Below are 230,686 nucleotides of genomic sequence, written 5' to 3' on the forward strand. Positions count from 1 at the left end.
ACTCTAGCTTGATACTGGGGTTCGGTATTGCATGTACAGGATAGGTGGGAGACTGAGAAGATGTGTCGCCAGATGCATCAGAGTCGATGTTGGGATACCACCCCTGCAGTACTGGGCTTCTAACCTGCAGCCGTGACCCGGCTGGGGGACAATGTCTGGTGGGGAGTTTGACTGGGGCGGTCGCCTCCGAAAGAGTATCGGAGGCGCTCAAAGGTTCCCTCAGAATGGTTGGAAACCATTCGAAGAGCGCAAAGGCAGAAGGGAGCTTGACTGCGACACCGACGGGTGGAGCAGGTACGAAAGTAGGACTTAGTGATCCGGTGGTATGAAAGTGGGATTGCCATCGCTCAACGGATAAAAGCTACCCTGGGGATAACAGGCTTATCACTCCCAAGAGTTCACATCGACGGAGTGGTTTGGCACCTCGATGTCGGCTCATCGCATCCTGGGGCTGTAGTAGGTCCCAAGGGTTGGGCTGTTCGCCCATTAAAGCGGTACGCGAGCTGGGTTCAGAACGTCGTGAGACAGTTCGGTCCCTATCCGGCGTGGGCGTAGGATATCTGAGAGGAGCTGTCCTTAGTACGAGAGGACCGGGATGGACTGACCTCTGGTGCACCGGTTGCATTGCCAAATGCATAGCCGGGTAGCCAAGTCGGGACGGGATAAACGCTGAAGGCATCTAAGCGTGAAGCCCCCCTCAAGATGAGATATCCCATAACATAAGTTAGTAAGACCCCTTGAAGACGACGAGGTAGATAGGCAGAAGGTGGAAGTGTGGTGACATATGGAGCTGATCTGTACTAATAGGTCGAGGGCTTAACCAAGAGAAAAGGTTAAGACGGTTTGGATAGAACAAAGAGAGTTATTCTTAAGAGTAATCGGATGAAAGAATTTTAATGTGCAGTTTTGAAAGAGCAATCTTTCAATTTTATAATCCTCGATAGCTCAATGGTAGAGCACTCGGCTGTTAACCGAGTTGTTGTAGGTTCGAGCCCTACTCGGGGAGTTATAAGAATGGATATAGGACAATAGGATAATTGTTCCAATTCATTCTTATATTTTTTTATACGGCTCCATGGTCAAGCGGTTAAGACACCACCCTTTCACGGTGGTATCAGGGGTTCAAATCCCCTTGGAGTCATAGAGTAGAACATAAAAGGGAATTCAAATTGCCGACTTGGCTCAATGGCAGAGCAGCTGATTTGTAATCAGCAGGTTGTTGGTTCGACTCCGACAGTCGGCTTTTTGGACCTTTAGCTCAGTTGGTTAGAGCAACCGGCTCATAACCGGTCGGTCCTGGGTTCGAGTCCCCGAAGGTCCACTTGTTCTACTCGTTATGGCCTGGTGGCTCAGCTGGTTAGAGCGCCGCCCTGTCACGGCGGAGGTCGTGGGTTCGAACCCCATCCGGGTCGCTGCTATCATTATGATGGCGATAATTAATAATACACCAAGCCGGTGTGGCGGAACTGGCAGACGCACAGGACTTAAAATCCTGCGGGACTTATACTCCCATACGGGTTCGATTCCCGTTGCCGGCACTAAACACGAAAGTGTTTAGGAAGTACGTGTAGCTCAGCTGGATAGAGCGTCTGGCTACGGACCAGAAGGTCGCGAGTTCGAATCTTGTCACGTACATTTATTAACCTTGCAACTATGCAAGGTTTTTTTATTTTTACGAAAATAATTGAAACAATATTTGAAAGCATTTTCATCTATGAATAAAATAAGACAAAATAGCAATACTACATTAATGTAAAAATATTTATGGAGGTTGATATTATGTCAAAGAACACATCTAAAAACTCAACAAATTCAAAGAATTCTACTAATTCCAGCAATTCAACAAACTCAAGAAATTCTTATAATGAAACTGATTCAACAAACAGCAAGAATCAGTCATCTAAGAATTCCAAGAATAAGACATCAGGTTCTGATGAGTCTGACTGCTATTAGTCAGAATATAGGTCGCATATGCGGCCTTACATAACAAAATGGTAATAAAAAATACTAATTAAAGTATAATATATTAAATTCTATATTGTGTGGGTAAACTATGTCATGTGAAATGATAAGTTCAAGAAAAATAGATTATTATGTAAATGATCCATATGTAACAATAATTGATATAAGATTGAAAGAAAAATTTTTACATTCGAGGATAAAAGGAGCAATACATTATGAATATAATAGGTTGATTGATGATATAAATAATATATATAAACGCGGAAAGATTTCTTGTGAATTTAGAAAAATATTTGGTAATAAGGAAAAAATATACATATTTTATTGCGATAAAGGTGCTATGAGTCTTGTTATATGCGAAAAGATGTCTGGGCTTGGATATATATGCAAGACAGTTGTAGGAGGATTTGAGGCATATAAAGGAATGTGTGTAATCAATTAACGGATTGACACTCATTTGCGTAGGCATTAATATATATATAAATGTACATTTGGAGGATATATGAATACATATGAATTAATTGCTCCCTGCCATTTTGGTCTGGAATCAGTATTAAAAAGGGAGATATATGATCTTGGATATGATATATCATCGGTAGAGGATGGAAAGGTCACTTTTGTAGGTGATTCTGAGGCCATATGCCGTGCTAATATAAATTTAAGGACTACAGAGCGTATTTTGATTAAAGTGGGTCAATTTAAGGCTGAGACATTTACAGAGCTGTTTGACAATACTAAAGCTCTTGAGTGGGAGAATTATATACCTAAGAATGGCAAGTTCTGGGTAACAAAAGCTAATTCTGTTAACAGTAAACTGTTCAGCAGTTCTGATATCCAGTCAATTGTTAAGAAAGCAATTGTAGAGAGACTTAAAGAACATTATAGAATTGGATGGTTTGAGGAAGATGGTGATTCTTATCCTATAAGAGTAACTATTATGAAGGATATTGTGACTATTGCACTTGACACATCAGGTGATTCACTTCATAAGAGAGGATATAGACCGGCAGCTGGAAAAGCTCCTATATCTGAGACACTTGCAGCGGCGCTTATTATGCTTACGCCGTGGAGAGGCGACAGAATTCTTGTTGATCCATTCTGCGGAAGTGGCACATTTCCAATTGAAGCAGCTATGATAGCAGCTAATATTGCACCGGGAATGAATCGTAAGTTTACTGCACAGAAGTGGACTAACATAATTGACAAGCAATTGTGGTATGATGCTGTTGATGAAGCCGAGGATATGATTAATCTTGATATTGAAACGGATATCCAGGGATTTGATATTGACGCAGATGTTATAAGGAAAGCAAGAAGTAATGCGGAGAATGCCGGAGTAGAGAAGTTAATACATTTTCAGGAAAGAAGCGTGGCAGACCTAAGCCATCATAAGAAATACGGTTTTATTATAACTAATCCGCCTTATGGTGAAAGACTTGAGGACAAGGAGACACTTCCAGGAATATATTCTGCATTTGGACGACAGTTTGCAAAATTAGATTCATGGTCAGCCTATATGATTACTTCATATGAGGATGCTGTCAAATATTTTGGCAGAAAGCCGGATAAGAATAGAAAGATATATAATGGAATGTTAAAGACATATTTTTACTCATTCCAGGGACCAAAGCCGCCTAAGAAAGAGAAGGGACAGGAAAGATAATTATGACTACTATTATTTTAGCGTCTAATAATAAGGACAAGGTTAAGGAAGTTAAAGAGATTCTTAAAGGGTATAATGTTATCTCTCTTAAGGATGCTGGAATTGACCTTGATGTGGAGGAAAATGGTACTACATTTGAAGAAAATGCGCTGATTAAGGCAAGAGCTGTATGCAAACTTACAGGACAGCTTACAATGGCAGATGATTCAGGACTGGAGATTGATTATCTTAATAAAGAGCCTGGCGTGTATTCTGCCAGATATATGGGACATGATACATCATATGATATTAAAAATGCTTCTCTTATTAAACGACTTGAGGGTGTTGAAGGGCAGGACAGAAGCGGCAGGTTTGTATGTGCTATAGCAGTGTGTTTTCCTGATGGAAAGGAAATTGTTAAGAGAGGCACAATGGAGGGACTTATAAGCAAGGAAATCGTCGGAGACAATGGTTTTGGCTATGACCCTATAGTTTATCTGCCCGAATATGGTAAAACATCAGCACAGCTTGATCCTGAAGAGAAGAATAAGATAAGCCACAGAGGTAAGGCACTTGAACTTATAAAGAAAGAACTGGATGAGTGCCTCTAATTGGCTCATTCTGGAGGTTTTATGCAGAGGATAATGATTGTTAGCGATTCACATAGAAGACACGGTAATCTGGCAGAGGCAATATATAATGAGCAGCCATTCGATTTACTTATTCATCTTGGTGATATCGAAGGGGAAGAAGATATAATACAGGAGCTTGCCGGGGGTGAAACAATAATGGTACCGGGTAATAATGATTTCTTTTCACCTCTTCCAAGAGAACGTGAGATAGAACTTGCAGGGAAAAAAGTACTTTTGACACACGGCCATTATTATTATGTTTCTCTTGATTTGCAGACTCTCAGGGAAGAGTGTATAGCAAGAGGAATAGATATAGTTATGTTTGGACATACTCACAGACCATTGATACAGATAGAAGATGAACTTACATTCATTAATCCTGGAAGCATATCATATCCTCGTCAGGCAGATAAAAGATGTACATATATTATGCTTGAAATTGATGATAATGGTGAAATGTCTTTTAATTTAAAGTATGTATAAATCCAGTAAATATGCGGGTTTACAGACTTGTAGAAAGAATTTTGAAAAAAATTGAAAAAATTTCAAAAAAAGTGTTGACAGATAGTACACCTTATAATATAATCATTCTTGCGTTGCGGAACAGAGCAAACGCAAGAAACAAAAACGGGGTGTGGCTCAGCTTGGCTAGAGCGCTTGATTTGGGATCAAGAGGTCGCAGGTTCGAATCCTGTCACCCCGACTTTACAACTTAATAATTATGCGGGTGTAGTTCAATGGTAGAACACTAGCCTTCCAAGCTAGATACGTGGGTTCGATTCCCATCACCCGCTTTGTGTGTTCGTAGCTCAGCTGGATAGAGCAACGGCCTTCTAAGCCGTGGGTCGAGGGTTCGAATCCCCCCGGGCACACTTTTTTTTATGAGTCATGGCCAGTAGCTTATGACTTTTGCATTATGGTGGGTATAGCACAGCTGGTCAGCGCGTCAGATTGTGGCTCTGAAGGTCCAGGGTTCGAATCCCTGTACCCACCCTTTTTTTATTTCTTGGGCTATCGCCAAGCGGTAAGGCACAGGGTTTTGATCCCTGCATTACGCTGGTTCGAATCCAGCTAGCCCAGCTCGGTAGTTATAATCCGAGGCTGGATGTTTGATATAGATTGTTACTCATAATTGTATACATTGAGGGCTCATAGCTCAGTTGGTAGAGCACTAGACTTTTAATCTAGGTGTCCCGGGTTCGAACCCCGGTGGGCTCATTAAGATGGGAATGGTTGAAAAACCATTCCCTTTTTTCTTTTCGTGCCTGGTGACTAGGAGGGGAACGGGCGTCTTGAGAAGAAATTCATTCTTTATTATTTCCATGTATTAATTATTGTGATTTTGAAAACCCGCATAAACACTGGGAATGTTTGTGAGCAAGTTGGGCACTTTTGTGGCACTTGGTGTCAGGGGGAGTAGAATGATTGATAATTGTAGTTTTAACTTGGGTGAGTTTTATGTTAAAATGGGTAAAACAAATCGGAATTTTTGGAGGTATATGGAAATGAATAAGGAACAGCTATACGCAGCACAAACAGCAATGATTGAATGGTTATCTGACCCTCATGAATTAGGAAAAAAGCCTTTCAAAATTGAATGTGCAGGTGAATTTGATTTTAATGAAATGCATTATTACATTTTCAAATTCAAAGCGTCGTTGCTTGGTAAATGGCTTGTTGGCGTTTGTGGTGGTTTTGAAGATGATGATTTAGAACCATGCGGACATATTTTCAGCAATATGCAAGAATATAATGAAACTACTGCTAAAAATGAGTGTATTACAATGGTTGAAAATATTATGGCATACTGGAAAGAACAAGCCGCCAAATATAATAACCAATAATACAAATCGAAGTATGTAGGAGGATTGTTTTGAAAAAAGGAATACGCATCTTATATTTTATTACAGTTGTAATTAGCGCTTTGGTTGGACTATGGCATTTCTTTGTTCCATGGATGTTTCAATGGTATGACTATCTTCCAATGCAGTATGAGAATCTTATAGTAGGGATTGATTACACCAATTACTGCTTTTCATTATTGCTGTTTGGATTAAGTGTGCTGCTTATCATGCTAGGCAAAAGAGCATTGGCAATGAATCGGGAAGTAATCTACTTTTATTTCTTTCTTACAGTGGTTTGGGTTTTTAGGGCTTGCCTTGCTTCATTTGTTGAACCATGGCCATTGCAACCTATTCCTGTAGCTGCAATAGGACAGTTGATTGCTTCAGATGTTCAGGCTGTGCTGATGTTGATTGTGAGTGGATTATTTTTTAAATCACTTAAGAGAAAGGCATAGATTCGGAATTTGGCAGATGTAAAAGGATTTTGACACGCATAATAAGTGATGTCAAAGCTATTTTGTAGACAATAGTGAGTGTTTTTCCTACAATAAAAGTGCAAGGAGGTATAGTGGCATGGAGCATGATATTGGATGCAAAATCAAGGCAGCCCGAATTGAAAAAAAGCTGACGCAAGAACAGGTTGCCGAATTGTTGGGTGTGAGTCGTCAGACCATCTCAAATTGGGAAAATGAAAAATCCTATCCAGATATTATCAGCGTCATTAAAATGAGCGAATGCTACGATGTTTCTCTTGACTATCTATTGAAAGGAGAACAAAAAATGAAAAGCTATTATGATTATCTTGAAGAAAGTACGAATGTTGTGAAAAGCAATGCCAACAGAAACAAGATTATTACGATTCTCTCCTATCTCTTGATTTGGGCGTTTGCAATGATAGTGTTCTGGTTTTTTACAAGTGGAAGCGACGCTATGGGTTACAGTTTGATGTTTCTTTGGTTTATTCTTCCTATATCCACATTTATTGTATCTATTGTTATTGGTAAAAATAACTTTTGGGGAAAAGGAAAATGGGCATTCACTCTTTTCTTTGGCGTAATGTATATGCTTGCTGAATATGGCACATTCAAAATGGCAAACAACATTGCTTTTAACAAACTGAATGCCCCTGACTTGGGAATGATTGTAGCCGGAGCAATAATCGCTGCAATCGGTATGTTGGTAGGTTCACTGTGGAATAAGAAGCGCCACAATCAAAAAAATAAGTAACAAGAAAAATTCAAGTTTGTAGAATAAAGAAAATCGGGATTTATAAAGGAGAATATTGATGAAACTATTTTTATGTTCGCACTTTTCAAGTGTAGGAAGTCTGATAAAGGAAGAAATTGAAAATAAGAAAGTCGCATTTATTCCAACAGCTTCACTGCGTGAAGGCTACACCGGTTATGTCGGCTCGGCTCGAAAATTATTCAAAAAGTTGGGAGCAATCGTAACTGAAATTGATATTTCAACGGAGGCTTATTCAACGATACAGTCTGTTTTTGAAGAAGCAGATGTGATATATTTTACCGGCGGAAATTCTTTCTTTCTTATGGACCAGCTCCGTAAAACGGGAACTGATGGACTGCTGAAAAAGGAATTGGCAAATGGAAAATTGATGATCGGCGAGTCGGCAGGCGCAATTATATGCGCTCCAAGCATCCAATATATCGAGCAAATGGATGAAAAGCCGGAGGACTACTCACAAGAAGATGATGCAGGGATTGATTTGATTGATTTCTATGTTCTTCCGCATTATCTTACAGCACCATTTAAGAAAGTTACCGAGAAAATAATGACTGAGTTTTCGGATTTGAATCTATGCCCAATTAACAACCGTCAGGGAATTGTAATTGATGGTGAAGATTCAAAGGTTATTTGCAAAGACTAATTTGAAAATTCAAGTTTATAGATTACATCTTATAAATCACCTGTAAATCACCAACTTTAAACTATATATAATAACTTTGATACAAAGAAACAGAGCAAGTACTAAGGCTATAAACAACCTTGGTGCTTGCTCTTATTTTATTTATAGGAGGTTACTATGGATGACAAAATGAATGATGTGATTAATGAAGTGCAGAAAAAACTTGGAGAAGAATATGAGGTGAAAAGGGTTGAAGTTATGAAGAACAATGACACAAAACTGAAAGGAATTCAGGTCAGGAGAAAAGACATGAATGTTGCAAAGATATGTTACTGGACTAGTGAATCAGTTGACGAGATTGTAGCTGTGATTAATAGAAGCCTGTTTCCTAAGTTTGATTGTGAAATCAATTTGGAGAAGCTAAAAGACAGGATTGTCTATACATTGGTGAATGCTGATTCTAATAAGAGCAGACTAAAGACTATACCTTACAGGCTATTGAAAGGTACGGATTTAGCCATTACATATAAGCTAATCATTGATATTGATTTCAATGCTACGGCTTCATCAGATGTTACAAATGCATTGATAGAGCATTTGGGAGTTACGGAAAATGATTTGTATACATTTGCGACTAAGAATACTCAGAAACTCTATGCTCCGAGTATCATGTCGCTTACGGATATTGTATCAAAGATAGATAATCAGTCTCAGGAAGATGTCAGCAACACTCCTGAGACTATTTTTGTATTGACTAATTTCAAAAAGCATTTTGGGGCTTCATGTATCTTGTATCCAGATGTGTTGAAGAATTTCTGTATAGAGAAAAATATGGATGGTGTTTACATGATTCCGTCTTCTGTACATGAATTTCTGCTTTTGGTAATGGATAAGGAATATGTAAATTGTGGCTATGTTAAGCAAATGATTAAAGAAGCTAATAGAGAGAGCTTGGAGAAGGAAGATGTACTGTCTGACAATCTGTATTACTATAACGCCGTAAATGACGCTGTAAGCATTGTGGAATAGGAGGCTGACATGAAATATACATTTAGGAGTGAAAAAGAGCTCCAAGAGGTTATACAGGCTTGTGCAGGCATTCCACAGAAGGTGATAGATAATGCAAAGTATCACATTGGACTTGTAGAAGAATGTTTTGAAGATGGTGCATGTGGAAACTTCTATATACTGACGGATGATGATGGTATAGACAGTGATACATACAAGGATTGTCTCAGGGAGTATAACCTGATTGAAGGAGACTATGAGTTTGACGACCTGATATGTGAAGAAAATGGTTCTGAGTGGCATATAAGGGCATTCATAGGTACAGACGCTTACTGGGGATTCTTTTACAAATGTAAGACTAAGGAGGTTTTCTATGGAAAGTAAGAAAGAACAGTTGATAACAGAAGTTGTCTATCAGGGAAATCATACATATGAGATTAAGAAAACGATAGACGGGTTTAAAGGTGACAAAGCAATTCTTATAGGTCTGTATCCGACAGTTGATGGAGATAACATTACAAAGATTGACAGTACACAGTTACATCTGATTAATCATATGAAAGAACTTGGATTAAATGAGGTAAGGATTATGAACCTGTATTCAGAAGTGTTTGACAGAAAGCCTACTACATCACAGCTGACATATGACAAGGAAAACTTTGAGTACATTACACAGGCTGTCAATACTGCAGGAGAATACAAGCTGATAATTGCATATGGCAGTTCACACAGCAGTAATAAGACTACTAATACTTTAAAGAAAAATCTGCTCGAAGCTATCAGTAATAGTAAGGCTAAGGACAGAGTATATCAGATAAGTTCAGTGGCGAAATTTTGAAAAAGTAATAAAACGTGCAATGATTGTATGTAAAAATAGTGGACATGATGTTTTGGACGATTTTGCTGATGTCAGCAAAATCGTGGAAGCTGGTGCAACACACAAAAAATGGATATGCAAATTTGAAGTATAAGTATGGTGATAGACATTTCTGGTGCAGAGGATATTATGTCGACACAGTAGGTAAGAATGCAAAGAAAAATGAAGAGTATGAAAAAAATTAGATGCAGGAAGATCTGGAATATGATCAGATTTCCATGTATTAATTATTGTGATTTTGAAAACCTGCATAAACACTGGGAATGTTTTTGGACAGGTTGGGCACTTTTATGTCGCTTGGTGTCATGGAAGAGTAGAATGATTGTAAATGGAAGTTCTAACTTGGTTGAGTTTTGTGTTAAAATGGGTAAAATGAATTGTAATTTATAGAGAAAAGCACATGTCAAAGAATCTTTGCGTAACTATATATGCAATGTAATGTGATGATTGCTTTATTTTGAACATTATTTTTCGGATAATATTATTGAAAGGAGGTCGTAATATTATGAATATAGGAAATCAAATATTGAACATTCGGAAAGAAAATCAATTAACACAAGAGGAGTTTGGCAATTCGATATTTTTCTTGACACATTACTAAAGGAGGATTCAAAAATGGTACAATCTATGGATAAAGAAAGAGCAATGGGCATAATAAAACACGAAAAATCAAAGAGTGACAAAAAGGCAGTTCAATATATTAAAGAACATGATTAAATGAATTTGATAAGGGCGGTCCTACTGTGCAGCATGTGTGAGAATAAAAGGAGATGGCAGTATTATGAACAAGGCATATGAGCGAGAAACAGAAATGTGGAATCAGGTATTTAAGGAATGTACACCTGTGGATTTAAGAACTTTAGATTTACAAGTTGAAACAATGTTTGACGAAGCGTTAAAGCTGTTTGCACAAAAAACAACAAATGTATTAGATTTTGGCTGTGGTACAGGAGATATTTCTTTTCAATATTTGCAGTATCAGCCTACACACAAAGTTTTAGGAATTGATGCTTCAAAAACGGGCATTGAATTTGCAACTGAAACAGCAAGATTAAGTGATTATAAAACGGCAACTTTTCTTGAAGGTACAGACCATACGGTAAAGCAATTAGAAGAAAATTCATTTGATGGAGTGATATTATCAAATGTGTTGGATGTAATGCCCAAAGATGTGTCAAAGGAGGTAGTTGAAGATTTAGAACGGGTATTGAAGCCTGGTGGATATTGGTTTATTAAAATGAATCCGTATTATTCAAAAGAAGAACTGGAAAGTTTCGGATATGAGAATATGGGAAATAACATTTATGAAGAGAATCATATTATGAGACTAAGACAGGCTACAACAAATTACTGGAAAGAAAGATTTGCACGTTTTGGAAAGGAAATTATTTATCTGGAATTTGAGTATCCGTGGCAGGAGGGAATGAATCGTCTGTTTGTTTATCAGAGTTAAAAGAACCTGGTTAAAAGAATCTGGCTGTACTACATTTGCAATAATAAGAAGTTTGCGCTATAATACTATTTATACAAGACGTGAAATTTAGTATTGATTTAGGAGATATCGCTTATGAGAGTGTTTTATGGGCTTATTATTACGGCGGTAATTTTAATGATTGGGGCGTGTGCTTTAAAGGCATATAAAAAAGAGGGTGCACTGGCAAGAGTTGTGTTTTTATATGAGCTTGGTGCATTTATATGTGGGATAATATTTTTAGTGTATACATATGTTCCAGGAACCACCATTACAGTTCTGTGTAAGGGACTTATTATGGCGAGCTTTGACTGGCTTCTTATACTTCTTATGTATTATACCCAGTATTATACAGGCATGTTTAAGGGCATTGTGGGTGTAAAAGTTTTTATGATTGCATATTCGCTGCTTGAGACTGTTGCATTTCTGATTAATACATGGACGAGATGGATATTTGATATAACATATATATCGGATGACCAGATAATTGTCCAGTTTGCAAAAGGTAATGTTCTGGGCCGGTTACATTATGTATTTGCTTATGGCATTATGTTGCTGCTTATTTTAAGTTATATAGTAATGGTTGAGAGGATGTCAAGATTCTACAGATTCAGGTATTTTGCTATTCTCATATTATTATTAGCTGCATCTTTGCTTGATATAATGACTACGTGGTCTGATTCAATATATGACATGTCAATGGCTGCATTTGGCATCATGTCTATACTCATATATTATCTTACATACAGGTATGTTCCTAATGAGCTTATTGAGAATACATTTTCACTTATAATCAGGGATATGAATAGTGGAATTATATGCTTTGATAATGCTGGAAGATGTATATATTGTAATGGTATTGTTAAAGAAATGTATTCTATTACTGATAATATTAATGAAGTGGAGCATAATTATGCAAGCTGGCTTCATACTCAGACAGAGCATGATAATAAGAAATTCAGGCAGACAATCAGCGTGGGAGATGAGAGGAGAAGCATCGATATTTCATATAATCGTGTATATGATGATAAGCATAATTTTATATGTGATTATTTTATATTTAATGATCGTACGGAAGCTGTTGAGCTTTTAGAATATGAAAAGTTCAGAGCTACACATGATAATCTCACGGGACTTCTTAATAAGGAGCAGTTCTATGAGGAAACTGCCAATGTAGTGAGAAACGACAGGAATCACACATATTGTCTGGTGTGCAGCAATATTAAAGATTTTAAGCTTGTTAATGAGCTTTTTGGAATCGAAAAGGGTGATGAGATTATTAAAATGCAGGCGGGGCTTATCAAGGCTTCATCTGAAAGTGGCTATATATGTGGAAGAATCCAGAATGACAGATTTGCTGTGTGTATGCCGAAGGACAGTTTTAAGAATGAAATAATGCAGAATAGTATTGTAAGTATGCAGGACAGATTCAACAATGCATCATTTAAGATAAGGGTTGTAGTTGGTGTTTATGATATTGAAGATGTTGATGAGCCTGTAAGTAATATGTGTGATAAAGCATTTATTGCGAGCGAGACTATTAAGAATAATTATGAAACTAATATTGCATACTATGATGATAAGCTGTTAAAGAGAACTCTTGAAGAAAGAAGAGTTATCAGTGAGTTTGAAGGGGCAATTGAGAAGAAAGAATTTAAAATGTTTCTTCAGCCACAGGTTAATACTCATGGTAAGGCTTATGGAGCAGAGGCGCTTGTGCGCTGGCAGCATCCTGAGAGAGGGTTGCTGTCGCCATTCTTCTTCATTGATATTCTGGAGACTACAGGTCTTATATATAAGCTTGACATGTATATGTGGGAATGTGCAGCAGCTAAATTAAGTGAATGGAAGAAGAAGGGTGATACGGTTCATTATATCTCTGTAAATATATCTACTAAGGATTTTTATCTTATAGATGTATATGAGGTTATTACATCAATTGTCAAGAAATATGATATTGAACCTAAGATGTTAAAGCTAGAGATTACCGAGACAGCACTTATGTCTGATCTTAAGAAGAATATGGAGGTAATTAAGTCTCTCAGGGATTATGGATTTAAGATAGAGATTGATGATTTTGGAAGTGGATATTCTTCGTTGAATATGTTAAAAGATATAAGTGCAGATGTTCTTAAGATTGATATGGCATTCCTGCGTGCTACAGAGAATGAGGTTAAAGGACAGGATATTCTGGAGACTATTATTTCTCTTGGTGGAAAGCTTGGAATGGAAGTAATTACTGAAGGAGTAGAGACAGACAAACAGCTTATTATGCTGACAGAGATGGGGTGTCATATATTCCAGGGATATTATTTCTCAAAGCCTATACCAGTCGAAGAATTTGAACAAAAATACATGAATGAATAATGGGAGGAAGTTATGAGCGAGAATTGTTCAGGAAGTTGCTCAAGCTGCAGTTCAGACTGCGAATCAAGAAAAGGACCACAGATATTAAGAAATGCCAATAATGGCAAAGTTAAGAAGGTTATAGCTGTTGTCAGTGGCAAGGGAGGTGTTGGTAAATCACTTGTCACATCAATGCTGGCAGTTAAAGCCAATAAGGATGGAAAGAAATCGGCAATACTTGATGCAGATATTACAGGACCATCTATTCCTAAGTCTTTTGGACTTACAGAAAGGGTAACATGTAATGAAGATGGAACTGTAATGTATCCTGAAACTTCAAAGAATGGCATTAAGGTTATGTCACTTAATCTTCTTATGGAAAAGGAGACTGACCCGGTTATATGGAGAGGACCTGTTATTGCGGGAGTTGTTAAGCAGTTCTGGGAAGATGTTGACTGGGATGAGACAGACTGTATGTTTGTTGACTGTCCTCCGGGAACAGGAGATGTTCCTCTTACAGTTTTCCAGTCTATGCCGATAGACGGAATTATTATTGTAACTTCACCACAGGATCTTGTTTCAATGATTGTGGAGAAGGCAATTAATATGGCTAAGCTTATGAATATTCCGGTTATTGGAATTGTAGAGAATATGTCTTATTTCAAATGTCCAGACTGCGGTAATATCCATTATATATACGGAAAGAGTAAGATTGATGAAGTGGCAGCAGCTAATGATATCAAGACTGTTGCAAAGCTTCCAATGGACGCAAAGGTAGCTGGACTTGTTGATTCAGGAAAGGCTGAGGAACTTGATGTGTCTGCATTAGATGGAATATTTGATGCAATTATGGCTTAACAGAGAAGAATAATGAAAAGATTGATTTTATTTAAAGGCGGAGTAGAAACATTAGAATTCTTTACAGAGCAGATGGCTGCTGTATGGGAGAAGATGGGCTGCTCCGTTTTCTGGTATAATTTAATGTTACAGCAGGCCAGTTCTTCTGCACTGGTGGAATTTTTCAAGGCTCACAGCTCAGACGAGTGGTATATGTTTACATTTAACTTTGAAGGAATAGCAGGAGAAGCCGGTCTGTATCGTGATGATGGCTGGAATTTCTGGGACTGGGCAGGTGTTAAGGTTGTAAATGTGGTTGTAGATCACCCGCTTTATTACAACAAATATATCCGAAAGCACCCTGAAAAGTATATCCAGCTTGATATTGATGAAATGCATGTTGCATACATGAACAGGTTTTTCCCGGAAGTACATACTGAATATATGCTTACAGCCGGAACAGAGCTTAATTATAACAGATGTATAATGCCTGATAAGAATTACCTGTCAATGAAGGAAAGACCGATAGATATTATATTTACAGGTAATTACACTCCGAAAAGAATACTAAGGAAACATCTGGATAACATGGATGATGAGTATATAGATTTCTATGAGGGTGTGCTGTCATATCTGATAGACAATCCGTCAGAGACGATTGATGCGGCGGCGGAAAATGCGTTACGCAGGGAATTCCCTGATATTACAGATGAACAGCTTGTCGACTGCATGCCTAATATGATGTATGCAGACCTTGCTGTAAGATTCCACTACAGGGAGCTTGCAATAAGGGCACTGGCTGATTCAGGACTTAAGATTCATACTTATGGCGAAGGTTATAATTATATCGAATGTAACCACCATGAGAATATAATTGAGCATGGAGGTGTTGATTCCAAGGTGTGTCTTGATATGATTAGTCAGGCAAAGATTTCTCTTAATGTAATGCCATGGTTTAAGATGGGCGCACACGACAGAGTGTTTAATACTATGCTTAATGGAGGTGTTGCACTTACTGATACTTCGCTGTTTTATGAGAACACATTTGCAGATGGTGAAAATGTGTTGTTCTATTCACTTGAGGATTTAAGAGACTATGAAAAGTCGGGATATGATGCGTGTATTGCGGCACGAATTACGGATAAGGTTAAATGTGCATTAGCTGATACAAAACATTTGCAGGAAATCGCTGACAGCGGGTATGAATGCTGTAAGGGCAGACATAGCTGGATTGAGAGGGCTGTAGTGATTGAAAAGTATTTTCGTTAAATGGAATTGAATAATACAAATAAACATGTGTGTGCAATTTTTCTGTACTCCATGCCATAAATCACTAGAATATATAACTCAATTACAGTATTATTATAATTAACAGATACAGACAGGTTATTTTATGATAGGAGTATATTATGGCAAATTCACAAAAAGGCAAGATTGATATGACCACAGGTCATATCATGAGAAATATTATACTGTTTGCGATACCGATTATTATTGGAAATGTTTTGCAGCAGTTATATACTACGGTTGATGCACTTGTAATAGGTAAATACTGTGGTGATACATCTTTAGCTGCGGTAGGAACGAGTTCGCAGCCTGTTGAAGTATTATTATGTGTCTTTTTAGGAATAGGAACAGGTGTGTCTATTCTTATTTCACAATATACCGGGGCCAGGGAATCGAGAAAGGTTGTTTCAGTATGTGGAACTTCAATAACATTTATATATATTATAGGTATTCCGATTGGAATTCTTGGATGGTTTGCAGCACCGTATATTCTGGAATTTATGAAAGTGCCGCAGGATGTGTGGAATGCCGCATTAATCTATACAAGGGTTGTATTCTTAGGCACACTTGGTAATCTGGGGTATAATATGAACGCCGGAATTTTAAGAGGACTTGGAGACAGCAAGGCTTCGCTATGGTTTCTGGTTGTGTCATGTGTTTCTAATATAGTATTTGATTTATTGTTTGTTGCAGGTTTTGGAATGGATGTAGCCGGGGCAGCACTTTCTACAAGTATTGCCATGTTTATTTCATGGATTGTAAGTATTGTTTATATAAGAAAGAAGTTTCCAGAGATACAGTTTACATTTTTGCCGAGAAGATTCTCTGGAACAATGATGAAGGATATTCTGGCTATTGGCTTACCTGTTGGTCTTAACAATTCGCTTTATTCATTAGGACATGTTGCATTACAGACCTTTAATAACTCACAGGGTGCTATATTTATGGCAGGAGGTGCAGTAGCAGGAAGAATTACAGGATGCTCTAACATAGCAATTACCGGATTGTCTTCGGCGGCCACTACATTTTCAGGACAGAATTACGGTGCTAAGAAATACTCAAGAATTAAAGAAGGACACTGGAGAATTCCATTGTGTTCAGGTCTTATTACATTAAGTTGTGGATTGTTTTTCATAATGATACATAAACCTATAATACGTTTCTTTTCATCAGATGAAATGGTATTGATGTATGCGAGCAGGCATGTTGTTGTCATGCTGCTTTCACAGTGGTTTTTTGCTATCTTTAACTGTATAATATCTATTGTAAACGGAACCGGAAAGGTGCGTTATACTACAATTGTCAATATTCTTATGCTTTGGGCGGTCAGAATTCCAAGTGCCTATATTATTAACAGATACTTTGATGGAACATGGGTAATGTTGTGCTTCCCAATTTCTTTCAGTTTTGGAATGTTTGCAATGATAGGTTATTATCTGTTCTCGCCAGCATGGAAGGAAGTTATGAGAATGGCAGAAAAAAATTCATAATGCCGGTAAAATATAAACCCCTGTATCAACATGCATGGAATTGTTGATACAGGGGTATTAATTTAACAAAATATTATTTCAGAATAATTACTGAAGGAGTGTAAGAACACCCTGGTTAGACTGGTTAGCCTGAGCAAGCATAGACTGTCCAGCCTGAGCTAAGATGTTGTTCTTGCTGTAGTTAACCATTTCTTCAGCCATATCTGTATCACGGATACGAGATTCAGCTGTCTGCATATTCTCAGAAGCTGTGTCAAGGTTGTTGATTGTGTGCTCAAGTCTGTTCTGAACGGCACCCATCTGACCTCTTGCCTTAGATATCTTCTTAATAGCTGCATCGATAGTTGTTGTAGCTGTCTTAGCAGTTTCCTGCTTACTTAAATCTACTTTACCAACACCTACGCCAAGTGCATCAGCGCTCATGTCGTCAAGAGTGAAGCTCATTGTCTGACCTTCGTTAGCACCAATCTGGAGTTCAATACCCTTGCCTGTATTAGATGAACCTGCCTTTAAGCTAATATTTCCATTTTTATCTGCTTCAGCACTAATACCAGTCTTTGAGTTGATTAATTTAGCCATCTTAGCCGCTTCTGCAGGGTCTATTGTAGCAGCTGCTGTTTCAATATAGTTAACATCCTTATAATCATCACCTAATTTAGTTGCATCTGTAACATACGCAAATTTCTGTCCATTAACAGTAAAGATTGCATCTTCAATATTACCAGATCCATCATATGCCGCATAATCTTTACTTAACTTAGAATAAGCATCTGTACCTGGTGTTACAGTTGCAGCAGCAGCCTTAGCTGTACCCAGCTGTGTTAACACAACATTTGATGATACACCTTCTTCTTTAGAAGTGAATGTAATTGTTTTATCTCCTGTAGCATATGTCATGTCAAACTTATCTGCTAAATCTGTATCTTTCAATGCCTTAATAATTGCATTTGCATCCGCTTCTTCATCAGCTCCAGCTGTAAATTTAACAGTTGTTGTAGAAGCATTGCCATCTTTATCCATAACTGTTACAGCATATGTTGACTCTGTACCATCTGCAGTATTTGTAAGTGCTGCTGATACTGATTTACCTGTTGTTGCAGGCTCAGTTGTAAGCATAGCATCTGCGCTCTTACTTACAGAAGCCTGTACCTTGCTTCCTGACTGTGAACCATCAAGTAACTTCATTGTATTGAACTCTGTTGTATCAGAGATTCTTGTAAGCTCGCTCTGAAGCTGCTCGATTTCGTTCTGTACTGCCTCTCTATCGTCATCTGTCTCAGTTCCGTTAGCTGCCTGTACTGAAAGCTCTCTCATTCTCTGAAGGATTGAGTGTGATTCATTCAAAGCACCTTCTGCTGTCTGGATAAGTGAAATACCATCCTGTGCATTATCAGATGCCTTATTAAGACCTCTGATCTGGCTTCTCATCTTTTCTGAGATTGAAAGTCCTGCAGCATCATCAGCTGCACGGTTAATTCTGTAACCTGAAGATAACTTCTCTGTTGACTTTGACTGTGCAGATGAAACTCCGCTGAGCATTCTGTTAGCATTCATAGCTGCCATATTGTGTTGTACTACCATAGTATATACCTCCGTGTATAAATAATATTTTTATGGAAGGAAATCCGTTCCCGTTCCATTAGTTAATTAAATAGAAATGCACTTGACATAACTATTTGATTAGTGTTTATAATAAACAGAATTACCATGCTAATCCTGAGTATTATTTTTTTTAGTATTCTTATCCTCTTTGATAAGATGGCGGATTTTGGAGACTGTCTCCTGCGAGAGCTTAGGTTCTGCATAGTAAGACGGGGCAGAATGCGGATAATTATTTTCTGAGCTGTCTTTTTTCCTAGAAAGAACCTTACTTCTTACAATGTTAAGTTCTCTGGGGGCATCAATAAGAAGATGAATGTTGCCATCTGTTCCGCCCGAATACACTACCCGGATATCATTACCAATATTAATAAATTCACCGGGTTTGATTGTGAGCTTTAACATTTCAAAACCTCCTTGCTTTCCATGACCATGCAACAAAATATTTCAAATTGTTGCATCCCAACAATTACATGGAGGTAAATAATATGGGAACATCTCAACCAATCAGAAGCTTGGATGAACTGACAGCTTTTCGTAGTTATTATTTAAATAAGGAGGTTAATCTTCGTAATTACATGCTGATATGTATGGGACTAAATACTGCATTAAGAATTAGTGATATGTTGCAGTTAAAATGGGGGAATGTGTATGACTTTGATAGGAAACATTATGTGAAACATATTGTTGTATGCGAAGGGAAAACAGGAAAGGAGACAAGAATAGCAATTAATAATAATCTTATAGAAGCATTTGAAATGTACATGGGAAGTTTAAAGAGTGTTTCAGGTAATGATTATATTTTTACTGGAAAAACAAAGGGAACGCATTTGTCACGTTCACAGGCATTCAGAATAATTACACATGTAGCGGAAGCCCTTAATATGGAGAATGGAATAAGTTGTCATTCCTTAAGAAAAACTTTTGGATATTATGCATGGAAATATGGAACGCCTCCGGCAATGTTAATGGAAATATATAATCATTCGTCATATGAAATTACTAAAAGATATCTGGGAATCAAACAGGATGACAGAGATAATGTTTTTTGAAAGTGAATTTATAAATATATTAATAATTAATTTTAAATTAAATTGAAATTTAGACTAAAGAATTTGATGTCGATGTCGATATAACATATGAAGTTAATAAATAATGATTAATATGGGATGCAACAATTTGAAATATTTTGTTGCATCCATTTAGTTTTTATTATTCTTCTTTTTTAAGATATAATACTAGAAAAGAATTTAGTTTCAATATTGACGCATATTCATGAATATGATAATATAGCACATGTTCGCGGATATGGCGGAATTGGCAGACGCGCTAGATTTAGGTTCTAGTGTCAACAGACGTGCAGGTTCAACTCCTGTTATCCGCATATTTTTTAAGGCTGATGCACTTCTTTGTGTGTCAGCTTTTTTGATTTGGAAAATATCAGATTGTGGTGTACAATAAAGAAAACATGTCCGGAAAGGAGGCCAATATGGCAGAGTATGTATTAGAAAACAACATTTTAAAAGTTACGGTGGATTCTAAGGGATGTGAAATAAGAGATGTATTGTGTAAAACTGACAATACACACAGAATGTGGAACGCCAATCCCGAAGGATGGAAAAGAGTTGCACCTGTTCTTTTCCCGCTTATTGGCAAATATAAGGATAACCAAAGCATTTATAATGGAAAAGTATATGAAATGGGTCAGCACGGATTTGCAAGAGATATGGAATTCACACTTGTTAAGCATAATGACGATATGCTGGTTATGAGACTTGAATCCGATGAAAACACTAAAGAAAAATATCCTTTTGATTTTGCATTGGAGCTGGAGTATCACCTTATTGACAATGAGATTAAAGAAGTATACAGAGTAATCAATAAAGATAATGAAATGATGCATTTCAGCATAGGTGGTCATCCGGCTTTTGTAACACCAGAGAATGATGCAAGCATGGCTGGCTGTAAGATAAGATTTGATGCAGACAGAATTACATATCATCTGATAGGAGATTATCAATTAATGGCGAGGGATGAGTATGAGCTGCCATTAATTAATCATGAATATACAATACAAGAGGACAGCTTTGAAAAAGATGCATTTATAATTGAGGGAAGTCAGGCAGGAACGGTAAGTCTTGTTAAAAATGAAAAGCCTTTTGTTACAGTTAAGTTTGATACGCCGGTATTTGGTCTGTGGTCATGCAAATCAAAAAATGTTCCATTTGTATGTATAGAGCCGTGGTATGGAAGAACAGATGCCATAGATTTTACAGGGGAGCTTAAGGACAGGGAATACAGTAATCATCTTGATGCCGGAGAAGTTTTCGAGAAGTCATTTTCAATCTTATTTTATTAATAACATTATTAACATAAAAACAGCGCCGTATGCCATTGTATGCAATATAGCGCTGTTTTTTATGCAAAGTGATTACTTTAAAAACATATGAATTAAACTGTTATTTGTTTTTGTGTATGGCTGGTAGCGCATAGGCAGGTCAAGCCAGCATTTTTTATCTACAATGCTCTTATAGTGTGAAAATGTATCAAATCCGGCTTTTCCGTGATATGAGCCCATGCCGCTTTCACCGAATCCGCCAAAGCCCATCTTGGAAGTTGCAAGGTGAATGATTGTATCATTGATACAGCCACCACCGTAATTGCATCTTGAGGTTACATAACGGGTTTCTTTCTTATTCTTAGTGAATATATACAGAGCAAGCGGGTGCATGTGTGCATTGACAGTGTTTACTGCCTCCTCGACAGAGTGAAAGGTAAGTATTGGCATAAGTGGACCGAATATTTCTTCCTGCATCACAGCATCGTCAAATGTAACATTATCCATTATCGTAGGTTCAATACGCAGAGAATCTGCATCTGATGCACCACCAAGAACGACTTTGCTATTATCGATAAGACCTGATATCCTGTTAAAATGCTTTTCATTAACAATTTTGCCATAATCATTGTTGTTAAGTGGAGAATCTGTAAACTGGCGCTTTGTTTCGTTGATAAGTTCTTTCACAAGATGGTCTTTGATACTGTCCTGAACATATATGTAATCAGGCGCAACACATGTCTGCCCGCAATTCAAGAATTTGCCGAATACAATTCTTCTGGCAGCAAGCTTTAAGTCCGCAGATTCTGTTACTATACATGGGCTTTTTCCGCCAAGCTCAAGTGTTACCGGGGTTAAGTATTCAGCGGCTTTGCGCATAACTTCCTTGCCGACAGCCTGGCTTCCTGTAAAAAATATGTAATCAAAATGTTCATTAAGCAGACAGTTATTTTCAGCTCTTCCGCCAGTTACAACAGATACATAAGCAGGGTCAAATATTTCTTTTATTATGAGACATATAACATCGCTGACATAAGGTGAGTACGCACTTGGTTTAAGAATCGCTGTGTTTCCTGCGGCAATTGCATCAACAAGGGGTTCCATTGTCAGAAGAAATGGATAATTCCAAGGACTCATAATAAGGACAACTCCGCGTGGTGACGGCTTCTTAAAGCTTCTGGAATGAAACTGTGCAAGGGGTGTTGGAACATTTTTCTCCCTGCTGAATGTCCTTATATGTTTTATCATATAAGATATCTCGCTGAGAGTAAGCCCGACTTCACACATATAACTTTCAAACTGGCTTTTGCCAAGGTCTTTATAGAGAGCATCAAATATTTCATTCTCATGTTTCTTAATTGCCGAATATAGTTTCTTTAAGGCATCAATTCTTACATTTACATCAAGTGTTGTACCTGTAAGAAAGAAATGTCGCTGCGATTGTACAAGTTTATTGATTTGTGTAGCTTCCATATCATACCTCATTTTCACATGTATTATCTTTCATAAGTTTATAGTAGAATTGTTCGAGTGTCTTAGCGTCCATAAGAACCGGAACAGGGTAGAGAGGATTAGCCTCTTTGTCGGCATACCCTGCAAGCTTAGGAATATCCGCCTCTTTAATCTCAGGAATTGTATCGCCAATGTTAAATCTTGCTTTCATATCTCTGACTGCCTGTATAAATGCTTTGGCAGCAGTCTCATCTGGCATATCCTTATCTGCAACACCGGCGGCAATTGCAAGGTCATGCAGCTTCGTATAGATGGATTCTCCATAGCTTTCAAGAACCATTGGGAGAATTACTGCATTTGCAAGTCCATGAGGAACATTATATTCGCCACCTAGAGAATGTGCAATTGCATGGACATATCCTACATATGATTTAGTGAATGCACATCCGGCATAATAAGCAGCTTTAAGCATATTCTTTCTTGCTGTTGTATCAGAACCGTTAGTGTATGCTCTGTCAAGATTGTTAAATATTAATTCAGTAGCCATAAGTGCGTCTTTTCTTGTACCCGGAGTTGTTGAGTTTCCGATGTAGGCTTCAACGGCATGTGTAAGTGCATCCATTCCTGTAGTTGCGGTAATTGAAGCAGGAAGTGTAAGGGTTACCTTCGGGTCAAGGACTGCATATCTTGGAATAAGCGGAAAGTCGTTGATTGCGTATTTGTGGCGGGTTGTGGCGTCTACAATTACGGCTGCAAGAGTAGTTTCACTTCCAGTTCCTGCTGTTGTAGGAATTGCAACCAGCAGAGGAAGCTTTGAGTGAACCTTAAGGATTCCGCCCAGCTTAGACAGATGTGTCTTAGGTCTTGCAATTCTTACACCAACAGCTTTGGCACAGTCCATGCTTGAACCGCCGCCAAAGCCGATTATGCAGTCACATTTGTTATCTTTATATATGGCAAGTGCTTCTTCCACGGTATCAGTTGTAGGGTTAGCTACAGTTTTATCATAAACATGGTATTCAATGCCAGCATTGTCAAATACATCTGTAAGCATAGAGAGAATGCCAAGCTTTGCAATTCCGGGATCAGTAATAATTACAGGACATGACTTCTTCTTTTTGTTAAGTACAGATGGAATGTCAGACAACGCGCTTACAATTTTAGGCTTCCTGTATGGAAGAAATGGCAGTGCAATCTTGAATACAGTCTGAAAACTTCTGCAGTATATTTTCTTGAAAATGTTCATTGTACACCTCTTTTGAATTTAAAATATTTTGACTACCAAATTATAATACCCGAAGTTCATATTGACAAGGGGTTAGTCAGGAATCTGCAGTCCGGTTCCATCCATATGAAAATTTTCAGTATTAATAAGCTGTGATACAGGCACGATTTCGTAGCCTTGGGACTGCAGCCCGGTTATTACAGATTCGAGAGCTTCGGCTGTATATTTAGCACCGTTGTGCATAAGAATTATGGAACCGTTCTTAAGAGCTTTATGTGTTGTCACGGTCTTAATTATGTTGTCTGTTCCATAGTCCTTCCAGTCAAGGGAATCTACATCCCATTCTATAGGATAGAAGTTACAACCATAGACTGTATCAATAAGTGTTGAATTATAATCACCGTATGGCGGGCGGAACAAGAAGCTCGTATATCCGGTGATTTCTTTTATTTTATTGGCAACAGACATGATTTCATCTTTCTGCTCATTTACAGAAAGTTTACTCATTTCTTTATGGTTCTGGCTGTGATTGCCGAGGTCGTGACCACGGTTATAGATTTCAAGAACCTTATCAGGGTAGCTGTCAACCCAGCCTCCGGTCATGAAAAATGTGGTTTTGATATTATATTTATCAAGAATGTCAAGAATTTTTATAGTATCTTCATCGCCCCATGCGGCATCAAATGATATGGAAACATATTTTTTGGAGGTATCGAGATTAGTCTTTTTACTAAGGTCAACACAGTATATAGGAAGTTTACGGCTGCCTATGCTGCAATTGCCCATGATTGCACCGCCGCCAATTCCGTTTCCCTGATTGGATGAGTTGTATGGCGGTAATCTGTTGGAATCTGATGAAATTGACTGATTAGAACTGCTTGAATCATTTGATGAACTGGATTTATCGGAGTTGTTTGATTTATCGAAAGTACCTGAACTGTCCGATGATTTAGGTGGCTCATTGGTAATTGTAGATGTGTTTGCAGAATTTTCAGAAGAGGATTGTTTATGTCTTGCGGTTATTATGCCGCAGATTACTAAAATGATTATAACGCAGTATATGAATATAATGCGCATTTGTTTATTAGAAAAAAGAGACATACTGATACCTCGGATAATGCTTAGTATCAATATATCTCTTTACATTTTAAAAAATTACTGCTTTTTTCATTACTTAGCAGAAGAACTGCTTTCTGTTGCAGATGTATCTTTAACAAGGCCATCAGGATGGAGTGAAACATTTAATTCACTTGTGCTTTCATCGTAATCATCGCCAAGAATCTGCTTAACGAGAGTCTGGCAGTATGAAAGGCTGAAATCAGAGCAGCCGGAATCGTTGCGGATTGCATTGCCTGATGCAAGTGATTCTGTGTAATCACTTAATTTATATGTAGTGATTGCTTTCTTGCCGAAAAGCTTCTGTGTTATGACAGGTGTAAGATTGTAATTCTTAACATAACAGCCTGTTTCATCTTTAACAAGTGTCATCTTAGCCATACCGCCTATCATACGAGGCTTCTGGTCCTGATTAGAAACGAAGTTACCAAGTGAATAGTATACAAGCATTTCATGCCCCTTAGTATCAGATACTACCTCGACAGGCTCAAGGACATGAGGATGTGTACCGATAACAACATCAACACCAAGGCTTAAGAAAAGCTGTGTCCAGTAATTCTGGTTAGAATCTGGTGTGTAGACATATTCAGTACCCCAGTGTGGAAGTACAATAACCATATCAGCAAGCTGTTTAGCCTTAGTTACATCTGCTGTAATCTTATCCTTATCAAGCATGTTTACAATATAAGGCTTGGAATCAGGAATAGGAATTCCATTAGTTCCGTATGTGTAGTTAAGAAATGCTATCTTGAAGCCTTCTTTTTCATAAACATATATATTCTCATAATCTTCCTCTGTTTCGTTGATACCAAGAACAGTAGTATCAGGATGATAAGTCTTCCAGAATGAAAGGCAGTTCTCAACACCCTTAAGTCCTTTGTCTAATGTGTGGTTGGTAGCATGAAGGATAATGTTGAAGCCTGCTTTAACTTCTGCATCACCAAGTGCCCATGGTGAGTTAAATGTTGGATATCCTGTGTAAGCAAAATCAGAACCGCCGAGGATTGTTTCCTGATTAACGATTTTTATGTCTGCAGAGCTGATATCCTTAGCTATGTTAGTGTAGAGGTGGTCGAAGTTGTAAGTTTCATCATCCATAAGACCACTTTTTACAACACCTTCATGCATAAGCATATCACCAATCATCATAAGGTCGACTTCGACAGTAGGAACCTTGGTTGTAGTTTCTTCCTCTGTTGTGGGTTCAGCAGTAGTCTCATTATTCTGGTTATCGGCAACAGAAGGATTATTTTCTTTTTTGTGACTGCCAATAACAGCGAATACGATACTTATAGTTACAACAAAGAGTACAGCAGCAATGATAGCAATGAGTTTTACATTAAGTTCAGAGCGTCTGCGTCTCTTAAGAGGTACATTTGTTTTCTTAGCCATAATTTATCTCCCTTAAAATTATTAATATATGTCTTAAAAAGACAAAATATGCATAACTATGGTACATTAAGAAACAAAATTTTTCAAGAAAAATATTAGTATTCTACACAAAGAGATTAAAATGTAGTATATTTATAAAAGTTGGCAATAAGCCACAATAAGAAATATATAATTATAACGGAGGTTTCTTATGAGCAGATACACTAAGGACGATATATTCAGAATGGTTGAAGAAGAGGATGTAGAGTTTATACGTCTTCAGTTTACAGATATTTTTGGAACACTCAAGAATATTGCAATTACTTCAAGCCAGCTTGAGAAGGCACTTGATAACAAATGCATGTTTGACGGTTCTTCTGTTGAAGGCTTTGTAAGAATTGAAGAGTCAGATATGTATCTGTATCCTGACTACGATACATTTGAAATATTCCCATGGAGACCACAGCAGGGAAAGGTTGCAAGACTTATCTGTGATGTGTATACACCAGATGGCAAGCCTTTTGAGGGCGACCCAAGATGGATACTTAAGAAAACTATTAAAGAAGCGAATGAAATGGGATACCGCTTTGATGTCGGTCCAGAATGTGAATTTTTCTTATTCCATACAGATGACAACGGACTTCCTACAACTTTAAGCCATGAAAAAGCTGGATATTTTGATCTTGGACCTAATGACCTGGGCGAGAATATAAGAAGAGATATGGTTCTTACTCTTGAGGATATGGGGTTTGAGATTGAGGCTTCACATCATGAGGTTGCTCCTGCACAGCATGAGATTGATTTTAAATATGATGAGGCTTTAAAGACAGCAGATAATATACAGACATTTAAGATGACAGTTAAGACAATTGCCAAGAGACATGGACTTTATGCAACATTTATGCCAAAGCCAAAGTTTGGTATCAGCGGTTCTGGAATGCATATTAATATGTCACTTGCAACTGAAGAGGGTAAGAATATATTTGCAGATGAGAATGGAAAGATTGGTTTATCAGATGATGCATATCATTTTATTGCTGGTATTATGAAGCACGCAAGAGGTATGTCAGCAATAACTAATCCGCTTGTTAATTCATATAAAAGACTTGTTCCGGGATATGAAGCACCTGTATATATAGCATGGTCAGCAAAGAACAGAAGTCCGCTTATAAGAATACCTGCATCAAGAGGAAATGGAACAAGAGTTGAGTTAAGAAATCCGGATCCTACAGCTAATCCATATCTCGTGCTGGCACTCTGCCTTGCAGCAGGACTTGATGGTATTAAGAACAAGATAGAAGTACCTGAGAGTGTTGACTGCAATATATATGAGATGACACCTGGCGAGAGAAGGGCAGCAGGAATAGAGAATATGCCGGCAGACCTTAAGGAAGCTGTTGACTGTCTTGTGACAGACGAATTTTTATGCAGCGTACTTGGAGAACATATTACAACCAAATATGTTGAAGCTAAGATGAAAGAATGGGAAAACTACACAACAAGGGTCTCACAGTGGGAAATTGATGAATATCTCTACAAGTATTGATTAAACATGGTAAAGCGTATGCTAAGTAGAAAAGGAGTTAATTGATGTCCACATTGATTGTAGCATTTCCTAAGTTAGAGGAGGCTAAAACAGTAAGGAATCTTTTGATTCACAGAGGCTTCGATGTCGCTGTACCATGTACAAGTGGGGCACAGGCAATCAATCAGGCTGATACTTTGTCTGATGGAATCATAATATGCGGATATAAGCTGTCAGATAATATGGTTTATACTGAATTATATGAATATAAGCCAAAGAGCTTTGAGATGTTGTTAGTTGCGTCCCAGAACAGATGGGAAGATTGTCAGGACAATGGAATTGTATGTGCAGCAATGCCAATAAAGGTTAATGACCTTGTGTCAACTATAGAGATGATGCTTCAGGCACAGATAAGGCGTAGAAGGAAATTAAGGTCACAGCCAAGAAAGAGAAGTCCGGAAGAACAGAAGATAATTGATGATGCAAAGCATCTGCTTATGGAAAGAAATAATATGTCAGAGCAGGAGGCATTCAGATATATCCAGAAATGCAGCATGGACAGTGGCAATACAATGGTAGAGTCAGCAACTATGGTAATGGGAATATATCAGGATGTATAACAAATGTGTTTCATTACTACATTTATAATATGAAAAGGAGACCAGGTATGAAGTTTACTAAAATGCATGGAGCAGGCAACGACTACATATACGTAGACTGCACACAGTCGGTAATTGATAATCCGTCACAGGTCGCAATTGATTTAAGTGACAGACATTTTGGAATAGGTTCAGATGGACTTATTCTTATTAAGAACTCAGATAAAGCTGATTTCTTTATGGAGATGTACAACGCAGATGGTTCGCAGGGACAGATGTGTGGCAATGGAATAAGATGTGTTGGAAAGTTCGTATATGACAACGGACTTACAGATAAAACAACAGTTACTATTGATACACTTGCAGGTGTGAAGATACTTGAGCTTAAAACTGGTGCAGATGGCAAGGTTGAGACGGCAAGGGTTAACATGGGCGCACCAATTCTTGAGGCAGCACAGATTCCTGTCGATACGAAGGGACTTAAAGAATATAAAGGCTGTGAGATAGAGACAATTGCCGGAAAGGTTGTTAAGACACCTGTTGTGGATGAGACTATTGTTGTAGAAGGTAAGGAGTACAAGGTAACAGCAGTTTCAATGGGTAATCCTCATGCTATTGTTTATCTTGATAAAGATATTGATATTAAGAAATTTGAGATTGAAAAAATCGGACCTTTCTTTGAAAATCACAAAGCATTTCCAGAGAGAATTAATACTGAATTCATTCAGGTTGTAGATAAGAATAATCTTAATATGCGTGTGTGGGAGAGAGGTTCCGGGGAGACACTTGCCTGTGGTACAGGTGCATGTGCGAGCCTTGTTGCAACTGTTCTTAACGGAATGTGCGACACAACAGCAACACTTCATCTTCTTGGAGGTGACTTAAAGATTACATGGGATAAAGATGAGAATACCGTATATCTTGAAGGCCCGGCTAAAACAGTATTTACAGGGGAGGTAGATATTTAATATGATGACAGATATGACAATGGATAATTTCCTTGCGGTTTTATCTTCAAGTGAGCCGGTGCCGGGTGGCGGCGGAGCATGCGGATATGTGGCAGCAGTAGGTATGAGCCTTGGTAATATGGTGCTGGCACTTACTACCGGAAAGAAGAAATACGCAGAGTATCAGGAAGAGATTGAAGAACTTATTGTTAAAGCTACAGATCTTACAAAGAGACTTGCAGAGTGCATGGATAAGGATGCAGAGAGCTTTAAGCCTCTTGCAGCAGCTTATGGTCTTCCTAAGGATACAGAAGAACAGATTAAGGAAAGAGAAGCAATTATGGCAAAGGCACTTGTTACAGCCTCAGAAGCCCCTCTGTCAATGATGGAGCTTATACTTGAAGCCATGAAGCTTATCAACCGTATATCTGTAATTGGAAGCAGAATTGCAATCAGTGATGCAGGTGTCGGCATAACAATGTGTGAGGCTGCAATGAAGGGTGCTTCGCTTAACGTATTTATCAATACAAAGCTTATGAAGGACAGAGAACTTGCTGAAGATATGAACTTTAAGGCAGATAAGATGCTTGCTGAAGCAGCACAGATTGAAGAAGAAACATTTGGAAGAGTTATGGACGCTGTAAGACCATAGAACAGGATTGCAAAATAAGGAGGAAAATTCCTCTCCTCGCTGGGGGAGACAATGTGCTTAAAAAGCACATGGATTTTGCTTCGCAAAACAAGGAGGAATAATGGAGACACTTAAGGGATTACCGGTTGCTAATGCTATTAATGAGAAGATTATTGAAGAGATGAAGGACTGGAAGGGCGCAATTCCACATCTTGCAATTGTGCGTGTTGGTGAAAGACCAGATGATATGTCATATGAGCGTGGCGCTACCAAGAAGATGGAAAAAGTAGGATTCAGATGTACTTCATATACATTTCCTGCTGATATTGATAATGATACTTTCCAGAAAGAATTTGACAAGATTAATGAAGATGAGGATATTGACGGAATTCTTCTTTTAAGACCTTTGCCAAAGCATCTTGATGAGAAGGCAATTGAGAACAGAATTGCCAGTGTGAAGGATCTGGACGGAATATCACCTATGAATCTTGCAAAGGTATATGCAGGGGATCCGACAGGATATGGTCCATGTACAGCAGAAGCTGTAATTGAGATGTTAGATTATGCAGGAGTTGACTTAAAGGGTAAGAGAGCAGTAGTTATCGGAAGAAGTCTTGTTATCGGTAAGCCGGTTGCGATGATGCTTATGAAGAAGAATGCAACAGTAACAGTGTGTCATACTAAGACAGTTGATATGCCGGGAGTATGTAAGGGTGCTGAGGTGCTTGTTGCGGCAGCAGGCGTTGCAAAGATGGTTGACAAATCATTTGTTGCAGATGGTGCAGTTGTAATTGACGTTGGAATAAATGTTGATGAAGACGGCAATCTGTGTGGTGATGTTGATTTTGAAGATGTTGCAGAGAACGCTTCTGTATGTACACCGGTTCCTGGAGGAGTAGGTTCGGTAACAACATCAGTTCTTGCAAAACATCTGCTTAAGGCAGCTAAGGCAAGAAGAGCATAAAAAAGTCCTTGCTTTATTGTACATAAGAATGTATTATAATTTGCGGTATGAATTGGTAGCACCAATTTATACCGCAAATTTTTATTATGGAGAAATGTTATGAAATTATTGAGACAGTTTCTTATAATACTGGCTATTTCATTTGTCGGAGAAGCACTTAAATATCTGCTTCCGCTGCCGGTTCCAGCCAGTATATATGGAATGGTGATACTTTTTGTTGGACTTCTTACCGGACTTATAAAGCTTAGCTGGGTAAAAGACGCAGGAAAATTTCTTATAGCTGTAATGCCTGTTATGTTCATTCCGGCAGGAGTAGGACTGATGTCTTCATGGGGGGTATTAAAACCTATGCTCGTGCCGGTGCTTGTTGTTACGGTTGTTGCTATAATTACGGTTATGGCGGTTACAGGTCAGGCTTCACAGATAATCATACGTGCTGACAGGAAGAGAGAATTACGCAAAGCACAAAGAAATGAGGTTAATACTAATGAATGATTTTTTCAGAGAATCACTTTTTGCCGGAGTCACATTAAGTCTTTTATCATACTTTATTGGTTCTGTGCTTAAGAAAAAATTTAAGCTTGGAATATTCAATCCACTGCTTATATCAATAATAATAACAATAATAGTACTTGCAGTATCAGGCGTTGATTATGATGTATATAATCAGGGTGCCAGGTATCTTAGCTGGTTTCTTACACCGGCAACTGTATGTCTTGCAATTCCGCTGTATGAGCAGTGGAGTCTTCTTAAGAAGAATTACAAGGCAGTTGTTGTAGGAATAGCATCAGGTGTGCTTACAAGTTTAACAACGGTACTTGTGTTATCTAAAATTATGAATCTGAGTCATGCAGAATATGTTACTCTTCTTCCGAAGTCAATAACTACTGCTATTGGTATGGGAGTTTCTGAGGAACTTGGAGGTTATGTAACAATCACAGTTGCAGTTATTGTTGTAACAGGAGTTCTTGGAAATATATTTGGTGAGCTTATATGTAAAATATTCAGAATAAAAGAACCGATTGCCAAAGGACTTGCGTTAGGATCTGCTGCACATGCGATAGGAACAGCCAAGGCTATGGAAATGGGCGAAGTTGAAGGTGCAATGAGCAGCTTATCAATTGCAGTTGCAGGTATACTTACAGTTGTACTTTCATCAGTATTTGCTGGATTTATGTAAAATTAGGAGGCGTTAAACATGATAATCACAATTGCAAGACAATGTGGATGTATGGGAGACCAGATAGGAAAAGCACTGGCAGAGAAATATTTTATACCATTTTATGATAAGGATGCCGTGTGCAGACTTGCGAAAGAAAAAGGCTTGTATGAGAAGTATCCATATTTTTATGGAGAAATGCCTCTTGATATGCTGCTGTATGCTGATACAATGGCAGGCGATGATACAACAGATAATGGAAAAACTCCACGCAAGGCTATGGCTGACATAATCGGTAATGAAAATTGCGTAGTTGTCGGCAGATGCGGAAATAATGCATTCAGACACAGAGAAGATGTTATATCAGTATTTCTCACAGGAAACAAAGAAAAAAGAGTAGAACTTATAGAAAAGAAGCACAATGTCAGCCCTAAGAAAGCAGCTAAGATAGTTGAAGATACAGACCTTAGAAGACGTTCATATCACAATTATTATACAGGTGAAGAATGGGGAAATGCAGAATATTACGATATATGCATAGATGTTTCAAAGGTTGGGGAAGATGGTGCACTAAGACTTATAGAAGCCTATATTAATGAGACAGGGGTGTTATAAGCTGAAACAGGATAATATGAATCAGAAGAAAATATCGCAGGAATACGAAAAGGCAATTCAATATATTTATGAGCTTATGAAAAGCGGGGAGCTTACAATAGGAAGCAGGCTGCCTACTGAGCGTGCACTTGCAGAAACACTTGGAATAGGACGCAATTCAACAAGAGAAGCTTTAAGTATTATGCATGGAATGGGACTTATAGAACGCCGTCAGGGTTCTGGTAATTATATATCAGAGAATGTCGGTCAGTCTATAAAGCAGACTATATTAATGATGATTGCATTAAAGACTATTACTAAGCGTGAAGTATGTGAATTCCGCCGCATGATGGAAAAGTCAGTGTGTAATGCAGTAATACATACAGGTCTTACGAAAGAACAACAGGAGCGCTTGGAAAGCATGGTTAATCATATGAGCATGGTAACAGGTGAAAACCTTGTTGATACTGATAAAGCATTTCACGAGGAACTGATTGCAGATACCGGAAACAACCTGTGGATTACACTGATGGAAGCTGTTGTTGAAGTCTACCGCGAATGGATAGATTATGTCATAAAGCATGCAGATGGAATTAAGAAAAAGAAACTTTTAAAGACACATGAAATGATATATGATAGCCTTATAAAGAAGGATATTGAGACACTTAATGCAGCGATTGATGAGCATTACGATATAATTGAGGAGCTGCTGGGATAAAGAAGTCATAACAAGGAGGATATATGAAATACAAAATTGTTGTATTTGATCTGGACGGAACGATACTTAATACATTGGAAGACCTTGCAGATAGTACTAATTATGCACTTTCAGTATTTGACATGCCTGAGAGGACGATTGAAGAAATCAGACATTTTGTTGGTAATGGGATAAGAAAGCTGATGGAAAGAGCAGTACCACAGGGAACACCAGAAAGCATGATAGTTAAGGTGCATGAAACATTTACAGAGCATTACAAGAAGCACTGTGCCGATAAGACAAGACCTTATGATGGAATAAAAGAACTTATTGAGAATATAAGAAATGCCGGTGTGTACACTGCGGTTGTATCTAACAAGGCTGATTATGGAGTGCAGATTTTATGCAAAGATTATTTTCCGGGACTATTTGATTATGCGGTTGGAGAGAGAGAAGGCATAAGAAGAAAACCATATCCGGACAGCGTTAATGAAGTATTAAGACAGTTTGATGTTGACAGAACACAGGCTGTATATGTCGGGGATTCAGAAGTAGATGTCCAGACAGCGGCTAATGCAGGAATGGATGTATGTATGGTTGGCTGGGGCTTCAGAGATGAAGAATTCTTAAAGGAAAACGGGGCTGAGTTTGTTGTACACAGCCCCGAAGAAGCATGGGAATTCATTAATAAGTAATATACTTATACCACGTTATGAAGCAGGGAAGACTGCAATTCACAAAGCTGGGGGTTCTTGGATTCACGAATCAGTTCTACCAGACCTTCGGTGATAAGCATTGCTCCATCCTTGTTAAAATGTGTATTCTCAGAAACAGTTTCTGGCTTGGCAAGTTCTTTTAAGAAATCGTCAGGCCATTTTCCTTTATTGATACCTTTTTTGATTGAAGTATATCTGTGGATATTGTCATGTCCGATTTTTTCAAAAAGTTCAACTGAATAAGAAAACAGGTCAAGTACAGGAGTGCCGGTTTCTTCGCCAATCTGGCGCATAGCTCTTATATAGCTGAAATTATTACCGCCGTGGCAGCCGGGAGCGTCCATGATTGTTCCGTCATCATTAAAAAATGTTCTTGCAGGCGCAGTAACTAACACAGGAACTGCATCATGCTTTCTTGCCATATCAATAAACTGTTTGATGAACCATTTGTAACTGCCCATAGAAGCGTCTTTTGAGTATGGATAGTAAGTGTCATATGGATAAGACTGGTTTATGGCTAGAACACTGTTAAGAACAGCCTGTTTATCAGTTATCGAATCATCGTTATTAAGTGCCTCAATATATTCAGGTGGTATATAATTCTTAGGCATCTTAACTCCTGCTATAACAGGAAATCGACCTGATTCATCTGGTACGCCAAGCGGAGTCTGGCGGTTAAACATAGATTTGTAATCCTTTGAATCGTCATCATTATGACAAAACTCTATAAAAAGATAGTCTCCTGACTGAATATGTCTGTCAATCTCTTCAAATCTTCCTTCATTAATAAAAAGTCTTGAACTTCTGCCACCCTTGGCATAGTTAAATACATTTACATCAGGCTTAAAGAAGCGTGGCAGAAACTGTCCCCAGCCTGCAATAAATTCTTCTTCAGTATAATTCTGTACAATAGAATCTCCAGCAAGATAAATGTTCATACATACCTCCTTGTTTTGCGGAGCAAAATGCGACTGCCCATGCAGGAGCAGAGGTATTGCCTCCGTTGTTTTGCAAAGTAAAATGCTTTCAATAAGTTAATTATAGCCTTAAATGTTTTGACAAACTACATTTGTTTTGTGAATATACTCATTAAAAACAGATATTTAATGTTTCAGGCGGACAGCATTGCACAGCTTAAAGAAAAGGTGTTATAATACAAGGCAAATATAAGCACGAGGAGATTGATATATATGTACGAATTTACAGAAGACTGTATGATACACATTGATAATATTGATGAAGAACATAGAAAACTGTTCCAGATGCTTAATGAAGCATTTGCACTGGTAAAAGAAACAGATAATGCTGCGTCAATTGCGAAGAATCTTATAGATAATCTTAAGGATTATGCTATTACACATTTTGCTCATGAAGAAGAATACATGAAGAGTATTCATGACCCGGAGCTGCCAATACAGCAGAGAGAACACAAAGCATTTGCAGAAAAGATTAATACATTTAAGTTAGATGAATCTTCACCGGAGGCAGCAACAAATTCTCTTAATGAGCTGCTGCTTTATCTTACCAGATGGCTTTACAGCCACATCTTGAGCAGCGACATGATGATTGGAAAGATGGCACCAGAAACTAATGTTGATGACGCATTTGCATTTACAGACAAATATATAACAGGAATTGAGCTTGTCGATGAGGAACATAAGCATCTTTTTGATATTATCAGGGACACTAATGATGTTATACATGCAGAACTTCTTCATGATAAATATGATGAAATCATAAGACTTCTCTCAGAACTGAGGGAATACACGGAGACGCATTTCAGTGATGAGGAAGAACTGATGAAGAAAATCGGATATCCTGAAATTGAAGCACAGAAAAGGGCACATTCAGCATTTGTAGAAAAGCTTGTAAATATTGATTTCAGGGAGCTTGAGGCAATGGATGATAATCAGGAGGAATATCTTATGGATCTTATAGGATTCCTGCTTGGCTGGCTGTCTAACCATATACTTGGTTCGGATAAAAAGATTGGTAAATATATAAAAGAACACAATATTGTACTTGAAAAGTAATATTCTTTATGATATCATTTATGTGTATGAATATCTTAAAGACTATGAAAGAGACTTCTTTTCATGGAACCTGACAGGAAAGCGATGCCACCGACTGAAAGCATACGCAGGGAATTGATAAGAGGAACGCTCTGGAGTTGGATGGTTGAGCAGCCACGGCTGGGTAGGTCATTCCGTTACACGCGTTAAGTGCAATGAGATGAGAAGCTTAGAACTTTTCAATGCGGGTGGTACCGCGGATAACACAGTTTATTCGCCCCGGGATGTATATTACATCCTGGGGCTTTTTTGCGCGGTATGGCAGATAACTGTCTGGCAAAGAAACAGCGCGGGATGTTAGATTTTATGATTTGACAGGACACAACATTTTTACCTGTCCAGAAAAGAAAGGAGATTGCAATGGCAAACATGTACAGAGATGTTAACTTAAGTGAAGTTAATGAAAGTTACATCGGCAAGGAGTTAAAGGTTGCAGGATGGGTTGAGAACATCCGTGACCACGGAGGAGTTTCATTTATCGATTTAAGAGATATGTATGGAGTACTTCAGGTAGTACTTCGTGATACAACATTACTTGATGGTATTCATAAGGAAGAGTGTATCGCTATCGAGGGTATTATGGAGCAGAGAGATGAGGAAACTTATAATCCTAAGATTCCTTCAGGAACAATCGAGCTTGAAGCTAAGAAGATTACAATACTTGGACAGGTATACCAGCAGCTTCCATTTGAAGTACAGACTTCTAAGGAAGTAAGAGAGGATGTACGTCTTAAGTACAGATATCTTGATTTAAGAAACCAGAAGGTTAAGGATAACATGATATTCAGGTCAAAGGTTATCGCATTCCTTCGTCAGAAGATGACAGACATGGGATTCCTTGAAATCCAGACACCTATTCTTTGTGCTTCATCACCAGAGGGTGCAAGAGATTATATCGTACCTTCAAGAAAATATAAGGGCAAATTCTATGCTCTTCCACAGGCACCACAGCAGTATAAGCAGTTACTTATGGTATCTGGTTTTGATAAATATTTCCAGATTGCACCTTGCTTCAGAGATGAGGATGCAAGAGCTGACCGTTCACCAGGAGAATTCTACCAGTTAGATTTCGAGATGAGCTTTGCTACACAGGAAGATGTATTCAGAATCGGTGAAGAGGTTCTCACAGAAACATTTGCAAAATTCGCACCAGAAGGATACGAAGTTACACAGGCACCTTATCCAATCATCAGCTACAAGCAGGCAATGCTTGAGTTTGGTTCAGATAAGCCAGATCTTCGTAATCCACTTAGAATTATTGACCTTTCAGAATTCTTTAACAAATGTACATTCAAGCCTTTCCAGAACAAGACTGTAAGAGCAATCAATGTACATGCAAAGCTTTCAAAGGGACAGCATGAGAAGTTACTTAAGTTCGCTACAGGAATCGGAATGGGCGGACTTGGATACCTTGAGGTTCTTGAAGACGGAAGCTACAAGGGACCAATTGATAAATTTATTCCAGAAGAACTCAAGGGAGAAATCAAAGACCTTGCAGGACTTCAGCCAGGAGATACAATCTTCTTCATCGCTGATAAGGAAGACAGAGCTGCGTACTTCGCAGGACAAATCAGAAACGAACTTGGTGAGAGACTTGACCTCATTGAGAAAAATGCATACAGATTCTGTTATGTTAATGACTTCCCAATGTTTGAAAGAGATCCAGAAACTAAGAAGATTGGATTTACACATAATCCATTCTCAATGCCACAGGGTGGACTTGAGGCACTTAATACAAAAGATCCACTTGATATTCTTGCATACCAGTATGATATCGTATGCAACGGTGTAGAGTTATCATCAGGAGCAGTCCGTAACCATGACATGCAGATAATGGTTAAGGCATTCGAAATTGCCGGATATGACGAAGAAGTATTAAAGGCAAAATTTGGAGCATTATACAATGCATTCCAGTTTGGTGCACCACCACATGCAGGTATGGCACCAGGTGTTGACCGTATGATTATGCTCCTTAGAAATGAAGAGAATATCCGTGAGATAATTCCATTCCCAATGAGCGGAACAGCACAGGATTTAATGTGCGGAGCACCAAATGAGGTAACAGAGCAGCAGCTTAGGGAAGTTCATATTAAGGTTAGGGATTAGGAGACATACGGACGGCTGCAGGATTTTTATAAATTCACCGCAGGCACGCTCTCGCTGCTTGGAGACTCGCAGCGGTACTAAACTACTTGGAATTTGGCTGCCTAAAGGCAGCCGCTTCCAACTCGTTAAGTGCCGGCGGCTCCAAAGCACCTTGCTTGTGAATTTATAAAAAATCCTGCTGCCTGCCCTTCGACCACCAATACCTGACGGAATATAAATTCCTCTGATGGAAAGAAAGTAGAGATTCCCGCCACACTTCGCCAACGGCGACGAGCAAAGCGATGTCGTGCGCTCGTTCCGGGGTAGATGTGTGAGCCTGGAGAAATTGGATAAAGCGTGAACAAGACACTTTGGAGCCGCCGGCACTTAGCAAAATCGGCTGGCGGAGTCTGAAAAGCTAGCTTTTCAGACGGAGGTGGCCGATTTTGCTTAGTACCGCTGCGAGCGAAATCTGAATCAAAGATTCAGATAGTAGCGAAAGCGTGTCTTGTGATGATTTATCCAATTTCTCCAGGCGTATATAACGACAACGAAAGGAGACGCACACATGGCTAATGTAATTAGTGATGAGACAATTGAGTATGTTGGTATCCTTGCCAAGCTTGAACTCTCTGATGAAGAGAAGGAAGCTGCCAAGAAGGATATGGCGAGCATGCTTGATTATATTGACAAGCTTGGAGAGCTTGATACTACAGGGGTAGAACCTATGTCACATGTGTTCCCTGTTAATAATGTAATGAGAGAAGACGTTGTTACTAATGGTGACGGAAGCGAGGCAACTCTTGCTAATGCACCTGAATGTAATGAATCAGGATTTATTGTACCTAAAACTGTTGAATCATAGAAAGGACGCATATGAGTTTATTAGATTATACAGCTGTTGAACTGGCTGCTAAGATTAAAGCGGGTGAGACAACAGCAACAGAGGCTATGGAAGCTGTTATTGCACAGATTGAAAAATCTGAAGATGAGCTTAACTGTTATGTCACATTTGACAAGGAAAAGGCTCTTGCAGCAGCAAAGAAAGCAGATGAGGATATCAAGGCAGGTAAGCTTACAGGACCTTTAGCCGGAGTACCATTTGCAATCAAAGATAATATGTGTACAGAGGGCATGCTTACTACATGCTCATCAAAGATACTTGGTAATTTCGTTCCAACTTACACAGCAGACGCTGTAGAAAGACTTCAGAATGCAGGAGCTGTAATTATCGGAAAGACTAACATGGATGAATTCGCGATGGGTTCTACAACTGAGACAAGTGCATTTGGTGCAACTAAGAATCCACGCAATCCTGAGCATGTACCTGGTGGTTCATCAGGTGGTTCAGCAGCAGCAGTAGCAGCTAATGAGTGTTTTGCAGCACTTGGTTCTGATACAGGTGGATCAATAAGACAGCCAGCTTCTTACTGTGGTGTTGTAGGCTTAAAGCCAACTTATGGAACAGTTTCACGTTACGGACTTATCGCTTATGGTTCATCATTAGACCAGATTGGACCTTTATGTAAGGATGTAACTGACTGTGCAACTATCATGGAAGCTATCGCAGGCAAGGACGATAAGGATTCAACATCTATCGGAAGGGATGATTATTCATTTACAAATGCATTAGTTGATGATGTTAAGGGAATGAAAATCGGTATTCCAAGAGATTATTTTGGAGAAGGTCTTGACCCAGAGGTTAAGGAAGCTGTTCTTAACGCTGCCAAAGTTCTTGAGAGCAAGGGCGCAATCGTTGAAGAGTTTGATTTAAGCCTTGTTGAGTACGCAATTCCTACTTATTATACAATCGCAGCAGCAGAAGCAAGCTCTAACCTTGAAAGATTCGATGGTGTTAAATATGGATACAGAACTAAAGAATACGAAGGACTCCACAACATGTACAAGAAGACACGTTCAGAGGGCTTTGGACCAGAGGTTAAGAGAAGAATTATGCTCGGTTCTTTCGTATTAAGTTCAGGATATTATGACGCTTATTATCTTAAGGCATTAAGAGTTAAGGCTCTTATTAAGAAAGCATTTGATGAAGCATTTGCAAAATACGATGTAATTCTTGGACCTGTTGCACCTACAACAGCACCAAAGCTTGGTTCATCACTTTCTGACCCTATTAAAATGTATCTTGGAGATATCTATACTATTTCTGTAAATCTTGCCGGACTTCCGGGACTTTCTGTTCCATGCGGTAAGGACAAGAATGGTCTTCCAATCGGCTTACAGCTTATTGGCGACTGCTTTAAAGAGAATAATATTATCCGTGCGGGCTACGCTTATGAGCAGGCACGAGGAAGATTTGAATAGGAGGGAGGCATAAGTATGAAAGATTATGAAGTTGTAATCGGACTTGAAGTCCATGTTGAATTAGCTACTAAGACAAAGATTTTCTGCGGATGCTCAACTGAGTTTGGTGGAGCACCTAACTCACATACTTGCCCTGTGTGTACAGGTATGCCGGGTTCTCTTCCTGTTCTTAATAAGAAGGTTGTTGAATATGCAGCAGCAGTAGGACTTGCAACTAACTGTACAATTACACAGGACTGCAAGTTTGACAGAAAGAATTATTTCTATCCTGATAATCCACAGAATTATCAGATTTCACAGCTTTATCTTCCAATCTGCCGTAACGGACATGTTGATGTTACATTATCAGATGGAACAGAAAAGACAATAAGAATCCACGAGATTCATATGGAAGAGGATGCAGGAAAGCTTGTTCATGATGAGTGGGAAGGTGTGTCATATGTAGATTATAACCGTTCAGGTGTGCCACTTATCGAAATTGTTTCTGAACCGGATATGCGTTCAGCAGAAGAAGTTATTGCTTACCTTACTAAGTTAAGAACAACAATCCAGTATCTTGGTGCTTCTGACTGCAAGCTTCAGGAAGGTTCTATGAGAGCAGATGTCAACCTCTCTGTAAGAGAGCGTGGTTCAAACGAGTTCGGAACAAGAACAGAAACTAAGAACCTCAATTCATTTGCAGCGATTGAAAGAGCAATTAAGGCCGAGACAGCTAGACAGATTGACTTAATCGAAGCAGGCGAGAAGGTTGTGCAGGAAACAAGAAGATGGAATGATGACAAGGAATATTCATATGCTATGCGTTCAAAGGAAGATGCGCAGGATTACAGATATTTCCCAGATCCAGACCTTGTTCCAATTCACATCAGTGATGAGTATTTAGCAGAACTTAAGGCAAAACAGCCAGAGTTCAAGGACGAGAAGAAGGCACGTTATATTGAAGAATTCGGACTTCCTGAATATGATGCAGAGATTCTTACAGATTCTAAGAAGTTCACAGAAATCTTTGAGGAAGCTACAGCCATCTGCAATCAGCCAAAGAAGGTTTCCAACTGGATTATGGGCGAGACAATGCGACTCATGAAGGAAGAATCAGCTAAGACTGGAAGAGAATTCAGAGCCGAGGAATTAACATTTTCACCTGAAAGCCTTGCCAAGATTATTACTCTTGTTGAAAAGAAGGAAATCAACAATGCAGCAGCTAAAGAAATATTCGAGCATGTATTTGCTGAAAATGTTGATGTTGACGCATATGTTGAGGAACACGGATTAAAGCAGGTTAATGATGAAGGCGCGCTCAGAGCAACAGTCGAGAAGGTTATCGCTGATAATCCACAGTCAGTTGCTGATTATAAGGGCGGTAAGAAGCAGGCAATCGGTTATCTTGTAGGCCAGACTATGAAGGCAATGCAGGGAAAAGCTAATCCGGGAATGGTTAATGCTCTTTTACAGGAGCTTTTAAAGTAACACATGAACTTAAAACTAGAAGGAGATGTGGAATGAAAAAAGTTAATTTTGATGTAAAACTCCCAGCATTTGTGGAGAGAATAGTATATGTTGATAACTATGGTGCAAGACCATACTGTTACACTATTGAGGATGCATCAAGAAATGCGGATGCGATAAACAGGGCTATTAACTATATTTCAGAGAAGGGTGGCGGAACTGTTGTGATTCCTGATGGAATCTGGTTTACAGCACCAATTGAGATTAAGAGTGATGTTGAGTTAAGAATTGAGAAGAATGCAATACTTAAATTTTCTAAAGATATTGACCAGTATCCGCTTATTATCACTAACTATGAAGGTCAGGAATGTATAAGAGCCAAGTCACCTATTACAGCTGAAAATGCTATTAACATCGGTATAACAGGTGGCGGTGTTATTGATGGAAGTGGTGATATGTGGCGCCCTATAAAACAGTTTAAGATAACTGACAGACAGTGGGAAGCTCTTATGAAAAAGAGCCAGTATATAATTGATACTAAAGGGGGCGGCATATGGATGCCGACAGAAAGCTCATTTAAAGGTAATGAGCATAATATCCAGCTTGACGCTGAGAATGCACTTGAGAAAGCAAGCGAATATTATGATTTCTACAGACCTGTAATGGTAAGCCTTCGTCACTGTAAAAGAATTCTTCTTGATGGTGTAACATTTAAGAATTCACCAGCATGGAATATACACCCATTTTTCTGTAAGAATCTTACAGTAAGAAATGTTACGGTGAGCAATCCTTATTATGCGCAGAACGGTGATGGAATTGATGTTGAATCATGCAAGAAGGTTCATATACACAACTGTACATTTGAAACAGGTGATGATGCAATCTGCTTAAAGTCAGGCAAGAATGCCGTCGCAAGACAGATTGAGGGACCTTGTGAGGATGTATATATCCATGATTGTCTCGTTAATGAGGGACATGGCGGCTTCGTTATCGGAAGCGAGATGAGCCGTGGTATTAAAAATGTATTGGTAGAGAATTGTACTTTCCTTGGAACTGATGTCGGAGTCCGCATTAAGAGCGCACTTGGACGAGGTGGCGTTATCGAAAATATTAACATAAAGAATATTAATATGGTTGATATTAAGGAACAGGCAATTATTCTTACAATGTCATATGTGCTTAATTCTCTTAACAGAGATGAAGAAATTAACGGAATCGACAAAGACGACATTCCTTATTTTAAGAATATTAATTTTGAAGGAATTAACTGTCTTGGAGCAAAGGAAGCGGTTGTTATTGAACCGATAAAGGATATGCCTGAGACAATCACAGATATACACATTAAGGCTTCATCATTTGTTACAAGTGGTGAGAACCGTGTTGGATGTGACTGCCTTACAAGTGAACAGACAACTTATGAGATATTATAAAGAAATCCCGGCAGCACTGATATATGTGCTGCTGGGATTTATGCGTTGTGTCTTAATTTTTCTTTTCAATCTTAGCCTCATATTCATCAAAGATATAACCAAGAATCGGTGCCATACCGACAAACTCGCAGCCATAAAGATAATTGTCAGTGCCCTCAATCGGCTGACTTCTTATAATCTTGACAACACTGTAGAGAGTATCTGTTTCAGAGCCAAGATTAAGTGCAGCGTTAAAATAGAAGTTGATAGGCAGCATGCTTTTTGATTCAAATGCAATTCCGCCTTCAGATATATTGGTAACTGTAATAGGGGAATCAAGGTTCTTAATCTCTTTATTATCCTGATTAAACAGTGAGGATACATTAAGCCTTAAATCAGCTTTCATTCTTTTAAAACGTCTTTTTTCAATTCCATTAGCCATAATAAAATCTCCCATCTTAATATTATTATTCGAGTGAATAGTACACTTCTAAAAACTGACTATATTTATATTTTTAATAATACACTTTAATGAGGTAATGCGCAATGTATTATTGCAAAAGATAAAGTCTATTGATTTTGAATGGACGCTGGTATATAATATTTTTGTTTGTTTTTAAACCGCATAAACACTACGGTTTGATAACTTTTTAACTAATAATTATATTAAGAAGAAAAGGATGGATGAACTCATGGGAAAATGTGAATTACTCTATGAAGGAAAAGTAAGAGAAGTATATGATTGCGATGACAAGCTTGTTATGGTTGCTACAGACCGTATCTCAGCATTTGATCACATTTTAAAGAATAAGGTTACAGAAAAGGGAGCAATTCTTACACAGATGTCAAAGTTCTGGTTTGATTATACTAAGGACGTTGTTGCTAATCATATGGTTTCGGTTGATGTTAATGACATGCCAGAGTTCTTCCACAAAGATGAATATATTGGAAGAAGCATGCTTTGCAAGAAGCTTACAATGCTTCCTGTTGAGTGTATCGTAAGAGGATACATTACAGGTAGTGGCTGGGCAAGCTACAAGGAAAACGGAACAGTCTGTGGAATTAAGCTTCCAGAGGGACTTAAGGAATCAGAGAAGCTTCCTGAACCAATCTACACACCAAGTACTAAGGCTGAGATTGGCGACCATGATGAGAATATTTCATTTGAGAAGAGTATAGAAGTTCTTGAGAAGCAGTTCCCAGGTAAAGGTCTTGAGTATGCTACTAAGATTAAGGATGCAACTATCACTCTTTACAAGAAGTGTGCAGAGTACGCTTTAAGCAAGGGTATTATTATTGCAGATACTAAGTTTGAATTTGGTCTTGATGAGAATGGTGAGGTAGTTATCGGTGATGAGATGCTTACACCAGACAGCTCAAGATTCTGGCCATTAGAAGGATATGAGGCAGGAAAGAGCCAGCCATCATATGACAAGCAGTTTGTAAGAGACTGGTTAAAGGCTAATCCAGACAGTGATTATTTACTTCCAGATGATGTAATCGAGAAGACAGTTGAAAAGTACAAGGAAGCATATAAGCTTCTTACAGGCAAGGATTTTTCCCGCAAATAATCACAGTCGATAAGGAATGGAGAATTATGAATCAGATTGATATTAATGACAGCCACTATGCTGAAGATGAACTTCATGAGGAATGCGGAGTCTTTGGTGTATATGATTTCGATGGCAATGATGTTTCATCTACAATATATTATGGCCTTTTTGCCCTTCAGCACAGAGGACAGGAAAGCTGCGGTATAGCAGTCAGTGATACAGAAGGACCTAAGGGAAAGGTTCTTTCATATAAGGATATGGGACTTGTTAATGAAGTTTTTAATCCTGAAAAGCTTGAAAAGCTTAATGGTAATATAGGTGTCGGACATGTAAGATATTCAACAGCCGGAAGCAGCAGCCGTGAGAATGCACAGCCACTTGTTCTTAACTATGTTAAGGGAACTCTTGGTATGGCACATAACGGTAATCTTCTTAATGCGGTTGAACTGCGTGAGGAGCTTTCTTATACAGGAGCTATCTTCCAGACAACTATTGATTCGGAGGTTATTGCTTACTTAATCGCAAGAGAAAGACTTAATGTTCCTACTGTTGAGGGAGCTGTTTTAAATGCGATGAAGAAGATTAAGGGTGCTTATTCACTTATCGTAATGAGTCCTAGAAAGCTTATCGGAGCAAGAGACCCATTTGGTTTCAAGCCATTATGTATCGGTAAGAGAGATAATGCATATTTCTTATCATCAGAGACATGTGCACTCGATACTGTAGGTGCAGAGTTTGTAAGAGATGTTGAGCCGGGTGAAGTTGTTACTATCACTAAAGACGGAATCAAGTCTGATAAGTCACTCTGCCAGAAAAATACAGCAAGATGCATATTTGAATACATTTATTTTGCAAGACCAGACAGCAAGATTGACGGAATGGGCGTATATGAGTCAAGAATTAATGCAGGTAGAATCTTAGCAAAGACTCATCCTGTAGAAGCTGATATTGTTGTAGGTGTTCCAGAATCAGGTAATCCTGCAGCACTTGGTTTCTCAATGGAATCAGGAATTCCTTATGGTAATGCATTTATCAAGAATAACTACGTTGGACGAACATTCATCAAGCCTAAGCAGGAACAGAGAGAGTCAAGTGTTAAGGTTAAGCTGAATGTACTTAAGGAAGCAGTTGCAGGCAAGAGAGTTGTCATGATTGATGACTCAATTGTACGAGGAACAACAAGTGCGAGAATTGTAAGTCTTCTTAAGGCAGCAGGTGCTAAGGAAGTTCATGTAAGAATAAGTTCACCAGCGTTCCTTCACCCATGTTATTTTGGAACAGATATTCCTTCAGAAGACCAGCTTATCGCATCAGGCCATTCTGTAGATGAAATCTGTGAAATTATCGGTGCAGATTCATTAGGCTATCTTGAGGTTGACAAGTTAAGTGAGATGATATGTGGACAGACAGGTTACTGTGATGCTTGCTTTACAGGCAATTATCCAATTGAGCCGCCTAAGATTGATATCCGCGGCGAGATGGGCTGATTTGGTAGGCATTTTTAAGCAGAATAATAGAATATATGACACAAGATGCCTACTAAAAGCATGGAATATGTTATTTAGTAGGCATTTTTAGTAAAAATATAGCGCTATTATAATAGTCACGAGCAAAATTTATCTACTAAATTGCTGAATATGCGACTATTTATAGGTATCATGACAATAATTACAAGAAAAAGGGGAACAGGATGAGTTATTTTCCGTTTTTTAGAGAAATAGAAGGGGAGAAATGCCTTGTTATCGGTGGCGGTAAGGTGGCAGCAAGAAAGATAAGCAGGCTGAAGGGATTTGGCGTGAAGATTAAAGTTGTTGCACCGTCTATAGTTTCTGACATAGAGGCAGTGGCGCAGGCTTGCGATAATATAAGTGTTGAAAGAAGAATATTCACACCACAAGATATTGAAAATGTGGATTTTGTTATCGCGGCGGCTGGTGAAGAAGTGGATAAAGAAGCTACAAGATTGTGCAAAGAAAAGGCAATTCCTGTAAATGTTGTGGATAACCAGGAGTTATGTGATTTTATATTCCCTTCAATTGTGCAGAAGGGTGATATGGTTGCAGGCTTTGTTACAGGTGGGAAGAGTCCGCATGTTGCAGCTAAGTTAAGAAGAGATTTTGAAGCAAATGTATCTGATAATATAGAGAGCATATTAGATTATCTTTCAGAGGTCAGGACACTTGCCAAAGAAAAGATAGATGATGACAGAAAAAGAGCAGCATTTATAAGAGAAGTTTCTGAATTCTGCATGAAAGCAGACAGAGTGTGCAGCAACAAGGAAGAAAATGCATTTTTACAGAAATATCTTGATAACAGGAGTGAGACAGTGCTTCCGGGGGCAGCACTTGTTGGAGCAGGATGCGGCTCATATGAACTCATCACAATAAAAGGTCTTAATGAGATAAGACGGGCAGAGGTTATAGTGTATGATGATTTGATTGATGAGCATCTGCTGGAATTTGCACCGGAGAGCTGTGAGCTTATATACGCCGGAAAGAGGAGTGGCAGACATTCCAAGGCACAGGAGGAGATTAATGAGCTTCTTGTAGAAAAAGCTCTTGAAGGCAGATATGTTGTGAGACTAAAAGGTGGTGACCCTTATGTGTTCGGCAGGGGCGGAGAGGAAGCACTTGCACTTAAAGAACATGGAATACCAGTGCATGAAGTTCCGGGGGTTACATCAGGTATCGGTCTGTGTGGAATGGCAGGAATTCCGGTGACACACAGGGGTGCAAGCCGTGGATTTCATGTGATTACCGGACATACGGCAGATAATCTGTCACCAGAGGTTGAGGAAATCAGGTGGAAATCATATGCGAAGCTTGATGAAACATTTGTATTTCTTATGGGTTTAAAGAGTATAGACATGATTACGGAAAAGCTGATGAGATATGGAAAGTTGTCAGATACGCCGGTTGCGGTAATTCACGGTGAGAATACAGATGGTACATATGTAAAGCTTGTCGGAACACTTTCGGATATTGCAGCAAAGGTGAAAGAAGTAGACTTCCCATCACCAGCTATTATAGTTGTTGGCGAGGTTGCGTCACTGGAATTGACGGATTAGCAGAAACTTAAGATGCGCTGAAAAGCAGCGCAGGAATAGAGGTTAACATGGATAAAGACAGACTTGACAGACAGATAGAGTTTATAAGAGAGATTGATAAGGAAAAGAGCATTGGCAGACAGACGTATCTGGCGGATGCGTCAAGAAAGGAAGATGACGCTGAGCATGCATGGCATATGGCAATTATGACTGTGCTGTTGTCTGAATATGCCAACGAAAAGATTGATGTGCTCCGCACAATGACAATGCTTCTTATACATGACCTTGTAGAGATAGATGCAGGCGATACATATGCTTACGATGAGAATGCTAAGAAGACACAGCGTGAAAGAGAGTTAAAATGTGCTGACAGAATATTCAGTATTCTTCCAGAAGACCAGGGGAAATATATGCGTGAATTGTGGGAGGAATTCGAGGCACAGGAAACACCAGAAGCAAAGTTTGCAAGAACTATGGATAACTTCCAGCCTGTAATTTTAAATGATGCTTCAAAAGGAAAAAGCTGGGCAGAAAAGGGTGTGCATCTTAGCCAGATATTAAAAAGAAATGCACGAACAGGAGAAGGCTCAGAAGAACTCTGGAAATATTCGTATGAAAAATTTATAATGCCTAATGTGAAAAAAGGGAATATTAAAGAGGATTAAAATAGTAGAAATTCGAGTTAAGGGGGTAAAATTTACAAAAAAGTAAAAAAATACCCCCTTAACTTAAAAAAACATTTCTTTTGCTATAATAAAAATATAAAACGGAAATTTTCCGAAAACAATATTTTATGATAATCCAGACGATAAGAGAACATATATTAAGAGTGTTATAGGAGAAATATTAGAAAAGGATATTAAGCACAGGGTAAAGATACGTAATGTTTCAGTTTTTGAAAAAGTGCAGACATATCTTATTAACAACTTTGGCTCAACAACTAGTTTGAAGAGTATCTTGAAAGAACTTCATAAATCTGGAATGGACATAAAGAGAGAAACTTTGAACCGTTATATTAATATATTAATGGATGCAAAAATAATATACGAATGTAAGAGGTTTGATTTAAAATCCATAAATGGTGAGCAGAAGTATTATTTATCAGATATGGGTTTCTATTTTGCAACAAATACTGATAACAGAATTAATTATGGACCAGCCCTTGAAAATGTTGTTTTTAACTATGCAAAATCAAAGGGGTATGATATCAGTATTGGAAGAATAGGAAAGTTAGAATGTGATTTTATTATGAGAGATAATATGAACAACTATGGTTATGTTCAGGTGACGATGACAACAATGTTAAACAGAGAAACAGAGGATCGAGAGTATGCTCCATTAGAGATGATTAAAGATAACTATCCTAAATATGTGCTTACAAGAAATGATATGATACAAAAAAGAAATGGAATCATTCATGAAAATATACCGCAGTTTATGGCATCTGGAAAGCTTTTCTAAGGATGCTCCAGCATAACCACAACGCGGAATTCCTGCTTTTCCTCCGAGTAAACATAATTGAGCAGACCATTATATTTATCTGCAATGCGCTTTACACTTTTAAGACCATAACCGTGAAAACCAGTGTCCTGTTTTCTGGAATGAAGTTTTCCGTCATGGCCTAAAGGAGATGATTTGCATGAGTTAGCAATGCTTATAAGGTCAGCGTTGCCGCCTCTGATAAGAGAAACATTACAATCTATATATGGTTCATCACATGATAGGGATGCATCAATGGCGTTATCAAGAAGATTGCAGAATATGGAAGTGAAATCCTGTGCGGGAAGATATTCAAGGGTGTTGGCGCGTATGTCTGCCTCAAAGCTTATACCTGAATTACTACATTGTTCGGCATATCTTGAGATAATTACATTCAGTATATCAATTTTGCAATATCTTTTGGATTTTCTTAGTGCATCACTTCCCAGAATGTTATTGATATATCCGGTTATTTCGTCAATATGTTTTCCATCATTCAGCTGGCTGATAGTATTAAGGTGGTTCTTAATATCGTGAATAAGAATGTGCTGTTTCTCATTAACTTCCTGAACATAATTATAATAATGTTCAGTGTCAGTCTCTTTCTGTAATTCAATCTGCAATCTGGCATATTCAACATTTTTCTGGCTGATATCCTGCTGCAGATAGAAAGTCAGGATATTGATTGAGAGCAGCAGAACCAGACATATGAATACAATAACAGAGTCAGAGCCAGACAGTTTACCGTTGAGACATATATAGCCAAGAGAAACGGTAATGATAGAGGACATAACAGGTATCAGATACAGCATAAGGGTGCTTTTGCGTATAGAAGCATTATTGACTGTATTTTTAGAGAAAATTCTGGTTACTAACTGTGAAATACATAAATAGACAGATTTGCTTAATATAACAAATGTAAATGCCGAACTATGTATGTTTCCATCACGGAATGCATATATCGTTATGTCAGGAATAGCTGCGGCAATAAGTCCTTCTGATAATGCCATAAGAATTGTCAGGGCAAGGGCATGAAACAGTGCCCAAACCGGTTTTGAATCATAATTAAGCACGATGCAGCACAGATAGACAATGAATGAGCAAAATGCATTGAGTGCCGCATTAGTGAGAATTGCTACAGGTATAAGCAGACTGAACATGCCAATAGTGATTAAAAGAGATAAAAATGTGTTCTTTCGTGAAGTAAATATCCGGTTGCAGTATAGCCATAGAATAATGGCTTCTATAAGATATACAAATAAATAGTACAATATTAAATTCATAAATCCCCCTCTGATTAATAAACTAGCGCAATGTTGTAAGAAATGCTGAATAGGTATTAAAAAAATCATTATACTTGCGCAAGGCAATATCAGCGTAAAGATGATTTTCCATATATATTCTGCTGTTATTATAAGACATAATATAATTCATATTCACTATATAACATCGATGGCTCTGATAAAAGCTCCCAGACGGAAGCATTGATTTAATGCTGGCGAGAGTCTGGGTGGTTGTATATGTATCTGAAACCGTGTGGATAGTAAGATTGCGGCAGTGAGGATTAACCTCCACCATAATGATATCCTTTGCTGATAATACATATGTTTTGCCTTTACATTTTACAATAATCCTGCCGCCAATAGAATTGAATTCAGATATGGCGTCTTCAAGGTTACGCATAAAACGTTTACTTTCAACAGGCTTTGAAATATAACGGAATACATGAAAGCGCATGGCTTCGTCAAGATATTCCGGAAAGGAAGTTATAATAATTATTATTGCTGCCGGATAAGATTTAACAAGCGAATTACCAACGGCAATGCCATCTATGCCAGACATCTGGATATCTAAATATACAATATCGGGTTTGATATCTGAAGCCAGAATGTCTTCACCAGAGTGAAATATGTAAATATCAGGTCTTTTCAGTTTATGTTCAATATAATAACTTTCGCACAGAGTTTTAATCTGCTCGCATATCAAATTGTCATCATCACATATAAATATATTCATTATCCAATCTCCATAAAATAAAACTATTGTTATTATAACCGATGAGAATATTAAAATAAATGTTATTTTAAACACGAAAAGTGTCATTTCACGCAATTGGTATTGAATTAATAAAATAGATGTGGTATTAAAGGCTTATATAAAGCGTTGTACACATATGCGCATGGGTATGGGAGAAGACCAGCTCATGTATATAGATAAGAGAGAAATTGAAAAAGCCGAAGAATGGAAAAATATTTTTAGTGAGCCAGTTCATTTACTAGGGAGATGATATTAAATGAAGAGAAGAGGCATTAGGTATGTGATTCCAATTATATTTATTGCAGTATTGGTGGGAGCAATGGTGACATATGTTCTACTCCATAAGAATACAGAAGCAGAGAAGGGCTTAGATTATGCAAGTCTTATCGGGGTAACAGGAGACAGTGATTTTCAGAATTACTGGGATACAGATGGATGGTATGATCTGGCTGCAGTTGAAGATGGATATTATTACATGAATTTTGAACAGAAGTTGTTGTTTTTGAATCTGGAGACAAATGATGTTATACCTGTGTGTGCAAAACCTGAGTGTGATCATAAATCTTCAAGTTGTAATGCTTTTTTTGGAAATGGAGCGGCATTGAGGAGTATATATTATTATAGAGGATATATATATTATTTTGGACTTTCTAATGGCATGGCACAGTTATGCCGCATGGATAAGAGTGGCACAACAAGAGAAGTTATAGGTGAACTTATACCTAATGATGGGGTTGACTCGATTCGAGCTGTTTTTCAGGGGGAATACGCTTTTATATATGATGGGAGTGGCCTTGCTGATGAGCAAGAGACTACAAAGAGCATAATAGAAGTATCTCTGACATCAGGAGACAAGAAAATTGTATATGAAGTTACTGGAAAAGGGATATCAATAACTAATGTTAAATGTTTTGGTGATAAAATATTTTTTACTGTGAGGAAAGCCGATTCCATATCAGATAAAGCCATAAGTGTGCATAGCAGAGGTTTGTTTAGCTATTCGTGCAGCAATGATGAGATAGAAGAAGTGAGTGGACAGAATATTAATGATTATTATGTTGTGGATGGAACAATGTATTACTTTGTTACGGGAGAGGGGCTTTACAAGATAGATATTGGAAGTGATATATCACAAAAAATATGGGAGTCAACAGAACAATGTGATATGTGTAGTGTATCTTCAGATGGAGAATACATTTATCTTAATAATCATAAGTACTGTTATTATATGTGGGAATTATATGGCTTTTCAGAAAACAGATATATAGTTATTGATAAAGGTGGAAATGTTATTAATGAGATATTGTGTCCTGATGCATTGGCGTTATATTTTGGGGATGACAGGTATTTATTTTATAAAAGTATGAACGATGCAGAAGGTCTTATGTATATGAAAAAAGATGATATAGAGACTGGTGGAGATTGGAAGCAGGTGTTTGAATGACAAAGTATATAAGGCTGTTTAAGAAAGGAATGTATAGATTTTGTATGATGTTTCTTCTTATATTGATATCATCAGGATGCAATGTAAAGGAAATAGAAACACAGACACAAACAGAGACTAATAACCAATATGCAGTACAAGAACCAGAAATGACAGTTATAGATGGAATAAATTATATAACGGAGCAAGGCATTAAGTTAAAGGTGACATACCCAATAATATCTAAAGATATCGCCGATGGTAATTTGGTTGGAACATATATGGTAAATCCAGTAAAATTAGGCAATGGATTGGGAGAAAAGGATGAAATGGCGTATATTGTTGCCGGTATTATAGAGTGGCCATCATTATATAATGATGAAAATATAGAGAAATTAGAGTATACGGCATATAATGCATCCTGCATATTTGATTACAGTGATATGAGTGAGAATAAATATACAAAAAAACAGATGGATATAAAAGGCGAAACAAAAACAATATATGGAAATGATGAAAATAAGTTAAAGTTAATAATTATAAATGAACTCCCAACATCTGATAAAGCAGCTTATAGTTATATGCAGCCTGAGTATGTTGAGATAAAGAGTGTTATTGACGATATCAATAAAATGATTGTAGGAGTCCATGTTTATTATATGGATGGGAGCGAAGATTCTGATTATTATAGAGTAGAAAGTATATCTAAGAGTGATATAAGCAGGATACAAATATACAGGTTATGATTGGCATATAGGGGGAAATATGCAGGAATTAAAACGTATCATCAATTATAAACGGATTATATTGTTGTTAATTGCTGCAACAGTTAATGTTGTATTCTTTTTGTATGACAATAAGCCGGTAATGGATGAAGATATAATCAACAAAGAAAATGTTGCTCATGAGACATATATTAAGAATTATCACGAAGAAGTGAATGCAATAATTGATAATGCTGATAAACTTAAGAAATATAGTATTTTTAATAAAGCTGGAAGTTTTTCGTATGCGAATATATTGCAGACGGCAAGGGATTTTGAACGGGTAAAGAACGTTATTTTACCAGAGGATGAGTATAAAGGGGTGCAGGCATATACAACTTATTATTATCAATATTTCTTTACTATGCTTGTAATGATGTTTGTTATATACGATATGTTTGCACAGCGGGATAATGGCATGTGGAGCATAACATATAGCTGCGCTAATGGAAGAATCATGTATGCGATAAAGCAGACGGGAGTTATTGTTGTTACAGGAGCTTTTACACATACTCTGATATACTGGTCTACGTTTATTGCGGCAATGCTGCAAAGAGGAGGCGTCAGGGACTTAGTAAATCCAGTGCAGACAATTGAGACATTTGATAAATTTACATATCCGTGGAGCAAAATAAAGTATGTGACGGTGCTATATCTGATATCAATGGTGTGTATAGTTGCCCTATGCATTACTATATGGGGTGTTTTTGTTATGTTCCGTAATCGTGTCTATGCACTGGTTACAATGCTTATATTTGCGGCTGTGGAGCAGTTTATATATTCTCATATAGACATACATAGCGTGTGGAATGGTCTGCATTATATTAATATTATTAATATAATTAATATAAATGCTACATTTTCATCATATAGAAACTGGGGTGTGGGAACTTATGTATTTCCTGTATTTTCAGTGGTGCTGTTCGTGCATATTATATGTGCAGGTGTAATAGGTTATATTGCTATAAATGTGTCTGCTTCAATGAAACCATACAAAAATACAACATTTATAAAACGGTTTACAGATTGTGTATCAGCTGGCTGTCAGAAAATTCTTGCAAGGATTCCGTTTCTATTTAAGGAAATACATAAATTTATATTTACTTCTCATTGTGGCTGGGTTGTTGTGGTAATGCTGACAGTTACAGCGTATGTATGCCAGACAGGCCAGTATCACTATACAGATGACAATAAGTATATGGATAGTGAATACATGTTACATGGAGGGAAAGATTATACATATTTTCAGGATTATCTTGATAATCTATACCAGCAGAGAGATGAGCTGCAAGCTGACATAGATGATTATGGAGATATATTGACAAGAGATGAAAGCGTTGATATTGGTAGTTATGTTAATCTGAAAACAAAACAACAGCAGATACTAAAGCTGATAGAAAGTCGTAGGGAATACGCGGACAAGATTGAATATATCGGACATATGGATGAAACATTTAATATAAGAGCATGGATGATATCGGACAGAGGATATGAAGTGATATTGGGCAAGAAAGGACTGTATCGCAGAATAATGGTAAATCTTGCACTGATATGCGGTTTTATACTTATGTCAGCAGATGCAGGAAGACTTGAAAGAGTCAGCGGCATGATACTTTTTGAACATAGTACAGCATTGGGACGTAATAAGATGAGATGCAATAAATATTTGTCGTGCATAACAATTACAATAATAATGACTGTTATTATATGTGGAATGGAATTCTTATGGATGAGACATATATATGGGATACCTTACATGAATGCGCCGGTCGTGAGTCTTACATTTATGGGGAATAAACTTGGAATGGGACTATATGCATCTGGAATTCTTAAGTGGATGCTGTTACATATGACAATATGGCAGTATATGCTTATGCAATTTATCATGAGGCTTGTAATATGTCTTATATTAAGTGTTGGCATAATGAAAATAACAAGAAGCATTAAGAATATAAAATAAAGGCATAAATTGCAAACGCAGTTCTGCTATGATATACTTAATCTGTATATAGCCCTGCGATGGCTGAATAATGAATTTTTGATATATGAAAGGCGGATACGAGATGAACGACAGATATCAGACACCACTTGCAGAAAGATACGCAAGCAAGGAAATGCAGTACATTTTCTCTCCTGACATGAAGTTTAAGACATGGAGAAGACTCTGGATTGCATTAGCAGAGACAGAGCATGAACTTGGACTTCCTATTACACAGGAGCAGATTGATGAGTTAAAGGCTCACAAGGATGATATTAACTATGAGGATGCCAAGAGACGAGAGAAGGAAGTAAGACATGATGTTATGTCTCATGTATATGCTTACGGACTTCAGTGCCCTAAGGCTAAAGGTATCATACATCTTGGAGCAACTTCATGCTATGTTGGTGATAATACTGATATCATCATCATGACAGAAGGCTTAAAGCTTGTTCGTAAGAAGCTTGTTAATGTTATTGATGAGCTTTCTAAGTTCGCAGATAAATATAAGGCACAGCCTACACTGGCTTTCACACATTTTCAGCCAGCACAGCCAACTACAGTTGGTAAGAGAGCTACATTATGGCTCAATGAATTAGTTATGGACCTTGAAGACCTTGATTATGTACTCTCTACAATGAAGCTTTTAGGCTGCAAGGGTACAACAGGTACACAGGCTTCTTTCCTTGAACTTTTCAATGGAGATCAGGATAAGATCCGCCAGATTGACGGAAAGATTGCAGAAAAGATGGGATTTGACGCATGTGTTCCAGTTTCAGGACAGACATATTCAAGAAAAGTTGATACAAGAGTGCTTAATGTACTTGCAGGAATTGCTGCGAGCGCACACAAGTTCTCTAATGATATCAGATTATTACAGCATCTCAAGGAAGTTGAAGAGCCATTTGAAAAGTCACAGATTGGTTCATCAGCTATGGCTTACAAGCGTAATCCTATGAGAAGTGAGCGTATGGCTTCACTTGCAGATTTCGTTATCAGTGATGCACTTAACCCTGCTATTGTTTCATCTACACAGTGGTTTGAGAGAACACTTGATGATTCAGCTAACAAGAGAATGTCAGTTCCAGAGGGATTTCTCGCTGTTGACGGAATCCTTGACCTCTACTTGAATGTTGTTGACGGACTTGTTGTATATGACAAGGTTATCATCAAACATATGATGGCAGAGCTTCCATTCATGGCAACTGAGAATATTATGATGGACGCTGTTAAGGCTGGTGGAGACAGACAGGAGCTTCATGAGAAGATCAGAGAGCTTTCTATGATAGCAGGAAAGAGAGTTAAGCAGGAAGGTCTTGATAATAACCTTCTTGAGCTTATTGCAGCAGAGCCAATGTTTGGTGTTACTCTTGAAGAGCTACAGTCAAAGCTTGACCCTATGAAGTATGTTGGCCGTTCTAAAGAACAGGTTGACGAATATCTTGCTGATGTTATCAAGCCTATCCTTGATGCTAACAAGGAAGAACTTGGTATGAAGGCAGAGATTAATGTTTAATTAATAATTTGGAGGTGTTATAACATGAAGGTTGTATTAGTTAATGGCAGCAGAAGAGATGCAGGCTGTACATATACAGCACTTTCTGTCGTTGCTAAGGAATTAGAGGCACAGGGAATTGATACTGAGATAGTTGCAGTTGGCAGCAGAGTTGTTAAGGGCGAGCTTGACGCAGTTGTCAAGGAAGTTGGCGCTAAGATAACTGATGCAGACGGACTTATTGTTGGTTCACCTGTTTATTATGCTTCTCCAACAGGAGAGATATTAATGTTTCTCGACAGATTATTTGGTGCATATGGTAACGAGCTTCGTTACAAATGTGGTTCTTCAATTGCATCTGCCCGCCGTGGCGGAACAACATCAACAGTTGACGTGTTGAATAAGTATTTCCAGATTAACCAGATGCCAGTTGTATCATCTAACTACTGGAATATTGTACATGGCAATACACCTGATGAGGTTGTTAAGGACGAAGAAGGCATGCAGACAATGAGACTTTTAGGTCAGAATTTTGCATGGCTTGTTAAGTCAATAGACGCAGCAAAGAAGGCTGGAATTGAGCTTCCACAAGGCGAGAATAAGATTAAGACCAACTATATCAGATAATTTATAATTCTTCATAAATATTTAATGTCATAAGAGGCGTGCTGTATATATAATTATGTATATACAGCACGCCTTTACTGCGCGGGCAGTGATGAGGATAGACAGATATTTAAGGAGTATTGTCGTGAAGTCTTACAAAAGGAGAAAACTTATGAAGAGAATAATTCTTGGGGCAGTGATACTGCTTGTGGTGCTTATTGCCGCAATCGTAGCCTGCGCCCTGATAAGTTACCACAAACAGCCAGAGCTTACTGCTGATGAGATTAATCAGCTTGATGAGCAGGGCATATGGAAAGAGAGAACAAGTGCCGAGCGGGCGCGCATTATTGAGGATAATGACGAGGCACTTAAAGAGCGTATAAGAATGATAAGCAATGCAAAGAGTGAGATTATACTCTCAACATTTGACTTCAGGTCAGATGACAGCGGAAAGCTGATGCTTGGAGCACTTATTGATGCTGCAGACAGAGGTGTATCGGTCAATGTTATAGTTGACGGGGTATCCGGTTTTACCAAGATGAAGGGCAATCCTGATTTTAAGGCACTTGCGTCATCAGACAATGTTAATGTCAAGATATACAACAAGGTCAATCCTTTTAAGCCGTGGCAGTCAATGGGAAGGCTTCATGACAAATATGTCATAGCCGACAGGACTAATTATATACTTGGTGGAAGAAATACATTTAACTATTTTCTGGGAGCATATCCGGGACATAAGAATTACGACAGAGATGTGCTTGTGTACTGCGAAAGTCCTGATGAAACCAGCTCTGTGAATGATGTTCTTGCTTATTATGAGAGTGTCTGGAACTATAAGGAGAGCAAGGCATTTTTAAAGAATAACAAATGTGCAGGCAATAAGAAGGTCAAGGCGGCAAGGAAAGAACTGCTTGATAATTACAACATTTATTATGCAGATAACAAAGATTACCTGACCGACACTGATTATACAGACGAAACAGTTGAAGTCAACAATATAGCGCTTCTCAGCAATCCGATAGAATGTGGCGCAAAAAAGCCGGTAGTGTGGTATCAGCTTACTAAGCTCATGGAGCAGGCGGATTCGCAGGTTAAGATACATACGCCTTATATTATCTGCAATGAGTATATGTATGACGGATTAAAGAAGGTATGCGATTCTGTTGAAAATGTGTCATTGATGACTAATTCAGTAGGCAATAATGGCAATCCATTTGGATCAGCAGATTATTATGCGCATAAGGATAAGGTGCTTGGCACAGGGCTTGAAGTGTGGGAATATGAAGGCGGATATTCATACCACGGAAAGTCGGTTCTTATAGATGATGATATATCGGTGGTTGGCTCATTTAATATTGATATGAGAAGCGTGTATCTTGATACAGAGCTTATGCTTGTTATTGACAGCAAGGAGATTAATGAACAGCTTGGCGGTGCCATGCAGACGTATGAGCATAGTGCAAGAAAGGCTAATGCTGATGGCACATACGATAATCCATATAATGTGCAGCCTGTAGCGCTTACGCCTAAGAGAGAACGCAGAATGAAGCTGATTAAGAATTTCCTGTTGTGGACGAGGTATTTGTTCTAATTAAAATTTTGTGAAAAAAGTTTTGAAAAAAGTCAAAAAAGTGCTTGACATATATCAAGTTTTAATATTATAATAGCAGAGCAGTTTGCGAGAGAAATCAAGCGAATTGTTCTGAATGTGGGGTCTTAGCTCAGCTGGGAGAGCATCTGCCTTACAAGCAGAGGGTCACAGGTTCGAGCCCTGTAGGCCCCATTTCTTTTTAAGACATTCAGCATATAATATGGCGAGATAGCTCAGTTGGCTAGAGCACACGGTTCATACCCGTGGTGTCGTGGGTTCAAATCCCTCTCTCGCTACTATCTAGGAAGTGGAAGCAGATTATGCTTCCATTTTTTTTGCGCGAGTAGCGATGAGAGAAGCCATGGAAAGTTTACAGCCGTGCTTGCACGGACTGGGAACTTTGTATGGCTTTACGAGGAGCACCGCGACAACGACAGAACGAAGTTCTGGAGTATGAGCTGCTCGCGCAACCCGCGGCGATGAGCTAGCTCACATAGGAGGGGAATAATGACACATTTGCAGGAAGAACTGTTTAAGTTACAGGATACGGCGTACAGGGATTTTCACAGCAGCCTTATGCCGGGGGTAGATAAAGAGGCTGTTATAGGAGTAAGAACCCCGGTTTTAAGAGCATTTGCAAAGAAATTCTCTAAGACAGAGGAGGCGGAACAGTTTATGACGGAGCTGCCACATAAGTATTATGAAGAAAATAATCTTCATATGATGCTGATTGCACAGATTAAGGATTATAATATGTGCGTTAGTGAAACAGAGAAGTTTCTGCCATATATTGATAACTGGGCAACCTGTGATTCACCGCTTCCAAAATGTTTTGATAAGAATAAAGAAGATATTATTGTGAGAGCTAAGAATTGGATTGCCACAGATGACACATATGTTAAAAGATACGGAATGGGTGTTATGATGCGTCTGTTTCTTGATGAGGATTTTAAGGAAGAATATATACAGCTTGTTGCAGGTGTTAAGTCAGAGGAGTACTATGTAAATATGATGATTGCATGGTATATGGCTACAGCACTTGCTAAACAGTGGGATGCGGCGATTCCTTATATACAGGAACACAGGCTTTCTGAATGGGTACACAGAAAGTCAATACAGAAGGCTGTAGAGAGTTACCGCATTACACCAGAGCAGAAGGATTATTTAAAGGGTTTAAGATAAGGTTATGAAATCAAATGAAATAGATATGACGACAGGTTCCCTGCCAAAGAAAATATTAATGTATTCAGTTCCGCTTATGTTGTCAAATGTACTGCAGGTTATGTTCAACCTGTGTGATGTGGCGGTAGTTGGTAAATTTGTAGGACCACTGGCACTTGGTGCGGTAGGTTCAACGAGTATAATTATTACATTGACAACCGGAATCCTGCTAGGACTAGCAGGTGGTGTCAATGCTGTAGTCGCGCTGTTTGTGGGGGCTAAGAATAGTGCAAATGTAAAGAAAGCAGTCCACACTTCAATTGTAATATGTATGATTGCGGGACTGCTGTTGCTTTTGTCTGGGCTGTTCCTTTCAAGACCGGTGCTGAATCTTATAGGAACTAAGAAAGAACTGATAGATGGTGCAGTTATATATCTTACAATATATCTTCTTGGTTCACCGGCACTTGCAATGTATAACTATGGTAACGCCGTGTTAAGTGCAGTTGGAGATACTAAAAGGCCACTTATGTATCTTATTACAGCAGGTATAATTAATGTGGTACTTAATCTGTTCTTTGTAATAGTATGCAGGCTTGGGGTTGTCGGTGTTGCACTGGCAAGTATAATATCACAGTATATATCAGCATTTCTGATACTTAAATTCCTGTTTGGCTGTGGCAAGGATTACGGACTTTATATAACAAATATAGGAATGGACTCGCATATAGCAGCGAGAGTTTTAAGGATTGGCCTGCCGGCAGCAGTACAGTATTCACTTTTTGCAGTTGCCAATCTGTACATACAGTCGGCAGTTAATTCATTTGACCATGTAGTTGTTGAGGGCAATTCGGCTGCGGCTAATGCTGATAACATTGTGTATGATATGATGGCGGCATTCTATACTGCATGTACAAGCTTTATAGCACAGAATCTTGGAGCAAGAAAGCGTGACAGAATTAAGAAAGCATATCTTGTTACACAGATGTATTCATTTATTATAGGAGCAGTGCTTGGTGCATTGCTTGTAGTTTTCAGGACACAGTTTCTTAGCATATTTACAAGTGATCCGGATGTGATGCATTACGGCTCAATAAGACTTGGAATAATGGGATGCTCTTATTTTATATCCGCATTTATGGATAATGCGGCAGCAGGAGCAAGAGGACTTGGCAGAAGCGTTATACCTACAATAATAGTAATAATGGGTTCTGTTGTGTTCAGAATCGTGTGGGTGTGTACAATATTTGCAAGTATACATACGCTGATGTCACTCTATCTTGTGTATGCGAGTGCGTGGGCATTTACATCTATTATAGGAACGGTGTATTTTATAATAATATTCAGAAAGACTTTGAGATAATCACATACATTTTACAAAAACTTTACGAACACGAGATTATGCATTTTACATAACATTGATAACATACCCTCTGCAAGCAGATGCAGAGGGTTTTCTTTTTTGAGACGACTCACATATCATTCGGTCAGGAAACTGATTCCAGCCCCTACGAAAATCTTCTGTTAATGCTTGCAAATAAAAAACGAGGAAGGTAACGAAAGTTATGAGAAAAGGAATTAAAAAGTTACTTACAGTTGCATTAACAGCAACATTAGGACTTGCAGCATTAGCAGGCTGTGGAACAGGTACATCATCAAATGGAGATGGCTCAGCAAACGGAGGTACAACTAAGGAGCTTTCAGGAAAGATTCAGTTAGCAGGAAGTACATCAATGGAAAAGATGTGTGGTGCTCTCATGGAAGCATTCATGGAAGAATATCCTAATGTAACAGTAACAACAGAATATACAGGTTCAGGCGCAGGTATTGAGTCAGTAACATCCGGAGCAGTTGATATTGGTAACGCTTCAAGAGCTTTATCTGATAAAGAAAAGTCAGCAGGTATTGAGGAGAACATCGTAGCAATTGATGGTATCGCAATGATTACTGATAAGAACAACAAAGTTACTAATGTAACAAAGCAGCAGCTCACAGATATCTACACAGGTAAGATTACTAACTGGAAGGATCTCGGCGGTTCAGACGAAGCTATCGTAGTAATCGGCAGAGAGGCAGCTTCTGGTACAAGAGGAGCATTTGAGGAACTTCTTGAAGTTAAGAATAAATGTGCTTATGCACAGGAACTTGACAGTACAGGTGCTGTACTTGCCAAGGTAGCAGCAACTCCAGGTGCAATCGGATATGTTTCATTAGATGTAGTTGATAAGACAGTTGCAGCTTTAAAGCTTGATGGTGTAGATGCAACAGAGGATAACATTAAGGCTGGTAAGTATACGCTTTCAAGACCATTTGTAATGGCTACTAAGGGTTCTGTTTCATCACAGAGTGAGCTTGTTCAGACTTGGTTTAACTTCGTAAAGTCTGAAGCTGGTAAGAAGGTTATCAAGGGAGTTGGCTTAATCCTCCCAGAGTAAGCCGGTAAATATAGATTCTGAATGGAGAGATTGACATGGAAGAGGTTATAAATGTTGGTATGAATAGAATAAATAAAACACCAGCAGCTGTTAAGGTAACAGCAAATGGTTCTTTAAAAGGTAATAAAAAGTCAAAGCATGCAAGTGAAAGCGTGGCACGGTTTATATTCCTTATATGTGCGGTAGTAGCTATCCTGGCAGTATGCTCCATTACTATCTATATGTTCATAAAAGGAACAGAGAGTCTTAAAAGTGTCGGAATAGCAGATTTGCTCTTTAAAACAGTATGGGCACCAACGGCTACACCACCTGCATATGGAATTGTATACATAATTCTTTCTTCAATTGCAGGAACAACACTTGCGATTCTTATCGGTGTTCCAATTGGATTATTAACAGCAGTTTTTTTGACAGAGATAGCAGGGAAAAAACTTGCAGCAGTAGTTCAGCCGGCGGTTGAATTACTTGCAGCAATTCCTTCTGTTATATACGGACTTCTCGGATTAATGTTATTAAACCCCCTCCTTTATAAATTAGAAAAGCATGTATTCGCGAATTCCACAACACATCAGTACACAGGAGGAGCTAACCTCCTGGCTGCAGTGCTGGTGCTTGCAATTATGATACTTCCAACAGTTATCAATATGAGCGCGTCAGCAATCAGGGCAGTACCAATGAATTTGAGAGCAACATCACTTGCTCTTGGAGCAACTAAGATACAGACAATTTTCAAGGTTGTAGTTCCGGCAGCCAAGTCAGGAATTATAACAGGAATCGTTTTAGGTATAGGAAGAGCCTTAGGTGAGGCAATGGCTATTAATCTGGTAGCCGGTGGTTCAGTAAATCTGCCGCTTCCATTCAACTCAGTCAGATTTCTTACAACACAGATTGTAAGTGAGATGAGTTACGCAGATGGAGTACACAGACAGGTTCTTTTCACAGTAGGACTTGTTCTTTACATTTTCATAATGATTATAAATCTGATAATTACATTTATGCAGAAGAAAGGGGAGAAAGCAAATGGATAATCTTAAAGCTAAGAAAAGGCATCCGGAAGAGATTGCAGTATACTCAGCGATATATGTGTGTGCAGCATTTTCAGTTCTCCTGCTTTTAGGAATTATTGTATATGTGTTTGCTAAGGGCGCAAGACGCGTAAACTGGGCATTTCTTACAGGTGTTACATCAATTCTTCATGGAACTGTGGGAATTGCCGGTAATATTTTGAACACATTGATAATAATATTACTTACTATGATAATTACAACGCCAATCGGTGTAGGTGCTGCGATTTATTTAAATGAGTACGCCAAGCCGGGAAAGCTTGTTACAGTTATAATATTTGCAACAGAGACACTTGCAGGAATTCCATCAATTATATTTGGTCTGTTTGGTATGCTTTTCTTCGGACAGTTATGTCACATGGGATATTCACTTCTGACAGGTTCTCTTACACTTACATTAATGGTGCTTCCGCTTGTTACAAGAAACACACAGGAAGCGTTAAAGACTGTACCTGACAGCTTCAGAACAGGAGCGGTAGGTTTAGGCGCAGGTAAATGGTACACAATCAGAACAATTCTTCTTCCGTCAGCAATGCCTGGAATTGTAACAGGAGTAATCCTTGCAATAGGAAGAATTATTGGTGAATCAGCAGCATTGCTTTTTACAGCAGGAAGTGCACATCTTCTTCCAAAGACTTTTGATGCATTTCTTGAGAAAATATTTCATTCGGGCGGAACACTTACAATCCAGCTTTATTTAAGCGCAAGCAAGGGTGAATTTGAGGTGGCATTCGGCATAGCGGTTGTACTTCTTGTAATTGTACTTCTTATTAATTTTGGTACAAAGAGGCTCGCTAAGAAGCTCGAAAAGCACTAATTGGGAGGAATATATGAGTAATAAGATTAAAGTTAAAGTTGAAAATCTGAACCTGTATTACGGTGAGAATCACGCCCTTAAGGATGTGAACATGGATATACAGGAAAATGCGGTGACAGCATTTATCGGACCATCTGGCTGTGGTAAATCAACATTTTTAAAGACATTAAACCGTATGAACGACTTGGTTGACGGTGTAAGAATAGATGGCAAGGTGCTTCTTGACGGAGAGGATATATATGAGCCGGGAGTTGATACAACTATTCTCCGTAAAAAGGTAGGCATGGTATTCCAGCAGCCTAATCCTTTCCCGATGAGCATATACGATAACATCGCTTATGGCCCAAGAGTTCATGGAATAAGAGATAAGAAAAGACTTGACCAGATAGTCGAGGAGAGTCTCCGTGGAGCAGCTATATTTGATGAGGTTAAGGACAGATTGAAAAAATCGGCCATGGGTCTTTCAGGTGGACAGCAGCAAAGAATCTGTATAGCAAGAGCTCTTGCAGTACAGCCTGAAGTTCTTCTTATGGATGAGCCGACATCAGCTCTTGACCCTATATCAACATCAAAGATAGAGGACCTTATGGAAGACTTAAAGAAGAAATATACAGTTATTGTGGTAACACATAACATGCAGCAGGCAACAAGAGTTTCGGATCAGACAGCATTTTTCCTTGTAGGAGAAATGGTTGAGTTTGGAGATACTAAGCAGATATTCTCTTACCCTCAGGATAAGAGGACAGAAGATTATATCACAGGAAGGTTTGGATGATGAGAAGTAAATTTGACGAACAGCTTGACAGACTTAATAAAGAAATGATGAAGATGGGCTCTGCAATTGAGGATTCTATACGAAAGGCAGTTGATGCACTTGTAAGACAGGACGCAGAGCTTGCTAAAAAAGTTATGCTTCAGGACGAGGAGATAGACAGGGAGCAGAAGACTATTGAGAGCATCTGCTTTAATCTTCTTATCCAGCAGCAGCCGGTTGCTAAGGATTTAAGAACAATTACAGCAGCTTTAAAGATGGTTACTGATATGGAAAGAATTGGTGACCAGGCAGCAGATATCGGCGAGATAACTATTAAACTTGCCAACCAGCCATACATAAAGAAGTTAGAGCATATCAACCAGATGGCTTCTGAGACAATGCTTATGTTAATCAGAAGTATTGAAGCTTATGTTGAAAAGGACATGGACAAGGCAAGAAAAGTTATAGCATATGATGATGTGGTAGATGACCTATTTGAAAAGGTAAGAGATGACCTTATTGCAATGATACAGGCAGATTCAGCCAATGGTGAGCAGGCTGCAGATCTTCTTATGGTTGCCAAGTATTTTGAGAGAATAGGAGACCATGCAACTAACATTGCAGAATGGGTAATATTTGCTCTTGATACGAAGGGAGGTTTCGATGAAAATGCTTCTGAACATTTGTAAAAATACTCATTTAACTGAAAAGAAATATGAATATCTGTTTCTTCTTCTTAACACACTTGCATGGTGTGTAATCGGCTTCGTAGTGTGGGCGATTGTAAGCATATTTGCATTCAGGGGAATGGAATGGATGTTTACATTCGTTGGATATTTCGGACTTATCCCCGGCTTTATCGGAGGGGTTGTTGAGGCCTGGAGGAATGAAAATTAATATTGATTTATTGTGAAATTGGCATAGAATATAAGCAGAGGTGATGTTATGAAGCGTGTATGCTTATATTCTATGCATTTAGTTTTATGTGTGTTATGTGTCTGCACGATGGCTTTGGTTCTTAGTGCATGTTATGTCAGGAACGATAAGCAGACAGGTGTGGATGATAGAATGTCAGATGAATCTGAACCTGTTACGGCTAAAGCTGTTCATATTGAAAGAGGTACATCGGGTTCTGAAAATGAAGTGACTGCTCCTTTAGAGAGCGAGAAAGCAACCAGAAAAGGCTATAATCCAGAGATGGCATTTAATTATGATGAACATGAAGATATAGAGGTTGATGATAATTATGTTGCTAGTCTGTGTACGGAGGCTGTAAGAGAACTTGAAGCCATGTTTGGTCCGGCAGAATTCTATATAAAGGCAGAAAATAGTGGGGAGGACAGCTACACACTTAATATCATGTATAATGGTAAGGCTGCAGAATTTGACGATGACGAGTTACAACAGATATATGCATACATAGGGCAGGAATATAAAGAAGTAAAACTCACAGACATCAATATGCAGAGCTGGTAGTTGAATAATTATCAGTGATATGTTATATTAATCAAGGCGTTGAATTGGGGACACCACTTTTCAAGACCAGCAGGTATGAAGCAAAGAGAATTGATTAGAATCAGTTTACAGAATTCATACAGGCGGACATACAACAGGCGTCGGTAATAATAGATTTCCGGCGTGTTCATATTGTGAATTTTAGAGGCAGAGCCAGCTGGAAAGCGGCTCTGTCTCTTTTTGCGCGAGTAACGAGGAGAGAAGACATGGAAATTTCACAGTCGTGCTTGCACGAACTGTGAAATTTATATGGGTTCTCGAGGAGCACCGCGACAACGACAGGACGAAGTCCTGGAGTGTGAGTTGCTCGCGCAAAAAGGCGAGGAGACGCCATGCAAGCTGAAGTGTGCTTGCACAGATTCAAACGCAAAGAATGGCGGAGAGAAGGAAAGGAGGCACAATGGTACAGATTAATGGAGAACAACAGGATGTTGCACTAGTTGCAGGAAAGACACTTCTTGCTTATGTAACAGAAGCTGGGTATGACCCGGTAGGTATTGTAATTGAGAAGAATATGGAAATAATTCATAGGGAAGATTTTGATAAAGTAAGTATTGAAGACGGAGACGTGATTGAAATATTGCACTTTGTCGGTGGCGGTCAGTTCTGACATAAAGGAACGAGTAAGAGAGTCAGATTGGACTTTAAAGCGGAGTGAGGCACGGATGAAGTCCAAAAAGGAAGCCAAAGTGCGGATAATTGGACTTTAAAGCAGTGGGAAAGCATGATGAAGTCCAAAAAGGAAGTCAAAGTGCGGAGGATTGGACTTTAAAGCGGTGGGAAGGCACGATGAAGTCCAAAAGGTATGACAAGTCACGCGAGATTGGACATTGAAGCGGTGAGAAGGCATGATGAAGTCCAAAAAGGAAGCCAAAGTGCGGAGGATTGGACTTTAAAGCGGTGGGAAAGCGTGAGGAAGTCCAAAATACGAAAGCCTAAACATAATCACAGATAACAGGAGGAAGCAAAGATGGAAAATAAGGCACAGGACAAGAAAGAAGATAAGTTAATATTAGGAGGACATGAGTTCAACAGCAGATTCATATTAGGTTCAGGAAAGTACAATGTGAATCTTATTAAGGCGGCAGTTGAGCAGGGCGGTGCTGAAATTATCACACTTGCTCTTAGACGTGCCAATACAGAGAATAAAGAGAATATTCTTGATTTCATACCGAAGGGAGTAACTCTTCTTCCTAATACTTCAGGAGCAAGAAATGCAGAGGAAGCGGTAAGAATTGCGAGACTCAGTCGTGAGATGGGATGTGGGGATTTTGTAAAGATTGAGATTATGCATGATGCTAAGTATCTTCTCCCAGATAACTATGAGACAGTGAAAGCAACAGAAATACTTGCTAAGGAAGGATTTGTTGTAATGCCATACATGTATCCTGATCTGAATGTGGCAAGAGATTTACAGAATGCCGGAGCTGCCTGCGTTATGCCGCTTGCCTCACCGATTGGAAGCAATAACGGACTTTCAACCAAAGCATTTATACAGATACTTATTGATGAAATTGATTTGCCAATTATCGTGGATGCAGGAATTGGAAAGCCTTCGCAGGCATGTGAGGCAATGGAGATGGGAGCAGCAGCGGTTATGGCTAATACGGCAATTGCGACAGCAGGAAATGTTCCAGCTATGGCAGAGGCGTTTAAGAAGGCTATAGAGGCAGGAAGAAGCGCATATCTTACAGGAATGGGAAGAGTTCTTGCAAGAGGTGGAAGTGCATCTGACCCATTGACAGGATTCTTACGTTAAATGTGGAGAGCAATCCCAAAGGTGCATTGCAAGAGATACTGGCGGGATAATTTCAGCGGAAGCATAACTTCGGGGAAGTATTGCTTGACGAAATATGAGAATATAATAGAAAAGAAGGCAGAATAATGAACGAAGAAAATCAGGTATATTTTATAGACAGTGACCAGCTTCCACCAGCCGCGTTAGAGAGAAAGCATAAGTTGGAGCAGGATCCGTCATTCAGAACAGATTACATGAAATATCTTGATGACATGGAAATAATTGATTCAGATATTAAGGACAAAGTATTAAAGGCAATGGATGAGTTTGATTATGATTCATACACAGCAGCAGATGTTGAGAGGGCTTTAAGCAAAGATACCTGCAATATTGAGGATTTTAAGGCATTGCTTTCGCCGGCTGCAGCACCTTACTTAGAGCAGATGGCAAGAAAGGCAGAGAATGAAACTAAGAAACATTTTGGCAATACAGTGTATATATTTACGCCAATATATATAGCCAATTATTGCCAGAATTACTGCATATACTGTGGATTCAACTGCTACAATAACATTCACAGAAAGAAACTTTCATTTGAGGAAATTGAGCATGAGATGAAAGTTATTGCTGATACAGGAATGGAAGAAATTCTGATACTGACAGGAGAGAGTAGAAAATATTCAGACGTTGAATACATTGGCGAATCAGTTAAGATAGCAAGAAAATATTTCAAGAATATCGGAATAGAGATATATCCTGTAAATGTGGATGAATACCGCTATCTTCATGAGTGCGGTGTTGATTATGTAACAGTATTCCAGGAGACATATAATCCTGTCAAATATGAGACATTACATTTATTAGGACATAAGAGAGTATGGCCATACAGATTCGATGCACAGGAAAGAGCACTTATTGCAGGTATGAGAGGTGCAGGATTTTCAGCATTGTTAGGGCTTGATGATTTCAGAAAAGATGCACTGGCAACGGCACTTCATGTATATTATCTTAACAGAAAATACCCTCATGCAGAGCTGAGTCTTAGCTGTCCGAGACTCCGTCCGATAATCAATAATGATAAGATTAATCCAAGAGATGTCGGTGAAAAGCAGTTGTGCCAGGTACTTTGTGCGTACAGATTATTCCTTCCATTTGTTGGAATAACAGTTTCAAGCCGTGAGAGTGCGCAGTTTAGAAATGGTATAACCAAGATATGTGCCACTAAAGTTTCAGCGGGTGTTTCAACAGGAATCGGTGACCATGAATCTAAATATACAGGAAAAAAAGATGGTGATGCCGGAGATGAACAGTTTGAAATCAATGATAACCGTTCATTTGACAGAATGTATAAGGATATGGAGGATGGCGGGCTTCAGCCAGTCGTGAATGAATACATTTATGTATAGAAAATATATATGTATAACGAACAAGCACCTTGTGAGTGGCAGCGGTGGTGCAGAGTGTACTATGAATGAGTACATTATGCAGCTTGAAAAATGTGTGGCACTGCACCCATATGCCATGATACTTCGGGAAAAGGATATGGACAGGCAGAACTACAGGAAACTTGCAAGACGCATACAGGTAATGTGCAAGAAAGCTTCTGTTAAAATGTTTGTTCACAGTGATATCAGTGCGGCAGAGTATGCAGGCTGTGGAAATGTACATTTTTCAATGGAACATTTTAAACAAATGTGTGATGAACAGGCTGATGTGATAAAGGGGCTTGATTGTATGAGTGTATCGTGTCACAGTATGGAAGAGGCAGTGATTGCTGTCCGTGCAGGAGCAGACCAGATTGTGCTTGGAACTATATTTGAGACGCAGTGTAAACCGGGGAAGATGGGCGCAGGGCTTAGTTTTCTTGAAGAAGTGTGTAGAGCAGTTCATACTGTTAATCCCACAGTGAAAGTGTTTGCCATTGGAGGAATTAAGCCTGATAATATCGAGGAAGTGCTTGAAGCCGGTGCAGATGGCGGATGTATGATGTCATGGTTTATGCAACAAGATTAATATAATAGACAAAGAAAAACTTCTGTGATATAATTTCGCGGAAGTTTTTCTTTTTTAAACTTATTTAAACTTCGTTTCGTATAATAATATATAAAACTAAAGAAAGGGCAGAAATTATATGAAAGACATGTTAAGAATAGGTACTAAAGATAGAAGAAAATATATAATTATATGCTTGGCTGCAGTCTTAGTTATAGCATTAATAACTGTTTCGGTAATTGCTGTGCAAGTAAAGCATAGTAAGAATAAAAAGAAAAATATTGTGGAGAATACAACTGCAGAGACGAAAACTATTCAGGAAACTACAGTGCAAGAGACTACAGAAGAGGAAACAACAGAAGAGGACACAACGCAGGAAGAGAGTGCTGAAGTGGTAGAGCAGGAAGTGGTTGAAGAATTTTTTGAAAATGAGATATCAACTGAAAATCAAAAAGCTTTTGAACTTCCGCCAAGGCAGCTTACAGATGAGTTTATTTCGTATGATGGACAAAAGAGAGAAATAACATGCTATGGGGATAGTATGATGGCTGGAGCAGGAAGTGCAACTGAAGGAAAAGTAAATGGCATTGATATATATGGGTGGACTACACCTGTTACAATAGAAAATCTGACTAAGATAACAACTCATAATCTTGGAGTATCAGGAGAAAATTCAAGTCAGATTACTTTTAGAGCTGGTGGAACAAAGGTTTATATAGATAGGGATATTACAATAAGTGAGACTGATTCGGCAATAGCTCAGATTATAGATGAAAATGGAAATGTATTTGAAACAGATAATTATAGTGGATATGGATTTGATTATGATCCTTATCCGGGTGATATGTATATAAATGGTTATTTGTGTGATGTTAAAAATACAGGTGATGGTCAGGTTGAGATTAAACTTACAAAGGGATATGCAGCATATGACAATTCTACTGATAATAGTGTTGTTATATATGAAAGTGAAACAGCTGAATATTCAAGACAGAGGGCAGATATAAAAGCAGAGAGTGAAAAAGGAACAGAGTCTTCCACAGTGATAAAAGAAACAGAGTCACAAACATCTGGTCAAAAGCCAATGGAGAAACCGACAGAAAATGTGACTGAAAAACCAACGGAGAAACCAACAGAAACTTCTGGTATGGAAAAAGTTACAATTTCTGCCAGAACACAGGCGATGACAAGGGCATCACAGGAAAGAAGTGCCAAAGATATATTGATACTTGAAATGGGAAGTAATGGCGGCTGGGAAAATGATTATCAGCAGCTAATTCTGCAGTATGATAATATTATCCTTAATTCAGGATGTAAATATTATATTATAGTGGGAGATACTGATGACCCTGCGGACTCAGCTGATGGCTATCAGGGAGCATATGACTCAGATGGCAATTATGTGGGAATCGGTGATACATCATGGGAAGCAGCGTTAAGACTTGCATATGGAGACCATTTTTTTAATACAAGAACATATATGATTCAGAATGGATTAAGTGACTGCGGACTCGATGTAACAACAGATGACCTTGAAAATTTCAAAATGGGTAATATATCAAAACAGCTTAGATATGACTGGACACATTTTAACTGTTACGGATATTATTCAAAGGGGATTGGCATATACAAGAAAGGCGTAGAATTAGGTTACTGGAGTTAGAATTTTACAAGAATTATACATGAATATGATTACACCTTTTACATGATATGGTTATTATAAGTATGCATTGAAGGGGTGGACAGCCAAAAGACGGGGATGGCTGTGATTCCCTGACATGTAAGCCTATTAACCATGAATGAAGAAAGGTGGTAATCATATGGAAGTAGCTATAAACAACATAGACAAGGTGAGAAAGTTTGTAGATATTGTATCAAGATTTGACTGCGACATTGATTTAGTAAGCGGACATACAATGGTAGATGCGAAGTCGATACTTGGAATATTTAGTCTTAACATTATGAAGCCAATGATGATGATTATTCATGATGATGAGGATAAGGCGCAGATAATAAGAAACAGCCTTAAAGCATTCGCAGCGTAAGCTGCTTTTTTTATGCCTTGAGGCTGTTTTTATTACAATTACTTTACATATGTTTTACATAACCCCGATAGTGGATTTTACATACCAGTGTGACAATAAAATTATTGCCAAAGAAAAGATGTGGTTAAAAGAAAAAATGAGGAATGATATGAAATTCACAGAAATTAAGAAAAAGTTTTTTGACTATTTTCGGGAAAAGGAGAACGGGGCAATGAGCATAAACACTAAAGAAACAACACAGAGAGCATGTTACACAAACAGGGAGCTGTCATGGCTTGCATTTAATGAGAGAGTGTTAAATGAAGCAGCTAATCCTAAAGTTCCACTTGCGGAAAGACTTACATTTGCATCAATATACCAGACTAATCTGGATGAATTCTTTATGGTACGCGTTGGAACGCTTATGATGCAGATGCAGCTTCAGGAAAAGGAAAGAGACAATAAAACCGGAATGACAAGCGAAGAGCAGGTAAAAGCTATTCTTGATAAGGTTAGTGAGCTTGAGAAGAAAAAGGGCAGAGTGTATGAACAGCTTATGGGAGAACTTGAGACAGCCGGGATAAGAATAATTAATTTTAATAAGCTGTCTAATGATGAAGGTGCAATGCTGGAGGAATATTTTGATATGCATATAGCACCATTTCTTTCACCTATGATAATAGGACAGCAGCAGCCATTTCCTTTTCTTGCAAATAAGCAGTTATATGCAATTGTGCTTATGAAGACTAAGAAGGGTAAGAATAAAATAGGAATAGTACCTTGTTCAAACAGTGTATTTAAGAGACTTATAGAAATTCCTACAAGACCAGGAACATTTATGCTTTCTGAAGAATTGATTCTGCATTTTGTATCAAAGCTGTATGAGAAGTATGAAATACTGGAAAAATCAGTTATGAGAGTTATTAGAAATGCAGATATAGATGCTGGTTCATTTGATGATGAGGACCTTGATTACAGAAATATGATGGAACATATGGTTAAGCAGAGAAACAGGCTTAATCCGGTATGTGTCCAGTTAAACAGAAAAATAAACGACAAAGCAAAGAAAAAGCTCACAGATTATCTTGAAATAGGTGCAAAACACCTGATTGAAGAGAGAACTCCACTCGATATGTCATTTGTATTCCAGCTGCAGAATGTGTTAAAGAATAAGCCTGAGCTTTTTTATAAGAAAAGAGTTCCACAGCCAAGTAAAGAAATCAGTATGAATGAAAAGATAATTCCGCAGATTGAGAAGAAGGATGTTGTTCTTTCATACCCATTTGAGAGTATGAGACCATTCATATCTATGTTAGAGGAAGCAGCCAGTGACCCGACTGTTGTATCAATAAAGATGACTCTTTACAGAGTTGCTGACAGGAGTAAGATAGTTGAGACTCTTATTGAAGCGGCTGAAAATGGTAAAGAAGTTATTGTTCTTGTGGAGCTGAGAGCCAGATTTGATGAGGCTAATAATATTGAAATGTCTAAGAGACTAGAGGAGGCCGGATGCCAGCTTTTATATGGCCTGGGTGATTATAAGGTACACTCAAAGTTATGCCTTATAACACGTTCGGTTAATAATACATTTTCATATATAACACAGATAGGAACAGGCAATTATAATGAAAAGACTTCAAGATTATATACAGATCTGTCACTTGTTACAGCTAATGAGGAGATAGGTGCGGATGCGGCTGCAGTATTTGCTGCTTTGCAGAAGGGAGAAACGGTGGATAGTTCTAACCAGCTTCTTGTTGCACCAAACTGCCTGCAGAATAGAATTCTTTCAATGATAGATGAGCAGATTGATAAGGTAAAGAACGGTAAAGATGGATATGTTGGAGTTAAGATTAATTCCCTTACAGACAAGCTTATAATTGAGAAATTAATTGAAGCTTCACAGGCAGGTGTTAAAATAGATCTTGAAGTAAGAGGAATATGCTGTATAAAGCCGGGAGTTAAAGGTTATACAGATAATATCCGCGTGGTAAGTGTTGTTGGACGCTTCCTTGAGCATTCAAGAATATATCGTTTTGGAAGAGGAGATGACCAGAAGATATATATTGCATCGGCAGATTTTATGACAAGAAATACGACAAGACGTGTTGAGGTTGCTGCACCTGTGCTTGATAAGCATTGTCAGGAACGCATAATTCATATATTTAATCTTATTATGCAGGATGACGAGAAAGGCAAAGAGCAGAATAGTGATGGGGTATACTGTGACAGACATATTAATAATCCTAAGATTGATTCACAGGAAACACTATATGAAGAAAGCTATGAAGCGGCAGCCAGTGCAGAATAATTAAGAAAATGGAGGCTAACAGGTATGAAGATAGGTATGCTTACAAGTGGTGGAGACTGCCAGTCTCTTAATGCGGCAATGAGAGGTGTTGCCAAAACTTTGTATAATAATACAAATGATGTTGAAATATACGGATTTCTTGATGGTTACAAAGGAATGATTACTAAGAATTACAAACTGATGAAAGAAGAGGATTTCAGTGGGATTCTCACAGAGGGAGGAACAATTCTTGGAACTTCCAGAACACCTTTCAAATATATTAATGAGCCTGATAAGGAAGGGCGCGATAAAGTTGCAGGCATGATTAAGACTTATAAGGATTTAAAACTCGACTGCCTGGTAATGCTTGGCGGAAACGGTTCACATAAGACTGCGGCTCTTTTATCGCAGAAGGGTTTAAATGTTGTTACTCTTCCTAAGACTATTGATAATGATATAGAAGGAACTGAGATGAGCTTTGGATTTCAGTCAGCTATAGATGTTGCGACAAGAACTATAGATGAGATTCATACAACGGCAGCCTCACACAGCAGAGTGTTTATTGTTGAGATTATGGGACATAAAACAGGCTGGCTGACATTGCATTCAGGAATTGCAGGCGGTGCTGATATCATACTTATACCTGAAATTCCATATAATGTTGATGAGGTGTTGAATACAATCAGAAAGCGTGAAAAGCAGGGTAAGAAATTTACTATAATCGCAATGGCTGAGGGTGCAATATCAGATGAGGATGCAAAGCTGTCAAAGAAAGAGCTGAAAGAAAAGAGAAAGACATATACATTTCCATCAGTAGCATATCAGTTGAGTGATGAGCTGCAGAAAAAAGCCGGTCAGGAGGTAAGAGTAACAATTCCCGGACATGTTCAGCGTGGCGGAATTCCAAGTGCATCTGACAGAACACTGGCAACAAGAATAGGCGTTGAGGCTGCAGGACTTATATTAAGAAAAGATTATGGCAATATGGTATGCATCAAAGAAGGAAAGTTCTCTAAGATACCACTTGAAGAGGTTGCAGGTAAAACGAAGATGGTTAACGTAGATAATGAACTTATAAGACAGGCTGAAAGCTTAGGCATTAGTCTTGGCAGAAAGGCATAAGTGGTATATAATACAAAGCAAATGCTTCGGAAAGAAGGGAAATGCTTTGAAGAAATCAGACAGACTAAAGATAGTTATTCTTGGAATAACCGGATTACTTATTCTTATTGGAACCGGAATATTTATATTCATAGGACAGAGTATATGTACCATGGCTGGTGTAGGGCTTTTTGTTATTGTGTGTCTTGGAATGGTTGTTGTTGCAGGAAAGAAAGATGACCAGACAGAAACAATAGAACAGCTTAACCAGACAATATCTGAACAGAGCAGAAGGATAATGAATACTGAGGGGCAGCTTGCAAGATATAAGAGAGAACTTGCAGAGGCGACTGGTAAGAATGAAGCATAATAATTAAATATTAAGGAGATAGTCATGTTACTAGAGATTTTAAAGGCAATTCTTTTCGGTATAGTCGAAGGAATTACAGAATGGCTGCCTATAAGCAGTACAGGGCACATGATTCTGCTTGACCAGGTAGTCAAACTTAATGTATCCGCAGATTTTTATAAGATGTTTCAGGTAGTTATCCAGCTTGGAGCAATTATGGCCGTAGTTATATTGTTCTGGAATAAGCTGTGGCCATTTTATATGAAGAAGACTGGGGACAGTAAGAAAGCAGCCTGGAAAGATGGCGCACTTGCAATGTGGATTAAGATTATTATTGCATGTATTCCGGCAGCGATTGTCGGATTGATTTTCGATGATAAGATAGATGAATTATTCTATCATCCAATCCCTGTTGCTATTGCACTTATCGTTGTGGGTATAGTTTTTATAGTTGTGGAGAATGCAAAGAAAGGCAGCAAACCGGCAATCAGAAGTATAGGTGAGATAACTTATAAGGCAGCAATAATAATAGGTCTGTTCCAGCTTATTGCAGCAGTATTTCCGGGTACATCAAGATCGGGAGCAACAATTATCGGAGCACTCATAATCGGAGTATCAAGAAGCGTTGCGGCTGAGTTTACATTTTTCCTTGCAGTACCTGTAATGTTCGGGGCAAGTCTTTTAAAGATTGCTAAATATGCTGCTGTGGGAATGGCTATGACAGGAACAGAGTGGATAGTTCTTATTGTAGGCTGCCTTGTTGCGTTCTTTGTATCAGTATTCGTAATCAAGTTCCTTATGGGATACATCAAGAAGCATGATTTCAAGGTGTTCGGTGTGTACAGAATAATTCTTGGTATAGCAGTTATTGCACTCAGCTTTGTATTGTTTTAATTCTAATACACTTCAAGGTATGAATTGTATACATAACCGCTTGTACCATTATAATCAATAAGGGTGTAATAAGCACCAACAGATAATATAAAACCGGTAGTCCCTCCTGGCACAACTGCAAAGGAGTGGCTGCCGTTTTTGTCTTTATGCATATTTACATAGGAAGCACCTGTCACATGGTAACTTTTAAGAGCAGATGTATTGGTTATGCGCCCGTTTGCAAATGTATACGATGTCTGGGCGGTTGTTGCAGGCTGTGTGTTTTGGACTTCAGTCTGAACGGTTTCAGGCTCGGAGGATTCACAGGATGTTTCAGATGCTACGGTTACTGTCTGAGTTTCAGTCACGATGGTGGTTTCATGTTTTGTTACATCCTGAGAAGAAGCAGTTTCTTTAACTGTTGCGGCAGGGGTTGTCTTAGATATAGTTTCTGGATTTATATCTTTAACAGTAACTGGCTGGGTTTCAGAATTGCTGGCAGTGTGAATGCTTTTTTCAAGACCTCCACCGGCAAAACCGATGTTTTCAAACACTACAACTCCGGCTATAATTATTACAAGATATATACCTAAAAATATTTTAACAATTAGATTATTGAGTTTCATTGTGACTAAAGACCTCATATTTTCTATAATAAATTAATATTAGTTCTTTTTATGGGGCAGGTCAATAAAAAAGTGGTAATCCGGAGGTGTAAAATGAACATAATAGGTCACATTTCAACAGATTTTCCAACAAAATTTGGGATTCCAAGACAGAGTGGATTGATAGAGGAATTAAAAGGTGTCATAACATTTGAACCAGAATACAGACAACCAGAGGCTTTCAGAGGATTGGAGGATTTTTCACATATATGGGTTTTATGGCAGTTTTCCAAGTCGCAGAAGAAAACTATAGCGGCAACGGTAACTCCTCCAAGACTTGGCGGGAAAGTACGAATGGGAGTATTTGCAACAAGGTCGCCGTTCAGACCGAATGATATAGGGCTGTCATGTGTGAAATTAGAGCACATAGAATATACGGCAGATAAAGGACCGGTACTATTCGTTTCAGGGGTGGATATGGTTGATGGTACGCCGATATACGATATCAAGCCGTATGTAAAATTCACAGACTCACACCCAGAGGCAAAAGAAGGATTTACGGCAGCCACTTATAACAGAAATCTTAAAGTGATATTTCCATCAGACCTGCTTGCAATAATGCCGGAAAACAAACAGACAGCAGCGGTTAAAATATTAGAGCAGGACCCAAGACCAGCTTATGATACAGACGAGGCAATGGCTTATGGGGTAACATTTTCAGGCTTTGATATCAGATTTAAGGTGCATGGGGATATGCTGACTGTGTTTGAAGTTGTGGATATTGAGGCGGCTGGTGGATATAAGAAGGTAAAGTGAGCTGGTGTCAATTTCACTTGATAATCCAGCTAAAATGTGCTTTACTTATATGGACTAGGTAAACAATTAATGTTGCAATCAAGATTAAGGAGGAGCTATATGAGAGTTGGAATGGGATATGATGTTCATAAACTGGTTAAAGATCGTAAGCTTATCATGGGCGGAGTTGAGATTCCATATGAATTAGGTCTGCTTGGACACTCTGATGCAGATGTGCTTCTTCATGCCATTATGGATGCATTACTGGGTGCTGCTGCACTTGGAGATATAGGAAAGCATTTCCCGGATACAGATGACAGATACAAGGGAATATCAAGTATCAAGCTTCTGGAAGAGGTTGGAAAGAAGATAGATGAGGCTAATTATATTATAGAAAATATAGATGCTACTATTATTGCACAAAAACCTAAGATGCGCCCATATATTGATGATATGAGAAAGAATATCGCAGATGCTTTAAAGATTGATGTTGACAGAGTCAATGTTAAGGCTACTACAGAAGAAGGACTTGGATTTACCGGAAGTGGAGAGGGTATTTCTTCACAGGCAATATGCTCACTTAATTCTGTTTCTAATTATATATATGGTGCGGCTGATATGACAAACTGTAGATCTGACTGTGGTGGCTGCATGGGCTGTCAGAACAAATAGAACTGACAATACATTCGCAGCTTTAATTCATATAATATAATTAAGAATAGAAAAGTCAGGATTAACAGATTATGAAATATAGAGATTATGTAAAGCAGGAAATAGCGGTAATAAAGGACAGAGACCCTGCTATCAAGTCGGATAAAGAGGTATATCTTTATCCTAGTTTTAAGGCAATACTTAAATATAGAAAAGCCCATAAGTTATATCTTAAGGGCGAATATTACAAGGCAAGAAAGATTTCACAGAAAACTGCAAGACAGACTGGAATTGAGATACATCCGGGAGCGCAGATTGGCGAAGGACTTTTTATTGACCATGGACATGGAGTTGTTATCGGAGAGACAGCTATTATCGGTAACAATGTAACACTTTATCAGGGCGTTACACTTGGAGGAACAGGCAAGGAACAGGGGAAGAGACATCCTACTCTGGGAAATAATATTATGGTAGGAGCAGGAGCAAAGATTCTTGGCTCAGTTACCATAGGTGATAATTGCAAGATTGGTGCGGGTTCTGTTGTATTAAAGGATGTGCCAGCGAATTCTACAGTGGTTGGTGTTCCAGGAAGAGTTGTTATTCAGGATAGCGTAAGACTGTTTGATGATTTAGACCAGATACATCTTCCAGATCCTGTTATGCAGGATATCGAGAACTTAAAGCAGGAGAACGCAAGACTTAAGAAGAGACTTGCACACCTTGAAAACAGCGTCAATGAAAGCCGCAGCTCGTATGATGATAACTAAAGTGTGATTATGAAAGGAAATCTGACATGAGGATTTATAATACTTTATCCAGAAGAAAAGAAGAGTTTAAGCCATTAGAAGAAGGTAAGGTTAAAATGTATGTCTGCGGACCTACTGTATACAACCTTATTCATATTGGTAACGCAAGACCTATGATTGTATTTGATACAGTAAGAAGATATCTTGAGTACAAGGGATATGATGTTAATTATGTATCTAACTTTACAGATGTAGACGACAAGATTATTAAGAAAGCTAATGAAGAAGGTGTATCTGCTGAGGAGATTTCAACAAGATACATTGCTGAATGTAAGAAGGATATGGAGGGCATGAATATTAAGCCTGCAACAACACATCCTCTTGCAACTCAGGAAATCGGTGGAATGATTGATATGATACAGACTCTTATTGACAAGGGTTATGCTTATGAAGTCAATGGAACCGTATACTACAGAACAAGAAAGTTTGCAGAATACGGAAAGCTATCTAAGAAGAATATTGACGACTTGGAGGCAGGACACAGAGATGAGGCACATAGTCTTAAGGTTACAGGTGAGGATGAGAAGGAAGACCCACTTGATTTCGTTCTTTGGAAGCCTAAGAAAGAAGGAGAGCCATCTTGGCCATCACCTTGGAGTGACGGAAGACCAGGCTGGCATATTGAATGCTCTGTTATGTCTAAGAAGTATCTTGCTGACGAAATCGATATTCATGCAGGTGGAGAGGATTTAATATTCCCTCACCATGAGAATGAGATTGCACAGTCAGAGGCAGCTAATGGAGTACCATTCTCTAAGTACTGGATGCACAATGCATTTCTTAATATTGATAACAAGAAGATGTCTAAGTCTTTAGGCAATTTCTTTACAGTAAGAGATATAAGCAGGGAATATGACCTTGAAGTGTTAAGATTCTTCATGTTAAGCGCACATTACCGCAATCCTGTTAATTTCAGTCATGACCTTATGGAATCAGCAAAGAACGGATTAGACAGAATCTTAACTGCAGTTGATAATTTAAGACATCTGTCAGAGAATGCCAAAGATGTTATAATGACAGAGGATGAGAAGAAGATAATAGCTTCTATAGATGACATTTATAAGAAATTCGAAGATTCAATGGACGATGATTTCAATACAGCAGATGCAATATCAGCTATATTTGAACTTGTAAAGCTTGCTAACTCTAATTCAAGCTCAGATAATTCCAAGGAATACATCGATACTCTTATGAAGAAGATTACAACTCTCACAGATATTCTTGGACTTAAGACAGACAAGAAGGAAGAAATGCTTGATGAGGATATCGAGGCACTTATTGCCGAGAGACAGCAGGCAAGAAAAGATAAGAATTTTGCAAGAGCTGATGAAATTAGAGATGAGTTATTAGCAAAGGGAATTGTTCTTAAGGATACAAGAGAGGGCGTAAGATGGAGCAGAGCCTAGATAACGACCTTGTAAAATGCATATATGAAGGCCTGGATATGAAGCATACAGAGCCTTCGCAGTTATCACCTCTTGTTCTTGCATATATCGGGGACAGCATATATGACCTTGTCATTAAGACATGGGTTATAGAACAGGGGAATATGCAGGTTAATAAGCTTAACAAGAAAACGAGCAGTATTGTTAAGGCTGAATCCCAATCTGCCATGATAGGTGTAATAGAGCCAATGCTCAGTGAACATGAGGAAGCTGTGTATAAGAGAGGACGTAATGCAAAGTCATACACATCTGCCAAGAATGCAAGCATTGGAGATTACAGAAGGGCAACGGGTTTTGAGGCTCTTATGGGATATCTGTATCTTAGTGGGCAGTATGAGCGGATGATGGAACTGGTTAAAGCAGGACTGGAAAGCCTTGAGTTAAAGTAGAGCCGGCAAAGCAGAATCCATATCTGTAATGGATAACTGGATTCTGCTTTGTTAATATTAAGGAGAAATATATGAGATACAATGAATTAACATTTCAGGGAAGAAATGCTGTATTAGAGGCATTCCGCTCTGGTAAAACTATTGATAAGCTTTTTATTCTTGACGGCTGTCAGGATGGACCAATAAAGAGTATTGTCAGAGAAGCAAAGAAAACAGATGCAATTATCAATTATGTTGATAAGGAAAGACTCGACAGACTTGCAGGAACAGGACATCATCAGGGTGTTGTTGCCATTGGTGCAGCTTATGAATATGCAGAGGTTGATGATATACTTGCATCAGCTAAGGAAAAGGGAGAAGATCCATTTATATTCATTCTTGATGAGATAGAGGATCCTCACAATCTTGGTGCTATTATAAGAACTGCCAACCTTGCAGGTGCACATGGAGTTATTATTCCTAAGAGAAGAGCTGTCGGACTTACAGCAACTGTAGCCAAGACATCAGCAGGCGCGATTAATTACACACCTGTAGCCAAGGTTACTAATATTTCACAGACAATCGAGGAACTTAAGAAGCAGGGACTCTGGTTTGTATGCGCTGATATGGGCGGGGAGACAATGTATAATCTTAATCTCAAAGGACCTATCGGCCTTGTTATAGGTAATGAGGGCAATGGAGTAAGCCGTCTTGTTAAGGATAAATGTGATTTCATCGCATCAATTCCTATGAAGGGTGATATTGATTCCTTGAATGCCTCAGTTGCAGCAGGTGTTCTTGCATACGAAATAGTCCGTCAGAGACTTAATTAGGGAGTTTTTTATGAAGCATATGGAAGAGTATCCTGATGAAGAGCTTATTGATATGTACAGGGCAGGTAATGAGCAGGCAATTGAGTACATATTTGAGAGATATAAGTATATAGTGCGAAAGAAAGCAAAGGCTATGTTTCTTGCCGGAGGAGACAGTGATGATTTAATCCAGGAGGGGATGATAGGCCTTTATAAGGCTGTCCGTGACTATGATAAGCAAAAGGATGCTTCTTTCATGACATTTGCTGGAATGTGCATAAACAGGCAGATTCTTAATGCAGTTACAGCTTCTAACAGAAAGAAGAATACGCCACTTAATACATATGTTTCCTTTGATGAACCGGTTAATCCTGAGGATGATTCTCAGGTAAAGCTGGTGGATGTACTAAAGTCTGATAAGGAACAGAATCCGGAAAGGCTTTTTATTGATCAGGAAAATGCTGAAAGTTTAGAAGATAAATTATACAGTGTGCTAAGTGGTTTTGAGAAAAATGTATTGGAATTATATATGTCTGGCAAAGATTATATTGCTATTGCGCAGACGCTTGATAAGCCGCCAAAATCTATAGATAATGCTATACAAAGGATAAGGAATAAAGTTGACAAAATAACCAACCTATAATATTATGAATAGGTGTGTTAAGACACATGCTATTGTAGCTCAGGGGTAGAGCACTTCATTGGTAATGAAGAGGTCACGGGTTCAATTCCCGTCAATAGCTTAATTTAATGTTTGTGTTTTTTAAAACAGATTGGAGGACGCTATGGTAAAAGCTATTGTAGGTGCTAACTGGGGTGATGAAGGAAAGGGTAAGATTACTGATATGCTTGCCGAAGAATCAGACATCATCGTAAGATTCCAGGGAGGAGCTAATGCGGGACATACTATTATTAATGATTATGGAAAGTTCGCGCTCCATCTTTTACCTTCGGGAGTTTTCTATAACCATACAACAAGTGTCATTGGCAACGGTGTAGCTCTTAATATTCCATATCTTGTTAAGGAATTAAAGAGCCTTACAGACCGCAATGTACCAATGCCTAAGATTCTTGTATCAGACAGGGCACAGATTCTTATGCCTTATCATGTTGCATTTGATACATATGAAGAAGCAAGACTTGCTGGTAAGTCATTTGGTTCTACTAAGTCAGGTATTGCTCCATTCTATTCAGATAAGTATGCTAAGATTGGTTTCCAGGTTAATGAATTATTTGGAGACGAGCAGGAACTTAAGGAAAAGATTGCTAATGTATGTACATTAAAGAATGTTATGCTTGAGCATCTCTATCATCAGCCACTTCTTAACGAAGAAGAGATATTCAATACTCTTATGGAATATAAAGAGATGGTTGAGCCATATGTATGTGATACATCAGCATTTTTACATCAGGCACTTAAAGACGGAAAGAAGATCTTACTTGAGGGTCAGTTAGGCTCTCTTAAGGATACTGACCATGGTATATACCCAATGGTAACTTCATCATCAACATTAGCTCCTTATGGTGCTATTGGTGCTGGTATTCCGGCTGCATCAATTACTGATGTTGTTACAGTTGTTAAGGCATATTCTTCAGCAGTTGGTGCCGGAGCATTTGTAAGTGAAATCTTTGGTGATGAGGCAGATGAACTCAGACGCAGAGGTGGAGACGGTGGTGAATTCGGAGCTACTACAGGACGTCCTAGAAGAATGGGATGGTTCGATGCAGTTGCTACACGTTATGGTGTAAGAATGCAGGGAACAACAGAGGTTGCTCTTACAGTTCTTGATGTACTTGGATATCTTGATGAGATTCCAATGTGCGTTGGATATGAGATAGATGGAAAGATTACTAAGGATTTCCCAACTACTCCACAGCTTGAGAAGGCTAAGCCGGTATTAAAGACTATGCCAGGCTGGAAGTCAGATATCAGAGGAATTACTAACTATGAAGAACTTCCTGTTGAGTGTCGTAACTATATTGAAACTATTGAGCAGGAGATTGAAGCTCCTATCACAATGGTATCTAATGGTCCAGGAAGACATGAGATTATCCACAGAAAGAGTAATTTTTCTAAATAATAACAATTAATATTACCGTATCTGCAGTACAACAGTTTTGCAGATACGGTCTTTTTATAGGTAATTGGAGGAACATATGAAGTTTAATAAATATTTTGACCATACGAACTTAAAGCCGGACGCAACTAAGGATGATATCCGAACATTATGTGAAGAAGCAAAAAAGTATGATTTTGCATCAGTATGTGTAAATGGAATATATACTGCATTTGCAAAACAATGCCTTTCCGGAAGTGATGTTAAGACATGTGTTGTAGTTGGTTTTCCGCTGGGAGCTATGAGCACAGACGTTAAGGCTTATGAGACTAAGAAAGCCGTAGAAGATGGTGCGGATGAGATTGATATGGTTATTCCTGTAGGACTTCTTAAAGCAGGCGAATATGATGCTGTGTATGAGGATATTAAAGCAGTAAGGGATGCATGTGCAGGAAAAGTTTTAAAGGTTATATTTGAGAACTGTCTTCTTACAGATGAGGAGAAAATTAAGGCGTGCGAACTGTCTGTTAAGGCAGGAGCTGATTACGTCAAGACTTCAACAGGATTCTCTACAGGTGGTGCAACAATAAGTGATGTTGCACTTATGAAAGCTCACGTAGAAGGAAAGTGTAAGGTTAAGGCAGCAGGCGGAATAAGAGATTACAACACAGCAGCTGCCATGATAGATGCCGGAGCTGACAGGCTCGGAACAAGCGCTACAATTAAGATTATGGAAGGAAGGCAATAAAATTACTGCTTATTCCTTCCTGAAAGAATCTTGTATACAAGTGTCATTGCATATATTACAACAGGAAATACAATGTCTGTGAAGAGCAGACCGGTAAATACTTTATGACATGCCTCATTGTCTATGAATGCAAGTATTAAAGTGGCGATTATCATTATGCCCCAGAGTATAACTGCAGTTAATGCAGCAAATCGTTTTAATCGTTTCATGAATAAGACCTCCAATGTCAGATACTTAATAATATACATTACATTGGCATGCCGCTCAAGTTATTTATAAAAATGTTGCGTAACAGATAAAAAATGTTATAATTAAATGAGGCATGGAGGCCGATGTAACTATTAGAAAACAGAATCAATAGACAAGGAGGTATGCATATGTCAATTAATGCTTATAATGCCAGTACAATATCAGCATTGTTCGCAGGACTTAATAATTCGTCTAGTGGAACATCATTGTCATATGGCATTGATTTTACAACTTATAATTCAATAAAGAATGGCTCTTATAGCAAACTGATGAGGAAGTATTACAGCAATCAGGCTTCTGAATCAACGAATGGTGCGACTGCCAATAAGAATACCGGTAAGGTACACAGTATTGATAAACAGAAGAATAATGCGACGGTAAATAGAGACAACGCAGCATCACTTGTGGATTCAGCATCAGAACTTAAAAAGTATTCTCTGTGGTCTAAAGTTGATAAGACAGATAAAGATGGCAATACAACTAAAGAATATGATACAGATAAGATTGCAAAGGCAGTATCTTCATTTGTTAAGGATTATAATTCTTTAGTATCATCTACAGCAGATTCTTCAAGCAGATATGTGCTTAACAGTGCATCTAATATGGTGAATTATACAAGGGCTAATGCTGATCTTCTTAAGAAGATTGGTATATCTGTCGGCTCAGATAATAAGCTGACGGTAGACGAGGATAAGTTAAAGACTTCAGATATGGCTGTGATTAAGTCGGTATTCAAGGATTCCGGCTCATTTGGACAGACAATATCTGCTAAGGCTTCAACTATATATGGTAATGCAGTATCACAGTTATCAGAATTATCTACTAAGAATTCTTATACATCTAATGGACTGTATTCATACTCATCTGGCTATACATATAACCAGTACACATAATTAATAAATATTTTGAAAGGTAACAATCAGACATGGCATTATTAGAAACATGGAGAAAACTCGCATACGAGACAGAGATGGATCAGAAGAACGCTTCAGAATTCTGGGGTTCATATTTTAATCAGGAGAAAGCAATTTACGAACAGATTCTTGCCAATCCTGATACAGTAGTTAAAGGAACTGTTAAGGAATTAGCAGAGAAGTTTGGCGTTGAGGTGCTTCTTATGACAGGATTCCTTGATGGTATCAATGACAGCTTAAAGACTCCTAATCCAATTGAAACTATGGATGAGAATACAGAAGTTAGTCTTGATTATGACAAGGAAAAACTTTATTATAACATGGTAGGTTGCAAGGCTGACTGGCTTTATGAATTGCCACAGTGGGATAACCTTCTTGATGAGCAGACAAGAAAAGACCTTTACAAGAAGCAGAAACTTTCTGGAACTGTTGTTAAGGGCAAGAAAATCGGAAGAAATGATCCATGCCCATGCGGAAGCGGAAAGAAATATAAGCAGTGCTGTGGAAAGAATGCATAGCTTTTAAACACTAAGACCTGCCAGATAATGGCAGGTCATTTTAATGTTAAGTATAGGAATGATAAGAGGTAATTATAATGGATGCATATACAGGCTTTGCATATGTTTATGATGAGTATATGGATAATATTCCATATGAGGAATGGGGACAGTACATGATTGCTCTCCTTAAGGGAAATGGCGTGTCAGGTGATTCATCAGTGCTTGAATTGGGCTGTGGAACAGGAACTGTTACAAGAATGCTTGCTAAGGAAGGCTATGACTGTGTTGGACTTGATATGTCTGAAGATATGCTGTCTATTGCTTCCGAGAAAACATTTGAAGAGGGTTCGCAGGTTATATATACATGTCAGGATATGAGGGATTTTGAAGTGCCTTATGAAGTAGACGGTATGATAAGTATAGGGGATTCCATGAATTATATTACATCTGTTCCTGACCTTGAAAGTGTATTTGCATGTGTTAGTGAGAACCTTAAAAAAGGCGGTGTATTTATATTTGATTTAAAGACAATACATTTCTTCAGGGATATACTTGCTGAGAATACATATGCTGAGAACAGGGAAGATTCTGCATTTATATGGGACAACTATTATGATGAGGAAGAACGCAATAATGAATATGAGCTTGCTGTGTTTGTTAAGAATGAGGATGGTACATTTGACAGATTTGAAGAACAGCACTATCAGCATGGCTTTACTATAGATGAGGTTACAGGTGCAGCTAATAAGGCTGGACTTACCGTGAAAAATGTGTATAATGCATTTACTAAGGATATGCCTGACGATAAGTCGGAAAGATTATATTTTGTGATTGAGAAATAATAAGGAGATAATTATGGGTGATTATATTGTTAGAGCCACAGCGGCAGGTGGACAGGTAAGAGCATTTGCTGCTACAACTAAAGGGCTTGTTGAAGAAGCAAAAGAAAGACATAACATGAGTCCTATTGCAACTGTTGCACTTGGAAGACTTCTTACAGGTGGTGCGATGATGGGCACAATGATGAAAAATGATGCGGATATTCTTACTGTACAGATTAAGGGCAATGGTCCGATCGGGAGTATGACTGTTACAGCTAATCCTAAGGGGGAGGTTAAGGGATTTGTTGGCAATCCACAGGTTATGCTTCCACTTAAGGATGGAAAGCTTGATATTGCAGATGCGGTAGGAATTGGTGTATTAAGCGTAATTAAGGATATTGGACTTAAAGAGCCATATGTCGGTGATACTATTCTTATTACAAGTGAGATTGCAGATGACCTTACTTATTATTTTGCTAACAGTGAGCAGGTTCCATCTTCTGTAGGACTTGGTGTTCTTATGAATAAGGATAATACTGTTGAGCAGGCTGGAGGATTTATTATCCAGCTTATGCCGGGAGCAACGGATGAATTTATAGATAAGCTTGAGGCAAGAATTAAGGAGATTAAGTCTGTTACAGCCATGCTGGAGGAAGGAATGACTCCTGAACAGATTCTGGAACATATTCTTGGGGATATGGAGCTTGAGATTCTTGATACTATACCAACAAAGTTTTACTGTAACTGTTCTAAGGACAGAGTAAGCAAGGCTGTTATCAGTGTAGGAAAAGAAGAAATCCAGAAGATGATTGATGATGGTGAGCCAATTGAGGTTAACTGTCACTTCTGTAATTCACATTATACATTTACAGTTGATGAGCTTAAGGAAATGTACGACTGCTGTACAAGATAAATCTCAGGCATATGGAGGTACACATGAATAATATTATACTTATAGGAATGCCGGGAAGCGGAAAAAGTTCGCTTGGAGTAGTACTTGCCAAGAAGATAGGATTTGGATTCATTGATTCGGATCTTGTTATTCAGCAAAGAGAGGGAATGACTCTTGAAAGAATAATTGAAAAGCATGGAGATGCAGGATTTATACAGATTGAAAATGAAGTGAATTGTTCAATCAGTCCGCACCACACGGTTATTGCAACTGGTGGGAGTGCTGTATATGGAAAAGAGGCAATGGAACATTTTAAGGATATTGGTACTGTGGTTTATCTTGAACTTCCACCAGAATCGCTCGAGGAAAGACTTGGAAGCCTTAAAGAGCGAGGCGTTGTGTCTAATGGAAAGACAACTGTAGAAGATATATATGCTGACAGGGTTGCACTTTATAAGAAATATGCAGATATTACGCTTAATGAGCAGGGAAAGCAGATAAGAGAAACTGTGGAGATGCTGTATGATATTATAATGAATAAAGACCAGTATAATTAAACAACTGGTTGAACTATGTAAGAATTTAGGGTAAAATAATTTTTACCCTTTTAAATACGAAAACAAGGAGGAAAAATCCTCTCCTCACCAGAGGAGAATGTGCTTACAATAAGCACATGGATTTTGCTTCGCAAAACAAGGAGGATTAACATGGAAAACGAAGCTCTTTCTAAGAACTTTATTGAGCAGATTATAGATAAGGATATTGAGAGTGGCCATTGCAAGAAGGTCATTACAAGATTTCCACCAGAACCTAATGGATATCTTCATATTGGACATGCCAAGTCTATATTATTGAATTATGGACTTGCAAAGGAATATGGCGGGCAGTTTAATATGAGATTTGATGATACTAATCCAACTAAAGAAAAGGTTGAATTTGTAGATTCAATTAAGGCGGATGTTGAGTGGCTTGGCGCAGAGTGGAATGGAGACGTTCTTTTTGCATCAGATTATTTTCCACAGATGTATGAAGCAGCTGTAAAGCTTATCAAGAAGGGAAAAGCTTATGTAGATGATTTGTCTGCTGAGGAGATTAGACAGTACAGAGGAACTCTTACTGAACCAGGTAAGGAAAGTCCTTATAGAAACCGTTCTGTAGAAGAGAATCTTCAGCTTTTTGAGGAGATGAAGGAAGGAAAATATGCAGACGGAACGAAGGTTTTAAGAGCAAAGATTGATATGGCATCTCCTAATATTAACATGAGAGATCCTATTATTTACAGAGTTGCACATATGACACATCACAGAACAGGAGATCAGTGGTGCATATATCCTATGTATGATTTTGCACATCCTATTGAAGATGCAGTAGAGGGAATTACACACTCTATATGTACACTTGAGTTTGAGGATCACAGACCTCTTTATGACTGGGTTGTAATTGAGACCGGTTATAAGACATCTCCAGAGGAGAATCCTAAGCAGATTGAATTTGCAAAGTTATATCTTACTAATGTTGTAACAGGTAAGAGATATATTAAGAAGCTTGTAGAAGATGGAATTGTTGACGGATGGGATGATCCAAGACTTGTATCTATTGCAGCTTTAAGAAGAAGAGGATTTACTCCTGAAGCTATTAAGATGTTCGTTGAGCTTGTTGGTGTTACTAAGGCACAGGGTTCAGTTGAATATCCAATGCTTGAATATTGTATAAGAGAAGATTTAAAGCTTAAGGTTAAGAGAATGATGGCTGTTCTTGATCCTGTTAAGCTTGTTATTGATAATTATCCTGAAGGCCAGGTTGAATATATGGAAGTGGCTAATAATCAGGAAAATCCAGAGATGGGAACAAGAAAAGTTCCATTTACAAAGGAACTTTATATTGAGAGAGAGGATTTCATGGAAGAGCCTCCTAAGAAATATTTCAGACTTTTCCCTGGTAATGAAGTGCGTCTTATGAATGCATATTTTGTTACATGTACTGACTATGTCAAGGATGAGAATGGGAAGGTTATAGAAGTACATTGTACTTATGATCCTGAGACTAAGGGTGGAAATTTCACAGGCCGTAAGGTTAAGGGAACAATACACTGGGTTTCTGCTACAGAAGGCTGTAAAGCAGAAGTCAGATTATACGAGAATATCGTAGATGAAGAAAAGGGTGTTTATAACGAAGAAGATGGTTCTATGAATATCAATCCGAACTCTAAGACTGTTCTTACAGAGTGTTATCTTGAACCAGAGCTTATGAAAGCTGTAAGTGAAGATAAGTTCCAGTTTGTAAGAAATGGCTATTTCTGCGTTGATAATAAAGATTCAGAGCCGGGTAAGCCTATATTTAACAGGATAGTTTCACTTAAGAGTTCATTCAAATTACAGAAATAGTGAGGTTATCCTGATGGAAGGTATTGGACAAAAGAAGGAAACAGATTATATTTTTGATAAGACAATCAAATGTGATGTATGTGGGAAGGAATTTAAAACAAAGCAGGTAAGAACCGGAAAAGCAAGATTTGTCGGGACAGACGCAGTGCTTAAGCCTTTATATGAGGGCATAGATACATGCAAATATGACATAATACTCTGTCCTCATTGTGGGTATGCTGCTGCGCAGCGTAATTATGGTCATCTTACACCTAAGCAGAGAAAGGCAATCCGTGAAAATGTCGAGCCGAGATTTAAGGCAAAGGAGAATGAAACTGAAACCTATTCGTATGAAAGAGCTGTAAGGCGCTGCAAGATGGCAATGCTTACAGAAATGGTAACGGGCGGTAAGATAAGTGAAAGTGCATATCTTTGTCTTAAGCTTGCCTGGCTTTACAGGGGAGAAATTGAAGAGACGAAGACTAATGGGGGTTCTCAGGCTGATATTGACAAATACTATAAGTATGAGCATGAATATTTAGAAGATGCTTATAAGGGTTTTAAGCAGGCGTTAGAGACAGAGTATCCGCCTATAGCGGGAATGGATGAAATGACTATATATTATCTGCTCACAAGTCTGGCGGTCGAATGTGGCAATATGGCTGAGGCGAAACAGTATGGTTCTTCTATATTGTTATCAAAAACAGCAAGTGCCAAATTAAAAAATAAAACAAGAGATGTATTGGAGGCTATTAAAAACAATTAGCACAAAAGGGGCGTACAATCATTATGAATAAAGTTAAAACCTTTTTACAGAAGATTTGGACCTATGATCTGGTTCATACAGCAGTATACTCGCTTATACTGGAATTGGTGGTTGAATGTTTTAACAGAAGAGGAATAATGGGACTTGCATTCCCATTTATGCATCCGGTTATATTTATATATAATACATTAATTATAATGACAACTATGACAATCGCATTGTTTTTTACACGAAGGATATTTGCATATTGTGTAATTTCGGTTGCATGGATAGGGTTGTCATTGACTAATTTTATAATATTATCCTCAAGAAAAACGCCGTTTACAGCAATGGATTTTTATCTCATTAAAGATGCAATTAAAGTTGCGGGATTGTATGTAAGCATAGTACAGATAATTTTGATAGCATTGTTGGTTATTGCTGTAATAACAGGACTTGTATTTTTGTGGAGGAAAGCTCCTAAAATAGAAGTAACTATAAAAAAGACTAAGTTTTATGCATATGCCGGAGTCCAGCTTGTGCTGGTATTTCTTGCAGCCTATGGGATTGGTATTACGCTTCTTTTTACAGGGGCAGTTGAAGGCCATTTTGGAAACCTTGCGCAGGCATATAAGAAATATGGTTTTAGCCATTGCTTTGTAAGCAGTGTACTTGACCGGGGAATTAAGAAATCTGGAGAATATTCAGAAGAATATATGGAATCATTGAAGAAAGATCTGGATGATGTTGAACCGGAAGCAGATGATAAGACTCCTAATATTATATTTGTGCAGCTTGAGTCTTTTTTTGATCCAACACATGTAAAGGGAATCACTCTTTCAGAGAATCCACTGCCTAATTACCAGAAGCTTATATCAGAGTATTCGTCAGGATATCTGTCAGTTCCATGCTTTGGTGCAGGAACATGTAATACAGAATTTGAAGTACAGACCGGGATTAATATTGATGATTTCGGTCCGGGGGAATATCCTTACAGGACAATTATGAAATCAAAGGTATGTGAGTCAATGGCGTATGACCTTAAGAAGCTGGGATATTCAACACATGCTATTCATAATAATGATGGAACATTCTATGACAGAAATCTTGTGTTTTCACATTTAGGATATGATACATTTACATCTATAGAATACATGGATGGATTTGAAAAGACGCCTATGGGATGGGCAAAGGATTATGTGCTGACAGATGAAATTGATAAAGCACTTAATTCAACATCTGGTACAGATTATGTTTTTACAATTTCTGTACAGGGACATGGCGACTACCCGTCTACACCAATGGAAGGGTATACACCAGAAATTAAGGTTACTAACTTTCCAGTTGCAGAACAGCAGGCATCATTTGAATATTATGTCAACCAGATTCATGAAATGGATAATTTTATAGGTGAGCTTGTTGATAAATTGTCGGAGAGAGATGAGGAAACTATACTTGTTTTATATGGAGATCATCTGCCTACATTTGATTTTACAGACGAAATGCTTACTAATGGAGATAAATTCCAGACACAGTATGTTATTTGGAGTAATTTCCAGATGGACAAACAAAATAAAGATATTCAGGCATATCAGTTATCTGCATATGTAATGGAAAGACTTGGAATGTCTGAGGGATATATTATGAAATATCATCAGTCTAAGAAAAATCTTCCGGAAGATGAATATCTTAAGAATCTTAAAATCCTTGAATATGACATTCTTTATGGCAAGAAGGAAATATATGGTGGAGATACCCCATATGTGGCGACAGAGCTTAAGATGGGAATTGATGATATAGAGATTACAGATGTTTATAATTATGGAGATACCGTATTTATAGAGGGAAATCATTTTAATGACTATAGCTGTGCTCTTATTAATGGAAAGGAATATGCCACAGAGAAAATAAGTGACAGACTTTTAAGGGTTAAAGGCGCAAAAGTTAAGAAGGATGATCTGGTTACAGTTGCACAAAAAGGTGATGACAAAGTGGAACTCAGCAGGACAACTTTTGCTGTAAAACAACAGGCTAAGCAATAGTTGCAACAGTAGTAAAAATGCCATCTTTCATTGACAGCGGGTACCTGAAATGGTAATATTAGTAAGGTGTTTCAAACATCAAGATTTTTTTTTGGAGGTACTTGAAATGAAGGGTACAGTTAAGTGGTTCAACAACCAGAAGGGTTACGGCTTTATCAGTGATGAGTCAGGAAAGGATGTATTCGTACATTATTCTGGACTTAACATGGAAGGCTTCAAGTCTTTAGAGGAAGGCGCTCAGGTTGAGTTTGATGTAACAGAAGGCGCTAAGGGTCCTCAGGCTACTAATGTAACAAAATTATAATCGGTTGTTTGCAGTGTGCCTTTTTTATATTATATATAGAAAGATATATTGTTACACAATAGGATTATGGGGGCGGTCAAGACAGGATATTGACCGTCTTTTTTTATAGTTAGTGAAGAATAACTTTCTTATAGTAAGTGTTCAAAAATTTAATTGGAGGTTTTATGGAAAATATTGATATTGATTTTGGACAGACAGTAAGTTCTGGCGCAGTCAGCATGTTAGTTGCAGGAGCGATTCTTGTTTTGTCCGTTCTGATTGTTGCGATAATAATTACAGCTAAGAGATGGAAAGGAAGAGCTATTCCTTTGCTTCTTGGATTACTTTCGTATGTAATATTTGGATTTATGTTTTCACAAATGTTTATGAGCATTATAAGACTTATTCCAAGTGTGGATATGTCTTTCACATATAATTCAAGCTCATATATAGTAGTATATAATATTGTATTCGCAGTTGGACTTGCAATAGCAAGATGGTTTACTGTCAAGCTTATGGCAGACAAATATAACCGTGCAGGTGATGTTATACTGGCTGGTACAGGCATTGCACTGGGAGATGCGGTTATGATGTATGGTCTGTCTGTGCTTTCATACTACGTATATGCGCAGGCTATATCAGCAAGTGGGTTACAGAAGGTTGTAGAGGATATGCTTTCAAGTGGATTATCTGCAGAAGAAGTTATGACAGAATATACAGCTAATATGGCACAGCTTTTCAATGCACCAGAGCCATTATGGTTTATTATGGGGCTTGCTACGGTATTAGATATAGTACTTAATATTATATTATGCATAGTTGTATATGGTTCAGTTAAGAAGCAGATTAACTATATGCTCCCATACTATGCAATTATAATACAGTTTGTGTCTAATATATTGTTCCAGGTATATAATCCGTATTCGTTAGCTAATACTATAATATTATTCACTATTAAACTTGTCGTTGTTATAGGAACAATACTTTATACTAAGCAATTCATCATGAAGGAGATTAAGTATTCAGATGACTGATGTAAAAAAAGGACTTTCGACAAAGCAGGTAGAAAAATTAACATTGGAAGGCAAGGTTAATGTCTCTGTTGGAAAACAGTCTAAGACAATTGGCCAGATTATTGCGGGTAATGTTTTCACATATTTTAATCTTATATTTGCTGTTTTTGCTGTTCTTCTGGCACTGGTAAGGTCATATAACAATATGACATTTGTGCCTGTAATTATATTTAATATGCTTATTGGAATAATACAGGAGATAAGAGCAAAGAAAGTCCTTGATAAACTTACGGTGGTCAATGCACCTAAGACATCAGTTATAAGAGATGGACAATTGCATATTATAGATTCAGAGACTCTGGTAAAGGGGGATTTGTGTGTGTTCTCAGCTGGCAACCAGCTAAGTGCGGATGCAATTCTTGTAGAAGGATTCGTGCGGGTGAACGAATCGCTGGTTACCGGGGAGTCTGACGAAGTCGTTAAGAATGCCGGGGATATATTGCTCTCCGGCAGTTTTATTGTTTCGGGAGAGTGTAAGGCAGTCCTTACAAATGTTGGTCTGGATGCCTATGCCGCAAAGCTGGCAATTGAAGCTAAAGCTGGACGAAAAAAACAAAAGACAGATATGATGGAATCTCTTGATAAACTGGTAAAAACAATAGGCGTACTGATTATACCTATTGGAATAGGATTGTTTTTACAAAGCAGATTTGCGGTTGGAAGTACAATTAAAGGCAGTATTGATTCAATGGTGGCATCTCTGGTGGGCATGATTCCAGAAGGTCTTTATCTTCTTGCCAGCGTCGCACTTGTTGTAAGCGTTATGAGACTTGGCAAGAAAAATGTACTCGTACATGAAATGAACTGCGTTGAAACGCTTGCAAGAGTAAATGTTTTGTGTGTTGATAAGACTGGAACAATAACAAAGCCAGAAATGTCGGTGACTCATGTTGAAATACTGGATTATACTTACGATAGTGGAGAAGCAGTTGACAGTCATGGAGTTGAACGAATTATTAAAAATGTAGCTGCTGCAATCAGTACTGATAATGCAACTATGGAAGCAATACACAGATATTATGGAATAGATAAAGAAAAAGAGTGCGATGAAGTATTTCCTTTTTCATCACAAAACAAGTACAGTGGAGCAAGGTATGGCAGGGATGTGTATCTGTTTGGTGCACCGGAGTATCTGCTTCTTGATTCATATGATAATTATAAGAAGGTTATTGATAAGTATTCAGGTAATGGTGAACGGATAGTTGTTTTTGGAAAAGCTAATGAAGAGATAACAGGAGAAGCTGTGACAATGGCAATAACTCCGATCGCTTTCATAATACTCGAGAATGAGATAAGAGAAACGGCAAAGGATACATTTGAATATTTTAAACAGCAGGGAGTTGCGATTAAGGTAATATCAGGTGATAATCCTGTAACGGCCTCAAAAGTTGCTATAAGAGCGGGAATTGAGAATGCAACCCATTACATAGATGCTACAACACTTAAGACGGATGATGATATAGAAAAGGCTGTAGAAGAATATACAGTTTTTGGAAGAGTTATCCCTGAACAGAAGAAAAAGATTATTGAGGCTTTTAAGGCAGCGGGAAATGTTGTCGCCATGACAGGTGACGGGGTTAATGATGTACTTGCATTAAAATGTGCTGACTGTAGTGTTGCAATGGCATCAGGAAGTGAGGCTGCCAGCAATGCAGCGCAGATAGTTCTTCTGGATTCTGATTTTTCAAAGATGCCGGATGTTGTTGGAGAAGGAAGAAGAGTAGTTAATAATATTAAGCGTTCAGCATCGTTGTTTCTTGCAAAGAATATATTTTCAATGATGCTTACGATATTTACGCTTATATCAGTTAATCTGTATCCATTATATCCGACACAGTTATCATTTCTGGGTATATTTACAATAGGAATACCTGCATTTTTCCTGGCGTTACAGCCTAATAAAAGTCTGATTAAAGGAGATTTTCTTCTTAATGTTGTGCTTAAAGCCCTGCCAACGGGAATTACAGATTTTATTGTAGTTACTATTGTAACGATATATGGAAACTGTACCGGACTTGTCCATGAACAGACAGCAACTGCAGCAACGCTTGTGCTTCTGACGGTAGGTATGGCGGCACTTATCAGAGTATGTATGCCGTTTGATATGATAAGGGTCATAGTGTGTATTGCAATGGCAGGCGGAATAGTATTTTCAATGATATTCTTAAGACCGTTGTTTGCAATGGTTGTTCTTAAAGGTCTGACAAGAAATCTTACGATAATAATGATGATTCTGTCGATACCTTTGTACAGATATGTATGCAGGATGACGGCATGGCTGATAGATTTCCTTGAGAACCATAACCGTCATTTCAGACACCTGCTTAAAGGCTGATATATTAAAAATGTATTACTGCTTATTTAGAGCTTTTTCAGAGAATTCAGTTGTTACAAGGCTGCTGTAAGGAACTGGAGATTTAAGCTCACCAGCCTGCGTAAGAATGTCCTGTAAAAGATTAAAACTGTCTTCGGTGAATACAGTAGAGGTTTTCCATGTATCCTGTGATTTATATCTTTCAACAATTGCGGTTATTGTTGCAATATCGGTTTCTTTAAACTGAGGTGCAATGATGGCCGCAATTTCTGCTGATGAATGTGTATTGACATAATCAAGCCCCTTCTGTGTAGCGTTAGTGAATTTCTGGATTACATCAGGATTTTTCTTGATATAGCTTTTCTTTGCACAATATGCTGTGTAAGGAACATAGCCGCTTTCTACACCGAGCGAGGCGATAACGTGGCCTTCACCCTGCTGTTCAAGTAAAGTTGCAGAAGGCTCAAATTCAACTGTGTAATCACCTATTCCAGATGTGAATGCGGCAGAAGTTGAACCAAAATCAACATTCTGAAGGATTTCAAGGTCTGTTTCAGGGTTAATATTATTCTTTTTCAGAATATATTCAAATAACATCTGGGGCATACCGCCGGCTCTGCCGCCGATAACAGTTTTTCCTTTAAGTTCAGACCAGTCAAAATTATCATTGGATTCTCTTCCTACAAGGAAATTGCCAGCACGCTGTGTAAGTCCGGCAAAGTTGACAGCATAGTCATCAGAGCCTTCGGCATATACATAGATTGATGATTCAGAACCCATGAATCCAATATCTGCATCACCGGATATTAAGGCTGTCATTACTTTGTCAGCACCAAAACCATTAGTTACGGTAAGCTCAAGCCCTTCGTCGGCAAAATATCCATTCTCAATGGCGACATATTGTGGTGCATAGAATATAGAGTGTGTAACTTCGCAGAGAGTGATTTTTTTAACGGAATTGTCTGCATTTTCTTTGTTGCAGGCTGTCATTGGAAATGTTGTGACCAGTATGATGGTCATAATAATAAATAATGATATATATTTGCTGAAATTCTTCAATGAAATTCTCCGTTGTAGCTGCTTTTATTGTTATAGTATTATTTTTCTGTAATTTTGTTCCACAAAAGTAATAAAAAGATTGTCATTTAATGAGAAATTATGGTATCATAATAGAAAATTACAGTGTAGATAATTTAATATCTGTATATGGAGGCGCGTTATGTTTAGAAAGAATAAAACAACAGCTAAAGCAGCGTCAGGTAATGATTTGAATACATTGCTTGATGTATTTGATAAGATAATATCTGGTGAGATATCGCATACAGGTGAATCACCGGCTGATATAACACTTTTTGAAAATCCTGAGGTTGCCAATAAGTTTAATGAAGTTGTTGAGACTTATAAGAGATTCAATAATAATTTCGTAATGAGACTTAATGAGGCTATGGAGTCAATTGGCGATAATTCATATGTAAAGAATATGATGGATGAGGTGCAGTCACAGGCTCAGGCTATTGGTGCTATGGGAGAGTCAGGACATAATCTTGAAGAATCTATTAACCACATTAATGTTGCCATGGCTGATATTAAGGACAATACTCATGAGATGCTTGCTGCTACACAGAACAGTACAGCTAATATGAATGAGAGTATTAAGGTTGTTAATGAGTCATCAGAAAAGATTTCGGATATTAACAGACAGGTACAGGAATTTCAGGACAAGATTCATAAGATTGGAGAGATTGTTGATATTGTGAAGAAGGTTGCAAGCCAGAGTAATCTGTTAGCTCTCAATGCTTCTATTGAGGCTGCAAGAGCAGGAGAGGCAGGAAAAGGTTTTGCAGTTGTTGCTGATCAGGTAAGACAGTTATCAAGCAGTACATCAGAATCTGCTGATGATATTGTTAATTATGTAAGGGAACTCAATGATGATATTGGAAGATTGGCAGTATCCATGGATGATACAACTGTTAAGCTTTCAGAAGGTAATTCAAAGGTTGAAGAATCACTTTCAGATATTGAAAGAATGAATAACCAGATGGTTGCAATTAATGATGCTGTTAACGGAATATTCGCAGATATTGATACACAGTCATCTATTACGACAGAATTTGCCAAGCAGGTAGACAGTATTGCGGCAAGCTATGATAAGTTATCTGATAACTGTATGGCTACAGGTACTCATATCTATAAGATTGGCAGATATATTGATACTGCAAGAAGTGATATGTTCAGGTCATTCTCTAATGTTACAACACAGGATATGATAAGAATATTCCAGATTGACCACTTTATCCTTATGTGGAGAGTATATAATAATGCTGTTGGATTTGAAACTCTTAAGGTTACACAGCTTAATAATCCAGATAGCTGCAAGCTGGGTAAGTGGATGAAAGCACAGACAGATACGCGTATTACAGGAAGCAGACAGTTTAAGGATCTTGATGCGGCACATAGACAGATTCATAAATATGCTGTTGATTCTTGGAACGCCAAGGAGTCTGGTAATGTAGAACTTGCACTTGAATACTTCCAGAAGTGCTATGATGCATTTGGTGTATATAGTAATAAGATAGAAGAGTTCAAGAGCTATATGAGAACAATTGGTTATACTGATGAAACTGAAAAAGTGACTTTCAGAAAGTAATTAAAGTGAATGGTCTCCTATGGTGAAGCATAGGAGACTTATTTTAATGTAAGAAGGAATAGAGTGGTTTAGATAATTATAAGGAGATAGCAGACAGAGTATGGAAGAATATAAAGAAAAAGCAAAGGAAATTATGGTTATAGGCCATAAAAATCCTGACACAGATTCAATATGTTCGGCAATATGTTATGCTGATTTAAAGAATAAGATAACCGGAACAGATAATTATGTGCCTAAGCGGGCGGGACATCTTAATGAGGAAACTCATTTTGTACTGAACAGATTCGGTGTAGAGGCTCCGGAATATATTAAAGATGTACGTCCACAGGTAATGAACATAGAGATAAGACACACAGAGGGAATAAATAGTGAGATTTCGGTGCGTAATGCGTGGAAACTGATGGATTCACTTAATGTTGTAACACTTCCTATAACAGAAGGCAGAAAACTTACAGGTCTTGTTTCAATTGATGACATTGCCAAATCGTATTTTGAAACATTTGATAACAGAGTATTGTCAAATGCTAAGACAAGTTTTGCTAATATTGTTGAAACACTTGGGGGAAGAGTAATTACAGGTGATGAAAGCGAGATATTTGACAAAGGAAAGATGCTTATTGCAGCGGCTAACCCTGATATGATGGAGAGCATGATTGATGAGGGAGATATTGTAATTCTTGGTAACAGATACGAATCACAGCTCTGTGCAATAGAGATGGAGGCAAAATGTCTTATAATATGTGAGGGGGCAAAGGTATCCAATACAATTGCCAAGGTTGCAAAGAGCCATAACTGTATTATTATTGAAACTGATTATGATACATATACTGTTGCAAGGCTTATGAATCAGGCAATTCCGGTTGGATTCTTTATGACACCAAGAGACAGAATTGTATGTTTCAAGACAACAGATTATGTTGAAGATATTCAGGAGATTATGACTAAGAAAAGGTTCAGGGATTTCCCTATAGAGGATGAAAACGGTAATTATGTAGGAACTATTTCAAGAAGAAATCTCCTTCGTTCAGGCAGGAAGAAGGTTATTCTTGTTGATCACAATGAGAAGAATCAGGCAGTCAATGGAATTGAAGATACAGAGATTCTTGAGATAATTGACCATCACAGATTAGGACCTATACAGACAATCACCCCTGTATTTTTCAGAAACCAGCCTCTTGGCTGTACGGGAACAATTATTTATAAGATGTATCAGGAGGCAGGAATTAATATAGAACCTGTTATAGCCGGACTGATGTGTTCAGCAATTATATCAGATACATTAATATTCAAATCTCCTACATGCACACCTGATGATATAGAAGCGGCAATGGAGCTTGCTGATATTGCAGGAATTGACCCTGAAGTGTACGGAAGACAAATGTTTGGAGCTGGAAGTAATCTTGATGAAAAGACAGACAGAGAAATATTCTATCAGGATTTTAAGAAGTTCGCGATTAATGATGTTACTGTAGGTGTGGGTCAGGTTAATGCAATGGGACCAGAGGATATAGAGAAGATAAAAGCAAAAGAAGTGCCGTTTATAGATACAGTAACAGGCGATGGCGGGCTTGATGTAGTATATTTTCTTATGACAGACATATCAACGGAATGCTCTTATGTACTGTGTTCAGGTAAAAATGCGGATACAATAATGTCACAGGCATTTGGAGTTGACAAACAGCAGGATACATATATACTAAAGAATGTTGTTTCAAGAAAGAAACAGTTCCTCCCGGCCATTATGGAAGCTATGGAGCAGTAGAGAAAATGGAGAATAGTGATGAAGGCATTACGAAAAGATGATCCCTGCTGGTGTAACAGTGGGAAAAAATATTGTGACTGTCACATGGAATTTGATAGAAAATTAGATAATTTCAAGAGAAAGTTTCATAAGGTACCACCAAGAAATATTATTAAGAATGAAGAACAGCTTGCAGGAATGAGAGAAAGCAGCAAGATTAATATTGCTGTGCTTGATTATGTTGCAGAGAATATTCATGCAGGAATGACAACTCAGGATATAGATGATTTGGTATACAAGAAAACAACCGAGATGGGTGGAATACCTGCACCACTTAATTATGAAGGATTTCCAAAGAGTGTGTGTACTTCAATTAATGAGCAGGTATGTCATGGAATACCATCCAAGAATATCCAGCTTCTTGATGGTGATATAATTAATGTTGACTGTTCAACGATATTAAACGGATATTTTTCGGATTCATCAAGAATGTTCTGTATAGGTAATGTTGCACCAGAACATAAGAAGCTGGTGGATGTTGCAAAAGAATGTGTTGAGTTAGGTCTTGCACAGGTTAAGCCATGGGGACATCTTGGAGATGTTGCGGCGGCAATAAATGAACATGCAAAGGCTAATGGATATTCAGTAGTAAGAGAAGTTGGTGGACATGGAATAGGTCTTGAATTTCACGAAACCCCATTTGTAAGTTATGTAATTAAGAAGGGAACAGGAATGGTCATGGCACCGGGCATGGTATTCACAATTGAGCCAATGATTAATGCGGGACTTCCGGACATATATATAGACGAGGGCAACAACTGGACAATATATACAGATGACGATTCGTACTCAGCACAGTGGGAAATAATGGTTCATGTGACTGAGGACGGATATGAGGTGATGTCGTATTAAGATAGATGTAGCCACGATTATGTAGTGTAGGTGACTCCGGCATTGGTGTATAAAAACATGGCTACAGCTATCTTGATAGGACATACAACAATAAGTGAAAAGCTCCATATACTGTAGTGATACATGTATATGGAGCTTATTTTATGATGATGACACAACAGGTTCCGGCGATGTGCTATGTACCGTGGCAGCGTTGGGATGAATTATATGAGCCTTCGCGGGCAATTATGAGGGGGACTATGTTTCCTGTACTTGATAAACCATTTACAGGAGGCAGGTCATGAATTGTTGTAATAATATAAGAAATGAAAAAGCTATGATTATGAAGAATATTTATGAGCTTGGCTTTGCACTTGTTGAAACTATGCTTTATCTTGATACCCATCCGGATGATGCTGCAGCTATTGAATATTATGCAGAGATTAAGGATAAATATGTACAGTTTATGAAAAAATATTCAGATTATTATGGACCTCTCAGCATGGAATATATGGTAAATGACAACTACTGGATGTGGGTGGCAACACCTATGCCATGGGAATACAAGGGAGGTATGTGATATGTGGAATTATGAGAAGAGACTTCAGTACCCGATTAATATAAAGAATTGTAATCCAACACTGGCGGCAATGATTATTTCGCAGTATGGTGGACCAGATGGTGAGCTTGGAGCATCAATGAGATATCTGTCACAGAGATATTCCATGCCATACAGGGAGGTTGCCGGGCTGTTGACTGATATAGGTACGGAAGAGCTTGGCCATCTTGAAATGGTCAGTACAATGGTTCATCAGCTTACAAGAAATCTTACAATGGAACAGATAAAAGGAACTCCGTTTGAGGCATATTATGTTGATCATACAGTTGGAGTATGGCCGCAGGCTGCAGGAGGTGTACCTTTCTGCGCACTTGAATTCCAGTCAAAGGGGGATGCAATAACTGATATTGTAGAGGATATGGCAGCCGAGCAGAAAGCAAGGAGTACTTATGATAATCTGTTAAGACTCTGCCGTGATGATCCGGATGTGTATGAACCGCTGAAGTTCCTAAGAGAAAGAGAGGTTGTGCATTTCCAGAGATTCGGAGAAGCTATGTCGATTATACAGAGCAAGCTGGATTCTAAGAATTTCTATGCATATAACCCGGAATTTAAAAAATAATAAATAGAATGATATTAATAAAATATTATGATAGAATACATTTATAAAAGACTGATTAAAGGAGTACCTATGAAAGAGAAGATATATACTATACCTGTTAATGATGCATTTTCATCAGACTGTGAATGTCCGATTTGTTCAATGTATAAAGCATTGGAGGATGATGCGGTAAGCTATACAATGGGCCCTAGTTATATGGAAGATGATATAAGGGCTGTGACCGATAAAAAGGGTTTCTGCCAGAAGCATTTAAAGAAAGTGTATGACTGTGAGAACAGACTTGGCTTTGCCCTTGTCATGAAGACACATCTTGACAGAGTGATTAATGATATTGAGGGTCTGCAGGATGGAAAAGTGGCAGGAAAGTCTATGTTTAAGAAAGCTGATAAACCTTCCGTGACAGCATATACTGAACAGCTTGAAGGCACATGTTTTGTATGTGAAAGGATTGATAACACATTTCAGAGATATCTGGATACTATATTTCATATGTATAAGCATGATAGTGATTTCAGGGAGAAGTATAAAACATGCAAGGGATTCTGTACGAAGCATTATGGCATATTGCTTGAGCAGGCAGCTAATTCTTTAAAGGGGGATATGTTAGATGAATTTATTAAGATAACTAACAGTCTCTATATTGAGAATATGAAGCGGGTAAGAGATGATGTGGAATGGTTTATTAATAAATTTGACCACAAATATATTGATGAGCCATGGAAGAATGCGAAAGATTCACTGGTAAGAGCTATGATAAAGGATGGTTCATATATAGCAGATGAACCGGGGAAAAAGAATAACAGATAACAAATGGTCACTTGTTTATAAAGCCTGATAAAGGCATATATAACAAGTGACCTGTTTTTAGAATGTGAAAGTAACTGTATATAATGTGTAATTGGTTCTGTTAGTGGTTTTGTAGGCATAGGATAACTGGATTCCAGCATTAGATACTGCTGATTTGATATCAAGGTCAGCTGTTGTTGTAAATTCTATATGTCTGGTCCGGTTTCTTATGCAACGCAATATGTAATTATCGAATTCGTTCTGTGTATTAATGACCTGAAGCTTTGACTGAACAGGATATGTGTATATGTATCCGTTAGCAGGGTTGGCTGCATTTACAGCGGAATTCCATGTGTGGTCAATTGCCATATCGGCATCTGTTATATTAAAATATCCGTGGTCGATATACTCTGATGTTGAACCAACAGGGTCATCCCATGTGACATCAACCTGATACCAGTCGTTCCCAAGTTTAACTACATTCCAGATATGCTGCTGGCTGCCCGCTGTACCTGATAATGTGTAATTCTCAATACCGAGCATATCCATAAAAGTCTTGAAACTTTCTGTGTATCCGCTACATACAGCCTCACCGTTAATAAGAGCGTCATAAGCATTAAAGGTTGAACCGCCATTATCAATATATGTTATATGTGATACAAGATAATCATGTATTGCAAGTTCATTTTCATAATCGCTTTTATGTGGTGAAGTAACTTCTGAAAGGATTTCAATATATTTGTTATAAAGTTCAAGCTGGCGTTCGTTAAGCTGGGATGTATTGTCTGAATTATATGCTTTCATTATTGCATAATTATCCCAGCAGTCATAAGTTATCACCATATTGTAACCATCTTTAATTCTGCGGTATTCACACTTTATCTGTTCTATGCCGCTAATTCTTGTCAGCCACTCATTGGCATCAATAAGCTTGTCATCGGCAACAAAAATATCACATTCATTATTGTTATTTTCCATGGATTGTATTATAAACTGAATTATATCTTCGGTTGTAGCTGCTTTATTATCAAATGGTATATATGAAATTTCTGAAGAAGTATCAGAGGTATTGTTATTGGTAAAAGGTATACTGCATCCGTAAAGAGATGCTGTTAATATTGCTCCGGCTAAAAGAGACGCCCAATATTTTCTGAATTTCATGTGTTGTCTCCTATTGATTAAATTATATATAATTGTATAACGGGGTTGTTATAAATGTAAAGCAAAATGATAAGAAATATGGAGGATAATTATGGCAGATTATAAATTAAAAAATGTATGTGATTTCGATCTGGCACAGACATTGGAATGTGGACAGTGTTTTCATTTTGTAAAGCTCGATGAAGAGGATTATGTACTGACGGCAAAGGGGTATGTATTACATGTTTCACAGGAGGCTGATACCGTTACATTTTATGATACAGACAAAGATGAATATGTAAATGTATGGAAAGATTATTTCGATATGGACAGGGATTATTCAGCAATTAAGAAAAAGCTGCTGGAAAAAGATGATAAGTTAAAGGATGCAATTGAAAGCATGTGGGGAGTGAGGATTCTTAATCAGGATTTTTTTGAAACACTTATATCATTCATTATATCGCAGAATAAGCAGATACCTCATATTAAGAAGATAGTAGCTGATATATCTGCAAAGTTTGGTACATATAAGGGAACATATGGTGGAGCGGATATGTATACATTTCCAACACTTGAACAGCTTGCCAATGCAAGTGAAGAGGACTTTAAAGAGTTAAAGACAGGATTCCGTGCGCCATATATTATGGATGCAATAAGAAGGAATATGGCAGGCCAGTTTGATATAAATGAACTTAAGAGCATGGATTATGATTCGTGCATTAAGGAACTTATGACAATAAAAGGTGTTGGAGAGAAGGTTGCCAACTGCGTAAGCCTTTTCGGACTTGGAAAGAAAGAAGCATTTCCTGTTGATGTGTGGATTAAAAGAATTATGGAGACAATGTATTTTGACGGTGTGGACACTCCAAAGGATAAGATTGCTGCTTTTGCAAAGGAACAGTTTGGGGAACTGGGGGGATTTGCACAGCAGTATCTGTTTTATTATGGAAAATCAATAAAAATGGGTGTTAAATAATAATTATTAATAAAATCTAAAAAATATAATATATTTGAATTAGCTGTTGACAAATAAAAGCATGAAGTGTTACATTATGTGCAGTGGTTAGCACTCGAAAAGAATGAGTGCTAACAGAAATATGAATGCTGCCATGAAGGGTTCACTCTTATGTGGAGACAGCGGAATGGAGGAATATATAATGAAATTAGTACCATTAGGAGACAGAGTTGTTATTAAAGCATTAGTTGCAGAGGAGACTACTAAATCAGGAATCGTACTTCCTGGACAGGCTAAGGAAAAGCCACAGCAGGCAGAAGTTATTGCTGTAGGTCCTGGCGGAGTTGTTGATGGTAAGGAAGTTGTTATGCAGGTTAAGCCTGGTGATAAGGTTATCTATTCTAAGTATTCTGGAACAGAGGTTAAACTTGATGAAGATGAGAATCTCATCATTGTAAAGCAGTCTGATATTCTTGCTATCATTGAATAATTGACAATGTCAGTTGCAGATGAGGGCGGTATGAACATATAAGAAGTATATTTATTTAGGAGGCTATTATTATGGCAAAGGAAATCAAGTACGGAATTGAAGCTAGAAAGGCTTTAGAGGAAGGTGTTAATAAGTTAGCTAATACAGTAAGAGTAACTATCGGACCTAAGGGTCGTAATGTTGTTCTTGATAAGTCATATGGTGCACCACTTATCACTAACGATGGTGTTACTATTGCTAAGGATATTGAACTTGAAGATGCATTCGAGAATATGGGTGCACAGCTTGTTAAGGAAGTAGCAGCCAAGACTAATGATGTTGCAGGTGATGGTACAACAACAGCTACTGTTCTTGCACAGGCTATGATTAATGAAGGTATGAAGAACCTTGCAGCAGGTGCTAACCCAATCGTATTAAGAAAGGGAATGAAGAAGGCTACTGATTGTGCTGTTGAAGCTATTGCAGGTATGAGCGAGAAGGTAACAGGCAAGGATCAGATTGCCAAGGTTGCAGCTATTTCAGCAGGTGATGAGGAAGTTGGACAGATGGTAGCTGATGCTATGGAGAAGGTTTCTAACGATGGCGTTATCACAATCGAGGAATCTAAGACAATGAAGACAGAGCTTGACCTTGTAGAAGGTATGCAGTTCGATAGAGGATACATTTCAGCATATATGGCTACAGATATGGATAAGATGGAAGCAGTTCTTGATAATCCATATATCCTTATTACAGATAAGAAGATTTCTAATATTCAGGAAATTTTACCAGTTCTTGAGCAGATTGTTCAGAGTGGTGCCAAGCTTCTTATTATTGCAGAAGATGTTGAGGGCGAGGCTCTTACAACACTTATCGTTAATAAGTTAAGAGGAACATTCAATGTTGTAGCTGTCAAGGCTCCTGGATATGGTGACAGACGTAAGGAAATGCTTAAGGATATCGCAATTCTTACAGGTGGTCAGGTTATTTCTGAGGAACTTGGACTTGAGCTTAAGGATACAACAATGGATATGCTTGGTAGAGCTAAGTCTGTTAAGGTTCAGAAAGAGAACACAGTTATCGTTGATGGCGAAGGTGCTAAGGAAGATATTGATGCAAGAGTTGCACAGATTAAGGCACAGCTTGAGGAGACAACTTCTGAATTTGATAAAGAGAAGTTACAGGAAAGACTTGCAAAGCTTGCAGGTGGTGTAGCTGTTATCAGAGTTGGTGCTGCAACAGAGACAGAGATGAAGGAAGCTAAGCTTCGTATGGAAGATGCTCTTAATGCAACAAGAGCTGCTGTTGAAGAAGGTGTAGTATCAGGTGGTGGTTCTGCTTATATCCATGCTTCTAAGAAGGTTGCAGAGCTTGTTAAGACACTCAGTGGGGATGAGAAGATTGGTGCCCAGATTATCTTAAAAGCACTTGAAGCTCCATTATTCCACATTGCATACAATGCTGGTCTTGAAGGCGCTGTTATCATCAATAAGGTAAGAGAGTCAGAAGTTGGTACAGGATTTGATGCATACAAGGAAGAGTATGTCAACATGATTGACGCTGGTATCCTTGACCCGGCTAAGGTTACAAGAAGTGCATTACAGAATGCTACAAGCGTTGCTTCAACACTTCTTACAACAGAGTCAGTTGTTGCTAATATTAAGGAAGACGCTCCAGCAATGCCAGCAGGCGGTGCAGGCATGGGCGGAATGATGTAATTCCACAATATAACTAAAACATAGAGCCCGGTGGGTAAATTCCCGCCGGGCATATTGCTTTAAAGAAAGGTTATTGAATTATGATAGAAGGAACAGTAGAGCAGATTGTTAAAGTTACCGCTCCTAAGATTTCAATTTTTTACAGAATAATACTTGTGATTGCATGTCTGCTAGCAGCGACAACAATTGTGCAGACAGGCTGGTTAGGTGTTATTGTACTGGTTATATTTATATTTTTCACGGTGTTTGTATTCGAGTATTATAATGCTGAATATGAATATTCATATGTTGATGGAAGCCTGACTATAGATAAAATTATGGCTAAATCAGTAAGAAAGAATGTCGGCAGTTTTGACCTTACAAGAGCAGTTCTTGTGGCTAAGGTAAATAGTCAGGAAGCTTTAGGCAAAGCCAGACAGCAGTTAAGAACATATAATTGTTCGTCAGGAGTAGATGACCCTGAAGATATTGTAATATACACATATGACAATGACAGTAACGAGATGATAAGACTGTTTATGCTTCCGGATGATTCAATGAAAGAAGCAATTGTAAGTGCTGTTGGTAACGGAGTTGCACATTTATAAAAAATGTTTGACTTTTAGCGGCAGTTTTGTTATATTCTCTTGTAACATATTTATAAACTGACTAAGCTGTCAGATACTTGTAGAAACATCCGGATTAATTTATTTATTCGGATTTTTTCTATATATTAAAACACAACAGAAAGCGAGGATTTTAGCAAAATGGGTAAAATTATTGGTGAAGGCATTACATTTGACGACGTACTTTTAGTTCCACAGTATTCAGAAGTAACACCTAATATGATTGACCTCTCAACACAGCTCACTAAGAATATTAAACTTAACATTCCTTTAATGAGTGCAGGTATGGACACAGTTACAGAACACAGAATGGCAATCGCAATGGCTAGACAGGGCGGTATTGGTATTATTCATAAGAATATGTCAGTAGAAGCTCAGGCAGAAGAAGTAGACAAGGTTAAGCGTTCAGAGAATGGTGTTATCACAGACCCATTTTTCTTACATCCAGATAATACATTACAGGAAGCTAATGACCTTATGGGCAAGTTCAGAATTTCCGGAGTACCTATCACAGATGATAATGGCAAGCTTGTCGGTATCATTACTAACAGAGACCTTAAGTTTGAGGAGCATTTTGAAAGACCAATCAAGGAGTGCATGACAAGCGAGAATCTTATCACTGCTCCTGTTGGAACAACTCTTGAAGAAGCCAAGAAGATATTAGGAAAGGCAAGAAAAGAGAAGCTGCCTATCGTTGATGACGATTATAAGTTAAGAGGACTTATCACAATCAAGGATATTGAGAAGAGCGTTAAGTATCCATCTTCAGCACATGATTCACAGGGCAGACTTCTTGCAGGTGCTGCTGTTGGTATTACAGCTAATGTTATGGAAAGAGTACAGGCTCTTGTTAATGCAAATGTTGACTGTATCGTTATTGATTCAGCTCACGGACATTCTAAGAATATTATTACAACTCTTAAGGAGATTAAGTCAGCATTCCCTGATCTTCAGGTTATTGCCGGTAATATTGCAACAGGTGCAGCTGCCAAGGCTCTTTGTGAGGCTGGTGTAGATGCTGTTAAGGTTGGTATCGGACCTGGTTCTATCTGTACAACAAGAGTTGTTGCAGGTATTGGTGTACCACAGGTTACAGCCGTTATGGACGCTTATGCAGAGGCTAAGAAGTATGGTATTCCTGTAATTGCTGATGGTGGTATCAAGTATTCAGGAGATATCGTTAAGGCTATCGCAGCAGGTGGTAATGTCTGCATGTTAGGAAGCCTTCTTGCAGGTTGTGATGAGGCTCCTGGTACATTCGAGTTATTCCAGGGAAGAAAGTACAAGGTATACAGAGGAATGGGGTCTATCGCTGCCATGGAAAACGGAAGCAAGGACAGATATTTCCAGACTGGTGCAAAGAAGCTTGTTCCAGAGGGTGTTGAAGGACGTGTTGCTTATAAGGGACTTGTTGAAGATACTATCTTCCAGCTTATGGGTGGACTTCGTTCAGGTATGGGATATTGTGGAGCACCTACAATTCCAGTACTTCAGGAAACAGCTCAGTTTATTAAGATGTCTTCAGCAGCTTTAAGAGAGAGTCATCCACATGATATTCATATCACAAAGGAAGCTCCTAACTATTCAGTTGAGGATAAGTAATTAATCAGGAATGAAATTTACATCCGGGCAGCAATAACTGTCCGGGTGTTTTTTTTCAGAAGCACAATGTAAATTCTTCTCAAATTATTGATATTGATTAACTATATGATGTATAATGAACTAAGTATTAATATATTAATGCGTATTAACAGGGTATATTTGGGGCGCTAATTAACGAGAAGGAGAAAATCATATGAAGGACAGAATACTCGGCAAATATATCGCAAAGAACCATACCGGCAATGTATTCACTGATAATGAATTGCAGGTAATCAGACAAGGCAACACAGATAAGATGGTAGAGACATTTTTACATATGGGTAATGATTATTATAATACCCAGATGCAATGTACTATTAATAGTCTTGGAATGTTTATGGATGGCGATATAGAACTTGACCATATTGATTTCGAAAGAACTTACAGGGGTGAGTTTATAGGATGCCAGATTATGGATGGAGATATTGACGTGTTTCTTGGTATAGCGGGGAATGATAAGGAACTTTTAAAGGTTGCATCTACATTTGCACAGGAAGATATTAAAGAGTTTGATGCAGATGCATATGATGCATTATGTGAATTTATTAATGTTATTAATGGTGCATATGCAACTAAGCTCGGTGAGAATGATGTGGAGGTTACTCTTCATCCACCGGTATTTTATAAGAATACAGAGGTTACAGCAGAAGATGGTTTCTATGTTGTGACATTTAATATGGAAAATAATTTGTTTAAGATATTAATGGCTGCTGATAATAAAATCCAGCTTTCAGCTTAATAAGGAGAATAGTTATGGCAAAAATTTTGATAGTAGATGATTCTAAGACATCAAGAAAATTTTTAAGAAATATGCTTGAAGATGCAGGACATGAGATTGTATCAGAGGCAGTTAATGGTGCAGAAGGTGTAGAAAAATATAAGATGTATAAGCCCGATGTTGTTACGATGGATATTACAATGCCTGTTATGGATGGTATAGAAGCTGTAAAAGAGATTATGGAGATTGATCCTGGGGCAAAAGTTATTATGGTAACTGCCGCTGGTCAGAAGACTAATATGGTCGAGGCATTAAAGAGAGGTGCTGCTGATTTTATTCAGAAGCCATTTGATAGTGCTGTAATCATTAATACAATAGAAAAGGTTTTGGAAGACGAATAATGTATAATTACCGTATAGAGATAGAGTATGATGGTGGAAGATATGACGGCTGGCAAAGACTGGGTAAGGATGCCAGTACGAATACTATAGAAAGCAGGCTATGCGAGATAATAGCAAGAATGACTGGTGAGACAGTTGACATGTATGCCGGGTCAAGAACAGAAAAGGGCGTGCATGCGTTGTGCCAGACAGCAAATTTCAAGCTTGAGAAGGAAGTTAAGGCAATAGAAATAAAGAATTATCTTAACAGATATCTGCCAAGAGATATTGCAGTTATGTCTGTAACTGAAGCTGATGAAAGATTTCATAGCCAGCTTAATGCAAAGTCTAAGATATATGAGTACAGGCTGGATACAGGCAATGTTGCTAATGTATTCAGAAGAAAATATGCTTACCATACATTTGATAAGCCAGACTTTGATGCTATGAGAAAGGCTGCCGGATATTTTGAAGGAAAGCATGATTTTAAGGCATTTACTACGGCAAAGAAGAGCAAGAGTACAGAAAAGACTATTAAGAAGATAAGTGTAGAGTATGAAGGTGCAAGAGCTTATATAAGAATTGAAGCGGATGATTTCCTTCATAATATGGCAAGGTACATTATTGGAATGATGCTAGATGTAGGCAATGGCATCAAGAAGCCGGAAGATGTGAAACGATGTCTTGATGGGGAGAACATACAGATGTCATTACCGGCAGAGAGTTATGGGCTGTTTCTTGTAAAGGTGGTTTACTAGATATTGTAAAAGGTGGAGAATATGAAGACGATTATTGAACTTATTACTGATGAGATTAAAAATGTATTCGCTGAATGTGGATATGATGAGGCATATGCGAAAGTTACAGTTTCTAACAGACCTGACCTGTGTGAGTTTCAGTGTAACGGTGCTATGGCAGCAGCCAAAGCATATAAGAAAGCACCATTTATGATTGCTGATGAGGTTGTTGCAAAGTTAGCAGATAACAAGATGTTTTCTAAGATTGAGAGTGTTAAACCAGGATTTATTAATATTAATATATGTGAAGATTATCTGGCAGGATATCTTAATGAGATGTCTGAAACTGAGAAGTTCGGCTATGTTAATTCGGAGAGCAATAAGACTGTTATTGTGGATTACGGCGGAGCTAATGCCGCAAAGCCACTTCATGTAGGACATCTTCGTTCTGCAGTTATCGGAGAGAGCGTTAAGAGAATCAACACATTTGTTGGAAATAAGACTATTGGTGATGTACATCTTGGAGACTGGGGTCTTCAGATGGGACTTATCATTGAAGAGTTAAGAGATAGAAAGCCAGAACTTCCGTATTTTGATGACAGTTTTACCGGTGAGTATCCAGAGGAAGCACCATTTACAATCTCAGAGCTTGAGGAGATTTATCCGGCAGCTTCTGCAAAGTCTAAGGAAGATATTGCATTTGCAGAAAGAGCTCATGAAGCTACACTTAAGTTACAGAGTGGTGATAAGGCATGCCGTGCAATATGGCATCATATCATGAATGTTTCTAAAGCTGACCTTAAGAAGAATTATGATAATCTTAATGTGCATTTTGATTTATGGAAGGGGGAATCGGATGCACAGCCATATATTGACGATATGGTTAATAAGATGATTGCAGACGGAATTGCTTATGAAAGCCAGGGCGCAACTGTTGTAGATATACAGCAGGAGGGTGATACTAAGGAGCTTCCACCATGCATCGTAAGAAAATCTGATGGTGCGGCACTTTATGCAACATCTGACCTTGCAACTATTGTTGAAAGAGAAAAGTTATATCATCCTGATACATATATTTATCTTGCTGATAAGAGGCAGGAACTTCATTTTACACAGGTATTCAGAACGGCTAAGAAGGCTGGGATTGTAGCGCCTGATGCAGATATGAGATTTGTGGGCTTTGGTACTATGAACGGTAAAGATGGTAAGCCATTCAAGACGCGTTCAGGTGGTGTTATGAGACTTGAGCATCTTATAGCTGATATTGATGAAGCTGTATATGAGAAAATTATGTCTAACAGAACTGTTGAAGAGACAGAAGCAAGAGATACAGCTAAGATAGTAGGACTTGCTGCATTAAAGTATGGAGATCTTTCTAATCAGGCATCAAAGGATTATGTGTTTGATATTGAGAGATTTTCATCATTTGAGGGTAATACAGGACCATATATTCTTTACACAATTGTAAGAATTAAGTCTATCCTTAACAAATATACAGAAAATGGTGGAAGCACAAATAACCTTAAAATCATGGCTGCTACAGAAGAAAGTGAGAAGAATCTTTCTTTATCACTTATTAAGTTTGCAGATATAATTGATGGGGCATATAGGGATAATGCACCACATAAGATATGTCAGTTTATATATGAGGTATCTAACGCATTTAACGGCTTTTATCATAACAATAAGATACTTTCAGAACCTGACGAGGCTAAGAAGGCAAGTTATATTGCACTTATCAGCCTTACTAAGAGCATTCTCGAGCAGTGTATTGATTTGCTTGCGATTGAATGCCCTGACAGAATGTAAAGGAGAAATTTGATGGGTAAATTATTATCATTTGCAATACCATGTTACAACTCCGCAGAGTATATGGAACATTGTATTAATACAGTGCTTGCCGGTGGCGATGAAGTTGAGGTTATTATAGTTGATGATGGTTCAACAAAGGATAATACATATGAAATAGCCAAAAGATATGAAAAGGAATATCCAGATATTGTCAAGGCTGTACATCAGGAGAATGGTGGACATGGTGAGGCTGTAAATACAGGTCTTAAGCATGCAACAGGAAGGTTCTTTAAGGTTGTTGACAGTGATGACTGGGTAGATGGCAAAAGTTATAAAAGAATGCTTGCTACATTAAGAAGCTTTGAAGAGGGCAGTGAGCCGGATATGGTTATTGCAAACTATGTATATGAAAAGGTCGGAGCCAAGAGAAAGAAAGTTATCCACTATGAAAATGTATTTCCTGTAGAGCAGATGTTTACATGGGATGATATTAATATAGGCGATTTTAAGGTTGACCAGTATATTCTTATGCATACTGTTGTATATAGAACACAGCTTTTAAAGGATTGTGGATTAGAGCTTCCTAAGCATACATTTTATGTTGATAACATATTTGTGTTCGAGCCACTTCCGTATGTTAAGAATATGTATTACATAAATACTAATTTCTACAGATACTTTATTGGACGAGAAGATCAGTCTGTTAATGAGAGTGTTATGATTTCAAGAATTGACCAGCAGCTTTCTGTTAATAAGAGAATGATTGATTCTTTTCTTTCAGAAAATCCTAAGAATATTAACTGTAGAAAATATATGATTAACTATTTAAGAATTATGATGGAAGTATCGTCTATATTCTTAATTGTATCTGGAACAAAGGAACATCTTGCGAAGAAGAAGGCACTCTGGCAGTATGCTAAGGATAAGGATGAAGTGCTTTACAAGAAGTTACGACACAGTCTTTTGGGCTGGTCTGTTAATATCCCTACATCTGCAGGAAGATGGATATCTAAGCAGGGATACAAGGTAGCTAATAATATAATAGGTTTTAATTAAACAGATTTAGAAGGAGAAGAATATATGTCTATAATTGATGCATTCAGACTTGATGGAAAGGTTGCAGTAGTCACAGGTGCCAATACAGGTCTTGGACAGGGAATGTCCGTTGCACTTGCGCAGGCAGGTGCTAAGGTTGTAGGTGTTGCAAGAAGATCTTGCGAGGATACTAAGAAGCTTGTTGAAGCTGATGGAGGAGAATTTGCTGAGGTTATAGCAGATCTTTCAGATATGTCAGCTATAGATGTTATTGTGAACGGTGCACTCGCAGCTTTTGGAAAAGTTGATATTCTTGTTAATAATGCAGGACTTATTAAGCGAAATGATGCTATTGATTTCACGGAAGATGAATGGGATAGTGTTATTCAGGTTAATCAGAAGATGGTATTCTTCTTAAGCCAGGCATTTGCAAAGCAGTATATTAAGCAGGGACATGGTGGCAAGATTATTAATATCAATTCCATGCTTTCATATCAGGGAGGCATAAGAGTTCCTTCTTATACAGCAAGTAAGAGTGCTGGTATGGGACTTACAAAAGCTATGTGTAATGAGTGGGCATGCCATAACATTAATGTTAATGCTATTGCACCAGGATATATGGCTACTAATAATACGGCACAATTAAGGAGTGATTCTGACAGAAGTGAAGCTATTATAGACAGAATTCCTGCAGGACGCTGGGGAACTCCTGATGATATGAAGGGAGCGGTTGTGTTCCTTGCATCAGCAGCATCTGATTATGTTAATGGATTTACACTGGCTGTCGATGGCGGATGGCTCGCAAGATAAACAGAATATTTAAGTGACAATAAAAATGCGTTTCAACTTTAACCGGTTGAAACGCATTTTGTGTATTACTGTTAAAAATTAATTTTACAAATGTTTCTGTCAACATGGGACTTAATATATGCAGGAACAGCAGATTTTACATCTTCTGGCATGTCATTCTGGTTTAACATTACAATCATGCGTCCCTTGTTAAATAACATGTAGTAGCCAAATTTGTTATAAACATTAGTAAATTGGTTCCACTCATATGTGTATACAAGGTCATGTTCAGGAATATCTGCCATGATAGCGTTATCCATAAGAGTTATTGTACAAGGTGCTTCCTCTGATGGATCCCTGTGTTTTAAGTGATAATTAACACTTGATCTGAACTGGTATGCAAATATATATATTGGGTAAAACCAGCATACAGCATAAAGAATAAGCAAAAAGCTGGAATAATAATGCAAAGATAAGAGTACAAGTGAAATAATAGCAGGAGTCCATGATAATATAAGCTCAATGGGATTCCTTATAAATCTGTTCCAGAAAACTATTTTTGTATAATCTTTTCCAGATGCTTTTAATGTTGTGTTGAATTTAATGATATCCATAATAATCCTCATAAATAAATTGATATAAAGATATAATAACACCCTCTGGAATATAAAACAATTAATTATCTGTGAAATTGAAAATATGGGTGTTTATGTATAAATGATTTTAAAAAATCAGTTTCCAAAAGCTTTATGATAGGCTATAATATTATCAGATTTATGTATTATCGGAGGGTTATTTTGAGCGGGAATAAAACAGTTAATTTGGAATTGTCACAGATTATACATATGTTAGAAGATAATGGAACATTTGTAGAGGTTTCAAAGAACATAATTGAGAAAATAACGGATAATCTTCATGCACAGGATGCTGTTATTATGCAGATAAGTGCTGATGGAAAAAGTATGCATGCTATAGCAGAGGCTAAAGATGTAATAGGTAGTAAGCTGGATGTTGAAGATATCAGTCAGTGTTGTCTGTGTTCAGACGAATTAAAGAGAACTGCAATGAGCACAGCATCTGATGAAGAGAAGGAAAGACTTGCATTGTGTAATGCAAAGATTTGTATATCTGTTCCTATTACAATTAATAATGTTAAGGCAATGTATCTTCTTGTTATGGGGGATACAGATGATTTTGCAGGCGAAGATAAGGTTATTGAATACATAAAAGATGTCGCAATGATTATACATAGTATTGCACAAAGCAAGGTTATCAATAATTCGCTTATATCATCTTATGATGTATTACAGAAAATTCTTGATAATATTGGTTCTGGAATTATTGTATGCAGTAAGAATTCGGGAAATATTCTTTTTGAAAATGATATGGCAAGTCATGTTACTGAAGTACGGGAGACAATAAGAGAGTGTTTAGAGGAAGTATTTCAGAATAAGGATATATCAGGTCATATAGGAACACCGATGGAACGGTATAATACCGAATCTGGTCTGTGGTTTGAAGTCAGATTTTCAGAGCTGAAGTGGATTGACGGAAGTGATGTTGTTGTGGCAACAGCAGCAGATATTACACAGAAAAAGAAGAATCAGCAGAAGATAGAATATCAGGCACATAATGATTTCCTGACAGGTCTGTATAACCGTATGAAATGTGAAGTGGATTTAAGAAAGGTTATAAGAAGAACAGAGAAAGCCGGACTTAAGGGTGCTGTACTGTTTCTTGACCTTGATGATTTCAAGCATATTAATGACGGTCTTGGACATCAGTATGGAGATATCCTGTTACAGCAGATAGCTGCGGGACTTACAGGTATTCCGGGACTCAGGGGACATTGTTACAGAATGGGTGGAGATGAATTTGTAATAATCATTGAGCCTGAAATATATAATGAACTTAGTAAAATAGTCACTAACATAAAGACACTGTTTAATAAGCCGTGGTATCTTATGGAAACTGAGTATTTCTGTACTATGAGTATGGGTATTGCGTTGTTCCCGGATAATAGTGTTGATGTCCATGAGATAACAAGAATGGCTGATGTTGCAATGTATGAAGCAAAGCGTTCAGGAAAGAACGGATATGCCTATTACAGCAGCGAGGTTGAGAATTCGACAGCCAAGAGACTTGATATTGAGAACAATATGAGACAGGCTATTTCAAATGAAATCAATGAATTTGTGGTATTTTATCAGCCGGTTGTCAATGTCAATACACAAATGTGTACATCATGTGAGGCACTTGTAAGATGGGACAGCAAGGCGCTTGGATTTATGGGGCCGGGTGAATTTATTCCACTTGCGGAATATCTGGGACTTATTACATCAATTGGTGACTATGTTCTTGAAGAAGCATGCAGAAGATGTAAGATATGGAATGACAATGGACATCCTGATTTTTACATTAATGTTAATCTGTCAGTAGTACAGCTTTTACAGAAGGATGTTGTCGAGAATATTAAAAGGATTCTTGATAAGACAGGAGTTAATCCTAAGAATATAGTACTTGAGATTACAGAATCATTTGCAATCAATGATATGCAGAGAGTTATGGAGATTATCACAGGACTTAAGAAGTTAGGACCTAGAATTGCACTTGATGATTTTGGAACAGGATATTCTTCACTTAATTACATAAAGCAGCTTCCTCTTGATATCATTAAGGTTGATAAAACATTTATTGATGATATTGTTGAAGATGATTATGCACAGGCATTTGTTAAGCTTATAGTTGACCTTTCCAAGACTATTGGTACTAAGATAGTTGTTGAGGGTGTTGAACATAAGGAACAGTTTGAACTGCTTAAAAGTCTTGGTGTGGATTATATACAGGGATATTACTTTGGAAAGCCTGTTCCAGCCAATATTTTTGAAGAGAAAAACTTAGAGGGGAGATTGGGCAAATGAACATACTGATTAAAGAAGGCAGGGTGCTTGACCCTGCAAGTAAGACGGACAAAGTGATGGACGTGCTTATTAAGGACGGATTTATTGCGGCTATGGAAGAGAACATTGATGAGTCTCAGGCAGATGATGTCATTGATGCATCAGGCTGTATGGTTATGCCGGGACTGATTGACCTTAATGCACATTTCAGGGAACCGGGACTTGAGCATAAGGAAACTATAAGAACCGGATCAAGAGCTGCAGCAAGAGGCGGATACACAACAGTGTGCATGATGCCTAATACTAAACCTGTAATTGATAATGTTGAGATGTTACAGTATGTAACTGATAAGGCTGAAGAGGTAACAGATATTAATCTGTATACTATAGCTGCCATGACAGCAGGTCAGGAGGGTGAGTATCTTACTGATTTTGAGGCACTTAAGGATGCAGGTGCTGTTGCAGTCAGTGACAATGGCGGAACTATTATGAATGCAAGAACTGCAAGGCAGGCTATGAGGCAGGCAGCAGAGGTTGACATTCCGGTATTTGCACATTGTGAAGATACTAACTTGGCTGCAAGAGGTGTTATGAATGCCGGAGAGAGAGCCAAGGAACTTGGTCTTTTCGGAATAATGGATGCCGTTGAGGATGTTATTGTTGCAAGAGATATTCTTCTTGCAAAGAATACAGGTGCAAAGCTGCATATAAGTCATGTGTCTAATAAGGAATCAGCATTTATTATAAAGATTGCCAAGGAACAGGGAATTCCAGTGACAGCAGAGGTTGCCCCACATCATTTCACACTGACAGAGGATGCGGTGAACGGGGATGATGCAAACTTTAAGATTAACCCTCCTTTAAGAAAGGCAGATGATGTAAAGGCTCTTAAAGAAGCGCTTGCATCAGGGGTTATTGATGTTATTGCAACAGACCATGCTCCACATCATCCTACTGAGAAGGAAAGACCTTTTGACGAAGCACCGTTTGGTGTAGTAGGTCTTGAAACAGCAGTTCCGGTTACTATTACTGTGCTTGTAAGAACAGGAGTGCTTACTCCGTTACAGATGGTTGAGAAAATGAGTTATAATCCGGCTAAGATACTTGGAATTGACAGAGGAGTTCTTGCACCGGGAAAAGTTGCTGATATAACAGTTGTTAATCCTACAGAAGAGTATGATATTGACAGCAACAGATTTGCTTCAAAGGGAAAGAATACTCCATTTGAAGGAAAGCATGTGTATGGAAAGGTTTTATATACGCTTGTTAATGGAAGAGTTGTGTATTCAGACCATAATGGAACAGAAATTCTTATTGAAAGAGAAGTTCCAAAGTTGTAGAATAAAGTGATTTTGCGTATGAATTAAGGAGGCTAAAGTAGATTAATGATTAAGAAGCTTGTTGATAAGATTGTAGAGACTAATGCACCAATAGTTGTAGGACTTGATCCAATGATGAAGTATCTTCCAAAGCATCTTGCAGATGTTGCATTTGAGCAGTATGGTGAGACACTTGAGGGAGCAGCAGAGGCTATATGGCAGTATAACAAAGGTATTATAGATAATATATATGACATTGTTCCAGCTGTTAAACCACAGATTGCAATGTATGAGCAGTTTGGAATTGAAGGACTTAAGGCATTCAAGAAAACAGTTGATTACTGTCACGAGAAAGGCATGATTGTTATCGGTGATGTTAAGAGAGGTGATATTGGTTCAACTTCTGAGGCTTATGCGGTAGCACATCTTGGAAAGGTAAATGTTGGATCTAAGGCAATTACACCTTTTGACGAAGATTTTGCAACTGTTAATCCATATCTTGGCTCTGATGGAATCAATCCATTTATTAAGGTTTGTAATGAGCAGGACAGAGGTATATTTATACTTGTTAAGACTTCTAATCCTTCAAGCGGAGAATTCCAGGATCAGCTTATCAACGGAAGACCATTATACGAGTTAGTTGGTGAGAAGGTTAATGAGTGGGGAGCTTCAAGCATGGACGGAGATTACAGTAATGTAGGTGCGGTTGTTGGAGCTACTTACCCAGAGATGGGAAGAGTATTAAGAAAGGTTATGCCTAAGGCATATATTCTTGTGCCGGGATATGGCGCACAGGGCGGACAGGGAAAGGACCTTGTTGATTTCTTTAATCCTGACGGACTTGGAGCAATCGTAAACAGCTCAAGAGGAATTATTGCAGCATATACTAAGGAGCAGTATGCGAAGTTTGGTGAGAAGAATTTCGGAGAAGCTTCAAGACAGGCTGCTCTTGATATGATTGCTGATATCAACGGAGCACTTGGCAAGTAATTATACATATTTATACACAGTTTAATAATGGAGATTATTATGGCGTACAGAGAAAATGCGAAGATTCTTAAGGCAGATTGTCTTGCTGACGGAGTCTATGAGATATGGTTTGAAACAAAGGATATTGCTAAGACCGCTAAGGCAGGACAGTTTATATCAGTATATTCTAATGATGGTTCAAGAATGTTACCAAGACCTATCAGTATATGTAAGGTTGAGAATAATAATTTAAGAATTGTATTCAGAGTTGCCGGCAAGGGAACAGAAGAGTTTTCTAAGATGAAGGCAGGAGAATATCTTGATATTCAGGGACCTCTTGGCAATGGATATAATCTTGGAAAAATTGCTGCAGAGATTAAGGCAGAAGGCAGAAGCTTTGATAAGGCTATTCTTTTCGGTGGCGGAATAGGTATTCCTCCTATGCTTGAGCTTGCAAGAAGATTAGACTGCCACAAGAATGTTGTAGTTGGTTACAGAAACAGCCAGACTTTCCTTAAGGAAGATTTTGAAGCAGTTGCTGATACAGATGTGTATATTGCAACTGAAGATGGAAGCGTTGGAACAAAGGGAAATGTATTAGATGCTGTAAAACAGGAAAAGGTTGAGGCAGATGTTATATTTGCATGTGGACCAACTCCTATGCTTCGTGCAATTAAGGCATATGCACTTGAGAATGATATTCCGTGTTATGTTTCATTAGAAGAGAAGATGGCATGCGGAATTGGTGCATGTCTTGCATGTGTATGTAAATCAACTGGGATTGACGACCATTCTCAGGTTAAGAATAAGAGAGTGTGCAAGGAAGGTCCGGTATTTAATGTTAAGGAGGTAGAACTGTAATGAGCGATATTAATATGTCAGTCAATATTGCAGGAGTTGAATTAAAGAATCCTGTGACAGTTGCTTCCGGAACATTCGGATCAGGCATGGAGTATGGGGAATATGTTGACCTTAACAGACTTGGTGCGGTAACAACAAAGGGCGTTGCCAATATTCCATGGCCGGGCAATCCTACACCAAGAATTGCTGAGACTTACGGTGGAATGATGAATGCTATCGGATTACAGAATCCGGGACTTGATACATTTGTAAAAAGAGATATTCCATTTCTTAAACAGTACGATACTAAGATTATTGTTAATGTTTGTGGAAAATCTGAGGCAGATTATGTGGATGCTGTTGAAAAGCTTGGTGAACAGCCAGTTGACCTTCTTGAAATTAATATCTCATGCCCTAATGTCAAAGAGGGTGGAATTGCTTTCGGACAGGTTCCATCTTCTGCAGAGGCTATTACTAAGGCGGTTAAGAAGGTTGCAAAGCAGCCGGTTATTATGAAGTTAAGTCCTAATGTTACTGATATCACAGAGATGGCAAAGGCTGTAGAGGCAGGTGGTGCTGACGCAGTTTCGCTTATCAATACTCTTACAGGTATGAAGATTGATGTGAACAGAAGAACATTTGCAGTAGCTAACAAGACTGCGGGTGTATCAGGACCTGCTATTCATCCAATCGCAGTAAGAATGGTTTATCAGGTTGCCAATGCAATTAACCTTCCTATAATCGGAATGGGTGGAATCAGAACAGCAGAGGATGCACTTGAAATGATTATGGTTGGTGCAAGTGCAGTTGCTGTTGGAACAGCGAATTTTAATGATCCATATACAACTATTAAGGTTATTGATGGAATCAGGGAATATATGGAAAAGAATAATGTAGCAGATATTAAGGAGCTGATTGGTTGTGTCAGATAGAATACTTTTCTTAAGTAATGGTTCTATATGCTATGACTCAACAACTTACTTTATTGACTGTATAAGTGAAGAATTAAAAGCTATGGGCTGGGAAGTCATGCATATCAGATTAGATAAAGCCACACAGAAGGATAAGCTGTGTGTGCTGGCTGATGAGTATGACTCTCAGCCTTTTGATTATGTGTTTGATATTAATACAAAGCTGGACGCAGTATGTGATGATTCAGGAAGATACTGCTTTGACAGACTTGGAAAAGCGGTATGGCATTATATTCTTGACCATCCGTTCTATCATCATGACAGTCTCAAAGTGCCTTTAAAGAACATGAATGTAATATGTCTTGATGAGATGCATAAAAAGTTTATTGATGAAACCTATCCTCATATTAACAGCTGTATTGTTCTTCCGCTTGCTGCAAAGCAGGCAGAGAGCGGTCTGAAGCCATATGATATGCGTGAGAATGACCTGATATTCACAGCGTCTTATACTGACCCTGATATGGTGTATTTTAAGGCAAAGAAGCAGGATAGTGAAAATGTTGTTTTTTTTAATACATTTACACAAATACTGTTTGATAATCCGGAGCTTACGCAGGAGGAAGCCATAAGGAAGATATATCCGGGTATCAGCGGAACACAGACAGCAGAGAAGCTGCAGCAGAATTTCATGGCTGATGTTTATATTCAGGCGGCAATCAGGCAGGAGATTGTGGTTCAGCTTATAAGAAATCATGTGCCTGTGAAGCTATATGGACATAACTGGGATACTTTTCTTACGAAGGCAGAGGTTCTTATGAAAGAGGATTTGACATTCATTAAGGAGCATGTTGAGGACTGTGGCGAGGTGACATATGGCGAGCTTCCGGCTATATATAATAATGCAAGGCTTTCAATTAACCAGCTTCCATGGTTTAAGGCAGGAATACATGACAGGACGCCGCTTGCACTTATGAATGGCTGTGTGAGTATTACAGATGGAAGTACTTATATGCGCCGGGAGATTCCTATGGATTCAGGAGTTGAATATTATTCTCTTGATGAGCTGGATAATGTTGGAGAGAAGATTAAAAGCCTTGTGGCTGATGCGGCTTCTATGACGGATAAGGCGGCAAGAGGCGTTCAGTATGCAGAAGATATGTGGTCGTGGAAGCACTGGGCTGAGGAGTTTGAGGAGGCTGCCAAGGAATAATGAGAAGTGCTGAGGCGTGGCGCTTGAGACTGTTGGTGATCGCGGCGGTGGTGGCGCTTGAGTCTGCCGCAGAGATAACTATAATGTGGCGATCAGGCTGGCGCGTCCTATAAGATTGTTTTTTATAGAGGTTTTATAGGCTGTTTTCAGACAGAAAAAGTGTTTTCGGTGCGGAATTACCTATAAGGCTGGCACGAGGAAGCTTTTGATAGGTGGATTGAGAGATAAAATGGCTGGTTTAGCCAATAATTTGCTGAAATTGTCCTATAAGAACTTGACTAATGCGACTATCTATAGGTATCACGTCAAATATGCATGTATTTAATCATGCCACAGCCATTATGGAAACTAAAGACAGGGATAAATTCTAAAAAGACATGACAGTCATTGATAAAAATGATTGCCATGTCTTTTCGATTATAATGAAACAATATAGTTATAATGTTGCTGCGATATCTTCTGCAATCTGTTCAGGAGTAAGATGGTTGTCCTTTAATACTTCTGCGACATCGTATCTGTCGATAAATTCTTTCTTAATACCGAAGTTTAATACCTTCATATCAGAAGAACCATAGAATGCTGCAATCTTAGCTCCGAAGCCGCCTTCAAGATAGCCGTCCTCAAGAGTTGCAACTACTGCGTGGTCTTTCTTTAATTCATTAAGAGTGTCTGCGTCAATACCTGAGATATAGTAAGGATTGATAACAGTTGCGTCAATTCCGTGTGAAGCCTTAAGAATATCAGCGGCTTTAACAGCATTTTCATAGAAAGTTCCAAGCCCGAGGATAGCAACTTTGCTTCCTTTCTTAGTAATCTCATAGGTGTCCAGCTTGCCAAAATCTTTAGTTACAGGTGTGCCTGTGGATACCATTCTGCCGCCCGGAACTTTAATAGCAACAGGATACTCATTCTGAGTTAAAGACCAGTCAAGCATAGCAATATAATCTTCCTTAGTGACAGGTGCAAGATATATAAGTCCCGGAATGCTGTTGAGCATAGGGATATCCTGAAGTCCGAGATGTGTAACATCATTCATCCCGTACACAGAACCTGCAAATACTGCAAATGTTACAGCATTGCCGTTAATACATACATCCTGAGTAATCTGGTCATAGGCTCTCTGTATAAATGAGCTGTAAACGCCAAATACAGGCTTTCCGCCGTTAGCAGCGATACCGGAAGCTAATGCAACAGCAGTTTCCTCTGCGATACCAACATCAACAAACTGTTTTCCTGCTTTAGCTCTCATGTCAGCAGTAAATCCCATAACAGTAGGAGTTCCGGCTGTGATTGCAACAACACTCTTATCCTCGTCCATCTTCTTTAACAGATATTCTAAAGAAGCGTCAGAGAAATCAGGCTCTTCGTCCTTGAAAAGAGATTCACCGGTTGCGATATCAAAAGGCATATGCCAGTGCCATTTTTCTTTGTTCTGTTCAGCAGGTGCATAACCCTTGCCTTTAAGCGTATTAATGTGGACAACAACAGCTTTTTTAGTGTCTTTAACCTTTTCAAATGCTTCAATTAAAGAAGCAATATCATTACCCTTATCAACATAGATGTAATCAAGGTTCATTGCCTTAAAAAGATTACATTCAGCCTGTCCGTTTGTTTCACGAAGAAGCTTTAAGTTGGCATAAAGACCACCGTGATTCTCAGCAATAGACATGTCGTTATCGTTAGCAACGATAATCATGTTGCTATTTAATTCAGAAGCAAAATCAAGACCTTCCAAAGCCTCACCGCCGCTTAAAGAACCATCACCTATAACAGCAATTACATTGCCGTCTTCACCGTTTAAATCTCTTGCTTTGGCAAGACCGCAGGCAAGACTTATAGAAGTTGAAGTATGACCTACAGTAAAGAAATCATGTTCGCTTTCGTTCGGATTAGTGTATCCTGACACATCATCATAATGCTCCTCATAAAGATATGCGTCTTTTCTTCCAGTGAGCATCTTGTGTGGATAACACTGGTGTGATACATCAAATACGATTTTATCTTTAGGCGAATCAAATACATAATGCATGGCAATGATTGCTTCTACCATACCGAAGTTAGGACCAAAATGTCCACCGTGTCTGCTGGCTCTTGTAAGAAGGGCGTGACGCATTTCCTCTGCAAGGACATTAAGCTGCATGATGTTTAATTTCTTCACATCAGCAGGACTGTTAATATTCTCAATATACATGTTTTCTGATACTCCTTATCTTAGATTTTAATACATTTTATATAATAACACCTAAAGTCAGGTTTAGGTCAAGAGAAATTCGTATTATATCTGCAAATGGCTGGATAGACATGAATAAAGGTAGTCAGCCTGTGGTATAAGCCATCCTGCCAGAACGGAATAGAAACCCCCATGAGAAGGTAGCTCGTGGGGGTTTCGTGCATAACTTGAATATAGTTATCTATCCAATGGCCTTATATCATGCGATATTGGATATTACAAGTGTATTCTTTTTAATTCAATTATTACAAAATTATTAGATAATAATATAAGAACATATAAAAATGAAAAACAATCGGATTGAAACTTAAAAATCTGCCGGATTGAAAATGCAAAATCAATCGGATTGGGTTATGATATTTTACTAATCACTATTTGAATAGTTGAAATCCCTTGGGATCCATGATAACATAATAAACGAGTAGTTTTCAAAACAAAAGAGGGGTAAACCTGCAGAAATGCAGGGACACAAAGCTACAAGTCTAAGTTGATTCAGTAGTCTGGGGAGTATTGGATATATTGAAGATATAAGATGGTTGAGTTGCAGATGATGTCATGGAATGTGATGTTGTCTGCTTTTTTGTTTTTGAAGGGAAGTGAGGGAATAATTTATGAATGAACAAGTTAAAAATGCATATGAGAAGATTAAAATGCTGTGTGAAAAATTAGATAATGCTGATTATTCAGAGTTTTCTAATGCTGCCACAATGGAAGAATTGGATTTATGGCAAAAGGAGAATGGGGTTGTATTACCTGAAAATTATAAAGAATGGCTTCTTTTAAGCAAATATAGTTATATTGCAGGAGGAGTATTGGAATTATTTATGCCATCAAAGAATGGATATTATGGTCAGCTTGTTCCAGAGGAATTTATAGTAGTAGGAAATGTAATTGGAGATGGGGAGAGATTGTGCTTCGATGTAAATATGGGTGAATTTGTCCGTTACGACCATGGCTATATCAGGGAAGTGGGTGACTTTACTAATATACTGAACTGGGCAATAGAATATTTGAAAATAATGTTAGAAGCTGTAAATGATAAAATTCGTTTTGTTTCTAGAAATGATTTGTTAAGAAGAAAAGCGATTCAGGGATTTTGGATTCATGAGCGTGAATTATTAAATAATGGGCGTTGTACAAGACAGTGGAATGGGGACGAAATAGAAGCTATATATAATATAAATTTAGACACTGGCAATAAAAGAATTTATGCCGGAAAACCTGTTCAATATAAAAATGGAGAAAAACTGACAGATGAGAATGGAACACCTGTAAGATATGAAGGGCATCATATGATGAGTTATCAGGAACACCCAGAGTATATAGGAGAGTGGAAAAATATACAGGCATTGACACCAGAGGAACATATATTGGGTGCGCATGGACAAGGAAAGAGAGGATAATAAATATGTATACAAAGATAGAGATACCAGAAAATAACAGTTTAAAGAGTAAGATTGAAGAATTATATGAGTGGTGTGACAAGCGGGACAATGATGATGAACTTGGAAAAACATATTTTAATGAACCAATAGATGAAGATAAATTAAATAAATGGGAGGAGGCAAATGGCGTAAAGATTCCAGAGACATATAAGGAATGGCTCAGATTTACAGAAAAATGTCTGATTGATGGAACGAGTGCGATGTTTTGGGGAACAGATGATTTTCATCATAATTTTATGCCAGATAATCTGACGGTTATAGGAGAAATGTCAGGAGATGGAGAAGTAGTATGCTTCTCCAATGATAATGGCGAATTCATGGGATATTATGAAGGAGATATTACATATAGAACAAATGATTTTTCTCAGGTTATTGATCAAATATTTGAGAGAAATAGCGCTTGGGGTGGATTGTCTAAGGAAGATATAGAATTGTTTATGGAATTTTGTGAAAGAAATAAAAGGGAAAAAGCAGAAATGGAACACGATGATTAACATATCATGGGTTCGGTATAAAGAGAAAAAATGTATGACAGCAATAATAGCTGCTTCATTAGCTGTAGCGTTGATATGGCATTAATTATTAATGTGCTTTAATAAAGAGATGCGGGGTAAAATTATGAATTATATATATGACTATATTTCAGAAGAAAGAAAAAAAGAAATAGCATATATGAATATTGTTGATACATATAATCGTACGGGATATTTAGACATTCCAGGGGATAAGGTTGTCAAAAGCAAAGATGAATATTTTTTATTTTGGTATAATTCACCGGATACACTTTGTCTCAGGCAGTAGATAGAAGAAACAGGCTCGTCTAGTATTGGAAAAAAAAGATATATGCTAATATATGGTGATAAATATATGGATATCGAGATACCTAATGAAAACTGGAAGGAAAAAGTGGAATTTCCAGATGATGCTCATCCGGAAAACTTTAACATGAATACAGATAAATTAAAAATATACAATACAATTGATATGAGTTTTTTAAGAGATTGTGAATACAAAATTGATATATGTAAGATGCTTTCAGAATACATACATGGAGATGCTTTATGGTTTAAGATTAAAAAAATAAAATTTTTATTGATGATGAAATTATAGTGGAGGAATTCTGATTGAAGTATATAATTAATTTTATGAGTGTAAAAAGGGGAAATATATGGCAGCAATAATAGCAGTTGCATTAATTGTAGCATGGTTATTTATAGGAAATTATCTTCCAAAGATAATAAGGTATATTATAAGCGCTATATTAGATGTTGTTGCAATAGTGCTATTTATAATGACACCAATGAGCCTTATTATAAGAATAATAATTATAGTTCTATTGGCTTTTATGGCAATCATATGGCTGGCAAAGTTTAACAGATTTAATGGTAATAAAAAGATAGAATGGGAACAATCAAGGGTAGACGGTATCATGTTTACAGTGGGGGTAATAATAATTACATTAATTATTGATTTGTTTTAATAGAAATAAAAAACGAGGTAAAATTATGGATTATATATATGATTATATTTCAGAAGAAAGAAAAAAAGAAATAGCAGATATGAATATTGTTGATACATATAATCGTACGGGATATTTAGACATTCCAGGGGATAAGGTTGTCAAAAGCAAAGATGAATATTTTTTATTCTGGCATAATTTAGAGGATACACTTTGCCTCAGGCAGCAGATAGAAGAAACAGGCTCGTCTAGTATTGGAAAAAAAAGATATATGCTCATATATGGTGATAAATATATGAATATAGACATACCTGATGAAAATTGGATGGAAAAGGATGAATATCCCAATAATGATCCAACGTTTAATATAAATACAGAGAAGATGAAGCAATATAATACAATAGACTTAAGTTTTTTAAAGAATTGTGATTATAAAACTGATATATGTAAGATGCTTTCAGAATACATACATGGGGATGCTATATGGTTTAAGATTATGAAAAATAGGATTTTTATAGATGATGAGATGATAGTGGAAGAATTTTGAGCTTTATTAATTGAGAATTAAAAGAAAATGAAATAAGAGAATATAGGCTGGAATATCTCATATGTGATTAGAAATATAAAAATCGTGTTTTTAAGTTTGAAGGTGTAACTTTTGTTTTCCAAACGATTGGGGAGAGATATACATAAAGTTTTGATAAAAAGAGAGAAAACCTACTAGTTCGTTGATTATTATAAATATAGTAGGTAGCATTAACACATATTCAAGATAATTGACAGTAACAAGACCTACTAATCAGGCAGGAAGAAGCCTTTTTAGTAGGTTTTATAAGTATAAAATGAATGTTCATTCCTCTGGAAAGTAGGAAAAAGACCTACTAAGGAGAAACATTTTAACAGATTGGTAGGTGAACTGGTGGGAGAATGAAAAGAGGCTGCCTGAAATAACCTACTAAATTATGAGATTGATAATGGTTAGTGGGTTTTAGTGATTTCCGGCTGCCAGATAATCAGGAAAAGCATACATAGGATTTTGATGAGCAGATTTTAATATGCAGATTTAATGTTCCAAAGACGCATTGAAACGAGAAAACATTTATGATAAAATAAAAATCAATATTGAATATGAAGCAGTGCCGCCGGACAGCGGGGCTGAATAAGGAGGATATAATGGAGCAGTATAAGCAGGAATTTATAGATTTCATGGTAGAGAGTGATGTGTTAAAGTTTGGAGATTTTACTTTAAAGAGTGGAAGAAAGTCACCTTTCTTCATGAACGCAGGTGCGTATGTTACAGGAACACAGCTTGCAAGACTTGGTGAGTATTATGCAAAGGCTATTCATGAAACATATGGTGATGATTTTGATGTACTGTTCGGACCAGCATATAAGGGAATTCCAATCAGCGTAGTTACAGCAGTTGCATATGCAAAGCTTTACGGCAAGGAAGTAAGATACTGCTCAGACCGTAAGGAAGAGAAGGACCATGGTGCTGATAAGGGCGGATTTCTCGGAAGCAAGTTAAAGGATGGCGACAGAGTCATTATGATAGAAGATGTAACAACATCTGGTAAGTCGATGGAAGAGACAGTTCCTAAGGTAAGAGGGGCAGCAGATGTTACTATTGTAGGACTTATGGTTTCACTTAACCGTATGGAAGTAGGCCTTGGCGGAAAGGTGAGTGCGCTTGAGGAGATTAAGGAAAGATACGGTTTCCCAACAAGCGCAATTGTATCTATGGCAGATGTTGTAGAACACCTTTACAATAAAGAGTGTGAGGGTAAGGTAGTTATTGATGATGCACTAAAAGCAGCAATTGACAAGTATTACGCAGAATATGGTGTTAAGAACGCATAAAACTGATGTTAATGGAGGGTTAACTATGGAAGAGAATCTTTATAAGAAATTAAAGTCAGTAGGAGCTTCTAATCTTGTATTTGGTATCCTGATAATACTCTTTGGTATCGGTGCAGGTGTAATGATGATTATTAATGGTGCAAGACTTCTTGCACACAGATCAGATAGCTTATTCTAGTGAAGGGGAACTGCCTGGTGGGTTAATTATGCCTGCCGGGCAGATTTGTTATGAAAAAGAAACATTATGTAACGCTTATAAAATGGGCGCTTTTTGTTATATATATGATTCTGCTCTTTTATGTAGTCTTTTTCGCAGAAGGAATGGGAAGGGCAGAGATAGCCAGCGGTTACAAATACAATCTTACACTGTTCACGGAAATCAGGCGCTATTGGCGTTATCTTGGACATTTTGACTCGCTTGGCTGGATAGCATTTCTTAATATAATTGGAAATGTGCTGGCATTCATACCATTTGGAATATTCGTGCCGTGGCTTTCCAATGGCAGAATTAATGTTTTTGCTACATTTGCATATGGATTCGCACTGTCGCTTACAATAGAAACAGTACAGCTTATATGTAAGGTCGGATGCTTTGATGTTGATGACCTTGTGCTTAATGTACTGGGAGCATTGTGCGGTTATGCGATATATGCGATAGCATACAGAATAGTTAAAATGTTTAGTAAAAAGGACAGGTGAAAAAATGAAACTTTTTAATAAATACAAGTTCTCTGATAAAAGTCAGGCACTTGGGGGTTTGATATCGACTGCGATGGGAATACTGTCATTGCTTTCTTTTGGTTACGGAGTGTATCTGTCTTTTAAAGCAGCAGGAGAAGGCGGCTTAAGAGTAGGAAGTCTTGGAATATTAAGCCTTATCTTAGCGGTAATTGGAACAGTAATCGGACTAATCAGCTTCAAAGAAGATAATAAGTTCTACGGAACTTCGAGATTTGGTTCAATGCTGTGTGGGGTAATAGCAGTATTTATGATAGCAGTATTCTTAATGGGAATATAATCCTTATCAGGGCAGAAGGAGAAAGAAATTGTTTAATGATAATGTAGAAGAGCGTTACGCTCTTGCGATAGAAAGAATTAAAGAGATAGCAGAGGAACCGGGGCTTAAGAATGACGGTTATGCAGATTATTTCAAATGTATTGCCACATTTATTCTTAAGATGGATAAGCTTGCGGCTGACTTAAAAGCTGATGTTTTCAGAGATTATTCACTTGAAGAATATAAGAATCTGAATACAGGTCTGTATGAAGATGTAATTGGAAAGGCTTACGAGACAAGCTACGCTAATCCGGCATATGCAGCTTCAAAGTTAGGGCTATCAGAGGGAAGGCTTTTGTCATTCCTTTACGTTGAGATAAGAGGAATGATTGTGTATGCATATGAAGGCAGAATGGCAGAAATGACAGCACTTATGGAGCTTTTTGTTGAAGTGTACTGCATGTGTGCATCGACTGAGGAAGACTGTGGAAAGCCAGATTATAAGCAGATGAAAGAGTCTGTATACTGGTATGTTAGTGATTACAGTGATGACCTTATGGAGTACAGGGTAAGAGAGCTGTTAGACCCTGAACTTGATTTTGCAACTAAGATAATTATGGAGTCTGACCTTACAGATGTAAGATATCTGTACAGATTCGGTGAGTATGTCACAGACAATGAGATTAAGACAGCAGAGTATCTTAGTTCGCTCAGTGAAGAAGAAATCCAGAAGATGGCAGACACATTTACAGAAGGATACAGAATTGGATTCGAGCTTACAGGCAAGGATTTGTCTAAGAAGAAAACAGTTAATATAAGATACTGTCTGGGATTTGAAAGACTTGTGAGGGCTGAGATTAAGAATTTTGAAAAGCTTGGACTTAAGCCTACAATATACAGGGCAGCGGTCAACACGATTAATAAAAGACTTAACATTAAGGTTGGCTATTACGGAGCTAATCCTAACAAGCAGATGGATTTCGACCATCGTTTTGACAATGCACTTTATATGGATGGCGAATTTGTTGAGAGAAAGACTGGTGCATTAAAGCTTGCATATGAGAAGAACAAAGAGCTTGCAGCGGTGCATGGTGGACCTGCTGTTATGGAAGTGTTTGGTGAAGTGCCATTTGAGCCACAGATTAAGAGTGAGGCATTAACGCTTGATACAAAGCAGCAGAAGCTTTCTGTGAAATACAGCAATGACGCAGGAAGCATTGTTAATGAGTATATCAAAGGCGAAGAGAGAAGCTTTACAATAATTGCTTATCCGATACCTGAGATTGGCGAGAATTTCGAGGAAATATTCGAGGGTACTGTTAAGATTAATACCCTTGATTATAACAAATATAAAGCTATCCAGCAGGCACTTATTGATGTACTTGATACAGCACAGTATGTTGAGGTTAAAGGAGCTAACGGAAACTGCACAGACATGAAGGTTTCTATTATGAAGATAACCGACCATAAGACGCAGACTGTATTTGAGAACTGTCTTGCGGACGTTAATATTCCGCTTGGAGAAGTATTTACATCGCCTGTGCTTAAGAAAACAACAGGTGTGCTTAATGTGAGCAGTGTATATCTTAATGATATTAAGTTCAATAATCTTACGGTATGGTTTGAGGATGGATTTGTTAAGGACTACACATGCACTAACTTTGATGATGAAGCTAAGAATAGAGAGCTTTTCAAGGCAAATGTGTTATATGACCATGAAACTCTGCCGCTCGGAGAGTTTGCTATAGGAACTAACACTACAGCGTATGTGTTTGCCAATAAGCATGATATTGTGTATAAGCTTCCGATTCTTATTGTTGAAAAGATGGGACCACATTTTGCAGTCGGTGACACATGCTATTCAAGGGCAGAAGATGTGTATGTAACTAATCCGGACGGCAAGGAGATTATCTCAAGGGATAATGAGGTTTCACTTCTTCGTAAGACGGAGCCGGACAAGGCTTATTATAACTGTCATACCGATATTACCATTCCGTATGATGAGATTGGTAATATTACTGTTGTGGCAGAGAATGGAACAAGAACAGACTTGATTAAGAACGGCAGATTCGTGCTTGATGGCACGCTTGCACTTAATGATGCATTTTTAACAGAATTATAAATATATAATTGTAAGCTGTAAACAGGCTTTATCTTGACGCAAAGTTTAAAACAAAGTACAATGATAATTAGTGTTTTCACTAATTTTAATATTATATCTATCGGACATAGGAGGTTAATATGGCTTTAGTAGGAATTGTTATGGGAAGTGACTCTGATATGCCTGTTATGGCAAAGGCAGCAGACATTCTTGAGCAGTTAGGAATTTCGTATGAGATGACAATTATCTCAGCACACAGAGAGCCTGACGTATTCTTTGAATATGCTAAGAGTGCAGAGGAGAAGGGATTTAAGGTTATTATTGCAGGTGCAGGTATGGCAGCACATCTTCCGGGTATGTGCGCAGCTATTTTCCCAATGCCTGTTATTGGTATTCCAATGCACACAACATCACTAGGCGGTAGAGATTCATTATATTCAATAGTACAGATGCCTACAGGTATTCCTGTTGCAACTGTTGCTATTAACGGTGGTGCCAATGCAGGTATTCTTGCAGCCAAGATTCTTGCAACATCTGATGCAGCACTTCTTGAAAGGCTTAAGGATTATACTAAGAATCTTAAGGAAAGTGTTCAGAAGAAGGATGCCAGACTTCAGGAAGTCGGTTATAAGAATTATTAATTAGTAACTGAATAGTTACATTAACTTACATTTATCATAATATTGAAGGAGAAAGAATCATGGATTACAAGAAATCTGGAGTTGATATTGAAGCAGGTTACAAGTCAGTTGAGTTAATGAAAGAGGCTGTTAAGTCTACTATGAGAGAAGAAGTGTTAGGCGGAATAGGCGGATTCTCAGGAGCATTTTCACTCGCTAAGATTAAGGAGATGGAAGAGCCTGTATTACTTTCAGGAACTGACGGATGTGGAACTAAGGTTAAGTTAGCTTTCATTATGGACAAGCATGATACTATCGGTATTGATGCAGTTGCTATGTGTGTTAACGATGTTGTATGTGCTGGTGGAGAGCCACTCTTCTTCCTTGATTACATCGCATGCGGCAAGAATTATCCAGAAAAGATTGCTACTATCGTTGGTGGTGTTGCAGAGGGCTGCAGACAGTCTGAATGTGCACTTATCGGTGGTGAGACAGCAGAGCATCCGGGACTTATGCCACAGGATGAATATGATCTTGCAGGATTTGCTGTAGGTGTTGTTGATAAGAAGGATCTTATTACAGGCGAGAACATCAAGCCTGGTGATACTCTTATCGGTATCGCTTCAAGCGGTGTACACAGTAACGGATTCTCACTTGTAAGAAGCGTATTTACAATGACAGAGGAATCTCTTAATACATATTACGATTCACTTGGAAAGACATTAGGAGAGGCATTACTTGCTCCAACTAAAATATATGTTAAGACAATGAAGGAAATCAAGAAGGCAGGCGTTAAGGTTAAGGGCTGCAGCCATATCACAGGTGGTGGTTTCTATGAAAATGTACCTAGAATGCTTCCAGACGGTGTTAAGGCAGTAATTAAGAAGGACAGCTACGAAGTACCACCAATCTTTAAGATGCTTGCAGAAGATGGCAATATCGAAGAGCATATGATGTATAATACATTTAACATGGGTATCGGTCTTGTACTTGCTGTTGATCCTGCTGATGTTGATACAGTTATGGAAGCAGTTAAGGCTGCAGGCGAGACTCCATATGTAATCGGAAGCATTGAAGCTGGCGAGAAGGGAGTTACTTTATGCTAAGAGTTGCAGTTATGGTTTCCGGAGGCGGAACTAATCTTCAGGCTATTATCGATGCGGTTAAGGATGGAACTATCACTAACACAGAGCTTGTAGCAGTTATAAGCAATAATGCCGGAGCATATGCACTCACAAGAGCTAAGGATAACAATATTCCAGCATATTGCATATCACCTAAGGATTATGAAAGCAGAGATGCATTTAACGATGCGCTGCTTGATAAAGTGAATGAGCTTAATGTTGACCTTATAGTACTCGCAGGATTCCTTGTAAGAATCCCAGAGAAAATGGTTCATCAGTACAGCCACAGAATTATTAATATTCATCCATCACTTATACCTTCCTTCTGCGGAGTTGGTTTCTATGGACTCAAGGTTCATGAAGCAGCTCTGGCAAAGGGTGTTAAGGTATCAGGTGCAACTGTGCATTATGTAGATGAAGGAATGGATACAGGAGAGATTATTTTCCAGAAGGCAGTTGATGTACTTGATGGTGATACTCCTGAAACTCTTCAGAGAAGAATTATGGAGCAGGCTGAATGGAAGCTTCTTCCTAAGGCAATTAACAAGATTGCCAATGAACATGTTAATTAATGATTACTGACTAAGTATATAGATAATGATATGCGGAGGAATTAAGATGAAAGTATTAGTTGTAGGCAGCGGCGGAAGAGAGCATGCAATATGCTGGAAGTTAAGCAAGAGTCCTAAGGTTGACAAGATATACTGTGCACCGGGTAATGCGGGAATTGCAGAGCTTGCAGAGTGTGTTGATATTAAGGCAATGGAGTTTGAGAAGCTTGTAGCATTTGCTAAGGAAAACAGTATTGACCTTACTGTTATCGGTATGGACGACCCACTTGTCGGCGGTGTCGTTGATGTATTCGAGGCAGAGGGCTTAAGAGTATTCGGACCAAGAAAGAATGCAGCTATTCTTGAAGGATCTAAGGCATTTTCTAAGGACCTTATGAAGAAATACAATATTCCAACAGCAGCTTATGAAACATTTACATCAGCAGAAGAGGCCAAGAAGTACCTTGAGACTGCTGAGTATCCTATCGTTCTTAAGGCTGACGGACTTGCACTTGGCAAGGGTGTTCTCATCTGTGAGAACAAAGAGGATGCACTTGCAGGTGTTGATGAGCTTATGCTTGACAAGAAATTCGGAACAGCAGGTGATACAATTGTCATTGAGGAATTCATGACAGGCCGTGAGGTTTCAGTACTTTCATTTGTTGATGGTGATACAATTAAGATTATGTCATCAGCTCAGGATCATAAGAGAGCTAAGGATGGTGACCAGGGCCTTAACACAGGCGGAATGGGTAACTTCTCACCATCACCTTTCTACACTAAGGAAGTTGATGAGTTCTGTAAGAAATACATTTATCAGGCAACTGTTGATGCAATGAAGAGTGAAGGCAGACCATTTAAGGGAGTTATCTTCTTTGGACTTATGCTTACTCCAAAGGGACCAAAGGTTCTTGAGTACAATGCAAGATTTGGTGATCCTGAGGCACAGGTTGTTCTTCCTAGAATGAAGAATGATATTGTTGATGTATTTGAGGCTTGTATTGATGGAACTCTTGATAAGGTTGACCTTCAGTTTGAAGATAACGCATGTGTATGTGTAATTCTCGCATCTGACGGATATCCACTCGCATATGAGAAGGGCTTCGAGATTAAGGGAATGGAAAACTTCAAGGGTAAGGATGATTATTTCTTATTCCATGCAGGTTCTAAATTCAACGAAGAAGGCAAGGTTGTAACTAACGGAGGACGAGTTCTCGGTGTTACAGCACTTGGCAAGGACCTTAAGGAAGCAAGAGCCAAGGCTTATGAAGCTACTGAATGGGTAGATTTCGATAACAAATATATGAGACATGATATTGGTAAGGCAATTGATGAAGCTTAATTAGTAACTGTTAAGAGTCAGGCAAAATGCGAAGCATTTTCGATACTGGCGGAAAATAGTTAGTATTAAAGAAAATGAGGGCAGATGGCTGGAGAATACCGGTTATCTGCCTTAGTGTGTAAATGAGGAGACAACTATGAAAATAACACCAGTTAAGGGTACTAATGATTATCTTCCTAATGAGGTTGAAATCAGAGATTACCTTCAGAATGAGATATTAAAGGTATATGTTGCTAATGGATTTGAACACATTACAACACCTATTATTGAGGATATTGAGAATCTTGATAAGAGTGATGGTGGTGAGAACTTAAATCTTATATTCAAGATTATGAAGAGAGGCGATAAGCTTGAGAAGGCTGTAAGTTCACTTCAGGAAAATCCTAAGACAGGAACAGCCTGTGAGAATGAAATTGCTGATATGGGATTAAGATATGACCTTACACTTCCACTCAGCCGTTATTTTGCTAACAACAAGGACAAGCTCACTCTTCCTATGAAATGTATCCAGATGGACAGAGTGTACAGAGCTGAAAGACCACAGAAGGGCAGACTTCGTGAGTTTGTTCAGTGTGATATTGATATTATTGGTTCTGATTCTACAGATTCAGAGGTTGAACTTATTCTTACAACAACCAAGGCCCTTAAGGCTATTGGCATGAAGAATTTCAAGGTTAAGATTAACGACAGAAGACTTCTACGTTCATTCCTTCAGAATTGTGGATTTGCAGAGGAGCAGCTTGACAGTGTGTGCATTACATTTGACAAGATGGATAAGGTCGGACTTGATGGTGTTAAGGCTGAGCTTACAGATAAGGGCTTTGATGCTGCTGCAATTGAGAAGTTTATCGGATTCTTTGGAAGTGTTTCAAGTGCACAGGAGATAAGCCTTGAAAGTGTTGAGGCAATTCTTGAAGATAAAGCTCCGGCAGAGAGTGTAAGAGGAATCATTAATACAGTAAATGAGCTTTCAGACGGTCAGTTTGATGTTGTATTTGACCTTTCTTTAGTAAGAGGTCAGGGTTACTATACAGGAACTGTATTTGAAGTTGAAAGCATTGATTTCAAGGGTGCTATCGCAGGCGGTGGAAGATATGATAATCTTATAGGAAAGTTCATAGGACAGCAGGTAAGCGCTGTTGGATTCTCAATCGGATTCGAGAGAATTTTCTCAATCCTTATGCAGAATGGCGTTGAGACTAAGGCATCAGCAGACAAGATTGCTGTTATGTACGATGAGGGACAGGTTAAGGAAGCTTATGCAATAGCAGAAAAATACAGAGCAGAAGGTAAAGTATGCTCATTATATGTAAAGCCTAAGAAGATGGGAAAGTTCCTCGGAAAGCTTGAGGAACGTGGATATAAAGGATTTGTTAATGTCAGCAATGGTGATGAGATAAGCTTGTTCTAGTGAGTTTTATGGCGCAGCCTTTTTAAGGGCTGCGCTTATTGCTTCTATAAAGACGGAATATGTATATCTGTTGGCTGAATCATAGGTTATGTTGGTTGTGCCGGCTTCCATGACTTTAGCAGCAACTTCATCAAATGAAGTCGCCAGTTTAGGATACATAGTTGTGATTGATTCAGAAAGATTAACAAGTTCAATGCTGTTAATGTTAGAGGAATCAACTGTGACCTGGATATCAACGGGGTTGCCGTCTAACAGAATAGAGGCGGTATATACTCCGGGGCAGAATTTAGGAGCATCGGCATTATCAAGGGGTGTTTCGATATTAGAAGAAGCAGAAGCATTTACAGTGCTGCTCTTGGGTTTAGTAGTATTCCTGGAATCATCAGAACCATTGCTGCCAAGACGGATAACAGCGAATATAACAAAAGCTATTACAATAGCAGCGATAACCACTCCAATAAGGAGCTTTTTAAATGGAATAACAACAATTTTAGTCTGTCTCATCACAAAGAAACCTGCCCTTCATATTCATTATTACAAAATATATGGTATGGAGTGAGAGATTATGATTAAAATATAAAATGTGTTATACTATTAAAAATGTTTTAAGGGGAGTAACATATGTCATTACAATTAATTCTAGGCAGCTCTGGTGTGGGGAAATCGCACTATCTGTATACACATATAATTGATGAGTCAATGAAGAATCCTGACAGGAATTATATAGTTGTTGTGCCAGAGCAGTACACTATGGCAATTCAGAAAAGACTGGTGTCCATGCACCCAAGAAAGGGAATCCTTAATATAGATGTTGTGAGCTTTGAAAGACTTGCTTATAAAGTATTTGAGGAAGTTGGCGAGGACAATCTTGAAGTTCTTGATGACACAGGAAAGAATCTGATTATTAAAAGAGTATTGGAGCAGAACAAGGACAGATTAAAATATTTTGGAAGTAATCTGTCTAATACAGGATTTGTGTCAGAGATGAAGTCTGTTATATCGGAAATGCTTCAGTATGATATCAAGCCGGATGTTATGCAGGATGCGGCAGGTGCAGCATACAGTGATTCAGAGGGAAGTGCAGCGCTTCAGTATAAGCTTGATGATATCGTTCTTGTATACAATGCGTTTGCAGAGTACATAGACAAGAACTATATAACTAAAGAAGAAATACTGGATAAATTATGCAGCAAGGTTACAGAGTCAGAGAGAATAAAGAATTGCGAGATAGTATTTGACGGATTCACAGGCTTTACTCCGGTTCAGTACAATTTAATGACAATTCTTTTATCAATGTGTCCGAAGATATATGTTTCTCTGACAATTGATGCATCTGAGCGTGAAAATTCAGTAAGAGGCAGGGAAGAACTTTTTTTCATGAGTAAGGACTGCGTATCAAAGCTTTATAAGATATGTGATGAAGAACATGTGAAAGTCCTTGAACCTGTGTATATTGCAGGAAAAGCAGTACCGGGAAAGAATGTAATTGTAAATGTTAATTCAAGATTTAAGAATTCAGAAGAACTGGATTTCCTGGAACAGAATCTTTTCAGAAACAATTCGGGAAGATTTAACCAGAAGACTGACAACATAGTTATATATGAGGGAGCTGTTGCCAAGGAAGAATTAACATTTGCAGCAGGAGAAATAATAAGACTTACAAGACTGTGTGGATACAGATATAACGAGATTGCGATAGTTACTGCGGACATGGATGGCTACGGCAAACTGGCGGCTAATATATTAAAGCAGAACGATATACCATATTTCTTAGATTACAAGCGCCATGTGACGGACAATCCATTCATTGCGGCAATTAACGGTGCACTTGGAATAATAGAGAATAATTACAGCTATGACAGCATATTAGGATTCCTAAGAACCGGAATGAGCGGAATGGAGCGCGAAGATATTGATCTGTTAGACAATTACTGTGTTGCAGTTGGAATCAGAGGCAGGGGAAAATGGCATGAACCATGGATAAGAAAGTTCAGGGGAACAGTCAATAATACTGACCTTGAGAAGCTTAATTCACTAAGAACAATGATAACGGATATGTTGGATCCATTGGAAGAAGTGCTTAAGTCAAAGGAATCTAATGTTGCAGATATGGTAAAGGCTCTTTACGAATTCCTTGTGCGTGAAGATATGGAGCAGAAGGTAAGTGTGCTTAATGACAGCGAGTACACTGGTGATGAATATGTGCAGTTATATAAGAAAGTTATAGAAGTATTAGATAAAATGTATGCTCTTCTTGGAAGCGAGAAGGTTGGTATTAAAGAATTTAACAAGATACTTGCGTCAGGATTTCAGGAGATTAAGATAGGACTTATTCCGCAGACCAACGACTGCGTTGTTATCGGAGATATAGAAAGAACCCGTCTTGACAATATCAAGGTCATGTTCTTTGTTGGAATCAATGACGGCAATGTACCTAAGAAGGCTGATTCAAGAAGTGTTCTGTCAGAAAGCGACAGGGAATATCTTGAAGATAAGGGGATTGTTATGTCCGCTTCTGTAAGGGAGAAAGCATTTACGCAGAGATTCTATCTGTATCTTATTATGACAAAGAGTGCGGAGAAGCTTTACATGTCATATGCGGTAAAAAACAGCGAGGGTGCGGCGCTGATGCCTTCATATATTATAAGAAGCATGAGAAAAATGTTTTCACATTGCCTTAAGTTATCTTACAAAGACACGGCACAGCAGAATTCTTATGTAACAATACCGCAGGCGGCTAACAGCTTTGATAATACTGAAATTGCTGCAAATGTAGATGAGGATATTATTGATTCACTTACTGGCGGCAGGCTTGTCGGAAGCGTTACATCTTTTGAGAACTTTGCAGAGTGCCCATTGAGGTATTACTTAAGGTATGGAGTTGATTTAAAGGAAAGGGAAGAATTCACATTTTCACCAGTAAACTTTGGCGTCGTGCTGCATGCGGTTATCCGTGAGGTGTGCGACGAAATCAAGAAAAACGGTGAGTCGTACTATCTGATATCAGATGAGAAGCGCCGCGAGATGGTAAAAAGAAGTGTCGCTGCAATTACTGACATATACCAGAACAGTATCCTTAAGGATTCAAGCCGTAATTCATTCATGATTAAGCGGATGGAAGACCTTGCAGACCGCACTGTATGGGCGATGGGTGAACAGTTAAAATGTGGTGATTTCGTGCCATTTGTATTCGAGCATAAGTTTAATATGGAAGTCGGAGACGGAGACAGAAAGCAGCTTATGAGCGGAACAATTGACCGCGTTGACATATGCGAAAACGGCACAGATGTATATGTAAGAATTATCGATTACAAGACAGGAAAGAAGGATTTCAACATAGTAAAGACCTACTACGGAATTGATATCCAGCTTATGGTTTACATGGAAGCGGCAATGAAGCTTGTGGCGAAGATGCGTCCGGGGAAAAATGTGATTCCTGCCGGAGTGTTCTACTACAACATAAGTGACCCGATTGTATCTGCGACAACAGAGAGTGCAGAAGAGATAGAGGATAAGATTAAGGGTGAACTGCGTCTTAAAGGAATGGTTAATTCGGATAAGGATATTGCCGAGAAGATGGACAATACCGAGGGTACATCACTTAATATTCCGGTTAGCAGAAAGGCTGACGGCGGATTTGACTCACGAAGAAGCAAGGTGATGAACACAGAGCAGTTTAATATACTTGGAAGATTCGTTGATGTAAGAGCCATTGATACTGCGGACAGAATTGCAGGCGGTGATATAAGGAGAAGTCCTTATAAAGACGGACAGTTTTCAAGCTGTGACAGATGTCCTTATGGGGCGGTGTGCGGATTTTCTGTGGATTTGCCAGGCTGCAATTACAGAAAATTAAAGAAATTCGATGATGAAGTATTATGGAATAATATAAAGGAAGGGGTTGATGAGAATGGAAAGAAAATGGACACCGGCGCAGAAGAGCGCGATTGATATAAGAGACTGTAATGTGCTGGTTTCGGCGGCTGCCGGTTCAGGAAAGACTGCTGTTCTGGTAGAGCGAATTATTTCCATGATTACAGACCCAGACAAGAATATAGATATAGACAGGCTGGTTGTTGTTACATTTACAAAGGCGGCAGCAGCCCAGATGAAAGACAAGATAAGAAAAGCACTTGATTCAATGCTTGACGAGAATCCGGGGGATGTGAACCTTTTAAGACAGATAACACTGCTTAACAACGCACAGATAACAACGATAGACAGCTTCTGTCTATGGATAATCAGGAATCATTTTCCAGAGGTTAATCTGGACCCGGGGTTCAGGATAATGGACGAGGGTGAGAAGAAGCTTATTGAAAATGATGTGTTGGAAGATGTGCTTGAGGAATTCTATGCCGAAGCAGATGAAGAATTCTTTAATCTTGTTGATGCATTTGGCATGGGACGGGACGATTCAGGGCTTGTGAGCATTATAGATAAAATATACCGTTTTTCAAGAAGCAATCCGTGGATTGATGAGTGGTTTGACGAGTGCATGTTAGTTTATGATGATGAGACTTACGATAATCCTGCAATTAAGGAGCTGTATGATTCAATTAAAAATGCACTTCTTGATTACCGTGATAAATATAACAGATTAGTAGATATCTGTTCTGAGCCGGCAGGACCTGCAGCATATACAGGTGCTTTGCAGTCTGACCTGCTTGGAATTAATGAGATGATTAATTCACAGGATTTTGGAGAGCTTGGCAGAAGGATAAGAATATTTTCATTTGAAGCCCTGTCAAGAAAGAAGGATGCAGGAGCAGACCCGGATATTAAGGAATATGTTAAGGGGCAGCGAAAGTTGTTTAAAGATTACATAGGACGGCTTAATGATAAGATATTCTTGAAAGATGATGAGGGAATATTTGCAGACATGCAGGGGGCAGGCATCCAGATACGGACTTTACTTAAAGTGGCAAAGGTGTATGCCAAGCGTGTTTCAGAGGTGAAGCGAGAGAAGGGCATAATTGATTTTAATGACATGGAACATCTTGCTCTTTCAATACTTGTAAAGAAAGAGGATGGAAAGCTTGTATACACAGAGACTGCCGACAAGCTTGCGAACAGATTTGAAGAGATACTGATAGACGAGTATCAGGATTCTAATCAGCTGCAGGAGGTTATTCTTAATGCGGTGTCGAAGACAAGACTGTCCGGTGAGAATAACAATATATACATGGTTGGTGATGTAAAGCAGAGCATATACAAGTTCCGTCTTGCCTGCCCAGAGCTTTTCATAGAGAAGTACGATACATACGGCGAGACTGGCGATAATGTAAGAATTGAATTACAGAAGAATTTCCGAAGCCGGGAAAATGTGCTTGAGTGTGCCAATGATGTGTTCAGTCATATCATGAATAAGAATTTTTCAGGAATCGGGTATGACGAATCTGTAAGGCTTAATGCGGGGTTTCCATATCCTGAATACAGTGACAGTAATTATGGTGATGAAGCCAACAAGAGTACAGATGTAATTCTTATATCTTCAGAGAATGAAGAAGAAGCTACGACAAGAGAGCTTGAGGCAGACAGGCTTGCAAAGCTGATTGAGGGAATAGTTTCTTCTGGCGTAAATGTATATGATGCAGATGAGAATATATACAGACCGGCAGAATACAGGGATATTGTAATTCTTACAAGGTCAGTTACAGGCTGGGCAGATACATTTGCAGATGCTCTGATGGACAGGGGGATACCGGCGTATACAGATTCGTCAACAGGATATTTCAGCGTGCGTGAGATACAGGTAATCTTAAGTATGCTTACAATAGTAGATAATCCGGTTCAGGAGATAAGCCTTGCAGCGGCAATGATGTCTTATTTTGGAGGATTTACGGCAGCGGAGCTTGGAATGGTGAGAAAGCTTGGCAGAGAGCATGCAGATAAGAATACACATAACAACCTGTATGAACATTTGAAAGCAGTTGCAGTGCTTGGCGGAGCAGGAAAGATGCAGGAATCGGATGTTAAGCAGCTGTCCGGCAAATGTGCATTATTTCTTGCAAAGCTCACAGAATACCGAGACAAGAGCAGTGTTGAGTCACTGTATGATCTGTGTTGGGAGATGATATATGATTCAGGCTACTACGATTATGTGGGAACAATGCCTGCCGGAGCGCAGAGACAGGCTAACTTAAATGTCCTGCTGGAAAGAGCAGCGGGATATGGAAAGTCAAGTTATTCAGGTCTGTTTAATTTCTTGAGATATATTGAAAGACTTAAGAAGTTTGACGAAGATTTTGCAGAGGGGGCTGCCAGCCTTGACAATGAGAATCTTGTAAGAATTATGAGTATCCATAAGAGTAAAGGTCTGGAATTTCCGATTGTAATACTTGCAGGAGCACATAAAAGCATTAACTTTATGGATGCGACAGCACCGGTGCTTGTAGACCAGAATTTAGGAATTGCAGTTGATTATGTTGACCTTGAAAGAAGAACGAAGACACCTACTATTATTAAAGGTGCTATGGCAAGAAGAATTGTAAGGGAGTCGATAGCCGAGGAAGAGAGACTTCTCTATGTTGCAATGACAAGAGCAAGGGAAAAACTCATAATTACCGGAGTTGTAAAAGATGCAGACAAGACACTTGATAAATACATGGGAAGGGCTGAGCAACTTGCGGCAGATGGAATGTTGTCTTTCGCGGACAGTGAGAATATAAAGAACTATCTTGATATGATAATGCCAGTGTGTCTTATGGATTCAGATAAATTGAAAGGCAGCTTTAAAGTGATGGTTGATGCCGGAGAGGATTCTTGGGTTGATGCATTTGAAGCTGGGGAGATGGCTGGTGAAGCGAATGCTGTTAGAATTGGGGAACTGGCTGATGAAAATATGGAAGCTGTGTCTTATCCTTTATTAGATGAGCTTCCGGAGTATGTTCCTGATGATAACGCAGCCAGAAGGATGAAGCTGACGGTTTCGCAGCTTAAGGCTATGCAGGCGGATGATGATTCAGAGGAAAATGCTTACATGGATGAATCTGTGAAGACAGCACTTAAAAAGGAAGCATGTGATGAGACAAACAGTATAATTCCAAAGTTCATAAGCGGTGAGGAGGTGCAGCTTGCTGCTAATGAGCGTGGTAGCGCATATCACAGGGTTATGGAATGTCTTGACTATTCAGTGAGTGTGAACCTTGATGGAGTTAAAGCTGATATTAACAGAATGTTAGAAACCGGAAAGATGAATGAATTACAGGTGAAAAGTGTCAATCCGTGGGATATCAATACATTTGTACAATCAGATACAGGCAGGAGAGTTGCAAATGCAGTGAACTGTGGCAGTGTCAGAAGAGAACAGCCTTTTGTATTTGAGTACGAAGGACAGCTTATACAGGGTATAATTGACTTGTATTTTGAAGAGGACGGAGAATTTGTGCTCGTGGATTATAAGACAGACAGAGTTATGAAAGGCGAAGCGGGCGAAAAAGAACTTGTGAGACGATATGCAATCCAGCTTGATTATTATGCAAAAGCATTGACACAGCTTACCGGGAAAAAGGTCAAAGAAAAGATAATATATTCATTTGCTTTAGGAAAGGGATTAAGTGTATATTAAACCATTGCATAATTAAGAATCATGTTATATAATAAAATGACATATGAGATTATATTGCCGATGCAGGCTGAATTAGGAGGATATAATGACAAGAACATACGCTGTTAAGTATAAGAGCAAGTCTAAAATGTTGACAACACCAGAGCTGGTTGCACAGACAGAGGAAGATATCAAGGCATTAGAGCTTGTAAAGGATGTTGTTATCAAAGAGGATGGACAGGTTGTTACTGTTGAAGTTGAAAATGAGGAAGACTTTGAGCCAGTTATGGACAGAGTAATCAACATTTTCAGAAGAATTGATGACAAGTCTGAGGTTTCATACAAGTTCGGTCTTAACCGCGAATAATTAGACTATTAATCAGAGTAAGCCTGTGAAGCTAAGACTGCGTCACAGGCTTATATTATGTATATGCCGGGAAAGGCATGAATTATTTGATAAGCTATGTATTATGTGATATAAAGGAGTAAAACAGTGAGTTTAGAAAGTGAAATTAAGAAAAGAAGAACTTTTGCCATTATCTCTCACCCGGATGCTGGTAAGACAACATTAACAGAGAAGTTCCTGCTTTATGGAGGAGCCATTAACCTTGCAGGTTCTGTAAAGGGTAAGAAGACTGCCAAGCATGCAGTTTCCGACTGGATGGAGATTGAGAAGGAAAGAGGTATTTCGGTAACTTCTTCTGTTCTTCAGTTTAACTATGAAGGTTACTGTATCAATATTCTTGATACTCCGGGACATGAGGATTTCTCAGAGGATACCTACAGAACTCTTATGGCAGCAGATTCAGCAGTCATGGTTATTGATGCTTCTAAGGGTGTTGAGAAACAGACTATCAAGCTTTTCAAGGTATGTGTTATGAGACACATTCCTATATTTACATTTATCAATAAGATGGATAGAGAAGCTAATGATCCATTTGAGCTTCTTGATGAAATTGAGAGTGTACTTGGAATCTCTACATGCCCAATTAACTGGCCTATCGGATGCGGTAAGGAATTCAAGGGTGTGTATGACCGTAAAGAGAAAAATGTTTCTTTATTCAAGGCAGCCATGAATGGTCAGAAGGAAGTTGATACTGAGATTGTTGATGCGTCAGACGAGGCAGTTTTTAAGGACAGAATTGGTGATGCTTTCTATGACAAGCTTCAGGAAGATATTGAGCTGTTAGACGGAGCAAGTGCGGAGTTTGATCAGGAGATGGTAAGTGCAGGTGACCTTACACCTGTATTCTTTGGTTCAGCGCTTACTAACTTTGGTGTACAGACTTTCCTTGAGCATTTCTTATCAATGACAACTTCACCACTTCCAAGAAAGTCTGATCAGGGAATTATTGATCCATTTACTGAGGATTTCTCAGCATTTGTATTCAAGATTCAGGCTAACATGAATAAAGCACATAGAGACAGAATTGCTTTCATGAGAATATGTTCCGGTAAGTTTGAAGCCGGAATGGAAGCCAACCATGTTCAGGGTGGCAAGAAAATAAGACTCAGCCAGCCACAGCAGATGATGGCGGAGGAGAGACATATTGTAGATGAGGCATATGCAGGAGATATTATAGGTGTATTTGATCCGGGTATTTTCTCTATTGGTGATACTATATGCAAGTCTAATAAGAAATTTGCATTTGAGGGTATACCTACATTTGCACCAGAACATTTTGCAAGAGTAAGACAGCTCGATACTATGAAGAGAAAGCAGTTTATCAAGGGTATTAACCAGATTGCACAGGAAGGTGCAATTCAGATATTCCAGGAGTTCAATACAGGAATGGAAGAGATTATCGTGGGAGTTGTCGGTGTTCTTCAGTTTGAGGTTCTTGAATACCGTCTTAAGAATGAATACGGTGTTGATATCAGACTTGAGCCGCTTCCATATGAGCATATCCGCTGGATTGAGAATCCTGAGGAAATTGATGTGAACAGAATTGTCGGTACATCAGATATGAAGAAGATTAAAGACCTTAAGGGCAATCCACTTCTTGTATTTGCCAATAGCTGGTCTGTTAATATGGTACTTGAGAGAAATGAGGGCTTAAAGCTTTCAGAATTTGGAAGAAACTAGTTGTATGATACATTTAGGAGTCAGGTGATTACATGAAATCAGTATACAAATGTAGTGTAAAAAGAATAGCAGCACTGGCAGTGATGGTATGTATGCTTGTGCTTGCCGGTCTTGCCTTTACATCTGTAGTTAATACAAAAGCGGAATCAGTCATAGCACAGGGACATGTTAATTATGATGTTACTAACCTCAGGATAAGAAAATCACCTGTTACGGGTGAGATTATTACCACAGTTGATGGCGGATTTAAGTTTGATATATATGAAGAGGTTAATACTGATTCAGGAACGGTATGGTATAGCATAGGCTTTAGTTATGATGGAAGTTATACAAGAGGTTATGTAACTTCAAGTTATACAACTATAGATAAGAGAATTGACTACAAGCCGGATGCGGATTTTGAGGAATATCTTAATTCACAGGGATTTCCTGACAGTTATAAGGACAGTTTAAGGCAGCTTCATGCACAGTATCCTAACTGGGTATTTGTTGCAGACCATAATGGAAAAGACTGGTCAGATGTGGTTGATAACCAGAATGTAATTGGACGAAGCCTTATACATGGTTCGGCTGTATCATCATGGAAATCAGTGGCAGATGGATGTTATGACTGGGAGTCAGGTGAATATACGGGATTGGATGGAAGCTGGGTACAGGCATCATCTGCTCTTGTAGAGTATGCCCTTGATCCTAGGAATTTCCTTAATGCTACTAATATTTTTATGTTCGAGAATCTTGCATTCGATGGTTCAGTACAGGATGCAGATGGTCTTGAAAGTATGACAGATGGTACATTCATGGATAATTCAAGCCATGATCTTTCATACAATGGAAGAAGCTATACATATATAACAGGTCTGTTATATGCAGGGCAGGAATCAGGAGTCAGTCCATATCACCTAACATCAAGGATTTTACAGGAACAGGGATATGACGGACATGGAAGCAGTATTTCAGGAACACAGTCAGGATATAGCGGCTATTACAATTATTATAATATAGGTGCATCTCCAAGTGGAGGGTATACTGCTGTACAGAATGGATTAAGATATGCTTCAAAATCGGATTCAAGTCTTTTAAGACCATGGAATACGAGAATGAAATCTATAATTGGTGGTGCCATATTTATTGGCAAGAGTTATATCAATAAAGGGCAGGATACTCTGTATTATGAGAAGTTCGATATGACAGGAAGAGGACATCAGTATATGACTAATATACTGGCACCGAGAAGTGAATCTGTTAAGAGTGCACAGGGATACAGTGACAGTAATAAGGAAAGCATATCGTTTGTATTTAAGATACCTGTATATGAGAATATGCCTGAAAATGTATGCGCTATTCCGACAGGAGATGGAAGTCCTAATAACAGACTTAAGAACCTGTATGTTGATGGCTGGTCTCTGACGCCAACATTTAGTCTGTATACGACAGAATACAGCTTTATTGTTGATTATGAGACATCATCAGTGAATATTGGCGGTTCTGCGCTTGATTCATCAGCAAATGTAAGTGGTTTGGGAAAATATGAACTTTCAGTTGGAAGTAATGATATTAAAATAACAGTTACAGCGGCGAATGGTGATACACAGGATTATACAATAACTGTGGTAAGACAGGATAAAGCACCTGATCCTACGCCAGATCCGGAACCGGATAAACCTGATAATAGCGTAAGTTATCCGGGATTTTCTACAAATCTGTCTGTGGACGAGAGTACAAAATATATAAGTGGCATATCAGTTTCAAGCAGTGTCAGTGATGTACTTGATAAGATTAAAAACCAGGAGGGCGCTTATTCTAAGGTCCTTAATAAGAATGGCAATGAAAAGGACGGAACTGTTGGGACAGGAGATATTCTTATAACATATAATTCTTCTGGCAATGAGGTCAGCAGATATGAGATTATTATATATGGTGATGCAAATGGCGACGGAGATATTGATTTATTTGATTTTGCGCTTATAAAGAGAGCTTTATTGGGTATTTCTGAGCCATCAGGGATATATTGGAAAGCAGCGGATTGTAATAAAGATGGAGAACTTGATTTGTTTGATTTTGCTGTAGTAAAAAGATATATTCTTGGTATTGGAAATATAAGTCAGTAATTATTGTTAGAAAGGATGATTATGAATAAGATAAAAAAGTTAATTGCTTTTATAAGCATATTGGTTATGAGTATAATGCTGATTCCGGTAAATTATGCGAAAGCTGATGAAACAGCCAAAATATCAATTAGTTCAGTGAGTGGAACTGTAGGAGATAAAGTGACAGTTACTCTTACTGTGTCAGCTTCTGATAGTATAGATGCGGCGGCAATACCTGTATCATATGATAATTCAATTATAAAACCGGTGTCTTCAGGCAATAGCGGTGTTGTATCGTTTGCGCTTCTGGATGCATCAGCTTATGGTTCTACGGAATCAATATCAATGCAATTTGAAATTATTGCCGCAGGAACAACAACACTTAAGGTTGCGGGAGATGCGAAGATATCTGTAAATGGTGAAAGAGCGCAGGTTAGCAGTTCTTCAGGAACAGTCACAGCAAAAGCTCCAGCAAGTTATTCTTCAGATAATGCGCTTAAATCTTTACAGATAAGTCCGGGAACACTTTCACCAGCGTTTTCACCGGAGACAACAACATATAAAGCTACAGTAGATTCAGATGTTGAAGAACTGGTTGTCAGTGCTGTTGCTAATGATGGTGCGGCAAAGGTATCTATAAGTGGAAGAAGAATGGATCCGGGAAGCAATACCACTACAATTACAGTTACAGCAGAGGACGGTTCTGTAAGAAAGTATGTAATTTATACGACAAGACCAGAAACTACTCAGGAGACGGCAACTGAAGAACCTTCACAGACAGAAGTCCAGCAGGAAAGCTCATCACAGACACAGAATAGTGAAGGGATTGTTACTATAGATGGAGAGAAATTCACAATTAGTCAGGATTATACAACACATGAGCTGCCTGATGATTATGATACAGAAGAATATGATTATGATGGTAGTAAGGTAATTGTTGGTAAAGGACTTAAAACAGGTCTTATTCTTATGTATCTAGAAAGTGATAATGGCAATGGTGGTTTTTATGTATATGATGAAAAAGCAAAAACATTTTCACCATACAATACAGTTGATGAGCCACAGATAACATATGTAGTCCTTCCAATAACAGATTCGCTTAATAAACCGTCTGGATATACATTAACTAAGTTTACTATGAATGGAAAAGAAGTACAGGTGCTTATTGATTCGGACAGACAGTACTGTCTGTTTTATGGAGTAAGCTCTCTTGGGGAAAAGGGCTGGTTCAGATACAGAATAAGCGATGCGACAATACAGGCTTATTCAATAGACAAAGGTGATATTACCGGAACGGTAAATACATCCGGAAAAGATACAAAACCAGCGAATAATAAGGGCTATATTGCTGTTATATCAATTCTGTCTGTTTTAATAGCTGCATTTGCAGTTGTTACGGGAATCCTTTGTTCTAAGCTTTCTAAGGTAAAGAAGGTATTTAATATGGCATCAAAAGATGGCGTTGACCTTGATTCATATACAGAGAAAGAGATTGATGAGTATGATCTTGGGGAATATGAGGATGGTGAGGACGAGGACATTGACCAGGTATCAGACAAGATTTTATATGGTGATGATAAGTCTGGGCAAAATGATGTCGAGGAACTGAAGCTTTTCGATATTGATGATGATAAGTAAATAATTTAAAAGCCTTAGTGAAAATGTGATGCTCAGATTACATTTTCCTAAGGCTTTTTTTATTCTTCCGGAAGCTTCCAGTTTTCTGCCTGACTATAATAGTCGGCTGACATTTCGTTATATTGGGCTGCCTGATATGGGTCATCTGTTGCTGCAGCAAGTTTTTCATAACATTTACCAAGCAAAGACAAAGGCTTGTTTCCGCTGCTTGCCGCATCAAGTATGCTTTCTGTTTCAAATGCAGCATTATACAGCCACAGCACAGCTTCTTCATAGTCTGCCTGGTTCATGTAAAATGTTCCGAGAATCAGACACATTTCAGCAGGAGGATTGTCAGCAACTGCTTTTAAAGTGGTCTTAAAGAATGAGTCAGTGTCACCATCTGCCATATATATCTTAGCAAGAATACAGTTGATTTCTTTCATTAAATCATTGCTTCTGCCTTCTTTGGAAAGAACATTTTCAAATATATTCCTGAAAGCAATAAAGTCGGAATCTTCACCGGATATAAGAAGCTCTTTACACAGCATGGTAACTACATAATCTTCAATGTGGACTCCTTTTTCAAATGCTTTGAAATATGTTGAAAAGTCTCTTTTACTATGGTCGCCCGCCTGCATGTGAAGAATTTCAATGTCACTGTCATATACGACTGGCGTGAGCCGTACTGTTTCATGTATTGGTGAAATCCATGTGAATGAACGGAGCCTTTTGAAAAGCTTCGGGCGGAGTTCTTTGTGTGCATTGTATACAGAATTATATTCTGATGCATTGACATAATACATCTGAACAATGTCTATCTCTGGAAGAAGCACATGTTTCAATTCTCTTAATGCGTAGTTGTTGGTATCATTAAGCACTTCGTCTGCGTCAGCACTGAATATGTAGTCACATCCAGCTTTGGAAAATGCAAAATTTCTTGCGGCTGAAAAATCATTTATCCATTCAAAATCATATATTTTATCGGTGTAGTGAGCGGCAATTTCTTTGGTATTGTCAGTTGAGCCTGTGTCTACAATAATCAATTCATCATAAGTTCCTGCGTATGAATCAAGACACCTTGCAAGAATGTCCTGCTCATTTTTTACAATCATGCACATGCTTATTGATATCATGTTTTTCTCCTGTTCTTAATTGGATTTATATAGGTTATATCGGTAAATGCCTTGATTTTTTTAGGTATTCGTAAGATACTTGTTATCAATGATAACATATATCTGATACGAGGTACACAATGTCAAAAAAGAAATCTGAAGCAGAACCAGTTGAATATATAGACAGTCAGGCTTTTGACGCGGCGAAAGAGAAGATAATCGGTAAGAGCCATAATGACAAGGGGATAGGTACTTTGTCGGAAAAGACACTGCATGCAGTATTAAAAATGTATTATGAACCCGATGAGGATAATCATGAGGTTGCAATAGACGGTTATTTTGCAGATATATATAACGAGCATGGGATAATTGAGATTCAGACGAGGCAGCTTAACAAGTTAAGGGATAAGTTGTCAGTGTTCCTGAATGAATATCAGGTAAGAGTTGTGTATCCAATGCCATATGAAAAGTATTTAAGCTGGATTGAGCCGGAAACGGGGGATATTACTTCTAGAAGGAAGTCTCCGAAGCGATGCTCTATGTATGATGCGATGTTTGAACTATATAAGATTAAAGCATTTTTAAAGAATCAGAATCTTAAGGTTACATTGTTGCTGATTGATATGGAAGAATATAAGCTTCTTAATGGCTGGAGTTACGATAAGAAGCGTGGAAGTGTGCGTTATGACCGCATTCCTGTTGGAATAAGAAAGATAGTTGAACTGGACTGTCCACAGGATTATATGCAGTTTGTACCAGAGGGACTTGAGAAGAACTTTACTTCAGCGGATTTTGCAAATGCAGCGCATATTGACAGGCAGACTGCTGCCAGTGTACTTGCAATGCTTAATTACATGGAACAGGTTAAAAGAGTCGGAAAGACAGGCAATGCCTATATATACGATATTGAAGAACATTATTGAATGGAGATAGTATGTACTCTGTAAATGGAAACTGCTTTCGAATATCTGTAAGAAATCTTGTGGAATTCATGTGTGCAGAAGGTGATATTGACAACAGGAATACAGGCAGCAATGATGTGAAAATCATGCAGGAGGGGGCAAGGATTCACAGGAAAATCCAGCACAGCATGGGAACTATGTATCATGCAGAAGTGCCTTTAAAGATTGAGATACCGCTTGTATCTGACTTAGGGATTGAGTATGTATTACAGGTTGAAGGCAGGGCTGACGGTATTATTGCAGATATTAATTATGATGAGGATGGCAATAAAGAGCCGGAGAGCGATGTAATAATTGATGAGATAAAGACTATGCAGGCAGATGTTTCCCTGCTGAAAGAACCTGTCTATGTGCATAAGGCGCAGGCACTGGTGTATGGCTATATATATGCAAGCCAGAAGAAGCTGTCAAAGATTGGAATTCAGATGACTTATGTTACTCCTGAGCCTGAGACAGTCAATAAGTTTCTGGAAGAATATACATTTGAAAGAATTGAAGAGTGGTTTAATAAGCTGATTACAGGCTTTAAAAGATGGACTGATTATACATTTGATGAAAGACTAAAAAGGACGGAATCAATCAGAGAACTTAAGTTTCCTTATGAATACAGGGAGGGGCAGAAGAATCTGTGCGTGAGTGTATACAGAGCTATTGAGGATAGTGCGAATCTGTATATTCAGGCACCTACAGGTGTCGGAAAGACGCTGTCTACTGTGTTCCCGGCTGTGCAGGCACTTGGTCAGCAGATGGCAGATAAGATATTTTACCTGACATCAAAGACTATAACAAGGACTGTTGCGGAGGATACTTATGCCATTCTGAGGGATAACGGGCTTCATATGAGAACTGTTACTCTTACAGCGAAGGACAAAATATGTCCACTTGATGAGCGCAACTGCAACCCCGTGGCATGTCCTTATGCCAAGGGGCATTTCGACAGGATTAATGATGCTGTGTATGACATTATAACGAGCCAGATGGTTATCGGAAGAGATAATGTCATGGAATATGCCAACAGACATAATGTCTGCCCGTTTGAGATGTCGCTTGATGTTTCGTACTGGTGTGATGGAATTATATGTGATTATAATTATGTATTTGACCCGGATGCGTCGCTTAAGAGATATTTTGGCAATGGTGCGAAGGGTGATTATGTGTTTCTTGTGGATGAAGCACATAACCTTGTGGACAGAGCAAGAGAAATGTACAGCGCAGTGTTGAAAAAAGAAGATTTTCTTGCGGCTAAGAAGCTTGTCAAAGAGATGGACAAACGGCTTGCAGGCGCACTTGACAGATGTAATAAGCAGTTGCTCGAATATAAAAGACAGTGCGATACATTCATGGTTGTGAGTGGTCTTGGAACATTTCCAGCCAGCCTTGAGCGTGTCATGGGACTTATGCAGAAGTTTATGGAAAGGCATAAGGGTGAACCTGTGACTAACGAGCTGCTCGAGTTTTTCTTTGCAGTGAGACATTTTCTTAATATGTATGACTGTGCTGATGAAAAATATGTCTATTATAATGAGCATGATAATGATGGAAACTTTCTTGTACATCTGTACTGTGTTGACCCGTCTGGCAACATAAGTGAGAGACTTTCACAGGGCAGAAGCACGGTATTCTTCTCGGCAACGCTGCTTCCGGTTAATTATTTTAAGGAAATGCTTTCAGGTGATGTATCAGAAAGAGCGGTGTATGCACACTCTTCTTTTGAACCTGATAATAAGAGAATTGTTGTGGCAACTGATGTGACAAGCCGTTATACAAGAAGAAATGCAAGGGAATATGCTAAGGTACATGATTATATTATGCATATGATTTCTGGCAGAAGCGGCAGATATATGGTGTTCTTTCCGTCATATTCTTACATGGAGAGTGTTCTTGAGTGCTTCAGGTGGGAAAATGGTGTTAATGTGACCGAATGTGGTGGAGAATATACATTTTTACCAGAAAGCTGTGTGAATGTGCTTGTGCAGGGAAGGTTTATGAAGGAGGCTGACAAGGAGAGTTTCTTATCAGCATTTTACGAGGAACTTCCAGAAGGGGCTTCGCTTGCAGGCTTCTGTGTGCTTGGAGGAATATTTTCCGAAGGAATTGACTTAAAGGATGAGAGCCTTATCGGAGCTGTCATTGTCGGAACTGGGATTCCGATGGTGTGCAGGGAGCGTAACATTCTAAGGGATTATTTTGATGAGTTTGGCAAAAATGGATATTCGTATGCTTATGTTATTCCGGGAATGAATAAGGTGCTTCAGGCAGCAGGAAGGGTTATAAGGACGGATACGGATAAGGGAGTTATTGCACTTCTGGATGACAGATTTATGACTGGTGAATATGAGCGTATGTATCCTAGGGAGTGGAACAGGATATTTCCAGTAAGTCTGGGTAATGCTTATAAATGTATTAAGGATTTCTGGACGGAACAGGATATGTAGAGCATTGATAAAAAATGTACAATGTTAGAACTTGTAGTCGGACTGTATGTGTGATAAAATTTAGACAGATATTATTAAGGTCCGGATATATGATGATTTGGTTTGATTATGGGAGATGGGCTTATGCAGAACGTGGAAGAGATTAATAAGAATATAGAAAGCAAAACTGTAGACAAGCAGGTCTGGCAGTCTCTGGGATTTGATGAATTACAGACTATTGAGATTATCAGAGGAATTGAGAATGGCATTGATGTGAGTGTGTATTGCAAAGAGGAATTCAATGCTGCCCAGATGAAAGCATTAAGACTTGGCCTGGAAGAAAAACTTGATGTAAGCAGATTTGCAGATGCACAGTATGATTATATGCAGATGGAAGAACTGAAGCAGGCTGTGCGTAGCGGAATTAATATGGATGATATATGTAATCCTAAGTTCAGTCATTCTGTTATGAGAGAGATAAGGCTTGCATCAGAGCTTAATTATGATCTGACCAGGTATGCAAAGCTTGGTTATTCAGGAGAGGTATTAAGACAGATAAGACTTGCAAAAAAAGAAGAGATTGACCTTACATTTTTTGTTGAGGATAATTATGATGAATATCAGCTCAATGAGATAAGGCTGGGAATACACAGTTGTGTCGATATAACTAAGTATCTGCTTCATGAATATAATGGGAAACAGATGGAACAGATAAGACTTGGACTTGAGGAAGGGATTGATGTTACTCCATATAACATGGTTGGATTTTCATCGGGACAGATGAAACAGATAAGACTTGGACTTGAAGAAGGAATAGATGTTTCTGAATATGCAGATCCGTTTATTGATGCGGTAAGCATGAAAGAGGCAAGACACAGAATTTCTGATAAATGGAATGACGAGAAGCCTGCACTTAATGAATTGCAGTCACAGGAAATTCTTATGGGACTTACAAGCGGTGTAGATGTTTCTTTATATGCTGATCCAAGATATACCTTTAAAGAGATGGAGAAGATAAGACTTGCACTTGAGAGGGGAAGTAATCTGGATGGGCTGCTTAAGTATGGATGTTAAGATGCAGCTATTACAGTACAGTATTTTGATAATGAATGGATAAGACCTTCGGAAAGGGGGAACAGCATGAGCAATACAGAAATAGTTAATGAAACAGCTGATATAGATGATATCGAGTTACATGAGGTTTATGTATATATTGCAGATGATAATATGAGCGCATCAGTCAGGCTTGGCAAATGTGATGAAGGATATACATATGATGAAGTCATGAATAAGCTATCGCTTAATGGAATTAAGACGGGAATAGACGAAGAAAAAATTCGATGGATGATTTCACAAAAAATATATGACCAGCCTGTTGAAATTGCTGTTGGTAAGCCTGTAAATACAGGAAAAGACGGATATTATGAATTCTTTTTTGATACTGATGCAATTAATAACAACAGACCAACAGTAAGAGAAGATGGTTCTATTGATTATTTTAACCAGAAGAGATTTGAAAAGGTTAATGAGGGTGATTTGCTGGCAAGATATCATGAGCCGACTAAAGGGGAGTTTGGCTTCGACATATGCGGGAAGCTGCTTGTGCCTAAACCAGGAAAACCAAAGCCAAGACTGCATGGTAAGGGCTTTAAGACATCTGAGGATGGGAAAGAAACTTATGCTGCAATATCTGGAAAGATTGAATACTGCAACTATGATTTAAGTGTTGTTAATGTGTATGAGGTTAATGGTAATCTTGACATGAGTATGGGGAATATTGACTTTAACGGGGATGTTAATATTACAGGCAGTGTGAGAAGTGGTGTAACAGTTCATGCCATGGGAAGTATATATGTTGGAGGCTTCGTTGAGGGAGCAACACTTATTGCTGGGAAAGATATTGTATTAAAGGATGGTGTTAATACTAAGAATTCAGGAAAAATCGAGGCAGGGGGAAATATATCAGGCAGATTTTTTGAGAATACAGAGGTTATTGCCAAAGGAGACTTACAGTGTAATTATATTCTTAACTGCAGGGTGCTTACATATGGCAGGGTATTTGTTGAGGGACCAATAGGTTCTATTATAGGTGGTGATGTAACTGGTGTTATGGGAATCAGTACTACATCATGTGGACATGAAAGCAATGTAAAGACTTTGTTGAGGGTTGGTTCGACCAAAGAAATCAGAAAAGAATATGCAGAACTTATTATGGAGCTTAAGGAAGTGGACGGACAGATTGAAACTTTTGAAATGGCTAATAAGAAGTTTGAGATGATTAAACAGAACATGCCTGAAAAGTATGATAGTAAAATGGCATTGAGAGTTACCCAGTCAAAGATTGTAAAGATGGCTCAGAAAGCCAAGCTTGAAGAAAAGAGCAAGGCATTATACAATCTTATAAGAGATTCAGAGAGAGCAGTTGTTAAAGTAAAGAATCATATATATCCGGGAAGCAGGGTATATATGGATGATAAGACTTATATGCCAAGTTCTGTATTTTCACATATTATTGTTAAGAAGACGCCAAGCACGATTATTCTTAGTGATTATGATGAATAAGTATATTACAGGGAGAGTATTATGATAGAAGAAGTTGTTTCGGTGGAATTGCCGGTGCATGAAAGGCTGGTAGTAAGAAAGAACAGACTTACGAATGAAGAAAACGGCATTGATATGCCAAGGATTTCTATAGTTACAGGCACTCATGGGGATGAACTTGACGGACAGTATATCTGCTATGAGGTTATCAGAAGGATTGAAAGAGAGAAGAATAAGCTTAAAGGAATTGTAGATATTTATCCAGATATTAATCCTCTTGGACTTGATACAGGTTCAAGAGGAATTCCTATGTTTGACCTTGATATGAACAGGGTTTTCCCTGGTGATAATAATGGAGCGATGGCTGAATATGTGGCAGCAGGTATTATTGAAGATATTATTGGAAGCGATCTGTGTATTGATATCCATTCAAGCAATATATTTGTAAATGAGATGCCACAGGTAAGAATTAATGATGATACGCAGGAAAAGCTTCTTCCTTATGCGAAGATGATGAATGCACAATTTGTGTGGATATATTCGTCTATTACTGTGCTTGATGCAACTCTTGCCTATAGTCTTAACCATCTTGGTGTGCCTACTCTTGTTACGGAGATGGGTGTTGGAAACAGAATTACGCCAAAGTATTGCAGGGATATTGTTGATGGTATATTTAACCTTATGTCTCATATGGGGATATGGGATGATGAGCCGAAAGAAGTGAATGAACCTATTATCTCTACCGAGGGTGAGGTTACATTTCTTACTGCTAAGGAAAGCAGAATATTCGTATCAGCAGTTGATTCTATGGGAAGGATTGGAATTGGAACGCATATAGGAGATATTATCGAACCTATTGAGGGAAGAATAATCCAGAGAATTGAATCGCCTACAGATGGAATTATATTTACATTAAGAGAGAATCCGGTAGTACATAAGGGGGCTCTTATAGCAAGAGTTTATGGTGGCAGATAATGAAGAAAGAGATTATTTATTCTTTAAAGGGTATATATAGAGAAGATTATCAGATAGAAGGCTACAGATTCGGCGGCGGTGAGAAGTCGGCATGTATTGTTGGTGCATTAAGAGGAAATGAGATACAGCAGCTGTATATATGTTCGCAGCTTGTTAAAGCACTTAAAGAGCTTGAAGCTCATGGTGCAATATCACACAATCATGAGATTCTTGTTATCCCATCTGTTAACAGATTTTCCATGAATGTAGGAAAGAGATTCTGGCCTACAGATAATTCTGATATTAACAGGGCTTTTCCTGGGGATGTTAATGGAGATACAACCAAGCAGATAGCAGGAACACTTTTTGACAGAATTAAGGGTTACAGTTATGGCATACATTTTGCGAGCTTTTATATGCCGGGTGATTTTATTCCTCATGTAAAGATGATGGATACAGGATTTCAGAGTGCAAGTCTTGCCAATCTGTTCGGACTTCAGTACGTTGTTATTAGAAAGCCGAAGCCAATGGATACAGTGACACTAAATTATAACTGGCAGATGAATGGTACTAATGCATTTTCAATATATACTAACAGCACAGATATGATTGATGAGAAGTCTGCAAGACAGGCTGTGTCATCTGTTCTCAGGTTTTTAACCAGAATGGGTATTCTTAAGTACAACAATCACAGTGGATATATTGCAAGTGTTATCAACGAATTTGACCTTATGGCAGTCAAGACTTATGATGCAGGATTTTACAAGAGACTTAAAGAGCCGGGTGACCCTGTATATCATGGAGAACTTATTGCACAGATTCTTGATCCATGCGAGGGTACTGTTAAGAGTGAGATAATATCACAGACAGACGGTATTGTTTTCTTCGCACATACAGGTCCTACCGTAATGGGTAATCAGGTTGTTTACAAGATAATAAGAAGAATGCATGAATAGTTGTTTGAAAATATGTTTTATTGTGATACAATGGTTAAATATTAATAATTAATATAACTAATCTCAGGAGGAAGATATGAGCGGCGTAAAGAGAGTTTTTGTCGAGAAAAAGAAACCATTTGCAGTTAATGCGAAAGAATTACTTGAGGAGATAGGAGGATATCTTGGAATAAAGACTATTACAGATGTAAGAGTTCTTATCCGTTATGATATTGAGAATCTTTCAGAAGAAACATATAAGAAAGCACTTACTACTGTTTTTTCTGAGCCACCGGTAGATGATGTTTATGAGGGAACATTTCCAGCGGGAAAGGATGATTTCGTGTTCTCTGTAGAGTATCTTCCAGGACAGTTCGACCAGAGAGCTGATTCTGCAGAACAGTGTGTTAAGTTCTTTAATGAGAATGAGACACCAGTTATCAAGACTGCTGTAACTTATGTATTGACAGGAACTGTTACTGATGAGGAGAAGAACAGGATTAAGGAACACTGCATTAACCCTGTTGATTCAAGACAGGCAGCAGAGGATATTCCAGAAACTTTAGTTACTGAGTTCAAGACTCCTGCTGATGTTATTTATTTTGACGGATTCAAGGATATGCCAGAGGATAAGTTAAAGGAATTATATGATTCTTTAGGACTTGCCATGACATTTAAGGATTTTAAGTTCATTCAGGAGCATTTTGCTGGTGTTGAGAAGCGTGATCCTTCTATGACTGAAATCAGAGTACTTGATACATACTGGTCAGATCATTGCCGTCACACAACATTTGCAACAGAGCTTACAGATGTTAAGTTTAAGGACGGATTCTACAAAGCCCCTATGGAAGCTACATATAACAAGTATCTTTCAGACAGAGCAGAAATATATAAGGACCGTAAGGACAAGTTCGTATGCCTTATGGACCTTGCACTTATGGGTGCTAAGAAGTTAAAGGCTGAGGGCAAGTTAGCTGATCAGGAAGAATCTGATGAGATTAATGCCTGCTCAATTGTTGTTCCGGTTGAGATCGATGGAAAGACAGAGGAATGGCTTGTTAACTTTAAGAATGAGACACATAACCATCCAACAGAGATTGAGCCATTTGGTGGCGCAGCAACTTGTCTAGGTGGTGCTATAAGAGATCCATTGTCAGGACGTACATATGTATATCAGGCAATGAGAATTACAGGTGCAGCAGACCCTACTGTTCCGGTATCAGAGACAATTCATGGAAAGCTTCCACAGAGAAAGCTTGTCACAGGTGCAGCTCACGGATACAGTTCATATGGTAACCAGATCGGACTTGCTACAGGATATGTTAAAGAAATCTATCATCCTGATTATGTTGCCAAAAGAATGGAGATTGGTGCAGTTATAGCTGCTGCTCCAAGAAGTGCAGTTAAGAGAGAGAATTCTGACCCGGGAGATATCATTATTCTTCTTGGTGGAAGAACAGGACGAGATGGATGTGGCGGAGCTACAGGTTCATCTAAGGTTCATACAGAGAAGTCTATTGAGGATTGTGGTGCTGAGGTTCAGAAGGGTAATGCTCCTACAGAGCGTAAGATGCAGAGACTCTTCAGAAGACCAGAGGTTACTAAGCTTATTAAGAAATGTAATGACTTTGGTGCAGGCGGTGTATCCGTTGCAATTGGTGAGCTTGCAGCAGGTCTTAAGGTAGATCTTGATAAAGTTCCTAAGAAGTATGAAGGTCTTGATGGAACAGAGCTTGCTATATCAGAGTCTCAGGAGAGAATGGCTGTTGTAGTTGATCCTAAGGATGTTAAGGAATTCCTTCAGTATGCTGCTGAGGAGAACTTAGAGGCAGTTGAGGTAGCTGTTGTAACAGAAGAACCAAGACTTGTTCTTAACTGGAGAGGTAAGGATATCGTTAATATTTCAAGAGCATTCCTTGATACTAATGGTGCTCATCAGGAGACTAAGGTTGTAGTTGATATTCCTTCACAGGAAGACGATTACCTTAAGCCGGTTAAGGTTACAGATGTACGCGGTAAGTGGTTAAAGACTTTAGCAGACCTTAACGAATGCTCACAGAAGGGACTTGTTGAGAGATTTGATGGTTCTATCGGAGCCGGTTCAGTATATATGCCATATGGTGGTAAATATCAGCTTACAGAGACACAGAGCATGGTTGCAAAGCTTCCAGTGCTTAAGGGCTCATGCGATACAGTAACTATGATGTCTTATGGATTTGATCCATATCTTTCATCATGGAGCCCATATCATGGAGCAATCTATGCTGTAACAGATTCTGTAGCTAAGATTGTTGCTGCCGGTGGTGATTTCAGTAAGATTAGATTCACATATCAGGAATACTTCAGAAGAATGACAGAAGATCCAGAAAGATGGAGCCAGCCATTTGCTGCACTTCTTGGCGCATATGAAGCACAGATGGGATTCGGACTTCCATCAATCGGTGGTAAGGACAGTATGTCAGGAACATTTGAACATATTGATGTTCCACCAACACTCTGCTCATTTGCTATTGATGTAGCTAAGGAAGGAGATATTATTACTCCTGAGCTTAAGAATGATGGTGATGTATTAGTCAGATTTGATATTAAGAAGAATCAGTATGATCTTCCAGATTTCGAACAGGTTAAGGCACTTTACAGTGCAATACATGAGCTTATCCAGAAGAAGGCAATTGTGTCTGCATATGTTCTTGATGCTAACGGACTTGTACCAGCACTCAGCAAGATGGCATTTGGTAATAAGTTAGGTTTTGAGATTAGCGCAGACGTTAAGGAAGATGACCTCTTTGCACCAGCTTATGGCTGTATCGTTGCAGAAGTTCCAGCGGACAAGCTTAGTGAGATTACTACAGCTTATACTAAGGTTGGTACTGTTAAGGATAATGGTAAGTTCACATACAAGGAAGTTTCAATTAATGTAGAAGAAGCATTAAGCGTATGGGCTGATACCCTTGAGGGTGTATTCCCAACTAAGGCTTCTAAGGAAACTACACCGGTTGAAAGCAAGTTATATGAAGCACCAAGCGTACATGTATGCAAGAATAAGGTTGCTAAGCCAACAGTATTTATCCCGGTATTCCCAGGAACTAACTGTGAGTACGATAGTGCCAAGGCATTTGAAAGAGCCGGCGCTGATACAATCGTTAAGGTGTTCAAGAACCTTGATGCTGAGAGTATCAGAGAGTCTGTAGATGAATTTGAGAAGGCTATTAACCAGGCACAGATTATTATGTTCCCTGGTGGATTCTCAGCAGGTGATGAACCAGATGGTTCTGCCAAGTTCTTTGCTACAGCATTCCGTAATGCCAAGATGAAGGAAGCAGTTGAGAAGCTACTTAATGAGAGAGATGGTCTTGCACTTGGTATCTGTAATGGATTCCAGGCTCTTATAAAGCTTGGTCTTGTACCTAACGGAAAGATTACAGGACAGGATGCACAGTCACCTACACTTACATTTAATACAATTAACCGTCATATATCTAAGATGGTATATACTAAGGTTGTCAGCAATTTAAGCCCATGGCTTGCTAATGCAGAGCTTGGCGGAGTATACTGCAACCCAGCTTCACATGGTGAAGGAAGATTTGTTGCTCCTAAGGAATGGCTTGATAAGCTCTTTGCTAACGGACAGGTTGCTACACAGTACTGTGACCTTGACGGTAATGTATCTATGGATGAAGAGTGGAATATCAATGGTTCATACATGGCTATTGAAGGTATCACAAGCCCAGACGGAAGATGCTTCGGTAAGATGGCACATTCTGAGAGACGCGGCGACAGTGTTGCTATTAATATATATGGTGAGCAGGATATTAAGATATTCGAATCAGGTGTTAAGTACTTCAAGTAATGCATAGAATATGTCAGCATTGTGCCATTAGAATTGGAGGGGTATATTATGGCAAGAGATAAAGTAAGCACAGATATATTATGGAAGGACAGGAAGAGAATTCTCTTCCTCGGACTTCCATGGTCATTTACAAGATACAGTGTATCTAAGGATAGATTCTTTATAAGTAAAGGATTTTTCAGCGTTAAAGATGATGAGGTAAGACTGTATCGTATTATGGATATTTCATTGGAGCGCTCATTCATGCAGAGACTTGTCGGAGTAGGAACTATTAAAGTATGCTCTGGAGACAAGACAATGGGTGACTTTGAGATTAAGAATATCAAGAGACCTAGGGCTACTAAGGAGCTATTATCAGATCTTGTGGAGAAGCAGAGAGATATCAAGAGAGTTGTCAATAGAGAGAATATGATTGACGGTCATGACCATTCAGATGGTCAAGCGGATATTGATGACCTTGACAATAATGATGACGATGCACCATTTGACAGATAATTTGTAAAAATGTATTGACAGCTATATAGAAAGATGATATTTTAATAGTTAGTTAAAGCTAACTGATGTAACGGGTATCCAGTTAGGATATCCGTTATTTTATAAATACGGGTTAGACAAAGCTAACAAGAGTAAGGTAAATGAAAGGATGAGAATATGAGCGTAGTTATTATTGGTGGAAATGAATGTATGGAACGCCAGTATCAGCAGATATGTAAGAAACACGGCTGCAAGGCGAAGGTATTTGTTAAGGAAAAAAGCGGATTTTCCAAGCAGATTGGAACACCCGATCTTATGATACTGTTTACTAATACGGTTTCTCATAAGATGGTTTTATCAGCTGTTACAGAGGCTAAGAAGAATGATGTAAATATAGTAAGAACACATTCAAGCAGTGCGGCATCGCTTACAAGTGTTTTAGAAACATATTTAAGCGAAAGCAGGGCATGCTGATAAAGAAGAGGATAAAGTGCAATATGGAAGGAAAAGAAAAATGGTCTGTACAGATGTATTGGGAAGAATTGAGCGGGAAGTTATAAAAGAGTGTTCTCCGACGCTTGCCGGATTAAAGACGGGCAACCTTTTTAATTACAGATATGATAATATATCTGATTTTAGGAAAGAGCTTGCAAGTGTAAACAGAAAACTTAACGCCAAAGGCGTGTATGTTACATTTTTAAAGCGAAATGAAAAGAGTGCACTTTTATATGTGTTCAGACCTGACAGATTAGAGAAGGATTTGTCACAGCCAGCAGTACAAAATGTACTGAAAACATTTGGATATACAGATTATAAAGTTGGAGCAAGCATCAAGCATCTTAAACAGAGAGTGGGGGAGAACACATGCTTTCCACATGAAATAGGATTGTTCTTAAGTTACCCGGTGGAAGATGTAATCCAGTTTATAAGACAAAAGGGCTGTAATTACAAATGTTGTGGGGTATGGAAGGTGTATTGTGATGAGGCATTTAGCCAGAAGATGTTTGCACGTTACAGAAAATGCACAGAAGTATATTTAAGAGTCTTTGACCGAGGCAGAAGCATATCTGCATTAACGGTTTAAGCATATAAAAAGTAAAAAAGGAGAGATTGGATAATGAGTAAAGTAGCAGTAGTTTATTGGAGCGGAACAGGTAATACAGAGACAATGGCTAACGCAGTTGCAGAAGGTGCTAAAGGAGCCGGAGCAGAGGTTGATGTACTTGTGGCAAATGATTTTAATTCAGAAAAGGTTGCTGAATATGATGGAATCGCATTCGGATGCCCGGCAATGGGAGCAGAGAATCTCGAAGAATCAGAGTTTGAGCCAATGTTCACAGAGGTAGAAGGAAGTCTTAGCGGTAAGAAAATTGCACTTTTTGGTTCATATGGATGGGGAAGCGGCGAATGGATGGCTGACTGGGAAGAAAGAAGTAAGGCTGCAGGTGCTGTTCTTGCAACAGACAGCGTAATCTGTCAGGAAGCACCAGATGATGATGCTGTTGAAAACTGCAAAAAACTTGGGGCAGCGTTAGCATAATTATTTATTGCCTGTAATATATTGAAAAGATTGCACATTTTGCCCCCTGGTTGGTTATATCAATCAGGGGTTAAATTGTTCTAAAAAATATTATAAAAATATAACAAAAGTTGTTGACATCTAATGACCATTAGAATATACTAACCGAGGTGGTAATGAAAAACATTATCAATATGCTAAAAAGAGGAGATGAGCTTATGCCATTAACTATGATTGATGAAGGAACTCCATACACAATCCAGCGGATTGGTGGAAAGGAAGAAATAAGACGTTTTCTTGAGAATCTTGGATTCGTTCCGGGAGCAGTAGTAACAGTTGTTTCTAAAGCTGGCGGTAATGTCATTGTTAACATTAAGGAATCAAGAGTTGCCATAGGAAAAGATATGGCTAATAAAATTATGGTATAAAGGACTGAATATGCCAGTTCTTATATAAAACTAAAATAAGAAGGAGATAAACTATGACTTTAAGAGATGTATCTGTAGGCCAGACTGTTAAAGTTACCAGGTTAAATGGTGATGGTCCGGTTAAGAGAAGAATTATGGATATGGGAATTACTAAGGGAGTTGAAGTCTATGTAAGAAAGGTAGCACCTTTGGGAGATCCTGTAGAGGTTACAGTAAGAGGCTATGAATTATCGCTTCGTAAAGCCGATGCCGAGATGATAGAGGTAGGCTGATTTTTTTTACATGCAGGTTAGCATAATCTAATTAATGTAAGAATTGTCAAATGTTTGTTAGTAAATACATAAACATTTATATAAAAGAAATGAGGTAGTCAAATGTCAATTAAAATTGCATTAGCAGGTAATCCAAACTGCGGTAAAACAACATTGTTTAATGCTTTGACCGGTTCTAATCAGTTCGTTGGTAACTGGCCAGGTGTTACAGTTGAGAAAAAGGAAGGTAAATTAAAGGGACATAAAGATGTAACTATCATGGATTTACCAGGTATTTATTCACTTTCTCCTTATACTCTTGAGGAGGTAGTAGCAAGAAATTATCTTATTAACGAAAGACCTGATGCAATCATCAATATCGTTGATGGTACTAACATTGAAAGAAACCTTTATCTTTCAACACAGATTATGGAACTGGGGATTCCAGTTATTATGGCTGTTAACATGGTCGATATCATGGAAAAGAACGGAGATAAGGTTGACCTTGCCAAGTTAGGAAAGAACCTTGGATGTGAAGCTGTTGAGATATCAGCTCTTAAGGGAACTGGCATTAAGGAAGCAGCAGAGAAGGCTGTTAAGCTTGCAGAGAGCAAGAAGCTCAATACAATTGCTCACAAGTTTGATGATAAGGTTGAGGCAGCTATATCTGCAGTAGAAGATAAGCTTGGTCTTGATATTGTTGAAGAACAGAAGAGATTCTTTGCTATCAAGCTTCTTGAGAAGGATGATAAGATTAAAGTTCTTATGAAGAATGTTCCAGATGTTTCAGCTGAGATTGAGACTCTTGAGAAAGAATTTGATGATGATACAGAAAGTATTATCACTAATGAAAGATATACATATATATCTTCAATTATCAGTGGATGTTTTGCAAAGAAGTCTGAGAAGAAGCTTTCTACATCAGATAAGATTGATAGAATAGTTACTAACAGATTCTTAGCACTTCCAATATTTGCAGTCGTAATGTTCATCGTATACTATGTATCAGTTACAACAGTTGGTACATGGGCAACAGACTGGGCTAACGATGGTGTGTTCGGTGATGGCTGGCATCTCTTCGGAATTGGCACTTCAGCTTACGAAGAAGTAGCTGATGAGTATGGTGATTCAGATGCAATCATCGGGGCATATATCGACAGCCTTGGTGATAAAGGTGAAGAGTATGCAGATGCTATTGATACAGAAGCTGATGATTATGATTCAGATGCAGCAGTAGCAGCATTAAAGAAACTTGAAAACACAGTTCCAGCTAATCTTACATTAGATTATGATGTAGAAGATGAGGAAAATCTTAGTGTAACAACAGAGACAACAGATGCAGCTGGTGTTAAGGAAGCTATTGAACAGTGTATAGACAATGATGGTGCAGCTCCAGATCCTGCTAATTATGGTGTATGGGTTCCTGGTATCCCAGTGCTTCTTGAGTCAGGACTTGATGCAATTGGTTGTGTAGACTGGTTAAAGGGTCTTATCCTTGATGGTATTGTAGCCGGTGTTGGTGCAGTACTTGGCTTCGTTCCACAGATGCTTGTATTATTCATATTCCTTGCATTCCTTGAGTCTTGCGGCTATATGGCACGTATAGCATTCATTATGGATAGAATTTTCCGTAAGTTCGGTCTTTCAGGTAAGTCATTCATTCCAATGCTTATCGGTTCAGGTTGTGGTGTTCCTGGTATCATGGCTTCACGTACAATTGAGAACGACAGAGACCGTAAGATGACAATTATGACAACAACATTTATTCCTTGTGGAGCTAAGCTTCCATTCATAGCAATGGTTGCCGGAGCTATCTTTGATGGTGCTCCATGGGTTGCTCCATCAGCATACTTCCTTGGAATATTCTCAATTATCTGCTCAGGTATCATCTTAAAGAAGACAAAGTTATTCGTTGGAGATCCGGCACCATTCGTTATGGAGCTTCCAGCATACCATCTTCCAACAGTTGGTACAGTATTAAGAAGCATGTGGGAGCGTGGATGGTCATTCATCAAGAAGGCCGGAACAATCATCACACTTTCAACAATCATTATCTGGTTCACAACATACTTCGGATTTGTTGATGGAACATTTACAATGCTTGCAGATGATCAGATTGACTTCTCTATTCTTGGCAGAATTGGTAAGGCAATCGCATGGATATTTGCTCCTTTAGGATTTGGTAACTGGCAGGCAACTGTTGCTTCTATTACTGGTCTTGTTGCTAAGGAGAATATCGTTGGTACAATGGGTATCCTTTACTCAGCAGGTGAGGGAACAGTATATGCTAACATGGCAGCTACATTTACAGTAGTAAGCGGATATGCATTCCTTGCATTTAATCTTCTCTGTGCTCCTTGCTTCGCAGCAATGGGTGCTATTAAGAGAGAGATGAACAACACTAAGTGGTTCTGGATTGCAATCGGATACCAGTGTGGATATGCTTACCTTGTAGGTCTTGTAATTAACCAGATTGCTGGTCTTATTACTGGCGACACAGCATTTAATGTATTCACAGTAATCGCAATTCTTATAATTGTTGGTTTCATCTATCTGTTATTCAGACCATATAAGGAAAGTAAGACATTAAAGGTTGATTCTAAGAAGCTTTTAAATGCAACAAAGTAATTAAATGATATATTATCGGAGGTGTAATTATGCTGGGAACAATTATAGTAGGAGTTATATTAGTGATTATAGTTGCGCTTATTGTACGCAGTATGGTACACGACAAGAAAAACGGTAAATCGTTCACATGTGGTGGCGACTGCGGTAAATGCAAAGGCCACTGCCATTAAAAGGAGGTAACGGGTGGTCAGAAATCCTGATAAAGACAAAGACATTATTATTTCTCGTCTCAAGCAGCAGGGTTGCAGGATAACTAAACAGAGGCTTATGCTTCTTGATGTAATTCTTGAAGAGGACTGCTCAAGCTGTAAAGAGATTTATTACAAGGCAGTAAAAAAGGATCCTAAGATTGGGGCTGCAACTGTATATAGAATGGTTAATACACTGGAAGAAATAGGTGCAATTAACCGTAAGAATATGTATAGGATAACTTGTGATGAGAATGATAATGGCGGTTATACTGTAAGATTAAACGATGATTCGTCAATTAATTTATCAGAAAGCAAATGGAGTAAAATTATTGAGTCAGGGCTAGAAGCCTGCGGATACATTAAGAATCAGAAGATAACAAGTGTAGTTGACAGGAAAAAGGCAGTTTCAGTTAATAAATAATATTTACTAATAAGGGAGAGATGAAACTGTTTCATCTCTCCTTTTGCTATATTGAGAAGATTTCTCAATAAGTGGATTTATGTAGAAATGTTACATAATGTGTAATATAATAACCGTCAAACTTAAGAAACATTTATTGTCCAATGTGGACAGAGAGGAGCACAGTATGAAAATTGATAACTTAAAGAAACCAGGACTTTTCGCAGCAGGTGTATTATTTGGAACAGCAGGAATTAAGATTCTTACAAGCAAGGACGCAAAGAAGCTTTACACTAACTGTACAGCAGCAGTTTTAAGAGCTAAATCATGTATAATGAAGACAGCTACAACTGTTCAGGAAAACTGTGAGGATATATATGCTGATGCTAAGACAATCAATGAGACAAAGTATAACACAGAAGAAGTTGTACTTGATTCAGTAGATGAAAATGAGGAAGCGTAATAGAGTATGAAATTCACAATAAAGCATGATGTGCCCGGAAGAATCCGTGTTCACATGGATGCTTCCAGCATGACTTTTGCACAGGCAGATACCTTGCAGTATTATCTTAAGAATCTGCAGGGCGTTACGAATGCCAAGGTGTATGAGAGAACTGCTGATGCAGTCGTCGAGTACAGATGTTCAAGAAAAACCGTGATTGAAGCTATTGCTAAGTTCAGATACAGCAACATAGAGGTTCCTGAAGATGTTCTTGCAACATCAGGAAGAGCAATCAATTCTCATTATACTGAAAAGCTGGCGGATCAGGTGTTATGGAGAATGACTAAGAAGCTGTTTATTCCAGCACCGGTATGTGCGGTATTAACAACAGTATCTTCAATGAAGTACATTTATAAAGGAATCAGGACACTGCTTGATAGAAAGCTTGAAGTTCCAGTTCTTGATGCAACTGCAATAGGAGTTTCTATCTTAAGAAGAGACTTTAATACAGCTGGTTCAGTAATGTTTCTTCTTGGTATAGGTGAGATAATAGAGGACTGGACACACAAGAAGTCGGTTGACGACCTTGCAAGAACGATGTCACTTAACGTTAATAAGGTCTGGTTAAAGACAGATGATGCAGAAGTACAGGTATCTGTGAAAGATGTTAAGGACGGAGATAATGTAATAATCCGGATGGGTAATGTAATCCCATTTGATGGAACTGTTATCAGTGGTGAGGCTATGGTTAATCAGGCTTCACTTACAGGAGAATCTGAGCCTGTAAGAAGAGGTGAGGGAACTTCTGTATTTGCAGGAACTGTAGTAGAAGAGGGCGAGATAGTATTCAGGGTTAAGCGTGCCGGAGGCTCAAGCAAATATGACAAGATTGTCAGGATGATTGAAGAATCTGAGAAGTTAAAATCAGGTCTTGAGTCAAAAGCAGAGCATCTTGCAGATAAGCTTGTACCTTATTCACTTGGCGGAACTGCACTTACATATCTGTTAACACGAAATACTACTAAGGCATTGTCAATACTTATGGTTGATTTCTCATGTGCATTGAAGCTTGCTATGCCTATTACGGTACTTGCAGCAATAAGACAGGCAAGTCAGGCGAGTGCAACAGTCAAGGGCGGTAAGTTCTTAGAGGCAATTGCTGAAGCGGATACTATCGTATTTGATAAGACAGGTACACTTACAAAGGCTAAGCCAACAGTAAGCAGGGTATATTCATTTAACGGAATGCCGGAAGATGAGCTGTTAAGAATAGCTGCGTGTCTAGAGGAGCATTTTCCACATTCAATGGCTAAGGCTGTTGTTAATGAAGCTGGCAGAAGAAACCTTATGCACGAAGAGATGCATTCTAAGGTTGAATATATTGTTGCACATGGAATATCAACATTTATCGATACAAGCAAGGTTATCATAGGAAGCCATCACTTTGTATTTGAGGATGAGGTATGTGTAATTCCAGTAGGAAAGCAGGAGTTATTTGACAGCCTTCCAGATGACTGCTCACATCTTTATATGGCAATTAACGGTCAGCTTGCAGCAGTTATATGCATAATTGATCCATTAAGAGAAGAAGCACCGGAGGTTATTGAAGGGCTTAAGAAGGCTGGAATATCAAAGGTTGTCATGATGACCGGAGACAGTGAAAGAACAGCCGCCTCTATTGCCAGAAAGGTTGGAGTTACTGAATATTATTCAGAAGTTCTTCCAGAAGACAAGGCTAAGTTCGTAGAGAAAGAGCGGGCAGCCGGACGAAAGGTAATTATGATTGGTGATGGAATTAATGACTCACCAGCGCTTTCAGCAGCAGATGTAGGTATTGCCATAAGTGATGGTGCTGAGATTGCAAGAGAGATTGCAGATATCACTGTCGGCGCAGATGACCTTAATCAGATACTTATGCTTAAGAAATTAAGTGACAGTCTGATTAAGAAGATTAACAGAAATTACCGTGTGATTGTCGGATTCAATTCCGCACTTATTGCACTTGGTGTAACTGGCGTCATACAGCCTACAACTTCAGCACTTCTTCATAATACATCAACACTTGTTATAAGTCTTGAGAGTATGAAGAATCTGCCGGTATAAGATTATGAAACTAAAATTAAGTAAAAAGGGAAATTGACAAAGCCGTACGGCTAATATTATACTATATTTATCAAAATAAAGCCGCTCGGCTTTATTTATGAGAGAATATGTATAATAGAGCCGTACGGCTTATTTTAATGCTGGAGTGATTATCATGAAAATAACTGATTCAGAAGAACTGGGAAATATAATCAGGAACAGGAGAAAAGAATTAAAGTATACGCAGGCATTTTTGTCGGAATATACTGGTCTTAGTGTAAGTTTTATATCAGATGTGGAAAGAGGTAAGCCGACTGTTGAGATTGGCAAGGTAATACAGTTAATTTCGATTCTTGGACTTGATGTCAATATTGATGTAAGGGGGAGATAATGAGAAATTTAGAGGTATATATTGAATGTAATGGAAATATGATTAATGTTGGCAGTATTACAGGGCATAATTCTGACGATGCTGTATTTTCATATTCAGAGGAATATATAGAAGATAAATCTTCAAGATCAATATCAATCAGTTTACCGCTTGATGAAAGAAGTTTTTCAGCGGAAAGAACGCGATGTTTCTTTGAAAGTCTTTTACCAGAAGGATATACAAGAAGGTGTGTTGCGGGTTGGCTTCATGTCGATGAAAATGATTATATATCAGTTCTTTCAGAATTAGGAAGTGAGTGTCTCGGAGCAATAAGAATAGTAGAAGGAGATATGAATATAAAACAATCTTCTTACAGATTATTATCACATGAGGAATTGCTGGAGTTTGCAAGAGAAGGTGCAACTAAGTCAGCGGAACTGGTTATTAAATCACATTTATCATTAGCTGGGGCATCAGGAAAGACTGGATTATATTATGACAGGAATAATAATGAATGGTATCAGCCAGCGGGACTGGCACCAAGTACACATATATTAAAGCAGAGCCATGTAAGATTAAAAAAGATAGTTGCTAATGAACAGTTATGTTTGCTGACAGCAAGAAAACTAGGAATTAGGACACCAGATAGTTTTATTATTAATCTTAATGATAAAGAAGATGATTTTTTATTTGCAACTGAAAGATATGACAGAAAGATTTTAGATACATCCAAAGAATTAATGGGGAAGAAAGTTCCATTAAGACTTCATCAGGAGGATTTTGCACAGGCACTTGGAATTACAGCGTCACAAAAATACGAGAAAAACGGGAAAGATTATTTAGCAGAGGCATTTGAACTAATAAAAAATTATTCAAGCAATCCAATTGAAGATCAGATAAGGCTATGGGATTTATGTATATTTAATTATCTTATAGGTAATACAGATAATCATGTTAAAAATATTGCTCTTTTATATAGTGAGGATTTAAAAGGAATAAGATTAGCTCCGGCATATGATTTATTAAGTACTGTTATATATGACAGCAGCACAGAGAAAATGTCGCTTAACATAGATGGCGAATATGATATAAGGAATATAAATCAGAAGTCGTTTGAGAATGAGGCAAAGAAACTTGGTCTTGGAAAAGGAATAGCAACGCAGCATTTTTTAAGTATGGTTGAAAAATTTGAGATGGCACTTGAACAATCAACATATGAACTTGAGGAGCAGGGATATGGAGTTGCAGTCGATATACAGAAACAAATATTAAAAAAAGCAGGAATTCACAACTTTAAATTGACTAATCCGTAATTTAATTATATCATAAGTAACTAGGGACACTTTGTTTCACTAAAGTATAATGGGAGGAAGTTATATGTATTCATTTGATGAAGTATTAAACTATGATCCAGACCTTGCTAAGGCTATGGATGATGAACTTGGAAGGCAGAGAAGCCACATCGAGCTTATCGCTTCTGAGAACCTTGTAAGTAAGGCAGTTATGGCTGCTATGGGAAGCCCTCTTACTAATAAGTATGCAGAAGGATATCCTGGAAAGAGATATTACGGTGGTTGTGAGTATGTCGATGTTGTTGAGACACTTGCAATTGAAAGAGCAAAGAAGCTTTTTGGCTGTGAATATGCAAATGTACAGCCACATTCAGGAGCACAGGCTAACTTAGCTGTATTCTTCGCACTTGTTAATCCTGGAGATACAGTTATGGGTATGAGCCTTGACTGTGGTGGACATTTATCACACGGTTCACCAGTTAATATTTCTGGAAAATACTTTAACATCGTTCCTTATGGTGTTACAGCAGACGGATTTATTGATTATGATGAAGTATTAAGAATTGCCAAGGAATGCAAGCCTAAGATGATTATTGCAGGAGCTTCTGCTTATGCAAGAACAATCGACTTCAAGAAGTTCAGAGAAATCTGTGATGAAGTTGGCGCATTACTTATGGTAGATATGGCACATATTGCGGGTCTTGTAGCCGGTGGTGCACACCCAAGCCCAATTCCATATGCAGATGTTACAACAACAACAACACATAAGACACTCCGTGGACCAAGAGGAGGTATGATTCTTGCTTCAGCAGAGGCAGCAGAGAAGTTCAAGCTTAACAAGGCTGTATTCCCTGGAATTCAGGGCGGACCTCTTATGCATGTTATTGCCGGTAAGGCAGTATGCTTAAAGGAAGCACTTGACCCAAGCTTTAAGGTGTATGCTGAAAATGTTGTTAAGAACGCATCAGCACTTGCTAACGGACTTATGAACAGAGGCTTTGATATCGTATCTGGTGGTACAGATAACCATCTTATGCTTGTTAACCTCTTAAGCAAGGGCAAGACTGGTAAGGAAGTTGAGAAGCTTCTTGATGCAGCTAATATTACATGTAACAAGAATACAATTCCTAATGACCCGGCTTCTCCATTCGTAACAAGCGGTATCAGACTTGGTACAGCAGCCGTTACAACAAGAGGCTTCAATGAGGCTGATATGGATGTTGTTGCAGAAGCAATTGCTATGCTTGTTGATGATGTAGATGCTAACCAGGCTAAGGCAATGGAACTTGTTAAGGGACTTACAGATAAGTACCCACTTTATGAATAAAGATTTTTACTTATAATTACCTTAAGAATTAAAGAAAAAATGCATATTTTTGTTATTGCAATTTCAGGCACTTGGTACTATAGTTAATGGCGAAGTGCAAAGGGGCACGAAGGTGAAAGCTTTCGTGTCCTTTTTTGTATTCAGGAAACTAAGAAAGGTGCGTGGCGTTATGGGAAAGTTAGAAGGAAAAGTTGCAGTAATTACCGGAGCATCAAAAGGCATCGGTGAAGGAATCGCCAAAGTGTATGCAAAGTATGGTGCAAAATGTGTGCTTGCAGCAAGAGGACCTAAGGTACTTGAACTTGCAGAGCAGTTGAAAAGCGAAGGGTATGAGGCAACAGGTGTTCAGGTTGATGTATCTGATTACAAGAGTGTTGAAAGAATTGTTGAAGTTGCTGAGAAAACATATGGAAAGATTGATGTACTTGTATGTAACGCAGGTGTATGTGTTCTTGAAGACTTTCTTGAAGATGACACATTTGAAAATAGGGACTTACATCTTGATATTAATGTCAAAGGTGCATGGAATGTGGCAAAAGCTGTTATTCCAAGCATGATAGCAAATGGTGGTGGTGCAATCGTAGTTACAAGCTCTGTAACAGGAGATATGGTTGCTGATCCGGGAGAGGTTGCATATGCAACATCTAAGGCGGCACTGGTAGGATTTACGAAGGCACTTGCAAGAGAATTTGCAGATAAGAATATAAGAGTTAATGCAATATGTCCGGGATATGTAAGGACACCGCTTGTTGAAGGAATGGCAAAGCAGTCAGACCCGGAGAATCCGGAGAGAGCAATACAGGCAATTGCAGATGCAGTTCCTTTGAAGAGACTGGCTGACCCTGAGGAGGTTGGAGAACTTGCAGCATTCCTTGGATGTTATGAATCAAGCTACATAACCGGAACACAGATAGTTATTGATGGCGGAAGCACATTGCCGGAAACAACATCTATGGGACAGTAATTAAATATAAGAAAAGTACAAAGGCGTACATGAATCGGATAGATTTGTGTACGCCTTTTCTGATTGGAGGATAATGACATGGCATTTGAAAATGTTGATTTATTTGATGCGGTTGCAAATGCTTCGCTTGAAAAATACGGATGGCAGGACAGATGTGAGGCGAAACTCATAGTGCTGTCGGAGAATGCAACCTATATGGTCAAGAACAAAGAAACAGGTGAAAAAGAGGGAGTGCTTAGAATAAGCAGACCGGGTTATCACACATTGGATGAGCTTAATTCAGAGATGAAGTGGTTAAGACAGATTAATGACTACACACCGCTTCTTGTAGCTAATCCTATAAAAGGGCTTGATGGTAAGAATATACAGGAGATTACAGGACCGGATGGAAATGTATATTTCTGCGTTATATGTGATTTTCTTCCGGGAGAAGCACCTGATGAGAATAACGAGGAGCAGATGGTAAAGCAGTTCAGATATCTCGGCGAGACAACAGCTTATCTTCACCGTCAGACAGAGATATGGAACGGAACAGACAAGCTTGACCGTATGGTATGGACTTACGACACGATAATAGGTGAACATGCTGCATGGGGTGACTGGAGAGCATTTCCAGAGATGACCCCGGAGGCAGAAAATATATTGTCAGAGGTTTCAAGAATTATTAAGAGAAGACTTGAAAGATATGGAACTAATGAGAATAATTTTGGACTCATACATGCAGATTTAAGATTAGCTAATCTGCTTATTGAGGGCGACCAGATTAAGGTTATTGATTTTGATGACTGCGGTTTTGGATGGCACTTACATGACCTTGCGTCAGCGCTTAGTTTTATTGAGGACAAGCCAATTGTTCCAAAGCTTGTAAATGCATGGCTTGCAGGATATAAGAAGGTTCTTCCGTTCACTGATACGGATTTTGAAGAAATAGACACATTTATAATGATGAGAAGATTACAGCTTACTGCATGGCTTGCATCTCATCAGGAATCAGGTCCGGTAGCAGAATTAAGTGTCGGCTGGATGGACGGAACCATGGAATTAGCCGAAAGGTATCTTAGATTATTTGGCTAGGCACATAAGAAATCTTCGTGACAACAAATCATGAACAACAATAAGGGAGGAAGCTATTATGGGCGAAAAGAAAACAAATGCATTATCTAAATCAATGAAGCTGATTTATGTATATGCGATGGCAACGGGAGCAATATTTACATTTATGTGTTACTGGGATGGTATATTCATGTCATATACAGGTCCCGGAACATTCTTGGCATTTGCACTTATGACACTGGCAGTACTGCCGACAGCATTTGTGTATGCTGAATTCTCGACAATGTTACCAAGTACAGGTTCGTGTCTGGTATTCAATACGGTAAGTATTAACAAGCATGCAGGTTTCTGGTCAGCGTGGCTTATCATGTGTGCATGGATAGCCGTTCCTGCAGCAGGTGTACTTGGAATTATCGAATGGTTAAATCATCAGTTTGGTCTGGGACTTATAGGCGGCAAGGCAGTTATTGTCGGTTCATTAGTACTGTGCTTCTGGTGTGTACTCAGTCTTTATAAAAATGTTGTAGCAGGCAAGGTTCAGTCATTCATGCTTATGGCAGGTATCGCAGGTATTCTTATCTGTTCATTGCTTTTTCTGTTCAGCGGACACTGGAGCATTGCTAATTTCGCAGATTTCTTTACAAGCAGCAATGAAAAGCAGTGGGGTGGTAACTTTGCAACCGGTATTGCATGGGTTGTTGGCTGTTCATTTATGATAACACCATATTTCGGATTCGAGACAGTACCAGCAATGGTTGAGGAGGGCGACTTCCCAATTAAGGACCAGAAGAAAGCTATTCTTGGTTCAGTTATAACATGTGGTGCTATATATACAATTTTCTACTTCTGTCTTGCAGGTGCAATGCCTTGGGCAGAGCTTACTAATGGCGGTGACTGCCACCCATTCATCACATTTGAAGCATTACAGTACTGCTTTGGTGATAAGATTGCATGGTTTGTCCTTATAATGGGTATTGTTGGAGTTGTATTCCCAATTGGTACATCAGTACTTGGTTTCTGGTATTCAGGCGTCCGTATGATATATGCTATGGGTCGTCAGAATTTCCTTCCAAAGCAGTTCTCATACACTAATAAATACAACCAGCCAACACTTCCTAACATACTTATTCTTGTTGTAAGTATTGGATTCATTGCAATGCAGAGCATTACAGCATTCTTTGACCTGATGGCATTCGCGTGTGCATTGTGTTATGTGATTACGTCAATATCTTCACTGGTGCTTTTAAAGAAGCATCCTGAATGGGAGAGACCATACAAATGTGCAACAGGACTTAAGATAGCCTCTCTTATAATCATGGCAATTATCGCATTCTTCTGTACTATCGGTATCGGAAAGGCAACATGGTTAGGATTTGCAGGATATATGGGTGTAGGTCTTATCCTCTGGCTGTATATGATTCTTATTAAGTGGAAGCATGAAAAGGTATGGATGAAGACACCTGATGGTGATAAGGAATATTAAAATGTGAAGAAAAGAGGTTATGGATTATGAAAGAATTAGAGATAGTTATAAAGCCTGAGAAGCTTGAGAATCTTAAAAGGATTCTTGACAGTGAGGGTGCTAGAGGTGTAATGATTACAACAATATTTGGCTACGGTCACCAGAAGGGCGCAGGTCAGGTATATACAAGAGATGAAACACCGGGTATCAATCTTTTACCTAAATTAAGTGTAAGAACTGTCGTAAAAGACGAGATAGTTGAGGGTATAATTAATAAGGTATTGGAAGAACTTAATACTAACAGTTTTGGTGATGGTAAGATATTCATCAAGGATATTGAGGGAGTAGTCAAGATAAGAACCGGTGAAACCGGTAACGACGCTCTGTGATAAAGCTTTCTTACTTCCCTAATCTTTTTATAGAGGCAGCCGTCCTGTTTGATTAACAGGGCGGCTGCCGTTTTCTTGTGTGCCGGATGTTATGTTTTTCATGGTGTCGGATTGGACATTAAAGCGGAGAGAAGGTATGTTGAAGTCCAAAATGGGAGTTGGAGAGTGTCGGATTGGACATTAGAGCGGAGAGGACACATGAGAAAGTCCAAAATGAAAGTCGTAGCGTATCAGATTGGACGATAGAGCGGAGTGAAGGCAAGAAGAAGTCCAAAAAGGAAGTCGAGGAATGAAGAATTGGATGTTAAGGCAGAGAAATGACATGAAATGGTCCAAAAAGATGTATGAACCCCACAAAATATGAATAGAATATACATGTCTATATCATAAAGGGAGGACATGACAGATAATGAAGAAGCGGTTTAAAGTGACGATTGTACTAATGATGACTATGGCTTTGCTTGCAGGGATTATAGCCAGCCTTAGAATGGAGAACATATTTGCAGAGGAAAATGGCAGTTCAGAGGGCGTTACTGTGGTTATCCGGGAAGAGTACGACAAAAAAAGCTGGCAGTACCATTATTATTTTGACTATACAATACCTGAGGATTATGACGAAGATACCATTAAGATTGACCTTATAGGTGACCTTATGAAATATTATGAGGCTGAAACTTATGTACCGGGGGATGGAGAAAATTTTTATGTTAATATAGTTAATCTGTCTAAAAATGAGTATGTATACAGCGATGGTTCAATGAAGATTACGGATGGCAATTATGTTGATGAGAAGGATGCCGATATGGCATACACATATGATAATACAGAAGCAGAATATATTAAGGGAGCGTACACATCATTAAGCAATCGCCCGATTGCGGTAAAGAGTACAGTCTGGAGGACAAGCAACTCTGCGTTAAAGGAATTGCTTGACACAACAAGTAATGCTGCTAAATATTATTCTAATGAATCAGTTACAAGTGCATTGATTAATGCAGGCTATGAGAACGGACTTGACGACCTTGACGAGTATTATGTTGATTATATGAATAAAAAATACGACAAAACATGTGCAAAATTAGAAGATTTCAGCGTTATAGAGATTTGCAATGCAATATTTAATGGTTATACAGTTAATGTCAAGGAAGCAAATAAAAATGTTGCAGCCCTTGGATACAATATGTTTTATAATAATCTTCTGATGTTCACGCTTGATGATGCAACAGTTAGCAATGATGACTGTGTAGCTGGAAAATTCTCTTTGGGAAGCTGGATGCGAGATGAAAATAGCGTTGATTCATATATGAATAAAAAGACTGGTACGCTTGAAGTTGGAATGAAGGAAGCAAGAAATATTCTTAATGCACATCTTCATATAAGTGGACCGTATACAACGAATCCATATCAGGCAACATCATGGGGGATGGAATTCACATTCACACTTGATAAAGTCCAGCCACCGACAGAAGAGCCGACAACTCAGGAGCCACCGACAGAAGAGCCGACGACACAGGAGCCGACAACGCAGGAACCAACAACACAAAAACCAACACAGCCATCGACAGAGCAGCCGACAACTATGAGTTCTACATCAAGCATAGCACAGAGTAGTGATGCGGAAAGCAGTGTTACAGAACGCGTTGCAGAGGTTGCTGCTGATGAAGAAGTTGTAAGAACAGGAGATAGCAGGAAAGCGGTAATGTATGTTTCAATAATTTCTGCAGCAACACTTGTTTCTGTGATAGTTATTATTGCTGACAGAAAGAGAAAAATTTCTGAAAAGTAAAATTTGGAAGTGAAAATATCAGTCATAGGTGATATAATCAACGATAGTTTAAATGAAAAGGAATTAGATATTATGAGACATTTTTCGAGAACAGAATTAAAGGCAGCTATTAATATACTTAAGGAGTTTACTTCTAAGGGCAATTTTGCAGTTCTTATGTATATGGGTGACACTGATAAGCTTGAGGTATCACAGACTCTTAATTCGGATATGAGCTGCTTTTTATTATATGGAAGCATCCAGCCACTCGCATTTTTCTTTGCAGAAAATATTCCTATGACTGCGGGTGAGTTAGAAGAGATTATTAACAAACAGTCAGCAGTGTATGAAGAAGAGATGGACAATTACAGAAATGCACTAAAGGAAAGCGGTGCAGATAATGGACTGTTTATTACTAAATATGAAAGTATGATTCATACATTTATTGCATATGATCCTGACCAGAGTGGTGACAGAGACTGTTATGCACCATTTATTGAGGGTGCATTCAATGTTGAACCGGGTAAGGGACAGTTTGTTAATGAAGTTATGAGACTTGAAGTGTATGATGATGAATATGAGGATGACTGCGTAATCCAGAAGAAGCATTTTGTATATCTTTCATCAGTAAAATTCATGGGAGCATTCAATATGCGAATGATGATGAGTATGGTTGATGCACAGTATAACTAACATTTTACAATTCTTAAATTTATATAATATGTTTGAATCCCGGACTTCTGTATAGTATATTAGAAGTAACTTTAAAGAGTGGAGGGGTTGTATGAACAAAGGACATTTTAAAGACAGTCAGGTTGTTAAGGGAATTACGATAGGTGCAGTGCTAATTGTAATATATCTTGCCCTTAACAATGTGACTGGAATTCTTGATTCTATATCATATCTTGCAGGACTTGTAATGCCATTTATAATTGGCGCAGTCATCGCATTTGTATTCAATGTACCTATGAAAGCAATTGAAAAAGGACTTAACAGGCTGTTTGACAAGCGTTGTAAGAAGAAGCATCCCAGACTTATAAGAGTGCTTGCTTATATGCTAACACTGATTTTGATACTGGCTATTATTGCAGGTGTACTTTTTGTGGTTGTGCCTGAACTGGTAAACACAATAGCTGACCTTATAGGGCAGGTGCCAACAGCAGTTAATAATCTAATCAACTGGCTGCAGGTCAAGCTGTCTGCATATCCTGAGTATGAGGAAAAGTTAAGCAGCATATCAATCAACTGGGATTCTGTTCTTTCAAATGTTATGAATTTCCTTTCAATAGGAACTAAAGGAATTATCAATGGAGGAATTGGTGCAATAAGCGGATTTTTCTCAGGAGTCGCTAATTTCTTTATTGGATTTGTCTTTTCTGTGTATGTGCTGTTTCAGAAAGAGAGGCTTACAGCACAATGCAAGAAGCTTATGTATGTGTGCATGCCTGAGAACAGGGCAGATAAAATTGTTGAAGTGTTAAGACTTACCAACACTACATTCTCTAATTTTCTGTCAGGACAGTGTCTTGAAGCATGTATTCTTGGAACGATGTTTGTTATTACATTGTCTATATTGAGAATGCCTTATGCGCTTCTTATAGGAATTATTATTGCGGTTACTGCACTTATTCCGATTGTTGGTGCATTTATCGGATGTATAGTCGGTGTGATTCTTATAATGATGACAAGCCCGTTAAAGGCACTTATATTTGTGGGAGTATTCCTTATATTACAACAGATTGAAGGAAATCTTATATATCCTCATGTTGTCGGAAGTTCAGTTGGACTGCCGGGAATATGGGTGCTTGTTGCTGTTACAATCGGTGGCAATCTGTTTGGTATAATGGGTATGCTTACATTTATTCCAATCAGCTCAGTGTGTTATGCGCTGCTTCGGACATATGTCAACAGGAAAGTGGAAGAGAAGGAGATTGATAAGGGAAAGTTTAAGGGGTGATGCTTTCCGGAAATGGAAGTCAGGCGGCTGTGCAGCGGTTTGAAAACGAGCTGCACAGCCGCCTGACTTCATTCTCACGGAAGATTTGTGTGGGAAAGATTGGCAGGTGGAGTGTAATTTGCGGATTGGACGCTGGAGTGGTGAAGAGGCATGTGGAAGTCCAAATTGAGTGAGAAAGTGTGGAGGATTGGACCTTACAAGCAAGAGAATGAGGTAAAAGGTCCAGAATTGTTGTGAAATCTGGAAAGATTGGACTTTTTGCTGAATAAGCTGCTTGTAGTGTCCAATCCGCCTTGTAGTCAATGAGTTATTGGACATTAGCATATGAGAAAGCAGAGAAAAAGTCCAATCAGCCAGATTATCATGATATATAATTAATCTGGACAACATGATACCTATAGGTAGTCGAATATTTGAAAGTCTTATAGGTCGAAAACACATGAGACTATAATGATAGTTAATAAATTAACCTATAAAGTCAGAAAAATCAGTAGCACTATAGGAATATTCAGTCAAAAAATGGTTTTCTATATAAGATTGAATAGGAAAAGCTGCAAAATTAACATATAAGCAGGGAATTTTTTATGAATTGATAGGAAATCATAATGGATTATAAAAGCAACATCCCCGACATGATTAATAACCATGCCGGGGATGCTGCTTTTTATATTCTTTAATTACTTATTGTTCTTCTTCTCGTTCTCAAGCTTCTTCATAGCTCTTACCTTAAGTGAAAGACCGAAGAGGTTGATGAATCCGTCAGCATCATGATGATCATACATATCACCTGTCTTGAATGATGCAATTGACTCATTGTAAAGTGAATATGGAGATGTTGTTCCAGCCTTGATGATGTTACCCTTGTAAAGTCTGAACTTAACTTCACCTGTTACATATTCCTGAGTCTTCTCAACGAATGCCTGAAGTGCTTCACGAAGAGGTGTCTCCCACTTGCCTTCGTAAACAACCTGTGCAAACTTGTTTCCAACATCCATCTTGAATGTTGTTGTATCTCTGTCGAGAACTAATTCCTCAAGCTGCTGATGAGCTTCGTAAAGAATTGTTCCACCAGGAGTCTCATATACACCACGGGACTTCATACCAACAACACGGTTCTCAACGATATCAATGATACCGATACCATGCTTGGCACCAAGTCTGTTAAGCTCTCTGATAATATCAGAAACCTTCATAGCCTTGCCATTAACTGACTTTGGAACACCTTTTTCAAATGTCATAGTAACATATTCTGGTTCATCCGGAGCTTCCTCAGGAGTGCATCCAAGAACTAATAAATGCTTGTAGTTAGGCTCGTTAGCTGGATCTTCAAGCTCAAGACCTTCATGGCTGATATGCCAGATGTTACGGTCACGGCTGTAGCTGCAGTCTGTGCTGAATGGAAGATGAATACCATGCTGTCTGCAGTATTCAATCTCATCCTCACGAGACTGAAGCTTCCAGTTAGAATCTCTCCAAGGAGCGATAATCTTGATATCTGGAGCTAAAGCCTTGATTGTAAGTTCGAATCTGATCTGGTCATTACCCTTACCAGTAGCACCGTGGCAGATAGCAACAGCACCTTCTTTACGGGCAATCTCAACAAGTCTCTTAGCAATAAGAGGTCTTGCCATTGAAGTACCAAGTAAATATTTATTTTCATAAACAGCGTGTGCCTGAACACATGGAACGATGTAGTTGTCGCAGAACTCATCAGTGATATCTTCTATATATAACTTGGCAGCACCACATGAGAGAGCTCTCTGCTCAAGTCCGTCCAACTCCTCTTCCTGACCACAGTCTGCACATACGCAGACAACATCATAGTTGTATGTTTCCTTTAACCAAGGGATGATGGCAGTTGTGTCAAGTCCGCCAGAATAAGCAAGAATAACTTTTTCTTTCATTATATATTCCTCCGTATATTATTAAGTTTACATAGTAAAACACATATGCTATGCACCTGCAGATTATAATAAACTACTTTATTTAAAAATGCAACAACAAATTATGCATATTATACATTAATATACAACAAAAATGTATAAATATAAATTTTCTTTAAAATATCCTTTACATAAGAAAAAAAGTTGCTATAATGTAGGTTATCAATTTACATTTTGCGTTATTTTATGCATAAATGTTGAATATATGCATTTTGCTTCGCAAAACAAGGAGGAGTTATGATTAAAGTAGGCATTATCGGTGCGACAGGTTACGCAGGTAACGAGCTTGTCAGATTATTATTAGGACATAAGGATGCAGAGATTGTATGGCTCGGTTCGAGAAGTTACATAGATCAGAATTATTCAGATGTATATAGAAACATGTTTAAGCTTGTAGATGCAAAATGTATGGACGACAATATGGAGCAGCTTGCTAACGAGGTTGATGTTATATTTACAGCAACACCACAGGGCTTATGTGCATCCCTTGTTAATGATGAAATTCTTTCAAAGACTAAGATTATTGATCTGAGTGCTGATTTCAGACTTAAGGATGTTAATGTATATGAACAGTGGTATAAGCTTGAGCATAAAGCACCACAGTATATTGATGAAGCTGTTTATGGCTTATGTGAGATTAACAGAGACAAGGTAAGCAAAGATACAAGAATTATTGCTAATCCGGGCTGTTATACAACAACATCAATTCTTACACTTTACCCAATGGTTAAGGAAGGAATAATCAATCCGGATACAATTATAATTGATGCTAAGAGTGGAACTTCAGGTGCAGGACGTGGAGCTAAGGTTGCCAACCTTTTTTGCGAAGTTAATGAGAGCATGAAGGCTTATGGTGTCGGAACTCACAGACACACACCTGAGATTGAGGAACAGTTAGGTTATGCGTGTGGAAGAGACGATTTAAAGCTTATCTTCACACCACATTTGGTTCCAATGAACAGAGGAATTCTTGTAACAGCATATGCCAACCTTGCCAAAGATGTTACATACGAAGATGTCAAGGCAGCATATGACAAGTACTATGATAAGGAATATTTCGTAAGAGTACTTCCTAAAGATGTATGCCCTGAAACACGCTGGGTTGAGGGAAGCAACTTTGTTGATATAGGATTTAAGATTGAGCCAAGAACTAACAGACTTATAATGATGGGTGCGTTAGATAATCTTGTTAAGGGTGCAGCAGGTCAGGCAGTACAGAATATGAACCTTCTCTTCGGACTTCCAGAGAATGAGGGATTACAGATTGCACCAATGTTTCCATAATAAATGTACAATAGGAGGATGTTATGAATATAATTAAAGGCGGTGTTACAGCAGCTAAAGGATTCAAGGCTGCCGGATGTGAAGCACAGATTAAATATAAGAACGGAAAGAAAGATATGGCACTTGTATACAGTGAGAAGCCATGTGTTACAGCAGGAACATTTACAACTAACAAAGTATTTGCAGCTCCTGTTAAATGGGACAGAAACATTGTATATAATGAAGACTTTGCACAGGCTGTAGTTGTAAACAGCGGTGTTGCCAACGCATGTACAGGCGTTGAAGGAGATAACGCATGTGCAGAAGAAGCAAAGGCAGTTGCAAAGGTTCTTAATGTACCGGAGAATGCAGTACTTATCGGTTCAACAGGTGTTATCGGAATGCAGCTTCCTGTTGACAGAATATGTGCAGGAATTGAAAAGCTTGCTCCAATGCTTGATGATTCATTAGAAGCAGGAACACAGGCAGCAGAGGCAATTATGACTACAGATACAAGAAGCAAGCAGGTTGCTGTAGAAGTAGAAGTTGCAGGTACTAAGGTAACAATCGGTGGTATGTGCAAGGGCGCAGGAATGATTCATCCTAATATGGCAACAATGCTCTGCTACATAACAACAGACTGTGATATCGACAAGGCACTTCTTCAGAAGATGACAAGTGCAATTGTTGATGATTCATTTAACATGATATCAGTTGATGGAGATACATCAACTAATGATACAGCTCTTGTTCTTGCTAATGGAATGGCTGGCAACAAGAAGATTACAGAAGAAGGTGCTGATTATAATGCTTTCTATGAAGGCTTAAGCTATGTATTTACAGAGCTTTCCAAGATGATTGCAGGTGACGGCGAAGGCTGCACATGTCTTTTCGAGGTTCAGGTAAAGGGCGCAACAACTAAGGCAGAAGCCAAGACACTTGCTAAGTCAATTGTTACATCAAGTCTTACCAAGGCAGCAATATTTGGACATGACGCTAACTGGGGAAGAATTCTCTGTGCAATGGGATATTCTGGTGCTGACTTTGACCCTGAAAAGGTTGACATATTCTTTAAGAGTGAAGCAGGTGAGCTTCAGATTGTTAAAGATGGAACTGCTACAGATTACAGCGAGGAGAAAGCAACGGAAATACTTTCACAGAATCCTGTAATTGCTATTGCTGATGTTAAGCAGGGGGATGCAAGCGCTACAGCATGGGGCTGTGACCTTACATTTGATTATGTCAAGATAAATGCTGATTACAGAAGCTAATCTGACACAGCATTTTAAAGCAAATAGATATCTGAATAAATATGAAATGGAGATTATTATGAGCGCAAAAGATATGACAGAGGAACTTATGAAGGCACAGGTGCTTGTTGAGGCACTTCCTTATATCCAGAAATTTAACAGAAAGATAATTGTAGTTAAGTACGGCGGAAGTGCCATGGTAGATGAAGAACTTAAGAGAAAAGTTATTCAGGACGTAGTTCTTCTTAAACTTGTTGGTTTTAAGCCAATCATCGTTCACGGCGGTGGCAAGGAAATCAGCAAATGGGTTGAAAAGTCAGGCATGACACCTGAATTCAAGAATGGTTTAAGAGTTACAGATGAGCCAACAATGGAGATTGCCGAGATGGTTCTTAACAAGGTTAATAAGAGTCTTGTTTCAATGATTGAGCAGCTTGGTGTCAAGGCATGCGGTATCAGTGGTAAGGATGGCGGCATGTTAAAGGTTGAGAAGAAGTATTCTAAGGGTGAGGATATAGGATATGTTGGTGAAGTGACAGATGTTGACACAACACTTATTGAATCCTTGCTTAAGGACGATTTCCTCCCAGTAATATGCCCTATCGGATATGATGATGATTTTCATGCATACAATATTAATGCAGATGACGCAGCATGTGCAATTGCAAGAGCTGTCAATGCTGAGAAGCTTGCATTCTTAACAGATATCGAAGGTGTATATAAGGATTTTGACGATAAGGATTCACTTATATCTGAACTTTCTACTTCAGAGGCGAGAACACTTTTAGAGAGCGGAACAATCGGTGGAGGTATGCTTCCTAAGCTTAATAACTGTATAGATGCTATTGAGCATGGTGTATCAAGAGTACATATTCTTGATGGAAGAATTCCACACTGCCTTCTTCTTGAAATATTTACTAACAAGGGTGTTGGTACAGCTATTCTTTCAGATGATGCAGAAAAATTCTTTGATTCAGATAAATAATTGCGAACCGTAAGCTTTGAGGTTATAATATTATATTAGCTCATGTGAAAATGTGTGCTCATAAGAATAGGAAAGTGAGAGTAATCATGAATACACAGCAGATTATAGAAACAGCAGAAGAGAAGCTGATTCATACATACAACCGTTACCAGATAGTACTTGATAAGGGTGACGGAGTAAGACTTTACGATACAGATGGTAAAGAATATCTTGATTTTGGAGCAGGTATAGCAGTATTTGCACTTGGTTATAACAATAAAGAATATAATGATGCATTAAAGGCACAGATTGATAAGCTTATACACACATCTAATTATTTCTACAATGAACCGGCTGTAGAGGCTGCAACAGCACTTACAAAGGCTTCAGGAATGGACAGAGTATTCTTTACTAACAGTGGTACAGAGGCTATTGAAGGTGCAGTTAAGCTTGCAAAGAAATATTATTATGTCAAGAACGGAAAGGCTGATGCAGAGATTATTGCAATGCAGCATTCATTCCATGGAAGAAGTATGGGAGCACTTGCAGTAACTGGAAATAAGCATTATCAGGAAGCATTCGGACCTATGATACCGGGAATTAAGTTTGCACAGTATAACGACCTTGACAGTGTAAAGGAACTTGTTAATGACAAAACATGTGCTATAATATTTGAGACAGTACAGGGTGAAGGAGGAATTTATCCTGCTACTAAAGAATTTATTGAAGGTGTAAGAAAGTTATGCGATGAGAAGGGAATCCTTCTTATACTTGATGAGATTCAGTGCGGAATGGGAAGAACAGGAAGTATGTTTGCATTCCAGCAGTATGGCGTTAAGCCTGATATCCTTACAGTTGCCAAGGCTCTTGGCTGTGGAGTTCCTGTAGGTGCATTTGCAGCGACAGAGGAAGTTGCGAAGGCATTAGTTCCAGGAGACCATGGAACAACATACGGTGGTAATCCACTTGCATGTGCAGCAGCAACCAAGGTGTTCGAACTTTTTGAGAAGCAGCATGTATTAGATAATGTCAAGGAAGTATCTGCTTACTTTGAAGAAAAGCTTGATGAGCTTGTTGAGACAATAGATGTTGTTGTCGAGAGACGAGGAATGGGACTTATGCAGGGACTTGAGTTATCAGTTAATCCTAAGGACGTAATTGCCAAAGCACTTGATAATGGACTTATTCTTTTCTCAGCAGGAACTAATGTTATAAGATTTGTTCCACCACTTGTAATCACTAAGGCAGATGTAGATGAATGCATAGCTAAGCTTAAGAAATCCTTCTAGAATCAGGAGTTTACTTTATGAAATTAAGAAGATTTATCAGTATGATGCTGATTGTTACCATGCTGACAGTCTTTGCAGGCTGTGGTAATAAAGATGACAGGACACAGGCTGCGAGGACTCTTAATCTTGATGGACCTATAACAGTTAATGTATGGTTTAATAACAATGATTATGAGCCTTATCTTGAATTTGTTGCCAAGCAGTTTAAGCAGGCTAATGAACTTGTTACCATCAATCCTGTATATGTCGAAGCAGATTCATATATAAATTATATATATGATGAATCTGTTCGCAATGATAATGCATGTGATTTGTATTTTCTGACATCTGAAGAGATAGAGAAAGCATATCTTATGGGGCTTATGTCCGAAAATGATATGTATCCTCAGGTGTACAATGAGGATGTGTTTGGAAAGGCTGCAATGACAGCCTGTTCATATAATGGCAAATTATATGGATATCCGGTATCATTTAATACATCATTTCTTGTATATAATAAGAAGTATGCTGAACCTGTAGAAACAATTGATCAGATTAGACAGATTAGTGATAATTATCAGGTGACTGATGAGAATCAGGATGTATCAATGGTATTTCAATGGGCACCAGGTTCAATGTTTCTTAATTATCCGGCTTGTGGAAAATATATTAATATAGGTGGCAATAATTCTGAGGACAGTTCTTCGGTTTCTGTAGATGGAGATTCTATAAAGAAAGTGCTTAGCAAATATGCTGAGTTAAACAGTGCATTTGGAACAGACAGAAATAATACAAGCCTTGAGACATGTGTGGATTTGTTTTCAACAGGAAATTTGTTATATACAATTCTTGATGCAGACAGTATATCTAAGATTGATTTATCAGAAATAGATTATGGCATATGTAAATATCCTTCAATGGGGAATGATGTTGAATCAAAAGCAATGTCAGTTACTACTATGGCTGTTGTTAATCCATACACTAAGAATGTAGATGCATCGAAGGCTGTAGCAAGAGCTATTTCTTATGATTATGCAGACTATATGGAGAGTACTGCTAAAAAAAGCTGTGCAAGAGCTGATATTAAGGTTAAGAGAAATGTAGAAAACTATAAAGCAATGCATGATATTTATTCAGACTCTGTGGTCAAAGCTAAATATATTGGTGTTGGTGAAGTGTATATGAGATATGAAATTATGCTTCATCAGGTATATGACGGTACAAATGTCGATGAAGCATATAATTCATTTGCAGCATGCATAGACAGAATGGCAAAACAGACGGAAGCTTCTTCAGTCAATTCAGGAAACAGTTCTTCAAAATAATGTATAATATTCCTGCTATTAACTTATAATTATTCTATAGAAAACTTATGGAGGTTATAAGCTGATGGCAGGTTTTTTAATTGCAATAATATCAGGTGCACTTATGAGTTTACAGGGGGCGTTTAATACAAATGTTACAAAAGCAAGCAGTGTATGGGTTACAGCAATGTTTGTGCAGTTGACAGCACTGGCGACTTGTGCGATTATGTGGGTAATTGACGGAAGACCTGATATCATGAAGCTGTTTAAGGTTGATAATAAGGTTACACTTCTTGGAGGTGTGATAGGTGCATTTATAACATTTACAGTTATTAAAAGCATAAGTGGTCTTGGAATTGCTAAAGCGGAGGTTACAATTGTAGTTGCACAGATAATTGTTTCGTATCTGCTGGGACTTTTCGGGCTGTTTGGAAGTGAGAAGACTACATTTTCATGGATTAAGCTCGTGTCGCTTCTTATTACGGTTGCAGGAGTATGTATGTTTTATTTTCTTGGTAATCCGTCAACGGATTAATATATTATGAATAATTATGATAAATGTCAGAAAAATCTGGCAGGAAGGAACAGAATGGAAGATTTATTCAGCGTATGCGGAAAGATACGATTAAGAAAAGGTGAAGGAAGAACCTTAAAGGCAGGCGGTGCCTGGGTATATGATAACGAAATTGAATGGATGTCTGACGGAATAATTGACGGACATCTTGTTGAGGTGCTCGATTTTGATGATTATTTCATGGGAATCGGATTTATTAACAGAAAATCCAAGATTACAGTAAGAATGCTTGCAAGACACACTGATGTTGTTGATGAGGCATTTATTGAGGAGAGAGTAAGGGCTGCGGTTGAGTACAGATTTGACACAGTAGATACCTCTGCCTGCCGTCTTATATTTGGAGAGGCAGATTTTCTGCCGGGGCTTGTTATAGATAAGTATTCAGATGTGCTTGTTGTAGAATCGCTTGCTTTAGGAATTGACAGATTTAAGCCACTTATTGTCGAAAAGGTGAAGGAAATCCTTCATGAAAAAGGCATTGATATCCGTGGTGTATATGAAAGAAGCGATGCCAAAGTCCGTACTCTTGAAGGGATGGAGAGAGTAAAGGGCTTTATTGGTGATGAATTTGACACTAATGTTGAGATAGTTGAGAATGGTGTCCACTACATGATAGATGTTGTGAATGGACAGAAAACCGGGTTCTTTCTTGATCAGAAGTACAACAGACTTGCAATGCAGAAGCTGTGCAAGGACAAGAGGGTATTAGACTGTTTCACCCATATGGGTACATTTGCATTAAATGCAGGAATTGCAGGTGCTAAAGAAGTTACTGGACTTGATATATCAGAATATGCTGTTGAACAGGCGAGAGCCAATGCCAAGCTTAACGGACTTGAGGATACAGTACATTTTAAATGTGCAAATGTATTGGACGAGCTGCCAAAGCTTAACGAAGCAGGTGAGAAATATGATGTTGTAATACTTGACCCGCCGGCATTTACCAAATCGAGGGAAGCTACAAAGAACGCAATCAAGGGCTACAGGGAAATCAATATGAAGGGACTTAAACTTGTCAAAGACGGCGGCTATCTTGCAAGCTGTTCATGCTCACACTTCATGACCCAGGAGCTTCTTACCAAGACTATTAAGGAAGCCGCTAAAGCTGTACATAAAAGACTCCGTCAGGTCGAGTTCAGGACACAGTCACCTGACCACCCAATACTGTGGGAGGCGCAGGAGAGCTATTATCTGAAATTCTTTATCTTTCAGGTTGTTGATGAAAAATGATACAGGCATTAATTTAAACTATCCAGGACCGTTAATCTGAGTCTTTTATAATCTTTTATGATGTTTTGTTATAATTAATTATATGTATCCGCAAACTATTCCGAGTATTGCGGATAAGCATATAATTAAAATTGGATTTAATTTTTTGAATGCTAAAACTACGGATATCAGAAATATAATTAATGTTGTATAAAAAGAAATATCTGTAAAAACAGTAGTATTAAACCCATCTGGTATGAAAACGGTTGAACTCATCGAAATTACAGCAGAACCAATCAAACCAACTACAGCAGGTTTTAATCCTGACATACATCCCTTTATGACTATACTTTTTTGAAATTGAATAAAACATTTTGCAACAATAAGAATGATAATAAAGGATGGGAGTATCACTCCGAGAGTTGCACAAAAAGAACCGAAAATACCGCCAACCTCTGCCCCTACATATGTTGCTATATTTACAGCAAATGGTCCGGGTGTACTTTCACTAACTGCTATAAAATCAATCAGTGATTGTGAATCTATCCAATTATGAGCAATAACTTCATCCTGAATCAATGGTAACATAGCATAACCACCGCCAAAGGTGAATGCACCGATTTTTAAGAAAATATAAAAAAGCTCAAGATAAATCATTAACATTTTCTCCTTGATATGACAATAGATGTTACTAAACCTAATATTGCACAGCTGATAATTACAATAAGCACATTTACATTAAGTAAGGCAGTAAAAACAAAAGAACATGCCATAATTATATAGGAAATAACATTCTTAGGACATTGAATATACATTGACCAGAGAGCTTTGATAATCAGAGCAAGTACACCAGCTCTGATACCATTAAAGGCATATTGTATGATTTTTATGCTTTGAAATTCTTTAAGTACAAAAGATATAATAAGAATAATCAGGTAGGATGGTATCACAACTCCAAGTGTTGCAAATAGTGCACCCCAAAAACCACAGATACGAAAGCCAACAAAAGTAGCCGCATTAATTGCAATTGGTCCGGGAGTTGACTCGGAGATAGCCACTATTTCAAGAATATCATTATCAGTAATCCAATGCTTCTTCTCAACAATTTCTTTTTGAATCAGTGGTAACATAGCATAACCGCCTCCAAAAGTAAATGCACCTATTTTTATGAAAGTTAAAAAGAGTTGTATAGCTTTTGGGAATTTAGTATTCATCGTAAGTCTCCTTCTGTGTGTTGGTGATTGGCATGGAATCTTTCATCTTGTCAAGCAGTTCATAAGGAACGAATAAATGTCCCATGCCGGTTCCAAGCTGGATATGTGGTTTATTCTTACCATGATAATCAGAACCGCCGGATATCAGCAGATTTCTTTCAGAAGCAATCCGTCTGATTGATAATTCATCACCCATCTTGTAGGTTGAATATATGGCTTCAATTCCATCAAGTCCGGCAGAGCACATATGGTCAAGCAATTTGTTCATCTGGGCATTCCCAAGATGATATAGAACTGGGTGAGCTAAGATTGCAATACCGCCGGCTTGGTGAATACGTTCAATAGCTTCTGCAGGGTCAACTTTGGCTCTTGGCACAAAACAAGGCTTTCCCTGACCTAAATATCTGTCAAATGCTTCATTCCTATCGCCAACAGCTCCAATTGCAACCAGCCTGTCTGCAAAATGAGCTCTTGTAATCACAGCGTCTCCATAGGTCTTAATCATATCTTCATATGTAATATTAATTCCTATATTCTGGAATCGTTCACATACCTGCTTATTTCTTTCATCTCTTGAGCTTAACTGCTTATTAAGGAATGAATTGAACTCATTGTCGTTATAATCTATAAAAAGCCCAACAACATGTATCTCAGTATTATCAAAATTAGTACTTATCTCAACTCCGGGAATAACTTCAAGCTTGTGACCGTTGTTATTAACATTTTCACATGCTAAAAGAGCTTCCTTGACTCCCCTGGTAGTGTCGTGGTCGGTAAGTGCAAATGCAGCGAGTCCCTTATCGACTGCCTTATCAACCAGAACAGCAGGAGAATCAGTTCCGTCAGAGCATGTGGAATGAACATGTAAATCTATTTGTTTCATAGTAAGCTCCTCTTATAAAATATAAATATATTCTACCATACTCAGACAGCTTATTAAAGTGTAAAACATTTGTCAAAGTGTTTAAAAAATGTTGTAAGAGACGGCATTGTGCGATAAAATAACAGTATATTTTTGGAGGGAGGTTTACTGATGGAAAGACAGTTAGTACCAGGCGGATTTTATAAGCATTTTAAGAATAAGCTTTACCAGGTAAAGTGTGTTGCATATCATTCAGAAACCAAAGAGAAAATGGTGGTATATCAGGCTATGTATGGTGAATATGCTGTGTATGTAAGACCATATGATATGTTCATGAGCGAAGTGGACCATGTGAAATATCCGGATGTAGCACAAAAGTATAGATTTGAGCAGGTAGATCCGTTGACGATGCAGGAGATATCTGACAATTTACAGGCAGTAAGAGTTAATTCAGACAATAGAATTGATGAAGCATACACATTAAAAGAGGACAGTGTGGATAACTCACTGGCCCAGCCAGAGCAGCAGGTTGCTGCAGGGGACAGCGTCCTGGATAAGTTTTTAGATGCGAGAGGATATGAGGAAAAGCTTGATGTCCTTATAAGATACAAGAGCAGATTCACAAATCCAATGATAGATATTATGGCTGAATCACTGGAGATAGTTGTTCCGGAAGGTGAACTTTCTGGAAGAATTGATTCTTTAAGAAAGGTTTTACAGGCACATACAAAGTATGAAGGAAGCCATTTAAGACCGTAATAATTCGCACAGATTCTGCATAAGAATATGTGGATTATATAAATATATTACAATTATCTGACAATTTTACAAAAAATTTACAATTGACGAAAAATGTGAATAACTATGTGGATATTGTGGAAAAGTTCAGGGATAAAGGAGAAATTATGAGAATAGTAGTTTTAGCAGGTGGAACAAGTACAGAAAGAGATGTTTCATTAGTCACAGGATACAGAGTATGCGAGAGTCTTAGAAGAAACGGACATGAAGCAAATATGCTTGATATCTTCTTAGGTGTTGATGACAGTGAGGTTAAGACATTTTTTACAGAAAAGAATGATTTGGGAGAACTGTCTGACAATTTAAAGAAGAAAACAGCGGACATTCCGGCAGAGGTTAAGAGAAGAACAGAGGCAAGAGAAAGCTTTTTCGGACGTAATGTATTAGAATTGTGTAAAGAAGCAGATATGGTATTTATGGGACTTCATGGAAGCAATGGTGAAGATGGTAAGGTCCAGGCTACATTTGATCTGCTTGGAATCAGATATACAGGTACAGATTATTTAAGCAGTGCTATATCAATGAGCAAGGAACTTGCAAAAAAGGTTCTTGTACCAGAGGGAATTCCTATGCCTAAGGGTGTTACATTACATAAAGGACATAAGATTGAGTATGTTCCATTCCCATGTGTTGTTAAGCCTTGTTGTGGTGGTTCAAGCGTTGGTGTTTCGATAGCACATAACGAGAAAGAGTTTGAAGATGCACTTGATGAAGCATTTTCTTATGAAGATACTGTACTTGTTGAAGAGTTTGTTGACGGAAGAGAATTCTCAGTTGCGGTGCTTGATGGAAAGGCACTTCCAGTAATTGAGATTGAGCCTCTTGAAGGCTTCTACGATTACAAAAATAAGTACAAGGCTGGCTCTACTAAGGAGACATGCCCTGCCAATATTCCGGAAGATATTGCAAGCCAGATGCAGTTCTGGGCAGAAAAATGCTGCCAGGCAGCAGGCGTAACAACATACGCAAGAGTTGATGAACTTCTTGATAAGAATAATAATATATTCTGTCTTGAGATTAATACACTTCCAGGAATGACTGACACAAGCCTTATTCCTCAGGAGGCAGCAGCAGTAGGTATATCGTATGATGAACTTACAGAGAAGATTATCGAGATATCTCTTGCAAAGTATGAATAGAAGAAATGTAAATGTATAATAATGCATTTTTATAAAACGAGGTTAGTTATGTTATGATTAAGGAACTTGTTAAGAAAAACAGATCATACAGAAGATTTTATCAGGAAAAGAAGCTGACAAAGCAGCAGCTTATGGAGCTTGTTGAGACTGCAAGACTTACTCCATCAACAGCTAACAGACAGCCATTTAAGTATAGAATTGTGTGTGATGAGGAAGAGAATGAGAAAGTTTTCAGACTATTAGGATTTGCCGGATATTTAAAGGACTGGGATGGTCCATCTGAAGGTGAGAAGCCAACAGGATATATTGTTATAACCTGTCCTGAGAATATCAATGATGAAGTTGATGCGGGAATTGTCGGACAGACAATGCTTCTTGCAGCTACAGAAGCCGGATTTGGCGGATGCTTTTTTGGCAATGTTAAAAGAGATGAGTTAAAGGCACAGCTAAATATACCGTCTGAATTAAAGATTGTGTATGTCATCGCATTTGGCTATCCTAAAGAAGAAGTGGTGCTTGAGGATATTCCTGCGGATGGAGATATCAAGTATTACAGAGATGAGAATCAGGTACATCATGTGCCTAAGAAAAGAATTGAGGATATTGTGTTATGAAGGGAATGACCTTAAGAGCCATGACACAAGCTGTTAACGGCATATATCATGGCAATGGAGAAGATTATGATAAAGAGATTACTGCCATTACGATTGACAGCAGAAAGGTAGCTGAAGGCGGGCTTTTTATTGCCATTAAAGGTGAGAGAAGTGATGGACATGATTTCATAGGACAATGCTTTGAGAAGGGCGCTGCATGTGTTATTTCTGAAAAGGAGCTGCCAGATGAAGAACATTCATATATTCAGGTTGAATCAAGTCTTCAGGCACTAAAGGATCTTGCACTTCTTTACAGAAATAATCTGGATGTCAAGGTTGTAGGAATCACAGGAAGTGTTGGCAAAACAAGTACCAAGGAAACAATAAGCTCTGTTTTATCTGAAAAGTACAGGGTATTAAAGACACTTGGTAATTTCAATAATGAGATTGGGCTTCCACTTACTGTTTTCAGACTGACAGAAGATGATGAAGTTGCTGTTCTTGAGATGGGAATCAGTGATTTTGGCGAGATGGACAGATTATCTAAGATTGCACAGCCAGACATATGTGTTATCACTAATATTGGCCTTTGCCACCTTGAGAATCTTGGAACAAGAGATGGTATACTTAAGGCTAAAACAGAGATATTTAATCATATGAATCCGGATGGAATTGTTATTCTTAACGGAGATGACGACAAATTATCAACAATCAGCCAGGTACACGGCAAGCGTCCTCTTGTGTTCGGAATAAGCAACAAAGACGGGGTATATGCAGATAATATAAAGAGTCTTGGACTTGATGGAACTAGCTTTACAATTCATGGCCTTGATACAGCAGATAAATATTCAACGTTTGACATGACAGTACCGGTACCCGGACATCATATGGTATATAATGCGATGGCTGCTGCACTCGTTGGTTCTGTGCTTGGTCTTTCATCTCTTGAAATTGAGCGTGGTGTAAGAAATTTAAAGACAATTGCAGGAAGAAACAATATTATTAAGGAAAATGGCTTCACAATAATTGATGACTGCTACAATGCCAATCCGGTTTCAATGAAAGCATCTCTTGATGTTCTTGACACTGCTATTGGAAGAAAAGTTGCTATTCTTGGAAGTATGTTTGAGCTTGGTGAGAACGAGAAACAGATGCATTACGATGTTGGGATGTATCTTGGAACTAAGGATATTGATGTACTTATAACAGCAGGTGACCTTGCTGCACAGATTGCGGCAGGAACAAGAGCATATATTGATACTAATTACAATGCGCATGGTTGTGAAGTACATGATTTTGAAACAAGAGATGATATGTTAAAAAGTATTGGACATATTCTGAAAACAGGTGATAATATACTTATAAAGGCTTCTCATGGAATGGAATTTTCCAAAGTTGTAGAGGCTGTTAAAACAATTAATACATAAAGGAGAATTATGAGCAGGGTAGTAAGAAGAATAGGGATAATTGCGGTATTTGTACTTGTTATAGGGGCATTTGCCGGATGTGGAAAGAAAGAGTCAGTTGTTGGAACATGGGAAGGTGATGATTATGCATATACCTTCAATGCTGATGGAACAGGAACCCAGCAGATTGGCGGTATCAATGTTAATATTTCATCATATCAGGCAAAGGATGGAAAATTAAGTATAACTGTTACATATCTTGGAACAGATGATACAACAGAATTTACATACACTTTAAAAAAAGATGTGCTGACACTGACAAATGGAGATGACACAATCATACTTAACAAGAAATAATATTTATTAAAAGGACTTTTGTACATTGAATATAGTACAAAAGTCTTTTTTAAAATTAAATATATTTTATATCTTTACAAATGATATTTATTGTGATATTATGCATAATATAAAAAGCGCTTTTTTAATAAATTAAATGTAGAGGAGAATAAGTATATGCATGATATTATCGAACATTATGGGAAAGTGGTGATAGCACTTGCGGGAGTGCTTGCAGCGGTATTGCTTACAGCTGCGGTTGTAACTATTGTAACTGACAGAACTAAAGGTGCTGTCAGTGATATATCATATAAGGAACATATATATGATGCTATAGATGCAAGTAAATCACAGTAAAACAGGATAGGAGAATGTATGGAGAAAGAACAGCTTCAGCAACTGATAGAAAACAATAAGGATGATCTTTTTTCTGAGATTAAAGAGGAAATATCGGATGAATCTGTTACTGATATTGAGTGGGATGGATATAATCTATGGATAACCCAGTTGGGAAGAGGCTGTTATATTGCTATGAAAGAATTAAGTGACAGATATATGGACAATCTGTCAATAAGACTTGCTAATATAATGGGTGTGCCTTTTAACAGGGTACACCCGATATTGGAGGCCAATACCGAAATTTTAAGAATATCAATATGGCATGAATCAAGATGTGGAAAGAAAAGTATGGCTATAAGAAAGATTCCAGGAAAGCTTCGTTTCGGACATGTTGATTTAATTCAATCTGACTATGCACCAGAGAGCATTATCACATTACTTGAGAATTGCGTAACTGCACATCTGTCAACAGTTATAGGTGGGCAGCCACATGCAGGAAAGACAGAACTTCTCAAGTATCTTGCAACATATATTCCGGCAGAAGAGAAGGTTGGAGTATATGAAGATAATCAGGAAATTCATTACCGGCAGATTAATCCGCACAGCAAATGTGTTGAGTTTTTTGTCGATTCTAAAATATCTTATCAGGATATTATTAAAGCGGGACTGAGACATAATATAGACTGGGTTTTGTTATCAGAATCAAGAGGACCGGAGGTTATGGAGCTGCTTAACAGCCTGTCTACAGGTGCATATTGTATGACAACAATGCATCTGGATGATATAAGGGATATGCCAGACAGAATGTATTCAATGCTTGGAAAGGGAGAATCCTCAGAAAGATTTATTAACAGTATATATAAATACATAGATCTTGTTGTACTGGTGGATTGTGACAGATTTGAAAAAAGAAAAATAAGGCAGGTTGGTTTTCTTAGTAGAAATCATGGTAATAACAGCTGCACTGTTGTATTTGAAGATGGGGAGTTTAAGGATGTTGATATTCCAGAAGACATTAAAGAAAAATTCATAAGATTTGGAATAGACAATCCGTATGTATGGAGGCATGATTGAAAAGATTATTAAAATATTTATCAGTTAATCAGGTTATGAAAGACATAGCTGATGTTAATGGTGTAATGTCAGTAAAAAGATTTATTATCACAACAATAATGGCAGGTAGTGCAGTATTTGGAGCGTGTATGTTGTACCGGATTAATTACATATTGTCATTGCTTGTCATGGTTATGGCATTACTTTTGATACCAGGACTTGTAAGAGGGTATTTTAAGGAACGATATGACGCTGCAAGATTTTCTGATGTTGATATATATCTTCATCAGATTTCATATTCATTTACCAGAACACCTAAGATTAATATGGCATTAAGGGATGTCTATGAAATAAGCAGTGGTAATCTGAAGGAATGCATAGGAAAGGCGTTAGAAGAACTTCAATATGGAATGGGAGACAGAGTATATAATGATGCCCTTAAGATAATTGAAGAAGAATATGATTGCGCAAGAATAAGAACGCTGCATAAGTTTATTATAAGTGTTGAAGAAAAGGGCGGAAGATATGCAGGCGCTATGGATGTACTTCTTGAAGATTTTGACAGATGGGTTAATAATGTGTACAGATATCAGGAGGAAATCCGTAAGATAAAGAGAGACATATCTGTTGGTATAATAATAAGCATGGTACTTGCGATGCTGACAACAATAATGTGTAATATGCTTAATATGTTTTCAGATAAAACGGTTAGTATTACTGATTCTGTTGCATATCAGAGTGCAGCAGTGGTTTTTGTAATGTTATGCATGTCGTTTTTTACATACACAAGGAAGCATTACAGGTTTGACTGGCTTGGTAAAAGCAGAACAGATAAACAGATAATGTATGATTATAATATTGTGTTTAAGTCAGATGTGTGGAGGCTGACAATTAAACTTCTGCCAGTCTGGCTGATATTAATAATTGCTATGGCAATGTTGTTTATATTTGATATGAAACTGCCTGCAGTATGTATGCTGGCAATAATTATTGTTCTTGTGAGCACGCCTTTTTTACAGAAAAAAGGTGCCCAAAGAAGAGTAAAAAATGATTTATATCTTGGATTTACAGAATGGTTAAGAGAACTGTCTGTTAATCTTGAGAACAAGCCTTTATTGTCTGCTGTAGAGGATACTTATGACTGCTGTCCGGTTATAATGAAAGAACCATTGGAGAAGTTTATTTGTGACATTGAGAATAATCCGTCAGATGTAATGCCGTATTATGGTTTCTTGGGGGAATTTGGTGTGATAGATATTCAGGCTGCAGTGAGGATGCTTTATTCAATTGGAGAGCTTGAACAGGATAGCATGAGTGCAACAATTAATGCAATTGTAAGAAGAAATTACGAATTATCAGACAAAGCAGAGCTTACCAGATATATGGATAGTACAAGCATGATGAGATTTTCAGAATATGTTCCGACATTTTTTGTTGCATTAAAGATGGCTGTGGATATGATGCTGGTTGTTACCATGTATCTTTAGGATACTGCAATAATAGTCAGGAGCAGGAGGAGATGTATGGAAAATATTATTGAAGAATATGCTGGTATTGTTATGGCTGAAATAATTGTATATGCAATGATATTGATATTTATGACTGTCCTTATGGGGGTAATGAAAGTATGAAAGAAATTATTGAACAGTATGCAGATGTGTGTGTCGGGGGTTTGATGGTAATATTTACTACAATGATGCTTGGTTACGCATTTGGCATATATAAAGATATATTGCTGGAAATTATAAAAGTTTGTCTTGGATAGGGGGATTATGAAAGGAATTATTGAAGCGTCAGTTTATCTTATATTGTTTGCTTTTATATGTATGTTCAGCATAGATTTTATAAGGATTAACAGGGATGTGTCTGATGCAGGTGAAGTAAGCCAGTACATTGAGAATTATATAGAAGCATGCTGTGGGGATGGATTAGCGGAGAAGCTTACTGAAGAACAAAGAGCTTCTAAGCTGGCTTTGTTAAAAACTTCTGTGGAATCTAACGGTGCTTTGCTTGATTTTGGAGACAGGATGAAAACTGGAGATTATGAGTATATTGAGTACACATTTTCTTATAAGCTGAAAGCGGCTATGTTTGCATATTCATCATGGCATCAATATAAAGGACTGGCAAGATATTGTGTAACAGAATAATCACAGATATTTATTATATGGAATGGAGGCCATGTTTGAGAGGAGTTGTTACATGTAGCGGATTTATAGTGGTTTTTGCTATCATCATAATTACACATGCTGTTATAACAGGAAATAACATAAGAAGAGAAGAAGTTAATCAGAGCCTTGATTCAGCAATGGATTATGCATTTGACCGGATGGGAGATGTGTATGCAGATGTTAATTATACTGTGTATACAGATAAGAGAAAGCAGGAAATATTAACACAGTTGATGAACGAATTCTGCAGGGTTCTTTGCAAAAGAATAGCGTCTGATGGCAGAATTCAGGTTGCGCTTATATATGCTGATATGGATAAAGGCTTGTTTCAGATTGGAGTGACAGAAGAATATGAATATCCATTTGGTGGAAGAACAGGAAAATGTTACTATGAAAAAACGTATTCCTTTAATTGACAAATGATTTCTTATATCATAGAATATTCTGGTGTGCCTGAAAATGAGCGTACTAGAACGATATGATAAGGAGACTATTATGGAACTTCAGATTTTACACTGGTTTGAATCATTACATAATCCTGTAACAGATCCGGTTATGTATGCTATAACCTGTCTTGGAAATGCTGGAATATTCTGGATTTTATTATGTGCGGCGTTCTTATTTATACCGGTATTTAAGAAAGACAGAAAGTTAGGACTTAGTATGGCAATTGGACTTATTCTGTCACTTATTATGTGTAACGGAATTATGAAGAATATGTCAGCAAGAATAAGACCATTCAATGCAGATCCGACATTTGAGAATCTTTATGGAATCTTTAATGGTATTAAGGACTGGTCTTTTCCATCAGGACATACATCAGCTTCTTTTGCAGCGGCATTAGCTATTATATTGTGGGACAGAAAGAAAGGAATTCCTGCAGTTATACTTGCAGCTCTGATTGCAGTTTCAAGATTATATCTTACAGTTCATTATCCGACAGATGTACTTGCGAGTCTGTTACTTGGATCACTGTATGGAGTAATAGGTTATTTTGTTACTAAGCTTATTATGAACAGATCAGAGAAAGCAAGAAAGGTGTTTTCAGGAGAAGAACCTTATAGGAAGCTTTTTGCCAAGGCATAATGAATATGTAACTATGTGACTGTTTTTAAGAAAGGACGATTGTATATCATGATGGATGTGGTATTTGATACTATCATTGATAGTGTTAAACTGTTGCCGTTTCTTTTTCTGACTTATCTTGCTATGGAGTATCTTGAACATAAGACAAGTGCCAGGACGAAGAAGTTTGTCAAGGATTCTGGCAAGGCAGGGCCTGTTATAGGAGCTTTACTTGGAGCTGTTCCACAGTGTGGTTTTTCTACAGCGGCATCTAACCTGTATGCAGGTAAAGTAATTACTATGGGAACGCTTATTGCCATCTTTATGTCTACTTCAGACGAGATGATACCAGTATTTTTATCAGAACAGGTAGATGTATTAGTGCTTGTCAAGCTTATACTCATTAAGGTTTTCATAGGTCTTATAATGGGTGTAGCAATTGATCTGATAGTGAGAAGAAGCAAGAAAAGTTATAATATGGTAGAAAAGATTGGGCATGTGTGTGATCATGACCACTGTGGTTGTGAGACAAGCATATTTAAGTCAGCGTTAAGACATACAATAACTATATTTGCATTTATTGTTGTTATATCTTTTGCACTTAATACTTTAATTCACTTTGTTGGTGAAGAGACTTTGGGGAATCTTATACTTAATAAGCCTGTTATTGGACCGTTGATAGCGGGAATTATAGGTCTTATTCCTAACTGTGCATCATCAGTAGTATTAACACAGCTTTATATTGAAGGTGTGCTTGGACTTGGCTCTCTTATGGCAGGACTGCTTGCAGGTTCAGGAGTAGGTATTCTTGTATTATTCAGAGAGAATGATGATATGAAGGATAATTTCAGGATTCTGGCGATTCTTTATGTGAGTGGTGTAGCATGGGGAATTATAATTGATGCATTATCAAAGATTATATTGTAAGATTGGTAATTTAACAGATTAATATTAATCTCCGGTTATTGGGAGTGTATCTTTCAGGATACATTTTCGATAATCGGAGATTTTTTTATTGAATTAGAAATAAAACAGTGATAGAATAACTTTTAGAAAGATACTTTATAAAAGTTTAACATGAGTTGAAAAAGGAGGTATTGTTTTGCAGAGTGTATTGGATGCTGGCTTTAAGAAATATGGCAGAGTTATTGCTGATATTGATACCAGTGAAATAGTGAAACTTATGGATTCGTATGATATGCCTGAAGATGTTGTATATGTTGCAGGCGATGAAAAACTTGAAAATACAAAGATTCATAAGATAATGGAAGAGAGCGTATATGGTGGAACTCCTGTACAGACAGGGTATTGTAATGGACATAACCAGAAACTTAATGCACTGGAATATCACAGAAGTTCAGAAGTTAATATTGCGGCAACAGATATGATTCTGCTGCTTGGCAGCAGAGAAGATGTGGAAGACGATTTTACATATGATACATCTAAGGTTGAAGGATTCTTTGTGCCTGAGGGAACAGCTATTGAGGTGTATGCAACAACTCTTCATTATGCACCATGCGGTGTGGACGGACAGGGTTTTAAGTGTGTAGTTGTACTTCCAAAGGGGACTAATCTTGATGTAGTTAATACTCATGCAACGGCAGAAGACAAGCTGCTTGCGGCATCTAATAAATGGCTGATAGCCCATGAAGATGCTCATATAGATGGAGCATTTAACGGCTTAAGGGGAGAGAATATAACAGTATAGGTTAAAGGAGATAAGTTATGAATAATACACCAGTTATGAAAATCGGTATTGTTGCAGTTTCAAGAGACTGCTTTCCAGAATCACTTTCAGTTACAAGAAGACAGAATCTTGTAAAGGCATATGAAGCAAAGTATGGCAAGGGGGATATCTATGAATGTCCGGTATGTATCGTTGAGAGTGAGATACATATGATGCAGGCACTTGAGGATATTAAGAATGCAGGATGTAATGCACTCTGTGTATATCTTGGTAATTTCGGACCTGAGATTGCTGAGACAATGCTTGCAAAAAATTTCAACGGACCTAAGATGTTCATTGCGGCAGCAGAGGAGACATCAGCTAATGGAGGTCTTGTTCAGGGACGAGGCGATGCTTATTGTGGAATGCTTAACGCAAGCTATAATCTTAAGCTTCGTGGAGTTAAAGCATATATTCCGGAGTATCCTGTTGGAACAGCAGAAGAATGTGCAGATATGATTCATGAATTCATACCTGTAGCAAAGGCGGTATACGCATTAAGCAATCTTAAGATTATCAGCTTTGGTCCAAGACCTAACAATTTCCTTGCATGTAATGCACCAATTGCAGGTCTATATAATCTTGGTGTTGAGATTGAGGAAAATTCAGAACTTGATTTATTCGAGAGCTTTAATAAGCATGCAGGAGATGAAAGAATTCCTGATGTTGTAAGGGATATGGAAAAAGAGCTTGGTACAGGAAATAAAAAGCCTGAAATCTTAAGCAGACTCGCACAGTATGAGCTTACATTAACTGACTGGGTTGAATCACATAAGGGCTCAAGAAAATATGTTGCAGTAGCAGGTAAATGCTGGCCGGCATTCCAGACACAGTTCGGATGTGTTCCTTGTTATGTCAACTCAAGACTTACTTCAAGAGGAATACCTGTATCATGTGAGGTTGATATATATGGTGCATTGAGTGAATTTATCGGAGAAGTTGTAAGTGACGATATTGTTACACTTCTTGATATTAATAATACAGTTCCAGCAGATATCTACAATGAGGATATCGCAGGCAGATATGCATATACACAGAAGGATACATTTATGGGATTCCATTGTGGCAACACTGCATCAAGCAAATTGTCATTCTGTGAGATGAGAAACCAGATGATTATGGCACGTTCACTTCCTGAAGAAGTTACTAATGGTACACTTGAAGGGGATATCGTTCCGGGAGATATCACATTTTTCAGACTCCAGAATTCATCAGATAACAAGCTTTCCGCTTACATAGCACAGGGTGAAGTTCTTCCGGTAAGAACACGTTCATTTGGTGCAATAGGTATATTTGCTATTCCAGAGATGGGAAGATTCTACAGACATGTGCTTATTGAAGGCAATTTTCCACATCATGGTGCAGTTGCATTCGGACATTTTGGAAAGACACTTTTTGATGTGTTTAAGTATATCGGCGTTGAGGATGTGTCATTCAATCAGCCTAAGGGCATGCTTTATAAGAGCGAGAATCCATTTGCATAAACAGGTGCGGTTATAGATATATGATTGCGGAAAGGAGTCTGGTATGAATTATATAGGAATTGATCTTGGAACTTCATCGGTTAAGCTTGTTCTTATGGACACAGCAGGACATATTATTGCAAATGTGTCTAAGAGTTATCCGATTGATTACCCTAAGGCCGGCTGGTCAGAGCAGAATCCTTATGACTGGTATGATGCATGTATGGAAGGCATGAAGGAGCTGCTTGACGGACAGGATGAATCAACAGTTAGCGGTATCAGCTTTGGTGGACAGATGCATGGACTTGTTATTCTTGATAAGAATGATGAGGTTATTAGACCGGCTATTTTATGGAATGACGGAAGAACAACGAAGCAGTGTGAGTACCTGAATGAAGTGATAGGCAGGGATAAGTTATCAGAATATACAGCAAATATTGCATTTGCAGGTTTCACAGCACCTAAGATATTGTGGGTGAAGGAGAATGAACCGGATAATTTTGCTAAGATAGACAAGATAATGCTTCCAAAGGATTATATTGCGTATCGTCTTACAGGTGTGCATTGTACAGATGTTTCAGATGCTTCGGGTATGCTGCTGTTTGATGTGAAGAACAGGCGTTGGTCGCGCCAGATGCTTGATATATGTGGCGTGACAGAGGCACAGATGCCACGCATCTTTGAAAGCAGTGAGTGTGTTGGTACGGTAAAGAAGGATATTGCAGATGAGCTTGGAATAGGAAGTGAAGTAATTGTTGCAGCCGGTGCAGGTGATAATGCAGCTGCTGCAGTAGGCACTGGTACTGTCGGTGACGGACATTGTAATGTTTCTTTGGGAACAAGCGGTACAATATTCATTTCAAGCAAGGAATTCGGAGTGGATTCCAATAATGCACTTCATTCTTTCGCACATGCGGATGGGAAATATCATCTTATGGGCTGTATATTAAGTGCAGCTTCAGCTAATGGATGGTGGATGGACAAGATACTCGGAACTAATGATTATGCAGGTGAACAGTCGCAGATAACAGATGATGACCTTGGCAATAATAATGTGTATTTCCTTCCATATCTGATGGGTGAGAGATCACCGCATAATGACGAATTTGCAAGAGGCACATTTACAGGAATGACAATGGATACTGAGCGTAAGGATATGACACAGGCAGTTCTGGAAGGCGTTGCATTTGCAATAAGGGACTGCTTCGAGGTTGCTAAGAGTCTTGGTATAAGAGTGGAGTCAACCCGTATGTGCGGTGGTGGCGCTAAGTCAGAACTGTGGTGTAAGATTATGGCTAATGTACTTGGAATTCCTGTGGAACTGTTAGAGTCAGAGGAAGGTCCTGCTATGGGTGCGGCAATGCTTGCCATGGTTGCAGCCGGGGAGTATAATTGCGTTGAAGATGCGTCTAATGCTCTCGTTAAAGTACGAAAGACAATAAGACCAGACGAGAAGATAATAGAAAGATACGAGGATAAGTACAATAAGTTCAGATGTATCTATCCTGCAATGAAGAACGTATTCAGAACAATTAATGAGTGATTAACAAGGAGAATTTTATTATGAAGTTTTTTATTGATACTGCAAATGTTGAGGATATCCGTAAGGCTAATGACATGGGAGTTATCTGTGGAGTAACCACTAATCCATCCCTTATCGCCAAAGAAGGAAGAGATTTCAAGGAAGTTATCAAGGAGATTACTTCAATTGTTGACGGACCTATAAGCGGCGAGGTTAAGGCTACTACTGAGGATGCAGAAGGAATGATCAAAGAGGGAAGAGAGATTGCAGCAATCCACCCTAACATGGTTGTTAAGATTCCTATGACAGTTGAAGGTCTTAAGGCTACTAAGGTGTTATCATCTGAGGGAATAAAGGTTAATGTTACATTAATATTCTCAGCTAATCAGGCGCTTTTAGCTGCAAGAGCAGGTGCAGCATATGTGTCCCCTTTCCTTGGAAGACTTGATGATATATCACAGCCGGGCATTAATCTTATTCAGGATATTGCAGATATATTTGCTAATTATGATCTTAAGACAGAGATTATCTGTGCAAGTGTAAGAAATCCAATACATATTACAGACTGCGCACTTGCAGGAGCTGATATTGCAACAGTACCATATAAGGTAATTGAGCAGATGGTTCATCATCCGCTTACAGATGCAGGAATTGAGAAGTTTAAGAAAGATTATATTGCTGTATTTGGCGAATAATGTGACTGACACACAAGTTAACTGGGATTAAGCGAGAGGTAATGGATGGATTCATCACAGAAACTAACAAACACGGATGTAAAAAAACTTAATAAAAACCGTATATTCAGACTGATATATAATTCGGATAAGATATCAAGACAGGAGATAGCAGACCAGTTAGGTCTGTCGCTGCCAACGGTCAATCAGAATCTTAAGATGCTCATGGAAGATGGACTTATAGAATATGTTGGCAATTTCACTTCAACGGGTGGAAGAAGGGCACAGGCAATTACTATTGATAATAATGCAAGAAAAGCTATCAGCGTGAATATCAAAGCTGACTATATTAATGTAGATGTAGTCGGACTTAAAGGCCAGATTATATACAGTATGGCTGTTAAAGCACATTTTAGCAAAAGCAGTGCATATATTGAGAAGCTTAAAGATGCGGTAAGACATGCAGTGGATTATGTTGGAGCAGATGCAGATGACATTCTGGGAGTTGGCATTACAGTTCCGGGAATACTTGATGATGAAAAGCAGATTCTTATCTCAGCACCACCATTAAAAGCTAAGAACTATGATTTTACAAAGCTTATATCAGCTATTGATTATCCGGTCGTAGTAATGAACGATGCGAGGGCAGAGGCATACGCAGACCACTGGTTTAATGGAAAGCCTGAAGATGAAAAAATATATATTATGCTTGGTGAAGGTGTCGGAGGTGCATATATTAACGCTTCCGCAATCAGAAATGGTGTTCATAACCGTGGCGGCGAATTCGGACATATGGTTATTCACCCTGAAGGAAAGCAGTGCCTGTGTGGTAAGAAGGGCTGTTTTGAAGCATATGTTTCAGAAAAGGTATTATCATCAGAGCTTGATATGACACTTGACAATTTCTTTGAACTGGCAGTGCAGGGAAATAAGAATAATTCCAATGTGTTAGATGAATATATGGACAATCTGGCTCTTGGAATTAATAACATATACACAATGATGGACTGTGATATTGTTCTTGGCGGAACAGTTGCACCATATCTTAAGCAATATGAGAATAGTATTAAAGAACGTCTTGTTAATGATTATTCCTTTGATACTGATGCGGATTATTTAAGAATATCAGATGGTGGTGGCAGAAAATCAGGGCTTGGTGCAGCATTAAGCTTTGTTGCCAGATTTATTGATGGTGTGGAATAAAGAAAGCTTATAAGATGGCGTGAAGTAGTGATTCTTGCTGCATGAGTGCTGAATGCTATGATGCGTCAGAGGGTTGCATAAGTCTGGAATGCCTCAGTGCTTACCTATAAAATGATGTAAAGTGTGTGATTTATAGGTGAATTACAAACTTGACTATTAAGATAGATATAAAATAATGATGAAAATACCTATAAGGAGTCTTTGAATTGACTTCTTATAGGTATTTTTTTGCTTTGAAGAAGAATTTTTGCTGAAATTGATAGAAAAACTCCTATAAATTAGTTTAAATAATGATTCTTATAGGTTCAGTCCATGAGAAAAAGGTATTTACGGGCTGAAAAAGCGTGAATTATATGAAAAGTTACCTATAAATCAACAGGTATGAAGATTCTTATAGGACGGAAGCGGAAATAAACACATAAATATAAATAAAGCAAGAACTGCTTGACAAATGTGTGCATGTACTGTATATATGTATATATACAGTGTATGTACAAAAATAGTATATCAGGTGTATAGCTGTTATGTGTAAGACTGTGTTTTGGGGAGGCAGAAGAATGATTTCTTTGAGTGGAGTTAATAAGAGATTAGGAAGTTTCAGACTGAAGGACATCTCAATAGAGATTCCTGATGGATACATATGTGCACTTGTGGGGCAGAATGCGTCAGGAAAGACTACTCTTATTAAGATGATACTGGGGCTTTGCAGACCGGACGATGGAACGGTTGTAATTGATGGATTGAATTATCAGGAAGCGGAAAGCGAGAAGAGAATCCGTGATATTACAGGAATAGTACCAGTCAATGAACTTATGAATTCAGAACTTTCACTTTTAGAGAATGGAAGATGTTATGGCAGGTTTTACAGCAGATATGACGAAAGCATCTACATGGAGTATCTTGAACGGTTTGGACTTGATAGAAAGATAAAGTTTGGAAAATTATCGAAGGGACAGAAGATAAAGGCACAGTTTGCATTTGCATTATCAACAGACCCAAAGTATCTGATACTTGATGAACCGACAGCTAATTTTGATCCTGATTTTAAACAGGATTTCCTGAATGTGATTATGCAGTTTATGGAAAGCGGTAAGAAAAGTGTGATTATTGCATCACATATACTGGATGAATTAGACAGGATTGCAGATTATCTTATATATCTTGATAAGGGAGAACTTGTATATTCAGGAGATATAGAAAGCTTCAGGGATAAGTACAGGATAATATCAGGAGAAAGCTATAAAGTGAAACTTCTTAAGCAGGAAGACATCATACATGTAGAGGACAGGAAATACGGAACTAAAGCACTTGTAGTCAATCATGGATATTCAAAGTATGATGGTGCACTTACGGTAACAGTTCCGACACTGGAAGAATTCATGTATCATTACAGTAAAAGAGGTGAAAGTGTAATATGAAATACTTAATGAGGGATTATATATATGGATGGCATTGGGAGAATTTCAAGGCATCATATGAACACGGAAATTCAGCAATATTTAATTTTTTAGCGGTACAGCTTATATTTGTGGCACAGATTATTAAAACAGCCGGATGGGCTCAATTAGTAATTGCTTCAGGGTATTTTATATCTCTTGCTATCTGCTGTCTTTCAATATTCACACACCCTGCCGAATTAAGAACAATGTATTATGTATGCCCGCTTACAACCAATGAGCGTGAAAAGCTGGTGAGAAACTCTTATATTTTCAGAGTGGCAGTACACATGCTGATACTGACGATTGGCAATATATTTATGATGATGGCAGTAAGATTCAGTGCGTCTGTATTTATATATATTACTATAAATGCATTTATAATCAGCACGCTGCTTCCATATGGCAAAAAAGATGGATTGTTATCATATGTTATGGTACTTATAATTATATGTACAATTACTGACTGCTGGCAGTTTGATATATTAATGAGTTCATTTACGCCGATTATTGAAGAACGTTTTTTATATTCAATAATGGTGCTTATAGAGTTTCCAGTATGCATAGGTTATGCAAGGCAGGTAAAAAGAAAGCTTAAGTCAGCGGCAGTTTATGAAGAGGTGGTTTTATGAGCATTAATATAAATATCCTGCCACAGGGAACGCTTGCAATATACGAGCAGATAATAATGCAGCTTAAGAATGCGATAGTAACTGGGGAACTGAAATCCGGCGAGGCACTTCCTTCAATAAGGGCGTTGGCAGCAGACCTGCAGGTAAGTGTGATAACAACCAAGAGGGCTTATGAAGAACTTGAAAAAGAAGGGCTTATCCGCTCAGTTGCTGGAAAAGGATTTTATGTGTGTGAATACAACACAGATTATCTGAAAGAAAAGCAGCTTATGATGATAGAAAAGAGAACTCAGGAAATCATATATGAAGCAAAAAATGCAGGGCTTTCCTGTGATGATTTAGTGGATATGATTCGCACTTTGTATGAGGAGAAATAGAAATGGAGAATATTGCACTGACATTAGAAAATGTTACAGGAAAAGGACTTGGATTTAAATTAAAAGACATAAGTGCGAAATTTGAGAATGGATACATATATGCAATTACAGGTAAGAATGGTGCCGGCAAAACTACATTGTTTAATTACATTTTAGCACAGAGAAAACAGTACACAGGAAGCATAAAGATGTCTGGCTATGAGCTTGAAAGGAATCATTCAAAAGCAATGGAAATCATTGGCTTTGTGTCAGAGGATAATGTATTCTTCGAGAACCGTACCGGAAAGCAGAATGCTGATATACTGGGACTTGTGTATGATGATTTTGATGTGGAACTGTTTAATGAATGTATGAAAAAGATGAATGTCAGCACTGCAACGACATTGTGGCGTATGTCAAGAGGTGAGCGTATGAAGTTCCAGCTTGCGTTTGCAATAGCACATCACAGCAGGCTGTATCTTCTTGATGAAGCAACAGCAGGCATGGATGCAGTGTTTAAGATAGAATTATTTGACATGTTAAGAGAACTTATAGCACAGGAATGCTGTGTGATTATGACAACACATGACATGACAGAGATTATGAAGAATACGGATTATGTGGCAGTTATGGAGGGCGGCAGACTGGGAGAGTTCAGCGAAAGTATTGAATGCACAGTGTGAGAACAGCGCAGGAAAGAGGAGAAAATGACTATCAAAACAGATATCAAACAGCAGAAAAAATTAGAAAAGTTCTTTAAAGAAGAAAATACATGGTTTCCGGATAATGTAGGAGAGAAGTTTCTGGCCATATTTTTCTTCATAATATCAGGAATATTAGCATGTGCACCTAATAAAATGATAGATTTCAGTGATTTGAACAATGACATGAAGGTTGTTCTGATTGGGTACATGTTTTACCTTCTTGGCGTGACATATATGGTCATGAAATACAAATCTTATCAGGAAGCATACAGCACTAACAGAAAAAGAATAACAACAAGAGAACTGCTGAAAAACATGCCGATAGACAGGATGCAGCTATGGATATTCATAACAAAAAAGAAAATAAAACCATGTGCAGTAATGACTGCGATAATAATAGCCATAAGAATAATAATAACATTGGCAGCCTATAGAAACATTTATCTATCAGACATACTGATGGTGCTGGTATTTAATCTGATTGTACCCGTCCTGATAGCGTAGTGGCTATGTCCTATAAGAAATATGTTATATACTCACTTATAGGTAGTTACATAATTAATTCACGTTTATTTTAATAGACGAACCTATAATCTGCCTATAAGAAACACATATATGAATGTTTTATGGGAAATAAGTCTATGGTATCACTCATCAGGCATGTATAATGAATCTACATCAGTCTTGGATTATATGCCGCGTTTTTATTACTGATTTTTATCTTCATTGCACTCATAAGTCCTCTCACTGATAATAAACCTAGGTCTATTCTTGACCTCTATATATATCTTCCCGATGTATTCCCCGATAACCCCGAGGCACATAAGTTGTATTCCGCCCATGAAGCATACGATACATACTGTACTTGCCCAGCCGGTTACTGTGTTGCCGAGCAGGTTGTCAACGACAGCCCATATAACACCGATAAAGCTGATGATTGAAACTATAATACCAAGTGACATAACAAGACGGAGTGGTTTTACACTAAGGCTTGTTATGCCGTTTAATGCAAGGTTAAGCATTTTGCTGAAAGGGTAGTGTGACTTTCCGGCAAGTCGTTCGCTTCTTGAATAATATACGCTTGTACTCTTAAAACCGACAAGCGGGATAAGACCACGAAGGTACAGATTAGTTTCTTTGAATTGTGCCAGTTCATTAATCACACGCTTTGATAAAAGCCTGTAATCGGCATGGTTATATACAGTTTCTGCGCCAAGCTTTGCCATGATTTTATAGAAGCCTTTGGCTGTGTTTCTTTTAAAAAATGTATCTGTTGAACGGTCATTTCTTACACCATAGACGATATCACAGCCATCGTGGTAAGCGTCAACCATATCTTCCATTGCATGAATATCATCCTGTCCGTCGCAATCTATAGATATAGTAATATCAGCATACTGGGAAGCCTCCATAAGACCGGCAAGCACACTGCTCTGGTGTCCGCGGTTACGACTCTGGCTTATTCCTATGAAATGTTCATCTTTCTTTGATAAATCCGTAATTATATCCCATGTACTGTCAGAACTTCCATCATTGACAAACATTATCCTGCTGCCAGAACTGATTTTGCCGGCTTTGATAAGATGGTTAAGTTCATCAAGAAACATGCCTGAGGTAACAGGCAGAACCTGTTCTTCGTTGTAGCATGGAATTACAATATATAAACAATTTTTTTTATTTTCACTCATATAACCCCCAGATGTATAATCAGTTATCAGTTTCAGTTATTTCACCAGATTCAACTTTTATAGTATAATCCTTATATTCTTTATAACTTTTATTGTCATGGTTAATTATTATAAAGTGGTTAAATATGATTGTGACTAATATAAGGACTATTAAGCCAGCTGCACAATGATATATGTTTTTCTTTGAAAAATCTATAAAGACTTTCGCCATATAGAAAAATCCAATAATGCTCAAAGGAAGCAGCAATACAAAATAAGGAAGTGTGTACTGGCATTTTCCTTCCCAGAATATATGGAATATGAAACCACCTATAAATGTCAGTGGAAGTACGGTTGAAACTGGAGCTGAATTAAAGAAGAGAGCATAAACAGCATATAGCATACTTCCAAATAAAATTATACTTTGCAGTATATTAAGATAATTCATAAAAGGTATGCCACCTTTTAATGATAAAATATCTGTAATAAAACCACTTTGCGTGATACTGCTGTTTCTGACATTAGTTATCCAGAAACACTGAAAACCAGGGTTATTCCACTGGGATGCAATCTTCTTTGAAAGGAAAGATGTAAATGCATTAGGATCGCTTTTATAGTTGTTTATGTAACCTTTAATATCTGCTTTGGCTGCCTGGGCTTCCTTTTTTGAATCATAATCATTTCTTTCATAAAGAGATGCAATTCTGGAATTATACCATCCGTCGGCATATACAGTTGCGGTTGTCGAGTGGAGTCCCATATCTATCCATGTCCATGATGAAGCTCCATTATCCAGATTATATCCAGATATTTTCTCTATGATTAATTTAGGAAAAACTGCCTGTATGGCAAATCCTGCAGCTATGGCACATGTAACAAGAATAATCTGTATGTTCTTATGTCTTAATGTTTCGGCAATTGTATATAAAATAAGAGCAATCATAAATATAAGATAATTACTTTTAACCATGACGCTCATCATCATAGCAGCTCCAGTGACCGCAATATATGAGATATGTATGGAATTGTCTGTATTGGATGCGCCAACAAAAAGCATTGTATATTTAAATGCCATGACAGCAAAAAATAAGCCGGCTATATTGCCGTATATAAATACGCTGTAAAGTGTCCATGGGAAAAACAGTATACCAAGGACAAGGAATAAGACAGATGCAAGTCGTGGCAATTTCCATATTGAGAATAAATCTGCCAGCATTTTGTAAGTGAATACTATCATTATGACATTTAAAAGCTGCCAGAATATGTAGTTATAGTCACCAACAACGAAACCAATAATGTATTCAATGAATAAAAGCCCAATCTGGTTAGTGTATTTGGCTATATATCCATCACGCATAAACATTGTATAGTCATGGCTTCTAAGGCCAGCAGCGGCATCAAGCACATAATACTGGTCAGCACCCGCATGCGACTGTGTAAGAATAACCCAGACTGCCCCTGTGATTCCAATGATTATCAGACAAATGTTACGCACCTTTCTGAAGGCTTTATCGTTATCAGTCAGGTATCTGTTAAGAATGATAAATAATTTTTTCTTTACGAGAATATAGGTAAGGACTGCAATACAGGCAAGTACTATAAGGTGAACCCACACATAATCTCCTGTGTAATATGTATATTCACTTGCATCAGTAGTCATTTTACTGGTGCTGAAAATGCTAAGCAGAAACAGCCATATGTTTATAACGAGAAACAATCCTAAAACAGTATATCTGTATATTGAATAAAGAACTTTAGACATGATATTCATCCCCCAGATTATAAATTTGAAACTATTATAAATAATAGCATATGATTGAATGTATTGAAAGTTGTAAAATCAAATGATTTTGATTATAATGTAGTCATATTTTTTTTGGAGGATATAAACAATGATAGCTGATTCAATGGTTTCTTTAGTAAAAAACAGTTCGGTAATCCGTGCAATGTTCGAGGAAGGCAACAGACTTGCCAAGTTATACGGAGCAGAGAATGTGTATGATTTCTCACTTGGTAATCCGAATGTTCCAGCACCTGCAGAGGTTAATGAAGCGGTTAAGGATATAGTAGATAATGAAGAATCAACATTTATACATGGCTATATGAGTAATGCAGGATATGAGGATGTGAGACAGACTATAGCTGAGTCACTTAATAGAAGATTCGGAACACATTTTAACCATACTAATATTGTAATGACTGTTGGAGCAGCAGGCGGGCTTAATACAATATTCAAGACATTACTTAATCCGGGCGAAGAGGTTATGACATTTGCGCCATTCTTTGGTGAATACAGGAATTATGTAAGCAATTTTGGCGGAAAATTAGTGGTTGTTTCACCTAATACTGTGGATTTCCAGCCTAAGCTTGACGAGTTTGAAGCAAAGATAACACCTAAGACAAGAGCTGTTATCGTTAATAATCCTAATAACCCGACAGGTGTTGTATATTCAGAGGATACTATAAAGAAGATGGCTGCTATTATGGATAAGAAGCAGAAGGAGTACGGAACAGAGATTTACTTAATAGCAGATGAACCATACAGAGAGTTAGCTTATGACGGTGTTGATGTTCCATATCTTACTAAATATTACGACAATACTATTGTTGGTTATTCATACAGTAAGTCGCTTTCACTTCCAGGTGAGCGAATCGGATATCTTGTTATTCCTGATGAGGTTACAGATTCAGAAGATGTTAAGTCAGCAGCTTCTGTAGCTACAAGAATTTTAGGATTCGTTAATGCGCCTTCACTTATGCAGAGAGTTGTTGCAAAATGTGTTGATGCACAGGTTAATCTTGAGGCATATGACAAGAACAGAAAGGCAATATACGAAGGACTCACAAAGTTAGGCTTTGAGTGTGTAAAGCCAGAGGGTGCTTTCTATCTTTTCGTAAAGTCACCTGTTGAAGATGAAACTGTTTTCTGTGAGGCAGCCAAGAAACACAATATCCTTATGGTTCCTGCGTCATCATTTGGATGCCCTGGATATGTTAGAATTGCATACTGTGTATCTTACGATACAATTGTTAATTCATTACCACATTTTGCAGAAGTTGCTAAAGAGATGGGATTATAATTATTCGTGAAAGAAGAGGACTTATATATGAAGACATGGGAGAAGAATATCAGAAGAGTTGAGCCATATGTGCCGGGAGAGCAGCCTAAGGTTAAAGATGTTGTAAAGCTTAATACCAACGAGAATCCATATCCTCCAACACCTAAGGTGCATGAGGCAGCAGAGAGAATGAATATCAGTGATTTAAGACTTTATCCGGATCCTGAGGTTACAGACCTTGTACATGCAATTGCAGCTTATTATGGAATGAATGATAATCAGGTATTCGTAGGAGTTGGTTCTGATGATGTATTGTCGATGTGTTTCCTGACATTCTTTAATTCAGACAAGCCAATACTGTTTCCTAATATCTCATATTCTTTCTACAGTGTATGGGCTGACCTTTACAGAATTCCATATGAGAAGCAGCCGCTTGATAAGGATTTTAATATAATTCCAGAAGATTATTACAAGGAGAATGGCGGAGTGGTATTCCCTAACCCTAATGCTCCTACAGCACTTTATATGGAACTTGATAAGGTTGAAGATATTATAAAACATAATCAGGATGTAGTTGTTATTGTTGATGAGGCTTATATTGATTTTGGCGGAAAGTCAGCAATGGAGCTTGTCAATAAGTATGAAAATGTGTTGGTTGTACAGACATTTTCTAAATCACGTGCAATGGCTGGTATGAGAATAGGTTACTGTTTCGGTAATCCTGAGCTTATAAAGGCTCTTAATGATGTCAAATTCTCATTCAATTCGTACACAATGAACAGAACTTCAATAAGCTATGGCATTGAGTCTGTCAATGATAAGGAATACTTTGAAGAGTGCGTGGGTAAGATAGTTAAGACCAGAGAGAATGCTAAGGAAAGACTTTCACAGTTAGGCTTCTCATTCCCTGACTCTAAGGCTAACTTTATATTTGCAACACACAAGAGTGTTTCGGCTAAGGAAATATTTGAAAAACTTAAAGAAAAGAACATATTTGTCAGATATTTTAACCAGCCACTTATTGATAATTACTTAAGAATTTCAATAGGAACTGATGAGCAGATGGAAAAGCTTTACGCTGCGTTAGAAGAGATAACAGGACAGGTTAAGTAATATGGGAATACCTTTTGAACAGAGAAATTTTCAGAAAGAGCTTGATAAGAAGATAGCGGGCTTCCAGAAGGACGGAATTGTACCGACTCTGCTTCTTCACAGCTGCTGTGCACCGTGTAGCAGCCATTGCATAGAGTATCTTTCTGATTATTTCCATATAACTGTATTCTACTATAATCCGAATATATCTGTTGAGGAAGAGTACAGAAAAAGAGTTGAAGAACAGAAGAGATTCATCAGTGAATTTCCGGCAAAGTATAAGGTTTCCTTCATAGAAGGCGATTATGATACTAAAGAATTCTATGACATAGCTAAAGGATATGAACAGTGCAGGGAAGGTGGGGAAAGGTGCTTCCGCTGTTATGAGCTGAGACTGCGAAAGACCTGTAAGACTGCAAAGGCTGGTGGATTTGATTATTTTACGACAACGCTTACAATAAGTCCTCTAAAGAACAGCGTCAAGCTTAATGAAATAGGTTTAAAGCTTTCAGAGGAATATGATATGCCATATCTTTTATCTGATTTTAAGAAAAAAGAGGGATATAAGCGTTCTATAGAACTTTCGCATGAGTATAATCTATACAGACAGAATTATTGTGGATGTGTGTATTCGCGTTGATTTTTTGAGGTGTAATATGGTATACTGAAGCCAGATTTTGTGGGGAGAGAGCAGATAGTATATTAATGTGTGAACAAGGAGGATTTAATACTATGGCAAAGAAACATGGATTGGCTAAGGTTGTTTTAGGAGTAGGTGCTGCTGCTGTAGCAGGCAAGGTTGCTTTTGATAAGTTCAAGCAGACTAAGGAAAGATTCGCTAAAGAAGAGAATGATAGTTTTGATGATGAAATCCGTAAGTATAATGCTATCGGAGAGAAGAAGGTTATAGAAGTTGAAGACGAGGTATTTGCTGGCTGCGAGCTTAAAGCAGTGGCCTCTAAGACAGTACTTGACCTCGGTCTTGCAGTGTTTGAGAAGGATGTATATATTAATTTCTCAAGTAATGCAAGTTCAGTAACTATCATTCTTCCAGAAGGTGTCAATGCAACATGTGATATTTCAAGAAAGATAGCTGGTGTTAAGAACCTTGTTGATAATGTTGACGAAGAAGGAATCCACACAGTATATATTATTGGTAAGGCTGTATGCAGTAATGTAGAAGTAATTCCTGTTAATTTCTATGTCGATGAAGAAGATGAGGAAGATTCTGATTTTGTTGAAGAAGATGACTGCCTTGCATCAGATGATGATTTTGATGATGATGTTATATTTGATGAGAAAGACGGAGATGTTGAGGTTGAAGTCAAGGTAATTAATGGAAAAGTATCTGATAATGAGCAGAAAAAACCAGAAGCATCTGAAACAAATACAGATAAGGAAGAAGCAGAAGAAACTGAAAAGGAAGAAGCAGAAGAAACTGAAAAGGAAGAAGCTGCTGCTGATGATACAGAAGAAACAGAGACAATTGATATTGAAGAAGTATAACAGCTTCATTTGTGCTAAAGATTATGAAGAACAGAGATAAGATATTAGATTACTTTGATAATGTGGCAGATGGCACAATTGTGTCGGCTAATGACATGTATGAGCATGGATTTGGGCGGATGAATCAGGAAGCATTCTTCCGGGCAGTCGAAAGGCTCTCTGACGCGGGTGAGATAATCCGTGTTGGAAGAGGTATGTATATTAAGAAATCAGACGCGCAGGGAGATATTACAGAGCTTTTACTGAATTATTTCTTTGGAGAGGATAATTCAAGCGGAATGTTTACCGGAATACACCTGTATAACAAATATTCGCTTACGAATGTCAAGTCTGATAATATAAGCCTGTATTCTAACGTGTGTAAGCAGTCTGTATGTCATATTGGTAATATAGAGGTGAAAAGACCTGCAGTAGAACTTGATTTTAATAATACAAGAATTATTGAGGCAATGGAGATATTCCAGAATTACTTTGAAATTCCTGAACTTGATAAAACTAAATTTGCAAGATATGCAAAGCAGTTTGCAAGGGGTTATGATGATGAGGCTGCGGTAACAGTACTGCGAAGTATGAAGTATAAGAAAAGATCAATTGCTTTTATGAAGAAGATACTTGATACATACAAGGTTCCTAATACTTTATCTCAGTTTTTAAGTAATGCTTCACATTATAAAGTACCAACATTTAATAAGCTTGCAAGATAGTTAAGAATTGGTTTATCTAAGGAAAGGACAGAATATGAAGAAGATAATGATTGCATCAGATATACACGGTTCTGCATATTATTGCAGAAAGCTGCTTGAAAGATATGAAGCAGAGAAGCCAGACAGACTCGTTCTTTTAGGAGATATTCTCTATCACGGACCAAGAAATGACCTGCCTAAGGAATACGCACCTAAGGAAGTTATTGCAATGCTTAATCCTTTACGCAATGAGATTATATGCGTAAGAGGTAATTGTGATACAGAGGTTGACCAGATGGTGCTTGACTTTAATGTACTTGCAGAGCAGGCATATCTTAATTTCAATGACAGATCAATCGTTCTTGCACATGGACACAAGCTTGATGAGAAGAATATACCTGCATTAAAGGAAGGCGATATTCTACTTTGCGGACATACACATGTACCTAAGTGTGAGAAGAGAGATAATTACATATACATGAATCCTGGTTCAGTTTCAATTCCTAAAGAAAACTCAGAACACAGTTATATGATACTGGAGGATAAGTTCTACTGGAAGAACCTCGATGGGGAAGAGTACATGGAATATTAATATATCATATTTATTTTATACATTTTTAATTGCTTTTATTGGGTTGTGTGTTACCATATGTATGTTGATGTGAATTACTTCAATATATAGAAAGGGAATGTTTTTTATGAACCGATTTAAGCAGAGTTTTTCAAGATTTATGTATGGAAGATATGGCATGGACCAGCTTTCGAGATGTTTATCATATGTAGTTCTTGTTTTGATTATACTTACTTTCTTCTTAAGAAGTAATGTTATATATACAGTAGCACTTCTTGGTATTGTGTACATATATTTCAGAATGTTTTCAAGAAATATATCAAGAAGAAGTGCTGAAAACCAGAAGTACATGAAGATTCATTATAAATTCATGAGTAAGTTTAACAAGGTAAGAGCAAGAATTAAGGACAGCAAGACACATAGAATTTTCAAGTGTCCAAGCTGTGGGCAGAAGATAAGAGTTCCTAAGGGAAAGGGCAGAATTAGTATTAAGTGTCCTAAGTGTCGTATAGAATTTATCAAGAAAACATGATATTGAATTAATTAACGGCTGGTGCGTATGCATCAGCTGTTTTCATGTTATTGCAGTTGTCAGCATAGATATTATGTGAGCTTAACTGGAGAATTATGTGTGAATCCGAGAATTGAGAATCTATTGCAGATTAGTGCTGATACAAGTGAAGATATAAGGCAGCAGGTACCTGATATGGATGCCGGGTTTGATGACTCTGACAGAACATGGGAGATAATTGTCAAGACAGCTGGAAGTCTGGACAGGATTAGAGGCATTTATACAAATGCAGAGTTTACGCAGCTTCTGTGTGGATACTGGATTGTAAGGACAACGATTGATAACATAGAAGCACTAGCTACAGAACCGGAGATTATATTTATTGAAAAGCCTAAGGCATTATATTTTGAATTGTATGCAGCTAAGTCAGAAGCCTGTGTTAATGTTGCAAAAGCAGAAGAAACCCAGTATGGAGGCGTGACTGGAAAAGGTGTACTAGTAGCGGTAATTGATTCGGGAATAGATATAGGTAATAATGAATTTCTTGATGACTCAGGGAAAACAAGAATTAAGACGTTGTGGGACCAGACAACAGGCATTACATATTCTGACAAGGAAATTAACAGTATACTGGAAGATTACAGGAATGGAGCTGTAAAGACACTGCCAGCTAGGGATGTAACCGGACATGGCAATGAAGTTGCAGTTATTGCATGTGGAAGGAGCGGTGTTGCTTCAGACGCAGATATTATAATTGTAAAGCTGGGAAATTCAGGGGGAAACGCATATATAAGGACAACGCAGATTATGAAAGGCGTTGATTACTGCATAAGAAAAGCTATTGAATATAGTCAGCCGGTTGCGGTTAATATAAGTTATGGTGGAACTTATGGCAATCATGAGGGCAGTTCTATATTTGAAATGTTTATAGATGACTGCTGTTCAACATACAGATGCAGTATATGTATAGGTGTTGGCAATGAAGGAGAAGGAAGAACACATTATTCAGGTCAGCTTGTCAGTGGAAATGTACTGGATGAAGAGCTTGCAATTGGTGATTATGAGCCTCAGATAAGTATACAGATATGGAAAAGGGCAATGGACAATGCAAGAATTGAACTTATTGCGCCAACAGGGGAAAGACTGGTTATAAGTGAAAGAAATGCGGGGGTTGTGCATCATAACATTAAGAATATGCGTATCGTATCAAAGGCGTATGGACCGGGACCATTCTATATGGGTGAAGAGATATATGCAGCCATAGTTGCGACAAGCGGATATATTACTTCTGGAATATGGGATATAAGATTTACCGCAGCAAATGTGTTGGATGGATTCTTTAATATGTGGCTTCCTCCGGTTTCGACATTAAGCAGTGCAACAGGATTTTTAAGACCGTCGCCTGAGTACACATTTACAATACCGGGGACTTCGAGGCGGGCAATATGTGTTGGCGCCAATGGGCGTGCTCCAGGGAGTGCGGCAACATTTTCAGGAAGGGGAGTTAATGTAAAAAGCGGCCTTCTGCTGTATGCAAAACCTGACATAACAGCACCGGGAGTTAATATAAGAATTCCAGGAAATAAGGAGAGAATGGTCACGGGGACATCTTTTGCAACACCAATGGTTACGGGTGCTGCTGCAATGCTGATGGAATGGGGGATTGTGAAGGGCAATGACCAATATATGTATGGTGAAAAGCTTAAAGCATACCTTATAAATGGTGCAACACGGGTGGGAAATGTATGGCCTGATTCAGCCAGAGGCTGGGGAGAATTATGCGTTGCGGCAAGCATTCCAGCTAAATAAATTCATTTAACACTTGAAAAATATACAAACATTGTGGTAAAGTATGTTTAACATACAGTATTAATGTGTTATTAGAAAAGAGGTTATATATATGAAGATTTCAACAAAGGGAAGATATGCGCTCAGGGTCATGATTGATCTTGCAGAGCATAATACAGGAGAATATATTCCACTTATGGATATTGCCAGAAGACAGGATATTTCTGAGAAGTATCTGGAAGCGATTGTTGCAACATTAAGCAAGAATGATTTTCTCATATCATTAAGAGGAAAGGGTGGCGGATACAAGCTTGCACGCAATCCGGAGGATTATTCAGTGCTTAGCATACTTCTTGTAACAGAGGGTTCACTTGCACCGGTAGCATGTCTTGAGAAGAAGCCTAACAGATGTCCGAAGGTGGCAGAATGTAAGACTTTACAGATGTGGGAAAACTTTGAGAAGCTTGTTAATGATTACTTCAGCAATATTACAATAGCAGATTTGGTTAATTCTAATGTGGGAATAGACAGTTATATTATATAGTAAATGTTAATGATAGTTCATGACTGCCTGAGATTGTTCAGGCAGTTATATTTTTTCTCAAATAACCTATTGACATACTAGGTAAAAGGGTTTAATATATGGACAGTTCAATAAATATTGAATGTTCATCGCATAACAGATGAAAGGATGAGAAATATATGAGTGGTTTTAACACATCACTGCTGCATGATGGCGTTGACGATTATCCTAACGGAGCAACACTTGTTCCTATATATCAGTCAAGCGCATTTAAGCATGAGAGTGCAGAAGAACTGGAGAGAATATTTGATAATAAGGCGATGGGATTCTCATATACGAGAATCAATAATCCGACGATAGAAGCATTTGAAAAAAGAATTACCAAGCTGGAAAAAGGATTTTCAAGTGTAGCGTGTTCTTCCGGAATGGCGGCAATATTTAATTCTATAGCTAATATTGTAAGACAGGGTGATGAGGTTGTTGCTTCATGTGGATTATATGGTGGAACAGTCGAACTGTTTGAAGACTTAGAAAGCTTTGGCATTACAGTGAAATATGTGGCTGATAATAAGCCAGAGTGTTTTGAAGAACTTATAACAGATAAGACAAGAGTTGTATTTGCAGAGACAATCGGTAATCCCAAGCTTGATGTAACAGATATTAAGGCAGTAGCGGATGTTGCACATGCACATGGAATTCCGCTTATAGTTGATAATACGGTATCAACGCCATATCTTATACAGCCTATAACTCTTGGCGCAGATGTGGTAGTTAATTCATCATCAAAGTACATTAATGGAAGCAGTGATGCGATAAGCGGAATACTTACTTTTAATGGAAAGTTCAAGTTTGATAAAGAAAAGTATCCGGGACTTAAACCATATTTGAAATTCGGTCCAATGGCATATATAATTAAACTTCGTAACGGATTATTCAGAAATACTGGTGGTTGTCTTTCACCACAGAATGCTTTTCTTAATAACCTGGGACTTGAGACATTAGGGCTTAGAATGGAGAGACACTGTTCTAATGCGTATGGACTTGCCAGATACTTAGACACATTTGAAGGAATTACAGTTAATTATCCGGGACTTGAGAGCAGTCCGTATCATGAAGTGGCTGATAAGCAGTTTACTAAAGGCTATGGTGCGATAATAACCTTCAGGGTTGGAAGCAAGGAAAGAGCATTTAAGATAATTAATGCATTAAAGATTCCTAATATAGTTTCTAACATAGGAGATACCAAGACACTGGTTATCCACCCTGCTTCAACGATTGCACTTCATCTAAGCGGCAAGGATAAAGAAGCTTCAGGAGTGTATGACGATCTGATAAGAGTCAGCGTAGGAATAGAGGATATAGATGATCTTAAGGAAGATTTCAGTGCAGCCTTAGAGTCTACTGATAATGAATAGTGCATGGCACGGAAATGAGGATATTATGGCAGAGAAAGTTGATTATGGAACACTTAAGAAGGGCGGATTCATGAGACAGAAGCAGAAGAATAACTTCTCACTTCGTCTTGCAGTTGTAGGAGGATATCTTACAGCCGAGAATCTTACCAAGATTGCTGAAGTTGCAGAAAAATATGGAGACGGACATGTCCATCTTACATCAAGACAGGGCGTTGAGATTCCATTTATTAAACTTAAAGATATAGATGCTGTTAAGGAAGAACTTGCAGAGGGCGGCTGCAGACCAGGTGTGTGTGGTCCGAGAGTGCGTACAGTCACAGCCTGTCAGGGCAATACAATATGTCCTAGCGGTAACATAGATTCATATGACATTGCAGTTAAGTTAGACGAAAGATACTTCGGAAGAGAACTTCCACATAAGTTCAAATTCGGTGTTACAGGATGTCAGAACAACTGTCTTAAGGCAGAGGAGAATGATGTTGGTATCAAGGGTGCTGCTGATGTTAAGTGGATTGAAGACAAATGTATTGGCTGTGGTGTATGTGAGAAGGCCTGTCGTACAGGTGCAATCACAATGCAGGATGGCAAGGTTGCAGTTGATTATGACAAATGTAATTACTGCGGCAGATGTGCTAAATCTTGTCCAACAGATGCGTGGGACGCACCTTCTGCATATATCATTTCATTTGCAGGTACATTTGGTAATTCTATAAGCAAGGGTGAATCACCACTTCCGCTTATCAGAAATGAAGAACAGTTATTCCGTGTCTGTGATGCAGCAATCCAGTTCTTTGCAGACAACGCAAAGCCAAGTGAAAGATTTAAGTTCACACTCGACAGAGTTGGAAGAGAAGAATTCTATAAGAAGATTAAGGAGGCATACAATGGCTGATTTTGAGATTGATGATACAGTAGATATTACAGATGTGGTCTGCCCAACAACATTTGTTAAGGCAAAGGTAGCAATTGAGGAGTTAGATGACGGACAGATTCTTGCAGTCAGAATGAATGACGGTGAGCCTGTTCAGAATGTTCCAAGAAGTATTAAGGAAGAGGGACATCAGATATTAAAGCTTACAGCTAATGAGGATGGTACATATACTCTTATCGTTAGAAAGGTAGAAGACGAGGATTAAGGAAAGGAGGGCTTATGGCAGCCAGAGCTAATGCAGAGAATTTCGAAGAACTGGTTCTTAAGTCAGAACTTCCGGTTCTTGTGGATTTCTATTCAGATTCATGCATCCCATGCAAGATGATGGCAGGGGTTGTAGGAGACATTGAAGATGATTACGAGGGAAAGCTTAATGTTTACAAGGTAAATGTAAACTTTGATGAATCGCTTGCTTCTAAATATGAAGTATTGGCAGCACCTACATTTGTTGCATTCAACAAAGGTGCTGAGACAGGCAGAATTGCAGGAAAGACAACTAAGGATGCACTGCTTGGATTATTTGAAGGATTAGTATAATAAACGGCGCAAGAAATGAGATTTAATTAAAGGGAGGAATGTTATGAAGATTACAGTTGCAGGAAACAAGAAGGAATATGAAGATGGAATTACAGTAGCAGAGCTTATCGTTAAGGAGAATGTTGAGAATCCGGAATATGTAACAGTTACTGTTAATGATGATTTTGTTGAGAGAGATGATTTTGAGACAACAAAGTTAAATGAAGGCGATGCAGTTGAGTTCT

Annotated in this window: 227 protein-coding genes, 17 tRNA genes, 1 rRNA gene, 1 pseudogene and 1 riboswitch (2 of these 247 only partly in view); of the genes and pseudogenes, 222 read left to right on the forward strand and 24 right to left on the reverse strand. The window is 38.2% G+C overall.

Annotation, left to right across the window (positions count from 1 at the left end; translation table 11 throughout):
• From EUBELI_RS01890 to EUBELI_RS02035, 32 genes and pseudogenes are all read left to right on the forward strand, one after another.
• Nucleotides 1-824: ribosomal RNA gene (locus EUBELI_RS01890) — 23S ribosomal RNA — on the forward strand; it begins 2,063 nt to the left of the window's first position.
• Between the two features lie 110 nt (nucleotides 825-934).
• A tRNA-Asn gene (locus EUBELI_RS01895) sits at nucleotides 935-1,006 on the forward strand.
• A gap of 63 nt (nucleotides 1,007-1,069) precedes the next feature.
• Nucleotides 1,070-1,141, forward strand: a tRNA-Glu gene (locus EUBELI_RS01900).
• A 30-nt stretch (nucleotides 1,142-1,171) separates the two neighbouring features.
• Nucleotides 1,172-1,243 (forward strand) — tRNA-Thr (locus tag EUBELI_RS01905).
• Nucleotides 1,244-1,247: 4 nt separating this feature from the next.
• A tRNA-Ile gene (locus EUBELI_RS01910) sits at nucleotides 1,248-1,321 on the forward strand.
• Between the two features lie 17 nt (nucleotides 1,322-1,338).
• Nucleotides 1,339-1,412, forward strand: a tRNA-Asp gene (locus EUBELI_RS01915).
• 39 nt (nucleotides 1,413-1,451) lie between these two features.
• Nucleotides 1,452-1,538, forward strand: a tRNA-Leu gene (locus tag EUBELI_RS01920).
• Nucleotides 1,539-1,561: 23 nt separating this feature from the next.
• Nucleotides 1,562-1,635, forward strand: a tRNA-Arg gene (locus EUBELI_RS01925).
• A 144-nt stretch (nucleotides 1,636-1,779) separates the two neighbouring features.
• Entirely contained in the window at nucleotides 1,780-1,953 is a 174-nt protein-coding gene (locus tag EUBELI_RS14325; RefSeq protein ID WP_012738657.1) for a hypothetical protein, read from the forward strand.
• Nucleotides 1,954-2,053: 100 nt separating this feature from the next.
• Complete coding sequence (locus EUBELI_RS01930; RefSeq protein WP_041687910.1) at nucleotides 2,054-2,404, forward strand: rhodanese-like domain-containing protein; 351 nt, start codon at nucleotides 2,054-2,056, stop codon at nucleotides 2,402-2,404.
• Between the two features lie 60 nt (nucleotides 2,405-2,464).
• Nucleotides 2,465-3,625: a THUMP domain-containing class I SAM-dependent RNA methyltransferase gene (locus EUBELI_RS01935; RefSeq protein ID WP_012738659.1), complete on the forward strand. Its 1,161-nt coding sequence runs from the start codon at nucleotides 2,465-2,467 to the stop codon at nucleotides 3,623-3,625.
• Between the two features lie 2 nt (nucleotides 3,626-3,627).
• Nucleotides 3,628-4,215, forward strand: coding sequence for an XTP/dITP diphosphatase (locus EUBELI_RS01940; protein ID WP_012738660.1), 588 nt, complete (start codon nucleotides 3,628-3,630; stop codon nucleotides 4,213-4,215).
• A 21-nt stretch (nucleotides 4,216-4,236) separates the two neighbouring features.
• Entirely contained in the window at nucleotides 4,237-4,719 is a 483-nt protein-coding gene (locus EUBELI_RS01945; RefSeq protein WP_041687911.1) for a metallophosphoesterase family protein, read from the forward strand.
• Nucleotides 4,720-4,864: 145 nt separating this feature from the next.
• Nucleotides 4,865-4,939: transfer RNA gene (locus tag EUBELI_RS01950), tRNA-Pro, on the forward strand.
• A gap of 20 nt (nucleotides 4,940-4,959) precedes the next feature.
• Nucleotides 4,960-5,030 (forward strand) — tRNA-Gly (locus EUBELI_RS01955).
• Between the two features lie 4 nt (nucleotides 5,031-5,034).
• Nucleotides 5,035-5,108: transfer RNA gene (locus EUBELI_RS01960), tRNA-Arg, on the forward strand.
• A gap of 47 nt (nucleotides 5,109-5,155) precedes the next feature.
• Nucleotides 5,156-5,229: transfer RNA gene (locus EUBELI_RS01965), tRNA-His, on the forward strand.
• Between the two features lie 14 nt (nucleotides 5,230-5,243).
• Nucleotides 5,244-5,316, forward strand: a tRNA-Gln gene (locus EUBELI_RS01970).
• Between the two features lie 65 nt (nucleotides 5,317-5,381).
• A tRNA-Lys gene (locus EUBELI_RS01975) sits at nucleotides 5,382-5,454 on the forward strand.
• A 203-nt stretch (nucleotides 5,455-5,657) separates the two neighbouring features.
• Nucleotides 5,658-6,080, forward strand: coding sequence for a hypothetical protein (locus EUBELI_RS01980; protein WP_041687913.1), 423 nt, complete (start codon nucleotides 5,658-5,660; stop codon nucleotides 6,078-6,080).
• 29 nt (nucleotides 6,081-6,109) lie between these two features.
• Complete coding sequence (locus EUBELI_RS01985) at nucleotides 6,110-6,535, forward strand: hypothetical protein (protein ID WP_012738663.1); 426 nt, start codon at nucleotides 6,110-6,112, stop codon at nucleotides 6,533-6,535.
• Between the two features lie 118 nt (nucleotides 6,536-6,653).
• Nucleotides 6,654-7,307, forward strand: a complete 654-nt coding sequence (locus EUBELI_RS01990; RefSeq protein ID WP_012738664.1) for a helix-turn-helix transcriptional regulator — start codon at nucleotides 6,654-6,656, stop codon at nucleotides 7,305-7,307.
• Between the two features lie 58 nt (nucleotides 7,308-7,365).
• The gene (locus EUBELI_RS01995) at nucleotides 7,366-7,968 is read left to right on the forward strand and encodes a Type 1 glutamine amidotransferase-like domain-containing protein (protein ID WP_007888235.1); all 603 of its coding nucleotides are present in this window, start codon (nucleotides 7,366-7,368) and stop codon (nucleotides 7,966-7,968) included.
• A 156-nt stretch (nucleotides 7,969-8,124) separates the two neighbouring features.
• Nucleotides 8,125-8,976: a DUF5688 family protein gene (locus tag EUBELI_RS02000; protein WP_012738665.1), complete on the forward strand. Its 852-nt coding sequence runs from the start codon at nucleotides 8,125-8,127 to the stop codon at nucleotides 8,974-8,976.
• Nucleotides 8,977-8,985: 9 nt separating this feature from the next.
• Nucleotides 8,986-9,339 carry a hypothetical protein gene (locus EUBELI_RS02005; RefSeq protein ID WP_012738666.1) on the forward strand — a complete coding sequence of 118 codons (354 nt, stop codon included), beginning with the start codon at nucleotides 8,986-8,988 and terminating at the stop codon, nucleotides 9,337-9,339.
• Nucleotides 9,329-9,793 (forward strand): DUF1643 domain-containing protein, encoded by a 465-nt coding sequence (locus tag EUBELI_RS02010; protein ID WP_012738667.1) that lies wholly within the window; start codon nucleotides 9,329-9,331, stop codon nucleotides 9,791-9,793. The genes EUBELI_RS02005 and EUBELI_RS02010 overlap by 11 nt, the downstream gene beginning before the upstream one ends.
• 113 nt (nucleotides 9,794-9,906) lie before the next feature.
• Nucleotides 9,907-10,014 (forward strand): annotated as a pseudogene (locus EUBELI_RS13860) (IS200/IS605 family transposase); the annotation flags it as partial.
• A 599-nt stretch (nucleotides 10,015-10,613) separates the two neighbouring features.
• On the forward strand, nucleotides 10,614-11,285 hold the full coding sequence (locus EUBELI_RS02015; RefSeq protein WP_118148916.1) for a class I SAM-dependent methyltransferase: 672 nt from the start codon (nucleotides 10,614-10,616) through the stop codon (nucleotides 11,283-11,285).
• 114 nt (nucleotides 11,286-11,399) lie between these two features.
• Nucleotides 11,400-13,670: a GGDEF domain-containing protein gene (locus EUBELI_RS02020; RefSeq protein WP_012738671.1), complete on the forward strand. Its 2,271-nt coding sequence runs from the start codon at nucleotides 11,400-11,402 to the stop codon at nucleotides 13,668-13,670.
• A 12-nt stretch (nucleotides 13,671-13,682) separates the two neighbouring features.
• Nucleotides 13,683-14,507 (forward strand): Mrp/NBP35 family ATP-binding protein, encoded by an 825-nt coding sequence (locus EUBELI_RS02025; RefSeq protein WP_012738672.1) that lies wholly within the window; start codon nucleotides 13,683-13,685, stop codon nucleotides 14,505-14,507.
• A gap of 12 nt (nucleotides 14,508-14,519) precedes the next feature.
• Nucleotides 14,520-15,755 (forward strand): glycosyltransferase family protein, encoded by a 1,236-nt coding sequence (locus EUBELI_RS02030; protein WP_012738673.1) that lies wholly within the window; start codon nucleotides 14,520-14,522, stop codon nucleotides 15,753-15,755.
• Nucleotides 15,756-15,895: 140 nt separating this feature from the next.
• Nucleotides 15,896-17,263: an MATE family efflux transporter gene (locus tag EUBELI_RS02035; RefSeq protein WP_012738674.1), complete on the forward strand. Its 1,368-nt coding sequence runs from the start codon at nucleotides 15,896-15,898 to the stop codon at nucleotides 17,261-17,263.
• Nucleotides 17,264-17,350: 87 nt separating this feature from the next.
• On the opposite strand, the gene EUBELI_RS14790 is transcribed toward EUBELI_RS02035, so the two are convergent.
• Nucleotides 17,351-18,844: a flagellin N-terminal helical domain-containing protein gene (locus EUBELI_RS14790; protein WP_012738675.1), complete on the reverse strand. Its 1,494-nt coding sequence runs from the start codon at nucleotides 18,842-18,844 to the stop codon at nucleotides 17,351-17,353.
• A 129-nt stretch (nucleotides 18,845-18,973) separates the two neighbouring features.
• Nucleotides 18,974-19,267, reverse strand: a complete 294-nt coding sequence (locus EUBELI_RS02045) for a carbon storage regulator (RefSeq protein WP_041687916.1) — start codon at nucleotides 19,265-19,267, stop codon at nucleotides 18,974-18,976.
• Nucleotides 19,268-19,350: 83 nt separating this feature from the next.
• Here EUBELI_RS02045 and EUBELI_RS02050 point away from each other — a divergent pair, with 83 nt between their 5' ends.
• The 3 genes from EUBELI_RS02050 to EUBELI_RS02060 all read left to right on the forward strand — a co-directional run bounded on the left by EUBELI_RS02050 (nucleotide 19,351) and on the right by EUBELI_RS02060 (nucleotide 21,221).
• The gene (locus EUBELI_RS02050; protein ID WP_041687917.1) at nucleotides 19,351-19,914 is read left to right on the forward strand and encodes a tyrosine-type recombinase/integrase; all 564 of its coding nucleotides are present in this window, start codon (nucleotides 19,351-19,353) and stop codon (nucleotides 19,912-19,914) included.
• A gap of 250 nt (nucleotides 19,915-20,164) precedes the next feature.
• Nucleotides 20,165-20,246: transfer RNA gene (locus tag EUBELI_RS02055), tRNA-Leu, on the forward strand.
• A gap of 105 nt (nucleotides 20,247-20,351) precedes the next feature.
• Nucleotides 20,352-21,221 carry an aldose 1-epimerase family protein gene (locus EUBELI_RS02060; protein ID WP_041687919.1) on the forward strand — a complete coding sequence of 290 codons (870 nt, stop codon included), beginning with the start codon at nucleotides 20,352-20,354 and terminating at the stop codon, nucleotides 21,219-21,221.
• Nucleotides 21,222-21,293: 72 nt separating this feature from the next.
• On the opposite strand, the gene EUBELI_RS02065 is transcribed toward EUBELI_RS02060, so the two are convergent.
• The 4 genes from EUBELI_RS02065 to EUBELI_RS02080 form a co-directional block, all read right to left on the reverse strand.
• Nucleotides 21,294-22,673 (reverse strand): aldehyde dehydrogenase, encoded by a 1,380-nt coding sequence (locus EUBELI_RS02065; protein WP_041687921.1) that lies wholly within the window; start codon nucleotides 22,671-22,673, stop codon nucleotides 21,294-21,296.
• Nucleotide 22,674: 1 nt separating this feature from the next.
• A complete protein-coding gene (locus EUBELI_RS02070; RefSeq protein WP_012738680.1) occupies nucleotides 22,675-23,898 on the reverse strand; it encodes an iron-containing alcohol dehydrogenase in 1,224 nt (407 codons plus the stop codon).
• 72 nt (nucleotides 23,899-23,970) lie between these two features.
• Nucleotides 23,971-24,978 carry a polysaccharide deacetylase family protein gene (locus tag EUBELI_RS02075; RefSeq protein WP_228003412.1) on the reverse strand — a complete coding sequence of 336 codons (1,008 nt, stop codon included), beginning with the start codon at nucleotides 24,976-24,978 and terminating at the stop codon, nucleotides 23,971-23,973.
• A gap of 69 nt (nucleotides 24,979-25,047) precedes the next feature.
• Nucleotides 25,048-26,385, reverse strand: coding sequence for a CapA family protein (locus EUBELI_RS02080; RefSeq protein WP_012738682.1), 1,338 nt, complete (start codon nucleotides 26,383-26,385; stop codon nucleotides 25,048-25,050).
• Nucleotides 26,386-26,575: 190 nt separating this feature from the next.
• Here EUBELI_RS02080 and glnA point away from each other — a divergent pair, with 190 nt between their 5' ends.
• From glnA to EUBELI_RS02130, 10 genes are all read left to right on the forward strand, one after another.
• Nucleotides 26,576-27,910, forward strand: coding sequence for a type I glutamate--ammonia ligase (glnA, locus tag EUBELI_RS02085; RefSeq protein WP_012738683.1), 1,335 nt, complete (start codon nucleotides 26,576-26,578; stop codon nucleotides 27,908-27,910).
• Nucleotides 27,911-27,954: 44 nt separating this feature from the next.
• On the forward strand, nucleotides 27,955-28,509 hold the full coding sequence (locus tag EUBELI_RS02090) for an ANTAR domain-containing response regulator (protein WP_012738684.1): 555 nt from the start codon (nucleotides 27,955-27,957) through the stop codon (nucleotides 28,507-28,509).
• A 47-nt stretch (nucleotides 28,510-28,556) separates the two neighbouring features.
• The gene (gene dapF / locus EUBELI_RS02095) at nucleotides 28,557-29,456 is read left to right on the forward strand and encodes a diaminopimelate epimerase (RefSeq protein ID WP_041687923.1); all 900 of its coding nucleotides are present in this window, start codon (nucleotides 28,557-28,559) and stop codon (nucleotides 29,454-29,456) included.
• 1 nt (nucleotide 29,457) lies between these two features.
• Nucleotides 29,458-30,087 (forward strand): cyclodeaminase/cyclohydrolase family protein, encoded by a 630-nt coding sequence (locus EUBELI_RS02100; protein ID WP_012738686.1) that lies wholly within the window; start codon nucleotides 29,458-29,460, stop codon nucleotides 30,085-30,087.
• 100 nt (nucleotides 30,088-30,187) lie between these two features.
• On the forward strand, nucleotides 30,188-31,030 hold the full coding sequence (locus tag EUBELI_RS02105) for a bifunctional 5,10-methylenetetrahydrofolate dehydrogenase/5,10-methenyltetrahydrofolate cyclohydrolase (RefSeq protein WP_012738687.1): 843 nt from the start codon (nucleotides 30,188-30,190) through the stop codon (nucleotides 31,028-31,030).
• 99 nt (nucleotides 31,031-31,129) lie between these two features.
• Nucleotides 31,130-31,525, forward strand: coding sequence for a CidA/LrgA family protein (locus EUBELI_RS02110; RefSeq protein WP_012738688.1), 396 nt, complete (start codon nucleotides 31,130-31,132; stop codon nucleotides 31,523-31,525).
• Nucleotides 31,518-32,210 (forward strand): LrgB family protein, encoded by a 693-nt coding sequence (locus tag EUBELI_RS02115; protein WP_012738689.1) that lies wholly within the window; start codon nucleotides 31,518-31,520, stop codon nucleotides 32,208-32,210. The genes EUBELI_RS02110 and EUBELI_RS02115 overlap by 8 nt, the downstream gene beginning before the upstream one ends.
• A gap of 18 nt (nucleotides 32,211-32,228) precedes the next feature.
• Nucleotides 32,229-32,804: a cytidylate kinase-like family protein gene (locus tag EUBELI_RS02120; protein ID WP_012738690.1), complete on the forward strand. Its 576-nt coding sequence runs from the start codon at nucleotides 32,229-32,231 to the stop codon at nucleotides 32,802-32,804.
• 16 nt (nucleotides 32,805-32,820) lie between these two features.
• The gene (locus EUBELI_RS02125) at nucleotides 32,821-33,501 is read left to right on the forward strand and encodes a FadR/GntR family transcriptional regulator (protein ID WP_148231329.1); all 681 of its coding nucleotides are present in this window, start codon (nucleotides 32,821-32,823) and stop codon (nucleotides 33,499-33,501) included.
• Between the two features lie 23 nt (nucleotides 33,502-33,524).
• Complete coding sequence (locus tag EUBELI_RS02130) at nucleotides 33,525-34,175, forward strand: HAD family hydrolase (RefSeq protein WP_012738692.1); 651 nt, start codon at nucleotides 33,525-33,527, stop codon at nucleotides 34,173-34,175.
• A 5-nt stretch (nucleotides 34,176-34,180) separates the two neighbouring features.
• Here EUBELI_RS02130 and EUBELI_RS13525 read toward each other — a convergent pair whose 3' ends face one another.
• Complete coding sequence (locus EUBELI_RS13525; protein ID WP_012738693.1) at nucleotides 34,181-35,134, reverse strand: GDSL-type esterase/lipase family protein; 954 nt, start codon at nucleotides 35,132-35,134, stop codon at nucleotides 34,181-34,183.
• A 252-nt stretch (nucleotides 35,135-35,386) separates the two neighbouring features.
• Between EUBELI_RS13525 and EUBELI_RS02140 the strand changes: the two genes are divergently transcribed.
• From EUBELI_RS02140 to EUBELI_RS02165, 6 genes are all read left to right on the forward strand, one after another.
• Nucleotides 35,387-36,229 (forward strand): bacteriohemerythrin, encoded by an 843-nt coding sequence (locus EUBELI_RS02140; RefSeq protein WP_012738694.1) that lies wholly within the window; start codon nucleotides 35,387-35,389, stop codon nucleotides 36,227-36,229.
• A 399-nt stretch (nucleotides 36,230-36,628) separates the two neighbouring features.
• Nucleotides 36,629-38,374 carry an aspartate--tRNA ligase gene (gene aspS / locus EUBELI_RS02145; protein WP_012738696.1) on the forward strand — a complete coding sequence of 582 codons (1,746 nt, stop codon included), beginning with the start codon at nucleotides 36,629-36,631 and terminating at the stop codon, nucleotides 38,372-38,374.
• Between the two features lie 547 nt (nucleotides 38,375-38,921).
• Nucleotides 38,922-39,218 carry an Asp-tRNA(Asn)/Glu-tRNA(Gln) amidotransferase subunit GatC gene (gene gatC, locus EUBELI_RS02150; protein WP_012738698.1) on the forward strand — a complete coding sequence of 99 codons (297 nt, stop codon included), beginning with the start codon at nucleotides 38,922-38,924 and terminating at the stop codon, nucleotides 39,216-39,218.
• An 11-nt stretch (nucleotides 39,219-39,229) separates the two neighbouring features.
• Nucleotides 39,230-40,675, forward strand: a complete 1,446-nt coding sequence (gatA, locus tag EUBELI_RS02155; RefSeq protein ID WP_012738699.1) for an Asp-tRNA(Asn)/Glu-tRNA(Gln) amidotransferase subunit GatA — start codon at nucleotides 39,230-39,232, stop codon at nucleotides 40,673-40,675.
• Nucleotides 40,676-40,690: 15 nt separating this feature from the next.
• Entirely contained in the window at nucleotides 40,691-42,142 is a 1,452-nt protein-coding gene (gatB, locus tag EUBELI_RS02160; protein ID WP_012738700.1) for an Asp-tRNA(Asn)/Glu-tRNA(Gln) amidotransferase subunit GatB, read from the forward strand.
• A gap of 32 nt (nucleotides 42,143-42,174) precedes the next feature.
• Nucleotides 42,175-43,551: a glycoside hydrolase family 28 protein gene (locus tag EUBELI_RS02165; protein WP_012738701.1), complete on the forward strand. Its 1,377-nt coding sequence runs from the start codon at nucleotides 42,175-42,177 to the stop codon at nucleotides 43,549-43,551.
• A gap of 52 nt (nucleotides 43,552-43,603) precedes the next feature.
• On the opposite strand, the gene EUBELI_RS02170 is transcribed toward EUBELI_RS02165, so the two are convergent.
• Nucleotides 43,604-43,972 carry a PilZ domain-containing protein gene (locus EUBELI_RS02170; protein WP_148231330.1) on the reverse strand — a complete coding sequence of 123 codons (369 nt, stop codon included), beginning with the start codon at nucleotides 43,970-43,972 and terminating at the stop codon, nucleotides 43,604-43,606.
• A gap of 238 nt (nucleotides 43,973-44,210) precedes the next feature.
• Here EUBELI_RS02170 and EUBELI_RS02175 point away from each other — a divergent pair, with 238 nt between their 5' ends.
• From EUBELI_RS02175 to EUBELI_RS02195, 5 genes are all read left to right on the forward strand, one after another.
• Nucleotides 44,211-45,101 (forward strand): phosphoribosylaminoimidazolesuccinocarboxamide synthase, encoded by an 891-nt coding sequence (locus tag EUBELI_RS02175; protein WP_012738703.1) that lies wholly within the window; start codon nucleotides 44,211-44,213, stop codon nucleotides 45,099-45,101.
• Between the two features lie 26 nt (nucleotides 45,102-45,127).
• Nucleotides 45,128-46,570, forward strand: a complete 1,443-nt coding sequence (gene purF, locus EUBELI_RS02180) for an amidophosphoribosyltransferase (protein ID WP_012738704.1) — start codon at nucleotides 45,128-45,130, stop codon at nucleotides 46,568-46,570.
• 203 nt (nucleotides 46,571-46,773) lie between these two features.
• On the forward strand, nucleotides 46,774-48,150 hold the full coding sequence (gene cobA / locus EUBELI_RS02185) for a uroporphyrinogen-III C-methyltransferase (protein ID WP_012738705.1): 1,377 nt from the start codon (nucleotides 46,774-46,776) through the stop codon (nucleotides 48,148-48,150).
• Between the two features lie 47 nt (nucleotides 48,151-48,197).
• A complete protein-coding gene (locus EUBELI_RS02190) occupies nucleotides 48,198-48,794 on the forward strand; it encodes an HD domain-containing protein (protein WP_012738706.1) in 597 nt (198 codons plus the stop codon).
• A gap of 193 nt (nucleotides 48,795-48,987) precedes the next feature.
• Complete coding sequence (locus EUBELI_RS02195; protein WP_408606595.1) at nucleotides 48,988-49,590, forward strand: DUF4143 domain-containing protein; 603 nt, start codon at nucleotides 48,988-48,990, stop codon at nucleotides 49,588-49,590.
• Here the strand turns inward: EUBELI_RS02195 and EUBELI_RS02200 are convergent.
• Nucleotides 49,587-50,891 carry a sensor histidine kinase gene (locus EUBELI_RS02200; RefSeq protein ID WP_041687925.1) on the reverse strand — a complete coding sequence of 435 codons (1,305 nt, stop codon included), beginning with the start codon at nucleotides 50,889-50,891 and terminating at the stop codon, nucleotides 49,587-49,589. The genes EUBELI_RS02195 and EUBELI_RS02200 overlap by 4 nt on opposite strands.
• Before the next feature lie 22 nt (nucleotides 50,892-50,913).
• Nucleotides 50,914-51,624, reverse strand: a complete 711-nt coding sequence (locus EUBELI_RS02205) for a LytR/AlgR family response regulator transcription factor (RefSeq protein WP_041687927.1) — start codon at nucleotides 51,622-51,624, stop codon at nucleotides 50,914-50,916.
• A 277-nt stretch (nucleotides 51,625-51,901) separates the two neighbouring features.
• Between EUBELI_RS02205 and EUBELI_RS02210 the strand changes: the two genes are divergently transcribed.
• From EUBELI_RS02210 to EUBELI_RS02340, 27 genes are all read left to right on the forward strand, one after another.
• A complete protein-coding gene (locus EUBELI_RS02210) occupies nucleotides 51,902-53,089 on the forward strand; it encodes a hypothetical protein (protein WP_012738710.1) in 1,188 nt (395 codons plus the stop codon).
• Nucleotides 53,086-53,814: a hypothetical protein gene (locus EUBELI_RS02215; protein WP_012738711.1), complete on the forward strand. Its 729-nt coding sequence runs from the start codon at nucleotides 53,086-53,088 to the stop codon at nucleotides 53,812-53,814. The genes EUBELI_RS02210 and EUBELI_RS02215 overlap by 4 nt, the downstream gene beginning before the upstream one ends.
• Before the next feature lie 19 nt (nucleotides 53,815-53,833).
• Complete coding sequence (locus EUBELI_RS02220) at nucleotides 53,834-55,792, forward strand: hypothetical protein (RefSeq protein ID WP_012738712.1); 1,959 nt, start codon at nucleotides 53,834-53,836, stop codon at nucleotides 55,790-55,792.
• Nucleotides 55,793-55,895: 103 nt separating this feature from the next.
• Nucleotides 55,896-57,326 carry an adenylosuccinate lyase gene (purB, locus tag EUBELI_RS02225; RefSeq protein WP_041687929.1) on the forward strand — a complete coding sequence of 477 codons (1,431 nt, stop codon included), beginning with the start codon at nucleotides 55,896-55,898 and terminating at the stop codon, nucleotides 57,324-57,326.
• Between the two features lie 24 nt (nucleotides 57,327-57,350).
• A complete protein-coding gene (locus tag EUBELI_RS02230; protein ID WP_012738714.1) occupies nucleotides 57,351-57,932 on the forward strand; it encodes a flavodoxin family protein in 582 nt (193 codons plus the stop codon).
• A 151-nt stretch (nucleotides 57,933-58,083) separates the two neighbouring features.
• Nucleotides 58,084-59,502, forward strand: coding sequence for a phospholipase D-like domain-containing protein (locus EUBELI_RS02235; RefSeq protein ID WP_041687931.1), 1,419 nt, complete (start codon nucleotides 58,084-58,086; stop codon nucleotides 59,500-59,502).
• 119 nt (nucleotides 59,503-59,621) lie between these two features.
• Nucleotides 59,622-59,694, forward strand: a tRNA-Val gene (locus EUBELI_RS02240).
• Between the two features lie 30 nt (nucleotides 59,695-59,724).
• A tRNA-Met gene (locus tag EUBELI_RS02245) sits at nucleotides 59,725-59,798 on the forward strand.
• Between the two features lie 211 nt (nucleotides 59,799-60,009).
• On the forward strand, nucleotides 60,010-60,684 hold the full coding sequence (locus EUBELI_RS02250; protein WP_012738716.1) for a DNA alkylation repair protein: 675 nt from the start codon (nucleotides 60,010-60,012) through the stop codon (nucleotides 60,682-60,684).
• Between the two features lie 4 nt (nucleotides 60,685-60,688).
• The gene (locus EUBELI_RS02255; RefSeq protein ID WP_012738717.1) at nucleotides 60,689-62,026 is read left to right on the forward strand and encodes an MATE family efflux transporter; all 1,338 of its coding nucleotides are present in this window, start codon (nucleotides 60,689-60,691) and stop codon (nucleotides 62,024-62,026) included.
• Nucleotides 62,027-62,228: 202 nt separating this feature from the next.
• A complete protein-coding gene (locus EUBELI_RS02260; protein WP_012738718.1) occupies nucleotides 62,229-63,098 on the forward strand; it encodes a phosphate ABC transporter substrate-binding protein in 870 nt (289 codons plus the stop codon).
• 59 nt (nucleotides 63,099-63,157) lie between these two features.
• Nucleotides 63,158-64,126 (forward strand): phosphate ABC transporter permease subunit PstC, encoded by a 969-nt coding sequence (gene pstC, locus EUBELI_RS02265; protein WP_049777972.1) that lies wholly within the window; start codon nucleotides 63,158-63,160, stop codon nucleotides 64,124-64,126.
• A complete protein-coding gene (pstA, locus tag EUBELI_RS02270; RefSeq protein WP_012738720.1) occupies nucleotides 64,119-64,979 on the forward strand; it encodes a phosphate ABC transporter permease PstA in 861 nt (286 codons plus the stop codon). Before pstC ends, pstA begins: the two co-directional genes overlap by 8 nt.
• Before the next feature lie 13 nt (nucleotides 64,980-64,992).
• The gene (pstB, locus tag EUBELI_RS02275) at nucleotides 64,993-65,754 is read left to right on the forward strand and encodes a phosphate ABC transporter ATP-binding protein PstB (RefSeq protein ID WP_012738721.1); all 762 of its coding nucleotides are present in this window, start codon (nucleotides 64,993-64,995) and stop codon (nucleotides 65,752-65,754) included.
• The gene (phoU, locus tag EUBELI_RS02280; protein WP_041688448.1) at nucleotides 65,754-66,422 is read left to right on the forward strand and encodes a phosphate signaling complex protein PhoU; all 669 of its coding nucleotides are present in this window, start codon (nucleotides 65,754-65,756) and stop codon (nucleotides 66,420-66,422) included. The genes pstB and phoU overlap by 1 nt, the downstream gene beginning before the upstream one ends.
• Nucleotides 66,397-66,630 carry a hypothetical protein gene (locus EUBELI_RS02285; protein ID WP_012738723.1) on the forward strand — a complete coding sequence of 78 codons (234 nt, stop codon included), beginning with the start codon at nucleotides 66,397-66,399 and terminating at the stop codon, nucleotides 66,628-66,630. Before phoU ends, EUBELI_RS02285 begins: the two co-directional genes overlap by 26 nt.
• A 48-nt stretch (nucleotides 66,631-66,678) precedes the next feature.
• Nucleotides 66,679-67,209: a hypothetical protein gene (locus EUBELI_RS02290; RefSeq protein ID WP_041687933.1), complete on the forward strand. Its 531-nt coding sequence runs from the start codon at nucleotides 66,679-66,681 to the stop codon at nucleotides 67,207-67,209.
• A gap of 439 nt (nucleotides 67,210-67,648) precedes the next feature.
• Nucleotides 67,649-67,858: a sulfur carrier protein ThiS gene (thiS, locus tag EUBELI_RS02295; protein WP_041687934.1), complete on the forward strand. Its 210-nt coding sequence runs from the start codon at nucleotides 67,649-67,651 to the stop codon at nucleotides 67,856-67,858.
• Between the two features lie 360 nt (nucleotides 67,859-68,218).
• Nucleotides 68,219-69,007 carry a thiazole synthase gene (locus tag EUBELI_RS02300; RefSeq protein WP_012738727.1) on the forward strand — a complete coding sequence of 263 codons (789 nt, stop codon included), beginning with the start codon at nucleotides 68,219-68,221 and terminating at the stop codon, nucleotides 69,005-69,007.
• 125 nt (nucleotides 69,008-69,132) lie between these two features.
• Nucleotides 69,133-70,392 carry a 2-iminoacetate synthase ThiH gene (gene thiH / locus EUBELI_RS02305; RefSeq protein ID WP_012738728.1) on the forward strand — a complete coding sequence of 420 codons (1,260 nt, stop codon included), beginning with the start codon at nucleotides 69,133-69,135 and terminating at the stop codon, nucleotides 70,390-70,392.
• Nucleotides 70,385-70,999, forward strand: a complete 615-nt coding sequence (locus EUBELI_RS02310; RefSeq protein WP_207643831.1) for a thiamine phosphate synthase — start codon at nucleotides 70,385-70,387, stop codon at nucleotides 70,997-70,999. The genes thiH and EUBELI_RS02310 overlap by 8 nt, the downstream gene beginning before the upstream one ends.
• A gap of 118 nt (nucleotides 71,000-71,117) precedes the next feature.
• Nucleotides 71,118-72,641, forward strand: coding sequence for a hypothetical protein (locus EUBELI_RS14595; RefSeq protein WP_012738730.1), 1,524 nt, complete (start codon nucleotides 71,118-71,120; stop codon nucleotides 72,639-72,641).
• Between the two features lie 157 nt (nucleotides 72,642-72,798).
• Complete coding sequence (locus tag EUBELI_RS02320; protein ID WP_041687936.1) at nucleotides 72,799-73,023, forward strand: HPr family phosphocarrier protein; 225 nt, start codon at nucleotides 72,799-72,801, stop codon at nucleotides 73,021-73,023.
• Between the two features lie 211 nt (nucleotides 73,024-73,234).
• On the forward strand, nucleotides 73,235-75,313 hold the full coding sequence (gene ppk1 / locus EUBELI_RS02325; RefSeq protein WP_041688452.1) for a polyphosphate kinase 1: 2,079 nt from the start codon (nucleotides 73,235-73,237) through the stop codon (nucleotides 75,311-75,313).
• A 24-nt stretch (nucleotides 75,314-75,337) separates the two neighbouring features.
• Complete coding sequence (locus tag EUBELI_RS02330) at nucleotides 75,338-76,414, forward strand: 6-phosphofructokinase (protein ID WP_012738733.1); 1,077 nt, start codon at nucleotides 75,338-75,340, stop codon at nucleotides 76,412-76,414.
• 46 nt (nucleotides 76,415-76,460) lie between these two features.
• Nucleotides 76,461-76,763: a hypothetical protein gene (locus EUBELI_RS02335; protein ID WP_041687938.1), complete on the forward strand. Its 303-nt coding sequence runs from the start codon at nucleotides 76,461-76,463 to the stop codon at nucleotides 76,761-76,763.
• A 24-nt stretch (nucleotides 76,764-76,787) separates the two neighbouring features.
• Nucleotides 76,788-77,636 carry an undecaprenyl-diphosphate phosphatase gene (locus EUBELI_RS02340; protein ID WP_012738735.1) on the forward strand — a complete coding sequence of 283 codons (849 nt, stop codon included), beginning with the start codon at nucleotides 76,788-76,790 and terminating at the stop codon, nucleotides 77,634-77,636.
• A gap of 2 nt (nucleotides 77,637-77,638) precedes the next feature.
• Here the strand turns inward: EUBELI_RS02340 and EUBELI_RS02345 are convergent, their stop codons facing one another.
• A complete protein-coding gene (locus tag EUBELI_RS02345; RefSeq protein ID WP_012738736.1) occupies nucleotides 77,639-78,241 on the reverse strand; it encodes a hypothetical protein in 603 nt (200 codons plus the stop codon).
• 93 nt (nucleotides 78,242-78,334) lie between these two features.
• On the opposite strand from EUBELI_RS02345, the gene tsaA reads away from it, so the two are divergent.
• From tsaA to deoC, 10 genes are all read left to right on the forward strand, one after another.
• Nucleotides 78,335-79,036: a tRNA (N6-threonylcarbamoyladenosine(37)-N6)-methyltransferase TrmO gene (gene tsaA, locus EUBELI_RS02350; RefSeq protein ID WP_041687940.1), complete on the forward strand. Its 702-nt coding sequence runs from the start codon at nucleotides 78,335-78,337 to the stop codon at nucleotides 79,034-79,036.
• 99 nt (nucleotides 79,037-79,135) lie between these two features.
• Nucleotides 79,136-79,687 carry a 2-C-methyl-D-erythritol 2,4-cyclodiphosphate synthase gene (gene ispF, locus EUBELI_RS02355; RefSeq protein WP_012738738.1) on the forward strand — a complete coding sequence of 184 codons (552 nt, stop codon included), beginning with the start codon at nucleotides 79,136-79,138 and terminating at the stop codon, nucleotides 79,685-79,687.
• Between the two features lie 71 nt (nucleotides 79,688-79,758).
• Nucleotides 79,759-80,433 (forward strand): serine O-acetyltransferase, encoded by a 675-nt coding sequence (gene cysE, locus EUBELI_RS02360; RefSeq protein WP_012738739.1) that lies wholly within the window; start codon nucleotides 79,759-79,761, stop codon nucleotides 80,431-80,433.
• A 26-nt stretch (nucleotides 80,434-80,459) separates the two neighbouring features.
• A complete protein-coding gene (gene cysS, locus EUBELI_RS02365; protein ID WP_012738740.1) occupies nucleotides 80,460-81,878 on the forward strand; it encodes a cysteine--tRNA ligase in 1,419 nt (472 codons plus the stop codon).
• The gene (locus tag EUBELI_RS02370) at nucleotides 81,863-82,306 is read left to right on the forward strand and encodes a Mini-ribonuclease 3 (protein WP_012738741.1); all 444 of its coding nucleotides are present in this window, start codon (nucleotides 81,863-81,865) and stop codon (nucleotides 82,304-82,306) included. The genes cysS and EUBELI_RS02370 overlap by 16 nt, the downstream gene beginning before the upstream one ends.
• A 71-nt stretch (nucleotides 82,307-82,377) precedes the next feature.
• A complete protein-coding gene (rlmB, locus tag EUBELI_RS02375; RefSeq protein ID WP_012738742.1) occupies nucleotides 82,378-83,118 on the forward strand; it encodes a 23S rRNA (guanosine(2251)-2'-O)-methyltransferase RlmB in 741 nt (246 codons plus the stop codon).
• 10 nt (nucleotides 83,119-83,128) lie between these two features.
• Entirely contained in the window at nucleotides 83,129-83,740 is a 612-nt protein-coding gene (sigH, locus tag EUBELI_RS02380; protein ID WP_012738743.1) for an RNA polymerase sporulation sigma factor SigH, read from the forward strand.
• Nucleotides 83,741-83,768: 28 nt separating this feature from the next.
• Nucleotides 83,769-83,840: transfer RNA gene (locus EUBELI_RS02385), tRNA-Thr, on the forward strand.
• A gap of 42 nt (nucleotides 83,841-83,882) precedes the next feature.
• Complete coding sequence (locus tag EUBELI_RS02390; RefSeq protein WP_012738744.1) at nucleotides 83,883-85,178, forward strand: adenylosuccinate synthase; 1,296 nt, start codon at nucleotides 83,883-83,885, stop codon at nucleotides 85,176-85,178.
• 76 nt (nucleotides 85,179-85,254) lie between these two features.
• The gene (gene deoC, locus EUBELI_RS02395) at nucleotides 85,255-85,902 is read left to right on the forward strand and encodes a deoxyribose-phosphate aldolase (RefSeq protein ID WP_012738745.1); all 648 of its coding nucleotides are present in this window, start codon (nucleotides 85,255-85,257) and stop codon (nucleotides 85,900-85,902) included.
• A 2-nt stretch (nucleotides 85,903-85,904) separates the two neighbouring features.
• Here deoC and EUBELI_RS02400 read toward each other — a convergent pair whose 3' ends face one another.
• Nucleotides 85,905-86,111, reverse strand: coding sequence for a hypothetical protein (locus EUBELI_RS02400; protein WP_022098798.1), 207 nt, complete (start codon nucleotides 86,109-86,111; stop codon nucleotides 85,905-85,907).
• Nucleotides 86,112-86,279: 168 nt separating this feature from the next.
• On the opposite strand from EUBELI_RS02400, the gene EUBELI_RS02405 reads away from it, so the two are divergent.
• The 11 genes from EUBELI_RS02405 to EUBELI_RS02455 all read left to right on the forward strand — a co-directional run bounded on the left by EUBELI_RS02405 (nucleotide 86,280) and on the right by EUBELI_RS02455 (nucleotide 98,119).
• On the forward strand, nucleotides 86,280-87,044 hold the full coding sequence (locus EUBELI_RS02405; RefSeq protein ID WP_041687942.1) for a hypothetical protein: 765 nt from the start codon (nucleotides 86,280-86,282) through the stop codon (nucleotides 87,042-87,044).
• A 32-nt stretch (nucleotides 87,045-87,076) separates the two neighbouring features.
• Nucleotides 87,077-87,583, forward strand: coding sequence for an SEC-C metal-binding domain-containing protein (locus EUBELI_RS02410; protein ID WP_012738748.1), 507 nt, complete (start codon nucleotides 87,077-87,079; stop codon nucleotides 87,581-87,583).
• Nucleotides 87,584-87,660: 77 nt separating this feature from the next.
• Nucleotides 87,661-88,407 (forward strand): class I SAM-dependent DNA methyltransferase, encoded by a 747-nt coding sequence (locus EUBELI_RS02415; RefSeq protein ID WP_012738749.1) that lies wholly within the window; start codon nucleotides 87,661-87,663, stop codon nucleotides 88,405-88,407.
• A gap of 13 nt (nucleotides 88,408-88,420) precedes the next feature.
• A complete protein-coding gene (gene hslO, locus EUBELI_RS02420) occupies nucleotides 88,421-89,299 on the forward strand; it encodes an Hsp33 family molecular chaperone HslO (protein WP_041687944.1) in 879 nt (292 codons plus the stop codon).
• A 23-nt stretch (nucleotides 89,300-89,322) separates the two neighbouring features.
• Nucleotides 89,323-89,835 carry a shikimate kinase gene (locus EUBELI_RS02425; protein ID WP_041687946.1) on the forward strand — a complete coding sequence of 171 codons (513 nt, stop codon included), beginning with the start codon at nucleotides 89,323-89,325 and terminating at the stop codon, nucleotides 89,833-89,835.
• A 150-nt stretch (nucleotides 89,836-89,985) separates the two neighbouring features.
• Nucleotides 89,986-91,662: a glutamine--tRNA ligase/YqeY domain fusion protein gene (locus EUBELI_RS02430; protein ID WP_012738752.1), complete on the forward strand. Its 1,677-nt coding sequence runs from the start codon at nucleotides 89,986-89,988 to the stop codon at nucleotides 91,660-91,662.
• A 13-nt stretch (nucleotides 91,663-91,675) separates the two neighbouring features.
• On the forward strand, nucleotides 91,676-92,407 hold the full coding sequence (locus EUBELI_RS02435) for a DUF2225 domain-containing protein (protein WP_012738753.1): 732 nt from the start codon (nucleotides 91,676-91,678) through the stop codon (nucleotides 92,405-92,407).
• 23 nt (nucleotides 92,408-92,430) lie between these two features.
• The gene (locus tag EUBELI_RS02440) at nucleotides 92,431-94,428 is read left to right on the forward strand and encodes an LTA synthase family protein (protein WP_012738754.1); all 1,998 of its coding nucleotides are present in this window, start codon (nucleotides 92,431-92,433) and stop codon (nucleotides 94,426-94,428) included.
• Between the two features lie 106 nt (nucleotides 94,429-94,534).
• Nucleotides 94,535-94,732, forward strand: coding sequence for a cold-shock protein (locus EUBELI_RS02445; protein WP_041687948.1), 198 nt, complete (start codon nucleotides 94,535-94,537; stop codon nucleotides 94,730-94,732).
• Between the two features lie 164 nt (nucleotides 94,733-94,896).
• Nucleotides 94,897-95,745, forward strand: a complete 849-nt coding sequence (locus EUBELI_RS02450) for a YhfC family glutamic-type intramembrane protease (protein WP_041687950.1) — start codon at nucleotides 94,897-94,899, stop codon at nucleotides 95,743-95,745.
• A complete protein-coding gene (locus tag EUBELI_RS02455) occupies nucleotides 95,738-98,119 on the forward strand; it encodes an HAD-IC family P-type ATPase (RefSeq protein ID WP_012738757.1) in 2,382 nt (793 codons plus the stop codon). The genes EUBELI_RS02450 and EUBELI_RS02455 overlap by 8 nt, the downstream gene beginning before the upstream one ends.
• A gap of 15 nt (nucleotides 98,120-98,134) precedes the next feature.
• On the opposite strand, the gene EUBELI_RS02460 is transcribed toward EUBELI_RS02455, so the two are convergent.
• A complete protein-coding gene (locus EUBELI_RS02460; RefSeq protein WP_228003433.1) occupies nucleotides 98,135-99,088 on the reverse strand; it encodes an ABC transporter substrate-binding protein in 954 nt (317 codons plus the stop codon).
• 229 nt (nucleotides 99,089-99,317) lie between these two features.
• Here EUBELI_RS02460 and EUBELI_RS02465 point away from each other — a divergent pair, with 229 nt between their 5' ends.
• The 7 genes from EUBELI_RS02465 (at nucleotide 99,318) to EUBELI_RS02490 (ending at nucleotide 105,365) form a co-directional block, all read left to right on the forward strand.
• Nucleotides 99,318-100,745 (forward strand): methyl-accepting chemotaxis protein, encoded by a 1,428-nt coding sequence (locus EUBELI_RS02465; RefSeq protein ID WP_012738759.1) that lies wholly within the window; start codon nucleotides 99,318-99,320, stop codon nucleotides 100,743-100,745.
• A gap of 100 nt (nucleotides 100,746-100,845) precedes the next feature.
• Entirely contained in the window at nucleotides 100,846-102,507 is a 1,662-nt protein-coding gene (locus EUBELI_RS02470) for a putative manganese-dependent inorganic diphosphatase (protein WP_012738760.1), read from the forward strand.
• An 18-nt stretch (nucleotides 102,508-102,525) separates the two neighbouring features.
• Nucleotides 102,526-103,398, forward strand: coding sequence for a methionyl aminopeptidase (locus EUBELI_RS02475; protein ID WP_012738761.1), 873 nt, complete (start codon nucleotides 102,526-102,528; stop codon nucleotides 103,396-103,398).
• 143 nt (nucleotides 103,399-103,541) lie between these two features.
• Nucleotides 103,542-103,682, forward strand: coding sequence for a spore coat associated protein CotJA (locus tag EUBELI_RS13870; protein ID WP_012738762.1), 141 nt, complete (start codon nucleotides 103,542-103,544; stop codon nucleotides 103,680-103,682).
• Nucleotides 103,679-103,957, forward strand: a complete 279-nt coding sequence (locus EUBELI_RS02480) for a spore coat protein CotJB (protein ID WP_012738763.1) — start codon at nucleotides 103,679-103,681, stop codon at nucleotides 103,955-103,957. The genes EUBELI_RS13870 and EUBELI_RS02480 overlap by 4 nt, the downstream gene beginning before the upstream one ends.
• A gap of 1 nt (nucleotide 103,958) precedes the next feature.
• Nucleotides 103,959-104,558 (forward strand): manganese catalase family protein, encoded by a 600-nt coding sequence (locus EUBELI_RS02485; RefSeq protein WP_012738764.1) that lies wholly within the window; start codon nucleotides 103,959-103,961, stop codon nucleotides 104,556-104,558.
• Nucleotides 104,559-104,627: 69 nt separating this feature from the next.
• Entirely contained in the window at nucleotides 104,628-105,365 is a 738-nt protein-coding gene (locus tag EUBELI_RS02490; RefSeq protein WP_041687952.1) for a DUF6062 family protein, read from the forward strand.
• A gap of 57 nt (nucleotides 105,366-105,422) precedes the next feature.
• Here EUBELI_RS02490 and EUBELI_RS02495 read toward each other — a convergent pair whose 3' ends face one another.
• Nucleotides 105,423-106,505 (reverse strand): transglutaminase domain-containing protein, encoded by a 1,083-nt coding sequence (locus EUBELI_RS02495; protein WP_012738766.1) that lies wholly within the window; start codon nucleotides 106,503-106,505, stop codon nucleotides 105,423-105,425.
• 91 nt (nucleotides 106,506-106,596) lie between these two features.
• Between EUBELI_RS02495 and EUBELI_RS02500 the strand changes: the two genes are divergently transcribed.
• From EUBELI_RS02500 to kduD, 11 genes are all read left to right on the forward strand, one after another.
• Entirely contained in the window at nucleotides 106,597-107,460 is an 864-nt protein-coding gene (locus EUBELI_RS02500) for a DNA-3-methyladenine glycosylase family protein (RefSeq protein WP_012738767.1), read from the forward strand.
• Nucleotides 107,461-107,641: 181 nt separating this feature from the next.
• Complete coding sequence (locus EUBELI_RS02505) at nucleotides 107,642-107,929, forward strand: co-chaperone GroES (protein ID WP_041688456.1); 288 nt, start codon at nucleotides 107,642-107,644, stop codon at nucleotides 107,927-107,929.
• Nucleotides 107,930-108,000: 71 nt separating this feature from the next.
• Complete coding sequence (groL, locus tag EUBELI_RS02510) at nucleotides 108,001-109,626, forward strand: chaperonin GroEL (protein WP_012738769.1); 1,626 nt, start codon at nucleotides 108,001-108,003, stop codon at nucleotides 109,624-109,626.
• Between the two features lie 80 nt (nucleotides 109,627-109,706).
• Complete coding sequence (locus EUBELI_RS13535; protein ID WP_012738770.1) at nucleotides 109,707-110,213, forward strand: DUF6106 family protein; 507 nt, start codon at nucleotides 109,707-109,709, stop codon at nucleotides 110,211-110,213.
• A gap of 159 nt (nucleotides 110,214-110,372) precedes the next feature.
• Nucleotides 110,373-111,833, forward strand: a complete 1,461-nt coding sequence (gene guaB / locus EUBELI_RS02520) for an IMP dehydrogenase (RefSeq protein ID WP_012738771.1) — start codon at nucleotides 110,373-110,375, stop codon at nucleotides 111,831-111,833.
• Between the two features lie 193 nt (nucleotides 111,834-112,026).
• A complete protein-coding gene (locus EUBELI_RS02525; protein WP_012738772.1) occupies nucleotides 112,027-112,611 on the forward strand; it encodes a chemotaxis protein CheX in 585 nt (194 codons plus the stop codon).
• A 14-nt stretch (nucleotides 112,612-112,625) separates the two neighbouring features.
• Nucleotides 112,626-112,991 (forward strand): response regulator, encoded by a 366-nt coding sequence (locus EUBELI_RS02530; RefSeq protein WP_012738773.1) that lies wholly within the window; start codon nucleotides 112,626-112,628, stop codon nucleotides 112,989-112,991.
• Nucleotides 112,991-113,728 (forward strand): tRNA pseudouridine(38-40) synthase TruA, encoded by a 738-nt coding sequence (truA, locus tag EUBELI_RS02535; protein WP_012738774.1) that lies wholly within the window; start codon nucleotides 112,991-112,993, stop codon nucleotides 113,726-113,728. The genes EUBELI_RS02530 and truA overlap by 1 nt, the downstream gene beginning before the upstream one ends.
• Nucleotides 113,729-113,749: 21 nt before the next feature.
• On the forward strand, nucleotides 113,750-115,516 hold the full coding sequence (gene argS / locus EUBELI_RS02540; RefSeq protein WP_012738775.1) for an arginine--tRNA ligase: 1,767 nt from the start codon (nucleotides 113,750-113,752) through the stop codon (nucleotides 115,514-115,516).
• Between the two features lie 12 nt (nucleotides 115,517-115,528).
• A complete protein-coding gene (locus EUBELI_RS02545; RefSeq protein WP_012738776.1) occupies nucleotides 115,529-116,554 on the forward strand; it encodes a glycosyltransferase family 2 protein in 1,026 nt (341 codons plus the stop codon).
• A gap of 24 nt (nucleotides 116,555-116,578) precedes the next feature.
• The gene (kduD, locus tag EUBELI_RS02550) at nucleotides 116,579-117,343 is read left to right on the forward strand and encodes a 2-dehydro-3-deoxy-D-gluconate 5-dehydrogenase KduD (protein ID WP_012738777.1); all 765 of its coding nucleotides are present in this window, start codon (nucleotides 116,579-116,581) and stop codon (nucleotides 117,341-117,343) included.
• A gap of 71 nt (nucleotides 117,344-117,414) precedes the next feature.
• Here kduD and EUBELI_RS02555 read toward each other — a convergent pair whose 3' ends face one another.
• Nucleotides 117,415-117,936, reverse strand: a complete 522-nt coding sequence (locus EUBELI_RS02555; protein WP_148231332.1) for a hypothetical protein — start codon at nucleotides 117,934-117,936, stop codon at nucleotides 117,415-117,417.
• A 183-nt stretch (nucleotides 117,937-118,119) separates the two neighbouring features.
• On the opposite strand from EUBELI_RS02555, the gene EUBELI_RS02560 reads away from it, so the two are divergent.
• The 6 genes from EUBELI_RS02560 to EUBELI_RS02585 are packed head-to-tail and all read left to right on the forward strand — an operon-like array spanning nucleotide 118,120 to nucleotide 125,471.
• The gene (locus EUBELI_RS02560; RefSeq protein ID WP_228003411.1) at nucleotides 118,120-120,243 is read left to right on the forward strand and encodes a sensor domain-containing protein; all 2,124 of its coding nucleotides are present in this window, start codon (nucleotides 118,120-118,122) and stop codon (nucleotides 120,241-120,243) included.
• Nucleotides 120,240-121,562: a dihydroorotase gene (locus tag EUBELI_RS02565; RefSeq protein ID WP_012738780.1), complete on the forward strand. Its 1,323-nt coding sequence runs from the start codon at nucleotides 120,240-120,242 to the stop codon at nucleotides 121,560-121,562. Before EUBELI_RS02560 ends, EUBELI_RS02565 begins: the two co-directional genes overlap by 4 nt.
• Nucleotides 121,563-121,607: 45 nt before the next feature.
• Nucleotides 121,608-122,531 (forward strand): orotidine-5'-phosphate decarboxylase, encoded by a 924-nt coding sequence (gene pyrF, locus EUBELI_RS02570; protein WP_012738781.1) that lies wholly within the window; start codon nucleotides 121,608-121,610, stop codon nucleotides 122,529-122,531.
• Between the two features lie 39 nt (nucleotides 122,532-122,570).
• Nucleotides 122,571-123,371: a dihydroorotate dehydrogenase electron transfer subunit gene (locus EUBELI_RS02575; protein WP_041687955.1), complete on the forward strand. Its 801-nt coding sequence runs from the start codon at nucleotides 122,571-122,573 to the stop codon at nucleotides 123,369-123,371.
• Between the two features lie 8 nt (nucleotides 123,372-123,379).
• The gene (locus tag EUBELI_RS02580) at nucleotides 123,380-124,282 is read left to right on the forward strand and encodes a dihydroorotate dehydrogenase (protein ID WP_041688464.1); all 903 of its coding nucleotides are present in this window, start codon (nucleotides 123,380-123,382) and stop codon (nucleotides 124,280-124,282) included.
• Nucleotides 124,272-125,471: a glycosyltransferase family protein gene (locus tag EUBELI_RS02585; RefSeq protein WP_041687957.1), complete on the forward strand. Its 1,200-nt coding sequence runs from the start codon at nucleotides 124,272-124,274 to the stop codon at nucleotides 125,469-125,471. The genes EUBELI_RS02580 and EUBELI_RS02585 overlap by 11 nt, the downstream gene beginning before the upstream one ends.
• Before the next feature lie 436 nt (nucleotides 125,472-125,907).
• Here EUBELI_RS02585 and EUBELI_RS02590 read toward each other — a convergent pair whose 3' ends face one another.
• Nucleotides 125,908-127,662, reverse strand: coding sequence for a 1-deoxy-D-xylulose-5-phosphate synthase (locus EUBELI_RS02590; protein WP_012738785.1), 1,755 nt, complete (start codon nucleotides 127,660-127,662; stop codon nucleotides 125,908-125,910).
• 472 nt (nucleotides 127,663-128,134) lie between these two features.
• Nucleotides 128,135-128,250, forward strand: a riboswitch (cyclic di-GMP riboswitch).
• A 62-nt stretch (nucleotides 128,251-128,312) separates the two neighbouring features.
• On the opposite strand from EUBELI_RS02590, the gene EUBELI_RS02595 reads away from it, so the two are divergent.
• The 16 genes from EUBELI_RS02595 (at nucleotide 128,313) to hisS (ending at nucleotide 140,611) form a co-directional block, all read left to right on the forward strand.
• Nucleotides 128,313-129,104, forward strand: coding sequence for an SMI1/KNR4 family protein (locus EUBELI_RS02595; RefSeq protein ID WP_012738786.1), 792 nt, complete (start codon nucleotides 128,313-128,315; stop codon nucleotides 129,102-129,104).
• A gap of 5 nt (nucleotides 129,105-129,109) precedes the next feature.
• On the forward strand, nucleotides 129,110-129,640 hold the full coding sequence (locus EUBELI_RS02600; RefSeq protein ID WP_012738787.1) for an SMI1/KNR4 family protein: 531 nt from the start codon (nucleotides 129,110-129,112) through the stop codon (nucleotides 129,638-129,640).
• 124 nt (nucleotides 129,641-129,764) lie between these two features.
• A complete protein-coding gene (locus tag EUBELI_RS02605) occupies nucleotides 129,765-129,947 on the forward strand; it encodes a hypothetical protein (RefSeq protein WP_041687959.1) in 183 nt (60 codons plus the stop codon).
• A 66-nt stretch (nucleotides 129,948-130,013) separates the two neighbouring features.
• Complete coding sequence (locus EUBELI_RS02610; protein WP_148231333.1) at nucleotides 130,014-130,256, forward strand: hypothetical protein; 243 nt, start codon at nucleotides 130,014-130,016, stop codon at nucleotides 130,254-130,256.
• 58 nt (nucleotides 130,257-130,314) lie between these two features.
• Entirely contained in the window at nucleotides 130,315-130,626 is a 312-nt protein-coding gene (locus EUBELI_RS02615; protein WP_012738790.1) for a hypothetical protein, read from the forward strand.
• Nucleotides 130,627-130,651: 25 nt separating this feature from the next.
• Nucleotides 130,652-131,152 carry a hypothetical protein gene (locus tag EUBELI_RS02620; protein ID WP_041687961.1) on the forward strand — a complete coding sequence of 167 codons (501 nt, stop codon included), beginning with the start codon at nucleotides 130,652-130,654 and terminating at the stop codon, nucleotides 131,150-131,152.
• A gap of 626 nt (nucleotides 131,153-131,778) precedes the next feature.
• Nucleotides 131,779-132,465, forward strand: coding sequence for an orotate phosphoribosyltransferase (gene pyrE / locus EUBELI_RS02625; RefSeq protein WP_022097793.1), 687 nt, complete (start codon nucleotides 131,779-131,781; stop codon nucleotides 132,463-132,465).
• Nucleotides 132,466-132,490: 25 nt separating this feature from the next.
• Nucleotides 132,491-132,643 (forward strand): hypothetical protein, encoded by a 153-nt coding sequence (locus EUBELI_RS14330; RefSeq protein ID WP_022097792.1) that lies wholly within the window; start codon nucleotides 132,491-132,493, stop codon nucleotides 132,641-132,643.
• Nucleotides 132,644-132,693: 50 nt separating this feature from the next.
• Complete coding sequence (locus EUBELI_RS02630) at nucleotides 132,694-133,164, forward strand: VanZ family protein (protein ID WP_012738794.1); 471 nt, start codon at nucleotides 132,694-132,696, stop codon at nucleotides 133,162-133,164.
• 4 nt (nucleotides 133,165-133,168) lie between these two features.
• Nucleotides 133,169-133,483 (forward strand): DUF6142 family protein, encoded by a 315-nt coding sequence (locus tag EUBELI_RS02635; RefSeq protein WP_012738795.1) that lies wholly within the window; start codon nucleotides 133,169-133,171, stop codon nucleotides 133,481-133,483.
• A gap of 28 nt (nucleotides 133,484-133,511) precedes the next feature.
• Entirely contained in the window at nucleotides 133,512-135,584 is a 2,073-nt protein-coding gene (locus EUBELI_RS02640; RefSeq protein ID WP_012738796.1) for an aminopeptidase, read from the forward strand.
• 119 nt (nucleotides 135,585-135,703) lie between these two features.
• Complete coding sequence (purE, locus tag EUBELI_RS02645; RefSeq protein WP_012738797.1) at nucleotides 135,704-136,204, forward strand: 5-(carboxyamino)imidazole ribonucleotide mutase; 501 nt, start codon at nucleotides 135,704-135,706, stop codon at nucleotides 136,202-136,204.
• A gap of 59 nt (nucleotides 136,205-136,263) precedes the next feature.
• Nucleotides 136,264-137,289: a phosphoribosylformylglycinamidine cyclo-ligase gene (gene purM / locus EUBELI_RS02650; RefSeq protein ID WP_012738798.1), complete on the forward strand. Its 1,026-nt coding sequence runs from the start codon at nucleotides 136,264-136,266 to the stop codon at nucleotides 137,287-137,289.
• Complete coding sequence (purN, locus tag EUBELI_RS02655; RefSeq protein WP_012738799.1) at nucleotides 137,283-137,879, forward strand: phosphoribosylglycinamide formyltransferase; 597 nt, start codon at nucleotides 137,283-137,285, stop codon at nucleotides 137,877-137,879. The genes purM and purN overlap by 7 nt, the downstream gene beginning before the upstream one ends.
• A gap of 46 nt (nucleotides 137,880-137,925) precedes the next feature.
• Entirely contained in the window at nucleotides 137,926-139,200 is a 1,275-nt protein-coding gene (purD, locus tag EUBELI_RS02660; protein ID WP_041687963.1) for a phosphoribosylamine--glycine ligase, read from the forward strand.
• A 136-nt stretch (nucleotides 139,201-139,336) separates the two neighbouring features.
• Nucleotides 139,337-140,611 (forward strand): histidine--tRNA ligase, encoded by a 1,275-nt coding sequence (gene hisS / locus EUBELI_RS02665; protein WP_012738801.1) that lies wholly within the window; start codon nucleotides 139,337-139,339, stop codon nucleotides 140,609-140,611.
• Nucleotides 140,612-140,617: 6 nt separating this feature from the next.
• Here the strand turns inward: hisS and EUBELI_RS13540 are convergent, their stop codons facing one another.
• Nucleotides 140,618-141,115, reverse strand: coding sequence for a hypothetical protein (locus EUBELI_RS13540; RefSeq protein ID WP_012738802.1), 498 nt, complete (start codon nucleotides 141,113-141,115; stop codon nucleotides 140,618-140,620).
• A 117-nt stretch (nucleotides 141,116-141,232) separates the two neighbouring features.
• Here EUBELI_RS13540 and EUBELI_RS02675 point away from each other — a divergent pair, with 117 nt between their 5' ends.
• The 6 genes from EUBELI_RS02675 to EUBELI_RS02700 all read left to right on the forward strand — a co-directional run bounded on the left by EUBELI_RS02675 (nucleotide 141,233) and on the right by EUBELI_RS02700 (nucleotide 153,968).
• Nucleotides 141,233-144,562 (forward strand): PD-(D/E)XK nuclease family protein, encoded by a 3,330-nt coding sequence (locus tag EUBELI_RS02675; RefSeq protein WP_012738803.1) that lies wholly within the window; start codon nucleotides 141,233-141,235, stop codon nucleotides 144,560-144,562.
• The gene (gene addA, locus EUBELI_RS02680) at nucleotides 144,522-148,178 is read left to right on the forward strand and encodes a helicase-exonuclease AddAB subunit AddA (protein WP_041688468.1); all 3,657 of its coding nucleotides are present in this window, start codon (nucleotides 144,522-144,524) and stop codon (nucleotides 148,176-148,178) included. The genes EUBELI_RS02675 and addA overlap by 41 nt, the downstream gene beginning before the upstream one ends.
• Nucleotides 148,179-148,263: 85 nt before the next feature.
• Nucleotides 148,264-148,524 carry a hypothetical protein gene (locus EUBELI_RS02685; protein ID WP_012738805.1) on the forward strand — a complete coding sequence of 87 codons (261 nt, stop codon included), beginning with the start codon at nucleotides 148,264-148,266 and terminating at the stop codon, nucleotides 148,522-148,524.
• A 126-nt stretch (nucleotides 148,525-148,650) separates the two neighbouring features.
• A complete protein-coding gene (locus EUBELI_RS02690; protein ID WP_012738806.1) occupies nucleotides 148,651-150,243 on the forward strand; it encodes a peptide chain release factor 3 in 1,593 nt (530 codons plus the stop codon).
• 32 nt (nucleotides 150,244-150,275) lie between these two features.
• Nucleotides 150,276-152,351: a dockerin type I domain-containing protein gene (locus tag EUBELI_RS13545; RefSeq protein WP_012738807.1), complete on the forward strand. Its 2,076-nt coding sequence runs from the start codon at nucleotides 150,276-150,278 to the stop codon at nucleotides 152,349-152,351.
• A 21-nt stretch (nucleotides 152,352-152,372) separates the two neighbouring features.
• Entirely contained in the window at nucleotides 152,373-153,968 is a 1,596-nt protein-coding gene (locus EUBELI_RS02700; RefSeq protein WP_041687965.1) for a cadherin-like beta sandwich domain-containing protein, read from the forward strand.
• A 59-nt stretch (nucleotides 153,969-154,027) separates the two neighbouring features.
• Here the strand turns inward: EUBELI_RS02700 and EUBELI_RS02705 are convergent, their stop codons facing one another.
• Nucleotides 154,028-155,083: a tetratricopeptide repeat-containing glycosyltransferase family 2 protein gene (locus tag EUBELI_RS02705; protein ID WP_012738809.1), complete on the reverse strand. Its 1,056-nt coding sequence runs from the start codon at nucleotides 155,081-155,083 to the stop codon at nucleotides 154,028-154,030.
• Between the two features lie 119 nt (nucleotides 155,084-155,202).
• On the opposite strand from EUBELI_RS02705, the gene EUBELI_RS02710 reads away from it, so the two are divergent.
• From EUBELI_RS02710 to EUBELI_RS02845, 28 genes are all read left to right on the forward strand, one after another.
• Nucleotides 155,203-155,985 (forward strand): hypothetical protein, encoded by a 783-nt coding sequence (locus EUBELI_RS02710; protein WP_012738810.1) that lies wholly within the window; start codon nucleotides 155,203-155,205, stop codon nucleotides 155,983-155,985.
• Between the two features lie 11 nt (nucleotides 155,986-155,996).
• A complete protein-coding gene (locus EUBELI_RS02715; protein WP_041687967.1) occupies nucleotides 155,997-158,459 on the forward strand; it encodes an ATP-dependent DNA helicase in 2,463 nt (820 codons plus the stop codon).
• Between the two features lie 123 nt (nucleotides 158,460-158,582).
• Entirely contained in the window at nucleotides 158,583-159,512 is a 930-nt protein-coding gene (locus EUBELI_RS02720; RefSeq protein WP_041687969.1) for a hypothetical protein, read from the forward strand.
• A gap of 66 nt (nucleotides 159,513-159,578) precedes the next feature.
• Nucleotides 159,579-161,000 (forward strand): DUF342 domain-containing protein, encoded by a 1,422-nt coding sequence (locus EUBELI_RS02725; protein WP_012738813.1) that lies wholly within the window; start codon nucleotides 159,579-159,581, stop codon nucleotides 160,998-161,000.
• 21 nt (nucleotides 161,001-161,021) lie between these two features.
• On the forward strand, nucleotides 161,022-161,954 hold the full coding sequence (locus EUBELI_RS02730; protein ID WP_012738814.1) for a M14 family metallopeptidase: 933 nt from the start codon (nucleotides 161,022-161,024) through the stop codon (nucleotides 161,952-161,954).
• Nucleotides 161,954-162,889: a M14 family metallopeptidase gene (locus tag EUBELI_RS02735; protein WP_012738815.1), complete on the forward strand. Its 936-nt coding sequence runs from the start codon at nucleotides 161,954-161,956 to the stop codon at nucleotides 162,887-162,889. Before EUBELI_RS02730 ends, EUBELI_RS02735 begins: the two co-directional genes overlap by 1 nt.
• Nucleotides 162,890-162,965: 76 nt before the next feature.
• Nucleotides 162,966-166,718: a phosphoribosylformylglycinamidine synthase gene (locus tag EUBELI_RS02740; RefSeq protein ID WP_012738816.1), complete on the forward strand. Its 3,753-nt coding sequence runs from the start codon at nucleotides 162,966-162,968 to the stop codon at nucleotides 166,716-166,718.
• Nucleotides 166,719-166,766: 48 nt separating this feature from the next.
• Complete coding sequence (locus tag EUBELI_RS02745; RefSeq protein WP_041687971.1) at nucleotides 166,767-167,213, forward strand: PH domain-containing protein; 447 nt, start codon at nucleotides 166,767-166,769, stop codon at nucleotides 167,211-167,213.
• Nucleotides 167,214-167,369: 156 nt separating this feature from the next.
• Complete coding sequence (locus tag EUBELI_RS02750) at nucleotides 167,370-167,666, forward strand: DUF2325 domain-containing protein (RefSeq protein WP_012738818.1); 297 nt, start codon at nucleotides 167,370-167,372, stop codon at nucleotides 167,664-167,666.
• 40 nt (nucleotides 167,667-167,706) lie between these two features.
• Nucleotides 167,707-168,276, forward strand: a complete 570-nt coding sequence (locus EUBELI_RS02755; RefSeq protein WP_012738819.1) for a DUF3793 family protein — start codon at nucleotides 167,707-167,709, stop codon at nucleotides 168,274-168,276.
• A gap of 33 nt (nucleotides 168,277-168,309) precedes the next feature.
• The gene (locus EUBELI_RS02760; protein ID WP_012738820.1) at nucleotides 168,310-168,732 is read left to right on the forward strand and encodes a flavodoxin; all 423 of its coding nucleotides are present in this window, start codon (nucleotides 168,310-168,312) and stop codon (nucleotides 168,730-168,732) included.
• 197 nt (nucleotides 168,733-168,929) lie between these two features.
• Nucleotides 168,930-169,139 carry a FeoA family protein gene (locus tag EUBELI_RS02765; RefSeq protein ID WP_022097505.1) on the forward strand — a complete coding sequence of 70 codons (210 nt, stop codon included), beginning with the start codon at nucleotides 168,930-168,932 and terminating at the stop codon, nucleotides 169,137-169,139.
• 53 nt (nucleotides 169,140-169,192) lie between these two features.
• Nucleotides 169,193-169,411, forward strand: coding sequence for a FeoA family protein (locus tag EUBELI_RS02770; RefSeq protein WP_012738822.1), 219 nt, complete (start codon nucleotides 169,193-169,195; stop codon nucleotides 169,409-169,411).
• Nucleotides 169,412-169,513: 102 nt separating this feature from the next.
• A complete protein-coding gene (feoB, locus tag EUBELI_RS02775) occupies nucleotides 169,514-172,018 on the forward strand; it encodes a ferrous iron transporter B (RefSeq protein ID WP_012738823.1) in 2,505 nt (834 codons plus the stop codon).
• Nucleotides 172,019-172,050: 32 nt separating this feature from the next.
• The gene (locus tag EUBELI_RS02780) at nucleotides 172,051-172,188 is read left to right on the forward strand and encodes a FeoB-associated Cys-rich membrane protein (protein ID WP_041688474.1); all 138 of its coding nucleotides are present in this window, start codon (nucleotides 172,051-172,053) and stop codon (nucleotides 172,186-172,188) included.
• Nucleotides 172,189-172,201: 13 nt separating this feature from the next.
• Nucleotides 172,202-172,630, forward strand: a complete 429-nt coding sequence (locus tag EUBELI_RS02785) for a Fur family transcriptional regulator (RefSeq protein ID WP_012738825.1) — start codon at nucleotides 172,202-172,204, stop codon at nucleotides 172,628-172,630.
• Between the two features lie 166 nt (nucleotides 172,631-172,796).
• Nucleotides 172,797-173,072 (forward strand): DUF6110 family protein, encoded by a 276-nt coding sequence (locus EUBELI_RS02790; protein ID WP_049777859.1) that lies wholly within the window; start codon nucleotides 172,797-172,799, stop codon nucleotides 173,070-173,072.
• 6 nt (nucleotides 173,073-173,078) lie between these two features.
• Complete coding sequence (locus EUBELI_RS02795) at nucleotides 173,079-175,154, forward strand: heavy metal translocating P-type ATPase (protein WP_012738827.1); 2,076 nt, start codon at nucleotides 173,079-173,081, stop codon at nucleotides 175,152-175,154.
• A 154-nt stretch (nucleotides 175,155-175,308) separates the two neighbouring features.
• Nucleotides 175,309-175,524, forward strand: coding sequence for a helix-turn-helix transcriptional regulator (locus EUBELI_RS02800; RefSeq protein WP_012738828.1), 216 nt, complete (start codon nucleotides 175,309-175,311; stop codon nucleotides 175,522-175,524).
• Complete coding sequence (locus EUBELI_RS02805) at nucleotides 175,524-176,816, forward strand: type II toxin-antitoxin system HipA family toxin (protein ID WP_012738829.1); 1,293 nt, start codon at nucleotides 175,524-175,526, stop codon at nucleotides 176,814-176,816. The genes EUBELI_RS02800 and EUBELI_RS02805 overlap by 1 nt, the downstream gene beginning before the upstream one ends.
• Before the next feature lie 64 nt (nucleotides 176,817-176,880).
• A complete protein-coding gene (glyA, locus tag EUBELI_RS02810) occupies nucleotides 176,881-178,122 on the forward strand; it encodes a serine hydroxymethyltransferase (RefSeq protein WP_022097500.1) in 1,242 nt (413 codons plus the stop codon).
• Nucleotides 178,123-178,291: 169 nt separating this feature from the next.
• Complete coding sequence (gene ucpA / locus EUBELI_RS02815; RefSeq protein WP_041687974.1) at nucleotides 178,292-179,086, forward strand: SDR family oxidoreductase UcpA; 795 nt, start codon at nucleotides 178,292-178,294, stop codon at nucleotides 179,084-179,086.
• Nucleotides 179,087-179,164: 78 nt separating this feature from the next.
• Nucleotides 179,165-180,160 (forward strand): phosphotransferase enzyme family protein, encoded by a 996-nt coding sequence (locus EUBELI_RS02820; protein ID WP_012738832.1) that lies wholly within the window; start codon nucleotides 179,165-179,167, stop codon nucleotides 180,158-180,160.
• Nucleotides 180,161-180,218: 58 nt separating this feature from the next.
• Nucleotides 180,219-181,622: an APC family permease gene (locus EUBELI_RS02825; RefSeq protein ID WP_012738833.1), complete on the forward strand. Its 1,404-nt coding sequence runs from the start codon at nucleotides 180,219-180,221 to the stop codon at nucleotides 181,620-181,622.
• A 26-nt stretch (nucleotides 181,623-181,648) separates the two neighbouring features.
• Nucleotides 181,649-181,990: a P-II family nitrogen regulator gene (locus tag EUBELI_RS02830; protein WP_012738834.1), complete on the forward strand. Its 342-nt coding sequence runs from the start codon at nucleotides 181,649-181,651 to the stop codon at nucleotides 181,988-181,990.
• Between the two features lie 409 nt (nucleotides 181,991-182,399).
• Nucleotides 182,400-183,776, forward strand: a complete 1,377-nt coding sequence (locus tag EUBELI_RS14535) for a PT domain-containing protein (protein ID WP_012738836.1) — start codon at nucleotides 182,400-182,402, stop codon at nucleotides 183,774-183,776.
• A 72-nt stretch (nucleotides 183,777-183,848) separates the two neighbouring features.
• Nucleotides 183,849-184,448: a hypothetical protein gene (locus tag EUBELI_RS02840; protein ID WP_041687976.1), complete on the forward strand. Its 600-nt coding sequence runs from the start codon at nucleotides 183,849-183,851 to the stop codon at nucleotides 184,446-184,448.
• A gap of 91 nt (nucleotides 184,449-184,539) precedes the next feature.
• Entirely contained in the window at nucleotides 184,540-185,712 is a 1,173-nt protein-coding gene (locus EUBELI_RS02845) for an AI-2E family transporter (protein ID WP_012738838.1), read from the forward strand.
• A 677-nt stretch (nucleotides 185,713-186,389) separates the two neighbouring features.
• Here EUBELI_RS02845 and EUBELI_RS02850 read toward each other — a convergent pair.
• Nucleotides 186,390-187,616, reverse strand: coding sequence for an argininosuccinate synthase (locus EUBELI_RS02850; RefSeq protein ID WP_012738841.1), 1,227 nt, complete (start codon nucleotides 187,614-187,616; stop codon nucleotides 186,390-186,392).
• Nucleotides 187,617-187,892: 276 nt separating this feature from the next.
• Here EUBELI_RS02850 and argC point away from each other — a divergent pair, with 276 nt between their 5' ends.
• The 7 genes from argC to EUBELI_RS02885 all read left to right on the forward strand — a co-directional run bounded on the left by argC (nucleotide 187,893) and on the right by EUBELI_RS02885 (nucleotide 195,508).
• Nucleotides 187,893-188,939, forward strand: coding sequence for an N-acetyl-gamma-glutamyl-phosphate reductase (gene argC / locus EUBELI_RS02855; RefSeq protein WP_012738842.1), 1,047 nt, complete (start codon nucleotides 187,893-187,895; stop codon nucleotides 188,937-188,939).
• A 23-nt stretch (nucleotides 188,940-188,962) separates the two neighbouring features.
• Nucleotides 188,963-190,189, forward strand: coding sequence for a bifunctional glutamate N-acetyltransferase/amino-acid acetyltransferase ArgJ (gene argJ / locus EUBELI_RS02860; protein WP_012738843.1), 1,227 nt, complete (start codon nucleotides 188,963-188,965; stop codon nucleotides 190,187-190,189).
• 58 nt (nucleotides 190,190-190,247) lie between these two features.
• The gene (gene argB, locus EUBELI_RS02865) at nucleotides 190,248-191,153 is read left to right on the forward strand and encodes an acetylglutamate kinase (protein WP_041688480.1); all 906 of its coding nucleotides are present in this window, start codon (nucleotides 190,248-190,250) and stop codon (nucleotides 191,151-191,153) included.
• Between the two features lie 86 nt (nucleotides 191,154-191,239).
• Nucleotides 191,240-192,421 (forward strand): aspartate aminotransferase family protein, encoded by a 1,182-nt coding sequence (locus EUBELI_RS02870; RefSeq protein ID WP_041687978.1) that lies wholly within the window; start codon nucleotides 191,240-191,242, stop codon nucleotides 192,419-192,421.
• 17 nt (nucleotides 192,422-192,438) lie between these two features.
• Nucleotides 192,439-193,725 (forward strand): sugar ABC transporter substrate-binding protein, encoded by a 1,287-nt coding sequence (locus EUBELI_RS02875; protein ID WP_012738846.1) that lies wholly within the window; start codon nucleotides 192,439-192,441, stop codon nucleotides 193,723-193,725.
• A 64-nt stretch (nucleotides 193,726-193,789) separates the two neighbouring features.
• Nucleotides 193,790-194,239, forward strand: coding sequence for a DMT family transporter (locus tag EUBELI_RS02880; RefSeq protein ID WP_012738847.1), 450 nt, complete (start codon nucleotides 193,790-193,792; stop codon nucleotides 194,237-194,239).
• A gap of 54 nt (nucleotides 194,240-194,293) precedes the next feature.
• A complete protein-coding gene (locus tag EUBELI_RS02885) occupies nucleotides 194,294-195,508 on the forward strand; it encodes a class I SAM-dependent rRNA methyltransferase (RefSeq protein WP_041688482.1) in 1,215 nt (404 codons plus the stop codon).
• A gap of 78 nt (nucleotides 195,509-195,586) precedes the next feature.
• Here the strand turns inward: EUBELI_RS02885 and EUBELI_RS02890 are convergent, their stop codons facing one another.
• The 3 genes from EUBELI_RS02890 to EUBELI_RS02900 are packed head-to-tail and all read right to left on the reverse strand — an operon-like array spanning nucleotide 195,587 to nucleotide 197,584.
• Nucleotides 195,587-196,144 carry a chromate transporter gene (locus EUBELI_RS02890; RefSeq protein WP_022098070.1) on the reverse strand — a complete coding sequence of 186 codons (558 nt, stop codon included), beginning with the start codon at nucleotides 196,142-196,144 and terminating at the stop codon, nucleotides 195,587-195,589.
• Nucleotides 196,144-196,701, reverse strand: a complete 558-nt coding sequence (locus EUBELI_RS02895; RefSeq protein WP_012738850.1) for a chromate transporter — start codon at nucleotides 196,699-196,701, stop codon at nucleotides 196,144-196,146. Before EUBELI_RS02895 ends, EUBELI_RS02890 begins: the two co-directional genes overlap by 1 nt.
• Nucleotides 196,691-197,584 (reverse strand): PHP domain-containing protein, encoded by an 894-nt coding sequence (locus EUBELI_RS02900; RefSeq protein WP_012738851.1) that lies wholly within the window; start codon nucleotides 197,582-197,584, stop codon nucleotides 196,691-196,693. The genes EUBELI_RS02895 and EUBELI_RS02900 overlap by 11 nt, the downstream gene beginning before the upstream one ends.
• Before the next feature lie 150 nt (nucleotides 197,585-197,734).
• Between EUBELI_RS02900 and EUBELI_RS02905 the strand changes: the two genes are divergently transcribed.
• The 23 genes from EUBELI_RS02905 to EUBELI_RS03010 all read left to right on the forward strand — a co-directional run bounded on the left by EUBELI_RS02905 (nucleotide 197,735) and on the right by EUBELI_RS03010 (nucleotide 216,683).
• Nucleotides 197,735-198,322 carry a DUF1653 domain-containing protein gene (locus EUBELI_RS02905; RefSeq protein WP_012738852.1) on the forward strand — a complete coding sequence of 196 codons (588 nt, stop codon included), beginning with the start codon at nucleotides 197,735-197,737 and terminating at the stop codon, nucleotides 198,320-198,322.
• Between the two features lie 146 nt (nucleotides 198,323-198,468).
• Nucleotides 198,469-199,500, forward strand: coding sequence for a D-alanine--D-alanine ligase family protein (locus tag EUBELI_RS02910; RefSeq protein ID WP_041687980.1), 1,032 nt, complete (start codon nucleotides 198,469-198,471; stop codon nucleotides 199,498-199,500).
• Between the two features lie 53 nt (nucleotides 199,501-199,553).
• Nucleotides 199,554-200,114 carry a nitroreductase family protein gene (locus EUBELI_RS02915; RefSeq protein ID WP_012738854.1) on the forward strand — a complete coding sequence of 187 codons (561 nt, stop codon included), beginning with the start codon at nucleotides 199,554-199,556 and terminating at the stop codon, nucleotides 200,112-200,114.
• Nucleotides 200,111-201,520 (forward strand): UDP-N-acetylmuramoyl-tripeptide--D-alanyl-D-alanine ligase, encoded by a 1,410-nt coding sequence (locus EUBELI_RS02920; protein ID WP_012738855.1) that lies wholly within the window; start codon nucleotides 200,111-200,113, stop codon nucleotides 201,518-201,520. Before EUBELI_RS02915 ends, EUBELI_RS02920 begins: the two co-directional genes overlap by 4 nt.
• Before the next feature lie 9 nt (nucleotides 201,521-201,529).
• Nucleotides 201,530-201,856: a DUF5640 domain-containing protein gene (locus EUBELI_RS02925; RefSeq protein WP_012738856.1), complete on the forward strand. Its 327-nt coding sequence runs from the start codon at nucleotides 201,530-201,532 to the stop codon at nucleotides 201,854-201,856.
• A gap of 156 nt (nucleotides 201,857-202,012) precedes the next feature.
• Nucleotides 202,013-202,192 (forward strand): hypothetical protein, encoded by a 180-nt coding sequence (locus EUBELI_RS02930; protein WP_012738857.1) that lies wholly within the window; start codon nucleotides 202,013-202,015, stop codon nucleotides 202,190-202,192.
• An 18-nt stretch (nucleotides 202,193-202,210) separates the two neighbouring features.
• Nucleotides 202,211-203,248, forward strand: coding sequence for an ATPase, T2SS/T4P/T4SS family (locus tag EUBELI_RS02935; protein WP_012738858.1), 1,038 nt, complete (start codon nucleotides 202,211-202,213; stop codon nucleotides 203,246-203,248).
• On the forward strand, nucleotides 203,245-204,714 hold the full coding sequence (locus EUBELI_RS02940) for a hypothetical protein (RefSeq protein ID WP_041687982.1): 1,470 nt from the start codon (nucleotides 203,245-203,247) through the stop codon (nucleotides 204,712-204,714). The genes EUBELI_RS02935 and EUBELI_RS02940 overlap by 4 nt, the downstream gene beginning before the upstream one ends.
• A 140-nt stretch (nucleotides 204,715-204,854) precedes the next feature.
• Complete coding sequence (locus EUBELI_RS14335) at nucleotides 204,855-204,992, forward strand: hypothetical protein (RefSeq protein ID WP_012738860.1); 138 nt, start codon at nucleotides 204,855-204,857, stop codon at nucleotides 204,990-204,992.
• A 7-nt stretch (nucleotides 204,993-204,999) separates the two neighbouring features.
• On the forward strand, nucleotides 205,000-205,377 hold the full coding sequence (locus EUBELI_RS02945; protein WP_012738861.1) for a hypothetical protein: 378 nt from the start codon (nucleotides 205,000-205,002) through the stop codon (nucleotides 205,375-205,377).
• 35 nt (nucleotides 205,378-205,412) lie between these two features.
• Nucleotides 205,413-205,814, forward strand: coding sequence for a hypothetical protein (locus EUBELI_RS02950; protein WP_041687984.1), 402 nt, complete (start codon nucleotides 205,413-205,415; stop codon nucleotides 205,812-205,814).
• A 79-nt stretch (nucleotides 205,815-205,893) separates the two neighbouring features.
• Nucleotides 205,894-206,484 carry a phosphatase PAP2 family protein gene (locus EUBELI_RS02955; RefSeq protein WP_148231335.1) on the forward strand — a complete coding sequence of 197 codons (591 nt, stop codon included), beginning with the start codon at nucleotides 205,894-205,896 and terminating at the stop codon, nucleotides 206,482-206,484.
• Nucleotides 206,485-206,532: 48 nt separating this feature from the next.
• Nucleotides 206,533-207,390: a putative manganese transporter gene (locus EUBELI_RS02960; protein WP_012738864.1), complete on the forward strand. Its 858-nt coding sequence runs from the start codon at nucleotides 206,533-206,535 to the stop codon at nucleotides 207,388-207,390.
• 175 nt (nucleotides 207,391-207,565) lie between these two features.
• On the forward strand, nucleotides 207,566-208,171 hold the full coding sequence (locus EUBELI_RS02965; protein ID WP_012738865.1) for a DUF4867 family protein: 606 nt from the start codon (nucleotides 207,566-207,568) through the stop codon (nucleotides 208,169-208,171).
• 17 nt (nucleotides 208,172-208,188) lie between these two features.
• A complete protein-coding gene (locus EUBELI_RS02970; protein ID WP_012738866.1) occupies nucleotides 208,189-209,673 on the forward strand; it encodes an L-fucose/L-arabinose isomerase family protein in 1,485 nt (494 codons plus the stop codon).
• A 43-nt stretch (nucleotides 209,674-209,716) separates the two neighbouring features.
• The gene (gene xylB / locus EUBELI_RS02975; RefSeq protein ID WP_012738867.1) at nucleotides 209,717-211,195 is read left to right on the forward strand and encodes a xylulokinase; all 1,479 of its coding nucleotides are present in this window, start codon (nucleotides 209,717-209,719) and stop codon (nucleotides 211,193-211,195) included.
• 20 nt (nucleotides 211,196-211,215) lie between these two features.
• Nucleotides 211,216-211,869 carry a fructose-6-phosphate aldolase gene (gene fsa / locus EUBELI_RS02980; protein WP_041687987.1) on the forward strand — a complete coding sequence of 218 codons (654 nt, stop codon included), beginning with the start codon at nucleotides 211,216-211,218 and terminating at the stop codon, nucleotides 211,867-211,869.
• Between the two features lie 45 nt (nucleotides 211,870-211,914).
• Nucleotides 211,915-213,051 carry an ROK family transcriptional regulator gene (locus EUBELI_RS02985; RefSeq protein WP_012738869.1) on the forward strand — a complete coding sequence of 379 codons (1,137 nt, stop codon included), beginning with the start codon at nucleotides 211,915-211,917 and terminating at the stop codon, nucleotides 213,049-213,051.
• Nucleotides 213,052-213,608: 557 nt separating this feature from the next.
• Entirely contained in the window at nucleotides 213,609-214,469 is an 861-nt protein-coding gene (locus tag EUBELI_RS02990; RefSeq protein ID WP_041687989.1) for an ABC transporter ATP-binding protein, read from the forward strand.
• Entirely contained in the window at nucleotides 214,466-215,119 is a 654-nt protein-coding gene (locus EUBELI_RS02995; protein ID WP_012738871.1) for a hypothetical protein, read from the forward strand. Before EUBELI_RS02990 ends, EUBELI_RS02995 begins: the two co-directional genes overlap by 4 nt.
• Nucleotides 215,116-215,496 (forward strand): GntR family transcriptional regulator, encoded by a 381-nt coding sequence (locus EUBELI_RS03000; protein WP_012738872.1) that lies wholly within the window; start codon nucleotides 215,116-215,118, stop codon nucleotides 215,494-215,496. Before EUBELI_RS02995 ends, EUBELI_RS03000 begins: the two co-directional genes overlap by 4 nt.
• Before the next feature lie 2 nt (nucleotides 215,497-215,498).
• Nucleotides 215,499-216,158, forward strand: coding sequence for an ATP-binding cassette domain-containing protein (locus EUBELI_RS03005; RefSeq protein WP_012738873.1), 660 nt, complete (start codon nucleotides 215,499-215,501; stop codon nucleotides 216,156-216,158).
• 24 nt (nucleotides 216,159-216,182) lie between these two features.
• Nucleotides 216,183-216,683 (forward strand): hypothetical protein, encoded by a 501-nt coding sequence (locus EUBELI_RS03010; RefSeq protein ID WP_012738874.1) that lies wholly within the window; start codon nucleotides 216,183-216,185, stop codon nucleotides 216,681-216,683.
• Between the two features lie 203 nt (nucleotides 216,684-216,886).
• On the opposite strand, the gene EUBELI_RS03015 is transcribed toward EUBELI_RS03010, so the two are convergent.
• Both EUBELI_RS03015 and EUBELI_RS03020 read right to left on the reverse strand, forming a co-directional pair.
• A complete protein-coding gene (locus EUBELI_RS03015; RefSeq protein ID WP_012738875.1) occupies nucleotides 216,887-217,867 on the reverse strand; it encodes a glycosyltransferase family 2 protein in 981 nt (326 codons plus the stop codon).
• A gap of 19 nt (nucleotides 217,868-217,886) precedes the next feature.
• Complete coding sequence (locus EUBELI_RS03020; protein ID WP_012738876.1) at nucleotides 217,887-219,608, reverse strand: glycosyltransferase family protein; 1,722 nt, start codon at nucleotides 219,606-219,608, stop codon at nucleotides 217,887-217,889.
• 130 nt (nucleotides 219,609-219,738) lie between these two features.
• Here EUBELI_RS03020 and EUBELI_RS03025 point away from each other — a divergent pair, with 130 nt between their 5' ends.
• From EUBELI_RS03025 to thiS (EUBELI_RS03090), 14 genes are all read left to right on the forward strand, one after another.
• Nucleotides 219,739-220,926: a pyridoxal phosphate-dependent aminotransferase gene (locus tag EUBELI_RS03025; RefSeq protein ID WP_012738877.1), complete on the forward strand. Its 1,188-nt coding sequence runs from the start codon at nucleotides 219,739-219,741 to the stop codon at nucleotides 220,924-220,926.
• A 27-nt stretch (nucleotides 220,927-220,953) separates the two neighbouring features.
• Nucleotides 220,954-222,018 (forward strand): histidinol-phosphate transaminase, encoded by a 1,065-nt coding sequence (gene hisC, locus EUBELI_RS03030; RefSeq protein WP_041687991.1) that lies wholly within the window; start codon nucleotides 220,954-220,956, stop codon nucleotides 222,016-222,018.
• Between the two features lies 1 nt (nucleotide 222,019).
• The gene (locus EUBELI_RS03035; RefSeq protein WP_012738879.1) at nucleotides 222,020-222,637 is read left to right on the forward strand and encodes an epoxyqueuosine reductase QueH; all 618 of its coding nucleotides are present in this window, start codon (nucleotides 222,020-222,022) and stop codon (nucleotides 222,635-222,637) included.
• Nucleotides 222,638-222,729: 92 nt separating this feature from the next.
• Nucleotides 222,730-223,503, forward strand: coding sequence for a hypothetical protein (locus tag EUBELI_RS03040; RefSeq protein ID WP_148231336.1), 774 nt, complete (start codon nucleotides 222,730-222,732; stop codon nucleotides 223,501-223,503).
• Between the two features lie 23 nt (nucleotides 223,504-223,526).
• Nucleotides 223,527-224,207, forward strand: a complete 681-nt coding sequence (locus EUBELI_RS03045) for a type IV toxin-antitoxin system AbiEi family antitoxin domain-containing protein (RefSeq protein WP_012738881.1) — start codon at nucleotides 223,527-223,529, stop codon at nucleotides 224,205-224,207.
• A gap of 34 nt (nucleotides 224,208-224,241) precedes the next feature.
• Nucleotides 224,242-224,778: a phosphodiesterase gene (gene yfcE / locus EUBELI_RS03050; protein ID WP_012738882.1), complete on the forward strand. Its 537-nt coding sequence runs from the start codon at nucleotides 224,242-224,244 to the stop codon at nucleotides 224,776-224,778.
• Nucleotides 224,779-224,884: 106 nt separating this feature from the next.
• Nucleotides 224,885-225,289 carry a hypothetical protein gene (locus EUBELI_RS03055; RefSeq protein WP_022098040.1) on the forward strand — a complete coding sequence of 135 codons (405 nt, stop codon included), beginning with the start codon at nucleotides 224,885-224,887 and terminating at the stop codon, nucleotides 225,287-225,289.
• 99 nt (nucleotides 225,290-225,388) lie between these two features.
• Nucleotides 225,389-227,077 carry a S8 family peptidase gene (locus tag EUBELI_RS03060; protein ID WP_012738885.1) on the forward strand — a complete coding sequence of 563 codons (1,689 nt, stop codon included), beginning with the start codon at nucleotides 225,389-225,391 and terminating at the stop codon, nucleotides 227,075-227,077.
• Between the two features lie 91 nt (nucleotides 227,078-227,168).
• Nucleotides 227,169-227,600, forward strand: a complete 432-nt coding sequence (locus tag EUBELI_RS03065; RefSeq protein WP_012738886.1) for an RrF2 family transcriptional regulator — start codon at nucleotides 227,169-227,171, stop codon at nucleotides 227,598-227,600.
• A gap of 158 nt (nucleotides 227,601-227,758) precedes the next feature.
• Nucleotides 227,759-228,994 (forward strand): O-acetylhomoserine aminocarboxypropyltransferase/cysteine synthase family protein, encoded by a 1,236-nt coding sequence (locus EUBELI_RS03070; protein ID WP_012738887.1) that lies wholly within the window; start codon nucleotides 227,759-227,761, stop codon nucleotides 228,992-228,994.
• A gap of 25 nt (nucleotides 228,995-229,019) precedes the next feature.
• Nucleotides 229,020-229,886, forward strand: a complete 867-nt coding sequence (locus EUBELI_RS03075; protein ID WP_022098036.1) for a 4Fe-4S binding protein — start codon at nucleotides 229,020-229,022, stop codon at nucleotides 229,884-229,886.
• Nucleotides 229,879-230,130 carry a sulfurtransferase TusA family protein gene (locus tag EUBELI_RS03080; protein ID WP_012738889.1) on the forward strand — a complete coding sequence of 84 codons (252 nt, stop codon included), beginning with the start codon at nucleotides 229,879-229,881 and terminating at the stop codon, nucleotides 230,128-230,130. The genes EUBELI_RS03075 and EUBELI_RS03080 overlap by 8 nt, the downstream gene beginning before the upstream one ends.
• Before the next feature lie 14 nt (nucleotides 230,131-230,144).
• Nucleotides 230,145-230,462, forward strand: a complete 318-nt coding sequence (locus EUBELI_RS03085; RefSeq protein WP_012738890.1) for a thioredoxin family protein — start codon at nucleotides 230,145-230,147, stop codon at nucleotides 230,460-230,462.
• 43 nt (nucleotides 230,463-230,505) lie between these two features.
• A protein-coding gene (gene thiS, locus EUBELI_RS03090; RefSeq protein WP_012738891.1) for a sulfur carrier protein ThiS crosses the window boundary here: on the forward strand, nucleotides 230,506-230,686 show its 5' portion. It continues 29 nt past the right edge of the window; 181 of the gene's 210 nt are visible here — the first part of the coding sequence; it begins with the start codon at nucleotides 230,506-230,508; the stop codon falls past the right edge of the window.

The sequence above is a fragment of the [Eubacterium] eligens ATCC 27750 genome, from assembly GCF_000146185.1.
Taxonomy (GTDB): domain Bacteria; phylum Bacillota; class Clostridia; order Lachnospirales; family Lachnospiraceae; genus Lachnospira; species Lachnospira eligens.

Excerpts from the sequence above, each read along its gene's own strand:
- EUBELI_RS14325 (WP_012738657.1), top strand. The coding sequence starts at position 1,780 with ATGTCAAAGAACACATCTAAAAACTCAACAAATTCAAAGAATTCTACT.
- EUBELI_RS01930 (WP_041687910.1), top strand. The coding sequence starts at position 2,054 with ATGTCATGTGAAATGATAAGTTCAAGAAAAATAGATTATTATGTAAAT.
- EUBELI_RS01935 (WP_012738659.1), top strand. The coding sequence starts at position 2,465 with ATGAATACATATGAATTAATTGCTCCCTGCCATTTTGGTCTGGAATCA.
- EUBELI_RS01940 (WP_012738660.1), top strand. The coding sequence starts at position 3,628 with ATGACTACTATTATTTTAGCGTCTAATAATAAGGACAAGGTTAAGGAA.
- EUBELI_RS01945 (WP_041687911.1), top strand. The coding sequence starts at position 4,237 with ATGCAGAGGATAATGATTGTTAGCGATTCACATAGAAGACACGGTAAT.
- EUBELI_RS01980 (WP_041687913.1), top strand. The coding sequence starts at position 5,658 with ATGATTGATAATTGTAGTTTTAACTTGGGTGAGTTTTATGTTAAAATG.
- EUBELI_RS01990 (WP_012738664.1), top strand. The coding sequence starts at position 6,654 with ATGGAGCATGATATTGGATGCAAAATCAAGGCAGCCCGAATTGAAAAA.
- EUBELI_RS01995 (WP_007888235.1), top strand. The coding sequence starts at position 7,366 with ATGAAACTATTTTTATGTTCGCACTTTTCAAGTGTAGGAAGTCTGATA.
- EUBELI_RS02000 (WP_012738665.1), top strand. The coding sequence starts at position 8,125 with ATGGATGACAAAATGAATGATGTGATTAATGAAGTGCAGAAAAAACTT.
- EUBELI_RS02005 (WP_012738666.1), top strand. The coding sequence starts at position 8,986 with ATGAAATATACATTTAGGAGTGAAAAAGAGCTCCAAGAGGTTATACAG.
- EUBELI_RS02010 (WP_012738667.1), top strand. The coding sequence starts at position 9,329 with ATGGAAAGTAAGAAAGAACAGTTGATAACAGAAGTTGTCTATCAGGGA.
- EUBELI_RS02015 (WP_118148916.1), top strand. The coding sequence starts at position 10,614 with ATGAACAAGGCATATGAGCGAGAAACAGAAATGTGGAATCAGGTATTT.
- EUBELI_RS02020 (WP_012738671.1), top strand. The coding sequence starts at position 11,400 with ATGAGAGTGTTTTATGGGCTTATTATTACGGCGGTAATTTTAATGATT.
- EUBELI_RS02025 (WP_012738672.1), top strand. The coding sequence starts at position 13,683 with ATGAGCGAGAATTGTTCAGGAAGTTGCTCAAGCTGCAGTTCAGACTGC.
- EUBELI_RS02030 (WP_012738673.1), top strand. The coding sequence starts at position 14,520 with ATGAAAAGATTGATTTTATTTAAAGGCGGAGTAGAAACATTAGAATTC.
- EUBELI_RS02035 (WP_012738674.1), top strand. The coding sequence starts at position 15,896 with ATGGCAAATTCACAAAAAGGCAAGATTGATATGACCACAGGTCATATC.
- EUBELI_RS14790 (WP_012738675.1), bottom strand. The coding sequence starts at position 18,844 with ATGGTAGTACAACACAATATGGCAGCTATGAATGCTAACAGAATGCTC.
- EUBELI_RS02045 (WP_041687916.1), bottom strand. The coding sequence starts at position 19,267 with ATGTTAAAGCTCACAATCAAACCCGGTGAATTTATTAATATTGGTAAT.
- EUBELI_RS02050 (WP_041687917.1), top strand. The coding sequence starts at position 19,351 with ATGGGAACATCTCAACCAATCAGAAGCTTGGATGAACTGACAGCTTTT.
- EUBELI_RS02060 (WP_041687919.1), top strand. The coding sequence starts at position 20,352 with ATGGCAGAGTATGTATTAGAAAACAACATTTTAAAAGTTACGGTGGAT.
- EUBELI_RS02065 (WP_041687921.1), bottom strand. The coding sequence starts at position 22,673 with ATGGAAGCTACACAAATCAATAAACTTGTACAATCGCAGCGACATTTC.
- EUBELI_RS02070 (WP_012738680.1), bottom strand. The coding sequence starts at position 23,898 with ATGAACATTTTCAAGAAAATATACTGCAGAAGTTTTCAGACTGTATTC.
- EUBELI_RS02075 (WP_228003412.1), bottom strand. The coding sequence starts at position 24,978 with ATGTCTCTTTTTTCTAATAAACAAATGCGCATTATATTCATATACTGC.
- EUBELI_RS02080 (WP_012738682.1), bottom strand. The coding sequence starts at position 26,385 with ATGGCTAAGAAAACAAATGTACCTCTTAAGAGACGCAGACGCTCTGAA.
- glnA (WP_012738683.1), top strand. The coding sequence starts at position 26,576 with ATGAGCAGATACACTAAGGACGATATATTCAGAATGGTTGAAGAAGAG.
- EUBELI_RS02090 (WP_012738684.1), top strand. The coding sequence starts at position 27,955 with ATGTCCACATTGATTGTAGCATTTCCTAAGTTAGAGGAGGCTAAAACA.
- dapF (WP_041687923.1), top strand. The coding sequence starts at position 28,557 with ATGAAGTTTACTAAAATGCATGGAGCAGGCAACGACTACATATACGTA.
- EUBELI_RS02100 (WP_012738686.1), top strand. The coding sequence starts at position 29,458 with ATGATGACAGATATGACAATGGATAATTTCCTTGCGGTTTTATCTTCA.
- EUBELI_RS02105 (WP_012738687.1), top strand. The coding sequence starts at position 30,188 with ATGGAGACACTTAAGGGATTACCGGTTGCTAATGCTATTAATGAGAAG.
- EUBELI_RS02110 (WP_012738688.1), top strand. The coding sequence starts at position 31,130 with ATGAAATTATTGAGACAGTTTCTTATAATACTGGCTATTTCATTTGTC.
- EUBELI_RS02115 (WP_012738689.1), top strand. The coding sequence starts at position 31,518 with ATGAATGATTTTTTCAGAGAATCACTTTTTGCCGGAGTCACATTAAGT.
- EUBELI_RS02120 (WP_012738690.1), top strand. The coding sequence starts at position 32,229 with ATGATAATCACAATTGCAAGACAATGTGGATGTATGGGAGACCAGATA.
- EUBELI_RS02125 (WP_148231329.1), top strand. The coding sequence starts at position 32,821 with ATGAATCAGAAGAAAATATCGCAGGAATACGAAAAGGCAATTCAATAT.
- EUBELI_RS02130 (WP_012738692.1), top strand. The coding sequence starts at position 33,525 with ATGAAATACAAAATTGTTGTATTTGATCTGGACGGAACGATACTTAAT.
- EUBELI_RS13525 (WP_012738693.1), bottom strand. The coding sequence starts at position 35,134 with ATGAACATTTATCTTGCTGGAGATTCTATTGTACAGAATTATACTGAA.
- EUBELI_RS02140 (WP_012738694.1), top strand. The coding sequence starts at position 35,387 with ATGTACGAATTTACAGAAGACTGTATGATACACATTGATAATATTGAT.
- aspS (WP_012738696.1), top strand. The coding sequence starts at position 36,629 with ATGGCAAACATGTACAGAGATGTTAACTTAAGTGAAGTTAATGAAAGT.
- gatC (WP_012738698.1), top strand. The coding sequence starts at position 38,922 with ATGGCTAATGTAATTAGTGATGAGACAATTGAGTATGTTGGTATCCTT.
- gatA (WP_012738699.1), top strand. The coding sequence starts at position 39,230 with ATGAGTTTATTAGATTATACAGCTGTTGAACTGGCTGCTAAGATTAAA.
- gatB (WP_012738700.1), top strand. The coding sequence starts at position 40,691 with ATGAAAGATTATGAAGTTGTAATCGGACTTGAAGTCCATGTTGAATTA.
- EUBELI_RS02165 (WP_012738701.1), top strand. The coding sequence starts at position 42,175 with ATGAAAAAAGTTAATTTTGATGTAAAACTCCCAGCATTTGTGGAGAGA.
- EUBELI_RS02170 (WP_148231330.1), bottom strand. The coding sequence starts at position 43,972 with ATGGCTAATGGAATTGAAAAAAGACGTTTTAAAAGAATGAAAGCTGAT.
- EUBELI_RS02175 (WP_012738703.1), top strand. The coding sequence starts at position 44,211 with ATGGATGAACTCATGGGAAAATGTGAATTACTCTATGAAGGAAAAGTA.
- purF (WP_012738704.1), top strand. The coding sequence starts at position 45,128 with ATGAATCAGATTGATATTAATGACAGCCACTATGCTGAAGATGAACTT.
- cobA (WP_012738705.1), top strand. The coding sequence starts at position 46,774 with ATGAGTTATTTTCCGTTTTTTAGAGAAATAGAAGGGGAGAAATGCCTT.
- EUBELI_RS02190 (WP_012738706.1), top strand. The coding sequence starts at position 48,198 with ATGGATAAAGACAGACTTGACAGACAGATAGAGTTTATAAGAGAGATT.
- EUBELI_RS02200 (WP_041687925.1), bottom strand. The coding sequence starts at position 50,891 with ATGAATTTAATATTGTACTATTTATTTGTATATCTTATAGAAGCCATT.
- EUBELI_RS02205 (WP_041687927.1), bottom strand. The coding sequence starts at position 51,624 with ATGAATATATTTATATGTGATGATGACAATTTGATATGCGAGCAGATT.
- EUBELI_RS02210 (WP_012738710.1), top strand. The coding sequence starts at position 51,902 with ATGAAGAGAAGAGGCATTAGGTATGTGATTCCAATTATATTTATTGCA.
- EUBELI_RS02215 (WP_012738711.1), top strand. The coding sequence starts at position 53,086 with ATGACAAAGTATATAAGGCTGTTTAAGAAAGGAATGTATAGATTTTGT.
- EUBELI_RS02220 (WP_012738712.1), top strand. The coding sequence starts at position 53,834 with ATGCAGGAATTAAAACGTATCATCAATTATAAACGGATTATATTGTTG.
- purB (WP_041687929.1), top strand. The coding sequence starts at position 55,896 with ATGAACGACAGATATCAGACACCACTTGCAGAAAGATACGCAAGCAAG.
- EUBELI_RS02230 (WP_012738714.1), top strand. The coding sequence starts at position 57,351 with ATGAAGGTTGTATTAGTTAATGGCAGCAGAAGAGATGCAGGCTGTACA.
- EUBELI_RS02235 (WP_041687931.1), top strand. The coding sequence starts at position 58,084 with ATGAAGAGAATAATTCTTGGGGCAGTGATACTGCTTGTGGTGCTTATT.
- EUBELI_RS02250 (WP_012738716.1), top strand. The coding sequence starts at position 60,010 with ATGACACATTTGCAGGAAGAACTGTTTAAGTTACAGGATACGGCGTAC.
- EUBELI_RS02255 (WP_012738717.1), top strand. The coding sequence starts at position 60,689 with ATGAAATCAAATGAAATAGATATGACGACAGGTTCCCTGCCAAAGAAA.
- EUBELI_RS02260 (WP_012738718.1), top strand. The coding sequence starts at position 62,229 with ATGAGAAAAGGAATTAAAAAGTTACTTACAGTTGCATTAACAGCAACA.
- pstC (WP_049777972.1), top strand. The coding sequence starts at position 63,158 with ATGAATAGAATAAATAAAACACCAGCAGCTGTTAAGGTAACAGCAAAT.
- pstA (WP_012738720.1), top strand. The coding sequence starts at position 64,119 with ATGGATAATCTTAAAGCTAAGAAAAGGCATCCGGAAGAGATTGCAGTA.
- pstB (WP_012738721.1), top strand. The coding sequence starts at position 64,993 with ATGAGTAATAAGATTAAAGTTAAAGTTGAAAATCTGAACCTGTATTAC.
- phoU (WP_041688448.1), top strand. The coding sequence starts at position 65,754 with ATGAGAAGTAAATTTGACGAACAGCTTGACAGACTTAATAAAGAAATG.
- EUBELI_RS02285 (WP_012738723.1), top strand. The coding sequence starts at position 66,397 with ATGAAAATGCTTCTGAACATTTGTAAAAATACTCATTTAACTGAAAAG.
- EUBELI_RS02290 (WP_041687933.1), top strand. The coding sequence starts at position 66,679 with ATGAAGCGTGTATGCTTATATTCTATGCATTTAGTTTTATGTGTGTTA.
- thiS (WP_041687934.1), top strand. The coding sequence starts at position 67,649 with ATGGTACAGATTAATGGAGAACAACAGGATGTTGCACTAGTTGCAGGA.
- EUBELI_RS02300 (WP_012738727.1), top strand. The coding sequence starts at position 68,219 with ATGGAAAATAAGGCACAGGACAAGAAAGAAGATAAGTTAATATTAGGA.
- thiH (WP_012738728.1), top strand. The coding sequence starts at position 69,133 with ATGAACGAAGAAAATCAGGTATATTTTATAGACAGTGACCAGCTTCCA.
- EUBELI_RS02310 (WP_207643831.1), top strand. The coding sequence starts at position 70,385 with ATGTATAGAAAATATATATGTATAACGAACAAGCACCTTGTGAGTGGC.
- EUBELI_RS14595 (WP_012738730.1), top strand. The coding sequence starts at position 71,118 with ATGAAAGACATGTTAAGAATAGGTACTAAAGATAGAAGAAAATATATA.
- EUBELI_RS02320 (WP_041687936.1), top strand. The coding sequence starts at position 72,799 with ATGGAAGTAGCTATAAACAACATAGACAAGGTGAGAAAGTTTGTAGAT.
- ppk1 (WP_041688452.1), top strand. The coding sequence starts at position 73,235 with ATGAGCATAAACACTAAAGAAACAACACAGAGAGCATGTTACACAAAC.
- EUBELI_RS02330 (WP_012738733.1), top strand. The coding sequence starts at position 75,338 with ATGAAGATAGGTATGCTTACAAGTGGTGGAGACTGCCAGTCTCTTAAT.
- EUBELI_RS02340 (WP_012738735.1), top strand. The coding sequence starts at position 76,788 with ATGTTACTAGAGATTTTAAAGGCAATTCTTTTCGGTATAGTCGAAGGA.
- EUBELI_RS02345 (WP_012738736.1), bottom strand. The coding sequence starts at position 78,241 with ATGAAACTCAATAATCTAATTGTTAAAATATTTTTAGGTATATATCTT.
- tsaA (WP_041687940.1), top strand. The coding sequence starts at position 78,335 with ATGAACATAATAGGTCACATTTCAACAGATTTTCCAACAAAATTTGGG.
- ispF (WP_012738738.1), top strand. The coding sequence starts at position 79,136 with ATGAGAGTTGGAATGGGATATGATGTTCATAAACTGGTTAAAGATCGT.
- cysE (WP_012738739.1), top strand. The coding sequence starts at position 79,759 with ATGAAATATAGAGATTATGTAAAGCAGGAAATAGCGGTAATAAAGGAC.
- cysS (WP_012738740.1), top strand. The coding sequence starts at position 80,460 with ATGAGGATTTATAATACTTTATCCAGAAGAAAAGAAGAGTTTAAGCCA.
- EUBELI_RS02370 (WP_012738741.1), top strand. The coding sequence starts at position 81,863 with ATGGAGCAGAGCCTAGATAACGACCTTGTAAAATGCATATATGAAGGC.
- rlmB (WP_012738742.1), top strand. The coding sequence starts at position 82,378 with ATGAGATACAATGAATTAACATTTCAGGGAAGAAATGCTGTATTAGAG.
- sigH (WP_012738743.1), top strand. The coding sequence starts at position 83,129 with ATGAAGCATATGGAAGAGTATCCTGATGAAGAGCTTATTGATATGTAC.
- EUBELI_RS02390 (WP_012738744.1), top strand. The coding sequence starts at position 83,883 with ATGGTAAAAGCTATTGTAGGTGCTAACTGGGGTGATGAAGGAAAGGGT.
- deoC (WP_012738745.1), top strand. The coding sequence starts at position 85,255 with ATGAAGTTTAATAAATATTTTGACCATACGAACTTAAAGCCGGACGCA.
- EUBELI_RS02400 (WP_022098798.1), bottom strand. The coding sequence starts at position 86,111 with ATGAAACGATTAAAACGATTTGCTGCATTAACTGCAGTTATACTCTGG.
- EUBELI_RS02405 (WP_041687942.1), top strand. The coding sequence starts at position 86,280 with ATGTCAATTAATGCTTATAATGCCAGTACAATATCAGCATTGTTCGCA.
- EUBELI_RS02410 (WP_012738748.1), top strand. The coding sequence starts at position 87,077 with ATGGCATTATTAGAAACATGGAGAAAACTCGCATACGAGACAGAGATG.
- EUBELI_RS02415 (WP_012738749.1), top strand. The coding sequence starts at position 87,661 with ATGGATGCATATACAGGCTTTGCATATGTTTATGATGAGTATATGGAT.
- hslO (WP_041687944.1), top strand. The coding sequence starts at position 88,421 with ATGGGTGATTATATTGTTAGAGCCACAGCGGCAGGTGGACAGGTAAGA.
- EUBELI_RS02425 (WP_041687946.1), top strand. The coding sequence starts at position 89,323 with ATGAATAATATTATACTTATAGGAATGCCGGGAAGCGGAAAAAGTTCG.
- EUBELI_RS02430 (WP_012738752.1), top strand. The coding sequence starts at position 89,986 with ATGGAAAACGAAGCTCTTTCTAAGAACTTTATTGAGCAGATTATAGAT.
- EUBELI_RS02435 (WP_012738753.1), top strand. The coding sequence starts at position 91,676 with ATGGAAGGTATTGGACAAAAGAAGGAAACAGATTATATTTTTGATAAG.
- EUBELI_RS02440 (WP_012738754.1), top strand. The coding sequence starts at position 92,431 with ATGAATAAAGTTAAAACCTTTTTACAGAAGATTTGGACCTATGATCTG.
- EUBELI_RS02445 (WP_041687948.1), top strand. The coding sequence starts at position 94,535 with ATGAAGGGTACAGTTAAGTGGTTCAACAACCAGAAGGGTTACGGCTTT.
- EUBELI_RS02450 (WP_041687950.1), top strand. The coding sequence starts at position 94,897 with ATGGAAAATATTGATATTGATTTTGGACAGACAGTAAGTTCTGGCGCA.
- EUBELI_RS02455 (WP_012738757.1), top strand. The coding sequence starts at position 95,738 with ATGACTGATGTAAAAAAAGGACTTTCGACAAAGCAGGTAGAAAAATTA.
- EUBELI_RS02460 (WP_228003433.1), bottom strand. The coding sequence starts at position 99,088 with ATGACAGCCTGCAACAAAGAAAATGCAGACAATTCCGTTAAAAAAATC.
- EUBELI_RS02465 (WP_012738759.1), top strand. The coding sequence starts at position 99,318 with ATGTTTAGAAAGAATAAAACAACAGCTAAAGCAGCGTCAGGTAATGAT.
- EUBELI_RS02470 (WP_012738760.1), top strand. The coding sequence starts at position 100,846 with ATGGAAGAATATAAAGAAAAAGCAAAGGAAATTATGGTTATAGGCCAT.
- EUBELI_RS02475 (WP_012738761.1), top strand. The coding sequence starts at position 102,526 with ATGAAGGCATTACGAAAAGATGATCCCTGCTGGTGTAACAGTGGGAAA.
- EUBELI_RS13870 (WP_012738762.1), top strand. The coding sequence starts at position 103,542 with ATGATGATGACACAACAGGTTCCGGCGATGTGCTATGTACCGTGGCAG.
- EUBELI_RS02480 (WP_012738763.1), top strand. The coding sequence starts at position 103,679 with ATGAATTGTTGTAATAATATAAGAAATGAAAAAGCTATGATTATGAAG.
- EUBELI_RS02485 (WP_012738764.1), top strand. The coding sequence starts at position 103,959 with ATGTGGAATTATGAGAAGAGACTTCAGTACCCGATTAATATAAAGAAT.
- EUBELI_RS02490 (WP_041687952.1), top strand. The coding sequence starts at position 104,628 with ATGAAAGAGAAGATATATACTATACCTGTTAATGATGCATTTTCATCA.
- EUBELI_RS02495 (WP_012738766.1), bottom strand. The coding sequence starts at position 106,505 with ATGAAATTCAGAAAATATTGGGCGTCTCTTTTAGCCGGAGCAATATTA.
- EUBELI_RS02500 (WP_012738767.1), top strand. The coding sequence starts at position 106,597 with ATGGCAGATTATAAATTAAAAAATGTATGTGATTTCGATCTGGCACAG.
- EUBELI_RS02505 (WP_041688456.1), top strand. The coding sequence starts at position 107,642 with ATGAAATTAGTACCATTAGGAGACAGAGTTGTTATTAAAGCATTAGTT.
- groL (WP_012738769.1), top strand. The coding sequence starts at position 108,001 with ATGGCAAAGGAAATCAAGTACGGAATTGAAGCTAGAAAGGCTTTAGAG.
- EUBELI_RS13535 (WP_012738770.1), top strand. The coding sequence starts at position 109,707 with ATGATAGAAGGAACAGTAGAGCAGATTGTTAAAGTTACCGCTCCTAAG.
- guaB (WP_012738771.1), top strand. The coding sequence starts at position 110,373 with ATGGGTAAAATTATTGGTGAAGGCATTACATTTGACGACGTACTTTTA.
- EUBELI_RS02525 (WP_012738772.1), top strand. The coding sequence starts at position 112,027 with ATGAAGGACAGAATACTCGGCAAATATATCGCAAAGAACCATACCGGC.
- EUBELI_RS02530 (WP_012738773.1), top strand. The coding sequence starts at position 112,626 with ATGGCAAAAATTTTGATAGTAGATGATTCTAAGACATCAAGAAAATTT.
- truA (WP_012738774.1), top strand. The coding sequence starts at position 112,991 with ATGTATAATTACCGTATAGAGATAGAGTATGATGGTGGAAGATATGAC.
- argS (WP_012738775.1), top strand. The coding sequence starts at position 113,750 with ATGAAGACGATTATTGAACTTATTACTGATGAGATTAAAAATGTATTC.
- EUBELI_RS02545 (WP_012738776.1), top strand. The coding sequence starts at position 115,529 with ATGGGTAAATTATTATCATTTGCAATACCATGTTACAACTCCGCAGAG.
- kduD (WP_012738777.1), top strand. The coding sequence starts at position 116,579 with ATGTCTATAATTGATGCATTCAGACTTGATGGAAAGGTTGCAGTAGTC.
- EUBELI_RS02555 (WP_148231332.1), bottom strand. The coding sequence starts at position 117,936 with ATGGATATCATTAAATTCAACACAACATTAAAAGCATCTGGAAAAGAT.
- EUBELI_RS02565 (WP_012738780.1), top strand. The coding sequence starts at position 120,240 with ATGAACATACTGATTAAAGAAGGCAGGGTGCTTGACCCTGCAAGTAAG.
- pyrF (WP_012738781.1), top strand. The coding sequence starts at position 121,608 with ATGATTAAGAAGCTTGTTGATAAGATTGTAGAGACTAATGCACCAATA.
- EUBELI_RS02575 (WP_041687955.1), top strand. The coding sequence starts at position 122,571 with ATGGCGTACAGAGAAAATGCGAAGATTCTTAAGGCAGATTGTCTTGCT.
- EUBELI_RS02590 (WP_012738785.1), bottom strand. The coding sequence starts at position 127,662 with ATGTATATTGAGAATATTAACAGTCCTGCTGATGTGAAGAAATTAAAC.
- EUBELI_RS02595 (WP_012738786.1), top strand. The coding sequence starts at position 128,313 with ATGAATGAACAAGTTAAAAATGCATATGAGAAGATTAAAATGCTGTGT.
- EUBELI_RS02600 (WP_012738787.1), top strand. The coding sequence starts at position 129,110 with ATGTATACAAAGATAGAGATACCAGAAAATAACAGTTTAAAGAGTAAG.
- EUBELI_RS02605 (WP_041687959.1), top strand. The coding sequence starts at position 129,765 with ATGAATTATATATATGACTATATTTCAGAAGAAAGAAAAAAAGAAATA.
- EUBELI_RS02610 (WP_148231333.1), top strand. The coding sequence starts at position 130,014 with ATGGATATCGAGATACCTAATGAAAACTGGAAGGAAAAAGTGGAATTT.
- EUBELI_RS02615 (WP_012738790.1), top strand. The coding sequence starts at position 130,315 with ATGGCAGCAATAATAGCAGTTGCATTAATTGTAGCATGGTTATTTATA.
- EUBELI_RS02620 (WP_041687961.1), top strand. The coding sequence starts at position 130,652 with ATGGATTATATATATGATTATATTTCAGAAGAAAGAAAAAAAGAAATA.
- pyrE (WP_022097793.1), top strand. The coding sequence starts at position 131,779 with ATGGAGCAGTATAAGCAGGAATTTATAGATTTCATGGTAGAGAGTGAT.
- EUBELI_RS14330 (WP_022097792.1), top strand. The coding sequence starts at position 132,491 with ATGGAAGAGAATCTTTATAAGAAATTAAAGTCAGTAGGAGCTTCTAAT.
- EUBELI_RS02630 (WP_012738794.1), top strand. The coding sequence starts at position 132,694 with ATGAAAAAGAAACATTATGTAACGCTTATAAAATGGGCGCTTTTTGTT.
- EUBELI_RS02635 (WP_012738795.1), top strand. The coding sequence starts at position 133,169 with ATGAAACTTTTTAATAAATACAAGTTCTCTGATAAAAGTCAGGCACTT.
- purE (WP_012738797.1), top strand. The coding sequence starts at position 135,704 with ATGGCTTTAGTAGGAATTGTTATGGGAAGTGACTCTGATATGCCTGTT.
- purM (WP_012738798.1), top strand. The coding sequence starts at position 136,264 with ATGGATTACAAGAAATCTGGAGTTGATATTGAAGCAGGTTACAAGTCA.
- purN (WP_012738799.1), top strand. The coding sequence starts at position 137,283 with ATGCTAAGAGTTGCAGTTATGGTTTCCGGAGGCGGAACTAATCTTCAG.
- purD (WP_041687963.1), top strand. The coding sequence starts at position 137,926 with ATGAAAGTATTAGTTGTAGGCAGCGGCGGAAGAGAGCATGCAATATGC.
- hisS (WP_012738801.1), top strand. The coding sequence starts at position 139,337 with ATGAAAATAACACCAGTTAAGGGTACTAATGATTATCTTCCTAATGAG.
- EUBELI_RS13540 (WP_012738802.1), bottom strand. The coding sequence starts at position 141,115 with ATGAGACAGACTAAAATTGTTGTTATTCCATTTAAAAAGCTCCTTATT.
- EUBELI_RS02675 (WP_012738803.1), top strand. The coding sequence starts at position 141,233 with ATGTCATTACAATTAATTCTAGGCAGCTCTGGTGTGGGGAAATCGCAC.
- addA (WP_041688468.1), top strand. The coding sequence starts at position 144,522 with ATGGAAAGAAAATGGACACCGGCGCAGAAGAGCGCGATTGATATAAGA.
- EUBELI_RS02685 (WP_012738805.1), top strand. The coding sequence starts at position 148,264 with ATGACAAGAACATACGCTGTTAAGTATAAGAGCAAGTCTAAAATGTTG.
- EUBELI_RS13545 (WP_012738807.1), top strand. The coding sequence starts at position 150,276 with ATGAAATCAGTATACAAATGTAGTGTAAAAAGAATAGCAGCACTGGCA.
- EUBELI_RS02700 (WP_041687965.1), top strand. The coding sequence starts at position 152,373 with ATGAATAAGATAAAAAAGTTAATTGCTTTTATAAGCATATTGGTTATG.
- EUBELI_RS02705 (WP_012738809.1), bottom strand. The coding sequence starts at position 155,083 with ATGATATCAATAAGCATGTGCATGATTGTAAAAAATGAGCAGGACATT.
- EUBELI_RS02710 (WP_012738810.1), top strand. The coding sequence starts at position 155,203 with ATGTCAAAAAAGAAATCTGAAGCAGAACCAGTTGAATATATAGACAGT.
- EUBELI_RS02715 (WP_041687967.1), top strand. The coding sequence starts at position 155,997 with ATGTACTCTGTAAATGGAAACTGCTTTCGAATATCTGTAAGAAATCTT.
- EUBELI_RS02720 (WP_041687969.1), top strand. The coding sequence starts at position 158,583 with ATGCAGAACGTGGAAGAGATTAATAAGAATATAGAAAGCAAAACTGTA.
- EUBELI_RS02725 (WP_012738813.1), top strand. The coding sequence starts at position 159,579 with ATGAGCAATACAGAAATAGTTAATGAAACAGCTGATATAGATGATATC.
- EUBELI_RS02730 (WP_012738814.1), top strand. The coding sequence starts at position 161,022 with ATGATAGAAGAAGTTGTTTCGGTGGAATTGCCGGTGCATGAAAGGCTG.
- EUBELI_RS02735 (WP_012738815.1), top strand. The coding sequence starts at position 161,954 with ATGAAGAAAGAGATTATTTATTCTTTAAAGGGTATATATAGAGAAGAT.
- EUBELI_RS02740 (WP_012738816.1), top strand. The coding sequence starts at position 162,966 with ATGAGCGGCGTAAAGAGAGTTTTTGTCGAGAAAAAGAAACCATTTGCA.
- EUBELI_RS02745 (WP_041687971.1), top strand. The coding sequence starts at position 166,767 with ATGGCAAGAGATAAAGTAAGCACAGATATATTATGGAAGGACAGGAAG.
- EUBELI_RS02750 (WP_012738818.1), top strand. The coding sequence starts at position 167,370 with ATGAGCGTAGTTATTATTGGTGGAAATGAATGTATGGAACGCCAGTAT.
- EUBELI_RS02755 (WP_012738819.1), top strand. The coding sequence starts at position 167,707 with ATGGTCTGTACAGATGTATTGGGAAGAATTGAGCGGGAAGTTATAAAA.
- EUBELI_RS02760 (WP_012738820.1), top strand. The coding sequence starts at position 168,310 with ATGAGTAAAGTAGCAGTAGTTTATTGGAGCGGAACAGGTAATACAGAG.
- EUBELI_RS02765 (WP_022097505.1), top strand. The coding sequence starts at position 168,930 with ATGCCATTAACTATGATTGATGAAGGAACTCCATACACAATCCAGCGG.
- EUBELI_RS02770 (WP_012738822.1), top strand. The coding sequence starts at position 169,193 with ATGACTTTAAGAGATGTATCTGTAGGCCAGACTGTTAAAGTTACCAGG.
- feoB (WP_012738823.1), top strand. The coding sequence starts at position 169,514 with ATGTCAATTAAAATTGCATTAGCAGGTAATCCAAACTGCGGTAAAACA.
- EUBELI_RS02790 (WP_049777859.1), top strand. The coding sequence starts at position 172,797 with ATGAAAATTGATAACTTAAAGAAACCAGGACTTTTCGCAGCAGGTGTA.
- EUBELI_RS02795 (WP_012738827.1), top strand. The coding sequence starts at position 173,079 with ATGAAATTCACAATAAAGCATGATGTGCCCGGAAGAATCCGTGTTCAC.
- EUBELI_RS02800 (WP_012738828.1), top strand. The coding sequence starts at position 175,309 with ATGAAAATAACTGATTCAGAAGAACTGGGAAATATAATCAGGAACAGG.
- EUBELI_RS02805 (WP_012738829.1), top strand. The coding sequence starts at position 175,524 with ATGAGAAATTTAGAGGTATATATTGAATGTAATGGAAATATGATTAAT.
- glyA (WP_022097500.1), top strand. The coding sequence starts at position 176,881 with ATGTATTCATTTGATGAAGTATTAAACTATGATCCAGACCTTGCTAAG.
- ucpA (WP_041687974.1), top strand. The coding sequence starts at position 178,292 with ATGGGAAAGTTAGAAGGAAAAGTTGCAGTAATTACCGGAGCATCAAAA.
- EUBELI_RS02820 (WP_012738832.1), top strand. The coding sequence starts at position 179,165 with ATGGCATTTGAAAATGTTGATTTATTTGATGCGGTTGCAAATGCTTCG.
- EUBELI_RS02825 (WP_012738833.1), top strand. The coding sequence starts at position 180,219 with ATGGGCGAAAAGAAAACAAATGCATTATCTAAATCAATGAAGCTGATT.
- EUBELI_RS02830 (WP_012738834.1), top strand. The coding sequence starts at position 181,649 with ATGAAAGAATTAGAGATAGTTATAAAGCCTGAGAAGCTTGAGAATCTT.
- EUBELI_RS14535 (WP_012738836.1), top strand. The coding sequence starts at position 182,400 with ATGAAGAAGCGGTTTAAAGTGACGATTGTACTAATGATGACTATGGCT.
- EUBELI_RS02840 (WP_041687976.1), top strand. The coding sequence starts at position 183,849 with ATGAGACATTTTTCGAGAACAGAATTAAAGGCAGCTATTAATATACTT.
- EUBELI_RS02845 (WP_012738838.1), top strand. The coding sequence starts at position 184,540 with ATGAACAAAGGACATTTTAAAGACAGTCAGGTTGTTAAGGGAATTACG.
- EUBELI_RS02850 (WP_012738841.1), bottom strand. The coding sequence starts at position 187,616 with ATGAAAGAAAAAGTTATTCTTGCTTATTCTGGCGGACTTGACACAACT.
- argC (WP_012738842.1), top strand. The coding sequence starts at position 187,893 with ATGATTAAAGTAGGCATTATCGGTGCGACAGGTTACGCAGGTAACGAG.
- argJ (WP_012738843.1), top strand. The coding sequence starts at position 188,963 with ATGAATATAATTAAAGGCGGTGTTACAGCAGCTAAAGGATTCAAGGCT.
- argB (WP_041688480.1), top strand. The coding sequence starts at position 190,248 with ATGAGCGCAAAAGATATGACAGAGGAACTTATGAAGGCACAGGTGCTT.
- EUBELI_RS02870 (WP_041687978.1), top strand. The coding sequence starts at position 191,240 with ATGAATACACAGCAGATTATAGAAACAGCAGAAGAGAAGCTGATTCAT.
- EUBELI_RS02875 (WP_012738846.1), top strand. The coding sequence starts at position 192,439 with ATGAAATTAAGAAGATTTATCAGTATGATGCTGATTGTTACCATGCTG.
- EUBELI_RS02880 (WP_012738847.1), top strand. The coding sequence starts at position 193,790 with ATGGCAGGTTTTTTAATTGCAATAATATCAGGTGCACTTATGAGTTTA.
- EUBELI_RS02885 (WP_041688482.1), top strand. The coding sequence starts at position 194,294 with ATGGAAGATTTATTCAGCGTATGCGGAAAGATACGATTAAGAAAAGGT.
- EUBELI_RS02890 (WP_022098070.1), bottom strand. The coding sequence starts at position 196,144 with ATGATTTATCTTGAGCTTTTTTATATTTTCTTAAAAATCGGTGCATTC.
- EUBELI_RS02895 (WP_012738850.1), bottom strand. The coding sequence starts at position 196,701 with ATGAATACTAAATTCCCAAAAGCTATACAACTCTTTTTAACTTTCATA.
- EUBELI_RS02900 (WP_012738851.1), bottom strand. The coding sequence starts at position 197,584 with ATGAAACAAATAGATTTACATGTTCATTCCACATGCTCTGACGGAACT.
- EUBELI_RS02905 (WP_012738852.1), top strand. The coding sequence starts at position 197,735 with ATGGAAAGACAGTTAGTACCAGGCGGATTTTATAAGCATTTTAAGAAT.
- EUBELI_RS02910 (WP_041687980.1), top strand. The coding sequence starts at position 198,469 with ATGAGAATAGTAGTTTTAGCAGGTGGAACAAGTACAGAAAGAGATGTT.
- EUBELI_RS02915 (WP_012738854.1), top strand. The coding sequence starts at position 199,554 with ATGATTAAGGAACTTGTTAAGAAAAACAGATCATACAGAAGATTTTAT.
- EUBELI_RS02920 (WP_012738855.1), top strand. The coding sequence starts at position 200,111 with ATGAAGGGAATGACCTTAAGAGCCATGACACAAGCTGTTAACGGCATA.
- EUBELI_RS02925 (WP_012738856.1), top strand. The coding sequence starts at position 201,530 with ATGAGCAGGGTAGTAAGAAGAATAGGGATAATTGCGGTATTTGTACTT.
- EUBELI_RS02930 (WP_012738857.1), top strand. The coding sequence starts at position 202,013 with ATGCATGATATTATCGAACATTATGGGAAAGTGGTGATAGCACTTGCG.
- EUBELI_RS02935 (WP_012738858.1), top strand. The coding sequence starts at position 202,211 with ATGGAGAAAGAACAGCTTCAGCAACTGATAGAAAACAATAAGGATGAT.
- EUBELI_RS14335 (WP_012738860.1), top strand. The coding sequence starts at position 204,855 with ATGAAAGAAATTATTGAACAGTATGCAGATGTGTGTGTCGGGGGTTTG.
- EUBELI_RS02945 (WP_012738861.1), top strand. The coding sequence starts at position 205,000 with ATGAAAGGAATTATTGAAGCGTCAGTTTATCTTATATTGTTTGCTTTT.
- EUBELI_RS02955 (WP_148231335.1), top strand. The coding sequence starts at position 205,894 with ATGGAACTTCAGATTTTACACTGGTTTGAATCATTACATAATCCTGTA.
- EUBELI_RS02960 (WP_012738864.1), top strand. The coding sequence starts at position 206,533 with ATGATGGATGTGGTATTTGATACTATCATTGATAGTGTTAAACTGTTG.
- EUBELI_RS02970 (WP_012738866.1), top strand. The coding sequence starts at position 208,189 with ATGAATAATACACCAGTTATGAAAATCGGTATTGTTGCAGTTTCAAGA.
- xylB (WP_012738867.1), top strand. The coding sequence starts at position 209,717 with ATGAATTATATAGGAATTGATCTTGGAACTTCATCGGTTAAGCTTGTT.
- fsa (WP_041687987.1), top strand. The coding sequence starts at position 211,216 with ATGAAGTTTTTTATTGATACTGCAAATGTTGAGGATATCCGTAAGGCT.
- EUBELI_RS02985 (WP_012738869.1), top strand. The coding sequence starts at position 211,915 with ATGGATTCATCACAGAAACTAACAAACACGGATGTAAAAAAACTTAAT.
- EUBELI_RS02990 (WP_041687989.1), top strand. The coding sequence starts at position 213,609 with ATGATTTCTTTGAGTGGAGTTAATAAGAGATTAGGAAGTTTCAGACTG.
- EUBELI_RS02995 (WP_012738871.1), top strand. The coding sequence starts at position 214,466 with ATGAAATACTTAATGAGGGATTATATATATGGATGGCATTGGGAGAAT.
- EUBELI_RS03000 (WP_012738872.1), top strand. The coding sequence starts at position 215,116 with ATGAGCATTAATATAAATATCCTGCCACAGGGAACGCTTGCAATATAC.
- EUBELI_RS03005 (WP_012738873.1), top strand. The coding sequence starts at position 215,499 with ATGGAGAATATTGCACTGACATTAGAAAATGTTACAGGAAAAGGACTT.
- EUBELI_RS03010 (WP_012738874.1), top strand. The coding sequence starts at position 216,183 with ATGACTATCAAAACAGATATCAAACAGCAGAAAAAATTAGAAAAGTTC.
- EUBELI_RS03015 (WP_012738875.1), bottom strand. The coding sequence starts at position 217,867 with ATGAGTGAAAATAAAAAAAATTGTTTATATATTGTAATTCCATGCTAC.
- EUBELI_RS03020 (WP_012738876.1), bottom strand. The coding sequence starts at position 219,608 with ATGTCTAAAGTTCTTTATTCAATATACAGATATACTGTTTTAGGATTG.
- EUBELI_RS03025 (WP_012738877.1), top strand. The coding sequence starts at position 219,739 with ATGATAGCTGATTCAATGGTTTCTTTAGTAAAAAACAGTTCGGTAATC.
- hisC (WP_041687991.1), top strand. The coding sequence starts at position 220,954 with ATGAAGACATGGGAGAAGAATATCAGAAGAGTTGAGCCATATGTGCCG.
- EUBELI_RS03035 (WP_012738879.1), top strand. The coding sequence starts at position 222,020 with ATGGGAATACCTTTTGAACAGAGAAATTTTCAGAAAGAGCTTGATAAG.
- EUBELI_RS03040 (WP_148231336.1), top strand. The coding sequence starts at position 222,730 with ATGGCAAAGAAACATGGATTGGCTAAGGTTGTTTTAGGAGTAGGTGCT.
- EUBELI_RS03045 (WP_012738881.1), top strand. The coding sequence starts at position 223,527 with ATGAAGAACAGAGATAAGATATTAGATTACTTTGATAATGTGGCAGAT.
- yfcE (WP_012738882.1), top strand. The coding sequence starts at position 224,242 with ATGAAGAAGATAATGATTGCATCAGATATACACGGTTCTGCATATTAT.
- EUBELI_RS03055 (WP_022098040.1), top strand. The coding sequence starts at position 224,885 with ATGAACCGATTTAAGCAGAGTTTTTCAAGATTTATGTATGGAAGATAT.
- EUBELI_RS03065 (WP_012738886.1), top strand. The coding sequence starts at position 227,169 with ATGAAGATTTCAACAAAGGGAAGATATGCGCTCAGGGTCATGATTGAT.
- EUBELI_RS03070 (WP_012738887.1), top strand. The coding sequence starts at position 227,759 with ATGAGTGGTTTTAACACATCACTGCTGCATGATGGCGTTGACGATTAT.
- EUBELI_RS03075 (WP_022098036.1), top strand. The coding sequence starts at position 229,020 with ATGGCAGAGAAAGTTGATTATGGAACACTTAAGAAGGGCGGATTCATG.
- EUBELI_RS03080 (WP_012738889.1), top strand. The coding sequence starts at position 229,879 with ATGGCTGATTTTGAGATTGATGATACAGTAGATATTACAGATGTGGTC.
- EUBELI_RS03085 (WP_012738890.1), top strand. The coding sequence starts at position 230,145 with ATGGCAGCCAGAGCTAATGCAGAGAATTTCGAAGAACTGGTTCTTAAG.